A 230,686-nucleotide genomic window follows, 5' to 3' on the forward strand; every position below is an offset into this window, starting at 1 on the left:
ACCAGCAGATCATCAATTCAACATCCTGACTAGCACTTGGCTGATTGTTTGGCTTCACAATCATATCTCCACGGCTGATATCAATGTCATTTTCAAGTGTTATTGTTACTGACATCGGAGGGAATGCTTCTTCAAGCTTTCCGTCAATGGTTTCAATAGATTTAATTTTTGAAGTAAATCCTGAAGGGAGTGCAATCACTTCATCTCCCGGTTTGAAAACCCCACCTTCAACTCTTCCTGCGTAACCTCTGAAGTCATGGTATTCTTCGCTTAATGGACGGATAACCCACTGCACAGGGAATCTTGAATCAACATAGTTAAGATCTGTATTGATGTTTACATTTTCCAATGTATAAAGAAGAGTTCCTCCTTTATACCAAGGCATGTTTTCAGACTCATCCACTACATTATCTCCATGCAAAGCAGAAATTGGGATGTAGCGTATATCTGGAACAGATAATTTTGAAGAGAAGTCAGAGAACTGTTGTTTGATTTTTTCGAAAACTTCTTCTTTATAGTCAACAAGGTCCATCTTGTTAACGCAGATGATAATGTGCTTTATCTGAAGCAAAGATGCAATAAAAGCATGTCTGCAGGTTTGTTCCACAACACCATGTCTTGCATCTACAAGCACGATAGCAAGGTTTGCTGTAGAAGCTCCTGTTACCATGTTTCTTGTATACTGAATATGACCCGGAGTATCAGCAATAATGAATTTTCTTTTAGGAGTGGCAAAATATCTGTATGCCACATCTATGGTAATACCTTGTTCTCTTTCAGCTCTGAGTCCGTCTGTAAGTAGCGCAAGATTAACATATCCGTCACCTCTCTGCTCACTGGTTCTTTCAATGGCTTCCAGCTGATCTTCAAAGATAGATTTAGAATCGTAAAGTAATCTTCCAATCAGGGTACTTTTTCCATCGTCTACACTTCCCGCTGTGGTGAACCTTAGAAGGTCCATTTCAAGATAGCTATTTTTAGTTTGTGTTTCAGTCATTGCTTTAAGGCTGTTATAATTTCAGTCGGCTAACTGTTTGAATTGTACGTCTTGAAATTGATTTATTAAAAATATCCTTGTTTCTTTCTGTCTTCCATTGCAGCTTCAGATCTTTTGTCATCAGCTCTGGTGCCACGCTCTGTCTGACGCGCGGCTGCAACTTCCTGGATGATTTCATCAAGGGTAGACGCATCTGATTCAACAGCTCCTGTACAAGTCATATCACCAACAGTTCTGAATCTGATAGTTCTCTCTTCATAGTGCTCATCCTTTAAAAGAGTGATATAGTCAGATTTTGCTAAAAGCATTCCGTTTCTGTCAACAATGGTTCTTTTATGAGAGAAATAAATAGTTGGAATTTCAAGCTTTTCCATGGCAATATATTGCCATACATCCATTTCAGTCCAGTTACTCAAAGGGAATATTCTGAAGTGCTCTCCTGGGCTCTTTTTGCCATTGAATAAATTCCAAAGTTCCGGTCTTTGATTTTTTGGATCCCACTGACCAAATTCGTCTCTGTGAGAGAAAAAACGCTCTTTAGCTCTTGCTTTTTCTTCATCTCTTCTTGCTCCACCGAAGCAGGCATCAAACTTAAATTCTTCAATAGCATCAAGAAGTGTAATAGTCTGAAGACCGTTTCTGCTTGGATTTGGTCCTTTTTCCTCAACGGCCCTGCCCTGATTTATTGAATCCTGTACATTTCTGACAATTAGTCTTGCTCCAACTTTTTTCACAAGATCATCTCTGAAGTCCAGAGCTTCCTGAAAGTTGTGCCCTGTATCAATGTGCATCAACGGGAATGGTAGTTTTGCAGGCCAGAATGCTTTCTGTGCAAGCCTTACCATCACAATTGAGTCTTTTCCTCCCGAAAAAAGTAATGCTGGTCTCTCGAACTGTGCGGCCACTTCTCTCATGATGAATATCGCTTCCGCCTCAAGCTGTTTCAGGTGACTTAAATTGTAGGAAATCATAGGTTATAAGGTTTGAAAAGCCAAATATGGCTTAACTATTACAATTTTAAGGTTAATTTATTTTTATCTTTTTGTAAACTGCAGTTAAGATCTCTTCTTTGCACATATCCAAAGGTTTAAGATCTGTCCTTACTTCCAGACTAGGATTCTGTGGCTCTTCAAAAGGTGAATCTAATCCAGTGAAATTCTTTAATTCTCCATTTCTGGCTTTGCGATACAAGCCCTTTACATCTCTTTGCTCGCATATCTCGAATGGACAATTCACATAAAGTTCGAAATAATCCTCAGCGCCGATAATATTTTTGGCCATATTACGGATTTCTTCTGTTGGACTTATTAATGAACAGATAGTTATAACCCCGCAATTAAGAAATAATTTTGATACCTCTGCTGCTCTTCGGATATTTTCTATCCTCTCAGCTTCAGAAAAACCAAGATTGTTATTTATACCTGTCCTTAAATTATCGCCATCCAGCAGCTGTGTCAGGAATCCGTTTTTATGTAGTTCTTGCTCAATGGCTTTCGCCAAAGTGCTTTTTCCGGAACCAGAAAGACCCACCATCCAGATCACAACAGATTTTTGGTGTAAAATCGTTTCCTTATCTTCTCTTTTAAGAATTCGATCGAATATAGGATGAATATTTTCCAAAGGATGTTAAGAAATTTTAATCTGTAAAAATACTACATTTTCAGTAAAAAAAAGAGAGAATGACCAAAATTATCTAAATTTGAAACTCAATAAATAGAGGAATCATGCAACTGCCTGAAATTAATTTTGATAAAGTTCAAGAAATAGCCCTGGGGGCAGGCAAACTCATCATGGAAGTCTATAGTCTGCCCGACTTTACCGACCTCATTGATACAAAAGCCGATAACTCTCCATTAACGCTTGCAGACAAAAAGTCTAATGATTTCATAGTTGCTGGCTTAAAGAGCCTTACGCCGCAAATTCCCATCATTTCTGAAGAAGAAAAAGAGGTTCCGTTTGATGTAAGAAAAAATTGGTCAGTATTCTGGCTGGTAGATCCTCTGGATGGAACCAAAGAATTTATTAAAAGGAACGGTGAATTCACTGTGAACATAGGCCTGATTGCTAATGGTTACCCTGTTGCTGGTGTTATTTATGCTCCTGTTCTGGATGAATTGTATTTTGGGCAAATTGGAAAAGGAAGTTTTAAACGCAGTAAGGGGAAAACTTTTCCCATTAAAGTAAGCGACAGGAAAACGGATCTTATCGGTGTTGGAAGCCGCTCACATGCTGCAAAAGAGGAAGAAGATTTTTTCTCAAGATTTAATGTCGCAGATAGAATTTCAAAAGGAAGTTCTTTAAAATTCTGTCTTCTTGCTGAAGGTAGCGCTGATCTTTATTATCGCCATGGCCCGACTATGGAGTGGGATACTGGCGCAGGCCAGGCTATTGTGGAAGCAAGTGGTGGGGTTGTAGTAAATCTGGGCAAAAAAAGATTTGAATACAACAAAGAGTCCTTGCTTAATAGTAGTTTTATATGTGCTTCTGACGAAGTGTTTCTTAGCTGAAAGTTGCATAAAGTTTAAGTATGATTTCCTCTGAAATTAGTTATTCTGTTGTTGTTCCTGTATTTAACAGTTCTCACTCTCTTGTGGAGCTGAGAGACAGAATTGATGCTGTTTTTAAAAATGAATTGATGGAAACATATGAACTTATTTTTATTGATGATGGCTCTGAAAATGAACTGACATGGCCGTTTCTTAATGGCCTATCAAAAAAATATAAAGAAGTTACAAGCATCAGGCTGATGAGGAACTTCGGCAAACAGGGAGCTTTGCTTTGTGGTTTCACTAATGCTAAGGGGCGTTATATTATCACGATAGATGACGATTTACAACATTTTCCGGAAGATATTCCTTCTCTTGCTGCACTAAATACTCATGATGTGGTTATTGGTAGGTTTGATAAAAAGGAACACAGCATAAGTAAAAAGATTTTTAGCAGAATTAATAACTGGTTTGAGGCTAAGCTGTTGGGCAAACCTGAACATATCAGAAATAGTCCGTTCAAGCTTATAAAAGCTGAAGTTGTTAAAGCTTTTTTACAAATTAAAACTCCAAATCCATCTGTAAGTGCATTGCTATTTTATGTTACCAAAGATGTAAAGAATGTAAATGTCCGACATGCAAAAAGGCCTTATGACAAATCAGGTTTTACTCTGAAGAAAATGTTTGCAACTTTTGCCAATATGCTTTTTAATAACAGCAGCTTTTTGTTAAAACTTATTGCTTACGTCGGGGTCTCCATTTCATTTTTCAGTTTCCTACTTGCTCTGATTTATTTCGTGAAAAAACTTACAGTAGGCATACCTGTTCCGGGATATGCATCTTTAGTAACTGTAACTTTATTTATCGGGGGGCTTATGCTTTTTTCCATAGGCATAGTTGGCGAATATCTGATCAGGATCATTAATGGAGTGGAATTAAAGCCTGCTTATGTTGTAAGGGAAAAATCGGGAGAATGAAATGAAAAAGACTGTGGTCATACTTCAGTCAAATTATATTCCCTGGAAAGGATATTTTGATTTAATCAATAGTGCTGACGAATTTATTTTTTATGATGACGTTCAATATACTACTGGAGACTGGAGAAACAGAAATAAAATAAAAACAGATGAAGGTGCAAAATGGCTAACCATTCCTGTTGGTGATAATATTAAGCGAACTATAAAGGAAGTAAGGTTTATAAATAAAGATTGGAAAAGAAAGCACTTTCAGACACTTGAAAAGTATTATTCCAAAGCCCCTTTCTATGAAAGTTCCTTACCTTTAATTAATAAATTGTATTTCAACGAAATTGAGACATTATCAGAATTTAATCAGTCTGCGATAAAAGAAATTTCTAATTGGTTAGGATTAACAACCAAATTTAATGATTCTTCCATCTATGCCCCGAAGGGGGATAAAATAGGTCGTTTAATAGATATTCTTGTAAAGACAGAGGCTACAGAGTTTTTGTGTGGGCCAGCAGTAAAGAATTATTTAAAGCAAGAATCAATTCAGGAAAAAGGGATAGCATTGAGATATTTTGATTATTCTGGTTATAAAGTATACCATCAGCTCTTTCCTCCTTTCATCCACGAAGTAAGCATTCTGGACCTCATATTTAATGAAGGGGAGCACTCGATCGAATTCCTAAAAAGTTATAGCAGTTGAAATTTATTTTCGTCACCGGTTTATATAGATCAGGAACAACCCTTCTGGAAAAGCTTCTATTCCAGCATCCTTCGGTCAGCATCGCATTTCAGCCCTATCCTTCTTTTTATCATTTGGTGAAAAAGAGATTTAATGAAATTCAAAATATTTCATCCGTTTATCCTATCAATACCCGGTTGGATAATGAGTATTTTGAAATGAAGGATTTTATCGAATTTCTTAATCGCTATAAATTTACCGAGGCAGATAAGGTTCATTCAGGACTTGAATCATTGCTTCATTCCAACAATGGTTTTATTGATTTATTCAAACAGTTACAGCTGGAAGCAGGGAAGGAGTACATTACCAATGAGATATCATTTGCTGGTAGTAAGGAAATATTATGTGAAGATTTTGTCGGTGCACTTCTTGAAAATGGTGTACGTGTAATTCACATTGTAAGAGATCCAAGAGATGTACTTTGCTCTGCTGCTTTAGGAAAAGAATATACAGGGAGAATCAGGCCATTGTTGTACACACTAAGAATGTGGCGGAAGTCTGTTGCGTTTCGTATTCAGTACTCTGAACATCCACTGTTTTATTCTGTCAGGTATGAAGATCTGGTTAAGTCTCCTATGTCTGTAATGAAAGAATTAGCTGGCTTTATGAATGTCCAGGAAATAGAATTAAAGTCAAAGCTCATGGATCAGCAGGGAAATATTTGGAAAAGCAATTCATCATTTGGAAAAAGTGAATTGATATCCTCTTCATCTATTGGCAAGTATAAAGAGATTCTCGATGATAATGCCATTGCGTATGTTAATACGCTTTGCGCTCCCGAATTAAAATATTTGAATTACGAATGTGAAGATGTTAAAGATTCAAAAGAAGTTTTCGAAGCATTTAAAGAACCATTCCCCGTAGACCATGATTTGTTTCAGCATGATTATTCAGTTAGTGAAATAAATCAAAATATGGAAATTAAAAGGGTGAGCCTTTTAAAGGAAGATGGACTTTCGTGTAAAGAAACAGAAAAGTATTACCAGTTTGAATCGGTATATAAAATTTTAAAAAAGCATGCAATCTAAAATTGAAATAATAAAAACAGAAGATGGGTCTCATTCTCTTTATATACCTGATATGAAAGAAACATATCACTCGACTCACGGAGCATTGCGTGAATCAGAATATGTATTTATACAGAACGGACTGGACTTGATACCAACAGATAATGAAATCAATATTCTTGAAGTAGGGTTTGGAACGGGCCTCAATACATTTTTGACTTTTCTTGAAAGCGAAAAAAGAGCACTAAAAATTTACTATCAAACCATTGAGCCATATCCACTGGAAGAAAATATTTTTTTAGAATTGAATTATCCGGAAATGATTTCTCCGGATAAAAGCAGTATTTTTTATGATTTTCATAAGGCTTCTTTCGGTGAAATAAAAGAGATCAATCAAGACTTCATTTTTAAAAAGCATTTGCAAAAGCTTGAAAATCTAGAAATGAAACCTGCGATCCTTGATCTCGTATACTTCGACGCATTTGCACCTTCAAAACAACCTGAACTTTGGGAGTTAGGAAATTTTGAAAAAATTTATGGATGGATGAAAAACGAAGGTGTAATCGTAAGTTATTGTGCCAGTGGACAATTTAAAAGAAATTTAAAGGCTGCAGGCTTTTTTGTTGAGACGCTTCCTGGCCCTCCGGGAAAAAAGGAGATGACAAGAGGAAGAAAATAGTTGTCGTAACATTAAAAAACGTTATTTTTGAAACATTAATTATTTTTAAGTACATATTTTAATACTAACCATGAGGAAAATTTCAGTTATCTTTTTACTGGTATTAGTTGCCAGTACTTCATTCGCCCAATTATCAGAGAGGGTAAACGATACTAGTGTTTACAACATCGGAGCAAGACCTTTGAAAGGATCTAAAGTCCTTACATTTGGATTTAACATGAACCAAAGTGTATTTGACAATTATAATGATCTTAGACAAGGTGGACTTATCAGTGGTAAGTATTTTATTAAAGACGATGTTGCTGTAAGAGGCGGTATCAGAATTACAAAAGAAGCTACAACTTCTAAAGGAGATTTAGATCAAACAAGCTTCCCTACTATTAAAAGTGCATCATCTAAATCAAGCGTTAGAGAGTATGTGCTTGTTCCAGGTCTTGAAAAACACTTTAGCAGCAAAAACATCTTCGATGTATATGCAGGTGGTGATCTTTACTTAGGTTTCAAAAGAGAAGTAAACAAAGAGGAAACCGATTTTACAGATGGCGACTTTGATCACTATTCAGCGAAGACACCTTCGACTTTAGTTGGTCTTGGTGGAGTTGTAGGTTTCAATGTATTCGTTCTTAATCTTCCATTGTCTGTTGGTATGGAATATGGTTTACAAGGTCTTTGGGCTCTAGGTGGAAAAACACACGTTGAGTCTGAACAGAGAGTTGGTGGGGTAACAACATCTCAGGATTATTATACTCAGACTACAAATGGTGCAGGTAATGCTGACCCATATCAATACAGCAAACTGAAGAAAAGATCTACAACCTGGGATACAAACAGCAACTTTAGATTAATCTTAAATATTTATTTTAACTAATCAGGATGAAGAGCATTTTTAATAAATTATTCATAGGCGCCCTATTATTGAGCCTGGCTACTTCATGCAGAATGTATTATAAAGCAGTGCCAGTTGCTCCTTTGGATGCCAGAGTTAATTTCACAACTGCAGATCTTGAATATCTGGGTGAAATAAAAGGGTCAGCTACTCAAAGTTATCTTTTAGGATTTATTCCTGTAGGTGGAAGAAGATTTTACTACAGTTCTCCTGGACTAAATCCGACGGGGATATTCAACTTCAGACTTCGCGGAAGAGGATTCAACAATGCATATTATGATGCATTGCAATCTAAGCCAGAGGCTGACTTTGTTCTTCCTTTAGGCTTTACTCAAGTGGTAGATAGAATGTTCCTTGGAAGAAAAGTAACTATTCAGGTAAAAGCAAAAGCTTTTAAATTAAAAGAAAAATAGTAACAACTTATTGTTGCCTGAAATTAAACCATAAAAAAAACCTAAGATCTTCTTAGGTTTTTTTTAATTTTAAATCAAATGATAAAAATCAGAATAATTTTTGTAATTCTTCTTTCTGCAATACTTTTTCAAAATTGTAAAAAGGAAGATGCGGATCCATTGATTACATCCGTTGATCCTTCACAAGTGGTATTGAATGGATATGGCGGCGAAGTTAAAAATTTTTATTTTAATGCATCATCCAAAGATGGGCTTAATAGATTAATAATATCACAACAGGAAGTTGGTAGTGCATCAAAGGTAATATTAGATTCCATGATGAATGGGATCAGAAACTCAACCTATAAACTTGAGTATGTTATTCCTGAAAAACAAAAAGATTATACGCTTCTAATAACGTTCAGGATTATTGATAATGAAGGCCGTGATAAAACTGAAGCAAGAAAGATTCTTGTGAAAGGCAAAGAAATATTGCTGACAGAATTTTCAGGTGCTTCTTTATATTCTAAAGCTTCCGGGAATGCAGATGCATTTGACCTGGTCGCCCTGACTGCAAAATTCTCAGGTCTTTCTCCGGATAGTTTAAGAGATATTCAGATGTATTCAGAAAATGATACCTCTTCGGTTTTATCCAAATCTATTATTAGTCCTGCAGGCGGGCAGTTTGTGCTGTTCAATGGATTTGATTATTTAAATGCAACAGCTTTGACTTTGCAGGAAGCATATAACTCTGGACAAAAAGTAGATAAAATTTCGAATATAGAGCAAGGTCAGATTATCTTAACCAGACTGGGTAGAAAATCAAATTCTTCTTACGCAGCTATTAAAATTACAGATGTGGTCGATCTTCCAGGAGCGAAGGATGATAAGATCCTGTTTAATTTGAAGAGATAAATTTTTTAATTCAATGATAAAATAAAAAAGGAGCTGCATACAGCTCCTTTTTTATTTGTGCTTTTCACCTGTTTGTTATGTAGGCTTATGTATAATTGAATCGCTTTATTAAATTTGTACAAAAAACAGTTTCATAATGCTTTCAATAGACAGATCTCTTGACAAATTAATAGTAGTGGGAGACAGAGTATTAATAAAGCCCAAAACATTAAATGACAAAACATCATCGGGTTTATATCTACCTCCGGGAGTAATTGAAAAAGACAGGATTCAGAGCGGATATGTTATTAAGGTTGGTCCTGGATATCCAATTCCTGTTCCAGATGAAAGTAATCAGGAGCCATGGAAAGAAAAACAGGATTCAACCAAGTATATACCGTTGCAGGCACAAGAAGGTGATCTTGCAATTTATTTACAAAATGGAGCTTATGAAATTACTTTTAATAATGAGAAGTATTTTATAGTGCCGCAGCCAAGTATATTAATGCTTGTGAGAGAGGATTTGTAAAAGCTGAAAGCGTAAAGCAAAAAGCTTATAGTGAAAAGAAATTCAACACCACTCTATAATTTGAGGTTTATAAAAAAAGAGGTAAATGTGTTTTCATTTACCTCTTTTTACTTTCAGTTTTTAGCATTCTGCTTTCCGCTTAATAATTTGAAAGAACTGCAAATTCCTTTGCAAAATAAGTAAGGATAACCTTTGCCCCAGCTCTTTTCATGCTTAATAAAGCTTCTGCCATTGCTTTTTCTCCGTCAATCCAACCTTTTTCAGAAGCAGCTTTTATCATAGCATACTCTCCACTTACATTGTAAGCTGCAATCGGAAGCTCATAATTGTCATATAAAAGTTTAATGACATCGAGGTAAGCCAATGCAGGTTTTACCATCAGGAAATCTGCACCTTCAGCAAAGTCTAGTTCAGCTTCTATCAATGCTTCCGCCTGATTCGCAGGATCCATCTGATAAGTTTTTTTATCTCCAGCTTTTGGGGCAGAATCCAGAGCATTTCTGAATGGTCCGTAAAATGCACTTGCATATTTAGCTGTATAAGACATTATAGATACATCATCAAAGCCTTCGGTGTCTAGCATTTCTCTAAGGTAACCTACCCTAAAATCCATCATATCTGAAGGGCCGATAATGTCTGCTCCGGCTTCAGCTTGCGCTAATGCCATTTTTCCTAATACTTCAAGTGTGGCATCATTCAGAATTTTGCCATTTTTTAATATGCCATCGTGACCGTCAGAACTGTATGGATCCATTGCTACGTCTGTCATAATGCATGCTTCAGGAAGTGCAGATTTGATAGCCTTGATTGTCTTTAAATACAGACCTTTCTCATTATAGCTTTCTTTAGCAAGAGGATCTTTTAAAGAATCTTCTATTTTAGGAAAAAGCGCAAACGTCTTTAATCCAAGCTTCATGCACAGCTCAATTTCTTTGATTAAAAGATCAGGTGTATATCTGAAAATTCCAGGCATACTGGTTATTTCAGATCTTCCATTTTTACCTTCCTGCATAAACATTGGATAAATCAGATCATTAGTGCTTACCTGATGTTCTCTTACCATAGATCTGATCGCTTCAGATTTTCTGTTTCTTCTCGGACGACGCATGTTTATTCAGGTTTTGAAATTAAAATTCAAGTATTGTTTTTTCAATGATATCGCAACACTCGTTTAATTGAGCTTCATTGATTACCAAAGGAGGTGCGAATCTGATAATGTCACCGTGGGTAGGTTTTGCTAAAAGGCCATTGTCTTTGAGCGCAACACATACGTCCCATGCGGTTCTTCCGTCATTTGTTGGTTTAATAACGATTGCGTTTAATAATCCCCTTCCTCTTACCGCTATCACGTGGTCAGATTTTTCCTGGAGCTCGGTCATTCTCTTTCGGAATAACTCACCCATTTTGAATGCATTTTCAGTAAGTTTTTCATCACGAATTACTTCCAGGGAAGCTTGGGCCACAGCGCATGCCATCGGATTTCCTCCAAATGTGGATCCATGCTGACCAGGTTTAATAGTGAGCATGATATGGTCATCTGCAAGCACAGCAGAGACTGGATATGTTCCGCCAGATATTGCTTTACCAAGTATCAGAATATCCGCTTTTACATCTTCATATTGAGAAGCAAGTAGCTTTCCGGTTCTCCCGATCCCAGTCTGGATCTCATCAATGATGAACAGTACATTATATTTTTTGCACAGCTCTGCAGCCTTTTTCAGATAGCCTTCGGTAGGTACATATACACCTGCCTCACCTTGAATAGGTTCTACAAGAAATGCGCATACATTCGGGTTCTTCAGTGCATTTTCAAGTGCTGCAGTATCACTGTATGGAATAATCTGGAATCCAGGATTGAAAGGTCCGAAATCTTTTGTCGAATCAGGATCCGTAGATGCAGCAATAACTCCAGTTGTTCTTCCGTGGAAGTTTTTTTCTACAGCAACAATTAAAGCCTGATTAGATGGGATGTTTTTAACAGTATAACCCCATTTCCTTGCTAGCTTAATTGCAGTTTCAACAGCTTCAGCACCAGAATTCATCATGAGTACCTTATCATATCCAAAGTATTCAGTGATAAATTTCTCACACTCTCCAAGTCGCTCGTTATAAAATGCCCGGCTTGTTAAAGTAAGCTTTTGGGCCTGTGCTACCAGAGCATTAATAATTTTAGGATGACAATGTCCTTGGTTTACAGCGCTATATGCGGATAAAAAGTCGTAATAACGTTTTCCCTCAACATCCCATACAAATACTCCTTCTCCTTTCGAAAGGACAACCGGCAGAGGGTGATAGTTATGTGCTCCATATTTTTCTTCCAGCTCAATAGCCTGTGCAGTGGCGGAAATAGTCCCCATCATAAGTTTATTATTTTAAATTTAAAAAGGATAATATCCTGAAAATTATCAATTCTCCATTCTAATCTTTCACAGATATATATCAGGATTATAAGCAAATTTTTCAGGAAAGAATTTCAAATTTAAAAATAAAAGTATTCTTTTCTTAATGATTTGAATGGTTTCCTGAAAAATAGAAATGAGTTTTTAGTGATATTATAATATTCAGAAAATTAACGTGATGACAATGGATTTTTAAAGAATTGGCAGGGTTCCTGAGCCGGCTTCCTGAAAAAATATTTCTCAAAAAGAGTTTTTTGACTTAATTTTGTTTGAAATAATTGTGGTAAAAGTACATTTACACCTTTGGGTAAAGGATAAATTACTTTTCTTCGAAAGAAAAAATAAATCTAAATTTTGTATTTAGATTTTATTTTAGCATCTTTGCAACCCTATAATATAAAAAATTAGAAAAATGGCTAGAGTTTGTCAAATTACAGGAAAGAGAACTAGAGTAGGAAACAATGTTTCTCACGCCAACAACAAGACAAAGAGAAAATTCTATCCTAATCTTCAGACTAAGAAATTTTTTATTCCTGAAGAAAACAAATGGATAACTCTTAAAGTGTCTGCATCTGCTTTAAGAACAATTACAAAAAAAGGAATTAGCGCAGTATTAAAAGAGGCTAAGGCAAACGGAATGGCCGTTTAATTATTTGGTTTTTACAAGAGAAATTGCAATAAATCATGGCAAAAAGAGGTAACAGGATTCAGGTGATTCTGGAGTGTACCGAGCACAAAAACAGTGGTCTACCTGGTACAAGCAGATATATCACTACTAAAAACAGGAAAAATACTCCTGAAAGGATTGAATTAAAAAAATACAATCCTGTGTTAAAAAAAGTGACCACTCATAAAGAAATTAAATAACCCATGGCAAAGAAAGTAGTTGCTACCCTGAAGAAAGCTGATGCTGGAAAAGGGTTTGCCAAAATTATTAAGGCAGTAAAGAACGATAAAACTGGAGCTTACGCTTTCAAAGAAGAAATCGTACCGGTAGATCAAGTTCAAGAAGCATTGAAGAAATAATTGCTTCTTCGTAAATTATTAATGATAAAGTCCCTTAATGGGACTTTTTTATTATTTTGGTGTTTTAAGAAAAAGATATTTCATGGCGCTGTTTAATTTCTTTTCAAAAGATAAAAAGGAGTCTCTGGATAAGGGTCTGGAGAAAACCAAGGATAACTTCTTCTCTAAGTTAACCAAGGCCATGGTGGGGAAGTCCAAGGTCGATGACGAGGTGTTGGACAGCCTGGAAGAGATGCTGGTTACATCTGATGTGGGCGTGCAGACTACCTTAAAGATTATCAAAAGAATTGAACAGAGGGTCGAAAGAGATAACTATGTAACTACTTCTGATCTGGATAAAATACTAAAGGAAGAAATTGCAGGTCTGCTTGCTGAAAATAACTCAGAGGATTTGTCTGACTATGAAGTTCCAAAAGTATCCGGGCCATACGTAATTCTTGTTGTTGGCGTGAATGGGGTAGGTAAAACGACTACCATTGGTAAGCTGTCCGCCCAGTTTAAAAAGAAAGGCAAAAAAGTAATTCTGGGAGCTGCAGATACTTTTAGAGCTGCCGCTGTGGACCAATTGAAAATGTGGGGAGAAAGGGTTGGAGTACCTGTAGTCTCTCACGGCATGAACACTGACCCTGCTTCTGTAGCATTTGATGCAGCAAAGCAAGGTGTCGATCAGCAGGCTGACATAGTTATTATTGATACTGCAGGAAGATTACATACTAAAGTAAATCTTATGAATGAGCTCTCTAAAATAAAGAGGGTTATTCAAAAATTTATTCCCGAAGCTCCGCATGAAGTTCTTTTAGTTCTGGATGGAAGTACTGGCCAAAATGCATTTGTCCAGGCTACTGAATTTACCAAAGCTACAGAAGTGTCAGCTCTGGCAATTACAAAGCTGGATGGTACCGCAAAAGGTGGGGTGGTTTTGGGAATATCAGATCAGTTTAAAATACCAGTAAAATATATCGGAGTAGGAGAAAAGGTAGATGACCTTCAGGTATTTAATAAACATGAGTTCGTTGATTCTCTCTTCAACAGGCAATAAATTAATCCTGCTTCTGGGGTTAATATTTCTGTTTTCTTTTTCAGAGTTTTCCTGCGTTTCCACTAAAACCGTATCTGTCACAGCAGATACAAGCCAAGGTATTACAGGTAAATTAATTTTCAAAGAAGGTAATTTCTCCACTACAGAAGAGCTTCCTGAAGAAGGTAAAATTTTTGGTATTGAAAGAGAAATCTACATATATCCACTTACTTCCTTAAAAGAATCGGAACTTGCCGAGGGAGATTTTTTTAAAACAATCTCAACAACTCCCTTAGACACAATTTTAACCCAACAAGACGGAACTTTCAAGTTACCTTTGGAAGTTGGAAAATATTCATTGGTCATTAATGAGGGGGGAAGATTGTATTCTAAAATATCTCCTGATTATTACTTGTTTCCGGTGAAAGTTGAAAAAAATAAACTCACTAATGTAGTTTTTGAGGTAGACTACATGGCACACTACTCTGAATAGTTTAAAAATAATAAGTAATTTCGGGGATTGGAGAGCTAAAGGAATAAGTATTTATTCCATTTCCGATAAATATATTCCAGTATTAAAGATGAAAACTAAAGGCACTAGAAAGACAAAGGTAAATATCATCACATTAGGTTGTTCTAAAAATCTGGTGGACTCGGAGAATATTCTTACCCAATTGAGAGGTAATAATATTGACGCTGCTCACGAATCAGGAAAAGATGATGCTAATGTAGTGGTCATTAATACCTGTGGCTTTATTGACAATGCTAAACAAGAGTCTATAGATACCATCCTGAGATACGTTGATGCCAAAGAAAGCGGACTTGTAGAAAAGATTTATGTTACAGGATGTCTTTCTCAACGCTATAAAGATGACCTTGAAAAGGAAATCCCTCAGGTAGATGCTTTTTTTGGTACAAGCGACCTCCCAATACTTCTTAAGAAGTTTAAAGCTGACTATAAACATGAATTGCTGGGCGAGCGTCTGATTACAACTCCAAGGCATTATGCTTTTATGAAAATAGCTGAAGGTTGTGATCGTCCGTGTTCATTCTGTGCGATTCCCGTTATGCGAGGCAAACATGTATCAAGAGGAATTGATGAACTAGTCACAGAAGCAAAGAACCTGGCCAAAAATGGAACGAAAGAACTAATTCTTATCGCTCAGGACCTTACTTATTATGGTCTAGATATTTATGGCAAACGTGATCTTGCAGAGCTGTTAAGGAAATTATCAGACGTAAACGGAATCGACTGGATACGTTTGCAATATGCTTATCCGTCTCAGTTTCCGATGGACATTCTGGATGTAATGGCGGAAAGAGATAACATCTGCAAATACCTGGATATGCCACTTCAGCATGCCTCTTCAAATATGTTGAAGATTATGAGAAGGGGTATCACGCGTAACAGAACTGAAGATCTGATAAAAGAAATCAGAGATAAAGTTCCAAATATAGCTTTAAGAACTACAATGATTGCCGGGCATCCTGGCGAGACAGAGCAGGATTTTGAAGAGCTTTGTCAGTTTGTGGAGAATATGAAATTTGACAGACTGGGCATTTTTACATACTCCCATGAAGAACATACTCATGCATATACTTTAAATGACGATATACCTAGCGATATAAAAAGAGAGCGTGCCGATACCATTATGGGTATTCAGGAAGGTATTTCTTTAGAATTAAATCAGGCAAAGGTTGGAAATACTTACAAAGTACTCTTTGATAGGAAAGAAGGTGGATATTTCATTGGAAGAACAGAATCAGACTCTCCGGAAGTAGACAATGAAGTATTGGTTTCTGCAGAGAATACTTATGTGAGAGTTGGGGATTTTGCAAACGTAAAGATCGATTCTGCTTCTGAGTTTGATCTTTACGGTAAAATTGTCAGCTAGACAGAATAAAACTTAGGTTTAACCAAAGTGCGAAATTGGTTCTGTCATCTAATCAGACTCAATTTCGCACTTTAATGGAGCGATCTATCGGTTCTCAGTCCTTTCCTATTTCATTAGAATTTCATTTTTTTTCGTTGTATTTGTCTATTGAAAAATCAGGCTTAACTTCGGCCCATTAAATTTCCATCTTTCCATCACCACCAATGAAAATACTTTCTGTTGAAGCTGAAAAAACCGGTGCTTTTTCAAAATTATATCTTGATTACATTTCAAAGAAAGAAGATCTCTCACCTTTTTATAATTTATTTCCTTCAATAGAGAATATAGAGCAGCAAATTGGTCAGAAGAAGTTTAACGCAGATCAAAGAGTACTTCTGACTGATGCTTTGAAACGTCAATATTCAAATATTGTAATAAAGGAAGCTGCAAGTAAGAGTATTGGAGAATTATTAAACGACAATACATTTACGATTACCACTGGCCACCAATTAAATCTGTTTACTGGTCCTTTATATTTGATTTACAAGACTATTGCCATAATAAAAGCTTGTGAAATTTTAAAACGTAAATATCCGAAATATTCATTTGTCCCCGTATTCTGGATTGCTTCTGAAGATCATGATTTTGCAGAAATCAATCATTTTCATCTTTTCGGAAAAACATATACTTGGGAAACCCAACAGAAAGGGGCTGTGGGAAGACTGAGTTGTGAAGGGATAGAGAAGATATTAAATGAACTTCCGGAAAAGGTTGAGCTATTCCAAAAAGCATATCTTGAGAAGGGAAGAACATTAGCTGAAGCTACCCGCTACATTCTTAATGAGCTCTTCGGAGATTATGGACTGATAGTACTAGATGGAGATGATATTTCATTAAAGCAGGTGCTGAAACCGGTAATCAAGGAAGAAATTGAAGGGGATCACGTTTGTAAAATTGTAGAAAATGCAACTAAATCTCTGGAAACTCTTGGCTATACAGGACAAATATTTCCAAGGGAGATAAATCTCTTTTATTTAAAGGAGGGGCTAAGAGAAAGACTAATTATTGAAGGCGATAACTATAGAGTTAATAATACCAATATCGTTTATAGCAAATCAGAAATACTTAGGCTAGCTGAGGAGCAACCTGAAGCCTTCAGTCCCAATGTAGTGCTAAGACCCTTATATCAGGAAATGTTGTTACCTAACCTGGCTTATGTTGGAGGCCCTGCAGAGGTTACTTACTGGCTTCAGCTTAAAAAGGTATTTAATCATTTCGGAGTAACGTTTCCTATGCTGATGCCAAGGTTGTTTTTCTTAATTATCAATTCAGCGAATAGCAAAAAGATAAGCAAACTAAATATTAATGAAGAGGACTTATTTAAATCAGCTCTTGAATTAAAAGAATTATATCTGGAAAAGCATTCTTCCGAGCATATTGAAACAGTAGAGGAGCATGCACTGTTGGATTACATATTTAAAATGCTTCAGACTAAAGCTGCGGATATCGATCCGACTTTGGTTGCCTTTACCGAGGCGGAAGCAAAGAGAGCAGGTGATATTATTAATAACGTAGAAAAACGATTTAGAAAGGCTTTGGAGAAAAAGCATGAGCAGGGAATTCAACAATTACTTGGTTTGAAAGAGAAGTTGTTTCCGGCAAATACACTTCAAGAGCGATATGATAATTTTCTCAATTTTTACATCAATGATCCGGATTTAATAAACAAACTGATGATCGCAGATCCATTTGATTTCAGATTTAAAGTTTTGTTGCCGGAATGAAAAAGAAAGAAATCAGATCTTACTTTTTAAATGAAAGGAAAAATATCTCTTCTCAAAAGCTTGATGAGTTGAGCCGTGAATCTTCAGATTGCTTTTTTAATAATTTTGATCTTAAATCTATAAAATGCGCTCACATATTTCTTCCAATTCCTTTAAAAGCTGAAATAAATACTAAATATCTTATCGACAGGTTCTGGAATGATTATCCGTCCATCGATATTTCAATCCCCAAATCAGATTTGAATAACCTTACCATTGATAGTTATTATTTTACCCCCACCACTGTTTTAGAAGAAAATCCATGGAAAATTCCTGAACCTATGCATGCTCGTCCTACACCACATGAGTTGATAGACCTTGTATTTTTACCTATGCTTGCTTTTGATAAGAAAGGGTTCAGAGTGGGGTATGGTAAAGGGTTTTATGACAGATTTTTAGGCACCTGTCGTGCAAATGTATTAAAAGTAGGTCTGGCTTATTTCCCTTCGATAGATATTATTGAAGATGTGGATCAATATGATATTCCAATGAATTACTGTATTGTGGGGAAGGAATTGTACAGGTTTTAGAATTGAAATCTAAAACAGAGTTTAAGTTTTGCTCCTCCTGCTGAAAAGTCCCTTTTTTTGAAGTATTGGAGCTTTTAATGAAAGATAAGATATCCCTTTAATCTATAAATAAAAGAAAAGCGCAGTCTTACTGACTGCGCTTTTAATATCATTTCAATTCTTTGCTTTTCTTGTAATGAGAGTGGATTTTTTTTGCTCCCAATGCTGCCCCTGCAACCAGAAAAATTCCAATTCCTCCGTCCATCGGTATGCCACCCGTTCCACCCGGACCGCCAGGTCCTCCGGGGCCACCACCTCCACCGCCAGGTTGTGCATATGCTGTTTCTGCTGCTAACGCAAGCAATACTATAAATATAACTTTTGATACTATTTTAATTATTGATATCATCTTCATATGTAAAAAAATTAATAAAGGATAATTTTTTGAGTCACAAACTTTTGTCCGTCAAAAACGGAAACAAGGTACATCCCTGGTTTTAAATCAGCAACGTTATAAACGATTGTTGAGTCGCCAATAGGCAGCTCTTTGTTGTCTAACACCTGATTTCCTGATACATCTGAAATACTTAAGTTTAGAGAAGTATTTGCAGATTCAGGTAGGTTGATGAATATTTTTTTGTCAAAACAATAAAGACTTAGATTTTTACTTGGGCCACCATTTACTCCAGTAACAACATCTGTTCTTGCTTTTTCCAATGTCAGATAAAATCTTTCTGGGTTTTCATTCTGATTAATATAAACAGAGTAATTCGGACTTGTTCTTAGATTTTGTGTTTTGTCAAATTGTTTGTCTGTAAGAAATATGTTGTATTCATCTCCAATTGAACCAAGATCTGAGACTGAAATTAGATAATTCCCTGCTGATGCTGCAGAAACGACCAATGGAATTTCAACGGAGTTAAATTCTTCAGCAATTGAGTTAACCGCATAATCAACCCCATTCAATTGAGTGAAAATCGATGGGCAGTTGCCAGAGTTTAACAATTTATAAGCATCAAATTCTTCATTAAATGAAGTGTCCGCATCTGCGCTCAAACGCACCAGAGTTTCGTCTGAACCATTGTTGTTTGCTACACTAATTCTCAATCCGGTTGAAGTTATTGCAGTTCTAGTTACAGCCGGATTGGACTGAGTGTTAAATGCTTTCTTATTAACAGACAATGACGGCTTTAAACCGGTTGATGCCTTTATAAAAAAGGATTGCATTGAAGGGATAATGGGGCTACCTCCATTTAGACTTACTCCATTGATATATGTTCTATATTTCCCCGCTTTGGTATCCCATATGTAAATAGCATTGTTCACATTGGTTTTGGCCCATCCACTGTCAAGTGTCCAGTTGATAGGAGAAGGGAAGGGGTTTCCAATCAGATTCCATCCATCGCTTTGAGGATCGCCCGAATTGGTATTGGTTACATTGAGTTTCAATGGAGAAGATGTATTGGTATAGTTACCTGATAAATCAAGTGAAGTTGGTTTGTTAAAGTAAAAAGTATAACCAGAGGTATTCACTAAAGGAGTGCTTAGGCCTGAAACCGGTACCCAGCCGCTATCAGCACTTTTATGTTTATCCAACTCATTGTAAGTATAAATCCATGAGTACCCACCTTTTTCTATAGTAGCATTGTCTGCCAATTCTGAAAGTGTAACGTTGGTGAGTGGAAAGGATACATGATGATATCCGAACTCATTTCCTGAGATATTTTTCTTTATTTTTATTTTACCGGCAAGGACACCTGAGCCAAACCTTGAGACATAACCTGTATTTAAATCAAGTAGTACATTGTTTGAAGTATTGAATGTCCCGGAATAAAGGACCAATGCTCCTTTAATAGTAATAGAAGTCTGGTTGGTTACACCAGCAGTATTTATCACATAAATGTCTTTAACTGTCAAAGGACTTCCAGAGATTATCTGAGCTTCCGAAGATCTAAAAGTTACAGTGTTATTGTTGAAGTTTATAGGTTTTTGGCTTGATACACTTCCCTGAATATATACTGGTAGCCCAATGGATAGATCATTTGCGTTTTGCAAACCATAAATGTGAAATATTCCTGAGCCTGTGACATTTGAATTATTTAAAGTTTTTAAAGTCAGCTTATCAGAAGCGGAAATTCCGTTCCCGAAAGTACCATTCACTATAAGATTTCCATAAAGAGACACAGAATATTCGGTTGATGACCCTGCATATAATTTACCCGAACTGTTGATGGTAAGGTCTTTTGCGATGATATTATTCAGCGTTTTAACAGAGTGCCCAGACTGAATAACAAAAGAGTTTTCGGAGCTATAAATGGCTGGTATTTTTGGTCCAGTCGGAGTGGTCGCCCATATGTTGGCGTTCGAATTACCTGTAGCCTGACTGTAGAAAGTGATAGGTCCTGACAGAATTGATCCTATTACTTCTATTTCATCCAAATATAATTGGCCTGCAGCATCTCCAGCTGACCATCCGAATAAACGGAAGGTAACGGTAGCGCCTTTTTCAGTGATGATCTGTTTGGTAAGTGATTTGCGTGCTTCTGTTGTTTTAACAGAATCTACAGAAGGACTGTAATCAAAGAAATTTGACCCGTCAATACTGTATTTAAGAATCATTGCCCCTGGACCGGTAGCTGTTCTTTTCCTGGAATACTTTATTCCCGAAATGATAAGATTGGTTCCAGAACCAGCAGTTATAGAAAACTGAACATAAGTATTGCCTGGGCCTGATTTTTCGAGGCTCCAATTAGAGGATAGATACTTGTTGGCAAACTCATGACAGGTTTGACTGGTAGTCAAATTTCCAAACGTCGCATTAGCAGGCTGAGCGGAAACTCCTAATTTTGGAGATGCACAAGTATTACCGGTGAATTGGTATAGGCCTAAAGTAGTTTGGGAAAAGACTAATGATGATTGAAAAATTATCAGGATAATAAATATTATACTGATGCGGTAATTTTTGATCATAATTAAAAGATTTTTTTATGTAGTCTTTAAAAAGTTTAATTTACAAAAAAGGTTGTAAGACAGAAAGTAACTTTCGTTGGAGGGGGGATATTGGGGTATAAAATAATAGAAAAATGCCACTAGAGTCTGCAGACCGGGGAAAAGCATGCAACAAAATGAAAGAATAATCGTAGTTCAGTTTTTTTGTTTTGTATTGTTTAGTTGTTTCTAAAGAAAAAATAAAAAATCACTAACTACAACTGGACACCGATTTTTACAATTTTAGCAAGAGACTTAAGGCCATTAAAGGATTGCAGTTTCATTTTTTTTTGCCGAATACAGCAAATCTGAAGAATAATTTTTAACCCACCAGTAAAAAAGTACAATAATAAAAGTATAGGCAATAGAATTGAATACATCATGGCCAGGAAACTCCATATTTGAATCTAGATGTCTTAATAGAGCTAAACCTGTAATCCGTAAGATGTTAATAATATGAATTCCAATCACACCAGCAATAAGGTATATTTTCTTGTTTCTTCCTGGATAGGCAAGCATTAATGCGATTAGGGAAAATATGATTTCAAATCCCATGCATGGAAAGGCAATTCTGACAGCGCCAGCTCCTGCAATTTTTACAGAGTTATAGGTCAAAATCGTATCAAAGCCCATAAGATTTAACAAAAATGCTGAAGGATAAACCAAAAGATTAAGGATGCCTTGGATAAGATTGAATTTTTCAAGAATTGGCAAAGAATAATCACCTTTAGGGTCTAGCAGACCTATATAGGCATAAAAAATATATTTTAAAGAATAGAAAATAAGGAGGGTAAAAAGAATAAATAAAGGAATTCTACCCCATTGAGGAACTTTCTCATATGGGGTAGAATTTATTTTACTTTCTATTTTTATAACTGTCATAGATTTTCTTTCCACCAATTCCAATACCTGCAGCCAGCAAAATACTTGCACCACCGTCAAGTGGTATATCGATAGGGTCTTCATCGTCACAACCTCCAGGAGGGCAAGGAGGTTCGTCCTGAGCACTCGCTGACAATACTATACTAGTTGTTAACAATGTGAATAGTGTCAGAAATTTTATTGTTCTTTTCATTATATCAAAGATAAAAATTATCAATTGATTCTTAATTGTTTATGTAAACTTTTTCTGTGTATACTTTGTCTCCGGCTTTCACCTTTACAATGTAGACACCTGTCGATACATTTAGCTCTTTTGTATAAATACCTTGGGCAATATTCACATTTTCTGAGCGTCCTACTTCTTGACCAATAATGTTAAGGAATACAATTGAAGCCTCTTTTTCATCGATATTTGAAAAATATACATTGACTGTTTTGCCAATCGCATTTACAGCTACTTTGCCTTCTTGTAAGTCACTTATTCCTGTAACAACATCTGACTTTCTGAATTTTATATAAAATCTGGAAGTTGTATCTCCTTTGGTAATTGCAGCAGAGTAACCGTTTGAAGACTTTAAATCATAAGAAATGTTTAATAATTTATCTTCAAGAATGATGTCTGTTGTATCAAAACCTGAAAATTGGTTGGCAGAGATAATATAATTGCCTGTAACAGGAGCTTCAAGTTTTAATGGAATAGTTGAATCGATATAATTCAATGGCAAGCTATTGACTGAGTAGTTTTTTCCATTGATCAACGAGAATAAATTAGGGTTATTACCTGCATTCTTTAATTTTAATGCATCAAGGTTCCCATCAAATGAATCAGATGCATCTTCTGTAAAGTTTAAAATTGTCTCATCAGAATATATTCCATTTTGAGCAGTTAACTTTAAAACAGGCTGATTATCTACAGAAGTTCTCCATAATGAAGGATTCTGAGTGGTAGTTCTTACATTATTAGTCATAGATAAAGTTGCAGTTCCTCCACTTCCACTTGTTGTAACAAAAAATCCCTGCATTGCCGGTACGTATTGAGTTCCTCCGTTAACACTTGAACCATTAACAAAAGATGCATATTTGCTGGTAGTTGCATCCCAGTAATAAATGGCATTATTGATGTTGCTTTTTGTCCATCCGGCTTTTGTCCAGTCAATTGTTGAAGGGAAAGGGTTTCCAACCATTCTGAAGGCAGAAGTAGAATTAGGGAATGTTACTTCGGAAGGAACATTTCCATGGTCATAATTACCAGTGAAATCGAGTGTTGTCGGAGCTGTAAAGTATAAGGAGTATGCCTTAAACGGAGCTAGTCCGGTGTTCATATCTAATATTTGAGACCAAGCACCATCTACATATTCGAATAATCTTGTTCCATTAGGTTTATTAGGATCAGTTACAGGCGTATTGTCTGCAAAATCATTAGCTGTAGTACCGGTAAGGGGGCAGGCAAGATAATGTGTTTTTGTAGAATTCACAGATTTTGAAATCTTAATATTACCGGTAACAGTTCCTGCATCACCAGTATTATAAGCTACACTACCCGAGTTCAGGTTCACAGAAAGATTTCCGCCAGATGCCAGAGTACCTTTGGTAAGGGCAAGTATTCCGTTTACTGTTGCTACAGAATTTAAAGAAACAGTTGAAGAAATGGTCATATTTATAGTAAGATCATTAAATATTTCCCCTCCTGCAGTTGTAATTGATTGTGGTGCAGATCCATTGAATATAACTTTGCTGCCAGTTTCTGAGAATGCTGTTGCGCCATAGCTTGTCCAGTTACCGGCTACATTAATGGTTTTAGCATTGCCAACCAATACAGCAGAACCTGCAAGTGTTAAATCATTAGTAGTTAAACTAATTCCGGCAGGAGTTTTGGTGCCGCTGTTAGATAGCCTAAGATTGTTATAATAATTGAATGTGCTGATCGTCTGGTTTGTTCCATTATAATCTATGGTACTTCCCGTTGAAATATATTCATTGGTTCCCGGAGTAAAAGTATTAGCTATTCCAATTGTTCCGTTCAACTCTCTGGCGCCGGTATTCGAGCTGCTTAGGTTGTAGTAGTTAATACCTGCAATTTTTTGTGTAGCAGTACCGGTAAAAGCAATTGTACCATTGTTATGATTGAAGGTAGCAGTGGGTGATACTGTAAAATCTCCGGTAAGAGAAGTTGTAGAACCAGCTGGTACTGTTAAAGATGCTCCGGATGCTAATGAAAGGTTGTTAAAGGTTGTATTTACTACAGAGCCTGACAAAACTGTTGAACCAGCGAATTCCACTGTACTTAGAGACGGTGTGAATGTACCATTATTAGTCCAGTTACCTTTTACTGTCAATATCTGAGATCCTCCGTTTAATTTTGAAGAAGGTGAGATTGTCAGGCTGCCGTTAACAGTAACATCTGAATTAAGTGTCAGTCCTGAAGCTCCGGTTTTTGAAACGACTAAATTATTTAAGGTTACCTGATCTGTTGGAAGTTCATAACCTGTAGGCACGGCAATAATACCTGTATAAGTAAGATTAACAAGTGTACCAAATATTGGAGGAGCGGCAAGCGTACCTTCGTTTCTTGAAATTGTTGCATTATTAGCAAGAGTGATATTGCTAACTGTATTATCAATTTGTCCAAGGGTCAGGAATAATGTACCGCTAAGGCTAAGCGGCCCGGAAAGATTAACACCGCTTGATCTGTTAATTGTAAAATTATTTAGAGTTAAAGAAGGCAGAGAAAGGCTTGTTCCACTGGATCCGTTTGCGATAAGATTAGAAGAAGAACCGCCGTTTAATGTACCACCTCCTGAAGTAATTGCTCCACTAATTGTAAGTGTGTTTGCCCCTATTTCAAGCGTTCCTGCTGATAGGCCTAAAGAATTGGCTACAGTAACATTTCCAGTCAAAGAGATTGTCTGTCCGGACCTGTTAATATTTAAAGTTCCAAGCGTAACAGTAGGAAGATTTGCACCAACTGACGAAGTTCCAAAGGTAATTCCTGCACTATTATCTCCGATAAGTGTACCTCCGGTTATATTAAGAGCATTGTTTAAAGTCAAAATATGACCATTAAGACTAAAATTTCCTGATGAAAGTGTTAAGGCATTTCCGACAATAAAATTTGTCTGAAGTCCATAACTACCTGAAATGTTAACTTTCTGATTGCTATTGGACATCGATATGCTTGAAACATCACCAGTTCCCAATAGATTTAAGGTTGCAAGCCCTGCTCCTGAACCGCTTTTTCCAATATAGGTTCCTCCGGAATAAAGAAAGTTTCCTTGAACATTGATTGAAGCATTTGCAGGACTATTGTTTGTCACCCCCGAGAATGTTCCACCATTGATATTTAAGCTACCAGTAATGTTAATAGCAGAAGCAGGTGCTACAGGAGAGGTGGATGTTGATGCTGTTCCAACAAAACTTCCTCCAGATATATTAAAATTTCCTCCGACTTTTATTGTTGCTTGTCCCGTTCCTCCTGAATTTAAAGCAGTCAAAGATCCTCCGGAAATATTAAGATCTCCATCTATATCCAGTGTTCCTGAGCCAGAACCAGCATTAACTACTCTAAATATTGTAGATTGAAGAAAGACATTCTGATAAACTTTTATTGTTTTGGTTGTTGTGTTTGTAATTAGGTTCAGTGTTCTGCTGCCAGCTAAATATAGGTCTCCATTTACTGTAAATCCGGCAGGAATAGTAGATGCTGTTCCTGAACCCTCTATATAAAGTGTAGGGTAACTCAGATTTCTGATTTGAAAATTAGCTCCGGCAATATGAACTTCACTGAATGGATCTAAAGTGCCGAATTTAAGAGATGGATATGTAGTTGATAACGTATATACAGCTCCACTCTGCATATCAAGAGTTATGTCATGATCAAATCCATTGGCATCAAAGGAGGAGCCGGATTCAATAACAACCTTACCCAATACAGTCCATTTCGCGGATGCAAACATTGCATCTCCATTAGTTATGATAAATTCATCAGAGGTACTTGTAAAATCTGCAGGGTTGTTGCCATTGCCATCATCCCAGTTAGATAAATTTAAAACATCGGGATCTTCAGTAATGGCAGCTTGCGAATAATACACCGTTGCCCATCCGGGACTGGCATATAGGAGGACTGATATTACTATTAGAGTAAAAATTTTTTTCATAATTATGATTTGTTAGCTATACAAATTAACAAGTTAAATTTTAATTATTTGTAAACAGAAATAGGTGATTATTAAGATTTGTTTACACCTTACTTGGTTTTCAGATGATTAAAGCACTAGGAAATATACGAATAGTTTTATAAATCTGCTAACTTGATTAGATCAAAGTGAATATCAAATCGATGATTTGGTGTAATTGTTTTTAATTTAAATTTATATTAGAATTTGAATTTAAGACCTCATTTTAGGGATGAGTTGAAATAATTTACACTCTTGTTTTCGTTTTATTATTTATTTAAGTGAAAAAGCTAAAATGGATTGAATTCTAGTAACGCTATTTTTGTTTGAAGAACGATAATATTATATTAAATAATATAAAAAAAATCCAATATTTTTAATTTTAATAACTTAATAATTAAGAATAAAATGAAGTAGATTTGATTTCGTTATATTTCTAGGACAATAAGTATATGTCAATAAATGTTTTTATATATATTTGTTCCCATCCAAAATAGTTTTCAAAGAGAAACCCAATTAACTTTAAAATCGTATTAAAACATTTTTAAAATTAAATCTGGGATTAGCCCAAAGAAGAATTGTACAAAATGAATAAAAAAAATTATTTAAGACTACTGTTTCTATTTTTATCAGGTTGTTCAATTTTTTCCTGTATTCCACAAAAAAAGATTGTTTACTTACAAGGAAAGCAAAATGACTCGGTTTTCATAGCACAGGAACAATTTGTTTATAAAATCCAACCACGCGACCTTTTGAATATAAGTATTGTAAGTCCGGATCCACGGGTTACTTCTTTTTATAATATTCAGCAAACCCCTAGTCAGGCTATAAATCCGGGGAGTATGTACCTAAATGGATACGTTGTGAACGATTCAGGCTCGGTGACTATTCCGGTTATAGGGAAAGTGATGGTAAAAAATCAGACCATATCAGAAGTTCAAACCATTATTGAAAGAATTGTAAGAGAGCAAGTTTCGGATGCAACTGTCGTTGTAAAACTGTTAAGCTATAGAGTAACTGTATTGGGAGAAGTTAGAACTCCTGGAATACATTACATGTATAATGAGCGATTTACTTTACTAGAGGCATTAGGGATGGCTGGTGATCTGTCAGAATATGGAAACAGAAAGAATATCAAGCTGATGCGACCTAAAGAAGGCGGAATGGAAATCATACACTTAGACCTTACGGATAAAAACCTCCTTAAATCACCATTCTTTTATCTGAAGCCTAATGATGTGATTTACGTAGCTCCGATGAAGGCAAAAATTGACAGGAATAACCTGACACTGGTGACTGTATTGTTTGCTGGAATTTCTGCATTGGTTCTGGTTATTAATTTTATAAAGACAAACTAAAGTGAAAAAGAGAGAAGATGAATCTATTGACATTAAAGCGCTTTTAAGTAAGGCTTACCAATATTGGCCTTTATTTGCTTTAAGTCTTTTCCTTTCACTTGGGTATGCCTATTTATATATTAGATATTATACTGAACCTCACTACAATGTAGTTTCTACTATATTAATTAAACCCAATGAGAAAATTTCAGGATTTCAGGAAATAGACTTGTTCCGCCAGGATAAAAAGAAAGCCAACGAAATGGCTATACTCAAGTCTTATGAAATAGCTTATAAAACTCTACTGCAGCTGGAATTTAGCGTTTCATATTTTCATAAGGGACAGGTCAGAGATGTAGAGTTGTATCAATCCACTCCATTTAAAGTGATTATTGATACAAGTTTTAAAAAACAGGCCTATAATGTTCCTGTTTTTATAAATATTATTTCTTCTAATGACTTTAAACTTGCTATAGGAAATGCGGGAGAGCTAAATCAAACGTTCTCCTTTGGAGAGCCTGTGAAGCTTGAGAATTTATCCTTTACTGTGGTGAAGCTTGATGAAAATCTTCAGATTGCTGATCATTATTATTTTAAGCTTCATGATCCTGCCAATCTTGCAATACTTTACAGGAATAAATTACAAGTAACAAATTCAGGAGGAAAGGAATCCAGTATTCTAGAATTATCGACAGTTGGTAATAATATCCAGCGTGAATGCGATTATTTGAATAAGCTGACGGAAGTGTATATCCAAAATGGTCTGGAAGAAAAAAATCAGATTGCAAGTAATACTATTAATTTTATAGATAGTCAGCTTGCTTCCATAGCTGCTTCTTTGAATAATGCAGAAACGGAGTTGGAAAGTTTCAGAAGAAACAACAAGGTGATGGATATTTCTTCAGCTGCAACTTCTGTTTTTGCTAAACTGGATGAGCTTGAATCGGAAAAGGCCGTATTGTTGGTCAAGGATAAATACTATCATTATGTTCTTGATTATGTAAGCAATAATAAGGATTTGAGTGGAGTGGTAGCTCCTTCCACGATGGGGATAGATGATCCATTGTTAAATAGCCTAACATTAAATCTTGTTGAATTGAACAGAGAGAAGTCATCTTTAGGAAGGAATACAACAGGAAATAACCCTTTTTTAAACTCTCTTGAAATCAAGATTAAAAACTCTAAAGAAGCGTTATTAGAAAATGTTAAAAATATAATCAATGGATCTAGGATATCGATAGAAGATATTGAAAAGAGAATAGTAAAACTCGAGAAAGAAGTGAGCAACCTTCCAAGGAATGAGCGGGATTTAGTAGATATTCAAAGAAGATTTAACCTCAATGATCATTTATACAATTACCTTCTAGAAAAGAAGGCGGAATCAGGAATAGCAAAAGCCTCAAATATCCCTGACAACAGAATTGTTGAACGAGCAAGAAGTTTTAACGCTTTTCAGGTTGGTCCTAAAACAAATATGATTTATTCCAATGCCATACTCGTTGGTTTATCTATCCCTCTGGGATTTTTGTTTCTTAGAAGTTATTTTAACAATAAAATTCAATCGAAGAAAAGTATTGAAGAACGTACAGATATTCCGGTGATTGGAATCGTAGGACATAATGATAATTTCTCAAACCTGGCTGTATTAAAAAATCCTAAATCAGGGATTGCAGAGTCCTTTAGGTCAATAAGGATTAATCTTCAATACCTTGCACCGGATAAAGAAAAGAAGATAATATGTATTACTTCAAGTATAAGTGGTGAGGGGAAAACATTTACATCTATTAATCTAGCATCCATAGTCGCAATGTCAGGAAAGAAAACGATTTTGATCGGAGCTGATTTAAGGAAACCTAAAATTTTTGAAGACTTTGGGTTGGATAATTCAAGCGGACTTAGCACCTATCTTGCGGGTAAGCATAAATTGGAACAGATCGTATTTAAGACGCAGGTGGAACATCTTGATATTATTTCTGCAGGACCAGTGCCTCCTAACCCGGGGGAGTTAATTCTATCAAGTAGATTAAATGTATTGATGGATGAACTGAAGTTGCGATATGATTATATAATTATTGATACTCCTCCAATAGGACTGGTTTCTGATTGTTTTATCCTGATGAAGTATTCTGATATCAATTTATATATCGTAAGACATAAGTATACAGAAATAAAATTACTGGATAAGGTTAATGGCTTCGTTAATGATGGTAAAATTAGTAACATGAGTATTATCATTAATGATCTTTATAATAACGATAGTAAGTATGGCTATGGGTACGGTTATTATGATAGTTTTGGATATTATGAAGAAAAAACTAAAAGTGAAGGTTTCCTGAATAGAATATATAAAAAAATAATTAAGGAAAATAATGCCAGTTGAAATCTTTGTAGGAAAGTAAAATATTTGAATTTAAAAATTAGATAGTTTAGTTATATAGTCATTCAAAAAATAGCGATGAGTTATCCTAAAATATTAGATTGTACATTAAGAGATGGAGGTTATTATACAAATTGGGACTTTGATAGAAGTCTTGTGGAAAAATATATCAAGGCTCTGTCGAAATTGCCAGTAGATTATGTCGAAGTTGGATATAGGTCGAAGGAATTGAATGGCTATTTTGGAGAGTATAGATATCTTCCAGTTTCCACAATGCAATGGATAAAGAATCTTGCCGGGAATAATTTGAAAATTGCTGTAATGCTTGATGAGAAGGAAACAGAAATAACAGATATAGAAAGTCTTATCAAACCAATTAAGGAGTACTGCGACATGGTTAGAATTGCTGTTGCTCCTGATCGTATTGAGTTAGCAATTAAGCTTGCCAAGGAGATAAAAGCGCTTGATTTAGAAGTTGGTTTTAATATAATGTACATGTCCAAAATAAGCCTGGACGAGAAGATGTTGGAAATGATTAATTCTAACAAGGAGTTTATAGATTATTTTTATTTAGTCGATTCGTTTGGAAGCGTAATACCTGAAGAAGTAAATGAAAAGTTTACCAAGGCATTTAATAGCATTGAAACTAAATTAGGATTTCATGGGCATAATAATCTTGAGTTAGCATTAGCAAATAGCCTAATGGCAGTATCAAGCGGTGCATCTATAGTTGATGCTACAATTACAGGAATGGGAAGAGGGGCAGGAAATCTTAAAACAGAATTATTCTTGACATATATTCAATCGAAGTTTGGTGTTAAGTTTAGTTTCGGCGAGCTTGTTGAAATTTTGAATGCATTTGAAGCTCTTCAAAAAAAATATAACTGGGGCACAAATCTACCTTACATGATTTCTGGCGCAAACTCCTTGCCGCAGAAAGATGTAATGAGTTGGATGAGTAAAAAAAGATACTCAATTAGTGCGATAGTTCAAGCTTTAAGCAATCAAAGTAATAAAGAGCTTGATAATTATAGGTTGCCTGATTTTACTTTTAATGAGTTATTCAAAGACGGAGAACACTATCGAAGAACCGCAATAATTGGAGGGGGAAAAAGTGTACAGGAAAATATAGTTCAAATCAAAAAATTTTTGACAGAGAATCAGGATATAATTGTAATACATTCCAGCGCAAGAAATATTGGTTCTTTGCTTAATATTCCTAATAAACAAATTATGTGCCTTACAGGAAATGAAGGTACTAAGCTTGATGATGAGTCGCTTTCACATGATATTAAATTAATTAGCGGTTATGTTTTTCCTCCGTATCCAAGACAAATGGGAACTTATGTGCCGGAAAAGATAAAAGATAAGTCTTATCAATTGAAATCGATAGACTTCAAGAACCCATTTAATGATGCTCCTCTTGCTATTGCGTTACAAATTGCTTTGCAAAAGACTGGAATTTCTGAAGTTATATTGCTGGGATTTGATGGATATCATGAAACTTTGAGTCAAAATGTGGAATTAAGGGACGAAACCCAGTCCATTATAAATAGCTTTAAAACTTATACAGATATTGAGCTAGTATCATTTACTCCTACACACTATAATAACATCAAGACAAAATCAATCTACGCTTTTTTATGATTGACACAAATCAAATAAAGAATATAATACTTGATTGTGATGGGGTTATATTTGATTCTAATAAATTGAAAACTCAAGCATTTGAGGATACATTAACTTTTCATAAAGTTGATCAGGAAAATGTTAGGAGTTTTATTGATTATCATAAAGCACAAGGTGGAGTCTCTAGATATATCAAGTTTGAGTATTTGATCAAAGAAATAATGAAGGTACCTTTTGACCCATCATTTTATCAATCACTTCTAGAAAAATATTCTGAAATAAGTCAGGAAGCTTATTTAAAGTCTTCATTTACAGATGGCTGTAATGAATTTTTATCCAAAGTTTCAAGTTTGAATATTAGGCTATTTGTAGCTTCTGGAAGCGATGAAGCAGAGCTCAATACGATATTTAAACTTCGAAATATTGATCATTATTTTAATCAGATATTTGGCTCTCCTAAAACCAAATATGAAATACTTACAAAATTTATACTCCCTGGCCAAAACAAGGATTCTTTTTTAATGATTGGAGATGCGATTGCGGATATGGATTCATCATATAAGGCCGGGATTAAAGGTATTGCAATGAAACAATATTCTGAAAATCTTCTTGGTCTATGCGATTCTGCGGAAAAATTTGGCTTTGCAACTATAAATAACCTGTCTGAGATAATATGAGTACAACGAATAAAGTGACTGTATTTCTACCATGCAGAGCTGGTAGTCAAAGGGTTGTTAAAAAGAATATTAAAGATTTTGCCAATATCAAAGGAGGCCTCACAAGAATTAAAATTGAGCAACTGCTTAATATGAAAAGTTTGGAGACCCTAATTGTTTCTACAGATGACGAGGAAGTGAAAGAAATAGCAAGGTCCTTTAAAGATTCCAAAGTTCTTATTGATGACCGCCCTGCACACCTAGCTAGCTCTTCTACTAGCACTGATGAACTCATTAATTATGTTCCGCAAATTATTAATGAAGGAATCGTACTGTGGACACATGTAACTTCGCCTTTTATCGATGCTGAAGACTATGATCTGTTTCTTTCCAAGTATTTCGAAGGCCTTGAAAATGGCTATGACTCACTGATGACAGTGAATAAAATTCATAAGTTTCTTTGGAATGAATCTGGCTCTGTCAATTATGACAGAACACTTGAAAAGTGGCCAAGGACCCAGACATTACCTCCATTGTTTGAAATAAATAGTGGTGCATTTATAGCAGATATTGATATTTATCTTAACATGAAAGATCGGATAGGAAAGAACCCATTAATGTTAGAGATAGATGAGTTAAAAGCGTTTGACATAGATTGGGAGTTAAACTTCAAAACTGCGGAATTTTACTGGCTAAATAAATTTTAACACATAATGTTTTCATTAGTCAGATTTAAGCAAATCGGGTCAGTACTTTTTTTTCAATCCTTTTCTTTTGGGATAAGTCTTATTTGCAGCCTTTTGTTGATACGGAATTTATCCAAAAATGAATATGCTCTCTTTACTATAACATTGATGCTCTTGGGAATGATGGATGCTTTATCCGATTCCGGGTTAACAGTGGGATTCAGACGATTAGCTGGGAAGTATTCTAATAATGCAGATTTGTTTTCTTCTTTGTGCTTATCCTTATTTAAAATTCGGAAACAAATCTTATTTGGAATTATGGTCTTAATAGGATCTGTTGGATTTATATTTTACTACAAGGAAAGTTCTTCTACTCCTCATTCAATAATACTAGTGTTCCTTACCTTGGTACTAGCATTTTTTGAGGTTGAAAGGTCTATGAAGATTGAAGTTTTAAGAATTCAAATGGAAGTTCAGACGGTTCAAAATTCTGAAATGCTAATGAATCTGATTAGATTAGGCATAATAGCCTGTGTAATGCTTGTTATATCTATTGAATTTGTAATTCTTGGATACATTATATCAAGTATAATTACGGGATATTTTTTAAAGCAAAGAAGCAATGTCTATATTAAAGATAATACAATTGCAGGATCTAGATATGTTAACGTTTATTTAAAAAAATTTAAAGAGTTGCTTCCCAATACAGTTTTTTATCTTTTTCAGTCACAGATATCTTTGGCAATAATTACTTTGATGTTCTCATCAAGTCAGATAGCCGATTATGGTGCATTGTCCCGTTTTGGGATGGTTTTTATAGCCCTAAATGCTGTAACTACTAATGTTTTTGCGCCAAGATTTTCTAAGTATACTGATCTGACAATTTTGAGAAAAAGGTTTCTGCAGCTTGTTATTCTATTTATTGCAACAGGTTTTTTTATCCTATTGTGTGTAGGTACTTTAAGTACACAAATTCTAAGTATTTTGGGGGATAAATATTCAGGGCTTGAAAAGCTATTTCTTTATTTAGTATTGGGAAACATTGTGGGGTATTTGTTTGGAAATATTAATTCACTAAATAATTCAAGGGCTTGGGTATATTTTAATGCCCGCTTGGCTATACCTGTTTCAATTGTCGCATTGGTTTTGGGGGCATTGATACTTGATTTGACAAAAGTGGAAAATGTTGTAATCTATTCTATGTTGCCAATTTTATTTACAGGCTTCTTAAAATTAGCAGATTCATTACGAGGTCTAAAAATTATATTTTATTAATAGATGATAATAAAAGAAAATTTTAATCCATATAAAAAATCATTTGGAGATATTTATAGGGCTTTAACAACAGGTATCGGAAGGCGACTTATTTGGGATTTAAATCCTGAATCAATTAGCAGTTCCAAAAAGTTTAAAAAATTAAAGAACAAGTATGCAGGGGAGAAAGCAGTCATATTATTTAATGGTCCTTCTTTATTAAAGGCTGACTTCGAATCTCTGAAAAACACCTATACATTTGGTTTAAATAAAGTTAATTTAATTTTTGAAGAGAAAAATTTTATACCTAATATTTTGGTTGCATTTGATAGTCTCTTGAATGAGCAAAATACCTCCTTCCTTTCGAATAGTCCTCACTTGCTTAAAATACTAGCTTATGATTCGTATAAAGACCTAAAAAAGAGGGGAGAGGATTATATATATCTATATCATCAGGAGGATCCGAGTTTTTGCTATGATCCATCCTCTTGTGTCGTCAATAGAGGTTCGACACCATATATTACGTTTCAAATCGCTTACTATATGGGATTTGAACAAATTGCTATAGTAGGAGCTGATCATAATTTCCCTAATCTACCTCCTATGGCGAAAATTAAAAATTTGGATGAGGATAAATATCATTTTCATAAGGATTATCATAAAAAAGGAGATGTAAATCAATATCCTGATCGTCTAAAATTAGATATTCTATTTCGCGATATAAAACTTGCTTATGAAATGAAAGGAAGAAAAATTTATAATGCAACAGAGGGAGGAAACCTTGAAATCTTTGAAAGAAAAAACCTTCATGATTTTATCAATGGAATCTAAGTTTTAAAATTGTTTTAAAAAGCCTATATAGTACTATGTCTGGAAAAAGATTGCAAGAATTTGATGCGCTTAGAGGAATCGCATGCATGCTTGTTGTTTTGTTTCACTATGCCAAATATCAATATTTAGATTACGGCTTAGGTTGGAAGTTTAGATATGGAGTAACAGGAGTTGATTTATTTTTTATGATAAGTGGCTTTGTTATTTATATGACATTGTTAAAAACACAAACTATAAGAGATTTTATTTATTTAAGAGTTACACGGTTATTTCCTACATATTGGTTGGCAGTAACAATTACTTTTTTATTTTGCATTATTACAGTCAGTTATCCGGAACGAACTTCTATCTTAAATTATCTTCTAAATATGACGATGGTGCCCTCTTGGCTTTCTGCACCATTTCTTGATAACTCTTATTGGACACTCTTAGTAGAGCTTATATTCTATGCTATAATTGCATTTTTTTATTTCTATTTTAAAACGATAAAAGTTCTGCACAAATCAATAACACTTCTGATAATTCTATTTGTTTTTAATTTAGTTAGTATTTATACTGAACATGGGCAAAAGATTATTTTTTATTTTCCCATAATCATGTATTGGAATCTGTTTTTATCCGGAATAGTTTTTTATAAAATGAAATTTGAAGGTAAATCAAGTTTCATTTATCATTTAATAATTATATTAAATCTGGCATTTCTATTTTTGACGCATGAGCAGGGCGGCACAGCAATGCATCATGTGTCTAGAATAGAGCATTTAGTTTGTAATATAATATTTGTGATACTTTTTTACCTTCTTATTTATGGGAAACTAGCTATTATTACGAATAAAGTGATGGTTTTTATTGGCACAATTTCATATAGTATTTACCTATTGCATCAAACAATAGGATACATATTGATTGAGAAATTTTATGACATATTTAAAAATAGCTACATTTCACTAATATTAACACTCTCAATCGTGTTCATAATTTCTTACTTGATAACTAATTATTTCGAAAAACCATTCATGCAATGGTCTCGTAACCGATCCGGAGAAATTTTAAAGATGGAATTCTTGAAAAGGTTACGTCTTTATAAATAGTTGCCAATTAAATAACGGTGCTTGTGTTGTCTTAATGGTGACAAATTATATATATTAAAAAAGCGAAATTCTGGGATAAAGAATTTCTAAAAATATAATTATTAAAAATATTAGCTATGCTTTGCAAGGCAATGTGTTACCACAGGAAGAATTTGTGATTATTAGTTGAAGATACCACTCGATGTGCCGAAATTTAAAATAATCTTAAAGTCAAGTTTTTGTTGAAACCAACAAAGGATTGGATTTAAATTAGAATGAGGTGGTATGTAAGATGCAGTCGATGTATAATAACTGTTAAACTCTCAAAATTTATATATGCTATGGATATCTTAGGGTACCGTAATAATTTAACGATTAAGCTAGATCTGAATAACCCACTCGTTTTTAATCTCATCATTGTAGGTGGTATTATATTTTTCATGTTCTTTCCTCGTAGAAAGAATATGAAAAGCGATTTAATTTCAATGGAACATTCAGAAGTTATTCGTGGCTTTTCAATTCTCATTATCATCATACATCACCTATGCAGGCACGCCATATCGGATCCTTCAGACCTGATAATATTTTATAACTTAGGACATATCGGTGTCGGACTATTTTTGATTCTTTCAGGGTATGGATTGTCAGAGTCTTATAAGAAGAAAGGCTTGAATGATTTTTTTTATTCTAAATTACTCAAAATTTATACTCCTTTTCTACTAGTAAATATTTTATATGTAACATTAAACCAGCAACTGTTGGGACAACATTTGAGTTTTAATGATAAAATTCTTTATGCTGTAGGAATAATAAATTTCGATGCAAATTTCTGGTATATGAAGTATCTTTTCTTATTGTATCTAAGTTTTTATGTCGTATTCAGGCTTTCAATTAAGGATAATTACAAACTCATCTTTTTAACTATTATCTCACTTGCATTCATGGCTTCTCCTTTTATTCCAGACAGTGGAAGGGTAAACAGCTTGACTTTTTTGTTTGGGGTCTTAATTTCTATGAAAAAAGAATTTATAGAAGTATATATTTCTAAAATGAATATGGGAAAATTAAGTCTGACACTATTATCTTTAATATTAATATCAATTCCATTAATATTTTTATCTGAATATACTGCAACAATGCCTCATATTGCAGGAAAACTAAATTTTGGATTGGCGCTAATTTCGGCAGCTGGTTTATTCTATATCATTAGACTTCCCATGCAAGAAAGAATATCATTGCTGCTATTTTATGTTTTAGCGGTAAGTTATTTTACTACCACAGATCTTATAGTAACCTATTCATGGGCTTTTGCTTTAGTATTAATTTGTCCAGTAGTAATCTTTCTTCTGAAAAACATGAATTTGAATAGTCACTCTATTGTGTTTGCATTTATAGGTAGTATTTCATTTGAGCTGTATCTTTTTCATGGTGCATTTATGTACAGTTATGACTTTATCCTACATAAGTTTCCACTGGAGTATTCCTTCTTTATTTATTTAATATTTATTATGATTCTTTCAGTAGTATTTAAAAAATCTACAGACGGAATTCAGCGTTTTTCATATAAATTAAGTACTCGTGTTAGTTAGTATCCTCATTCCAACCTATAAAAGACTTAACTACTTAAAGGAAGCTGTAGACTCATGCCTAAAACAGTCATATCCAGACATAGAAGTTATAGTTATTCAGGACCCCACGCCGGATGGTTTGGTTGAAGAAATTACAAACTGGGGAAAGGAGATTTCCTCTGCAACTCATAAAGTCAAGTTTTATTCTAATAAAACTAACAAAGGATTGGCAGGAAACTGGAACGAGTGCTTGTCAAAGGCAAATGGTGAATATATTGTCATAATTGGAGATGATGACAGATTAATGCCAAACTGTATAGATGAATTAATGATAGGGATTAAGGGAGACGCTGATGTTTCTTTTTCCAATCATTATTTAATAGATGAAAAAGGTGAGCAGTTGGCTATAAGCAAAGAAAACACCAAAAGATTTAATCGACATTATCTTTCAAAAGGCATTCTCCCAAATGCAGAGAAAAGTATCTGGGAAAATGCAATTCCCATTTCTGCTGCTCTAATTAAATCTAATCTTGCTAAAGAAATAAAATTTAAAGAACAGTTGAATACACCAGAAATTGAAATGTTTCTTCAAATAAATCAATTAAAAGGAAAATTTTATTTTAATCCGGATTACCTGGCTGAATATAGAGTACACCCTGAATCTGCAACCAGCTCTGGGTTAAGGGTTCATTTATTATTTGATCTGCTTAAAGACTTTCCTGTCACAAAGGAGAATTATAAATCTAAATGGAGTTTTCTAAATGGTTTGTGCTCTGTTTCTATAAATTTATTATTAAAAAATATAGAAAGGAAAAAGGCTTTTCAGTTATATACGAGTATTTATTATAGTTGGAGAAATAGAATGAGTTTAAAAGGAATTGCTCAATTAGGGTTATTGCTAATGCCTGCAATGGTTATAAAAAAGATTTTGAAATAATGAGTAAACTATTTGATAAAGTTATTTTTAGATTTAGAGAAAGATCAACATACATTGCTAATATATTCAGGAAACTTAAGTGGAGATTTTATGGGATGGAATTTGGCGCAAATGTTTCATGCAGTACAATATTTGTAACATGGCCTCACCAAGTGAAAATTGGGAACAATTGCAATCTTGAACATGGAATCTTTTTCAAGTATGATGGAATATGGGAGCAAGGGCCTTCTATTATACTAGGTGATAATATCTTTGTTGGCAAAGATGTGGAATTTAATATTAAAGAAAGAATTGAGATCTCGAATAGCACATTAATTGGTTCAAACTCCAAATTTATTGACCATGACCACGGGATAAACCTAGGATTATTGATTGGAGATCAGCAATGTCCTGCAGCTTCAATTTCAATTGGCCAAGGAGTTTGGATAGGAGCAAACGTTGTAATATTAAAAGGCGTAAGTATAGGGGATGGAGCTGTTATTGCAGCAGGAGCCATAGTTAATAAGTCAGTACCTTCCAATGAAATTTGGGGAGGTGTACCTGCCCACAAAATAGGTATAAGGAAATGAGGATGAAAATTCTTTTTATTTGTGGCTCTTTGGAACCAGGCTGTGACGGAGTTGGTGACTATACCAGGAGATTGGCTGGTGAGCTCATACGTAAGGGGAATGAAGTTCGGATAATTGCTTTGAATGATAAAAATGCAAGATCCATTAGCTGCCAAGTACAAGAGGATGACAATACTTCCATAGTGTGTTTGCGTTTACCGCACAATATTAGTTGGAACAAAAGAATGAAAGAAGCTACTTTATTTATGGATAATTTTAATCCAGCTTGGCTTTCTTTACAATATGTTCCCTTTGCTTTTCAGGATAAGGGCCTCCCCCTAGGTTTGGTTAGTAAATTAAAGAGCCTGTCTAAAGGTAGGAAATGGCATATAATGTTTCATGAGTTATGGGTAGGCATGGATAAGGAATCTTCCTTGAAAATGAAGTTATGGGGTAGTGTGCAAAGATTGTTGATACTTCATTTGCTAAATGAATTAAACCCTAGTCAAATTCATACTCAATTGCAGGTTTACAAAGCTGTATTGAATAACTTAGGATATAATGCCTCCTTATTACCTCTCTTCTCTAATATACCTCATCGCGATAATTTAAAAAGAACAATAGATTCAACTTACTATACTTGTATATTGTTTGGAGGTATTCATAGTGGCGCCCCTGTCAAAGTTTTTATTAATGAATTGAAAGAATATTGTAGTGAAAAAAAACGTTTGTTAAAATTTGTTTTTATAGGAAGGTCTGGAGAAACTAGTAAAGAGTGGACTTCGGTATTGGAAGACTTTGATATTCCTTATCGTGTAACAGGCGAATGTGATCCAAAAGAAATTTCTGAATATTTGCATGAAGCGGATTTAGGTATTAGTACTACCCCATATTTTCTGGTGGAGAAAAGTGGTACGGTTGCCGCTATGCTCAGTCATTCATTACCTGTATTATGTGTGGCGCGTTCATGGAGCCCTAAGTTAAGTATGGATGAAATAAGGGTTGATTCTGTAGTTTGTTATAAAGTTGACAGTTTAAAGAAATCATTCCCTATTAATACTACCCTGAATAGAAGTTTTTTTGAACTGAGGGATATAAGCGAATTGTTTATAAAGGAGCTAAAATAATGGCTGAATTTTCATATTTATATAAGAACAGAGCCCGGTTTCCTTTTGGGTCAGTCGCATACTTAAGAGCTTATGCCAAACGTTTGTTAAGCATTGGAGAACTATTGAGACGCAACCGTGTGCGAAATAGATTACAAAAAAAAGGAGCCTTTATACATCCTTGTGCAGAAATAGGAGATGTAAAAGCCGATGGAGTAAAGAAAAATTTAAAAATTGGTGCTTTTTCTTTTTTGGGGAGAGTAGAACTGGCCCTACACGATAAAATTCAAATTGGAGAAAAAGTATGTATAAATGATGGTTCGATATTGCTTACAGCTTCTCATGATATCTCTGATCCGGAATGGAAACATAAAAAAGCGCCAATAATAATTGATGATTATGCTTGGATTTGTACCAACGTAACAATTTTGCCAGGTGTACATGTTGGTCGTGGGGCTGTATTGGGAGCTGGAGCAGTGGTGAGTAAAAATGTCGCACCCTATGATGTGGTAGCGGGAAATCCTGCAAAATCTACAGGAAAAAAGCGTGTTGAAGAACTAAATTATAACCCATGTGAGTTTTTGGCTTCCAATGCTTCATGGTTAAAGGGATAGATATTTAATATGAATAAAATTATACTTTCTCATCCAACTGGAAATGCCAATGTTCGTGCAGCTGCGGTTGGTATGAAGGAGGCAGGCATATTAGAAGAGTTTCATACATCAATTGCAATTTTTCCTAAAGGCATTTTATCTAAACTGTCAGGATTACCGGGACCATTTTCTGAAATAAACAGAAGAACCTTTGAAACTTGTTTAAAGGATTTGACTTATTCTTCACCTTTTTGGGAAGTGGGCAGGTTGATTTCTGCTAAAGCAGGTATTTCATCCTTTATTGAACATGAAAAGGGTGTCTTTTGTGTGGATGCTGTTTATCACCAAATGGATAAGAATGTAGGAAAACGACTACAAAGAAGAAACACCCATTTTAATGCAATATATGCCTATGAAGATGGAGCACTTTATTCCTTTGAAATAGCCAAACAAATTGGAGTATGTTGCATTTATGATTTGCCAATTGGGTATTGGAGAGCAGCCAAAAGATTGATGGAATCAGAGTTGGAAAAGTGGCCGGAATGGTCAGGGACACTAACTGGCTTTAAAGACTCCTTGGCTAAATTGTCAAAAAAAGACGAGGAACTAAGACTTGCAGATAGAATTTTTGTAGCGAGTACTTTTACTGCAAAAACACTTCAGGAGTATCCTGGCAATTTGAGCAAAATAGATGTTATACCTTATGGCTTTCCTCCGGTAGGAGAAATTAAAAAATACAGCAGCCATAAATCGCTAAAGATTTTATTTGTTGGTGGATTGTCCCAACGAAAGGGCATTGCATATTTGTTTGATGCTGTGGAGTATTTAGGAGATGCTGTTGACTTAACAGTTGTTGGGCATAAATTGGTTGAGGATTGCCAACCATTGAATGAGGCACTGAATAAGCATAAATGGATACCTAGTTTATCACATGGTGACATTTTAAAACTTATGCACCAACAGGATGTATTAGTTTTTCCATCTCTTTTTGAAGGTTTTGGGTTGGTGATTACAGAAGCTATGTCGCAAGGAACTCCTGTTATTACTACAGACCGCACAGCAGGACCGGATCTGATTGAACATGGAAAAAACGGATGGATTATTGAAGCAGGTTCCAAAGAAGCAATAATAAATTCTTTGGAGGAAATATTATACAATCCAGGGAGAATTTCGGATGTTGGGAAAGCCGCAAGGCAAACCGCCATGAATCGTCCTTGGAGCGCATATGGAGAGGAATTAGCAAAAAAAATTAAGGACATAGCGGACTAAACTTTTTAAAATAGCAAGCTTGGATATAATTAATTAGATTTAATGGTTGTTTAATTTATGAGAGAGAATAAGGCTATTTCAGGTTTTACTTCTTTGGAATCAAAAAAAGAATTCACAGAGCTCCATGAGGAAGGAAAATTTGACTCTTTGTTCATGCTAAAAAGAGGTGTCTGGCTATATTTTTTTCTGCTCATATTTGAAGGAGCTCTGAGAAAATGGGTATTACCTGGGCTTGCCACTCCTTTGCTTGTTGTTCGGGATCCTTTAGCAATTTGGCTTTTGATCAGTGCCTCACAAAAAGGATTATTTAAACTAAATAACTATATTGTTCTAGCCTGGATTCTTACCATTATTTCATTGTATACCACTTTATTTTTCGGACATGGAAACGGAATGATTGCATTGTACGGTTTTCGTATTTTTTTCTTACAATTTCCCATAATTTTCTTAATAGGTCAACTGTTTAATAAGGATGATGTAGTTCAGATCGGTAAGGTATTATTGTGGCTGCATATTGGCATGACAATTTTGGTGGCTGTCCAATTCTTCAGCCCACAGACAGCTTGGGTAAACAGAGGAATTGGCGGAGAAATGGAAGGATCTGGTTTTACAGGTGGAGGAGGATATTTCAGAGTTCCCGGGACCTTTTCTTTTACAAATGGTTTATCCTCTTTTTATGGGTTTGTTAGTGTTTTTGTCTTTTATTTTTGGTTGGATAATAGCAATAAAATATCTAATTGGTTTCTTATTCTTGCAACATTTGCTCTGCTTGCTGCCATTCCGCTGACGATAAGCCGGACCGTTTTCTTTCAATTTTTAGTAACAGCCATCTTTTCTATCTTTACCACAGCTAAAAGGCCTAAGGCCTTTTTTAGAATTTTAGGTTCATTTATAACTGGTACAGTTTTATTATATATACTAAGCACGTTGGTTTTTTTCCAAACAGCTATTACAGCATTTACAGAACGTTTTACAAATGCATCGGAAGTTGAGGGTGGGGTTGAAGGGACATTAATTGATCGTTTTCTTGGGGGGGCAGTATTTGCTTTAACCAATGATAAGAATATTGATTTTTGGGGAGCAGGGCTGGGAATGGGAACAAACGTAGCTGCAAATTTATTGACCGGAAACAGTGTTTTTCTAATCTCTGAAGAAGAGTGGGGAAGACTCATTGGTGAAATGGGGATATTGTTAGGCTTTGCTGCAATTGCTATACGTTTCACACTAGTTTTAAGTATGTTTTTAAAGGCATGGAAAGTTTTAAATCGGGGGAATTATTTACCTTGGCTTTTATTTAGTCTTTGTGGTACTTTAGTGTTGATGGGAACATGGGCACAGCCAACCGCACTAGGTTTTGCAGTTTTTACAGGTGGCTTACTTCTTGCAAGTTTAAAAGAAGGTGAAATATGAATTGATTATGAGTAGATTATTAAGGTTTGTCCTGATTGGAAATTACAAGCTTGACAAGCAAGAAAGTATGGCCCGATATGCTAATAGTCTGCAAATTGGTTTATCTGAAGCTGGAATACATGCAGAGATTTGGTATCCAGTAGTTTTTTTTGCTCGTTGGTCTAAGTCGACTATTACCGGACTGGGGAAATGGTTAGGTTATTTAGATAAATGGATTCTCTTTCCTCTAGTTTTAAAATTTCGAATTCTGATCTTTCGCATAAAGCATTCTGATGAGAATATATTCTTTCATGTTTGTGATCATTCAAATGCTCCATATCTTGCCCATTTGCCATTAAATAGAAGCGGAATCACTTGTCATGATGTGCTGGCGATTCGCGGAGCTTTAGGATTTAAAGATGCTTACTGCCCAGCTTCACCAGCAGGTAAAGTTCTCCAAAAATGGATCCTTGCAAATTTAATAAAAGCAAAAAGACTGACTGCAGTATCTCAATTTACTTTAAATCAATTGTATGAATTGGCCTCGGGAGAAAGGAATAATCAGAATGGTAAAAAATGGAGAGTCATTCATAACTTTTACAATGCATCCTTTGAGCCAATGGATGTTGAAAAAAGGCGCAAAATGCTTTTGAATATTTTACCTGATACAGAGTTTATCCTTCATGTAGGATCCTCGCTGCCCAGAAAGAATAGGCCTCTTCTGATTGGCATGCTAAAAAATATTGGAGATAAATGGGATGGGAAAGTTTGTTTTGCAGGTGAGAAATTAGATGAAGAATTGAAAAATATTATTGATGGATCTGGTTTGAAAGATAGGTTTTTTTCAGTAGAGAAACCTGAACACGATACATTGGTGGCATTGTATTCCAGCTGTCTAGCCTTTATTTTCCCATCATTTTCTGAAGGATTTGGCTGGCCATTAATAGAGGCGCAGGCATGTGGCGCTCCTGTTATAGCAAGTAAAATAGAGTCATTGAATGAAGTGAGCGGAGGAAGTGCATTGCATGCCGATCCTGAAAAACCAGCTGAATTTGCAAATGCATTTCTACAAGTCCTTGAGAAGTCTTTCAGAGATCAGTTAATTAGAAAGGGATTTGATAACTGTGCTAGATTTGAAAAGTCACGATTAATTGGGGAGTTCATTCAACTTTATACAGACAGATAGTAATGTTTAAGAAACTTATACCATTGATGCTCCCGTGGAAGCTTAAAAGATGGTTTTTAAATAAATATTTTGGTTTTGAAATTCATCCTTCAGCGAAAATTGGCTTAGCATGGGTTTATCCTCATAAGCTTGTTATGGGGCCTGGTACCCGCATTGATCATTTTACTATAGCCATTCATCTGGACCTTATTGAAATGCGAGCTAATTCAATAATTGGAAGAAATAATTGGATCACTGGACTTAGCACCCAAACTGAATCAATACATTTCTCTCATCAAACAAATAGAAAGGCAGAGTTATACATGGGAGAAGAGGCTGCAATTACCAAGAATCACCACATTGATTGTACTAATCGAATTGCAATAGGCAGGTTTGCCACAATTGCAGGATACCAAACTCAATTACTGACACATTCAATTGATGTATTTGAAAATCGACAGGATAGTTTACCAATTATAATTGGAGATTATACATTTGTGGGTACAAATTGTGTAGTGCTGGGTGGGGCAAAACTACCTTCTCAAAGTGTGCTTGGGGCAAAGTCATTACTTAATAAAAGTTTTGAAGAACCATGGACATTGTATGCCGGTGTTCCAGCAAAAGCAATCAGTCAGATTTCTCAAGATGCAAAGTACTTTACCCGAGCAACTGGATTTGTTCAATAATAATAAAGTGTAATAATGAAGCTTTCTTTTATAATCCCCTCTTTTTATCCTGCAACTGCATTCGGAGGAACGATTTTTTATTCATTAGACTTATGTAAAGCTCTTGCCGCAAAAGGAGTAGAAGTTAATGTGACCACTACAAATACCAATATGCATAGCCATCTGGAGGTAGATTCCAAGCAGGCAGTAATATTTGAGAAAGGAATGCGAGTCAGGTATTATCATGATACTTTGTTAAACAGGTTTTCGCTTCCATTATTTTTGAATATTAAAAAGGATATTGAAAAATCTGATGTTGTCCATATCAATGCAATTTTTAATTCTCCTACTCCTATTGCTTTATATTGGGCAAACCGTTTAAAGAAAAGAATAATCTTATCTCCACATGGAGTTATGGGAGATTGGATACTGAATCAAGGGTTGCCATTTAAAAGAGTTTGGCTAGATGCTTTTATAAAACCTTATGCAGACAAAGTAATCTGGCATGCTACAGCAGAACAGGAAAAGAAAGAGATATTAAAACACTATCCTAATGCTAAAGTTGAAGTAGTCCCAGCAGGGATACACGTCAAGCAGTATTCAAAGGCCTTTCCTATTTCTAAAGAAAGTTTTCTTGAAAAAATCTTGGGCCAAAGGGTCGTTGCAGATCAGATTATTATTGGAATGAGCAGGCTGCATAAGAAAAAAGGGTTTGATATCTTAATCAAGGCATTTAAGAAACTGTCAGAAAAAAGTAATCAAAAATTGTTGTTGTTAATTGCTGGGGAAGATGAAGGTGAAAAAGATAATTTAAATGTACTGATTAAATCTTTAGATCTTCAGGCGAGTGTTTTTCTGCTCCCGGCAATGTATGAAGATGACAAGGTGAATTTTCTGCAATTGGGAGATTTGTTTGTATTACCATCCCATAACGAAAATTTTGGAATTGTTATCGCAGAAGCATTAGCCTCTGGAACTGCTGTGATTACTAGTATTCATACTCCGTGGCAAGAGCTTGTTTCTCATAAATGTGGCGATTGGATCCCTAATACTGAATCTGATTTAATCGCTTCAATCACCAAATTCTTAGATATGAATAAAGAAATGTTGCAACAAAACGCAAGACAGTATGCGGCAACATATGATTGGGAAAAAATTGGAGAAAAGATGATGGAGGTATATAAATGATCTTTTAAAAATGAATAAGGATTTAACAGCATTAATAATTACATATAATGAGGAGTCTAACCTCTTTAGAGTTCTTGAAAAATTAACCTGGGTTCCCAAAGTTATTATTCTTGATAGTGGCAGTACTGATAAAACTCTAGGTATCGCAAATCAGTTTTCTAACGTTTCGGTTGTTTACAGAAAGTTTGATTCTTTTGCAGAGCAATGCAATTATGGCTTAAGCCTGATCAATACAGAATGGACGCTGTCTTTGGATGCAGATTACGTATTCACGGATGCTCTTATAGGGGAAGTTCAAAATGCCCTAACTAAGCCATTATTTGATTCTTATGAAGTCGCATTTCGCTTTTGTGTTTATGGATATCCATTGAGATCAGATAATACAACTCCCCGAATTATTTTATTCAAAACTAAGAAGGGACAATATTTTAACGATGGGCATGCGCACAGGCTTTTATTGGATGGCACACTAAACCGGTTTACAAATGAAATTTTGCATGATGACAGAAAAGATCTTAGTCGTTGGTTTAGGAATCAAGATAAATATTCACTCCAGGAATGTCACAAGATCTTAAATGAAAAGGAACTACGAAAAATTGATAAAATAAGAAAATTGAAATGGCTAGCTCCTTTTCTAGTATTTTTTTACTGCTTGTTCGTAAAAAGATTAATATTTGATGGGTGGCATGGCTGGTATTATACCCTCCAAAGGACAATGGTAGAAATCATGTTTACTTTAAGGTTGATTGAAGCTGAGAAGATTAATCAAGAGGGGGAAGAGTATAAGTCATGAATCAACTCTCCTAGGTCAGAGGACAGAGAATCAAATAATAGAAATAATAGAAAGATTCTCTCTATAGAATTTTATAATATGTCAAACTCAAAATTAAGAAAATTAGAAAGCGTAAGAGGGGTTGCGGCAGTATATGTCGTTTTTCATCACATAAACCAGCTTTATCCATTTAAATACAATTATTTGAATTACATATTCAGATTTGGGCAAGAAGCTGTAATATTATTCTTTTTGATGTCTGGTTTCGTTATTTATTATTCAATATTTTCTAAAGAAAATCAGCCTAAAGATTTTAAAAGTTATTTTGTGAAGCGCTTCAAAAGGATTTATCCTTTATTTACTCTGGCTTTACTATTGTCATACGTCACAAGTTGTTTCTATTCAGGAGAAATTTTGCCTGTCCAAAGTGGAGTTCTAATTGGAAATTTACTTAACCTTCAGGATTTCTCTTCTGGTAAGCCTGGGGTTTGGGTAAATCCGTACTATGGAAATTTACCTCTTTGGTCGCTGAGTTATGAATGGTGGTTTTACATGATTTTCTGGGTTATTATAAAGATTCCTTTCAATAGGCAATTTATCTGTGTTTGTGCAATTTCAGCATTAGGAGTTATTTCATATTCCTTATTTCCAAATTCGGCTTCTTTGGTTTTGACATATCTGGTAATTTGGTGGGTGGGAGCTGAACTTGCTAAATTATATCTAACTAAAACCACTATAAGATATAAAGATATTGTTCAATTGCTCATAGGCTTAGGAACCGTTTCATTAGTACTGTTAATTCCAGTGATTAAAAATGTTGGTTCCCTTCAAATGGGTTTACATCCTGTTCTTGAGTTAAGACACTTTCTCGTTTCAATATTTTTCATACTATGTGCCATTACTTGGAAACAATTTCAGTTTATCGGTTTTGAACCAATTTTCGGGATGTTTTCTCATATTGCCCCAATATCGTATGGAATATATATATCATTACCCTTTTATCATGGGAATTTCATATTTGCCGACGCACTTTTCCATTTATATTAGGGTGTTATTAGTATTATTTTTGATTGGGGCATTTTCTTATCTGATGGAAATGAAATTCCAAAAGTTTATTAACGGACTTGGAAGAAGTAGGGAAAAACTTAACTTGAGAAGTTCGTAGTAACTTTACAGGATTGCTTAACCTAAAATAACTTCAATGTTCTACAATATTTGTATGACAAAACCGGTATCACTAGATGAAAAGATCTAAAGTTGTTAAATAAATTTTTACATTAAAAGAGATGGACATTGTAAATGAGTATAAAGTAAATTGGGCCGTTTTAGCATTAACTAGATTCTTTTTGGCATCTATCGTAATGATGGAGCATTTAAAAAAATTTTGTGATGTTGGCAATTGGGGCTTATATACCTATTTTGGAGCATTTGAAGCTATTCTAGGCTTTTTACTCATAAGCGGCTTTTCAATTGGAACATCTTTAGAAAAGGATAATGGCAAAGATTTCTTAATACGAAGGGGAAAACGTATATATCCTGTATTTCTTGCCAGCATAATTTTCCAGGCATTAATTGTACCCAATTTTTGGGAAACAAGTGAACTATTTAAATTTGCAATTAATTTATTTTTTTTAAATCAAATATTTTCTGGTGAATCATTTTTAGGAGTTTCTTGGACATTATCTACAGAAGTGTGGCTTTATTGTCTTGCACCACTATTAAGGAAAGTGAGGTTGAATATATTATTTTTCTTAATAGGCTTTTCATTTATGTCCTATTGCCTGTACACTTGTGGCCGTACATTATTTCACTGGAATTATTATTCCGGAACTTCGTTTGGTATAAACTTAATCCTCTTATCGTTTATTTGGATTTCGGGTTTTGCATTAGCACTTTTTCCGGAAAGAAGGAAGATAATACTTCTTATTATTGGGGGAATATTAATAGGTCATATATCGATTACAATTTTAATTCAATCTCTTTATAGGTTCAAGCACCATGAAATTGAATTGTTATGGCAAATAGACACTCTTGACTTTGTCGGAAAGGCTCTTTGTGTTATTTTGATTTACGGAGTCATTGCCTATAATCATAAGTTTCCAGAAATTTCTAATACAGCTAAAAAACTATTTAAGTTATTGGGCGATATTTCTTATCCATTGTATTTAACACATTGTACATTCTTTTTCATAATGGCTCAAAATAAAGTAAGTAATTTATATGTGATGATTCTAGGTCAATTGCTTTTATCCCTTCTAATTTATTACTTATTCGATTTCTATAGTAAAAGAAGAGATTCTCAACGTCAAGAAGCTCTTGTTGTTGAAAAAAAATAGAGTATAGAGCTGTGTGATTACTAAAATTTGGTTAAAAAGGTGGCAAAAGTAAATACTAACAAATATCAATCTCTTAATTCATTCGTAATCCCCCCAAATTTCCGAGGCAAATCAGGTATAGTGGTACAGCTATGGTGGATTGTAGAAGCATTATTGTTTAATCCTTCTCCACAAATTTTATATGGCTGGAGACGCTTTCTTCTCAGACTATTTGGAGCAAAAATAGGCAAAGGTGTTATTATAAGGCCGTCTGTAAAAACTACCTACCCATGGAAATTAAGCATTGGAGATTATTCTTGGATTGGAGATAATGTGGTACTGTATAGTCTGGGAGAAATCAATATTGGAAGCAATGCTGTAATCTCTCAGAAATCCTATTTATGTACAGGTTCTCACGATTTTGAAAAAACTACATTTGATATTTTTGCAAAAGAGATAACGGTTGAGGATGAGACTTGGATTGCATCTGACGTATTTATTGGGCCTGGCGTGACTATTGGGTGCGGAGCTGTAGTTGGGGCAAGGAGTTCCGTATTTAAGAGTGTTGAAGGAGGATTTGTATATGCTGGAAATCCTTTGAGTAGAATCAAATTGCGAAATAATGTTTCTGTTGAAATTGGTGATGTCAGTATAAAAAATGAGTAAAGTTCCAGAAGGAGAAAAGGAAGAACTATTCTCTATTCATTTTTTGAAATTCTTATCGCTAATTGGTGTTGTTTTTATTCATTATTCATTCTTTTTTAAGGAACAAAGATTCCACTCCGAAATATTTAGATTCTGTGTACCTATTTTTATTTTATCAAGTGTATTCTTATTCGAAAGAGCGAATATTCATAAGGAACTCGGCCTCTCATTTCTATCAAAAAGATTATTAAGATTATCAATACCTTTCATCTGTTGGAGCGTTGTTTATTTCTTAATCTTTCCTCATAGACAAACTGCCCCCTTAAAAATTCTTACGACACATTTTCTTGGATACGGTTGGTCTGGGCAATACTATTTTTTTATTCTCTTTCAGGTTACCATTATTTATTTTTTTATTCGTAGAGTTAAGTTAATTAATGGATATTATTTGCTAGCTATAGGAGTTTCAACATTAATCATTTATTGGATTCTATTTTATGGGATCTACAGAAATGCCCTGGTTTTAAAAATCAGTAACAGGCTTTTTATTTATTGGACATTCTATATAATTGTCGCAATTTGGTTAGCAAGAAACTATAGTAACATCCGAAATCATAAATATCGGAGATCTGTATGGTTAGTAGCATTACTAATGTCGTTTCCATTGCTCATCTCCCTGGAAGAACATTTTTATCCCATTACAGGACGATTAGAAGAATATTGCAAAGTTTCAATACTGATAGCTTCAACGTGTCTTTTCGGATTGGTTTTAATGGAGGAGAGTTTGGTGAAAATAATTATATCAGATCATTTAAAGAATTTAATAAGAATGGTATCAAAATATTCTTTAGGAATTTTTTGTCTAAATCCATTAGTGATAACCATGTTTCAAAAAGTGGCAATCTATTATAGGATACAAAATGGAAATATTTTGATTTCAATTCCACTTATAATTATCATATGCGTTTCAATATCCTTAGTTTTGGAAAAACTTAAACTCGGGGTTCTGATAAAGTAAATTTTGGGTTTTAATGAATGAATACATAGATTCTTCGTTAAAATATCTGAAATAAATAATATCTTGATTCCCCATTTCGTAGTCAGGAAAGAAATAAAGCCGGATTTTGCAGATTAATGAGAATTTTAGTATTTGGAATAAATTATGCGCCTGAGTTAACAGGTATAGGTAAGTATACAGGAGAAATGTGTGAATGGCTTGCCGGACAAGGTCACGATGTAGAGGTAATAACTTCCATGCCCTATTATCCTGAATGGAAGATTAAAAAAGCCTATCAGGGTAGATGGTGGTTTACCGAAACAATCAATAAAGTAAAAGTCAGAAGAACTTTTTTTTACGTTCCTGAAAAAGTGACGGGGACAACCAGAATTGCGCATGAGTTTTCCTTTTTATTATCCTCCTCAGTCTGGTGGCTCAAAGCGCTTTTTAAGAAATATGATCTTGTTATATCTCCCTATCCTCCATTGATCATAGGTATCTGGCCGTATTTATATTCTAGATTTCATAAAACTAAATGGGTATTCCACATTCAGGACCTTCAGGTAGATGCAGCCAGAGATTTAGGTTTAATAAAAAATAAACGTTTACTATATATTCTTGAACACGTAGAACGTTTTTTTCTCAGAAAGGCAAATTCTGTATCTTCGATTAGTGAAGGCATGAAAAAGAAAATTCTTGAGAAAGGAATTTCTGAGGAAAAATATATCATGCTACCTAATTGGGTTGATATTGATTTTATTAGACCTATGTCAAAAGAGGAATCTATGCGCAGAGAATTAGGGTTTGAGGAGAAAGATATTATCATCTTGTATTCCGGGAATATGGGCGAAAAGCAAGGGCTTGAGGCTGTAATACCTATGGCTCAAAAATTTGCAAACAAGTCTGAGGTGAAAATAGTACTCGCTGGGGAAGGTGCTGCAAAAGAACGATTGATGAAAGAAACAGAAGCAAATCGTTTAAAGAATATAACATTTCTCCCTATTCAGCCTTATGAAAAGCTTTCGGCATTTCTTGCTATTGCAGATTTTCATCTTGTTTTACAGAAAAAAGCAGCATCTGATTTATTGCTACCATCAAAACTCTTATCCATCCTTTCTGCAGGCGGATGCGCCATTGTCACCGCAGTGGAGAATTCTTCATTGCATAAAATGATTGGAGAAACAAATGCAGGATGGCTCGCTGAACCAGAAAATATAGAAGATTTGATCAGAATATTAGAGAATGCGATTGATTCCCCTTCAAAAAATATACAGAAGAAGGAAAATGCGCGAAAATACGCATTGAAATATCTGAATAAAGATGAGATATTGAGCAATTTTCAAAACGTTATTTCAGGTCAATCGTAAAGAATTTTGTTTTATCTTCGCCCCGAATAATATAGTCCAAAAAGAGCAAGCAGCTCAAAATGAGAAAAGGTTACAGCAGGTTTTTAAAGTTAATAAGTTTATTGGGCGATCTGGCAATTTTGAATGCTGGATTTCTCGGGTCCTATCTTTATTTAAAACTGCGATATTATCTAGGATATAACGATCATTTTGTCTTTTTGACAATCTTACTGAACCTTCTCTGGATGGTAATAGTCCTGTTGCTTAGGATTTATGATATTGAACGTTTTACCAGAATAGAAAGAATTTTGTGGAATATGTTCAAGGCTCTTGTCCTTCATGCTCTTACAATCTTCTCATTCATTGCCATTATTCACGGATATTATTATTCCCGAAGTCATCTACTGCTTTCATACGCAATTTGTATTGTTGGAATGGTATTCTGGAGGCTTGGCTTTTATTATTTGCTAAAAAGATATAGGAGAAAAGGGGCGAACTTTAGGCATGTAATTATCATTGGCGCTGGTTCAGCAGGTAATTCCATGCTAAATTATTTTAGATCAGAAAATTCTGCAGGATATAGATTTCTGGGGTTTCTCGATGATAATCCGGAAAAATGTCTACATAAAAATTTGATTATAGGTAAAGTCAGTGATTTGCCCACTGTCGCCAAACGATTTAAAATAGATGAAATATTTTGTGCTCTTCCTCTAAATTCTTCAAAGCTGATAAGAGAATTAGCCGAGTTTTCTGATAATAATTTAATACGATTCAAAATAGTACCGGACTTCAGAGGTTTTTTAAGCAAGAAAGTTAATCTGGAATTTTACAGTTCTGTACCTATTCTGACTATTAGAAAAGAACCATTGGAAAATGTTCTGAACAGATTTGCTAAAAGGACTTTTGATATACTCTTTTCCCTATTTGTAATTGTGTTCCTCTTTTCATGGTTATTCCCTCTATTTGTTATACTTATAAAGCTTAGCTCAAAAGGACCTATTTTCTTTATTCAGAAAAGATCTGGAAAGAATAATCTGGTTTTTCCTTGCTATAAATTCCGCTCTATGAAGGTAAATCAGGAAGCTGACTCAAAACAGGCAACAGCAGAAGATCCTCGCGTTACTAAAATTGGTAAGTTTATGCGGAAAACCAATCTGGATGAATTGCCCCAATTCTTTAATGTGCTCATCGGTAATATGTCTGTTGTGGGGCCAAGACCTCATATGCTTAAACATACTCAGGAATATTCCAAAATAGTAGACCGTTTTATGGTAAGGCATCTTGTGAAGCCCGGAATAACTGGCTGGGCTCAAGTAAGCGGACTACGAGGTCAAACTGAGGATCCAAGAAAAATGATCAGGAGAGTAAAATATGATGTCTGGTATATAGAAAACTGGAGCTTGTTGCTTGATATTCAAATAATCTTTCTCACCGTATTTAATATGATAAGAGGCGAAGAAAATGCCAAATAATTTAATATGAGCTATTTGAGATTTCTGTTTATTGTATTTATTTTTTTTGCGGGACAGTTGCAAGCTCAAGATTTTTTGCCTCTTAACAGGGAATTCCTCCTTCCTTATGACAGAGCATTCGCCCAAAAGAAAATTGAATTTCATACTGCAATAAAACCCTATTATTCTGCAGAGCTTGATACCCTAATCAATACAGATTCTTTGTATGATTTCAGGCCGTTTAATATTTCAAGGAAAAGACTGGTTGGGCGGATAGCAGATAACCTGCTGAATAGACACTTGGTAAATATTGATACAGCAGGATTGGTCCTTCATGCAGATCCATTGTTAAACGTAGATTTAGGAAGAGAAACAGTTTCTGGGAAAAAGGTTTATACCAATACACGTGGCATTCAGGTATTCGGATCAATAGGAAAAAGGGTATCATTTTATACATCGTATTATGAAAATCAGGCAACTTTTTCACCTTACATAGATACCTTCATCACTGAATACAAAGTTGTACCAGGACAAGGAGAGTCAAAACCATTTAAACCTGGTGAACTGTCAAGAGCATATGACTATAATATGGCATATGGATGGGTAACCTATACGCCAAGTAGGTATTTTAATTTTCAATTTGGTCAGGGAAAGAATTTTATTGGAGACGGTTATAGGTCTCTATTGCTTTCGGACAATTCTTTTGCTTATCCATTTTTAAAAATTACCACATCGGTTTGGAAGATTAAATATGTAAACCTTTTTACACAATTCCAGGATATAAGGGGAAGTCAGCTAGTTGTGAACGGTAAAGGTACTGGCTATCCCAAAAAATTCGGAACATTTCATTACCTCAGCATTGATGTAGGAAAGTCTCTGACAGTTGGTTTTTTTGAAAGTACTATCTGGCCTGGAGGAGACTCGACCTCTAAAAGAGGCTATGATGTTGCTTATCTTAATCCGATAATATTTTACAGATCTGTTGAATTTTCACAAGGAAGTTCAGACAATGCTCTAATGGGTTTAAATTTGAAATATAAGATAAACAGCAAATGGTATTTGTACGGGCAATTTATTCTTGATGATTTTAAGCTGGATGAATTCAAAAATAAAAATTACAACTATCAACAGAAATATGGTTATCAGATAGGTACAAGGATATTTGATCCTTTGAAAATAAAGAATCTTGCCTTACAGGGGGAATATAATGTAGTAATGCCATATACTTACTCTCATCGGACGATAGAGCAGAATTACAGCCATTATAATCAAGCTCTTGCACATCCTCTTGGTGCTAATTTTAGAGAGTTAGTGGCAATTGTAGATTATCGATATAAAAGATTTTTTACAGAAGTAAAATATATCCATGCTCAGTATGGGGTAGATACTGGAAATGTGAGTTATGGAAAGAATATTTTTATCCCCGATTATGGTGGAGTGTATAACGGGGTGAATTACAGGTTTCCTTATGCCAAACATCCGGCCCAAGGACCAAAAAGTAACCTGCATTATTTGGAGTTTAAAGCAGGTTATTTGATAAATCCTAAAACTAATATGCGGTTGACTTTAAGTTATGTCAACAGGACAATAACTGGTTACGGAGAGCCGAATAACAAGACTCACTATTATTCTATTGGTATTTCTACTAATTTGCAGAATTTTTATTATGACTTTTAAGAATCTGAGATGTAATCTAGGATTTCTTGCTCAACTCACCAACAACAATCATTGATTTCCAAAAATGAGGAAATCGTCCAGCTCCTTTAAAGTTTTTTACTTCATAACCATTATCTGTAAGTAATTTCGAAACTGTATCTTTTGACCAGAATTTAATATGACCACCAACCCATAAAGGATTATAATGAAAATCCATTTTTCCTGCTATTGCCAGTGCTAGATTTTTTAAGTAGCCATGATAAGGAGTGGAAAGAATTAATTGGCCTACATTTAGATTGTTCTCAAATATTTTAGAACAAAAGGATATGTATTGATAGGGATTATATATATGTTCAATCACTTCTGTAGAGATGATTGTGTCAAATTTCTTATTTTGGATTTCAACTGGAAGATTATTGTCTGAAATATCCTGAAGGAAAAACCTGTTTGGGTGACTTTTGGAGGCAATGGTTATTCCAGTTTCAGAGGCATCAATTCCATAAATGTCATATCCCATTTCTAAAATAGCTTTTGTCATTTGACCATTTCCACAACCAAGATCTAAAATGCATTTATTCCTATTTTTATCAAGAAGATCAATAATCTTCGGTAAGATATAATTTGTGGAGTATGCTTCTGTTGCACTCCAATTGTAATCTTGATAATCGCTCATAAAATTTTGTTGAAAATTGACTTAATTAATAATTTCATTTAAAAAGAGATGATCCTCTCAATAAGAGATATTGTTTAAAAAAAGTTGCAAAGATTTGATAATTTTAAAATTAAATGGGATAGAATTAAAATTTATAAAAAAGCCCCGAAAATTATTTCGTGGCTTTTAGGAATTAGTTGATTGTAATCACAAATCACTAGTATGTCTTTCTCAAGAATCTTGGACTTCTGCCTCTGAAATTGTTAATATTCGTAACAAAGGTATATCTGGCTTTTACCTGGAATACAAAATATCCATCGTTTCTTTTAGGATTGCCCCTCTGAAAATTTTGAGTTTCTCCTGATGTTATTTTATTCGAAATATCTCGGGCTACAGGATCAGTAAACTGGCTGTCATCCAGAAATTTATAAGAACTTGCATCGTCCAGATAATCTGTGAAAGTGAATCTGTATCCACCTTCAACCATAAACTCTAATTGTCTTGTATATTTGATTCTGAAACCCAAACCAACTGGTATAATTGCTGTAACAGGGCTATATGATTTACCTTCTGTATGCAGGGGTCTGAGTTTATACCACTGCCCGTTCAGAGAACCGTAAGGATTGAAATAGGTAATTCCAAATCCTAAGAATGCATAGGGGTTAATAAGTTTTCTACGTCTGAAATGCTTAGTATAAGGATAATAATCATAAACCCCTGCAACATAAGCTTCGAGATTTCCGGATCTGAAATCAAGGTTTCTATTTTCATGAACATCTTTAGATGCTAGCCTTACATAATTTATTTCAGCTCTTCCATAAATGTTTGGATTAAATCTGTAAGCCATGCCAATTCCGAAGTTTGGACGGAACTGCATACAGTCAAATTTATCACACAAATCACCATAGTAAGATGAAAGCCCCAGTTGAGCTGTAACGCTAAGCTTCTCCTGCATTAAATATCCTGATCTGTTTACCAGCCTGTTATGCTTTGCTTGAGAGAAACCCAAATGGGAAAACAATAAACAAAATATTGTAAAAATGTAAAGTTTTTTCTTTGATTTCATTTTGTCTTAAAGATCAAAAAACTGAAAATTCTTTTCCAGTTTGAAATTAATAATAATCAATTTTTAATAACATATTTGAATTAAAAACCAAATTAAACCGTTTTGGTTAAATATTTCTTAGAATAGACCCGATAAAAGCAAAATCATATACGGATTTTCGCAGGTTTTGTTAACGTTTCAAATGTATTTATGAGAAAACTCATTCATTTACTGTTGGTTGCATTGTTTTTGGGTGGGTGTGACTCAAAGGGACCACAGGGGCAATTGTCCTTTTTAAATAATAAAAGTGATATTTCTAATAATGTACAAGTTGCAGAGAATTATTATACCCTGAGTGTAAACCTAACACAATCCCAAAAAACAAAATCCGCGAAAATAGAAGACCTAGTGCAAAAACTTGGACGGTCAAAACAGTTTAATGGATGTGTTTTGGTTGCTGAAGATGGGAAAATCATCTATGATAATTTTTATGGATTTTCTGATTGGCGAAAAAAAACGCCTCTTTCTGATAGTGCTTCCTTTCACCTAGCATCTGTATCCAAGCAGTTTACTGCTATGGGAATAATGATGCTAAGTGAAGAAAAGAAAATTTCTTTAGATGACGATATTCAAAAATACCTGCCGGAAATTCCATATAAGGATATCAAAATCAGAAACTTGTTGAATCACAGTTCAGGAGTGCCCAACATTCTCAATTATCTTCCTAATTTTTTCTGTTATTGGGACAGCTGTGAGATTGCCAAAAACAAGGATTTGATATACATCTATAAAAATTTTCATCCACCCGTGCAATTCAGACCTGGAAGTAGATTCTCTTATAACAACAGTAATTATGTACTTCTTGCTGAAATCATAGAAAGGGTATCAAAACAATCTTATGAATCATTTATCGAAAGAAGAATTTTCAAGACTTTAGGGATGAACAACTCCTTTGTTTATAATATAAATGATGAAGGAAAAATAAGGAATAGAGTTAGAATATATGGTCCTTATAGGGGAGGGCATAGCTCTGATGAAAATGATCTTCGAAATGGAATGGTTGGAGAAAAGGGGATTTATTCTTCTGCAATTGATTTGTTTAAATGGGATCGTGCTTTGGCAAAAAATATTTTAGTGGCAGATTCCACCATAAAAAAAGCTTTCGAATATTCGGTTTTAAATAATGGTAAGCGCATAAATTATGGATTTGGTTGGAGAAAAGTAAAAAATGAACCTGATATTGTCTATCATTTTGGTCATTGGAGAGGAGCTAATACTTGCATCATAAGGTTTACAAAGGATAATAACTGTATTATTATTTTAAATAATACCAGCAGTCGAAGAGTGAAATATCTTGCACAACAGATCATTTCTGTCCTTTATCAGGATAGAGGTTTTGAGCCAGAGTTTTAGATATCAAAGAGATAGATAGCGAGAGCAGGAAAGTGATTAATCGAAAACTGTAAAAGAAATGGTTGCTTAAATATTGGCAACCTTTTTTCTTTTGTTTACATAAGGTCTCCTTGGTTTGAGAACCCGATTTATAGTGGAGATATCCGACATTCTGTTACGCAACCGTTTTGTGGTAGATAAATTATAAATGCAAAAGGCCGATTGCTCGGCCCCTTTACTTTAAACTTTCAATTTTTTATTTCTTCTTTTTTCCAGATTCAATTTCTTTTGCCTTATCCCATTGCTTCAGTGCCGAAAGATATATTTCATCAGTTTCATTAATGATTGGGTAAAATCCGCTATTACCCCAAACGCTTCTTCCAATGTATGCTTTGATATTATTTTTAAGCATATTCCTGGATTTATTAAAGTCGCTTTCTTTATATTTCACTCCTGACCTTGTAGCCAGATCAACTACTTCTTTCAGCATTTTATCTGTAACAGTGAAAGATTTTTTAAATTCTTCAAAAGTCATTTTCTGAAGTTCCTCTTTATTATTTGAAAAGTAGTCAAGAGTATATTCTCTGATTATATTCTTATTAAACAGTTCAACAAGATAGGTGGTAAATGCAGTAGTATCTCTTGGTACAAAGATATCCGGCATGATACCTCCACCTCCATAAACGTATCTACCTTTCGTGGTTTTATACTTTAATGAGTCGTTGAATTTAATACTGTCCGCATGGAAAAATTCCCCATGTTGGTATCTTTTCAGAAGATCGGAGCTATAATCATCAGTATTATTTTTATCATATGGCTTTTGAATACTTCTTCCGCTTGGTGTATAATACCTGGAAATTGTCAGCCTTAGTTCTGATCCATCACTCAGCGGAATGGGCATTTGAACCAACCCTTTTCCAAATGATCTTCTGCCTACAATAAGAGCTCTGTCGTTGTCCTGCAATGCACCTGAAACGATTTCTGAAGCAGAGGCACTACCTTCATTTATCAATACAATAACAGGACCTTTTTCAAAATCACCATTCATATAAGCTTCTATCCTTGAGTCATACCGAGGATCCTTTCCATCTGTATAAACAATCAGTTTTCTATCGTCCAAAAGCTCATCCACAATTCTTGTAGCTCTGTCCATGTAACCTCCTGGGTTATCTTTCAGGTCTATAATCAGCTGTTTCATACCTTTCGCTTTAAGACCTGTAAGTGCTTGTTTGAATTCTGTATAAGTATTTGCAGAAAATCTACTCACTTTTATGTAACCGGTTGTCTGATCCACCATATAAGATACATCCACGGAATAAGTTGGTATTTTATCACGCGTAATCACAAAATCCAGAGGTTTTTTGGCATTTTTTCTTACAATTGTGACTTTAACTTTAGTTCCTTTAGGGCCTCTGAGTTTGCTGAATACATCACCATTAGTGATGCCCGCTCCGGCAACTGATTTATCATCGACCTTTACTATTTTATCTCCAGCCATTAATCCAACAGCTTCAGATGGTCCTCCACTAATAGGAGCGACAACGTAGATAGTGTCTTTGATAATATTAAATTCAATCCCGATTCCTTCGAAGTCTCCTTCCAGCTGAGATCTGGCGATGTCAATATCTTTTTTGGGAATATATGCTGTGTGCGGATCCAGTTTTTCCAGCATTTTTACTATGGAAAAATCCACCAGCTCATCCATGTTGACTGTATCAACATAATCATTTTCTACATAATTGAGAATTTCATAATACCTTTTAAAGCTCTGGGTAATATTATTCTTGCTTCCGTCGCTGTTCATAACAGCACCGATAAAGATTCCACAAATCACAGCTAGTGCCAGAAAAATTGGGAATTTGTAGTATTTTCTTGGATTCGTTTTTTGAGTCACGTGTAAAAAATTTAACTATTTGTTGTACATTCTATAACCAATTATCGCTTGTAAAGTTATTAATTTAAGATATTCAAATCATATATTCTTGCAGTTTGTTAATACTTTCTCCCTACGTTTATTCAAACTGATGAATGTAAAGGTTAATATATGGAATAGAAAGCTGTATTAAAAAAAAGGATTGTAGTAAATTTATTAAAATGAGTTTCATACAACCTTTGTTGAATATCTTTCGATTTTGCTCTCTCTTTGAGTATAAATGTTCTTTTATATTAATCATTCAGAATTAAGCAAATTAAGGTCGTTTATTTCGGTTTATCCGTAAATAATTTATACTTATCGTTACAAATGATGTATTTAATTTGCTTAGTTTTGGAAAAAATTGTAATATAATAATATATAATATTTTTATTTTTGAGAATTTATATTCCAAATATTATCCTTCTTTTGCTGTGCTTGATTAGCAGGATTCTCACATCACTTTACTATGTGGAGGATGTAGAAAATCTTCGTTACGCTTTAAGTGTGATGGATTTTGATTGGGCGCTTTCTCAAGCACAATATGCCGGAGCCCCTTTGTTTGTCGCAGTCACAAAGGCTGTATATATTATTACGGGTAATTTGCCGGTTGCATTTTCCATAATTGGAGCACTTGGGCTTTTTTTACTTATTTATTTTACTTTAAATGTTCTTCAGGTTCCTTTAGTATCTTTAGAAGGAGGCCTTACAGCATTGCTGATATTCTTTAGTCAGGCGATCTGGCTTGCAAGTAACAGGTATCTGCCAGATGTCCTGGCTGTTGCTGGATTGATGGCATGTTTTTACTACCTTGTTCCTGATCACTATCAAATAAAGCAGGTTTATAAAGGATGTTTTGCTGCTGGATTGGTGCTAGGTATTAAATTGGTTTACTTCCCATTTTTGATAGTCCCTATTGTTTATGCTTTTATTAGTAATAATAAATTCCTTCCTTGTCTGGGGTACTTTTTAATAGGAATTTTGATATGGCTTATGCCTGTTATTATTGCTACGGGATGGACAGATTTTCTTAATCTTTCCGCTGATTACACAAAAAACTATTTCATATTCGGGTTAATGAATTTTAAAGTAACTCAGATATTTAGTTTTATCGAATATCTTTGGAGAGATGGGTTGGGAGGTTTTTGGATTGACAGAAGTCCGTTTACACTCATCATTTCTGTAGGAATTCTTTTCTGTACTTTTTTTGGAATCATCATTTTATTAAGCTTTGACTATCCAAGAGCGAAAAACTATGTCATTTCAGGAACCTTGGGGCTATATGCTATCTGGGCTATTATCTTTCCAAATCAATATTATGGATCTATAGATGTTTTACCTCTTGTCCCTTTTTTTCTGATTACGATTTCTTATGGTATTATTTATTTTATAGTAAACTATAATTATCTCTCAGCCAAATTAATGGTTCTGGTATTTCTGTTTACAAATATCAGTATTACCGTTTATCTTGTTGTTCAACATATGAATCCCACAGCTCTAGCTCAGGCAAAAATGTATGTGGATGAGATAGAAGATGGTAAAAAAGGTTCCCTAAATCTTATTTCTGTTCAATCGATAAATTACTACCTTGAGGCACAAAAGGTGAAAGGGAAGTTTTATAGTGTGGAGTTAGATAAAGATAAGATTGGTGGACTAAAAATGGGAAAAGTCATAACAATAGGTGAAGGGCCTTTTCTTTTAAAACGGAATCCTAAAAAGGTGACTGCATTTCATCACAATCCAGAAGTGAATCGTAATTGGGCAGATATTTGGGTATATGAATATTAATTGATTTAAAATATGGGTAGAATTTTAGCTATTGATTATGGAAGAAAGCGTGTGGGATTAGCTGTAACGGATCCATTACAAATTATAGCAACAGCACTTGATACAATTGACGAATCGAAGATTCTGGATTTTTTAAAAGCATATTGCAACAAAGAGGATGTTGAAACCTTCGTAGTTGGTATGCCCAAAACTTTAAATAATAATGACTCTGAAAATGCAAAATATGTTAAGGCCTTTTCGGAGAAACTGATCAAGGCGCTGCCTTCAATTCCTATTCACTTTGTGGATGAAAGATTTACGAGCTCCATGGCCTTAGATGCTATGATTGCCGGAGGAATGAAAAAGAAGGACAGAAGAGAGAAAGGCAATATAGATAAGATCAGCGCTACGATTATTCTGCAATCTTTCCTTGAGCAGCAAAGGAGATAACAAAATTATTAAGCTGGGAGATTTATTGGTGAAGAGAGTACTCTGGTAGTAATGCCATGTAATCCAGAATTCTTTTAGGGCTCATGTAATACTGGTCAATCCAGTCACTATCACCTTCCATTTCGGGAAGGCTTCTCACATAAGCTGCATACTCATAAAGTTGCCAACCTAAACCATGTCTAATAGTCCGGCGGTCGGTATCTTTTTCAAATTGGGATCTTGTATTAGGAAATATATAATCCAGCGCAACAGATGCTAATTCTTCCCCACTTTTATTGATGTAAAAAGCTGTGTGAGCGAGTTCGTGACCAATGACTCCTATCTGAGCATTAAATGACAAACTTTTGAGGATAATATTCTCCATGATCGGACTGCTCTGACTACTGATAATTACCAAATATTCTCTTTGATCGGTTTTCCTCAAAATTGTCCAGAGATTTGGCTGTGAGGTGAGAGGAATATATGCTGGCTTCATGACAAATTTGATTTTCACTCCTTTCAGTTCTGGGAAATGTGATAGAGCTATTAATGCCTGCAATTCATAACCTTGAGGCAATATTTTGTTTTGCCCGAATTCTTTCTTGAGGCTATCATATTTAGAAATATAGTCTGCTTTTTTATATTCCTTTCTGACCTCATTTTTTGTCTGCAGTCCTGTTCCTGAATACAGGTTGTTAAATAATGAGGCAAGGAGTGCTAAAATCAAAACCAAAATGCTATTTCTCACCATCATATTAACGTACTTTTAAATAGTTAGATGCATTACAATTTGCTTTAAAAATGTCTGTAAACCAATTTATTCAATAAATCTCTATAATTAGAAGAGGAATTCATTTGTATAAAAACTACCTATAAGATAAAATAATGTTTTAAAACTATTCTGGATGTTGAATCGAATCAAATACCAGAATAGTTTAACCATTTATTTTTTGTCATTACTATCACTCTTGCTTTCGCTAGCCTGAGCGTCGGCTTTCTTTGTGTCAGACTCAGCTGCTCCACGAGCAGCTGGTTTTGTGTCTACAAGATTTGCGGGATCTTTCTCCTGAAGCTCTTTGTTGGGCACATCATTTACTGTTATCGTGTCTTTAAATGCGGCATCGACAGTTTCATATTCTCTGCCACAAGAAAACATTATACCCAAAGCCATCATTAACAATCCCGATTTGAAAATCCTTTTCATCGCATTGCTATTTTGATTTTATTCTTTAGTTCTCCCATTGAAAAACCATGCATTGGTACCGTGTGCCCCCTGTTGTCCTTCTACAGGACCGTTTTCGGCTTCGGGACTCGCGCTGTTATAATTATATTCAGTGTTTTGGGATGCGCCTTCAGGCAATTCCCGCTCAGTATTGATGCTATAACTTTCGCTATTAGTCTGACTTTTACAACCAACCCCGAAAATTACTATTGTCAATGAAAGAGCTATTAAAATCTTTTTCATAATTTTTACCAGTTATATTGCTGCCACTCCTGCTTATAAGAACTGGTATCCGCGTCTTTATTGCTGCTGCTATATGCAGAGTCTGTCTCGGGATAACTTTGTTGTATATATGCAGTAGTGTCATTATAAGATTTTTTGACTGTTGGCAATGGCTTTGAAGGATGTTTCTTCTCTGCAGCAATTTTCTTGTCTTCACCAGCGAAAAAGGTAGAGGCATAACTTCCTCCCATACCCATTCCGGAAGCTCCCTGAAAATTTATTCTAGTCCTGGAAAAGCTGTATGCATATCCATCTGAGTCAACATTGCTTTCTTCTGCATCTTGTTGCTTTTTCGTTGACGAACTAGCTGTGATATTTCCCTTATTTACACCTTTAGTATTCATATAGGATCTGCCTCTTGACCTGCCTTTGGTGCTGCATGATCCTAATACCAGGGAAAAAATTACCATGCTATAAAATATCCTTCTCATCACATACCTCCTTTTTATAAAATTAAGTTGTGATTCCTAGGAAATGTTTTTTGCTAAAATCTTGTGCTTTGGTTATTAGGTAGTTAATAGATGTCTCTAGGGAAGTGAAAAAGAAAAAATGTCAACCGATTCCTGATCGAAAAGGAAAGCCTTTTGTTCGCTTAACAGAGCAAAACTGTAAATCTTTTGAGCCGGAAGTTCTATTTCTCTTGCATTTTTAGTGTAAAGGTCAAGAATAACAAGTTTGTTGTCTTTAATATAGTAAAGATTGTTTTTTAGGAAGCTGAAATAATCTAATCCTTGAACTTGGATCCTTTCTTTGAGATTACCCATATTGTCAAATATTAGAATGCCTGAGTTTTTGTCATTTATAAACAGCAAATTTTGGTACTCCCTTAAAAAGGTCAGATCATAATTCTGGGGGTTCAGAATAAGTTCAAGGGGATTTCTTATATCAAGTTTATGAAAAGTCAGATTATATTTTTTTAGTGAAAAGTCCGTTTCATCCACCAGCCACAAATTATTGTCAGAGGAAGGTGCCGCAATTCTGGCAAAGCCTACAAGCTCTTTATTCAGATCTGTGTTGGGAGATGGCGTGAGGAATCTGTTTAAAAAAAGAAATTGCTGAAAATTTCTGTAAAAGACGAAAATGTTCACATTTCTCCATGCTTCCAGCAGAGTAACATTGCTTTTTTTCTGGGGAGAAAAAGTTAATAGAAAATTACCCTCTGAATCAAATTTGCTGACATTGCCATTGGCGTCAGTTGTATAAAAATTGAAATAAGTATCGATCGAGACTTTTTTTACAGGACTGTTGATTTTTACAGATTTTAAAAACTTAAAATCGTTTTCCTGCGAGAATGAATTTTGAAAAGAAACAAATACCAAGATTGATGAAATAAGGAATTTAATTCCGGAATTCTTTAAGCTCAAGTTTATTTCCATCAAATTCTGCATAGGTATAATAATTAATCCAATCTCCAATATTCATATAAACGGAATTTGCCCCCACTTTCATCTCTAGTTTGAGATGTCTATGACCAAAAATATAATAGTCCCTGTGTTTCAGATTTTCCTGTTCAATACAATATTGGTAAAGAAATTCTTTATCACCGAGAAATTCCTCTCCATGTTTACGGGTTTTGTTTCTGCTGCTTTTGGAGAAATAGTTTGCAAGTCCTATACCAATATCAGGATGAATCCAGCTAAAAAGAAATTGACATATTGGGTTATGAAAGAATTTTCTGAGTAATTTAAAGGTTCTCTCACCTGGTCCTAATGCATCTCCATGTCCTATAAGAAATTCTTTGCCTGCAATAGTTAGCTCTATAGGATTTCTGTAAACTGGAATATTTAATTCTTCAGTGAAGTAATTAAATATCCACATATCATGGTTTCCTGTAAAAATATAAATAGGAATACCAGCATCTGATAATTCTGCGAGTTTGCCCTGTAGACGGATAAATCCTTTTGGAATTGCATGTTTGTATTCAAACCAGAAATCAAATAGGTCACCAAGCAAATAAATTGCCTGAGCTTCATTTCTGATAGATTCCAACCAAGCTACAATTTTCTTTTCTCGAAGAAGACTTCCCTCTGCTGTCGGGACACCGAGATGGAAGTCAGAAGCGAAAAATATTTTTTTTCCTGGGGAAAGCGAATTAATTATCTGTTTCATCAATTAAAAACAAAACAACTTCTTTTGGTCGTTGCTCTGCATTTGAAGAAGATTTTGATCCTGTTAATATAGAGACCAAAGATGGTGAATTTTTCTGATACTTTTCTTCCAGATGTCTGATTCCAGCATTGCGTGAAAGTAAGATCTGATCAACAAATGCGATGATGATATGTATGTTGGCGTGAAAGTAAAGCGGAGATTGAATTTGTTGTTGATTGGAAGAAACTATTATACTCCCTGAATCTGCTAATAGAGATTCGCAGCTGGAAATAAAGAGGTTGTTATCTGAAAGTTTATCGATTTGACTTTGGCATTTTATTCCAAAATCTCCTGCCATTTCACTTATAAGCGTCTCCGCACTATAAGAAGTACAGTTTTTTTTCTGCTTTACAAATTTGACAAATGCATTCTGAAAATGAACAATTGATTCACAGTATATGAAAGTTCCACCAGTCTGCGTGAATTTTTCTGCAAATGATACGCCCAGATCATCGGATTTATCTATGCCATAAATAGGGGAGGAAAAGTCAGGAGTGCGAGCTGCTCCCTGAACGGTAGAACTCGCACTCCTGATTTTATTAAAAATTTTGTCTTTTAATAAATTGAATCCCATTAATTATTCGGTTGATCTCCTTCTTGTTTTACCTTCTCAGGAGACTGAGATTCTGATTCCTTCTTTTTTTCCTGCTCTGAAATCTTTGCTTTGTGTTCATCTTCAAGATTTTTCAAGGCATTTGTATTCAAATCAACATTACCATCGCCAGATACTTTTCTATTTGTATACGCCTGATAAGTTGTTTCTCTTTCAAATGGTCTTTTTCCGATTAACACCTCCAGATCAGTCTGGAAAATAATTTCTCTTTTAAGAAGTTCCTGAGCAATTAACTCAAGCTCATTTCTCTTATCCGAAAGAAGTTGTTTTGTTCTATCGTATGCTTCCTGAATAATTGTCCTTACTTCCTGGTCAATCGTTTCAGCAGTAGCTTCTGAATATGGTTTGTTAAAAGAGTATTCGCTTTGTTTTGAATCGTAGAATGAAATATTTCCGATTTTATTATTCATACCGTACATGGTTACCATGCTGTATGCCATTTTAGTGATTCTTTCAAGGTCACTTAATGCACCGGTAGATATTTTATTGAAAACAATTTCTTCTGCAGCTCTTCCTCCAAGTGTCATGCACATTTCGTCAAACAACTGCTCTGTTGTATAAAGGAACTGCTCTTTTGGCAGGTATTGAGCATAACCAAGGGCAGCTATACCTCTTGGAACGATACTTACTTTTACCAAAGGATCTGCATGTTCCAGGAACCAGCCAGCAACTGCGTGTCCTGCCTCATGGTATGCAACGATCTTTTTTTCTTCAGGGGAAATGATTTTGTTTTTCTTTTCAAGACCACCTATGACACGGTCGATTGCATCCTGAAAATCATTCATGTCAATTTCCTGCTTATCTTTTCTTGCGGCAATTAAAGCGGCTTCGTTACACACGTTTGCTATTTCTGCTCCTGCAAATCCGGGAGTCTGAGCTGCCAGCTTTTTAGCATCAAGTTCTTTAGACAGTTTCAATGGTTTTAAATGAACATTGAAAATTTGTTCCCTTCCTACAATGTCTGGTTTGTCAATGCTTATTTGTCTGTCAAAACGTCCTGGTCTTAAGAGAGCAGAGTCAAGAACATCAGGTCTGTTTGTTGCTGCTAGTATGATTACTCCGGAATCTGTAGAAAATCCATCCATTTCCACAAGAAGAGAGTTAAGAGTATTTTCTCTTTCATCATTAGCTCCTGGAATCTGTCCTCTACCTCTTGAACGTCCTATAGCATCTATCTCATCTATAAAAATGATACAAGGAGCTTTTTCTTTAGCCTGTTTGAACAAGTCACGAACCCTTGCAGCACCAACTCCGACAAACATTTCTACGAAGTCAGAACCTGAAAGAGAGAAGAATGGTACACCCGCTTCTCCTGCCACTGCTTTAGCAAGCAAAGTTTTACCTGTACCTGGAGGGCCTATAAGGAGTGCTCCTTTAGGAATTTTTCCTCCAAGTTTAGTGAATTTGGTAGGATTCTTAAGGAAGTCTACAATTTCTTTTACTTCTTCTTTACCTTCTTCCAGACCAGCTACATCAGCGAATGTGATTTTAACTTTATTTTCTGCATCAAATAATGCCGCTTTTGATTTTCCAATATTGAAAATCTGACCCCCAGGACCACCTGAGGTCATTCTTCTCATAAGGAACCAGAAGCCTAGTAGAATAAGGAATAGTAAGCCCCAGTTTACAAGGAAAGTCGAAAAATCAGATCTTTCATTGTCAACCTCAAAAGCAGCTCTTTGGTCTTTAGGAACCTTGCTTGAAAGTTTATCCAGATCTTCCTCAAACTTTTCAGCAGAACTTATCTGAAATTGAAAATGTGGGCCCTGTGTAAGGGCGAATGGTCCCCTCTGAGCGAATTTATCTTTATACTTTTCATTCTCAAGAGCGGTATCTTTAAGATATACCTCTACATATTTTCCGTTTACAACCACTACCTTTTTTACGTCATGGCTCAGGTACATGTCTTCAAACTTCTTCTTGTCAATTTCAATGACAGAATTGTTTTTGTTAAAGTAGGTAATGCCGAATACCAGCAACAGGAGGATAATTATAACCCATATCTGATAATTTGGCTTTTGTGGTGATTTTGGAATGATCTTCTTCTTGGATTTATTATCAGTCATCTTGCTTATTATAAAAAAATTTAATTAATCTTCAATATTAATGATTTTAGCGTCTCCCCAAAGTTCTTCAAGTCCATAAAACTGCCTTCTGTCGCGCTTAAAAACGTGTGCTACCACCTGAACATAATCCAGAAGTATCCACTCTTTGTTGGTTTTACCCTCCTTGCGCCATGGATTTTGAGCTATTCCTTTATAAACTTCTTCTTCTATTGAGTCTGCAATTGCATCAATTTGTGTATCCGAACCACCTGTACAGATAATAAAATAATCTGCCACCGCATTCTTAATACTTTTTAAATCTATTATTGTTATATTAGTAGCCTTTTTTTCCTTCATTCCTGATACTATCAGGTCTTTCAGATCTTCTTTTTCTTTAACTATTTTTTCTTTCACTCTTAAAATAAAATTAATTTTGATTCTTAGTTCATCTACAAATATAGAAATACCTTGTACAATATTACAGCCAACACGCTTTTTATCGGAAAACCTTTGATTTATCTGCCATCTTGTCATTCAACCAATGACATCGCTGCAGAAATGGTTCAAAGTCCGAATATTACGGAAGGAACTACGATCATTGCAAATTTCCAAACAGCAGGAAAGGGGCAAAGGGGTAATTCTTGGGAATCTCAAGAAGGAAAAAATCTGATGTTCTCAATCATTTTAAAACCTTCTTTTCTTTCTCCCACAGAGCAGTTTCAGCTGAATATTACAATTTCACTTTCTGTATCTGAGTTTTTAACAACTTATCTTGGAAAAAAGATCAAGGTGAAATGGCCCAACGATATTTTTTTTGAGGATAAGAAAATTTGCGGAATTTTAATACAAAATTTTATTAAATCTTCTAAGATTGAAACTTCAGTAGTAGGAATCGGCATCAATATCAATCAGATTGAATTTTCAGAAGGCAAGGCTACTTCATTAGCTAGGGCTCTAGAAAAGGAATTTGATAGAAATATCTTATTAAACGAATTTTTAGTGATTCTGGAAAGAAATTACCTTCAATTGAGAACTGGAAGAATCGAGAATTTAAAAAGCAGATATATTGAGAATTTATACAAGCGTGGTGAAACCGGTTTTTATAAGACAAAAGAAAATGTATTAAAGGGAATGATAATTGGGGTAGATGGAATTGGTCAGCTTTTAATCAAAGAGAATGAAAATATACACTCATTTCAGTTTAAAGAGGTTGAATTTCTGAATTTTATAGACAAATGATGCCCTTTCATTGAATTTAAGAAGCTAACTGGGTATATTTGCTAAAGAGAAAAAAATAAATCTAAACTTAATTTAAATTATTGCTATCAAATGGTTGAGACGTATATCAAATACAAAGTTAAAGACTTTTCCCTGGCCGAATGGGGGAGAAAAGAAATAGAACTAGCGGAAGCTGAGATGCCGGGTTTAATGTCTGTAAGAAAAGAGTTTGGTCCTTCTAAACCTTTGAAAGGCGCCAGAATTGCAGGCTGTCTTCACATGACAATTCAAACTGCTGTCCTCATTGAAACACTTATCGAATTAGGTGCAGAAGTTACCTGGTCATCTTGCAACATTTTTTCTACTCAGGATCATGCTGCTGCTGCAATTGCTGCTGCAGGAATATCTGTATATGCTTGGAAGGGCATGAACGAGGAGGAGTTTGACTGGTGTATTGAGCAAACACTGTTCTTTGGTGAAGAAAGAAAACCTCTTAATATGATCCTTGATGATGGAGGTGATTTGACTAATATGGTTTTAGACAGATACCCTGAATTAGTTAAAGATATCAGAGGTATTTCTGAAGAAACTACAACTGGAGTATTGAGATTGCACGAGCGTGTGAAAAAAGGAACACTTCCTCTTCCAGCTATAAACATCAATGATTCTGTAACAAAATCCAAATTCGACAATAAGTATGGCTGTAAAGAGTCTCTGGTAGACTCTATCAGAAGAGCAACAGATATCATGATGGCTGGTAAAGTTGCAGTTGTCGCTGGTTATGGTGATGTTGGAAAAGGATCCGCGCTGTCTTTAAGAGGCGCAGGAGCAAGAGTTATTGTTACTGAAATAGATCCAATCTGCGCTCTTCAGGCAGCTATGGATGGTTTCGAAGTAAAGAAAATGGATGATGCAGTAAAAAGAGCTGATATTGTAGTTACTGCAACAGGAAATAAAGATATCATTGTTGGAAGACATTTCGAGTCAATGAAGGACAAGGCTATTGTTTGTAACATCGGCCATTTTGACAATGAAATCGACATGGCATGGTTAAACAAAAACTATGGTTCTACAAAAGATACCATTAAACCTCAGGTTGATAAATATACTATAAAAGGTAAAGACGTTATTGTGCTGGCAGAAGGAAGACTTGTAAATCTTGGTTGTGCAACAGGGCACCCATCTTTTGTAATGTCTAACTCTTTCACCAACCAAACTCTGGCTCAGCTTGAGCTGTGGCAGAATGCATCAAAGTATGAAAACAAAGTTTATACTTTGCCTAAGCACCTGGATGAAAAAGTTGCTAGTCTTCACCTTGCAAAAATCGGTGTTGAACTGGATGTCCTTTCTTCCGATCAGGCTAAATATATTGGCGTTGCGGTTGAAGGTCCGTTTAAATCTGATTCTTACAGATACTAAAATGAAAAAGCCCCGAATCGGGGCTTTTTTTATTTCCATCCTGTAGCAGGCACATAGACTACTTTTTTTGTATCGAAAAATTCTTCTTCAAAGTATTTCCTTATATCAGTAATCTGAAAGGATTTTATATTTTTCAACTCTTCAGTAAGATCTCCGCCTTTCAGGTAAAGAAGACCATTATCAAGATCATTAAATCCACCTTTTAAGTATTTTCCTTTTGACCATTTCCCGATTTCATCCAGGGTCGTGACAGCCCGACTAACTACAAAGTCAAATTTTTCATGAACTTGTTCTGCCCTCGCTTGTCTTGCTTTAACATTAGACAAACCTGCTCCAGAGCTTACTTCTTCCACCACTTTTATCTTTTTTCCAATAGAGTCTACTAGTAAAAAGTCGGTTTCAGGAAAGTATATAGCTAACGGTATTCCTGGAAATCCTCCACCAGTACCAATATCAAGAATAGTTGTCTGAGGTTTAAATTGAATGACTTTGGCTATTGCCAAAGAATGAAGGATATGACGTTCATACAAAAGATCAATGTCTTTACGTGAAATAACATTGATCTTTTGATTCCATTCTTTATATAAATCTCCTAACTTTTCAAATTTGGCAATTTGATCCGGAGATAATTCAGGAAAGTATTTTTTGATTAAATCCAAAGTCTAAATAGCGTCTTTTCTGTTTTTAACCAGGTCATAGAGCAGTTCTCTTGCTCTGTGAAGTTGAGCTTTCACAGTTCCTAGAGGGGCATCTATTTCGGCTGCAATTTCTTCATAAGAAAGCTCATTGAAATATCTCAGCTTTACTAGTACCTGATACTTTGGAGGTAGTTTTGTTACTATTGTCTGAATGATTTCAACTTTCTCAGATTTGATCGCCTCTTCCTGAGGATTTAGACTGGCATCTTTTATGTCAATGTCGACATTGTCCCCATTGTCATCTTTGAAAGTATTGCTGATACTAAATGTATCAAGCTTTTTCTTTCGGATAAAATCGATACAGTTATTAGTAGCAATCCGGAAAAGCCACGTACTGAATGTAAACTCAGGATTGAATTTTTTCAGATTTTTAAAAGCTTTGGCAAATGCTTCAATGGTAAGATCTTCGGCGTCGTCAACATTTCTTACCATTTTGAGAATCATATGGTAAACAGGCTTTTTATACCTTTGCATTAATTCTGCGTAGGCTTTTTCATCTCCGTGCTCTTTGGCCAGCTCTATAAGTTGAAAATCTTTTTTAGCCTTTTCTGAAAATTGCTTATTACTTAAATCCATTTAATTTTTCTTGAAAATAAGGCAGATATGCCAACCAAAAGATAATTTAGATAATAAAAGAAATCTAAAATGGGGAACCAATACCATGCTAAGGAATCTTTTAGCTTTCGAGTTATCAACACAAAATTAGAAATTATCAACAAAGTTCTCAAAATAAATACAATTATAATAATTTGATGAATACTTTCAAGATAAACCAACAACAAAAAGCTAGCATAAAATCCCAGATTGGCCATTACGAATATCCCTAAAATTAGTTTACTTTTTGGGGTATAAAGTTTTCCCACGGACAGATGCCGAAGTTTCTGTTTAAACCATTGTTTGTAAGTGTTTTTTGGTATGGAAATAGTCTGACTACATTTTTTAGTTACGATTGCTGTTTGTGAATACTTTGAAATTTCTTGAACGGTAAGGTCATCATCGCCTCCTTGCACACTCCGATATTTGTCCAGGGACTTTGATTCTAGAAGTGTATGTTTGCGGTAAGCAAGGTTTCTGCCAACTCCCATGTATGTCATCCCGGCTAATGACAGGGAGAAGTATTGCATTGCAGTATAAACGGTTTCATAGCGTATTATTTTATTCAAAAAAGTATTTTCTTTTGAATAAGGAGAATAACCAAGAACCAATGAAGTCTCTGAAGTAAAATTTTCCGTTATTGATTTAATCCAGAATTCTGAAGCAGGGAGGCAATCAGCATCTGTAAGAAGTATGATTTCACCCTTGGCAACATTAATTCCTTGTTTTAAAGCATATTTTTTCCCATTCCAATCAGCAGGTAATGAATCTACATTTATAAATCTGAACTTTGAATCTTGCAAAAAATGTTTTTCGATATATTCCTGAGTATCATCTTCTGACCGATCATTAACCAGAATTATTTCAAAATCGGGATGTTTTTGCTTTAAAAGACTAGGGATAAGTTGGGCTAAGTTCTCTTTGGCATTTCTGGCACAGACAATTACACTGACTTTAACCGTCTCTCCTGACTTTGTATTTTCTGAATAAAACCAAAGCCGGGCATATACAAAAAGTACATAAACAGCCTGAATGATTGCGGATATTATAAATAAAACAGTAAGAATCCCCATCAGCAGAAAATTAAAAATTAAAATTAATAAGAATTACGATATTTTTGTGGAATTGAATTAGCAAGAATGGTATTTAAAATACAATCAACAGACAAAAAAAGTAAGGCAAGGACGGGGACAATTCAAACAGACCACGGTGAAATCAAAACTCCTATTTTTATGCCTGTGGGAACTGCCGGAACAGTTAAAAGTATCCACCAAAGAGAACTGGAAAGCGATATTAACGCACAGATCATATTAGGAAATACATATCATTTGTATTTGCGTCCAGGATTAGATGTGTTGTCTCAGGCTGGAGGTATTCATAAATTCAACGGTTGGAATAGACCTATTTTAACGGATAGTGGCGGATACCAGGTATATTCATTATCGGGAACCAGAAAAATTAAAGAAGAAGGGGTAACATTTGCTTCTCACATAGACGGTAGTAAACATACCTTTACACCGGAAAATGTAATGGATATTCAAAGAACCATTGGTGCAGATATTATCATGGCATTTGATGAATGTACACCTTATCCATGTGAGTACAAGTATGCAAGGAAGTCTATGGAAATGACTCATCGTTGGCTTAAAAGATGTTGCGATAGATTTGACTCTACAGAACCTAATTATGGCTATAATCAGACTTTATTTCCTATCGTTCAAGGTAGTTGTTTCAAGGATCTGAGATTGGCTTCCGCTGAGAAAATCGCTTCATTTAATCGGGAAGGAAATGCAATAGGTGGATTGTCTGTGGGCGAGCCTGCTGAAATTATGTATGAAATGACAGAGATTGTTTGCTCTGTTCTTCCATGGGAAAAACCGAGGTACCTTATGGGAGTTGGAACTCCTGCAAATTTGCTGGAGTCTATAGCTTTGGGAATTGATATGTTCGACTGTGTGATGCCAACCAGAAATGCCAGAAATGGGATGATTTTTACAACGGAAGGAATTATAAATATCAAAAATGAGAAATGGAAAAGGGACTTTTCCGAAATTGATCCTGGACTGCCTTCATTCTTGAAAAATTATTATACAAAAGCTTATCTCAGACACCTGGTTGCTTCAAAAGAAATTTTAGGTGCCCAGATCGCAACTTTACAGAACCTTACTTTTTACCTTTGGTTGATGAATGAGGCCAGGACCAAAATTGAGGAGGGAACATTTTCAGATTGGAAAGACATTACCGTAAAAAAAATAATGACTAGACTATAAACTGATTTAAAGTGAAAATTATAGACAGATATATCTTAAAGAAATTTTTGAGTGCTTTCTTTTTTACAGTAATACTTTTAGTGGCGATTATTTGTGTGATTGATTTTACTGAGAAAAACGATGACTTTATTAATAGTCATGCACCGTTTCGCTTGGTAATGAAGTATTATTTAAATTTTGCTCCATACATAGCAAATATGCTAAGCCCGATTACTGTATTTATTGCCACGGTATTCGTAACAGCAAAGATGGCCTCTCATACCGAAATTATTGCAATTCTGAACGGAGGAATCAGCTTTAGAAGGATGTTGTTGCCATACATTATGGGGGCTAGCATGATTGCGGTTTTCATATTTATCCTAATAGGATGGCTTTTGCCCAAAGCCAATAAGGAACGAGTCGCTTTTGAAAATGTATATGTAAAAGATCAGTTTTTTTATGAAGGCAGAAATGTACATCTCAAGATAGCTCCGGAGACCTATGTCTACATGGAAAGTTATAACAACCAAATCAGTACCGGATATCAGTTTACTCTAGAATCAATTGACGGAAAAAATTTGAAAAGCAAACTGAAAGCGATGAGGATTACATGGTTGCCTGATAAGAAAAAATGGGAACTGGAAAATTACATGATCAGAAAGTTTGTAGACGGCAAGGAATCCATCAGTTTTGGGACACGTACAGATACTACTATAAACCTTTATCCTAAAGATTTTGAAAGTACCTATTTGCTTCATGAGACCTTTACACTGCCAGAACTGAAAGCATATATAAAGGAGCTGAGGGAAAAGGGTGTTGAAAGCGTAGCAGTTTATGAAATCGAGATGTATGAACGGTATACATATCCTTTCGCGATCATTATTCTTACCGTTATTGGAGTGGTTGTTTCAGCCAGAAAAACGAGAGAAGGAGCAGGCTTTCAGATTGCGTTCGGGTTCTTACTTGCTTTTATCTACATCATATTTGTGATTATGAGCCGAAGTATAGCAAATGCTGGAACTCTTAGTCCATTACTGGCAGCGTGGCTTCCGAATTTAGTGTTTGCTTCGATAGGTTTAATAATGTATAAAACGCTACCCAGGTAATTCAAAAAGAAAAGGAAAAGCTAGTGCATCCTGATAATGATATATTGTGAAGGTGTTCTTTATCGGTAAATATTCCGAACATTGTAGATCCGCTTCCGCTCATACAAGCATATATAGCTCCTGAGGAATACAGCTTTTCCTTTATATCATTAAGCATAGGATAAATCTCAAAAACCGAATCTTCAAAATCGTTATGCAACTTCTCTTTCCATTGTAAAATGTCACCTTGTATAACTTCATTTACCGGATAAAGAGGGGCTTTAGGTTTAACTTTACTGTATGCTTCTTTTGTGGAAACTCCAAAGGGGGGGAATATCAATAATCCAAAATAACCATCTAAAGACAGATTCACAGGAGAAAATACATTTCCTTTTTCTTTTCCTATTACTGCTCTATTATTCACAAAGAACGGACAGTCACTGCCAATTGGTGCCACTATATCTTCCATTTCAGCGGTAGAAAGGTCAAGTTTAAATAATTCGTTGAAAAGCTTGACAGCAAAAGCAGCATCTGAAGAACCTCCACCTAAACCGGCGCCCATTGGAATAGCCTTATGAAGGTGAATCTTTACCTGACCAATACCATATTTCTTTTGCATTACCCTGTACGCCTTGATTACCAGATTGTCTTCCCCGGAAGAACTTTCTATGCCAGAATGAGTAAACTCAAACTGATCTGAATGAAGTATTTCAAGGGAATCAAAAATTTTTACAGGATAAAAACATGTTTCAAGGTTGTGAAAACCATCAGGTCTTCTGGAAACTATATTTAAGCCAAGATTAATTTTGGCATTAGGAAAAGCAATCATTAATTAAATAGAAGCTATTTTTGAAACAAAAATAGAAAAAACGCTTAAAATTCTTTAGACCCAAAAACAACAATGTATCAAAGGATTCTAAAACCTGTATTTGATGTGACCTTTTCTTTTTTGGCGCTAGTGTTTTTTTTGCCCTTGTTTTTGTTAATTTCAGCTTTGATTTCGGTTTTTAATACCGGTCCAATATTTTATCTTCAAAATCGTGCTGGCTATAAAGGCCGGTCATTTAAAATCATTAAATTCAGAACAAGACATAATATTGCCAATGAAGAAATTCCGGATCTGACATTTATTGGTAAAATCTTAAGACGGACCAGTCTTGATGAGTTGCCGCAATTGATAAATGTACTAAAAGGCGATATGAGCCTTATTGGTCCGCGTCCCCTGTTGATGGAATACCTACCGCTGTATAATGAAGATCAAGCGAGACGCCACAATGTAAAACCTGGAATTACAGGGTGGGCTCAGGTAAATGGAAGAAATGCCATTGACTGGAAAAGAAAATTTGAATTGGATATTTTTTATGTTAATAATTGCTCCTTCTTACTGGATGTAAAAATTACCTATTTAACCATTGGAAGAATTATTTCCGGACATGGGGTAAACACTGCTTCAGGAGAGTTGGTTGAAAAGTTTAAAGGGAATTAAGAATATGTTATTATACGGTGCCGATAGTTTTGCAAAAGTTGTTAAAGAATGTGCTAAAGCCTCAGGAAAGGAGGTTTATTTTATTTTTGACGACTTCCAACGAGATATTAAATTGGATAGTACCCCTATTATCGGTCCATACAATAAAGAGTTTAGTACAAACGAGTCTATTCTTATTGCTGTTGAGGATAATTTGCTTCGTAAAACTCTTGTTCCAAAAATTGTGCATGAATTTGCTTCTGTTATTCATCCTCAAGCTATTATTTCTAAATATGCAAGTTATGAGGCAGGGACAATTATTTTTCAAGGGGCTATTATCCAAGCAGGAACAACTGTAGGTAAGCATTGCATCATTAATATGGGCGCAAAAATTGATTTTGAATGCCAGATCAGTGATTATGTAAACATTGGTCCAGGAGCAATAATTGGAGGTTATGCCAGACTTGAAGAAGGAGTTACAGTTGGAGCTGGAGCTATTGTGTCTCCAAATGTTGAAATAGGTAAATGGGCAGTAATTTCACCAGGTTCAGTAGTTACCGAAAATGTGCCGGAATATTCCGTGGTAGAAGGTATTCCAGCAAAGGTGGTTAAATCGCTTACCAAAACCGTATAAATTGAGTTTCTAAGACTGATTTTTATTCGAAATTAATAACAGTTCGTTATTCTAAATCTTCGATAAGACTTTTCCCGTAGATCAAAATACAGTAAATTTAACTAGTCATAATTCAGTATTTTGATCATAACTTTTCTATGAGAAAGTCCCTTCTTCTTTTGGTGTTCATATCTTTTGTTTCATATCAGTTTTCATTTTCCTCAGGTATAAAAGAAGAAGACTTTGCAAAGGTTGATAAAGATTACAACAAAGGTGATTACAAGCTTGCCCTGCAAAAAGCAAAAAATATTCTCGCCAAATCATTAGAAAAACCGAATGACTTCCTGACAGCTGCTCGCATAAATTTTAAGCTCGCCAAAGTTTATGATGCGCTTGGCAGATTTGAAGAATATAAACAGTGTGCAGAGGCTGGATCTGCTAATCTGACAAAAGCAGACCATAAAGATACAGTTCTGTTCGTATACACTTGCCTTGAAGGAATCACTGCATTGAGCGAATATGGAGAATACTTAAAAGCTGCAAACCTTATTGAAAGCGCAAAACTTCTGTTGGACAATAAAATCAATCATCCGAATCTCAGGGCAGATATTCTGGAAAAGGAAAGTCTGGTATTGTTTAAAATGGGATACTACAAGAAAGCAGAGGAGTCTACTGTTGAATTGATAAAACTTCGTAAGAGTATTCTGGCAAATCCTTTTGGTGTTAAAGTAAAATTGAGTTCGAAAGAGATAAAAGATAAAAAGTCTGATATAGCCAGAGCTGTAAATCTTTTAAGTGAAATAAAAATTAAGAATTCAGATTTCAAAAATGCAGATTCTCTTATTAACATAAATTTGAAATGGATTTCATCCAACCTAGGTAAGAAAAGGATTGAATACTCGAAAGCTCTGTATTTAAAAGGTTTAATCTATGAAAATAAAGGAGACGCTTCCAGGGCAGGAGCTAAATTTGCCAAAGCTTTAAAAAGTTCGACCAAGAGTAAAGACGTAAAATATAAAGTACATAGTAAGCAGGCTATTACTTATTATGAAAATCTAATTCCCACACTTAGGAAAGCCGGTCACTCCCGAAAGGCCAGTAAGAGAGAAAAACAATTAGAAGCTAGAATCAAAAGATTTTATGGCAAAGAAAACTATGCTTTTGTTAGAACTCAGCTTATCGTGGCTGATAGAATTTTTCAGGAAAAAGATTATCATAAAGCTCAGTCCAAATTTCAATCTATTCTTAAAGACAAGAATTTTTTTCCAGAAAATCATATAAAAAGAGTTGGAGTTCTTGATCTGTTATATAAATCTCAAATTGAAAATGAAGATTTTCTTGCTGCAGAGTCAACTTTAAAGAAGATCTCGGAACTAAATCTGAACGCATATGGAAAAGATGCCCCTAATTACCACCTGGGATTAGTGGAAGAGGCTAAATATATTGTTAACTATGGAGATCAATTCTCAAGAGCAGAAACAATTTATGCCTCCAGTCTGAATGATGTTTTGGAAAAAGAGGTACCTCACAACAATCTTCAATACATAGAAGGATTATATAGTCATGCTAAACTTTATCAAATCAGGGATAAATATGAGAAGTCATTAATTACACTTCAGAATGCAAAATCAATAGTAGAAAAATACTATGGAAATTCTTCCGAGCACTATGCTGTTTTCTTAGAAAAATATGCATCACTGCAACTCGTATTAGGCAAGTATAATGAAGCGGAAGAGAATATTAATAAATCTCTGGCATTTTTTAATTCGCAAAATTACAGTGACCAAAATATAGCTTATGCACATAGTCTTGAAACACTTTCAAAATTTTTCATTGTGCAGGGAAAACTCCGTGAAGCAGAGAAAACAGTGAAAAAGGCAATAAAGATAACTAAGAATGCGAATGAAAATGAGAAAGTATCCACCATCTCAGATGAACTTGCTAACTTAAATATTCTTACAGGGAATTATGCTGCTACTGAAAAATCTCTTTTAGAAATTATAAGAATACGTGAAGGAAAATTTGGGGTAAAACATCGAAGCCTTATCAATCCTCTGAACCAGCTAGGTAACCTTTACCTAATTATTGGAGATTATAACAAAGCTGAAAAATTAGTAAGGAGAGCATATAAAATCAGTGAGGAAATTTTCGGAGCAAACTCTGTCATTCACGCTGAAAATATCAAACTTTTATTGAAAATTTATACTGCCATTGGAGATTATGATAAAGCTGAGGAAGCAGGAAGCAAAGCACTTGCAATTCAGATAGCCTGTTATGGTAAAAATCATTTGCAGGTCGCCTCAACTTTGAACGAGCTTGCTTTGGTGAAATTTTATAACAACCCACATGGTCCAGAGTCCGAAAAATTATTCACTGAAGCAATTTCCATAATCTATACGTGCCTTGGAAACAATAATTTGAATTATGCAGAAGTGTTGAAAAACTTGTCAATGTTTTACATTGAAAATGGAAAAAAAGAATCAGCTGAAGAGTATCTTAATAATGCTAATAAAATCTGGATTACAAAGCTAGGAAGTGTAAATGTCCATTCTGCAGAGGCCGCGTTTACAAGAGGTATATACTTTTCAAAAGAAGAGAAATTTTCAGAGGCCAAAGAATCTTTTGCAAACAGTAAGAGTCTCTATGAGAAAATTTTTGACAATGAGCACCCAGACTATATCAAAGCTCTTAGCAAAGAAGGCCAAATGGCTTTCATCTTAAATGATTACAAAGCAGCAGTTAAATACCTCAACGAAACCACTGCTGCTGATTTGAAATTTATTAAAAAGTATTTCCCTTCACTTAGTGACAGAGAGAAAAATAAATTTTGGAATCTGATCAAAGATGACTTTGAATTTTATAACACTCTTGCAATAAAATTATCAAAGGAAAATCCAGAGCTACTTCAAAACGTCTACAACTTTAGCCTTAAGACAAAAGCTATTTTATTAAATTCATCAATTAAAGTAAAAGAAAGAATCCTGAGCAGCAACAATCAGGAACTGATAAAAAAATATGAGACCTGGATTGAAAAGAAAGAATTTCTAACGTCCGCTTTATCCATGAATTTTGAGCAACAGAAAGAGAACGGTATTGATGTAAAGCTTTTAGAAAAAGAAATAGAAGCTCTTGAAAAAGACCTGAGTGAAAAGTCTGAATCCTTTCAGGTGAATTACGAAAAGTCGGATGTAGATTGGAAACAAGTTAAAGACATTCTAAAACCTAATGAATATGCCATAGAAGTTATAAGATTCAGGTATTTCGAAACGGATTTTTCTGATTCAGTGCTTTATGCGGGCCTTATTGTTAATGAAAATTCAAAGTTACCAGAGTTGGTTCTAATACCTAATGGCAATGATCTGGAGAATAGATATCTTAACTATTATAGAAATTGTATTAAGCTTAATGTAGAGGACCAATTATCTTTTGAAAAGTTCTGGATGCCCTTTAATAACTCCATAAAACAAAATTCCACAGTTTATCTTTCAGGTGATGGAGTTTATAATCAGATAAATTTGGAAACAATTTGTTCTCCTGATAAGACATATTTGCTGAATCAGTATGACATAGTCCTGGTCAGCAATACAAAGGATTTGATAAGAGGAAATAATATTAAGTCAGAGAAAAGAGGTAATGCCACAACGGAGTTAGTCAACAAGATAAAGTTATTTGGGAATCCCACATATTATGATGAATCTGATAATTCTCAATCTAATGATCCTTTATATATAAAGACATCTTTAAGTTTTGAGGATGGTAAAAAGATACCACAACTTCCAGGAGCAGAAGGAGAGATTAAGCACCTAAACGCATTGATGATCAAAAATGGATGGGAAACTGAAACGTATTTGAATAATGAGGCCACAGAAGGAAATCTAAAAGCAATTAAAGATCCCAAAGTATTCCATATTGCAACGCATGGATTTTTCATGGAAGATTTGGAGAAAGGATATCAGGACGGATTTACAGATAAGAACCTACAAAATCCCTTATTGAGGTCAGGTTTGTTGCTGAAAAATGGAGGGGTACTACTTGCAAAAGATAATATATATGAATTAAATTCAGAGGATGGTATTTTAACTGCCTATGAAGCAATGAATTTATACCTGGATCATACAGATTTAGTAGTATTGAGTGCTTGCGAAACAGGTGTTGGTAAGGTACAGTTAGGCGAAGGGGTATGTGGTTTGCAAAGAGCCTTTTTGATTGCAGGTGCCAATTCAGTGATAATGAGTCTATTTAAAGTCTCAGATGACGTAACCAAAGACCTTATGACTATATTTTACGATAAATGGCTCACGTCAGGATCTAAAAGAAAATCATTTTTGGAAGCTAAGAGATTAATTAAGGAAAAATATAAAGATCCGATTTATTGGGGAGCTTTTATTATGGTTGGAGCAGAGTAAAAAATAAATTTTCTATTAAAATTGGTATGTTTGTTTTGTGTAACTTGCTCTAATTCAATAAGTTGAGGCATTTTTATTTTTTAATAACGATTTTTTCAAAAAAATATAAAATATAGTTTTTGCAAAAGATCCTAATTTCCGTATCTTTGCCCTTCCAAAAAAAATAAGGGATTTAATTCTTTTTAAGTAAATGCCTACTATACAACAATTAGTAAGAAAAGGTAGAGAGAAACTGACCTCTAAATCTAAATCTCCCGCGCTGGATTCGTGTCCACAAAGAAGAGGAGTATGTACAAGGGTATACACCACCACTCCAAAGAAGCCGAACTCAGCAATGAGAAAGGTTGCCAGGGTAAGGTTGACTAACGGAAAGGAAGTTAACGCTTATATTCCGGGAGAAGGTCATAACCTACAAGAGCACTCAATAGTGCTAATCAGAGGTGGAAGGGTAAAAGACTTACCAGGTGTAAGATACCATATTGTAAGAGGTGCCCTTGACACCGCAGGTGTAAATGGAAGATTACAATCAAGATCAAAATACGGTGCTAAAAGACCTAAGCCAGGTGCTGCTGCTAAAACGCCTGCTGCAAAAGGTAAAAAGAAATAATACGTTATGAGAAAGGCTAAACCTAAAAAGAGATACCTTCTGCCTGATCCTAAGTTCAGGGATACATTGGTTACTAAGTTTGTAAACTCTTTGATGTATGATGGAAAGAAAAGTATTGCATATGATATTTTTTATTCTGCATGTGACTTAGTAGAGAACAGAACCAAAGAAAACGGGCTAGAAGTCTGGAGAAAAGCATTAAATAATGTAAGTCCTCATGTTGAAGTAAAGAGCCGTCGTGTTGGTGGTGCTACTTTCCAGGTTCCTACAGAAGTAAGACCAGAGAGAAAAGCAGCATTGGGTATGAAGTGGCTTATTCAGTATGCAAGAGGCAGAGGTGAAAAAACTATGACTGAGCGCTTGGCAGGCGAAATTATCGCTGCGTCTAAAGGTGAGGGAGCTGCTGTGAAGAAGAAAGACGATACTCATAGAATGGCTGAGGCGAACAGAGCATTTTCACATTTCAGAATATAATTTTCTATAGAAATTAAATGGCACGCGATTTAAAATATACAAGAAATATAGGTATTGCTGCGCACATTGATGCTGGGAAAACCACAACAACTGAGCGTATTCTTTACTATTCGGGAGTGAGCCACAAAATAGGGGAGGTTCACGATGGTGCGGCTACTATGGACTGGATGGCGCAGGAGCAAGAAAGAGGTATTACAATTACTTCTGCTGCTACAACTGTTAACTGGAACTATAGAAATGAGAAATATCATGTGAATATCATTGATACGCCGGGTCACGTGGATTTTACTGTTGAAGTAAACCGTTCCCTACGTGTATTGGATGGTCTTGTTTTCTTATTTAGCGCTGTAGACGGTGTTGAACCGCAATCAGAAACGAACTGGAGACTTGCAAACAACTATAATGTTGCTCGTTTAGGTTTCGTAAATAAAATGGATAGAGCAGGTGCTGATTTCTTAAATGTATGCAAACAAGTTAAGGAAATTCTTGGCAGCCATGCTGTAGCTCTTCAGTTACCAATTGGATCTGAAGATAATTTTAGAGGTGTTGTGGATCTTGTAAACTTCCGCGGAATTGAGTGGAACGAGCATGATAAAGGTATGACATTTAAAGAAGTACCTATCCCTGCAGACATGATGGATGAAGCGGTTGAGTATAGAGAAAAATTACTTGAAGCTGTTGCTGAATTTGATGAAAAGATCATGGAGAAATATTTCGATGATCCTAATTCTATCACCGAAGCAGAAATCCTAACCGCTCTTAGAAAGGCAGTTATTGCAATGAAAGTAGTTCCAATGCTTTGTGGTTCTTCCTTTAAGAATAAAGGTGTTCAGACAATGTTGGATTATGTGATGGCATTGCTTCCTTCTCCTTTAGATAAAGAGAGTATCAAAGGAACAGATCCAGAGACAGAAAAAGAGATTTCGCGTAAGCCGGATGAAAAAGAGCCATTTGCAGCTTTAGCTTTTAAAATCGCTACTGACCCATATGTAGGCCGTCTTTGTTTTATCAGAGCATATTCAGGAGTGTTAGAGTCTGGATCTTATGTTTATAACTCTAGATCTGAAAGTAAGGAGCGTATTTCTCGTGTATTCCAGATGCACGCAAATAAACAAAATCAAATAGAACGTTTAGGAGCAGGTGATATCGGGGCTGTAGTTGGTTTCAAAGATATTAAGACAGGAGATACACTTTGCGATGAGAAAGCGAAAATAGTGCTTGAGTCAATGACATTCCCAGAGCCAGTTATCGGTTATGCAATTGAGCCAAAAACTCAGGCAGATGTTGATAAGATGGGCATGGCTATAGCTAAACTTGTAGAAGAAGATCCTACTTTACATGTCTCTACAGACCAAGAAACTGGTCAGACGATTCTTAGAGGAATGGGTGAGCTTCACCTGGAGATTATCATCGACAGGATGAGAAGAGAGTTTAAAGTTGAAATCAATCAGGGTGCGCCTCAGGTTGCTTACAAAGAGGCTCTTACTAAGAACTTTGAACACAGAGAGGTTTACAAGAAGCAAACTGGAGGTAAAGGTAAATTTGCCGACATTAATTTTGAACTTGGGCCTAGATTGGACGATAAAACAGGTCTTGACTTTGCAAACGAAATCGTTGGTGGTGTTATTCCAAGAGAATTTATAGCTCCAATACAAAAAGGCTTTAACGATGCCATGAAAAATGGTCCTTTAGCTGGTTATCCCATAGAAGCGATGAGGGTTAGATTATTCCATGGTTCTTTCCACGATGTCGATTCTGATGCACTATCATTTGAACTTGCTGCTAGAGGTGGTTTCAGGGAGGCTGCAAGACAGGCGGGACCTAAATTGATGGAACCTATCATGAGTGTTGAGGTAATTTGCCCAGATGAATATATGGGATCTATTACTGGAGACTTGAATAGAAGAAGAGGACTTATGAAAGGTATGGATACTAAAGCTGGAGGTCAAGTTATTAAAGCTGATGTACCATTAAGTGAGCTATTCGGATACATAACTGACTTGAGAACTCTTTCTTCAGGTCGTGCAACAGCAACATTGACATTCTCTCATTATGAATTTGTTCCTAGTAACTTAGCAGATTCAATTATAGCAAAAGTAAAAGGAGCAGCAGTAACGAAATAATTTTATGAATCAGAAGATAAGAATTAAATTAAAATCTTACGATCACAATTTGGTAGATAAATCATCTGAAAAAATTGTGAAAGCAGTAAAAGCAACTGGAGCAGTTGTAAGTGGACCAATTCCTCTTCCAACAGAAAAAGAAATTTTTACTGTTTTGAGATCTCCTCACGTGAGTAAGAAGTCTCGTGAGCAATTTCAACTTTGCACCTACAAAAGACTTGTTGATATTTATTCAACTAGCACAAAAACTGTAGATGCTTTGATGAAATTAGAGTTGCCAAGTGGAGTTGATGTTGAAATCAAAGTCTGATTTGATATAGAAGGTACTACAAAAAGGACCAATAATAATAATATTGGTCTTTTTTTTCCCCTCCAATACCCATTTTTAAAAATATTGTTCAAAACAAATTTGCTGGGAATTTAAATTTTGTTAACTTTGCAGTCCGTTTTTAGAAATACTAACAAGTTAACGGAAAGAGTCCTTAGATTAAGAAATAAAGCGACAAGAAAATGTCAGGGATTATAGGTAAAAAAATAGGCATGACAAGCATCTTCCAAGATGGTAAATCAATCGGAGTTACCTTGGTGGAAGCAGGACCTTGTGTGGTAACTCAGGTTAAAACTATCGAAAAAGATGGTTATACTGCAGTTCAATTAGCATATGGAGATAAAAAGGAAAAAAATACTCCAGCTGCTTTGTTAGGACATTTTAAAAAAGCAGGAGCTACGCCTAAAAGTAAATTAGTCGAGTTTAAAGAATTTGAAAAGGCTTTAAATCTAGGAGATTCAATAGCAGTTGCAGATGTTTTCGTTGAGGGAGACTTTGTTGATGCTATTGGAACATCAAAAGGTAAAGGTTTTCAAGGTGTTGTTAAACGTCACGGCTTTTCAGGAGTTGGAGGACAAACTCACGGTCAACATAACAGACAGAGACACCCAGGTTCTGTTGGTGCATGTTCTTTCCCTTCTAGAGTATTCAAAGGTATGAGAATGGCAGGTAGAACAGGAGGAGATAGAGTAAAAATTCAAAACCTTAGAATAGAAAAAATTTATCCGGAGAAAAACCTACTATTAGTTAGTGGTTCAATTCCCGGCGCTAAAAATTCATTCGTAATTCTGGAGAAATAACAATGGAACTTTCTGTAGTAAATAATAAAGGAAAAGATACTGGTAGAAAAGTTGTTTTATCAGATGATATATTCGCAACAGAGATCAATGATCACGCAATATATTTAGATGTTAAGCAATTTCTAGCAAATCAACGTCAAGGAACGCATAAGGCAAAAGAAAGAGCCGAAGTAGCATTCTCAACAAAAAAGCTGAAAAAGCAAAAAGGTACTGGTGGAGCAAGAGCAGGAAGTAGAAAATCTCCTGTATTTGTTGGAGGAGGTACTATATTCGGACCAAGACCAAGAGATTACAGATTTAAGCTGAATAAAAAGCTAAAAACGCTTGCTAGAAGATCTGCATTGACTTATAAAGCTAAATCAAATAATATTTCAGTATTAGAAAACTTATCTTTTGATAAGCCTAAAACTAAAGTATACATTGACCTACTTAAAAATCTTAGCTTAAGCGACAAGAAAACGCTTTTAGTTCTTGGTGATACAAACAAGAATGTATTTTTGTCAAGCAGAAATTTGAAAAATGCTAAAGTTATAACTTTTGATCAACTGAAAACATTTGATGTTCTTAAGGCTGATAAGGTTGTACTTGCAGAGGGTTCAGTTGCAAAATTAGAAGAATTACTGGGTTAATATGAAAAATATTTTAATTAAACCCCTTGTAACTGAAAAGGTTACAGTCCTTAATGAAAAAGGAAAATACGGGTTTGTTGTAGATAAATCTGCTAATAAGATCCAGATTAAGCAGGCTGTTGAGAAACAGTACGGTGTGAATGTTGAAGAAGTTAAAACATTAATCGCACCTGGAAAGAAGAAAACTAGATATACCAAAGCTGGAATAATGGCAGGTAAAACTTCTTCTTATAAAAAGGCAATTATTAAAGTTGCCGAAGGTGAAATTATTGATTTTTACGGAGGACTATAGAATTTAATCAAGATGGCTGTTAAAAAATTCAGACCCATAACTCCAGGAACTAGATTCAAAGTCGGTTCTACTTTCGATGAGATTACATCAGATGTTCCTGAAAAGTCACTTTTAACTTCGGTTAAAAGAAGTGGAGGTAGAAATAACTCCGGAAAGATGACCATGAGATACATTGGAGGTGGTCATAAAAAGCAATATCGTATTATTGATTTTAAAAGGGATAAAAATAATATTCCAGCAACTGTAAAGTCTATTGAATACGATCCAAACAGAAGTGCAAGAATTGCTCTACTTTATTATGCTGACGGAGAGAAAAGATACATTCTTGCTCCAGATGGATTAAAAGTTGGAACAAAGGTAGTTTCTGGAAAAGGAATCGCACCAGAGATAGGAAATAGTTTAGCTCTTTCAGATATTCCGTTAGGTACTATAATACATAATGTAGAGCTAAAAAAAGGTAAAGGTGGAGCTTTAGCGAGAAGTGCAGGTACTTATGCTCAATTAGTTGCTAGAGATGGAAAATATGCAACTGTAAAACTTCCATCTGGCGAAATGAGACTAGTTCTTGCTGATTGCGTAGCAACTGTAGGCTCAGTTTCTAATCAGGATCACATGAATCTTACAGCTGGTAAAGCAGGTAGATCAAGATGGTTGGGGGTTAGACCTAGAACTAGAGGTGTTGCAATGAACCCTGTTGATCACCCTATGGGAGGTGGTGAAGGTAGAGCTTCAGGAGGTCATCCAAGATCAAGAAAAGGACTTTTAGCTAAAGGCAAAAAGACTAGAAATAATAATAAATATTCCAAGGATCTAATTGTTTCAAGGAGAAAATAAAGGCTAAACGATGGGACGTTCTCTAAAAAAAGGGCCATATATTGATTTTCGTCTGGATAAGAAAGTTCAGACTATGAATGAATCAGGTAAAAAATCAGTAATCAAAACTTGGTCTCGTAGATCAATGATTTCTCCTGATTTTGTAGGCCATACATTTGCAGTTCATAACGGTAATAAATTTATTCCTGTGTATGTAACAGAAAATATGGTAGGACACAAGCTGGGTGAATTTGCACCTACTCGTAACTTTAGAGGTCACACAGCGAAAAAAGACAAAGGTAAAAAATAATTATGGAAGCAGCTGTTAAACAAAGAAGATCTGTAGTTAAAAAGAAAAAGAAAGAAGCAGCTTTAAAAGCTTCTTTTGATGGATCTGTAGTTGCGAAACTACGCAATGTTCCAACATCTCCAAGAAAGATGAGATTAGTTGCTGACTTAGTTAGGGGTATTAAAGCAAACGCAGCTTTAGCAATGCTAAAATATCAGCCTCAGTCTGGTGCTAAGAAAATAGAGAAATTATTATTATCAGCTATTTCTGACTGGCAAATCAAATATCCTAATGAAAGACTTGAAGACGCTGATCTTGTAATAAAGGATATATTTGTTGATGGTGGAAGAATACTTAAAAGATTACGTCCCGCACCACAAGGAAGAGCTCACAGAGTTAGAAAAAGATCTAACCACATAACACTAGTATTAGCTAGCCTTAATGGAGTTTCTGCTCCATTATCAGAAGTTAAAAAAGAAGAGACTAAGTCTAAATCTGTTGAAGGAGGGAAGAAAGAGGCGAAGGCAAAATCTCCGAAAGCTAAAAGTACGGCAAAAACAGAAGTTAAAAAAGCTACCAAAAAATCCGAAAAGTAATAAACAATGGGACAAAAAGTTAACCCTACTGGCTTTAGATTAGGAATCGTAAAAGGATGGGATTCTAATTGGTATGGAGGAAAAACCTTCTCTGATAAATTGGTTGAAGACGAAAAAATCAGAAAATATGTTTTTGCCAGAATTCCAAAAGGTGGTATTGCTAAAATTATCATCGAAAGAACTCTTAAAAGAATTACTCTAACAATAAATACAGCTCGTCCAGGTGTTGTCATAGGTAAAGGTGGTGCTGAAGTTGACAAAATTAAAGAAGAGTTGAAAAAAGTTACTGGTAAAGATGTTCAGATCAATATTTTTGAAATCAAAAGACCAGAACTTGATGCTAAACTTGTGGGAGAATCAATAGCTCAGCAATTGCAAGCTAGAATTTCTTATAGAAGAGCTATGAAACAAGCGATAGCTTCAACTATGAGAGTTGGTGCACAAGGTATTAAGATAAAATTAGGTGGACGTTTAGGCGGTGCCGAAATGGCCCGTAATGAACAATATAAAGAAGGTAGAATCCCTCTTCATACATTAAGAGCTGATATTGATTATGCTGTCTCTGAAGCGTTGACAGTATATGGTAAGATTGGTATTAAAGTATGGATCTTCAAAGGTGAAGTTTTTGGAAAAAGGGATTTGTCTCCTAATGTAGGTCTTGCAAGTACATCTGCAAATGCCCCTGCTGAAGGTGGAGCTCCACAAAATAGAGGTGGAAAGAAAAAGTCCGAAGGTGGACCAAAAAGAAAAAGAAAATAACAAGAGGTTTTTACTGCAATAGTAAAGAGTTGGTTAGGCAACTGTAAAAGTTTAAAAGAATGTTACAGCCAAAAAGAACAAAATTTAGGAAGCAACAAAAGGGTAGAAACAGAGGGATTGCGACAAGAGGTTTTAGTATAGAATTTGGATCTTTCGCTATCAAGGCTCTGGAGCCTGGTATGATAACCAGCCGTCAGTTAGAGGCTGCTCGTATTGCTATGACTAGAGCAATGAAAAGAGAAGGACAAGTTTGGATTAGAATTTTTCCAGATAAGCCAATAACTAAGAAGCCTGCTGAGGTTCGTATGGGTAAAGGTAAAGGAGCTCCTGAATATTGGGTGGCTGTGATTAAGCCGGGAACGATTCTTTTTGAATCAACAGGTATTTCGAAAGAAACTGCTATGGAGTCTCTAAGACTTGCTGCACAAAAATTACCAGTAAAAACTAAATTTGTTGTTCGTCCAGATTACGAAGGTTAATTCAATGAAAACTTCTGATATAAAATCTCTAAACGCTGCTGATTTAAAGAGTAGAATCTCTGCAGAGCAAGAGGCTCTTGCAAAATTAAAATTTGCACACGCTATTTCTCCAATTGAAAATCCTATGAAGATTAGGGAAGCAAAAAAAGTAATAGCTCGTCTTCAGACAGCTTTGAGTGAAAAGGTTAAATCCAAATCCTAATCTTTAGATTATTATGGAGCAAAGAAATTTTAGAAAAGAGAGAGTTGGTAAAGTCGTTAGTAATAAAATGACAAAATCAATTACAGTAGCTGTAGAAAGAAAAGTTAAGCATGCTAAATATGGTAAGTTTCTTAATAAGACTACCAAATTTATGGCTCATGACGAAAAAAATGAGTGCGGTATCGGTGATACCGTAAAGATCATGGAAACTCGTCCGCTGAGCAAATTGAAAAGATGGAGATTAGTTGAAATTATTGAAAAGGCGAAATAACCATGATACAGCAGGAATCAAGATTAAATGTAGCTGATAATAGCGGAGCTAAAGAGGTTTTAGTTATTAGAGTTTTAGGTGGAACAAAGAAAAAATATGCTTCCATTGGCGATAAAGTAGTAGTAACTGTGAAGCATGCACTTTCGTCTAGCAACTTAAAAAAAGGAACAGTTTCTAAAGCTGTTATAGTTAGAACAAAGAAAGAAGTGAGAAGAGTGGATGGTTCTTACATAAGATTCTCAGATAATGCAGTTGTTTTATTAAACAACAATGACGAGCCTAGAGGAACTCGTATCTTCGGGCCTGTCGCAAGAGAACTTAGAGAGAAACAGTTTATGAAGATTGTATCACTTGCTCCTGAAGTATTATAATATTATGGCAACTACAAATAAAAAATTACATATAAAAGCAGGTGATACTGTAAAAGTTATTGCTGGCGATTTTCGAGGTAAAACAGGAACAGTTAAAGGAGTTGATGTTGCTGGAAATAAGGCTATCGTTGAAGGCCTTAATATGGTGACAAAGCACACAAAGCCAACTGCTACGAATCCCAATGGAGGAATTGTAAAAAAAGAGGCTCCTATTCATGTAAGTAACCTAATGGTTGTAGATTCTAAAGGAACAGCTTCAAGAATAGGCAGAAAGTTAGATTCAAAAGGTAAGCTTCAGAGATATTCAAAGAAAACTGGAGACATAATAAAGTAAGGATATGGCTATTCCAAGACTAAAGGATAAATACAACAAAGAGATTGTTGCTCAATTAAGAAGCAAATTTCAGTATAAATCTCAGATGCAGGTTCCAAAATTGACAAAGATTGTTGTTAATAAAGGAATGGGAGCTGCTGTTTCAGATAAGAAAATTGTTGATGTTGGAGTTGAAGAGTTAACAACAATTACTGGTCAGAAAGCTCTAGCTACAAAATCTAAAAAAGCTATCTCTAATTTTAAACTAAGAGAAAATATGCCAATTGGAGCAAAAGTTACTCTACGTGGAGATAGAATGTATGAATTCATGGATAGACTTATGTCGATTGCTTTACCAAGGGTTCGTGACTTTAGAGGAATTAGTGATAAAGGATTTGATGGCAAAGGGAACTATACATTAGGAGTTAAAGAACAAATTATATTCCCTGAGATTAGTATTGACAAAGTAAGTAAAATTTCTGGTATGGATATTACTTTTGTTACTACAGCAAATACAGACGAAGAAAGTCTGGAGTTATTAAAATCATTCGGTCTACCTTTCGCAGGACAGAAAAAATAATTGAAATGGCAAAAGAATCAGTAAAAGCTAGAGAAAGAAAGAGAATCAAACTCGTAGCTAAATACGCTAAAAAAAGAGAAGAACTTAAAGCTAACGGTGATTTTTTAGGTCTAGATAAGTTACCTAGAAATTCTTCAAAGGTAAGATTACACAATAGATGTAAATTAACTGGAAGACCAAGAGGCTATATGAGAAAGTTTGGTATCTCAAGGGTTACATTTAGGGAAATGGCTTCTGCCGGTAAAATTCCAGGAGTAACTAAAGCAAGCTGGTAATTTTTTAATAAAGATTTTCTTTTTCAAAAAATCTTCTTAAATTTGCAGCCCTGATTCGGGGCTTTTAATTTTAATATATAAAGAAAAGTTTAAAATGGATCCTATCGCAGATTATTTAACAAGATTGAGAAACGCTATTAAGGCGAATCATAGGATAGTTGAGGTTCCTGCTTCAAATATAAAGAAAGAGATAACCAAAGTACTCTTTGACAAAGGTTATATCCAGAATTATAAATTTGAGGACGATGATAAGCAAGGAAAAATAAAAATTGCTTTAAAATATAACCCTCTAACTAAACAATCTGCAATTGTTAAAATAGAGAGAATAAGTTCTCCAGGATTAAGAAAGTATTCTAAATCAGCAACTTTGCCAAGAGTTTTAAATGGCTTAGGTATTGCAATTTTATCTACCTCTAGAGGTGTAATTACCGATAAGGAAGCTAGAGAATTAAATATTGGTGGTGAAGTACTTTGTTATATTTATTAATATTATAAAAAAATAATATGTCAAGGATTGGAAAAAAACCAATTGCAATACCTGCTAAGGTTGAAGTAAAAGTTGGTTCTGGAAATTTGGTAGAAATTAAAGGTCCGAAAGGGACTTTAGTTCAAGCTGTTGACTTAGATATTAAAGTATCTGTAGAAGGATCCAATTTAAATGTTGAAAGACCTACAGATCAAAAGAGACATAAAGCTTTACATGGCTTGTATAGATCATTGCTTAGTAACATGGTACTTGGAGTAAGTGAAGGTTACAAAATTGATCTAGAATTGGTTGGGGTAGGTTATAAAGCTACGTCTACAGGTTCAGTTTTAGAATTAAGCTTAGGATATTCCCACAATATATTTGTCGCGTTACCTAAAGAAGTTGCTGTAAAAACATTAACTGAAAAAGGTAAAAATCCAATAGTAACCTTGGAATCAATTGATAAACAATTGATAGGACAAGTGGCTGCAAAAATTCGTTCACTGAGAAAAGTTGAACCATACAAAGGTAAAGGTATCAGATTTGTTAACGAAGTTGTTAGACGTAAAGCTGGTAAAACTGCTGCTAAATAATAAATTGTTTTAAGATGGCTACTAAAAAAGATTTAAGAAGACTGAGGATAAAGAGAAGTATCAGAAAGAAAATTTCTGGTACAGGGGTTAAGCCAAGACTCTCAGTTTTTAGAAGCAATACAGGTATATACGCTCAAATTATAGATGATATAGCAGGAAAAACAATTATCAGTGCATCCTCTGTAGAGCTAAAATCCCAAAAAGGAACTAAATCAGAACTTTCAAAAAGTGTTGGTTTAAAGATTGCTGAGAAAGCAAAAAGTAATGGTATTTCAGAAGTAGTATTTGATAGAGGTGGATATCTTTATCATGGTAGAGTCAAAGCTTTAGCTGAAGGTGCTAGAGAGGGAGGCCTTAAATTTTAATCGATATGTCTCAGGTAAATATTAGATCAGTAAAAGCTAGCGAAATTGACCTTAAAGAAAAGGTAGTAGCTATTCAAAGAGTTGCAAAAGTTGTAAAAGGAGGACGTAGATTTAGTTTCTCTGCAATTGTTGTAGTTGGAGATGGTCATGGTGTTGTTGGTTATGGCTTAGGTAAAGCTAACGAAGTTACAGACGCTATCACTAAAGGTATTGATGATGCCAAGAAGAACCTTATTAAGGTTCCAGTATTAAAAGGTACTGTTCCTCATCCGATACATGGAAAATATAGTGGAGGTTTTGTATTTTTAAAACCTGCTGCTCCTGGTACTGGAGTAATTGCTGGTGGTGCAATGAGAGCTGTTCTTGAAAGTGCTGGCGTTAAGGACGTATTAGCTAAATCAAAAGGATCTTCAAATCCTCACAATGTGGTAAAGGCAACTTTTGATGCTTTACTAAGAATGAGAGCTCCGCATGTCGTAGCTCAACAAAGAGGTGTTACATTGGCGAAAGTATTTACCGGTAAGTAAAATGGCTAAGATTAAAATAACTCAAGTTAGAAGTACTATAGATCGTCCAATCGATCAAAAGCTTACTATTAAAGCTTTAGGACTTGGTAAAATAAATAAGAGTGTTGAGGTGGAATCTACTCCTCAAATTCAAGGAATGGTTAAAAAAGTAAATCACTTGGTAACTGTTAGCAAAATCTAATTATGAACTTAAGTAATTTGACTCCTGCAAAAGGGTCTGTTAAAAATAGAAAAAGAATAGGTAGAGGTACTGGATCTGGACGTGGTGGAACCTCTACTAGAGGTCACAAAGGAGCTAAATCAAGATCAGGATATTCTAAGAAATCAGGTTTTGAAGGAGGTCAAATGCCACTTCAAAGAAGAATACCTAAGTTTGGATTTAACAATCCAGACAAGATAGTATTCAAACCTATAAATCTTGATATAATCAATAATCTTGCAACTGAAAAGAAATTGTCGTTAGTTGACGACAAAGTTCTTTTAGAAAATGGATTAGTATCTAAATCTGATAAAATCAAAGTTTTAGGAAGAGGGGAGCTAAAAGCTAAATTGGAAGTTAAAGCTCATTCTTTTTCTGAATCAGCTGTAAAAGCAATTGAAAATGCAGGTGGTAAAGCAATAAAAATTGCATAATGAAAAAGTTTATCCAAACCATTAAGAATATATTTTCAATAGAAGACCTAAGAATCAGAATACTGAATACTATAGGTTTTCTTTTGATTTTTCGTCTAGGATCTTATGTTGTCCTTCCTGGTGTCGATCCTGCTTCTATTGAAAGGGGATCTAATAAAGACAATATATTAGGATTGTTGGATACCCTAGTTGGAGGTGCATTCAGCAATGTTTCTATTTTTGGTTTGGGTATCATGCCATACATTTCAGCTAGTATAGTTTTGCAACTATTAACTTTTGCTGTTCCTTATTTTCAAAAGCTTCAAAAAGAAGGAGAATCTGGTAGAAAGAAAATTAATCAGATAACTAGGGTTCTTACTATATTTATAACTTTAGCTCAATCCGTTGGATATCTTGCAGCTACAGTAAATCAGGAGATGTTATTCCCTGGAGTTGATAGAGCATTCTTTACAATTAGTGCAATGTTAATCCTTACTGCTGGTACAATGTTTTGTATGTGGCTAGGTGAGAAAATCACAGATAAAGGAATTGGAAATGGAATATCTATGCTAATTATGGTTGGAATAATTTCAAGATTTCCACAAGCCATTGTCATTGAAGGTGCAGCAAAAGGAATGAAAGGAGCTTTACCATTCATAATTGAGTTAGGAGTATTGTTCTTTATTATTATGGGAGTTGTAATGTTGACTCAAGCAACTAGAAAAATTCCAGTACAATATGCAAAGCAAGTAATTGGGAATAAAGTTTATGGGGGACAGAGACAATATATTCCGTTAAAAGTAATAGCTGCTGGTGTAATGCCAATTATCTTCGCTCAGTCAATAATGTTTTTGCCGGCAATGATAGCCTCAATGTTTTCGGATAGCAGTGATTTTGCTGGATCAATTGGAGCAACATTCTCAGATTTTACAAGTTGGCAATATAATTTAACCTTTGCTATATTAATTATACTATTTACATTTTTCTATACAGCATTATCTGTTAATCCTAATCAGATAGCAGATGATATGAAAAGAAATGGTGGTTTTATACCTGGGGTTAAACCAGGAAAACAAACTTCAGATTATATTGATGATGTTTTATCAAGAATAACTTTGCCTGGTGCCATATTTTTAGCTACTCTAGCTATATTGCCAGCAATTGCACATGTTGCTGGAGTTACAAGAGAGTTTTCCTACTTCTTTGGAGGTACTTCACTCTTGATTATGGTAGGAGTAGTTTTAGATACTCTACAACAAATAGAGAGTTATCTCCTAATGAGGCATTACGAAGGAATGATGCAATCGGGAAGAATTAAAGGAAGGTCAGAAAATGTTGCGATTTCTTCTTCTAACTAATGATATTTTATAAAACGGAAGAAGAGATTGATCTAATCAGAAAGAGTGGTGAACTTTTAGGGCAGGTGCATGGAGAAATTGCCAAGGCTGTAAAGGTTGGAATATCTACTCAGGAATTGGATGAAATTGCATACAATTTTATTATAAAAAATGGTGGAATTCCTTCATTTAAAGGATACAATGGATTTCCCTATACTTTATGTATCTCTATCAATGAACAAGTTGTTCATGGATTTCCAAGTAAATATATTTTAAAGGATGGGGATGTAATTTCTGTTGATTGCGGAGTAAATTTGAATGGATACCATAGTGATAGTGCATATACGTATGGTGTTGGAAATGTTGCTGAAGAAGTAAAACAATTATTAGAATTTACTAAGCAATCTTTGTATTTAGGTATTGAAGAAGCTATTGTTGGCAAGAGGACTGGTGATATTGGTTTTTCAATACAGAATTTTGTTGAGTCTAAGGGATATTCGGTTGTAAGAGAATTAGTGGGTCATGGTGTAGGTAAAAAATTGCATGAAAGTCCTGAAGTGCCGAATTATGGGAAAAGAGGTAAGGGGGTAAAATTAGAGGAAGGAATGGTGATCGCCATTGAACCAATGATTAATTTAGGGAAAAAGGAAATTATTCAGGAGGAGGATGGTTGGACAATAAGAACTAAAGATAGAAAACCCTCTGCACATTTTGAACATACCGTTGCCATTAGAAAAGGAAAAGCTGAAGTACTAACAACATTTAAATACATAGAAGAAGTAATATAATGGCAAAACAGTCCTCTATAGAGCAAGATGGAACAATAGTAGAAGCATTGTCTAATGCTATGTTTAAAGTAGAGTTGGAAAACGGACATCAAGTTATCGCGCATATTTCTGGTAAAATGAGAATGAATTACATAAAAATTTTACCTGGCGATAAAATACGTTTGGAGATGTCTCCTTACGACCTTTCAAAAGGAAGAATTGTATACAGATATAAATAGGTTTTAGCGAATAGCTACTTAAATTTATCAAAAAATGAAAGTTAAAGCATCTATTAAGAAAAGAAGTGCTGATTGTAAAGTAATCAGAAGAAAAGGTAAACTTTACGTGATCAATAAAAAGAACCCAAGATTTAAACAAAGACAAGGTTAATAATTATTACTATGGCTAGAATTTCAGGTGTAGATATTCCGGATAACAAACGCGGGGAAGTTTCATTAACTTATATTTACGGTATAGGTAGAAAATCTGCTCAATTTATTTTATCAAAAGCAGGCGTTAATTGGGATAAAAAAGCTAGTGAGTGGACCGAAGAGGAATCAACTGCAATTAGGAATATTATTGGTGCTGAGTTTAAAGTTGAAGGAGTTCTTAAATCAGAAGTTCAACTAAGCATTAAGCGTTTATTGGATATTGGATGTTACAGAGGTCTTAGACATCGTAAAGGACTTCCAGTAAGAGGGCAAAGAACTAAAAATAACTGCCGTACTCGTAAAGGTAAACGTAAAACAGTAGCTAACAAGAAGAAAGCTACTAAATAATAAATAAATATCTAGATAGATAAATATATGGCTCAACAACAACAAGCAGGCAAAAGAAAGGATAAAGCCAAAAAGAGAGTAGTAGTTGTAGAATCTACAGGTCAGGCTCATATTAAGGCTAGCTTTAATAATATCATTATTTCCATTACTAATAATGCAGGCCAAGTAATTTCTTGGGCATCTGCAGGAAAAATGGGTTTTAAAGGTTCTAAGAAGAATACTCCTTATGCTGCTCAGGTAGCTGCTCAGAATTGTGCCCAGGTTGCATTTGATTTAGGATTAAGAAAGGTTGAGGTTTTTGTTAAAGGACCTGGCTCTGGAAGAGAATCTGCAATCAGAACTATTCAAAATGCTGGTATCGAAGTATCGATTATAAAAGATGTAACTCCTCTGCCTCATAATGGATGCAGACCTCCAAAGAAAAGAAGAGTTTAATTACAGTTTAAAGGTTAAGTCCTTTTACTTTTAAGAATTTAAATAAAATAATTGTTCAGAAATGGCAAGATATACAGGCCCGAAAACAAAAATTTCAAGAAAGTTCGGTGAACCAATCTTAGGAGCAAGTAAGGCTCTACAAAAGAAGAGCTATCCTCCTGGAATGCACGGTAGAGGAAGAAGAAAAAAGCAGTCTGAGTATGCGGTTCAGCTTGCAGCAAAACAAAAAGCAAAGTATACTTATGGTGTTTTAGAGAGACAATTCTCTAATACATTTGATAAAGCTGCTAGAATGGGTGGTGTTACTGGTGAAAACTTGCTTAAACTTCTTGAATCAAGACTTGACAATGTTATCTATAGATTAGGGATAGCACCGTCAAGAAGGGCAGCTAGACAGCTTGTATTACATCATCATATAGTTGTTAATGGGGAGGTTGTTAATATTCCTAGTTACTCTATGAAACCTGGTGATATAGTAGCTGTTAGAGAAAAGTCAAAATCATTGGAAGTCATAACTGCAAGTTTATCTGCAAAAGGCGGAAAGAAGTTTGCATGGTTTGAGTGGGATAGCAATACAATGACTGGTAAGTATATTAACTATCCTCAGAGAGAGGAAATACCTGAAAATATTCAGGAACAGCTTATCGTCGAGCTTTATTCCAAATAATATATTGTTTTATATTTTCTTTTTATCGGATCCAAAAGAAATAACGGAATATGTCAATATTAGCATTTCAAATGCCTGAGAAGGTTGTAATGGAAAAAGCAGACGATTTTCATGGTCTGTTTGAATTTAAACCTCTCGAAAAGGGCTATGGAGTAACGATAGGTAACGCACTTAGAAGAATCTTGCTTTCTTCTTTGGAGGGTTACGCTGTAACAGGAATTAAAATTCCAGGAGTTCTTCATGAGTTTTCTACAATAGAAGGTGTAATGGAAGATGTATCAGAAATTATATTAAATCTTAAAATGGTAAGGTTTAAAAAAGTAGCTGATACAAATGAAAGTAAAATTGTAGTTTCCCTAAAAAAGCAAGAAGTTTTTAAAGCTGGAGATATAGGTAAATTTACTTCATCATTTCAGATTTTAAATCCTGAGCATGTAATATGCCATCTTGATAATTCTGTTAGTATGGATGTTGAGCTCACTCTTGAAAAGGGTAGGGGATACGTTCCGGCAGAAGAAAATAAGCCAGCGGAACAAGTATTTGGTTTTATTCCAATTGATGCAATTTTTACGCCTATAAAAAATGTTAAATATAGCGTAGAAAATACAAGGGTTGAGCAAAAGACTGACTATGAGAAGTTGATTCTTGATATTGAGACAGATGGTTCAATTCACCCTGAAGATGCCTTAAAAGGAGCTGCTAACATACTTATTAAGCACTTCATGTTGTTCTCTGATCAAACTATGACTTTTGAGACTGCGAAGCCAGACGAAGAAGAAACAGTTGATGAGGAACTATTACACATGAGGAAATTGTTAAAGACTCCAATTTCTGAGTTAGATCTGTCAGTAAGGGCTTATAATTGTCTTAAAGCCGCGGATATTAAATCTCTTGGAGATTTAGCCGCTTTGGATATTTCAGACATGATGAAATTTAGAAATTTCGGAAAAAAATCATTAGCTGAATTAGAAGCTTTAATTGCCGATAAAAACCTAACATTTGGGATGGATTTGGCTAAGTATAAACTTGATGAAGATTAATTACAATGCGACACGGTAAAAAAGATAACCATTTGGGGAGAACCCATAGTCATAGAAAGGCTTTACTTTCAAATATGGCCTCTTCTCTGATCATTAATAAAAGAATTTCAACTACTGTTGCAAAAGCTAAAGCTTTGAGAAAGTATGTTGAACCACTTATTACAAAAGCTAAAGATGACACTACACATTCAAGAAGAATTGTGTTTTCTTATCTTCAGAATAAAGACTCTGTAAGCACTTTATTCTCTGATGTAATAGAGAAAATTTCTAATCGTCCTGGAGGATATACAAGAATTCTTCGTACAGGAAACAGATTGGGAGATAATGCAGAAATGTGTATTATCGAGTTAGTTGACTTCAATGAACTTTATACTAAATCTTCTGCAAAAGAGGCTGGTAAAGCTAAGACTAGAAGAAGTAGAAAAACTTCTAAACCTGGTGAAGTTGCTGTTGAAGCAAAATCAAAGGGTAAAACTGAAAAATCTTCTGAAGTAAAATCAGGTGAAAATACAGAAGCTAAAGACAGCGAATAAAATAGCTATTTTAAAATAGTATAAATAAAAAAAGGATTTGACTTTTGTCAAATCCTTTTTTTATTTTGCGCAAATATATTCCTCAATGAAATACAACACTCGCAGGGAGGCTCTCCTTGTTCTAGAAGATGGCACTCTCTACAAAGGCCTGGCCGTGGGCAAAATAGGTACTACCCGTGGCGAAATCTGTTTTAACACAGGAATGACTGGGTACCAGGAGATTTATACTGATCCATCTTATTATGGTCAGATTATAGTTAACACTACTGCTCACATAGGGAATTATGGTGTTGTTGATGATGAGCAGGAGTCGGATTCCGTTAAATTTAGCGGTCTTGTTTGCAAAACTTTTTCAGACATATATTCTCGAAAAAATGGGGAAGGTACTCTTCAGGAGTATTTTGAAAAACAGAATATTGTGGGTATCAGTGAGATTGATACCAGAGAATTGGTAAGACACATTAGAAGTAAAGGTGGAATGAATGCAATTATATCCTCCGAAATACTTGATGCAAATAAATTATTAGAGGAAGTGAAAAATATTCCTTCTATGAATGGCTTGGAATTATCAAGTATTGTAAGTACTCAAAATCCATATTTTGCAGGTAATGAAAACGCTTCTTTAAAAGTGGCAGTGCTTGACTTAGGGATTAAGAGAAGTATTTTGAATAATTTCACAAGTAGAGATGTATTTTGTAAAGTATTCCCTGCAACTACTCCTTTTGAAGAAATGCAGGAATGGGGACCTGATGGTTATTTTATTTCTAATGGCCCTGGCGATCCAGCTGCCACTAAGTACGCAATTGAAACCGTTAAGAAGATTTTGAATTTAGACTTACCATTATTTGGTATTTGTCTTGGGCATCAGATTTTGGCAGAGGCCAATGGAATTCCAACCTATAAAATGCATCATGGTCACAGAGGATTAAATCATCCGGTTAAGAATCTGTTGACAGGGAAAAGTGAAATTACTTCACAAAATCACGGATTTAGTGTAGATGCAGATGCTGTTAAAAGCAGTGCAACAGTTGAGGTTACTCATATTAACCTTAATGATAACACTGTCGAAGGGATTAGGATTAAAGATAAGAAAGCGTTTTCAGTTCAGTATCATCCTGAGTCATCTCCGGGACCACATGATTCCCATTATTTATTTGACGAATTTATTTCATTACTTAGAAAATAAATTTTTAATTAAATTTTTAACAAAAAATGAGCTTAATAGAACAAATCGTTGCCCGTCAGATATTTGACTCAAGAGGTAACCCTACTGTAGAAGTAGATGTAATTACAGAAAATGGGTTTCTTGGACGTGCTGCCGTTCCTTCAGGAGCTTCAACAGGAAGTCATGAAGCTGTAGAATTGAGAGATGGTGATAAATCAAAATACATGGGCAAAGGAGTCTTGAAGGCTGTTGCAAATGTAAATGATAAGATTGCTGCAGAATTAGTTGGTGCTTCAGTTTTTGAGCAAAAACTAATTGATCAGATAATGATCGAAATGGATGGAACTCCGAACAAAGCAAAGTTAGGTGCTAATGCAATACTTGGTGTTTCTCTTGCTGTAGCTAAAGCTGCTGCTCAGGAAGCAAGCATGCCACTTTATAGGTACGTTGGTGGTGTAAACGCAGTAACTTTACCAGTTCCAATGATGAACATCTTGAATGGTGGTAGTCATGCTGACAATTCAATTGATTTTCAGGAGTTCATGATTGTTCCTTCTGGAGCGGCTTCATTCTCTGAGGCAATGAGAATGGGATCTGAAATTTTTCACAACCTTGCAAAGGTGTTGAAATCTAAAAAAATGTCAACAAACGTAGGGGACGAAGGCGGTTTTGCTCCAAATATTCCTTCAAATGAAGAGGCTCTAAAGATCATTCTTCAGGCTATTGAGACTGCTGGTTATAGACCAGGAGAAGATGTGTTTATTGCTTTAGATGCTGCAGCTTCTGAATTTTATGATGCAGAAACCAAAATGTATCATTTCAAAAAGTCTACAGGAGATAAATTATCATCTTCTGATATGGCTAATTTCTGGAATGACTGGGTTAATAAATATCCAATCGTTTCTATTGAAGATGGTATGGCTGAAGATGACTGGGCTGGCTGGAAGCAATTAACTGACCTTGCTGGTAAGAAAACACAGTTAGTAGGTGATGACCTTTTTGTAACAAATGTGAAACGTTTACAAGAAGGTATAGATAAAGGTGTAGCTAATTCAATTCTTATTAAAGTAAACCAAATTGGGTCACTTTCTGAAACTATTGATGCTGTAACTTTAGCTAAGAGAAACGCTTATTCTAGCATCATGTCACACAGATCTGGAGAAACTGAAGATAATACTATTGCGGATTTAGCTGTAGCATTGAATACTGGTCAAATTAAAACCGGTTCATCTTCTCGTTCTGATCGTATGGCAAAATACAATCAACTTCTTAGAATTGAAGAAGAGCTTGGAGAGATTGCCTATTATCCAGGAAAAAACTTCAGAAAAATTTAATATTAGAAAGTCCCTTTTAAAAGGGACTTTTTTTTTACCCTCTCATTTTCTATTTTTAGCAAAATATCTCCTGCAAAGATCATGTTATCAAAACTTCCGCCATTCACAAAAAACTTCTTTTTTATTTCAAGTATCATTTTTTTAATATGGATGATATTTTTTGATTCAAATGATTTTATTAATCAATTCAGAGCTAGTAGAAAGATTAAAGATTTGGAAAGTCAGAAAACCTTTTATGAAGAGAAGATAGAGGAAGTGAAGAAAGAACGGGAAGCATTTTTAAATAATCCTAAAGAATTGGAAAGGTTTGCTCGTGAAAATTATTTAATGAAAAAGAAGAACGAGGACGTTTTTATCATCGTAGATGAAGAGTAAATTTCAACCAATAACAGTCATTAAGATTAGAAGTTAGCTGCGGGGTCATGGAGAATAACAGGAAGTTCAATTTTCAACAGATAGCCAAATACGTTTGGATTATAGCTGGTGGAATGCTTTATTATATTATTGGATTTGTAATACTGTTACAAATTAATTTTTTGTGGTTATTTGGGCAAATGCCTGGTGTTGAGGATCTTGAAAATCCGTCTTCAGATCAAGCTTCTGAAATTTATTCAGCAGATAATATTTTACTAGGAAAATACTTCAGAGAGAACAGGAGTCCGGTTGATTTAACTCAAATTTCGCCTAATGTTATCAATGCGCTGATATCAACGGAAGATGTCAGATTCTATGAACATTCTGGAATAGATGCGAAAGGATTTTTTGCAATATTCTGGTATATGGTTAAGGGGGATCAGCGAGGGTCAAGTACATTGAGTCAACAGTTGGCCAAAAATCTTTTTAAAACAAGGAATGATGAATTTCAGGGGATACTGGGATATGTACCGATAGTTAATGTACTGTTGTATAAAGCTAAAGAGTGGATGTTAGCAATAAAATTAGAGCGGAATTATACGAAGGAAGAAATTATTAACATGTATCTGAATACTGTTGATTTCGGAAGCAATGCCTTTGGAATTAAAGTCGCTGCAAGGACATTTTTCAATACCTCACCAGATAGCCTTACAATAGAACAATCTGCCACTTTGGTAGGAGCATTAAAAGCAACCACTCTTTATAATCCTGTGTACAGACCTGAAAATTCCTTGGAGAGGAGGAATGTTGTGCTTGATTTGATGGTTCAGAATACTGTTCTTAATCCAAAGGATTATGACTCCATTAGGAAAATTCCACTTAAGGTGGATTTCAAAGTAGAAAATTCCACAGATGGTATAGCTACTTATTTTAGAGGAGTTTTAAATAAATATTTATTAAAGTGGTGTAAAGAGAATGGAAAAGACTTGTATGGAGATGGATTAAAAATATATACTACTCTTGATTCAAGAATGCAGAAACATGCCGAAGATGCAGTTGCTGAGCATATGACAGTTGTTCAAAAGAAATTTTTTGACCATTGGAAAGGGCAAAATCCATGGAGGTACGAAAACAAGAAAGAAATAACCAATTTTATTGAGGATGCTTCCAAAAAGACATTGACTTATAAAATGTTAGTAAAGAAATTTGGTGAAGGTCATGATTCAATAAATATTGTGATGAATACGCCTGTAAAGATGACCGTATTCAGTTGGGAAGGGGAGAAGGATACATTAATGAGCCCTATAGATTCCTTAAAGTACTACAAGCATTTTCTTCATTCCGGCTTTATGTCAATGGATCCATCAAGTGGAGAGATTAAAGCGTGGGTTGGAGGAATTAATTATAAGTATTTTAAATATGACCATGTAAAACAGGGAAAAAGGCAAGCCGGTAGTTCATTTAAACCTTTTGTATATGCTGCTGCTATTGAAAAGGGATACACTCCTTGTTATCTCTTACCTGATGCCCCAATTACCTTTAGATATGAAGAAAATGGTGAAATGAAAACCTGGTCACCCAAAAACGCTGATTGGGTGTTTACCGGTGACAGCATGACTTTGAGACAGGCTATAGGTCGGTCTATTAATTCTGTAGCGGCACAGGTACTTAAATTAATTGGTATTGATGCAGTTATTAATGAAGCTAAAAAATTGGGAATAACAAGTAAGCTTGAACCTGTACCATCTATATGTCTAGGTTCCAGTGACGTTAGCGTCTATGAAATGGTGGGTGCATACAGTGCCTTTGTAAATAGTGGAGTCTGGGTAGAGCCATATTTTATTTCAAGAATAGAAGACCGTAATGGAAATATTCTTCATGAAGTAATTCCCAAAACGCGTGATGCACTGTCTGAAGATGTTGCTTATGTTATGGTACACATGCTGAAAGGTGGAGTTGAAGAAAGAGGAGGAACCTCCCAGGCTTTATTTAAATACAATATTTTCAGAGGAAATGAGGTTGGGGGAAAAACAGGAACAACCTCCAATCACTCTGATGGATGGTATATGGGTATTACTAAAAATCTGGTTTCAGGTGTATGGGTAGGAGGAGAAGATAGAAGCATTCACTTTAGAACTTCTCAATTGGGAGAAGGATCAAAAATTGCATTGCCAATTTTCGGTCTTTATATGGAAAAAGTTTATGCGGATGATAGTTTGAATATCCCTAAAGGCTATTTCAAGCGACCTAAAAAATTGTCAATAAACATCAATTGCCCTCCTAGACCGGAACCGGCATTAGCAGATAGTATAGTATCCGATTCTTTAATGGAAGTTGAAGATCCTGAGGAATTCTATTAAATTTTGTAATAATATTTAATTTTTTATTTTAATAGTACAATTCTTTGAGCTGGATTTCCTTTTTTAATTCTTCAAAGTGAGTTAATTTCGCTATTGATTGGAAGATTTTGTCCATTTTTGATGGCCTTTAAATTTATATCTACCAATTAAAAATTTTTAACGATTAATCTTACTATGAAAAGGAACATCTACAGTCTGATCTGTATTATTGTGTTTTTCGCATCTTTTACAAAAGCGAATGCTCAAAGTCGTGCAGTGAAAAAACTAGAGCAAGAGGCAATTAGTTACTACCAGACGGAGCAATTCCAAAAAGCTTTGGTATTGTACGAAAGATTGGACAGTTTAAAATCCGGAGATGCCGAAATTCCATTCCGAATAGGAGTTTGCATGTTTAATCTTCAGCATAGAAGGGAGTCGTTACCTTATTTCAAGAAAGCTCAAAGCCAAGGTTATTCATTTTTAGATTTAAATTATTATTTGGGAAGAATTTCTCATTTAAATCATCAGTTTGACGAAGCTATAAATTTTTACAAAACTTATCAGACAGCTTTAAGTGATACACTTACTGCGAAAACTAAGATTAAAGATAGACTTCCGGTAGAAGAATATATTGAAATGTGTCAAATCGGTAAGGAGCTTGTAAAAGACACTTTGTCTCTGATAGTTAAAAATATGGGACCAGGAATTAATAGTTCTTATCCGGATATAGTTCCATTGACATCAGCTGATGGTTCTACTCTTGTATTCACTTCGAGAAGAGCTAGCACTACAGGTGGGAAAATTGATCTTCAGGATAATCATTATTATGAAGATATTTATATAAGCAATAAAGATTCGTTAGGTAGGTGGAAGACCCCAAAAGATCTTGTATCACTAAATACAGAATTGCATGATGCCTGTATTGGAATATCACCAGACGGACATAAATTATTTCTTTACAGATCCCATATAGGTAAAGTCAGAAGTGGTAGTATAATGGTGAGTATTCTTGAAGGAAATCATTGGTCTGAGCCAATACTTTTAGACGAGAGTTTTAACAATATTACCTGGGAGCCAGGTGCAACTATTGCAATTGCTGCTGATGAAAAAACAATTTTCTTCAGCAGTAACCAACTTGGAGGGTTTGGCGGTAGCGACATTTATGGTGTAAGAGTAGATCCTACAGGTAAATGGGGACAACCGTATAATCTTGGAAGGAAAATTAACTCTGAGTATGATGAAAAACCAACATTTTTAAGCATTGATAATAAAACACTCTTTTTCTCATCAAATGGACATAAATCAATGGGTGGGTTTGATATTCTTACCTCTGTTTATGATGATGTAAATAAAGAGTGGTCAACACCTGAAAATGCTGGCTACCCAATAAATACAGCGGACGATGAAGAAAATTTTATCTGGTCTGCAGACGGAACCAAAGGATATTTCTCTTCATCGAGACCTGATAGTTATGGTGAATCTGATATTTATGTCATCAATAGACCTCATCCTACCTCTAATCTTACTTTGGTAAAAGGAACAGTGTTAGATAAAGAAACAGGGAAACCAGTTTCTGCAACTATATCTGTTGTTAATAATATTACTCAGGAGAAAATAGGATTTTATAATTCGAACTCACTTACTGGACAATATACTCTTGCTCTTCCTCACGGAACTAACTATGGAATAGCGGTAGAGGCAAATGGATATATGTTCCATTCTGAAAATATTAATATTGATACTAAAAATCCGTTTTTTGAGGCTACCAAAAACGTAAGGTTGGAATCACTCAAAGCTGGAAATTCTATAGTACTAAACAACATGTTCTTTGACTTTAATAAATCAGAGCTGAAAAAAGAGTCGAAGTCAGAATTAGAAAGATTAGTCACTTTCTTAAAAGAACACCCTGAGTTGAAAATAGAATTATCAGGACATACCGATAATGTCGGAAAGGCAAAGTATAATAAAAAGCTGTCTGATAAAAGGGCAACTGCAGTGTTAAAGTATCTTGCTGCAAAAGGAATCGGTAAAAAAAGAATGGTTGCTAAAGGCTATGGTTCTAATATGCCTGTAAGCACCAATGAAAATGAAAGGGGACGTCAGTTGAATAGAAGAACTGAAATGAAGATTCTTGATAATAATATGGTTGTTTTAAATCGATATCAAGATATCCAAATAAGTTATGCAGTTCAGAACCAGGCGCCAGAAAACAAGCCATCTGCAACAGAGGTGAAGCCTGCTGAAGTTCAATCTAAAAATTCTCCAGCAGTAGGTAGTGTTTTGAAACCCAAAGTTCATTTTACGTACAACTCCTACCAGGCGCTCACTGAATATTCTACCCAAAAAGTAATGGAAGTAGTGAAGCTGATGAAAGAATATCCTAAAATGAAAATTAAGATTCGTGCTTATGCTGATCCTATTGGGAGTGCTACCTACAATCAGCAACTATCTGAAAAAAGAGCTCAGACAATCCTCAATTTTATGGTTAAAGAGGGTATTGAAAAGGATAGGCTTACAATTGAAAGTTTAGGAGAGAAAAAGGGCGTCGTGCAAAGTAATGATAAAAAAGAAAACCTGGTAAACAGGAGGGTTGAGTTCATTGTAATCGGAGAGTAGATTTAGTTCTCTAAAAAAAGAGGCTGATTTGAAATATCATCAGCCTCTTTTTTTTTACCAATTTTTATCTTTCGTAACGTACGAAGGATTAAAGCTAAAGCAAACACCTGCGTAATAATCTTCCCGCAGAGAATTAAACAGATGTACGAAGATTGTCTCACCTAATTCAAGGATTTCGCACAATTGTCCTTTATAATTAACAACGATATCAGACAATTCTCTCTTCTTATCTTTCTCCATAGTCACCCTTTTCTCTATAAACAATGCCATAGAAAAGAAGGTGTCATTTTTTCCTTTTCGTCTCAAACTTAGGATTAAAGGCAAAGCAAATTCCGTAAATCAGATGTTCACGAAGACAATTAAATTTTATTTCTACTGTTTCCCCTTCAAAGGCGATCATTTCACATAATTCTCCTTTATTATTTATGCATAGTTTTGAGAACAATCTTTCAGACAAATAATCTCTATCATAATAGTGGTGCATAATGCCCTCCTCCGTTTCCTTTTTTAAAAAATAACTCAATATTCTACAAGAAAGTTATAAAGGCCTGTATAGTTGTCCTTTAGCTGATTGTGCTTAAGAGGATTATTTCCTTTTTATTTTTATCCGAAATAATTTCCTTGTAAGCCATTTTATTTTCTATTAGAGGGAAAATTTGGGGAAATAATAATTGATGGCAAATTGTTCTAAAAAAACTTTCGTGATTTTCTGAAGTTCTTTTTGGAAGGAGAAATGAAGGGATGAGAATTATGAAAAATAATATAGTTATTGGATTACTGATTGCTCTTTCATTAGGCTTGGGAGGAGCAACTCAATCTTTTGCATTTTTAAAAGAAGATGTGAGTGAGGTTTACCCATTAAAAGGTCCCAAAAAAATGAAGAAGAAGAATCTTTTTAAAAGAAAGAAAAGATATAAAAATAACACTGTTGTAAAAATTAAAAGGAGTGGGAAAGGTCCTAATAAAGGCAGAAGAAACTACTCAAATAATTTTAGATAAGAGCAAATGGGGTAATTCCCCATTTACTCTTAATGATTATTACCAATCTTCTGATTTCTTTTCTACAGCTGCAGGAGCTCCTGCAAGTTCTTGTTTAAGGCTATTGACTGTTGCCTGAGCGGATTCTGCCGATTTAGTTTTTATAGTACTCCAACCTGCAGGAACTAAAGTATATTTTCCACACTGTGGTGTTTCATTTTCAAGTTTACCGCCATTCCCTTTCGGAGATTCGTGTACAAAGTCTACCAGCTCATATTTATACTTACCGTCTTTCACAGATATAGAAAAGAGATAGTTGACTGTACCTGAATGGTTCATGCCTCTCATTGGACTAGGATATTGAACTCCAAAATGTCCTTTAGCAACAAATTTGCCTTCTGCCTTAGAATCAGTTACTTGCTTAAAGCCGTTTGCAAGTGCCCAATTTTTAGCCTTAAGATATAGATCATCTTTTTTTGCTCCATCTACCTGGACTACCTCTGTATAAGTTATTTTTTTAGTTTCAGCATCTATTGGAAGCTGATTCTGAGCTATCAAATTGCTGATCATCAGCAATGAAAGAACAAATGAGAATACGACTTTTTTCATCTTAGAACCTGTTTGTGGATTTAACAAAGATAAATTTTAATAATTTAAATAAAAAGAGATAGATGGTTTGGTGAGCTAATAATTTAGTTCCTGTTGTTTTTGTTTTGTTTTTTATTGAAATAATTATATATTTTAAACAAAAACGAATTAAACTTGTAAATACTTGTAAACTAACCAAGGATAAAAATGAAAGAAACTAAAATTACCTACTCATTTTTCCTCTCGCTAATTTCGTTTGTTGCTCTATTTGTCTTTATTGTTGGCCTTTCGATTTTACTTCGAGTGCTTTCTTTTGGAAGGTATAAATTCAATTATCCATTAAAGTATTTGAAAAAATATATTGAAGCCCAGCAGAACGTTAATGTGTTTGAGGGTTTTTAATTTATATGAGAAATCTATCGTTTCTTTCTTGTACTTTTGTCAAATGACTTGGGAGGAATATTGTATTAGTAAAAAAATTGATTCAAAGGCATTTAAGGAAAATGATCCTTTAAAATGGCAAGAATTAAAAAATATCTTTGAGCAAGTTCATCCGAATAGCTTTACAGAACAAAAGAAGTTTTTAATTAATGATATTCGGAGGCGTTTTTTACTTCAGGAAGTGCCGGAAAAAAAAACTGAAGAAACTACTATTAAAAAGGTAGCACTGCCCTTTATGAAAAAGAAGGAATAGTTATTAATTTTCTATTTCCTCTTTTTCTCCTTCTTTTATTTTTTCTTCATCCTCAAATAGATAGTAGTGAAGCTTTTGTTTCAATTCTGATTTGGAAAGATTGGTATGTATTTTACCATTTATCGCCAAAGATATTTGACCGGTTTCTTCAGAAACAATTAAAACAATACTATCTGTAACTTCTGTAAGACCAATTGCAGCTCTATGTCTAAGGCCTAAATGAGCGGGTAAATCAGTGTTCTCGCTTACCGGAAGAATACATCTGGCAGCCTTTATTCGATTATTGGCAATAATGACTGCTCCATCATGAAGAGGACTATTTTTTTGGAATATAGCTATTAATAACCTTTTGGAAATCAGGGCATCCATTAGATCTCCAGATTCTGCATAAAATTTCAGTTCTGAACTTTTGGCGAATACGATTAAAGCACCAGTATTAGTTCCTCCGAGTATTTTAGCGCTTTCAATTACCGGATTCAAGTTGAGACCATCGGAATTGGGTTGAGAACTCTTTTTCCACAGAAGTCCCTTCAAGAATGATTTATTAAATGCAGTGGTTTTGCCTATAATGATTAAAAACTTTCTGATTTCTTGCTGAAATAAGATTAATGCTGCAATGACACCCACTCCAATAAACTGACCTAATATGGCAGTTAACAATTCCATTTTGGCAGCTTTTACTACAAGATAAATAAGATATATAGAGAGAAAACCAAGAAAGATTTTTACTGCTATACTTCCCTTTAATAATTTGTATAACTGATAAAGCAAAAAACTAACGAGCAGGATATCAAGTATATCAATCCAGCTTATTTCTAAAAATCCTATTTTATATAATAATGTCAATTCTATATTTTTTGTAATAGAGATATAATTTGTTGAGCCTCTCGGACATCATGAACTCTGATTATACTAATATTTTTTGAGAGGCCAATAGCATTAACAATAGTAGTGCCGTTTAAAGCTTCTTCCTGAGAAACATTTAAAGTTTTGTATATGAAGGATTTCCTGGAAACTCCTAAAAGGACAGGTAGATTTAAGGCACTGAAGATATCTAACTGTCTAATCAAATGAAAGTTTTGTAAACTATTTTTAGAAAAGCCTATTCCCGGATCTATAATTATATCCCAGACACCCAATTCATTCAAACGATTTAATTTCTCCTGGAAATATTGCAGCATATCTCCAATCAAGTTGTCGTATTGGTTAAGTTTTGACATTGTTGCAGGAGAACCTTTCATGTGCATTAAAATATATGGGAGTTTTAGCTCTGCTATGGTTTCAAACATTTTCTCATCTAATTCGCCTCCAGAGATGTCATTGATTATTTCCGCTCCGTCAGCTGCTGCGATTCTCGCAACTTCTGATCTGAATGTATCCACAGAAACAATGCTTTCAGGGAACTCCTTTTTTATGATTTTTAATGCCCTTGATACGCGGGCAGTTTCTTCTTCAACGGGTATATTTTCTGCTCCAGGCCTGGATGAGTAACCACCAATATCAATAATATCAGCTCCATTTTCCAGCATTGATGCGGCTCTTCTGACTATATCATCAGGCGTAAGGTATTTTCCTCCGTCATAAAATGAATCAGGGGTTACATTTAAGATCCCCATTATCAGTGGACGGATAGATAAATCAATTAATTTCCCTCTGACCAGCAGTGTTTTTTTTGTCTCAAAAATTCTATGTTTCAAATTCTAGTATTGTAAATTTGACCTAAACAAAACTACTAAATAGAAATTAAAATTGGCAAACAGGACAGAAAATGAGTACAGACAGGTAATAAAGAAGTGTAAAGACTTGTTTATCAAAAAAACGCAGGATTATGGAACAGCATGGAGAATTTTGCGTTTGCCTTCAATAACTGATCAAATATTTATCAAAGCTCAAAGAATTAGATCAATTCAGGATAAAGGAACTCAGAAAGTAGCTGAAGACATCAATTCGGAATTTATTGGAATTATAAATTATTGCCTTATCGCAATGATGCAACTAGGACTTAAGGATACTGATCCAATGGAACTACCTGCAGAAAAAGTAGCTGAATTGTACGATAAATATTCTGAAGAAACCCTTGAGCTTCTTACTAATAAAAATCATGATTATGGGGAAGCATGGAGAGATATGCGAGTAAGTTCAATTACAGATATTATTCTTATGAAGTTGTTGAGGGTCAAGCAGATAGAGGATAATAGCGGTAGGACCCTGGTTTCAGAAGGGGTAAATGCCAATTATCAGGATATGCTTAATTATAGTGTGTTTTCTTTAATTAAATCCAACTTTATAGATGGGTAAAATCATTAATACAATGAGCAGAATTCTTGTTGGCTGCTTGTTTATTTTTTCAGGTTTGGTAAAACTGAACGATCCGTATGGAACTGCTTTTAAGCTTGAGGAGTACTTTCACGTATTTAGCGCAGATTTTGGATCTTTTTTTGAAATTTTTATTCCGTATTCTCTTTTCTTGTCTATCGCAATAGTCGGATTGGAAGTAATTCTGGGCATAGCTGTTTTGCTTAATTACAGAATGAAGCAGACAACCTGGATTCTTTTGCTTCTAATACTGTTTTTTACATTTTTAACATTTTATTCCTTTTATTTTGATAAGGTTAAAGAGTGTGGCTGCTTCGGAACCTTGATCGTTTTAACTCCTAAGCAGTCGTTTTTCAAAGATCTTATTCTTTTATTTTTTATACTGATAATATTTTTCCTGGGAAGAAATCAAGTTTCAGTTTTAAATTCTTTCAAAGGAGATTTATTAATGCTTATAGTTTCGTTTGTGACTTTTTATATTGGATATCATGCAGCCAATCATTTACCATATTTTGATCTTCTGAATTTTAAGATAGGAAACAATATACCTCAATTAATGAAAGCGGAAGAGGCTCCGAAGTACAAATTTATTCTATCAAAAGGAGGTAAGGAATTTGAGTTTTTGCAGGAAAACTATCCTAGTGATACCTCGTATAAGTTTGTCAGGTATGAACTTTTGAATAAAGACACAACCAAACTTGTTCCCAAAATTATCGGATTTAATGTGGACAGTGACGAAGGGGATAAAACAAATGAAATCCTGAAAGGCAAAAGATTGCTTATTACAATACCTGATGTGGAGAGGGCTTTTAAGAATTGTGAAGGTAGTTGTGTGGAGAAATTAAAGACATTGATTGCTCAATCTGAAAAAATGGGATTTTCACCGGTCATTTTAACTGAAACAGGTTCAGCAGATGCTATGGAGGCATTCAGACATGAATTACAGCTTCCGGTACCATATTATTTCATGGACGATGTCATTTTGAAAATGATGGTGAGGTCAAACCCTGGAATAATGGTATTAAAAGATGGAACTGTGATAGGGAAGTGGCACTATAATGACATTCCTAATAGTGATGATTTAAAAATGCTGCAGAAGTAGATAAATGATAAAATTTATATCAACTAGGTTTTTATATGGCTTACTGGTACTGTTCGGTGCTTTGATAGTTGTATTTTTTCTTTTTAACGTATTGCCAGGTGATCCTGTAGCTATGATGGCAGGTCAGAGAACGGATGTTTCTACCAGAGAAGCAATTACAAGAGAGCTTGGCCTTGACCAGCCACTTCCTGTTCAGTTGGGCTATTATTTGAATGACCTTTCTCCTGTTTCTATTCACAAGAATACTGAGGCGAATGAGAAAAATTATGAGTATAAAAAACTTTTTACAGTTAATGATAAAGTAGTTGTGGTTAAATACCCATATCTGCGCAGATCATTTCAAACCAATAAAAAAGTTAGTGAAATTATTTTCGAAAACCTCGAAGGGACCTTCTGGCTTGCGTTTGCTGCAATGTTATTCGCTACAGTTTTCGGAATACTATTTGGAATGATGGCTTCTGTAAAACCCAACAGCCTTCTTGATCATTCGACAATATCTCTTTCCGTTTTGGGAATTTCAGCACCACCGTTTGTAATGGGGGCTTTAATTGCAATGGTTTTTGGATATTATCTTTCTGATTACACAGGTTTAAATACATCTGGCCAGTTATGGGAGGATGATCTGACTGGAAGAAAACTGGTATTGAAAAATCTTATTTTACCTGCATTTACTTTAGGACTTAGACCATTAGCTATTATTATTCAGCTTACAAGAAGCAGTATGCTGGATGTATTATCTCAAGATTATATAAGAACCGCCAGGGCAAAAGGACTAAGATATTATAAAATAATACTTAAGCATGCATTGAAAAATGCTTTGAATCCGGTTATTACTGCGGTTTCCGGATGGTTGGCTTCTTTAATGGCTGGTGCATTCTTTATAGAATACATATTTAACTGGAAGGGAATAGGATCCGTTACCATTGATGCAGTTTATAAGCTAGATTTTCCAGTTGTAATGGGTACAACATTGTTTGTAGCACTTGTTTTCATAGTTATCAATATTTGTGTAGATATTTTATATGCAGCCATTGACCCAAGAGTGAGATTGCATTAATTTTACTGCATGAAGCTTTTTTTAATTGGACTTCCCGGTTCGGGGAAATCTACCCTTGGCGTTAAGCTTGCGGAACTACTTAATTTTGAATTTTTAGATACGGATGAATTAATCGTCAAAACAGAAGGAATGACGATCAATAAAATATTTCATCAGTTCGGAGAAGACCATTTTAGAAAACTAGAAGAAGCAACCCTTAAGCAGCTTATTAATCTCGATAATATTGTCATTTCAACTGGAGGAGGCTTGCCATGTTTTTATGATAATATGAATTTAATATTATCCATAGGCTTCAGTATATATCTAAACGTCTCTCCGGAAATAATTACTGAAAGATTGTATGCAGTAAACGATCAGAGCAGACCAATGGTAAAGGGCAAAAATAGAGAAGATATGTTGACATTTTTGATTCAAAAGTGTGCAGAGAGAACAGGTTTTTATCAAAAAGCGAACTTAGAAATAAGCGAAGTAACTTCACCTGAAGAAGTAGTAAAATTATTAAAAGAAAAGAAAGTTATTTTTTGAAGAAAGTATTAACAGTACCTTCCAGGCTGAGATAATAATTGCCTGGAGTCAGATCCTGGACCATAATATATACACCAGAACCTTTTTTAATCAGTTTACCTCTTTGATTGTATATCTCGAAATTAGCGTTTTTGGATAAAGTGATTTTGTCGTCTACCCTTTGCGGATAAAAAGTAACAAGTGACTGATCGCTTACTTTTTTGAGGAAGCGAGATGATTTATCTTCATATCTGACAACATACTCAGAGGCTGCCAAACCGGTAATATCAACTTCTTCACTTTTGCCTTTCAGTAAGATATTTCCTTTTAAATCTTCAATTTGATATTTAGCCTTTGTAGTGAAAAAAAGTTTGCCAGCTGCAGTCTGAGGATAAAACTGAACTTGTTCGTTGAATAAAAAATTAAGTTTTTTGTCGAGATCGTATTCGTCAAGATCAGTTCCAATGACAATGCCCTTTTCATCTATTAAAAATGTAGCGGGAATTCCTGAAACTTCGTAAAGTTCAGCTACTTCATTTTCCCAACCTTTTAAATCACTTCCATGGTTGGGCCATGTGAGTTGATCTTTTTTTATAGCATTAAGCCATGCTTCTCTTTTTGTATCAAGAGAAACGCTGAAAATTTCAAATCCTTTATCCTGGTATTTCTGATAAATAGCAACTACTTCTGGATTGGCTTCGCGGCAGGGCATACACCAAGATGCCCAAAAGTCAAGCAATACGACTTTGCCAGAAAGATCTGACAGACGAATTGTTTTTCCGTTAGGATCTTCAATTTCAAAATCGGGTGCTTTTTGTCCTACTTTGGGTTGGGCGGAAGAAAAACAGAAAGATGAAGAGAAAATTGCCAATAAAACGATTGCTTTAAGCCATTTGCTCTTCATCTTGATATTTATTTTATATTATAAAATTAAAAGCTAGTGCCTATTGTAATTACAAGACTAGTATTTCTGTTGTTGACGATTGCCATCGGCTCTTTGCCACTGTTTAAGTGATAAGAGTAATAATTACTTTTGTAAAATGTATTGACAAAAGCAATATCAGCATAAAAGCCCTCAGATTTCAAACCAGCACCGAAGGTAAAGGTATTAATGGTTCTATCAAGATCATCGACAACACCATGTCTATATGGATCACCTAATCTTGCATATCCGGCTCTTAACCTGTAGTCACCGAGTCTGGCTTCTGCGCCAAGGTTAAAATTAAATGTAGTTTTGTAAAGGTTCTTTATTACATCATTATCCGCATCCAGTTCTGCAGGGTCTGTTCCTTTTAATCTTGCTCCGCTATAGCCTACAACTTCAACATCTCCGGAAATAAATCCAGCTTTCCCTGCAAATAAGGCAATTCCTGCTTTTGCTCTTGCAGGGGTTGTCAGATTATAATTATATGTCCCTGGTAGCGTAGAGAAGGATTGAAATGAGTCATCAATACCAAATTCGTTAACAAAATCTGCATTTAGATTCATCTTGATTTTGTATTCGTAAGTAGTCCTGATTGAATAATATGTCGGAGTCTGACCGGTAAGTCCTATCCTTATCCAATCAGCAGGTTTAATAATTGCTCCTACTTTGAAATTAATACCGGTACCCCTTAATGTTAAATTATCATGTAGAGAATAGCTGTCAATAGTATCACTAGTCTGGGTATTGGTTTCTGTAAATACTTTACTAGACTCATATTTTATAGTAGCAATCCCAAGAGAGGCACCGAGGTAAATTTTATCATCAATATTTCCACCATAAGCGATGTCCCATTGACTTTGATTTCCTTTGGTAGCAACTATTTCTTTTTGCTTTACTATGTTATCACTCATATTCGAATGCCATGGATTTCCTGGGCATTGAATTGGATTTTTATCTGCATCTTCTCCACAATTTATAGGATCAATCAGGTAAGCATTGTAGGCTAGACCAACGATATCTGTGAGAGCATTGAGATCTTGATCGGCAACTTCCCCAACTGAATATCCTCTGGCTGATTCAGCTACATATTGGCCGAATGAATTAGCTTTATTAAAACCACTATAGCTGAATTGATTTTGAAAGTTGTTGGTTCTGGTCATGCTGATACCAAATGAACCTCCTCTGTATTTTCCTGGTACTATATCATCTTTCGCGCCAGAAAAGACAATTCCGATATTGGCGATATTAAAGCTAACTTTATTATCTCTTGTTTCGGTATTGAGCATGTTGGTTCGAGTTCCTGCAAAGTTTAGTCCAGGGGAAATGCTAACATCAGACTTTCTATAAAATCCCAGACCTGCAGGGTTGCTATTAAGCGTTCCCATATCGGCACCAAGAGCTGTTGTAGCTCCTGCAATACCTTGGAAACGTGCAGTACCCCCAAATGTGGTTTGAGAGAATCTCACGGCATCGTTATAGTAACCAAATGGACCTTGAGAAAAAGCAGAAATAGAAAACAGGCTTAAAAAGCCTGTTGTAAAAATGTATTTTGATATTTTCATAGTATTATACTAAAACCTTCTTCTGCCAGCAGGAGAGCTGTTATGGGATGGAGCTGAACCTCCTCCGCCACCACCGCCACCTCTTGGAGAGGGCGAACTGTAGTTGTTATGATTATTACTATTATTGCTATTATTATAATTGTGATTATTATTGCTATTGCTATTATCGTAGGAAGAGCTCCTCTGATTATTGTAAATCTGTCTTCTATTACTATTATTTCCTCCTCCTGAGTTTCCGGAATTATTTGAAGGTGAAGAATATTGATCGTTAGATTGATAGTTCGCACGATTGTCAGGAGTGGTAGTAGGCGAAGACGATGTAGATTGCTGGCTATTACTGCCGGAATTATTTCCGGGATAATAGATTTGTTTTCTCCCATTAGCATCTTCTTTGATTACTCTACCTTGACTGTTGTTATAAGAATCCTGAGTATTTCCGTTGGAATACCTTTGATTTCTTGGGTCATTATTGTTTTGAGGAGTATTAACTCTTCCTGCCGTTCTGTCCTGTCTTGGGCCATTATTAACAGGTCTTGATTTTACATTTGCATTATTATATCCCTGCGTGTATCCATAGTTATATCCTCTGTCAAAACTGCTATATGGATAGCCATAGTATCCACCATATCCTCCCCAGTAAGGATAGCCTCCCCACGTAGTAGCCCAGTATGGAGAGTACCAACTATTGTAAGAATACCAAGGCGAATAATAGTCATAGTAATAAGGGGAGCCCCAGCCTCCATATGAATAATATGGACTCGCACACCCATAACCATATCCAGGATAAAATGAATTATAGCCATAATAACTGTTCCAGCCCCAACCTGTGTTATATCCGAAACTTACTGTAACTCTTGAAGTAGGCCCAAAGGAAGCATATGGGTTCCATCCAGTTGTATAACCCATTCCCCAATTATATCTCCTGGAAGAATTACTGTTATAGATGTAATCATCGTTGTCATAATAATTATTGTTCGTGATATAAGTATCACCTCCAGAACTTGTAGAAGACGAGGTGCTGCTTTTGTAAGTATACCTCGAATAGTCTACAGGTTTATCACTTGAAGAATAACTGTATTCGTTGGTCGAAGACTGGTTATTATTATTTGAATAGTTTTGATTATTCTCAGAATTGTAATTCTGAGGCATATCATTTCCTGAATACGTCTGGTTATTGGTGGCAACAGGTTGTACCTTCTTTTTATCCTTGGAAGAAAAATAAAGGTCATCATTTTCAGGAGAAGATGATGTGAACTGATTACTGGTACAAGCTCCCATCATTCCTAACACCGTCAATACCAGTAAATTTTTGAGTCCAAATGATTTCATAGTAATACTATTTATCTGTATTAATAACTAACGAAACGAACCTTTAGTCCATTATCTTTAAGCAAATTAATTTATTTTTAGCTAAAGGACTATGAAAAACCGTTTTATTCAACTTTTAAAAACAATTTTCTAGTCTTATAGTATATTTGCCACTTCAAAAATTAAAGATCAAAAGGTATACCAAAATCTATAAAAATAATGAGCAAAGGATTGCCAAAAAGAAGTGAAGATTATTCAGCATGGTATAATGAACTGGTCAAAAGAGCAGATCTGGCTGAAAATTCGGCGGTTAGAGGTTGTATGGTTATTAAACCCTATGGTTTTTCCATTTGGGAAAAAATGCAGTCGGTTTTAGATAAAATGTTTAAAGATACAGGACACTCCAACGCCTATTTCCCTCTTTTTATCCCAAAATCATATTTAAGCAAAGAAGCAAGTCATGTTGAAGGGTTTGCAAAAGAATGTGCTGTAGTAACGCATTACAGATTAAAAAATTCTCCAGATGGAAAAGGTGTAATTGTAGATCCGGAAGCAAAGCTTGAAGAAGAACTTATTGTAAGGCCTACTTCTGAAACAGTAATCTGGAGTACATATAAGAATTGGATTCAGTCATATAGAGATCTGCCACTGCTTGTAAATCAGTGGGCTAATGTGGTTCGTTGGGAAATGAGAACTCGTTTGTTCCTTCGTACAGCAGAGTTTTTATGGCAGGAAGGTCACACTGCCCATTCTACATCTCAGGAAGCCATCAGAGAGACTGAGCAAATGCTTGAAGTATATGCACATTTTGCAGAGCAATTTATGGCAATGCCTGTTATAAAAGGTAAAAAGACTGCAAACGAACGCTTTGCTGGCGCTGAGGATACTTATTGCATTGAAGCTTTAATGCAGGACGGAAAAGCTTTACAGGCGGGAACTTCCCATTTTCTGGGACAAAATTTTGCCAAAGCATTTGATGTAAAATTTGCAAATCAGGCAGGCCAATTGGAGTTTGTCTGGGGAACCTCATGGGGAGTGAGTACCCGATTGATGGGAGCGCTTATTATGGCTCACTCGGATGATGAAGGCCTTGTTTTACCTCCAGCTCTGGCGCCTATTCAAGTGGTAATTGTACCAATTTTCAAAGGAAAAGAACAACTTGAACTGATAAGAGAAAAAGCTGAGGTCATAAGAAAACAACTTCTTGCAAAAGGAATTTCTGTGAAGTTTGATGACAGAGATACTCAGACTCCGGGCTTCAAATTTGCAGAATATGAGCTTAAAGGGGTACCTGTTCGTTTGGCACTAGGTGCAAGAGACCTAGAAAATGGAACGATTGAAATTGCACGTCGAGACACAAAAGAGAAAAAATCGTTTAAAATAGAGGAAGCCGTGTCTCAGGTAGAGTCTTTATTGGCAGATATTCAGCAAAATATTTTTAATAAAGCATTAAAATTCAGGGAAGAGAATACTACTAAGGTTGATTCTTTTGATGAATTTGTAAAAGTGTTGGATACAAAAGGCGGTTTCATTTTGGCTCACTGGGATGGTACTTCCGAGACTGAGGAAAAAATCAAAGAAGAAACAAAAGCAACTATCAGGTGCATTCCTCTTGATGCTAAAGATGAAGTTGGTAAATGTATTTATACAGGTAAGCCCAGTTCGAAGAGGGTAGTATTTGCCAGAGCATATTAATCATATAACTTTAAGACTGTCCCAAAATATTACTTGGGGCAGTCTTTCCTTACTGTAAGGCATTGTTCTACTCTAATGCCTTGAAACAGAAACCATTTTTCTTTTATTTTAATAGCATCATAGGATAGTTTCATTGTTTTCCCATTCATGTCCTGCACTGCCATAAATACAGTATAGTTATTCTCATTTTTTTTCATCTCCTGTTGGTCTACAAGTTCTGTCTCTGACCAGTTTAGCTGATGACTTATGCCAGCTTCCTCAACAGTTGCAAAGTTTTCTTTTGTTTGATTTTTAAAGGTTTCTACATCTATTTGGTCATAGATGTATTTATCTTTTTGGGAAGCATGATTTTTTAAGTATAAAATTTCATTTTCTTCCGGAATATAAGAAGTGAGCATATCAAAATTGTTCATCTTTAGGGCACTAGCTAATGCTCCTGTAATCTCCTTGCGTTTTGTAGCACCTCTTTTTTCAATGTCCACTTCATCATCCATTATGTTGATTGAAAAAAGAATTAATAATATTGATATAGTTTTTAGCATGTTTTTTACATATATCAATACAACCCGGGCTAAAAATGAATAGTTATTTAGGCTGTAATACTCCCTGTTACTCACAGATTTCAATAATAGGGGAGGGAATAAAATTGGCCTATTTGGATTAATTACATACCTTTAAGGAAATTATCATTTTAAATAACCGTTTTTTACAGAACATTATAAATTAAGATGTCTGTCCATAAATCAGAAATTAGAAAAGTAACTACCCACCAGTTACAGGAAATGAAGAATCGTAAAGAGAAGATTTCCATGCTTACTGCTTACGATTATTCAATGGCAAAAATTCTGGACACAGCAGGTGTTGATGTTCTGCTTGTAGGAGACTCTGCCTCGAATGTGATAGCAGGTCACGAAACTACCTTGCCAATCACCCTTGATCAGATGATTTATCATGCGAGTTCTGTAATAAGAGCGGTAAGCAGGGCATTAGTTGTTGTGGATCTTCCTTTTGGGTCTTATCAGGGAAACTCTTCCGAAGCTTTAAGATCGGCCATCAGGATCATGAAAGAATCCGGAGCTCATTCTGTGAAGATTGAAGGAGGGATAGAAATAAGAGAAAGTATTCTGAGAATATTAAGTGCTGGTGTACCGGTTATGGGACATCTAGGACTTACTCCTCAAAGTATTTATAAATTTGGAACATATACAGTAAGGGCAAGGGAAGAGGCAGAAGCAAAGAAACTTATTGAAGATGCCAGGCTTTTAGAAGACTGTGGGTGCTTTGCTATTGTATTAGAAAAGATTCCTGCCGAATTAGCAAAAACGGTTGCCGATGAGCTTACCATTCCAGTAATCGGTATAGGTGCCGGCCCATTTGTTGACGGACAAGTACTTGTTACTCATGATATGCTTGGTATTACGAAAGAGTTTAAACCAAGATTTTTGAGAAGATATGCAGAGCTTGATAATATCATTACCAATGCTGTTGAAGAGTATATTAAAGATGTTAAGTCTGTAGACTTTCCCGGACAAGAAGAATATTATTAAAATTTACCATCAGTCAGGCCATTCAAGTCGGCCTGATTTTAAGTGCTTACCAAAGTGGATTTCTCAGATAAATTTGAAGTTGTTTTCGAAGACAACCATCTCGTCATAGTAAATAAAAGAAGCGGCATACTCGTGCAGGGAGATGAGACAGGAGATAAAGCATTACCGGATTATATCAAAGATTATTTAAGGGTTAAATACAATAAGCCGGGAAATATTTTTGCCGGTGTTGTTCATAGGCTTGACAGACCTGTAAGCGGACTCGTTGTGATTGCCAAAACTTCCAAAGCTCTGGAAAGAATGAATGAGATCTTCAGAGAAAGAAAGGTTGAAAAAGTATACTGGGCAATTGTTGGGAATAAGCCACCAGAACTTTCTGGCAAGCTGGTTCACTGGATGAAAAAAGATGGAAAAGTTAACGTATCCAGAACTTATGACAATCAGATAAAGGATAGTCTGCGAGCTGAACTGGACTATCAAATGGTAGGAAAGTCCGGTGAGCTGTACTTGCTTGAAGTAAATCCTCATACTGGGAGACACCATCAGATAAGGTCACAGCTGTCATCTATGGGATGTCCGATTAAAGGAGATGTGAAGTATGGATTTTCTGAAAAGAATGGTGATCATAGTATTTGCCTTCATGCAAGGAGATTGAAATTTATTCACCCTGTAAAAAAGGAGCCGATTGAACTAATTGCAGATTTGCCGGGTTCGGGAGCTTGGGGAAAGTTCAAAATGTTTGAATAACTTCAGAATGTGTTCATAATTGGTAATTAATTTTCGGTTTAATAAAAATTTTATAAAGAATGAGTTTTTGGTTAAGATTGAAAGATAAGTGGGGGATAAGAAGCAATTGGCAGATGACAATTATTTTTATTGTTTTTGCAATAACAGGAATGTCTGCAGTTGAAATCAGAAAGATTTTATTCCCATTGATGGGAGTAGTAGGTGATACTCCTTTTTATGTAAAATTCCTTCTTTGGTTATTTGTAATCTTCCCATTTTACTATGTATTTCTACTAACATATGGATTTATTTTTGGCCAGTTTCCATTCTTTTGGGCAATGACAAAAAAGACATTCGGAAGATTTGGAAAGCCATTTAGACGATAAAATCATTATAAAAAAAGGGGAATAGAATTCCCCTTTTTTATTTTAAACACCCCAATAAAGCTATTTTACTCCGGAGCTTCGGATCCTCTGAAGTCCGGAGTAGAAATAACCACACTTACAAGATTATAATACATAGAAAGATTCTACATGAGCTTTTGCTGTAGTAGAATCATCACTTAGTATTTGCATAAGATTTTTTTCAATAGTGTTAGCCAAAGCTGTTACCGGTATATCTGTTGGTCTGTTTTCAAAAGGATCCTGTAAGTGGATTGCCATTTTTTCCACAAGAAGTAATGCTGCGGTAATAGCGATCATTAGAGGAATCTCAAATAAGCCGAAGTAGCTGGTAAGTGCAAATGGAAACAGTATAATGAATATCCAAAGGGTAAAGTTGATATACATACTATAAGTAGTAGGAAAGATGGTATTCTTTATTCTTTCGCATTTACCCATAGAGTCACATAAATTGGTAATAATATGCTCTATTTTTACCTGTTGATAAGCATTGACCCAACCTTTTTCCAATGCACGATTTACATCCTGACTATGAAGATACAGCAGTGCATTTGGCTTGTTATCATGTTTGGAAACATATTCAAGTTCCTTTTCAGAAAGGAAAGGTTTTATCCGGTTAAGATTTGTCTGGTTGCGCAAAGAGTCTCCAAGGCAGTAACACCACGCAATCTGACGCTTGATAAACTTTTCTTTGAATGAATGTTTTTCAACTGAAAACTCAGGATCGTTTATAAAAGAAGATATCAGTCTGGAAAGCGTTCTTGAATCATTAACGATCGCCCCCCAGATAACTCTGGCTTCCCACCATCTGTCATATGCCTGGTTTGATCGGAAGGCGAGGAGTAAAGAAATAATGGTACCTAAAATTGTAGGTACACCGGTAGATACAGAAATGTTTTCCAGGTGCAATGATGAATCGAGGTAACCAATTATCGTTGCGTAGATAACAATAAAGACAAGTTCATATTTGATCTTGCCCAATACATATTTTATAGGAATATTTTTCTTTAGAAGCATAGGTTTATCTTAATCATGCATTTAATTATAATTAACTCTTAATAGAGGAATACCTATTTCGAATTTGGAATGTGCAGACGTTCTATTTTTGAGCATTGAATTTTTTCTTTTAGCATTCATCTCTATCAATAAATTAATCTGCATTTCTTTTAACACTGATACCGCTTTGGAAACAGAAATTGATTTATCATTAATGTTTACCAAACTATCTGACTCATTAATTATGCAAAGCCGCTGTGATGGTAATAAGTTCTGAAGGTCTGTTGGTATTGTTTTATAACCTTTTGGAATGATAATTCCGACAGAAGGATTAGTATTGATTTTACAGCCTTGTGGAATATGGAGTACCGGAGCATTACTTTTTTTTATTATATCAAACAATTCTTCCTGTTCCTTCTTGCATTGTCTGTCCGATATCACAGAAAATTGTATTCCATATTCACTGATGATATGCTCAAGTATAGCTTCAGATATTCCATATTGGCAGTGCATGTGAATATGTATATCTGTATCAGTTGCTTCTGCCTTGATTTTATCTAATTCCTCTTGAAAGTCACTGCCTGGATAGTTTTTGTATTTAGGCAGAAATAATGTTTCAATGATGGAATTCGGAAGTGGTACAGAATACAATAGAATAATCTTTAAAGAACTGGAGTTAACCAATGCTTTAAGGTTCTTAATTGTAATAAATGTTTCTTCCGAGAAATCCGTTGGAATCAGAAATGTTAGCATATCTGTTCTGTTTCCTTACAAAATTAGAATGCGGAAATTAAAATGAGCTGAGACGGTTATAAAAATATGATTATAATTTTTGGAAAAAAATTAACACATCATCTGTCAATTCCCCATATATACTGACATTTTTATTAATGACAGGAGTTAAGATTAGAATGAAATTAGAAAAATATTAGATGGGTTTAATGTTGAATTATTATTCACTTAGTTCTTCTCGATTAAAGTAAATACTAATAGTTGTTCCTTTATCCTTTTCTGAATTGATAGAAATTTTTCCATGATGCAGACGGATAATCTTGAGGGAAAGGGGAAGGCCAATGCCATGTCCTACGAAATTTGTTGTATTGCTTCCCCTATAAAATGGCTCAAATACATGGGTGATATCTTCAGCTGGTATTCCGATACCAGAGTCTGTAACGCTTATTTCAAGAAGCTTTTCGTTAGCAAAAAGTTTTACAATTACCTTTTGGTTTTCAGAGTATTTGATGGCATTGTGAATAATGTTGATGATTGCGAGTTTCATCCACATTCTATTTACTGAAAGGGATATCCATTCAATGTTTTCAGGCATTTCAGAAAATTCAAGGCTAACCTGATTGTCAGGTATTCTTCTTGTGAGATCTGCTTTTACTGCAAGTAAAAGCTCGTCCATCTGAACTTTTTCTGTGATCAGCTTTTTACCATCAAAGCCCAGTTGAGACATTTTTAACAAGCTCGTTATGAGTTGGTCCAGTTTACTTGCTTCCAATGCAATTGTATTCAAAGATTGGATATATTCTTCAGTACTTCTGGGCCTTTTCAGGATGATCTCAGACTCACCTAATATTGTTGTAAGTGGAGTTCTTAATTCATGAGAAGCGTTGCTTACAAAATGGCTCTGCATTTCAAAAGAAGCTTCCAGTCTGTCAAGCATGTTGTTAAAGATATTTGCAAGGTGAGACAATTCGTCCTTTCCATTTCCTGGCTCAAGGCGAAGGTGCAGATTAGATGCACGGATCTGATCAACCTCTTTTACAATTCGGGCTATAGGGTTTAATATTTGATTTGAAAATAGTATTGCTGCTATGAGTATAATTACACAACATGCTATGAAACCTATAATAAGTAAATTTCTCAGAGATGAAAGAAGTTCATTTCCTTCCTGGTCAATAGCAGTAAGTATTACAGCATAATGAGGATATTGGTCTTTATAATAAACTCCAACAAAAAAGTCATCTCCGTCTTTATATTCAGCATATCCTGTTTTAATAATATCATCCAGAAAGGTTGAAGGCAAAGCACTTAAAACGTTTCTTTTTGCCTTGGAATAAATGGTATCTGTCCGAATTAAATATTCTTTTTCACCTGTCAAAGGTACAAGGTGTTTTTTGCGGACTTCTTCATATACAGGTTTTGCATTTAAATCTTCCTCCATATGCTTGTGCGCTGCTATGGAGGCTCTAGCCTTAAGTCTTGTATAAAAATTTCTGGTCGCGAAATGAGATGTAAATAAAAATATAAAAATACTTAACAACAGCAAAGTTGCTGCTGTCAGAGAAATATAAAGAATAATAACTTTATTACGTATGGTCATTTTAGTCGTCTTTTCTCATAACATAGCCCATACCAACTACAGTGTGTATCAATTTTTCTTCGAACCCTTTGTCTATTTTTTTTCTTAAATAGTTAATGTAAACATCCACCACATTAGTATTCATGTCAAAATTAATATCCCAAACATTTTCAAGTATGCTTACCCTTGATAATACTCTTCCCTGGTTTATCATGAGATATTCCAGAAGTTTAAATTCTGTGGCTGTGAGTGTTATTTTTTCATCTCCTCTTTTGACAGTTTTATTGGAGGTGTTTATTTCCAAATTGGAAAACTTTAATATGAAGTTTTTGGGATTGTTTTTCTGGGTTCTCCTTTTAATCGCTTCTATTCGTGCCAACAGCTCGGAAAATTTAAATGGTTTTATCATATAGTCATCAGCGCCTGCATTAAGGCCGGATACTACGTTTTCAGTAGTTCCAAGTGCTGTTAGCATTATGATAGGTACATCGGTATTGTCCTCTCTTATTCGTCTGCAAACCTCCATCCCATTGATACCGGGAAGCATAAGATCAAGTATAACCAGGTCAAATGCGTGATCAGTCATCATCTGAAGACCGGTAGCTCCGTCCATAGCTATGCTTGCGGAATGTCCTTCTTCCTGAAAGCCTCTCATAATAAAAGAAGCGACATTTACTTCATCTTCAATGATCAGAATTTTCATTTTTTGTAAATCTAAATTCAAATATACTTACCGTTCTTTTTTAATTTTTAGTATGAAGAAAATTTCCTTTGACTTTTTATAGTTTTTGAGCAAAAACTTAAAATGTAAAGTCGGAAATGATTCCGTAGGATCTTGATTATAAATGATTTTTAAAAAACTTTGAGCTATGTTTTTTAAACAGAAACTTTTTTAAGATAGTTTGAAATAATTAAATAAGTTTTATTTTTACCTTAATCAATTCCATTAAAAGAGTCTCCCACTCTTTCCCTTGAACTTAATAATACCAGTAAAATGACAACGCAAACTGAGGTTATCCGGCGGAATTATGCAGCTTTAAATATGGATATCTCCTGGCTGGAATCTGTTCTTGATCTGAGAATTTCATTCCAGGTTTTTGAAGGGGATTTGCTCTCTCTAGTCCCGGCTCCCGAAGTGTTGGTAGGAGATATCTATAGTTCCATTATTGAAAAATGTAATCTTTCACCGGCAGAAAGGCTGATACTTGTATTGAGTCTTAGTCCATTTTTAAAGCCGGAATTAAGCAATAGATTTCTTTCCGTAAAAAATCAGCTGGAAATGATACCATCAGAAATAGGTGGTACTCTTGGCAAGGCTTACAGAGGCTTTATACCTACAATACAAACTGCACTTTATCTGCTTGCTGGTAGACAGGGAAATGCACTTGATTGGTTGTATTTGTTTAATCCGGAAGAGAAATTGAGCGCATTTCACCTTATTTCTCTTTATGCAGCCCAGACTGATGAGCCTTTCACAAGCCAGTTACTAAATCCTTCAAAGGAAATCATAGATTGTCTGATTAATGGGAAGGCACTGGAACCTCACTATTCACCTGATTTTCCTGCTGAAAAAATATCAACTTCACTGGAATGGAATGATCTGGTGTTAAATAAGGAAACACAGGATCAGGTTGAAGATATTCTTGATTGGGTTCGTTTTGAAAAACAGTTGTTAAGTAATAAAGACTATGCCCGAAAGACAATGCCTGGTTATAGGGCATTATTTGCAGGGCCTCCCGGAACAGGAAAAACTCTAACAGCTTCCTTAATCGGAAAAGTTACAGGAAGGGAAACTTATAAGATAGATCTATCTATGATCGTATCAAAGTATGTAGGAGAGACAGAAAAAAATCTTTCAAAAATTTTTAGCAGAGCACAAGGACAAAATTGGATCCTTTTTTTTGATGAAGCTGATGCATTATTTGGTAAAAGATCAGAAACGAAAGATGCTCATGACAGATATGCGAATCAAGAGGTAGCATACTTACTTCAACGTGTGGAGCAATATGATGGACTTGTTATACTAGCCAGCAATTACAAAAAAAATATTGATCAGGCATTTTATAGAAGACTTCAATCAATTGTGAGCTTTTCCTTGCCTGACTATTCAGAACGGTTGCTGTTGTGGGAAAAAACAAAACCAGAGGGGTTTGTTTATGATGAAGGTGTAGACCTGAATAATCTTGCAGAACGTTATAAAATTTGCGGAGGATCTGTAACAAATGTATTGCGCCATTGCTGTCTCAAGGCTGTCTCAAGAAGCTCAAATAAAATAATGTCTAAAGATTTACTGACTGGTATAAACAGAGAATTTGCAAAAGAGGGTAAAGCAGGTGTTTAATATTTATAAGAAATAAATTGTCTTTTAAACTTATCTTTAAATCGTCAAAGGAGTATTGAATAAATTGCTCTTGAACCATTTGTAAATTCCACAACCCTGAAGCCAAATAGGAGAAGGTGATTAAGATAAGAAAAGAGGTTATGACCTTATTACATTCAAATATTAGATTGGCAGATTTTAATGATGGTTTCTACAGGATATGAAAAAAGTATATCTTGCAATAAACAACAGAAAATCATAGAACTATATAGTTTTCGGCACCTTAAGCATATGATAAAAGATCAAGGAGTACAAATTTATTTCAATTCATTGCCAGAAGATCGAAAGGTAGCAATGACAGAACTTAGGGATGTTATAGTCAATAATCTACCCAAAGGTTTTGAAGAAGTAATAAGTTATGGGATGCCAGGTTACGTAGTTCCGCATTCTTTATTTCCACAGGGATACCATTGTGATCCTAAATTACCACTACCTTTTATCAGTATAGCTTCCCAGAAAAACTTTATAGCTCTCTATCATATGGGTATTTATGCAGATGATACTTTGTTGAAATGGTTTATTGATGAATATGCAAAAGTAAACAAAACAAAGCTGGATATGGGTAAAAGCTGTGTCAGGTTTAAAAAGATAGAGCAGATACCCTTTAAGCTAATAGGGGAGCTTGTTTCTAAAATGACTCCAGAGGCATGGATAAATCTTTATAAGCAAAAGTTAATTCGGTCATAAATGGATTTTGGATAATTATTCGGATATATAATAAGTTGAGTGCATCTTTACTTTAGAAAAAATATTTTAAAAATTTTATTAATTGGTAGTTAAATTAAATATATGGGATTTGAGTATTTTATTCATGTAGAACTCTCCGAAGACAACAAAGAAAAGCTAAGACAAATGGTGGACTTTGAATCTGACGATGAAAATTGGGGAGATGTAATCGAGGTTGAAGAATCCGGAATTTATGTGTGTAAAAGTGTTAAACGGGAAGTTTGGGAAGGTCTTGAAGAGCTTAAGTTGTTTCTTGATAAAAATTCGTTAAAGTATAATATTGAAGAATTATAGCTTAAGTTATGTACCCGATAATATTTTCATTTCATTCAATAATAAGATGGTTATTGGTTCTGGGACTTATAGGAACTACCATACTTTTTGCAAGTAATAGAAATAATGGTAAGGCTGCTTTTAAGCTCGGTGATATATTTAAATCAGCAACTGTCTCTTTTGCTCATCTTCAGCTTATTTTAGGTTACTATCTTTATTTTGAAAGCCCAATGGTGAAATATTTCAGGGCTAATATAAAAGAAGGTCTGGCCATTCCTGAAATGGCTTTTTTTGGTTTGTATCACGTATCAATGATGACCATCGCTGTATTTGTATTAACAATAGGATCTTCTATTATTAAAAGATCTCAGACATATGAGCTGAAAAGGAAATATGTATTGATCTATTTTGGAATTGTGATATTCATCATCTTTCTTGCTGTACCATGGCCCTTTTCTCCTTTTATATCCAGGCCATATTATAGAAGCTTCTAGAATGAAATCAAGAGTATTATCAATAATACTCTTGATTTTTTTAATGTTCAATTTCTTCTTCTGTTAATACTTTTTTATACTCTTTTTGGAAATATAATTTCTCCATTAATTTTCTATTAGGCATAATTTGTTTGTCAAGATAGGTGAGTTTCCAATTGGTTCCGTCTTCAGGATCTTCAGCAGCAAATTTGGCAATACCTGCATCAGCCCAAATTTCATATCTGGTTATAAGTATCGTGGATAATTTTAAAACGGGCTTCAGGAGTTTTAACCATTTGTTTTTAATGGCCATTTGCACAAAGACTTGAATTTTTGTCTCATTAGCATTAACAGGGACAAGAAAGCTGGTTATAATAAAGGAAACAGCCCGTTCAGTTGTTTTGTGTTTATCAGTCCAATAGTTTTTGTATGATCCATGCAACGGCCTGAACTTGAATATCCAATCATTGTGATAGTGATCGCCTTTTTTTATCCCGAAAAATGAACTTAGAAACATGGGCAAGTTTCTGTATTTACAGTCGAGAAAACCATAGGTCTGTTCTTCTTCAATTTTAACCTTGAAGTCTACTGTATTAAGATCATTAGAACTGGGACCAATAAAAGTATGTACTTTAAACGCATGCTCAATTTCACCAAAGTTATCAAGTGCAACTTTTACAGGAGCATTAAAGTGAGAAGAAAATTTATCTATAAATTCATATCCAGGTTGCATAAACTCAGGAAATGTGTCATCAGGTGTGTTCTGGTTAGCAATCCAGATAAAGCCATATTTATCCCAGGTCTTTAAGCTATGTACTTCGCAGGTTTTGTTTGGTACGGAAGGACTCTGAGCTTGTCCTGATGCATTGATCCTCCAGGCATGATAGGCACATACAAGTTCTCCTTCTTTATTTATTTTGCCTTTAGATAATAGAGCTCCCCGGTGTGGACATGCTATGGGAAATGCAACAGGTTTACCATTGTTGTCTCTATAGAGTACATATTTTTTTCCATTCACTGTTACCTCTTTTATCTTTTTCTTTAATGAAGAAGATTTTAGTACAGGATGAGGGAATCTAAGTATATCAGACTCTTCGCAATTATGTTTTTTCATACAAGGTCAATTTATTTATAAGAAATTCTAGCATGGACCATTCTTACATGTCCAAGTGTCTGGCCTATAATCTTTCCTTTCCTGTTTCTCAGATACATATTCTCTTGCTCCTCTGGTCCGCAATCAGTTATTACAGACAAGTTTATTTTGGATAAGAATGAACTTATTTCATCCGCATTCAGGCCAAATAAAAATGGTTCTTTAATTTTTTTCAGCCATTTAGCGATTTCTTTTCCTCCATGGGTACTGTGGTCACCATTTACGAAGTCTTTTGTAGCATAGTCGAACACGATAGAACTTCCGATCGCGCATTGAGATATAAAGCTGAGAACTTGTACAACGACCTTTTCAGGCAGATAATAAGAAACTCCTTCCCACAAAAAAAGAGTACGTTTATTTTTGGAGAATCCAGCTTCCATTAAAGCTTCATGAAAAGGCCTTTCATTAAAGTCTAATGGAATAAAATGAATATTAGAAGGAATTTCTTCAGGAAGGTGAACCAACTTCTTTCTTTTATTCCTCTGAGTTCCGGGAAAGTCAACTTCAAATACTTTTATTTTCTTGAGATGTATTTTAAATCTTATTCCTCTTGTATCATATCCTGCACCTAGTATCACTACTTGTTCTATATCTCCGGAAATTTCCTTGAGAAGGATTTCGTCAAAGAACTTAGTTCTGATGATAGCGAAACAATAACTCCCGGGAGACATCGCTTCAATTATCTTTTGGAGAAGCCATTGAGGTTTTATGCTTGTAATAAGACGGTACTTAAATCCAATGAAAAATTTTGCAAGGTAATCTTCGCACTGGATTAGAATATCCTCTTCTTTAGCCGTGGCTGCTCTGAGTGCAGCCACGGTTTCCGCAGAGCGGATTGCATTGTTTTTTTGTTTATTCATGAATCGGATTGAAGGCAAGTACGACAGAACCTTTGCATTTAACACCATCTTCATCTGAGAAGGAGACAGTCGTGTAAGCGAAGTGAGCATCATTAGAGGAAATGACCTTATCAATTGATATCTCTCCATAAAAGCCATCGCTGTCAAGCTGTTTTAGGAATTTTCCTTCGATCTTTACTATGAGCATTGAGGAAAGCTGCTGTTTAAGGAAGATGTCATAGTCAAGTTTTATTTTACTTTCCCAGATTGGTATGAGCCTTTGAAAGATCCCTTTCTGAAGGCATTTTCCAAACATTACATATGCTAGCTGATTAAAACAAATATTGAACTCGACTGCATTGAAATGTCCTGTATCATCAATGTAACAGCTTTCAGGGATTGAGAATTTTCCTCTGGCAGTGATTAAGCTGGAGGTAGAATTAGGCTCCAGCTTTTCCAGGAAATGAGTGATCTCAGCTTCATGCAGATATTTAGCATGATTTCTATAAGGCTTTAATATAAGATCAAGAAAATCGGGTGAAATTTCTATTGTCGGAGTTTCGCTTTTATAAGTGTTATTTAGGGCAGTTGTCATAGTAGTATCAGTTTTGTAATGTTGTTACATCTTCATGGAGTTGAGAGGCACACAAAGGAAATGCATCCTTTAAAGTAATTCTGTACATCATAGTTTCTTCTTCTTTCTTCACATCTTCGTGAATGTTTTCAGTGATGGCTTTTTTTCGTCCTGAACAGTGAGCAAGAAAGCGATTATCCCATATAATAAGATCACCGAGAGACCAGGTAACTTCTCTGATAAACTGATCTGTTTCAGCAAAATCAAATATTTCGTTTAGTATCCTTTGAGAATCATCCAAAGACTTGTTTTTAATTCCTACAGTAAAGCCTCTTGTAGCATATACAATTTTTTCTTTAGTATATGGATGTTCAAGTATGGCAGGATGATTAACTGGTGGGGCATAGAAGTCAATCATTTCCAGCATTTCAGAGATATCGATACCTGCATCTTCAGGGCGGATTTTATATTTCCATCTGCCGCTATGGATAAATTCTTCACCTTCTATTTCATTAAGAAGATTCTTTGGAAGTGATTTGTATACTGCGTTCATGTCAATGAACTTAGTTGTTCTTTTAACAGTTGATGGAAGTACCTTAGGAAGTAACATAGTAAGTACTTTCGGATCCTTTTCAAATGAAGTATCAGAGTGCCAATAGCCACCGGTACGAGGTACTCCTATCTGTTTTCCATCTTTCTTTACATTTGATGATACGAATATCAGTGGGAATTTTGGGTGATGATAGTTCTCCTGCAGATAGGGTATTGGAGTACCAAACCTAGTAGCAAAGTTGCAATAAGCTTCATCAGAAATATTCTGATTCTTCAGAATGATGATTCTGTTTTTGTAAAGCTCATTTTGCAATGTACTGATTTCAGCATCTGAAATGTTGTTTACGTCAACGCCGTGTATATTACAGCCGATAGCAATTTTTTCTGTTTTCATAAATGTCTTTTTTAATAAATTTTTTCCTGAATATTATAAATGATATAGTGCGCCTGGCCCAGATTTATATTACCTGGATGGTGATACTGATGAAGCCAAAACGGTACTGGTTTATTATGCCTTGAAAGACACAATAGGTTGGTGGTTTAAGAATGAAGCGCGCTTTTCTTCTTAGATACATAAGGGTTATAGAAGGACCTTGTCAGAAACGTAGCTAGTGTTTATGACCATAACCCGGATCAAAAGTATATAATAAAAAAATATCTAAAAATTTTTGAAATACTTTTTTTGCTTTTGTTATTAAAAATGCAGTAAAGGGGTAGAAGCCTTTAAATGTTTGTGTTTTAGGAAATTAAAATACATCGTAAATGCTCGCTGTTTCGGCGATAAAGAGTTTAATGTTATGGGTAATTGGTATTTTATAAAGTGAATGTTGAATTAATCATTGTTGTATCTATAGCAGCATCTTTAGTTGTTATACTTACAAAATATGGTTGAGTTTTTAAGATAAAGTCTGTTAATCTCAAAATATATCTATAAAGTAATGCTGATTGATTAAGTCGGCAATATAGTGGTATTAAGAATAGGTAATCTATCATCTTCATGATTTATTCCAATGGAATTGTTTTTGCATCTCAGGCTTTCAAGTTATATTAAAATTTATGGGTGATGTTAACTCTATAAAAGTTAGGGAACTCAACAAGGCATTGATGGAAATATCTTTAAAAGGATATATTACTGGCATGGTGGCAGAAGGTTTTCATTTTATGGATATTCATTTTTATTAGGTGTTATTTGGAAGATCCCTTAGAGCGGAATTTTAATAAATTAGTTTGTGTTTTATTTTATTGATTTTTAATTGCTTATTCTTTTGTTGGAAAACTTTTGTTTTGGGGGGGCGTACAGATTTCTGGTAAAAAGTGAAAATTTAATTACTATATAGAAAGCATTTATTTTATGAACATAGAAATCTTTTCATCTTACTTTTAATTTTTCAGTTTAATTTAAAAGTTTTTGCTCAGGTCCCAACGAATGGACTTGTTGGTTATTTCCCTTTTAATGGTAATGCCAATGATTTATCTGGTGGCGCAAATAATGGCGTTGTCAATGGTGCAGTTCTTGTTGAAGATAGATTCGGAAATCCGAATTCTGCATATTATTTTGATGGAGTTAATGATTACATAAAAATCAGCGGAGCAGAAGAGTTGAGGAATCCTACCTATACTTATAGCTTTTGGGTAAAGGTAGCATCTTATCCATCAAATGAGTCGGCTGGCGCGATGCTTGAATTCGGAAGTGTTCCGGCTCAGCCTAAATATGGAATTAATGTTTCGTTAAATAATAATTATCTTACTTCTCAAGGTAGGGTATATACAAGTGGAAGTACGAATTTTACGTGGATAAGTACTAAAAATACAGCCTTACCTTCACTCGCAAGATGGTATCATATCTTGGTCTCAAGAAATGATAAAATGAACGTATGGGTCGATGGAGAATTAGTAAGTACTTCTTCAGTGGATGGATTAACTCAATACTATACTACTCCTCTTGATGGATACATTGATAGTGTATTCCGGACAAGTGAATCAGGAAGAGGCGATTGTTGACTTATCTTCATGGGGGGGACCTGGAATATATCTTGTTCAGGTTTTGGATGGTGGAAATAACATAAAAGAAACCAGAAAAATAGTTCTTCAATAATAGATGAGATATAAAAAGAAAGCCCTTTGATTCATATGGATCAAAGGGCTTTCTTTTTATATTAAGTGAAATTTGCCTTAATCAGCAAAAACACCACCTATCTTCTTCTTCCTTTCCATTTCTATAGCCATCACATTGTTGACGGCTACGAATATTTCATTTTCTACTGGATTTGGGAAAATAACTTCTGCAAGCTTTTCATTTTTGTCTCCAAGATCTACTTTATGTTTGCTGAGCTTAATCTTACCATCTTTTACTTTCTTATCGGTTAAGAAAATATAGTAAAGGTCATCTTCCTGCAGTATGCTGGAACGTGGCACTGTAGGAGCAGGAGTATTATTACTCTTATTCTCTAATGTCGCCATGATGTTCATATCTGGAAGTATGATGCTTTTGTCAGGAGCAGAGAATTTAACAAAGACATTGATGGCTTTAGTGCTTTCATCAATTACTTTATCAATATTAAATACAGTCCCCTGCACTTCTCCGAATGAATGGTTGATAAAGTCAAGGGTTACAGGTTGACCGGACTTAATAAGGTCTATATCTTTCTCATAAACATAAATTTCAGCAAGAAGCTGGCTCACATCTATCAATTCAGCAAGGATAGTTTCTGATGAAGCAATCATACCAACACTCACCGGCAAAGAATGGATATATCCGGAGATAGGAGCTTTAATGGATAATTTCGTTCTTATTGCATCAGATCCATTACCTTCCATGTCAATGCCTAATAAAGCTAGTTTAGCTTTCAGAGATGCTTGTCTGTTTAAGGAAGCTCTATGTTTGGTTTGTACAGTTTGAAGATCCACAAGCGCTCCTACATTGTTTTTTCTGAGTTCTTCTTGTCTGGTCAGTTCAATAGTTAAAAAATCCGTTTCATTTTTTGCCGCAAAATATTCTTCTTGTAGTTCTACAAGTCTCATGCTGCTTAATTCAATAAGAGGTTTTCCTTTCTCCACATAATCACCTTCATGAACAAATACTTTTTCTATTTTTCCCTGTACATTGGAGCTTACCTCTGCACGATAATTGGGTAAGGCTACAATTTTTCCATTAAAATGTATGTATGACTCCAAAGCCTTTTTCTCAGGGGCAACAAGACTTATTTCAAGTCTTCTCAATTGGTCCTCGGTTAGTTCAATGGAGTTCTCATCAATGACTGGTGCTGAAGCACTTTTATTATCTTTGTGACATGCTTGCAATATAATAATGAGCATGCAACATAGATAGCTTGATATTAATTTATGCGAAATTGAATTTATCATGATAAAGTATGTTTAGGAGTGTTTTAATTATTTTCCGGCAGGTATTTTTTATACCAGCTTTCTGATTGATCCTTTTTAAATATTGTATAAAAAACAGGTAGTACAATTAGTGTGAGGAACGTGGCTGTAAACAAACCTCCGATCACCACTGTTGCAAGCGGTTTTTGTACTTCGGCTCCTGCGCTGGAAGACATAGCCATAGGAAGGAAACCTAAGGCAGCAACAAAGCTGGTCATTAATACAGGTCTTAATCTGTCTTTAAGTCCTATTAACACACGTTGTTTAGGGTCTATAATTCCTTCTTGAAGCAAATCGTTAAATTTACTAACAAGCAAAATTCCATTCAGCACAGCTACACCGAATAACGCAATGAATCCTACACCAGCAGAGATACTGAAGTTCATATCTCTAATCAATAATGAGAACACACCTCCCACTGCAGAAAGGGGAACAACTGAAAATATTAAGAAGCTGTCTCTGAAAGTACCGAATGAAATAAACAGTAGAATAAAGATAATTAGAAGTGCAATGGGCACAACTATTGATAACCTGTTTTTTGCTCGTTCAAAATTTTCGAATTCACCACCATATTGCACAGTATAACCTTGAGGTATAAATATTTCATTATTTATTCTGGTACGAACGTCAGTTACGACAGACGCAAGATCTCTGCCCCTTACATTAAAGCCTATGTTGGATTTCCTCTGTAAATTTTCATGACCTATTTCTGATGGCCCTACATCTTCGCTGATTTCAGCAAGGTGGTGCAATGGAAGCGGATTTCCATCTTTATCACTGATGAGAAGATTATTGATGTTTTCAGTTTTACTTCTTTCATCACTGGATAATCTGACACTAAGATCAAAACGTTTGTTGTTTTCGTAGATAATCCCTGCGATACCTCCTGCGAATGCCGTCTGAATAGCTCTGTTGATTTGGGAAACAGTTACACCGTAATAAGCCATATGGTCTCTGTTATACTTAATGTTGATCTGAGGTAATCCATAGATTTTGTTTTCCTGAACATCGGTAGCTCCTTCCACTTCCTTTATAATTCCGATGATCTGATTGCTTTTGCTCACCAGCGTATCAAGGTCAGGTCCGAATACCTTAACTACAACATCCGTTCTTGCTCCACTCATCAATTCATTTACTCTGTTTTCTATAGGCTGCTGAATTGAAACCACAATTCCAGGGAATTTTTGCATTACCTCAGATACAAGGTCTGCCAGATCCTCCTGAGTCTTTGCTTTTTTCCAGTGATCCTTATCTTTCAGCACCACTACAATTTCCTGAGCTTCCAGAGGCATTGGATCTACTGGTACTTCAGATGTTCCTATTTTCGAAACAATACGTTCAATCTCATTAGGAAACTCCCTGATGAGTTCAGTCTGGATCTTATCGCTAAGTTTTAAAGATTCAGAAAGTGAAGTTCCAACAGGAAGGTTTACTTCTATTACCAGATCTCCTTCCTGAAGTTTTGGAATAAATTCTCCTCCGATAATGGCAAACCCGAATATCCCTGCACCGAGGACAGCAAGCGCAAAACCTATGATAGCAGCTTTCTTTTCCATGCCCCACACAAGGATTTTTCTGAGGAAATTATATACAGCATCGATGAGCTTTTGAGAAATTCCATGATCTTCGTGTGAAGAGGGCTTTATAATCAAAGCAGACATCATGGGTACGTAAGTTATGGATAAAAGCAAAGCTCCTATGATCGCAAAGCTTACTGTTTTGGCCATCGGTGTAAACATCTTACCTTCTATACCAGTAAGAGTGAGTATAGGAAAATAAACGATCAGAATAATCAGTCCTCCGAATACTACAGATTTTTTTACATCAGATGCAGCATTGATAACAATTTCTTGTCTCTCTCCATATCGCATTTTCTGATTTGTTCTTCCTGCCATTTTCAGAGAAAGATGTAAAACTGCAGCTTCTACAACGATGATGGCTGGATCTACAAGTAATCCGAAGTCTATAGCACCTAGACTCATCAGGTTTCCAACCACACCAAATTCCTTCATCAGACCAAAAGCAAAGAGCATGGATAGTGGAATAACAGATGCTGCAAGCAAGCTGGCTCTCCAGTTGCCAAGGAAGAATAGAATTACCAGCACTACTATTATTGCGCCTTCAATTAAATTGGTATAAACAGTCTTTATAGCTTTGGAAACAAGTTTCTCTCTGTCAATGAAAGGTTCAATAATCAAGCCTTCGGGAAGAGAGGCTTCAATTTCTTTCATTCTCGATTTTATCCTTGCGATTACATCACTTCCATTTTCACCTTTCATCATCATGATAATCCCTCCGACTACCTCACCATTTCCGTTCATGGTCATGGCTCCGTATCGAATACTATTACCATAGTCAACTTCAGCTACATCTCTTATTAATACAGGTGCTCCCACGTTGTTTTTAACAACTGATTTTCCGATTTCTTCAAGCGTTGTTGCCAGACCAATTCCTCTGATGGTAAAAGCTTTGTTGTTTTTTTCTATATAAGCTCCTCCTGTATTGCTGTTTCCACGGCTAAGGGCATCAAACAGTTCATCAATAGAAACTCCCAGCGCTTTCATTCTGTCTGGTTTTATTTTAGCCTGATATTCTTTTTTATATCCTCCGAAGCCGCTTACCTCAGCGATTCCTGGTATGCCCAGCAATTGTTTTCTTATGTTCCAATCCTGCAGGGTTCTTATTTCCATTAAGGAAAAGCTTTTATCCTTTGGATTTTCAGGTCTTACTACATATTGAAATACTTCACCAAGTCCTGTGGAAACTGGTCCCATATAAGGCTTTCCAAGTTCTTCCGGGATCTCTGCCTGCACAGCCTGAATCCTTTCGAATACCTGTTGTCTGGCCCAGTACACATCTGTATTGTCTGTAAAGACCAGTTTCACAACGCTTAGTCCAAACTTTGATGTTGACCTCATTTCAATAAGGCCCGGAATATTAGACATTGACATTTCTATCGGAGCAGTAATGAATTTTTCAATCTCAAGAGATGCAAGGCTCGGACTGTTGGTAATCACATCTACCTGATTGCTTGTTACATCAGGTACTGCATCCACTGGGAGTTCAGACAATGAGTAACTTCCCCATAAAATCAATATCAATGTTAAAACCAGAACAACAATGTAATTGCGTACGCTGAAGCTTATAATCTTTTCAATCATGATTAAATGTCTCCTAAAAGATAATTAAGGTGAATAATGGACTGGTTGTAGTTTTTCAGTGCTTCAAGGTAATTGAGCTCTATTGAAAATGCCTGCTCTATATTTAATAAGTAGACATAATATGTAATGCTTCCGAGTCTGTAGCTTTCAGAAGCAGATTTCAATGTTTGCGCAGCTTCCAGCAGGCCGGCAGATTCATAATAGTTTAGCTCCTGAGTAAACTGCCTGTATCTGCTTACTGCATGTATATACTCTCCATTGAGTTTGTATTTGCCTAGTATTAACTGATTCTCTGCTATTTCAATACCTTTGTCAGCGGCCTTTATTCTTGAATGATAGGCCCAGTAAAAGATTGGTAAGGTAACACCCATTCTTAGCCTGTATTTAAAAGCAGTATGTTCATCGCCTTGATTTAAATAGCCAACAATTAATCCTGGCATTCTCCTTGCCCTCTCGAGTTTTAAAAGCCTTTTGCTGAGATCCTGTTGTCTTTGGTAGTAGTGGTATACAGGGTTGTTGGTTAAATGCTCTGTTGTGGAGCTGTTAATAATCAGTGGTGGAAATTTTTCTATACTTCTATCAGGTATATAAGATGTATCTTCAGGTGTGCCAATGGCAAGCAAAAATTGCTTTCTGGAATTTCTGAATTCAGCAGATGCCTGCAATAGCTGCAGTTCAATGCCTTTGTACTTTGCTTCTCCGCTTATTTTTTCAAGAATACTTATTTGGCCTACATTATATCTTACCTCATTGATCTTCAATAGGCCTCGCAATATGGAGTCTTGATTTTTCAGTATTTGAAATCTTTCTCTCCAGTATTGGTAACTGATATAAGTATTTCGGACATTGAACTTTATGAGGTTTGTATTAACAGCCCTATCAGCTTTCATCAGATTGATATTAGCCTGTTGTGTTTTGTACTGCTGCATGTAAACAGTAGGGAAATCAATAGATTGAAGTATGCCTGGTCTAAGTTCATTACCCTGTGGCGCTTCAAACAGCAATTCTGTATTATAAATCTGGAGACTACTTCCTTTTAAAAGTTGTTGTTGCTCTACCTGAAGGTTTGAGACTTTTATTTGTGGGTGATTAATCAATGCTATCTGAATAGCAGAATCCGGGGATATGCTTTTCTGGCTATAACCCAGCCTGTAAAGCAAGAATAATCCTCCATAAAGGAGTAGTTTTACTCGTAGTCTCATTGTTAAAAATTAAAATTAAATATTAGAATTGTTCAATATTGGCAAATTCTCCTCTATTAGAATAAGACAATTTTGTTTTTTGCCTCTTGAGGAAATATTAGAAGCTGAATAAATATATTTCAATGTTTTGTAAATGTCAAGTGGATTTTTCTTACATGATTAACTTGGAATTGTAATAATTTTAATAATCCTAGTGGTTCAATTGTCTTAAGGAAAAAGACAATTGTATTGATTTTAAAACTCTTACCTGACCTGCAAAGGAGTTAAAATGTGGTTAAAAGGACATTAAAATGTCATTAAAAAACACTAATCTTTTTGTCCATATTTATAGTCGACTGAATAAAAGGGAGATTTAAGGAGGATCAGAAAAGTGGTTCAATCTTTGAATGACAATGGTTTAAAACTATAAAAGGATGAATAGATTTTATGTAATTATTGACAGTCAGGATTTTCCACATCGGGGAATATTGTTGATCAAACTTTAAGCTTTTAATGAAATCACTTCAATTTTTATTTACCTAACTAAGGAATTAATATGAATCAAAAACCATCAAATGCATTTATTGCCGCTTCATGGATAGCTTTGGGCGCTGGAATATGCGGCTATTTAATTGGTCTGTGGAGGGCAGAAATGCTTCTTAATGAAAAAGGATATTATTTTACAGTACTGATGTTCGGTCTGTTTTCAGTAATATCGGTACAGAAGAGCGTGAGAGACAAGCTTGAAGGGGTACCTGTAACGGATCTGTATTATGGCTTAAGTTGGTTTGCAACTCTATTGTCCATAGTACTTCTTGCAATAGGACTTTGGAATGCGGTGTTATTGCCCAGTGAAAAAGGCTTTTACGCTTTTGCATTCCTGTTAGCTATTTTCGGAGCTATCACCGTTCAGAAAAATACCAGAGATGTTCAGGCGGCCAATAAGGCCGCATTATAGAAAACAGCAACAGCTCGAGCAACAGTAAGAACATTAATGCAGTATTATGTTGCTGTTGCTCAAACTGTTGCTCTATTCTTCTTTTACTACTTCTGTCTTATACAGCAAGAAAACTTATTTTTTAGTCTTTTTCTCTAAGTTGACTGCGCTGAAGGAGAAGGACTTTAACCAATCTAAAAAAGCTTTTTACTACTTTCATGCCTGTTGGTGAATTCTCTCTTGATTAAGGTTTAGTAATATGCCTTCCTGTTTTTTTATTGATCTTTATCAAGATTCTTTCTTAATCTGGATCAAGGAAGATTAGGAATGAGGCAGTGTATCTTTGTGTTATTAGTTCAGAGCAGAATAAGGTTCTGGTTCTGAGAAACAATTGAAGAAGGTTATACTTATACTATTAACACTAAAGTTATGAAAGACGTCATATCAGGTTTACACCATATAACTGCAATAGCAGGTTCTGCACAGCGCAATCTTGACTTTTATACAAAAGTATTAGGTCTGAAACTTATTAAAAAGACAGTGAACTTTGATGATCCTGGCACTTATCATTTCTATTTTGGTGATCAGGTTGGTACTCCGGGTTCTATCCTGACTTTCTTTCCCTGGGAAGGAATTACTCCGGGAAGAAGAGGTACAGGAATGGCTACAGAGATAGGGTATGCTGTTCCGAAAGGAAGTCTGGATTTCTGGGTTAAAAGATTTGATAAACTTAATGTTACTTATAATAAACCCTCAGATAGATTTGGAGAAAAGTATCTGACCTTTCTTGATCCTGATGGATTAAAGTTAGAGTTGTATGAAACAACTGATAGCCGTACTCCTTACGTATCCGGAGATGTAGCTGCAGATGCGGCAACAAGAGGGTTTCACAATGTTACTCTGACTTTAAGCTCTATTAAAGATACTGCTGCAGTATTAACTGATATTTTCGGATTTAAACTTGATGCTGAAAATGTAAATCGTTTCAGGTTTAAAACTGATGCAGTAGAAAATGCCAACATAGTAGATCTCGTAGAGGCTGCAGGAGAAGGTCGTGGACATGTTGCCGGTGGCACTGTTCACCATGTTGCATTCAGGGTAAAAGATGAGGAGGTATTGATGAAATACAGGGATGTCGTAGTCGGTAAAGGTTTTAATATTACTCCGAAGATTGACAGGAATTATTTCTATTCCTTATACTTCAGGGAGCCAGGTGGAGTACTCTTTGAAATAGCAACTGATAATCCTGGATTTGCAGTGGATGAGGATGTGAATGAATTAGGTAAAAACTTGAAGCTGCCGGCTCAATATGAGTCAAAGAGAAGTCAGATAGAAAAAGTTTTGCCTAAACTTGTAGAAGCTTAATATTAAAAATTATGCATCAGATTAATATTGTATATAGAGGTAAAAAACTTGAAGAGGCAGGGAAGGTGCTTATAATGTTACACGGGAGAGGGGCGTCGGCTGAAGACATCCTTTCCCTGTCTTCTTATTTCAAGATGAATGATGATTTTGCAATTATCGCTCCGCAGGCAACTAATCATACATGGTATCCTTATTCTTTTCTGGCTGAGCCTTCGCGGAATGAACCATTTCTGTCGTCAGCGATTGATTTATTGAATGGTATTGTAAATGATCTTGTCTCAAAGGGGATAGCAAAGGAGAATATATATATCCTAGGCTTTTCTCAGGGGGCTTGTCTTACTTTGGAGTTTGTTGCGAGAAACGCAACCAGATGGGGAGGAGCCATCGCATTTACCGGCGGATTGATCGGTGATAAATTATATGCCGAAAAATATAAGGGGGATTTTGCAGGTACTCCAATCTTTATAGGTACAAGTGATCCTGATTTTCACGTTCCTGTTCAAAGGGTAAAGGATAGCACCTCTTTACTGACAAAGATGAATGCGAATGTAAAAGAGATTGTCTATAAAGATATGGGACACACCATTATTCAGGAAGAGATAGATTGGGCGAATAAGTGGGTTTTAAATAGTAATCAAAATGTTTAGTATAACAAAAGTATACAGCGATGTTAATGGAGACAGTCATTTTGAAGATGTCTCCATTGATTTGAAAGAAGCGGGTACCATTGGAAGGCTCTCTGAAACCCAACCGACCAAAGGTGTGATATTCAGAGAAGTGGAGCCTTCTTATGATTTTGATTTTCATACTGCTCCTCAAAAGCAATATATTATATTACTTGATGGGGAAATTGAAATAGAAACTTCTTTGGGAGTAAAAAGAAGTTTTAAGGGAGGAGATATCCTTTTAATGGAAGACACAGAGGGAAAAGGGCATAGAACCAGAAATCTTACTCCAATCAGGAGAAAATCAATTTTTATAACCCTGCCATAATAGATTTTAGAGTATTTTTTATTTTATATATTTCTCCTCTCTTTTCTTGATACAGGTCAATCTGTTTCCGTATATAAATTTCTAATTTTATATCGTTTACAGATTAATTAACATTGATATGAAACATCTGATTTTATGCATGCTATCTGCACTGGTTTTAAGTGCCAATGCCCAGACAAAACCAGAAGGTCAGTTTAAGTATGTTCTTCATAAGGCCAATACAAGAGGAACTTCTGAAATAGCCTGGTTGCTTAGTTACCATACATTTTCATTCAGTGATTACTACGATCCTGACAGAATGAATTTTGGCACTCTCAGAGTCCTGAACGATGACAGGATAGACGGTGGAAAAGGCTTTGGTACACATCCTCATAATAATATGGAAATCATCACAATTCCTTTAGAGGGGACGGTTGAACATAAAGACAATATGAAAAACAGAGGTCTGATTAATGCAGGTGATGTACAGATAATGTCAGCCGGGACAGGTATTACACATTCAGAATATAACTACTCTAAATCAGACACATTAAGACTCCTTCAGATCTGGGTGTTTCCTAATCAGCAAAATGTTCAACCAAGGTATCAGCAGAAAAATGGTGTATTAAAAAATCAGCCCATAAATACTTTGGTAAAAGTAGTTTCTCCTAATGATACCACTGCTCTTTTTCTTTATCAGAATGCAGTGTTCTCGGTTGGGAAATTTAAAAAGAACCATAAGGTTGCTTATCCATTAGCTTTTAAAGGGAATGGTGTATATGCCTTCATAATTAAAGGCAAAGCAAAGATAAATGGAATAGACCTGGCTGCAAGAGACGGGCTTGGTATCTGGAATGCAGACAAGATCTCTATAGAAGCTTCAGAAGATCTTCAGATTTTATTGATGGACGTTCCAATGATTGACTGATGTACCTGCATATTCTTCATCCTATATTTGATGCGGAGTTTTATGACTACGTAAAACTTGGCTGGGATCATATCATAGATATTAAAGCCTATGATCATCTCTTATTCGTTATGACTTTATGTGCCTTGTTTACCTTCAATGAGTGGAGGAAGATATTAGTGATCATTACAGCTTTTACTATCGGCCATTCCCTGACATTGGCACTCTCGACGCTTGATTATATATTGCTACCTCCGGACTGGGTGGAAGTTTTAATTCCCATGACAATCTTTTTTACAGCAATGACAAATATTGTCAGAAAGAAAAAAGAGTCTGAAGGAAAAACGTTTGACAAACTTGTTGTGGTAAATTACTTTATCGCATTATCCTTCGGGTTGATACATGGTTTGGGTTTTGCTAATAATTTTAAATTCATGATGGGAGAGGATTCAAGTATTATTAAGCAACTCTTTGCATTTAATTCAGGTCTTGAACTTGGCCAGGTAACAATTGTAATAATGTTTCTTGCTCTTTTATATATTTCTACAAGGGTGTTTAATGTATTGCACAGAGAGTGGACGGTGTTCTTCTCAGGCGCCGGGGCCGGACTTTCTTTGATGATGATAATAGACAATCTTTTTAAATGAAAAAAATCCTTTCATATCTGATTGTTTTATGTCTCATGCCATGCATGTCCTCTGCACATCCCCTGAAAATGGCTTATACTTCTGTAAAGTATGATGAAGTGAAGAAGGTCTTTGAAATCACTCATAGAGTCTTTCAGGATGATTTTGAAAAAACACTTCATGATACTTATCGCTATACAGGAGGTGATGTTTATATTAATCAGAAAAATCAGGTTACTCAGAAATTTGTTAATGAATTCTTTCAAAAGAACTTTTCAATAATGATTAATAAGTCGTTTACAAAACTTAAATATTTGAAAACGGAACAAAAGAATCAGATGGGCATTGTTATTTATTATGAAACAGAAAAAGTAGACATATCTAAAATTACTTCAATTCAAGTTTATAATTTCATTATGATGGAGAGTTTTAAAGAGCAGGTAAATATGTTTCATTTGAATATTAATGATGAAATTAAGAGGACGGTAAAATTCGAGATTGATAAAACGAAAGAGAATATTCTGCTTTAGCAGAAGGTTAAAAGCACAAATTGTAAGGCTTAAATATTTTAGGTTATGAATATTCAAAATGCAGAAACAGAGGGTGAAGGCACATTTTTCATAGAAGAAGAAAATGAAAGATTGGCAACGATGTATTATAGATGGAGAGGGGAGGATAGAATTATTATAGAACATACAGAGGTATCAGATAAACTTAAAGGAAAAGGTATAGGGAAACAACTGGTTGATCATGCAGTGGCATTTGCAAGAGAAAAGCATATTAAAATTATTCCTTTATGTCCTTTCACAAAGTCAGTATTTGAAAAATTTAAGGGATATGAGGATGTTTTGTGAATGATTTTTTTTAGAAGTTTCGTTATACGATTCTTTTTGATAAATAGTTTTTAAAGTTTTTTGTAATTATTTTTTGAAATAATCAATGGATATTGATTTCCTCTGTTGATAAGGGCTACAGAGGTTTTAGTAACTATATCGATAATTTTCCCGTTTGCTTTTATAGAACGTATTCACTGACGTTTTTACAAAAAAAAGTACAACTTCTACATGAGTTATTTACGGTTAAATCGGTTAGAGTCTTTTATTGTGAACTTCGGGAAGAAGCGGTGCAAGCCTGCTTTTTTAACTTTGATACTGGTAGTTCTGCTTAGTGCCTTCAATATTTCAGGATATGCAAATGGCACTGAAATGAATAAAAATGCGATAGAAATTATCAATGGGGATAAAACATTTTTAGTAAGAGGGCCTTACCTCCAAAAGGCTACTCCAACGTCCATTATACTTCGCTGGAGGACTAATAATAAAGTGAACAGTATAGTTAAGTACGGATTATCTCCCACTGATCTATCCCAAAGCTCTGTTAATTTTAGTGAAAATACAGAACATACAGTGTTGCTCTCTGATCTTAACCCATATACAAAATACTATTATTCCATTGGGTTTGGGGACAGTGTCTTACAAGGGGATGAGCAAAATTATTTTCTGACACCTCCTGTTAAAGATTCTCAAGGGAAGTACTCCTTTTGGGTGGTAGGAGATTGTGGAAATAATTCAACAAATCAAATAAAGGTAAGGGATCAGTTTTATAGACATAGAGGAAATAATCTTACGAATGGAATGCTTTTGCTTGGGGATAATGCCTATTGGAGTGGTAATGATGATGAATACAAAACCAGTTTTTTTTCGATATATGAAAGGAATGCGTTGAAAAACATTCCTTTATATCCAGCTCCTGGAAACCATGATTATGCTATGAACATTGATCGTCAAGGGGATCATAAAATTGCTTATTATGATATATTTGATACCCCAGCAAATGGTGAATCTGGCGGAGTACCTTCTGGGACAGAAGCTTTTTATTCTTTTGATTATGGGAATATTCATTTTATTTCCCTTGATTCCTATGGTAAGGAGGATAATGCCACCAGGTTGTATGATACTTTAGGTGCCCAGGTAGAATGGGTGAAAAGAGATCTTGAAGCTAACAAAAGCAAGTGGATTATTGCATACTGGCATCATGCTCCATACACTATGGGACATCACAATTCTGATACAGAAACAGAGCTCGCTTTAATCAGAAGTAACTTTATAAGGATACTTGAGCGATATGGTGTAGACCTTATTATGTGCGGTCATAGCCATTCTTATGAACGCAGCAAGCTTATCAAAGGCCATTATGGTATGGAATCGACTTTTGATGCGAATGTCCATAATGTAAGCCATTCAAGCGGAAGATATGATGGCTCACCCAATTCATGTACCTATCTGAAAGACTCTCTCCATAAAGCAGGTGGAACTGTATATGTGGTTTCGGGTGCATCAGGATGTGTTGGGGGAAATCCACATGTAGCCTATCCACATAATGCAATGGAGGGGTTTAATGATATAACCAACGGAGGATCTTTAATACTGGAAATAGAAGGATCTCGATTAGATGCCAGATGGCTCAATGCAGACGGCATGGTAAGGGATAAGTTTACAATTATAAAAGATGCCGGAAAAATAAAGAATATAAAAGTCAGTCTTGGAGATTCTATTTCACTTAGTGCATCCTGGAAAGGTGATTATGTTTGGTCTCATGATAATAGTAAAGAACGAAATGTCAGTTTCTATCCTGAAGAAGACCAGGTGGTTGTTGTGACAGATCAGTTTCAATGCATTGCTGATACATTTAATATAAAGGTGGAAGCAACTATAGAATTAATTACAGATGTTTCCGCTCCTTCTTTTGAAGAAGAGATTAAGGTCTTTCCTAATCCTTTTAATGAGGAAATAACGGTATCCTATAATGGTCCTGAGCCAACGAAAATAGAGTTATTCAATCTTAACGGAACATTAGTGAAAAATCCTGTTATCTCAAAATCGATGAATCCCGGTGATTATTCTTTTACTTTAAATGCAAAAGCATCAGCCATCCCAACAGGGATTTACATTCTTAGAATAGGAAACGAAAGCAAAAGTAAAATTGTCCGTATCAATTATATTTCAGAATAAGACATGAATGCAATTAAAAGGCGCTTAACAGATTTTTAACTTCTTTATAACCAACTGATAATATTTAAGGTGTTTTTTTATGTTATAATTTTAAGCATTCAAAATGCATAGTATGATGTCTTGTTCTACAAAAGAATAAGATTGTTTGCTAATTACTTAAAGAATTCAACCTATGCTAAAGGTCCAGCAAAGAGAAAACATTAAATTTGAAATCAGGTATATTCATTTTGAGGGTTTAATTTTGCGTATTGCTATTAAAAGATAATCCCTTTTTTCATTATACGATCGCCTGGCATGAGATTCTGGATATTTATTCTCTCAATAATATGTTTTATGGCTTCTACAGGAGTGAGCCTTTATAAAACATCCCCAAATGAAGCCTCCGAACAATACAGACCTTATTTACTGGAAGAGATGGCAAAATGCAATGAACAACTCATCGGTATTTTAAATGAAAAATCCTTTAACCAAAGCAAATTAAAGAAGCATTACGTAAGTGCTAGAAAGCATTATAAACATATTGAGTTTATCATCGAATATATTTCGCCGAAAGAAGCAAAATACTATATAAATGGTCCCTTAGTGCCAAAGTATGATGCAGACATGGGAAGTGAGGTTTTTTATCCTCAAGGATTTCAGAAGATCGAAGAGATTATTTATGATGGAGACGTTAGGCAGTTTCAATTGCTTAAAGGTCAGGTTAGCGATTTGAAAGATCAGTTAAGTAAACTTCGGGATTATTATAAAGATGTTGAATTGAGAGATGGTCAGCTCCTTGAAATGATGCAGTTGCAACTTTTTAGATTAGCTACAATGAGCTTCAATGGTTATGATGCTACCATTTCTCTTGATGGTATTAAAGAGTCAGAATGGAGTCTGGAAGGTGTGAACAAGGCATTTACTTTTTTTAATATTTACGCAGAAAGAGATCCTTTAGTGTTGCAGCCATATCAGCGAAGTGTAAGTTTGTTTAAATCTGCACATAAGCATCTGGTTGCGAATACAGATTTTAATTCATTTGACAGACTAAATTTTATAGTTAATTATATTAATCCTATTAATGAGAATATAGTTAAGTTACACAATACTGCTCATCTTTCCTGGTCAGGAAGAAAGCAGGCTTTAAACTTAAATAGCAGTACTTTGTTCAGCAGGAAAAATTTTAATCTGCAGCATTTTTCTATTTATTACGATGATACTTTGTTTAATGAAAAGCAGGCTGCATTAGGGAAGTTATTGTTTTTTGATCCAAGGCTTTCAGGAGGAAATAACATGTCATGTGCAACATGTCACAATCCGGATAAAGGATTTACAGACGGTAGAAATTTAACAGTGACGACAGGATTGATTAAAGATAATATCAGGAATACACCGTCTCTGCTTGATGTGGCTTTTCAAAAAGCTTTCTTCTTTGATGGAAGGGCTTATCAGTTAGAACAACAGGTGTTTGATGTTGTTCATAATAAAAATGAAATGCATAGTACTTTGGATGAAGCAATAAGCAAACTCAATAAAAGTGTGGAGTACAGAATGCTCTTTGACAAAGCATTCGAAGATAAGTCTGGTATCACCGCATATAATATTCAGAAAGCCATATCTGAATACGAAAAAACTCTAGTTACCTTCAATAGTGCATTTGATAAATACATACAAGGAGATCTTACCAGTCTTAGTAAAGAAGCTGTTGATGGGTATAATTTATTTGCAGGAAAAGCACTTTGTGGAAGTTGTCACTTTTTTCCCGTTTTCAATGGCGCTGTACCTCCATTTTATAATGATTCCGAATTTGAAGTGCTTGGAGTACCTGCCTCTGCCGGAGCTAAAGAGATTGATCCTGATAAAGGAAGATTTAATGTCACCGGTGTAAAGGAATTTATGTATGCCTTTAAAACACCTACAGTAAGGAATAGCGCTTTAACAGCTCCTTATATGCATAATGGAATTTACAATACTCTGGAGGAAGTGGTTGACTTTTATCACAAAGGAGGAGGAGCAGGTTTGGGAATTCCTATTGAAAATCAAACATTGCCCTTTGATTCACTTGACCTCAACGCTTATGAAAAGAAAGCTATTGTTTCTTTTCTTGAATCACTAACTGATACTTCTGGAATAGGATCAAGGCCGCAGAGGTTACCTGAGATAAATGAAGATATTATAAGAGAGGAAATAAGATATTAGGATTTTTCTTAAAACTTACCACTTAAAACTTATAACTAGATTCAACTTCCGAAAGCACTTTCAATAGCTGTTCAACTCTTATATCCTTCGCACATTTAAAATGTCCTTGCGGACAAGCTTTGTATCCATGCAGGTTACAAGGGCGACATTGCAGTTCGCTTTCCATCTGAACTATTCTCGAAAAATCACTTAGCGGTCCGAAACCAAATGATGGCACTGTCGAACAGAATATCGCACAGACATTGGCATTTACACTGCTGGCAAGGTGAAGAGGTCCTGAATCATTAACATAGTTAAGGACAGCATCTTTCATTAGTGTGCATGACTGGAGGAGAGAAAGCTTCCCCGCCAGGCTTTCAATGTTTTTATTTTCGGACTTGTTTATAATAGAATTACAAAGGCCTGAATCACCAGGGCCTCCGAGTAAATATATTTTGTATTTTGAATCTATTCCGTTCATGAGCTCCACCCACTGGTCTTCCGGAAACTGCTTGGTAAACCAGACAGATGCAGGTGCCATGCAGAGGTATGGATTGTCTTTAAGGGGTTGTACCTTTTGCTCATCTTCTTTGCTGAAATAAAGTCTTGGTTTTTCAGGCTTGCTATCAGTGAGGTCTTCAATAAGACTGAGGTTACGACTTACTTCATGCGTGTTGTCAACGATTTGATGCGTGATCCTTTTGTTATAGCAGAATGCAAATGGATTTTTATCAAAACCGATTTTATATTTTGCTCCTGATAAAAAACTTATAACGCCAGAGGAACCGAAACGATGAAGATTAATAAGCAGATCATATTTGTTAGAGCGAATCTTTGATATGATTTTAGTCAGGTTCTTGAGCTTGTCTTTTTTTTCAAAAACCAATACCTCATTCAGGATAGGATTGTTATTCAGTAGACTTTCATTGCCTTTTTTAACCAGAAAATCAATTTGGGCATTAGGGTAATGTCTATGCAATTTTTCTACAAGTGGAGTTGCCAGAATTACGTCGCCCAGAAAGGCAGTCTGAATAATGAGTATTCTTTTAAAATCTTTTTTCACGCACTTCAATATTAGGCAAAAATACTGTTTTCTTAAACCCAATTAATATAGCTATTGAAAAATCCTGTTATTCATTATAATCCATAGCTCGAATTTACCCGGTAGTGGAATTGTTTAACATTTACAATTTTTTTAATGCTTAATCCCGATTAGTTTATTTGGCCTGAGTATTAACGAAGAAACTTCCCTTTTCAACAAAATATTTTCATGTTAAGTTAATTTCTTAAGGGAAATGGAGGAAGAAAAATGAGATCAATGTGGTCAGGTGCAATCAGTTTTGGTTTGGTAAACATTCCAATCAAATTGTACAGCGCTTCAGGAGAGAGTAGCCTGGATCTGGATATGCTGGCAAAAAAAAATCTTGCACCTATACGATATGCAAAAATTAATACCATTACAGGTGAAGAAGTTGATTTTAAAGAGATTGTCAAAGGATATGAAATCGACAAGGGTAAATATGTTGTTCTGGAAGATAAAGATTTTGAACAGGCTAATGCCCGCAAAACAAAGGCAATTGAGATAAAGGAATTTGTTAGTGAAGAGGAAATAGATCCGCTTTATTATGAAAAACCCTATTTTCTGGAGCCTGATAGATTTGCTGAAAAGCCATATGCCCTCTTAAGGGAAGCGCTGAGAGAGTCAAAGAAAGTAGGCATAGGAAGTTTTGTTCTTCGTAACAGAGAACATATCTGTGCTTTAAAAGCTGTAGGAGATGTGATTATTCTGAATCAGCTGAGGTATTATGCGGATTTGAGAGATTACAATGAATTAAAGCTTCCTGCGGCTGATATTATAGGTAAAGGAGAGAAGTCCATGGCGCTTAAGTTGATAGACCAGTTGACAGAGAAGTTTCAACCAGAGCAGTTTAAAGATACTTATATCGATGAACTGAAAAGTATCATTGAGGCTAAAGCTAAAGGTTTAAAAATTGAAGTAACTGAAAAGGCCCCAGAGCCAACTGAGGTAAGAGATTTGATGGAAACCTTAAAAGCCAGTTTGTCTGCCTCGAAAGAAAGAGTCCCTGAAAACAGAGAGCCGGAAAAGAAAAAAGTAGCGGAAAAGAAACCTGCTGCAAAGAGGAAAGCTAAAAAGGAATAAGGGATTATGGGACTTCAGGAATACAGGAAAAAAAGAACTTTTGAGGAAACCCCCGAACCACAGGGCGAAGAAAAGGAGGGAGAAGGCAGGCTCACTTTTGTTGTGCAGAAACATGATGCCTCTCATCTGCATTACGACTTCAGACTTGAAATAGATGGTGTGTTAAAAAGTTGGGCTGTTCCAAAAGGTCCTTCGCTTAATAATAAGGACAAGCGTCTTGCAATGATGGTGGAAGATCATCCTATTGAATATGGTGGTTTTGAAGGTATCATTCCAAAAGGAAATTATGGTGGAGGAACGGTGATGCTCTGGGATCGTGGAGTATTTTATGCTCCGAACATTGATCCTGATAATAGAGAGGAAAATGAAAAGGCCTTGAGAGCCGGTCTTCATGCCGGAAACCTGAAGTTTATTCTTAATGGAGAAAAGCTTAATGGAGAGTTTGCTCTTGTAAAGACCTATAAGCCAGGAGGAAAAGGTAATGAATGGCTGCTCATCAAAAAGAATGATGCATACGCAACTGACGCAGATGTGAAAGAACAGGACAGGTCAATACTTTCGGGAAGGTCAATGGAGGAAATAGCCAGACAGTCCGAAAAAGAGGGAGATGTATGGATTTCGGGTTCAAAAGAAGTTCCTCTTGATCTGAGTGATGCTGTTGAACAGCCTATGCCGCATCAGATCCAGCCCATGATGGCAACACTACTGGAGGAACCTTTTAATAATAAAAACTGGATCTTTGAAATAAAGTGGGACGGTTATCGTGCAGTGGCTGAAGTCAATCATACAGATGTTCAGCTTTACTCCAGAAATAATAATTCATTTAACCAGCTATTTAAACCAGTCCTTGTTGAGTTGAAAAAAATGGGACTACAGGCTGTTTTTGACGGGGAAATCGTAGTGCTCAACAATAATAATATTGCTGACTTTGGATTAATTCAGAATTACAAGAGAACAGGGGAAGGTAATCTTGTTTACTATGTGTTTGATCTTCTTTACCTCAATGGATATGATCTTACTTCTTTACCATTAGTAAAAAGGAAAGAGTTATTAAAACAGATCCTTCCTAAGAATAATGTGATCAGATATAACGATCATATAAAAGAAGCTGGTGTTCCATTCTTTGAGAAGGCCGTGCAGCAAGGTGTTGAAGGTATTATCGGAAAGAAGGCAGACAGTGTTTATCTCCGGAATAAAAGAAGTCGTGATTGGGTAAAGATTAAAACAGCGCAAAGACAGGAAGCTGTTATTGCCGGTTTTACTGAACCGAGAGGGTCACGCAAACATCTGGGATCACTGATTCTTGGAGCATATGAAAACGGTAAGTTTGTTTACATAGGCCATTCAGGAGGAGGGTTCGATGATACCGCCCTTAACGATATTTATGAAAGACTTGTAAGCCTTGAAATTAAAAAAGCTCCTTTTAAAAATTTTCCCAAGCTTCCTGGCATCATCCACTGGGTAAAACCGGAGCTTGTATGTGAGATAAAATTTCAGGAATGGACCTCAGAGGGATTGATGCGGATACCCATCTTCATGGGGCTTAGAGAAGATAAGTCTCCTGAAGAAGTTGTGAAAGAGATAGAAGCTGATAAGAAAGAGGCTGAAGTAATTATTAATGCGCCAAAAGAAAAGCCTTCAAAGGAAAGACAACGTGAGGCAGTGCCGCGTAAAAAAGCTCTGGAAGGAAAAACGAAGAAGAAGTCAAAAACAGTTACTACACTTCCTGAAGAAGCATATGAAAGCGTGATCAGTGAAGAGACGATGGATAAAAAGAAACAGGATGCTTTAGTTGAAATCGGTGGACAGTCATTGAAGTTTACAAATCTTAAAAAGGTCTTCTGGCCTGAAGAAGGCTATGTGAAACAAGATCTGATTGAATATTATGATCATATTGCTTCGATTATTTTACCTTATCTGAAAGACAGGCCTGAAAGCCTGAGACGTAATCCTAATGGTTATGACAAACCAAGTTTTTTTCAAAAGGATATGCCTGATTCTATTCCTCAATGGGTTGAAACTGTAAAGATATATTCAGATTCTAACGAAAAGGAATTGAACTATATGTTGTGTCAGGATAAAGCGACTTTACTTTACATGGCCAATCTGGGATGCATTGAAATCAATCCATGGAGCAGCAGAATACAATCGCCGGAACAACCGGATTATATTGTGATAGATCTTGATCCGGTGGGTGTCACATTTGATGTAGTAATAGAAGTCGCTCAGGCGGTGAAACATGTTTTAGACAGAGGAAAGATAGAGGGATTTTGTAAAACATCAGGTTCGAAAGGAATTCATATATATATACCATTAGGGGCTCAGTATACTTATGACCAGGGAAAGGACTTTGCCTATTTGATTGCTATGCTTACACATAACCTGGTGCCTCAGCTTACAAGCCTTGAACGTATGCCTAAAAACAGGCCGAACAAGGTCTATCTTGATTACCTCCAGAACAGGATGGGACAAACCCTTGCAGCACCTTATTGTCTGAGGCCTAAGCCAGGAGCCACTGTCAGTACACCGCTTGAGTGGAGTGAGGTCAAAAAAGGTTTGAATCCAATGGAGTTTAATATTAAAACGATATTTAAGAGGATTAAAGAAAAAGGAGATATATTTAAGCATGTATTAACCCATGTCAATGATATGGATAAAAGTCTGACTTATCTCAGACAAAACGGTTAATAGTTTATATCTTATTTATTCTTTATGGCACAATTGATTATCGTTCGACACGGACAATCTGTTTGGAATCTTGAAAACAGGTTTACCGGAATTACCGATGTTGACCTTACACCTCTGGGAAGGGAAGAAGCAAAGCAGGCTGGTGTCTTGTTAAAGCCCTATAATTTTGAAATAGCCTATACTTCAGTGCTTAGAAGGGCTATAGAAACTTTAAATATTATTCTGAGGGAATGTGATAAGACAAGAATACCTGTCTTTGGTTCTCCTGCATTAAATGAACGTCATTATGGAGATCTTCAGGGCTTGAATAAAAAACAAACAGAGATAAAATACGGAGAGCAACAGTTTCAACTATGGAGAAGGAGTTATGAAGTTGCTCCGCCCCACGGAGAAAGTCTGAAAGATACAAGAAATCGTGTGGTGCCTTATTATCAGAAGGAAATAGAACCCAAACTAAAAGCTGGTAAAAATATTCTTATATCGGCTCATGGAAACAGCCTCAGAGCGTTAATGATGTTTCTTGAAGAGATTAGCCCTGAAGAGATCCCAAATGTTACTTTAGCTACGGGTGTGCCTAGGATTTATGAGTTTGATCAGGAGATGAAGATTGAAAAGGTTTTTGATTTGTAGAAGGCCATGCATGGCGCTTCAAAATGCCAATCAGGCAAGCCTTTCTTTTTTTGTATATATTTTATTGAATAAAAAACGTTTGTCAATTATAATGAAAATGGCCCCGAATTTCGAGGCTATTTTCATTATTGAAAGGATTTAACTTTTATTCTTAATAGGATTCAACAATTTGTTTATACATTACATCTGAACGTAGTGCATATTTAATGCCGTTCTTTACCGGACATCCTTCATGCTTCAATTCATGAATAAAGCATAATGCCATGCCCGTTCTAGGAATTACTGTAACCTCATCAAATGCTGTTTCTCCACCATCATACTCCTCATTTAAATAGATCATAAAAGTGATCCGGCTTTCTTCTGTATCATTTCTTCTGAACCTACCATCTATATGTCTTTTAAATCTCTGATCAAGTTCATACTTATAAAACCTGAATTGTTCATTTAATCCTATCGGATAGGTGTTATCAATTTCTTTGGGACAGAAGCCTATTAGTCTGTCCCAAAGGGTAGATGCAAGGCCAATGTCAGAATGAATTACTCTTTCATTGTTCCTTAAGCTCTTGATCATTTTGGCACCCGTAGGCAGACTGACCTCCGCTTCTTTGTATCCGATGTTTTCACTTAATGCTATCAGATCATTGCACTCGGACTTAGTTAGGAAATTCTCGATTGACCAGATTTGGTCGGTGTGAAAAATTGCATTCATAATCTTACTAGTTTAGGTGGTTAGTATATATGTACTGCTTGTGATCCAAGTTAGAAGTTTAGAGGATAACTAAAAGTGAATTAAAAAGAAATTGAAGCGGATCTTAAAATTTGGTAGAAGTATGATATTTTAACTTGAAAATATCCTGTATTGGATAAAATTTTTACTTTAGACTATCGATCAACCTAGTTATGGACAACTTGTCTGACTTCGTTTTTGCTAGCTCAAGAGCCTTTTGTAAGTAAGTCTTAGCTTTCTCCTTATTTTCTTTTTTATAAAGGTCACCAAGAAGAATATAATAAAAATGATTTTCGGTTAGTTGCAGCTCTTCAGCTTCTTTGATAGCCTCAGTATTGCTGTTTGCTTTGGAAAGTGCATATATTCTGTTAAGTGCAATGACTGGAGAGTATTCTATTAGTAATAATTTGTTATAAAGGTTTAAAATGTTTTCCCATTTTTCCTTTGTGTCATTTTTTTGAGTATGCCAATAGGCAATGCCAGCTTCAAGATGATAGCGTGAAATGTGAACTCCATGAGATGCTCTGTTGAGATAGTATGCTCCTTCTGCTATGAGCTCATAATTCCACAAGGCTTCATTCTGTTCATGATATAAAATAATTTCATCTGAATTATTTTTTCTTGCAGGAAATCTGGAAGCATAAAAACACATAAGTGCATAAAGCGCATTTACAGAAGGAAGATCTGTTGTTTTATTCTCAATGAGCAGTAACGTAAGGCGCATCGCTTCCTGACAAAGATCTTCACGAATCACACTGTCATTACTTTCGGAATAATATCCTTCGTTGAATAGCAGATATAATGTTGTCAGCACAGGATCGAGCCTTGAATTGATTTCTGATTCCGAAGGAAATTCGATTTTTACTTTTTCTGTTTTTAATTTTTCTTTTGCTCTGTATAGTCTTTTGTTGATAGTTTCTTTGTTGGTTAAAAATGCATTGGCAATTTCTTCTATTCCAAATCCACAGAGAATGCGCAGTGCAAGCGCTATCTGTGCTTCCTTAGGGATGGTGGGATGGCAGATAGCAAAAAGCATTTGCAATTGACTATCTGTAATATTTTTTTCAGAGAGGTCTAATTCAAATGTTGTTGCTGAATTACCTGATAGCAGAGGAATGATTTTGTCGGAAAAGACTTGTGTTCTTGTGAAATGATTTCTGGCTTTGTTTTTGGCTACCGTATAAAGCCAGGCTACAGGGTTTTCCGGAATTCCTTTGTATGTCCAGGTTTCCAGAGCTGATAAAAATGTTTCGCTCGCTATGTCTTCTGCGGTATCGCAATGTTCAATGCCCATAAGTCTTGTAAGAACGGAGCATATTTTACTAAACTCCGTCCTGAAAAGATGTGGTATCAATTCATTTTGCTTCATTCTTAAGAATGTATTTAAGTAATAATCAGAACCCTGTTTACTTAATGTGTTCCATCATCTTTGGCAATTTTGCGGACCTCAATGCTATTGCCTTCTCCCTGCAATACCGGACTGCCCTTTGCGAATTCAACAGCTTCTTCAATTGAAGCAGCTTTAATTACTATGATACCTCCGATTGTTTCTTTGATATCTCCAAACGGGCCATTGGTAACGACCTTTCCTTTATCGCTTGCAGTTATCACACGTGCATTGTCAAATGGCAGACCGGTACCGCTTACAAATTTGTTTTGAGCTGAAATGCTCCCGATCCAGTCCATTGTTTGCTGCATCCATATCTGAATTTGCTCTGGGGAAGCAACTTTTTTGCCATCCTCATGTCTCATAATCAATGCGTATTGTTCCATGTTTTTAATTTTTAAGATGAAGTTGAATGTTGGTTTCAACTATATGACAATTGACCTTACCCGGATTGGACAAGTTTGAGGAAAATATTAAAAAATTTTGAAAAATAATTTCCATAAGGGGATTATAGTCTTGTACATCAGCGGAATATTTTGATGGATAAAAACTACTTCCCAGATAGTTTTATTTGAGCGTCTTCTCTTGAATTGACGAAATTAATGTTGCCCAGTTTATTGCTTTCATACATGAAGTCTTTCAGACTTTTACTTGGGTACGCTGTAAAATCTCCTATGATAGCCAGTTTGATTCTATAGTTTGAAAACTTCTGCAATATCTCTCCGGCCAACCCTGAACTCAGATCAAAAAATGTTGAGGTAATATTTTTCTCATAAAGCATGATACCATCAAACCCTTAGTAATAAAGATCGGCAAGCTGATCCAACGCATCCTGTGGGTTGGTAATAAGGATTGACTCAGATAAAACTTCAGCCAATTGTATATCATTTATCGTCTGAGATTCAATCTTCATATGTATATTTTTTAAGATGATAAATTATCAGTATTTAATAAAGCACAATTTACATTATTCCGATTACATTATTGGAAACCTTCCTGATTTCTATAGCTCCCATTGGCCAGACTCTTTTGCGATATTGATCAATCGTTGCCCATATGCTGTCATACGACCTTCTTTAATAAGTTTTTCAGCTCTTTCTATGTTGGGTTTACTCCATTTGCTTCTTTTGGGATTGCGCGGCGTAAAAGTGAGGTAATAACTTTCATCATCTCTTTTTTTTGCCAGGCTGTCAATCCACCCAAAGCAGAGTGCTTCTTCGGTTGCTTCAATAATATTCACAGAAGGGACTTTGCTTTTTTTATGGTAAAGGATAAGCCAGACAGATTTTTCTGTCTGGCTGTTTTGCTCCAGCCAGTCTCGCCAGTCTTCTCTTGTTTTAGCATATATAGCCGGTTTGCCGTCTTTAAACTCCATAGTCTTACTTATTTGACTTTTCAAGTATTTCCAGATAGTGCATATTAGTCATAATGCCAAGGATGTTTCCAAATGGATCGGTAACAGAAGCTGTCACAAATCTTCCAGCACCCTGACTATGATCTGTAATTGGTTGATAAGGCGTTGATCCCAGGGAGATCAATCTGTCAAGAGTCTCCTGTAGATTATCGACATGCCAGTATGCAATTGCGCCAGCTGGTTTTTCTGTTGCACCAGCGGGAGCATATTTACTATCAATGATGCCCAATTCATGCTGGTAGTCTCCTAGACGAAACTCTGCATACCCGGGAACATTGAAATAAGGCTCTATTCCTAAAAAGTCACTATACCATTTCTTGGCAGCTTCATGGTCTGCTGCGTAAAAACTAATTGTTGCTAAACCTCTAAGTATGTGTGTGTTTTTCATTTTATTCCTGCTCTTAAATTGATGATGTATCAAAATTAATTGACGCGTGTGACAGCAGTATGTCAGTAGTTTGTTGTTATTTTTAAAATTACTGCAGAGAGGTGATTTTGTTGTAGAGACGCCATGCTGGCGTCTCCAAGCGTTCAATACCAATACCAATGTACCTTTCCAGTTTAACAAACATTAACGATTGTGTGAATGCATTTTTGCATTTCAATTAATGTGCCTATTGAAATGAATAGGGTTGTTGTAATTGCCAAGGAGACGCCAGACATGGCGTCTCTACGAGCCCCAAAATCCATTCTGGTTGGAAATTAAACCTTCCCCAGACTCCAAAAAAAGAAATCTCTTTCCCTAAAATCTGACTATCTATGACTTCCCTTAAAAATATTTTAAGTTTATTAAGATGTTGAATTTTAGTTGTTTGATGTGTTTTAGGCTAGTTTTTCTCCTTCCGGAGGCACTTCCTGATGCTCCGGGAGTGCTCCCCGTTCATCCGCGCTTACTCCCCGAAGCTCCGTGAGTAAGCACGGAGCTTCGGAGAGTAAGCACAATAGTTGGACGCTTACTCACGGAACATTGGGAAGCCCCACGGAAGTTGGGGAAGCATTTCCGGGAGTCCCGGGAGGGCTTCAGGAGGTCTCGGGAACACTTCCGGAACTCCCGGGCTTAAGCACAGAAGTTTGAGGAGTAAGCACGGAAACTCCATGCTTAAGTTTCTATGTCTCGCGCTTAAGCTCCGAAGTCCCATGCTTAAGCCCCTAAGACGATTGAGTATGCTGGAATGATCTGGATGTATTTTCGGATGAACCGAACTTAAGGGTTAGGAGGAACGGAGTAAGGATAAATGAAATCAGTTTTAAGAGGATAAGTTTACAATATAAAGAAGTGGCAAAAAAAAGAGAGGCACTCGCCTCTCTTTAATATTTTTTCTTATATCCTTTAAGAATTTATAGCAGGACTTTTAGTCTTTTATACACCTGCAGCTTTTGCCATCAAATTTTCTCCTTACTCCATCATCCAAATCAGATGAAGAACCCCAGAGTATAAAATAGTAAGCAGCATCGCTGTCATATTCTGATGAGCTCCAGAAAAAGGCTGCTGTTCCAAAGGCTCGGTAAAACAATTCTGTAGAACTGGCATCATTTACTTCACCTGCAGGAAGGGCAGAAAAACCACTCAGGTTTGTGGCTCCCTCATTAGGCTCCTTCCAGTATAATAATGATTTCATTGCACCGCCTGAAGTGCCTAAATTATTTTCAACAATAGATCTTAATGAAAACCATTCTTCTGACTTTGGAACGTGCCATCCGCTGGGGCAAAGGCCATTTGAATTATTTACAGCATACCAATTGTAGAATAGTCCATAAATATTTTTGTTGGCAGCATCTTTATCCGGGTAGGTATAGGCTCCGGTTTTGTCTGCAAGCCAATCAGTACCTGAAAGGCCTGATCGGATTGGGCTCCCATTATTATATTTAGTTGATGCCAGATTTTCAGCAAACCATGTTTTGCTACCTATCTTAACGGTTTTGTAATAGCGCTCCTGATAGAGGATTGAATCGATCTGACCGAATAATGCATCCTCACCTTTTCCTTTCGTGAAAAAGTATGTATGCCCTTCATTATCGCTTACTCTTATTTTATTTTGCTCCGCAATATGAAGGTCTCCGTAACCAGGCATGCCTCTATAACCTATTAGTCCAATATGTGAGTAGGTAGAACTATGAACCATTGTTGAAGCCCATGAAAGTTTGCTCATTACAGAAGGTCCGATTTCAACCTTCAGGGTATATTTGTTTGCTTTTGTAGTAGCATCTATGAAATTAGCGCTTCCCAGCTTGTCCTGATAAATATATCCGGCAGACCTTCCTGAAGAATAGTTTCTAGCAATGTCGGAATAATGAGTTTTCGAATAGATCACATCGCTTGGTGTTTCCGGAATCGTCATGTTTATTTTTTCACCTCTGCCATTGCTTTCACATTTCCAGTCTCCTGAGAAATTATAAAAAACATAGCAGCCATACCATGATCCGACATAGTTATTGTCAATAGGTCTGAATCGGCCTCTTCCCGGACTTACTGCAGTGATATTTGAAGAGCCGCTTATTACACCTCCTGGTTCTGTTTCTACCTGTACTGCATCTTCAAAAGAAGTAAGCAGGTTTACTACATACTTCCCGTCTGACTGAAGTGTTCTTACTCCGATAAACTTTAAACCTGTTAGTGGCCTGGATACTGCTCCAGGTAAAGTAAAATATTCCGGGTAGCTTCCCCAATCCAGAGAGATATGCATAACTCTTGGTTCTTCTACTGAAGTTCTCTGTTTGGGAGATACATCAGAGAATGGTAATGCGGATATGTTTTTATAGAATAGAATGGTTGCAGATCCAAATAACAGCTGATCATTTGATATAGCTGTAGCCCTGTAAAATCCTTCATCCAGTTTTATCGAAGTGCCGGGTTCCCATTCATAATCCTTGTTCTGATTAGAGAATATCACTTTAAAGTTACCAGTCACTGCTTTTCCAAGGCGATTTAATAAGGATGGAGTAAAGATGATATTTTCATCTAGATTAAAAATTAATATTGGCTTGGAGAAGCTAACCAGATAAGGTTGATTTAAATCAGGAAGGTTTTCACTTTGGATATTTACTTCGATTGTAACATCAGGTCCTTTATTGTTGCTACCGGTAATAATGCAGCTTCCATTTGCGACAGCAGAAATTTTCCCATCTGAAACAATTGCAACAGAAGGATCGGAGCTTGAATAAACAATATCTGTAGTTTCAGTGCCTGAAATGCTTTTGGTATTTATATCTGCAGATTCACCAGGTGCCATCAGAAGTTTTTCAGCATTAGAATATATAAGGGCAACAGTGGAATCCAGTTTGATTTCTTTAACCTTTGTTTCGGTAGTATTGATATTTGTTCCAGGTTCAACTTTCCCGTCTTTTTTGTTGCATTGCGCAAAAACTAAAACGATGAGAATAAAGTGTAAGTAAAATTTTTTCATTTAAAAATGTTGTAAAGTTTTGACTTTAAGTAAAATGGATAGGTTTGATGGAGTATTTAAATGCCTCTATAGTTAATTATTACTATGAAATTAGGGATAAAAGAAAAAACTGGAAATACCCGCCAATGAGTATTTTTAAGAGGCTTCGCTCAATTTTACTATAAGATAGATGAGCAATAATAACTAATCGATTTGTGTTTTTGGTTTTATTGATGATTATATGCGAAAAAGGTAGATTTTTTTGAATCATATATTCTAGGATTTATGAGTTTTACTTTCTAACAGCTGAATTAGTTCGAAGGTTGAGGGGAAATAGATACCGTTTAAACAACAAAATTTAATATTATTGCCTCAGTATATAAATTGGTATTCATGATTTATTATAAAGACATCAGGTGAGAAGGATCAGAATCACTTTATTCGTTATTCTTGGAGTGTTTATTTTAGTTTTATTGACACTGTTGCATCCTTATTTTAACGGGAAAAACAGACTTTTATCTTATTACCATCATCTTGTATGGGGAGATGTTTTAAAAGTGACAGTGAGCCCGTCTTTAAATATTAAAGAGGTAATGATTGTTTTCAAAGATGAGTATCAACTATTGAAGGAGAGACGGCCAAATGAATATTATCGCTCAAGGTTTCGATTAAGTTACAAGCCAATTAATAAGGTAATTTATGTAAATGGAATGCAAGTGAGCGAAATTCCATATGAATATGGTAAGCAGATTCTCCAAGTGATTTATGATGGAAATATAGTGGGCGAATTATGGCATTGGCAAACAAATGGATATCATTCCCATCGCTACTTTATTGATTTAAGATTAGAAAATGGAGTTGTAAAATATGAAGGATATATTGAAGGTCCAGATGCCGAATTCTAATGGTAGTGACTTAAATTAAGTTTGATTTCTCCTGGTGAATTTGCGAACATATGTTAAAGTCTAAAACCTTAGGAAGGACATTTATTATCGTAGGTGTCGTTTATTTATTCAGAAGAGTAACTGGTCATTACAGTTGTTTTGGTGGTTATGTAGATAATTCAAAAGAGATTATTGCAATTAGCTTTGTTCTTCTATTGTCAGGAATTGTGATGTTAGTATTGAAGAGTAAAGCTATTGAGAAGTAATATTGATTGCAATTGGATATATGCTAGTATGGTGTAGGAAAAGGAAGATAACAAAAAAAACAATTTCTTTTATTTAACTTTTATTACCCCATTCCTATACAAGTCCAGCGCTTGTTTCAGAATAAGTTGAATTTTTTTTATGGGTAAATTTTTCTTTGGGTTGACTCTAAAGATCTTCATTCTCGATCTATTGCCAGCTTCTAATTCAGGGTGGTCAAGATGTTTTCCTTCAACCATCAGAATATATGGCTCGTTCGTCTTTTTATCTGTCCAAAGGTAACAGAACATCTTCTTCTTATAGGTAAAGCAGGGCATTCCATACTTCCTGGTTTCAGCGACCTCTTTATCCTGTTCGAGAATAATACTTCGCAAGGCAAGCAGACAACTTTTGTTTGGCTCATCCTGCTTTAAATAGAAGGTGTCGAGATCTTGGAGCATAGAATAATGGTTTGTTTAAACTAAGGGGTTTATGCGCATAGCGTAAAGCTGTTTATCTGATTTCCTTGATTATTTCATCATAGTATTAATAGATAGTTTTATTCTTTTATCTTATCTGTTTATTTAAAAGTTGGGTTATTTTGTTACCCAGTAAAAGCGCTTCATTAGAGTCGGAATTATTCATTTGAAAATTTAAGATGGGCATTTCTTTATCTGTCATTATTAAATAATGGGTTATACTTATATAAGTTGAAGATGTCGGAGCGGTTGCTCTGCTGATTCTTATTCTATCATTGCGCATCGTGATTTTCATGTTAGGGTCAACAGTTACAGTGGAGTTTCTGAGATTATAGCGAAAGATAATTTTACCATCTATTATTTTAACACGGTCATTAGCCTGCCTGATTATTGTCAGAATTGATAAAATCAGGAAAGCTGTTCCAATTATCGAGCACAGAACTCTGGATGTAGTATCTGAGATCGTGGTGAAAGAAATCAGGAGAAGAAATAATCCGCCGAGTAGAAAAATTACCACTCCCCAAAGTGATTTGTCTTTTAGACTCAATTTCTGCCCTATAAAAACCATATCCGAAGCAACGATTATTTTGAGATTTGCCCGATTCGCAATTTTCAGGATGTTGTTATCTAGTGTCATTTAAACCTTATGTTTTGTTCTCCAGAAATTATAGAAATGCTTAGCTCCTAAAGCTCACTAATACTGCCTCCCATTTCTCTCAGGTGCCTTTAAGTCAATCCAGAAAATATGGACAGCCTCTTTATCATCACTAGTACCGTTTTTATTTGCATCTAGTTTGGCAAAGACATACATATAGTCATTTGCGGGATCATATTCCGACTTCACAACAGAGTAATTAACAGGAATCAATGGCTTTTTATTCTGTGCATCGATGTCGAAGTAATAGAGACGTCTCAGATCCTTCATGTTAATCGATCCGTCTTTATTGGTATCTTCGTTGTAAACAGAAACCAAATAATAGTTTCTGTTTACCGGTTTATGATTTAATGTGTCTTTAGAAAAAGAAGGGTAATAAAAAGTTTTTATCAATACAGGCTTCTCAAAGAAGTTTTTTTGAGTTTGGGTTTCTGTGTTGTAATGAGATATGTTAACCAGATTATATCCATGCACAGCTTGTAATCCGGGCATAAAATTGTAATTCCATTGGTTACCGTTTGTTCTGCCGATTTCCTTGTCATTGCCATATAATTCATTTTCTCCAATGAAACTTGTCTGATCTTCTCTATAGTTTACCTTGTAAATTGTTGAGATCCGGTATTTAGGAATTCCCGTTAAAAGCACGTTGCTTGGTCTGGTTTCAAAGAGAAGAGAGTCTTTCGAAAATCCATCAATATTATTAGTTTCTTCTGTTGTAGTGGACTCCTGTGAAGCTACTCTGAATCCTTTTTCCTCAAGCTTGTCTGAAGTGCAGGCAGCTAATACTATGAAAGCAGTTAAAAATGAAATAGACTTTAAAAAGTTCATGATGAATTACTGTTTAATTTTTGGGCTCAAAAAAATAGAATATATTTTTATTTATACATCTAAGATAATAGAATCAAATGACATTATATAAATCTGAAATATTATGCTCTTGAGTATAATTAGAGGCTTTTTCCTTCGAATAAAACAAAAAGAGTCTGCCCCAGATAGGAAGCAGACTCTTTTTGTTGTTTCTCGTTTTCCTTCAGATAAAGAATTGGAAACAAGGTATTTTTAGAACAAGCCCAGGATATTATCCCAAAGTTTTGTATAGTTAGTATTAACGAAAGTTCTTATGCTAAGTCCAATGATCAGCAATGAAACTGTAATCATGATCGGCTTACGTTTTACTCTCGATACAAGGAATGCTGCAAAAGGAGAAGCGATGATACCACCGATCACAAGTCCTATAATTGTTTGCCATCCTGATATACCTGCAAAGATCAGGAATGTACCGGCACCTGCAAGAGCAATAAAGAACTCAGCAAGGTTTACAGATCCGATTGTATAGTTAGCGGTTCTTCCTCTGCTTAAAAGTGTTGAAGTAACTATCGGTCCCCAGCCACCGCCACCAACGGCATCCATAAATCCTCCAAATCCAGCCAACCAGCCGAGGTTTTTAGTTTTCTTTTTAACCTGTGTTTTACGAAATGCCTTTCTCAAAATAATAACACCCAGTATTAGAAGATAAACAGAGATGAATGGTTTTATAATATCACCATTGATGACATCAGATAACAGGTAAGCTCCAAGAACAGCACCAAGCATTCCTGGTATTAGAAGGTATTTGAATAATTTTTTATTTACGTTTCCGAATTTTAAGTGTGAAACTCCTGAAGCACCAGTTGTAAAAATTTCGGCTACGTGCACACTAGCACTTGCTACAGAAGGAGGTACGCCAAGGCTTAGAAGAAAAGAGCTGCAGGTTGCCCCATAAGCCATACCTAAAGCACCGTCAACCATCTGAGCTGCCAAACCTACAAGTATGAAATCTATCAGATTGACGTTAAAAATGCTCTCAATGAACAGTGTTATTGGTTGAAGCAATTCTGGCTGAGAGACTATTATATTGTATGAAATAAGGAAGGCCACTACCACAAATGCAAGCGTACCACCTACAATCCAGCGTATTTTAGGACTCTTTGCGTTAAATTCATTGATTTTATCAATGAGTTGTTCATTCACCTCAAGGTCAGCTCCGGCGTTCTCGAGCTGCTCAATTTCGGTTTCGATTTTATTCAGCTCTTGATCTTGTGTTTTATCTTTATCAGCATCTTCTGCAGGCAAGAATGTCGAATTTGTTTCCATGGGTTTATTGTTTTTTTTGGTGGTTCTAATTTTGTCACTCTTGAAATTCCCTTTTGAGGAGTATTCCATATTACAAATATAGCAAAAGTTTTGATGAAATATGTAAACTCTATAGAATTAATATAGAATTAATTTATAAGTACTGCATATTGTTTTCATTTTTGAAAACTTTCAGGATTGGATGCCAATTGATGGTTGTTTAATGTTTGATAAACAGGTTTTTGTGTGTGTTAAGCCAAAAACCTGTTAAGGATATCTTTTTACAATTTCGTTTGATTGATCGTCCTCCTGATAAATTTTTCATTCATCATTGCACTTTTGGAGAAGGAAAAAATGTGTTTTGCAAAAAAGGCAAGCATTCTGTTTTCTTTTCCAGGAACAATAGAAAGCTGTTTGCCGAATTTTTCAATTGCCTCCATTGCTACTTCATCTGAACTCATGATTTTCACCTTTGATTTGGTCCAGTCAATTCCAGTTTTATCAGACATTGGAGTTTGGGTAACACCAGGAGAGAGGACTGAAACAGTTATACCTCTTGCTTTTAATTCCGCATGCAAGGATAAACCAAAATTTAAAATATACGATTTGGATGCTGCGTAATTGGCAAAATATGGACTTGGCATATGTCCTATTACGCTGGATATCAGTAAAATACCTCCTCGTCCTATGTTAACCATTCTTTGGCTGAAAATATGAGAAAGTGTCATGGTTGAAATTACATTCAGCTGCAATAGGCTGAGCTCCTTCTGAAAATCATTTTTAGGAAAAAATCCATTGTTTTCAAGCCCGGCTGAATGCACCAAAAGACCAATTTCAAACGCTTTGGTTTGATTTTCAATGGCTATAATATCTTCATGTTTCCTTAGGTCCGCAACTATTGTTTTAATATGAACTCCTGTGGATTTTTTAATCTCATTTGCAGTTTGGGTTAATGCTTCTGCGCCTCTGGCTACCAAAATGAGATTCAATCCTTTTCTTGCAACTTCGAATGCAATTGACTTTCCGATACCGGAACTGCCTCCGGTAATTAAAGCCCAGTCACCATAAAGATCTTTGAATGTTAGTGATTTCTTCATTTCTTTAATATAGAATTTGGTTTTACTTTCGTTTTGCAAGTAAAATTAAATTACTTTTAAAATGCAAGTGAAATACTGGAAATATGGATTATAAATTCAGATCCAACTGTCCGATCAGTTCAGTTTTGGACATAATTGGTGATAAATGGTCGTTGTTGATTCTCAGAGATTTGATGTTTGCGGGGAAGAAAACATTTGGAGAATTTTCCTCTTCAACAGAAAAAATTGCCACTAACATACTTACCGACCGACTGCAAACATTGGAACAAACGGGACTGATAACCAAGGGGAAACTGCCCGATAATAAAAAGACCAATATCTATAAGCTTACTGAAAAAGGAATAGATTTCCTGCCCATTCTGGTAGAAGTAATGTTATGGAGCAATAAGCACCTGAATGACCATGTTTCAGAAGAAAATCAAAAGGTGGCTGCAATGATTCAAAAAGATAAAGAGGCTTTTATTAAAGGTATGCGGTCACGCCTTGCCAGTAGCTGATATATTCCCAATCCAATTTGGTCTTTAATGATCTTCTTGTATTAAGTCCTCATCTTCCTGGTAATTGTATCCAATGCCAGCTTAAATAGTCGTATATTTAAAGTTCGAAAATTATCTATAATGTCTTTCAATTCTCTTGGTTTATCTCTGTCTTTAGTAAAAGCCATTGAACAACAGTACAAAACGGCCTATCCTATTCAACAACAAGCTATCCCCATAATTTTACAAGGAAAGGATGTTTTGGGAATAGCACAGACAGGCTCAGGTAAAACAGCAAGTTTTGTATTGCCTGTTTTAGATCTTTTGCAAAAGAAAATTCCTTCAAGAAATAGGTATATTAAAGTGCTGACTCTGGTGCCAACAAGAGAACTTGCAGTGCAGGTTGCAGAAGTATTTCAGCAGTTCAGTTCAGGTCTTCCTGAGAAAATAAAGACCTTGGCTGTTTACGGCGGAGTTTCTATAAATCCTCAGATGATGGCTATGAGTGGCACAGATATTCTTGTTGCAACTCCTGGTCGTTTGCTTGAGCTCATTGATAACAATGCTGTATTTCTATCCGATGTCAGAATATTGATTCTTGATGAAGCTGATAAAATGCTGAACCTGGGCTTTGAACAAGAAATGGATAAAGTATTTAAACTTCTTCCAAAGCAGCGTCAGACAATACTTTTTTCAGCAACATTAGGAGAGGCTGTTAATTCTATCAAGGAAAATCTGCTTAAGGACCCTGTTAGTATTGAAATTAAAAAAGATGAACAATCCGTAGAGCTTATAAAGCAATCGGCCTATCATGTTCATCCGGATAGGAAAGGAGTGTTGTTAAGATATCTTATAAAAAACCACAATATGCAACAGGTTCTGGTTTTCGTTTCTTCCAAAAAACGAGCAGATAATGTTGCTGTCAAGCTAAATAAAAATGGCATTGAAGCAGCAGCTTTTCATGGAGATAAAAGTCAGGGAGGACGTATGGATGCATTGAAGAAATTTAAGACAGGAAAGCTAAGAGTGCTGGTTGCTACAGACCTTGCTGCCAGAGGTATCGACATTCAGTTTCTTCCTTTTGTAATCAATTACGAGCTCCCGAGGTCACCAATAGATTACGTTCATCGAATAGGGAGGACGGGAAGAGCAGAATCTCCGGGGGAAGCCATTACTTTATTATGTGAAGAAGATAATCATCATTTTGGTGTCATTCAAAAAAAGATGAAGAAGCAGGTCCCCGTTATAGAAACCAATGATCTTGACCTTAAAGGTTATTGATGCCCCAATGGTTTTATCCATAAAGAATTTATTAAGAAATTAGAAATACCTTTACAGCATGTTTGAGATAGGAAAATTTAACAAATTAAGGGCTTTGAGGCTGACTCCCCCGGGAATGTTTTTGGGAAAAGACGGAGAAGAAGAGGTTGTTTTGCTGCCTCACAGATATATTCCTGCAGATCTGGTTGTGGATGGGGAAGTAGATGTTTTCATATACCTAGATTCTGAAGATAGGATTATCGCTACGACTCAGATACCTAAGGTTCAGCTTAATCAGTTTGCCTGCCTTGAGGTGAAAGATATAAACAGTGCCGGAGCATTTCTTGACTGGGGACTGGAAAAGGATCTTATGGTCCCCTTTGGCGAACAGAAAAAGAATATGAAGCGCGGCGAAAGCTATCTTGTTTATTTATTTCTTGATGAGGTGAGCAATCGTCTTGTTGCTACGAGCAAGATAGATCCATATTTGGAAAAAGAAAATATGGAACTGGAAGAAGAAGAAGAGGTCGATATACTCATTGGTGATTCTTCTGAAATCGGTGTAAACGTGATCATCAATAACCGTTATAAAGGATTGATTTATCACAATGAAATCTTTAAGAACATTTATCCGGGCGATAAGACTAAAGGTTATATCAAAGCAATTCGTGAAGATAACAAAATAGATGTAAGCCTTCAGCAACAAGGAGTTAAAAATATAGATCCTACCGCTGAATTCATCCTGCAAAAACTTAAAGCAAATGATGGATATCTTGATCTGAATGATGACAGCGATGCTGGTGAGATCATGGTCAGATTGCAGATGAGCAAGAAGTCTTTCAAAAAAGCTGTAGGGCTATTATATAAGAAAAGACTAATTGTACTGGAACAAGAAGGAATAAGATTGGCCAGATAAAAGGAGAGTATAAGTTTTTCACTTACAAAAGGATGCTTGTTTTCCCCTAGAGTTACTGTTATATTTGTAGGGAAAACCCCTAATTAACTTTACTATGAAACACACATTACTACTGTTAGTTTCAATGTTTGTCATTTGCATTGCAAATGCTCAGACAAAGGACTACCTCCAAGGCCACGGAAAAGAAGTTCAGGCAGTTATAAAAAATGAAAAAGGAGTCATAAGAGGATATGATTTCGGCGTTTCTGCTGAAACTGTAAGAAAGACAGAAGACGCTCAGTTCGTTGCAGATGGTAAGAACTTTATGATCTTTAAGAAAGAGATAGATAAGAATGAATATGCTGAAATTATCTATTATCTCGATGAACAGCAAAAAGTGAAGGGCTTTGGTATAGCATTCATCGAAAATATAAACTTAACATTTGAAGAGTCTTTGATTGATGATTTTCAAAAGTATTTTAATGAACGCTATGGTAAATTCGTTACCAATGACAAGAACGATGAGTTGTGGACTTCTAAAGATGGAGGATATGTAGTTGAAATGGGAGATTCTAGTGAAGGTGGTGATTTGATGGAGATTGAAATAGAAATTTATAAGAAATAGACCATTGATTTAGAATGCAGTTGCAGGAAAGAGCAGCTGCATTTTTTCAAGTGTTAAAGGCTTTTGAACCACTTTGAAATCGCCGAGCAGGCTTAGCTTTTCTTCTTCTCTGTTAAAATTAGTAAAAACAAGAACAGGTATTTTTTTATCCAGTCCGGATTTTTTCAGTTGATTTATAAATTCATATCCATCCATCACCGGCATATCAATATCAAGAAAAATTAATGAAGGAAGTTTCTCTGATACAAGTAAATGTCTGTACGCTTCAAGGCCATTGGTAAAGATTTTTACTTCTTTACAGAACTTCAATTTTAAAAGCAGCTTTTCTACAAGAAAGTTACTTATGGAATCATCATCAATTACAAATATCTGATCCATTATTCTGTATGACTAATTAATGTAGCAATATTACAAAATTGTTTTGTCAAAATGATACTTTAGTCGTTATTATTGCTTGCTTAGTCCTTTATTTGCTGATGATTGTAGAAACTTTCTACATGTTTTTAAATTTATTTTATTAAAGGAAAAAATGTAAAACGATAGAATTATTTCATTATCAGGTTGAAAAGTCTTACATCATATGAGTTAATGTCAAATAAGCCAATAGAGATTCAACAATGAATTTGATAATCAGATTTCTTAGTAAGATATTAGCTGAATAATAATAGCCCTCTTCATGAAAACCCTGGAAAGTAGAATATCTCAGGAAAGAATAAATAACGCATCAACAGTCATTGATCCTGTATTCCTAAATTCTCCTCAATACTTATGTGAATCATTGTCAGAAGTTCTTGAAACTAATATTTATTTAAAGGTTGAGATCCAGAACCCTGTTGGTTCATTTAAAGGCAGAGGTGCCGAATTGCTGGTAGCAAACCTGAAAGATGAAACAGAACTTATCTGTGCAAGTGCAGGAAACTTTGGCCAGGCAATGGCTTATTCCTGTCAGAAGAAAGGAATAGACCTTACTGTATTTGCAAGTTTTAATGCCAGCACAGCTAAAGTTAACCTTATGAGAAAGCTTGGGGCTAACGTTATTTTATTTGGTGATGATTTTGAAGGTGCTAAAGAAGGATCAAGATATTTTGCTAAAAGATCGGGTGTCAGAGTTATAGAAGACAGCCTTGATATAGACACTGTTGAAGGTGCCGGTACTATAGGAGTTGAACTTGCTGCTTTGCCGGAGAAATTAGATTATCTGTTGATTGCATTAGGCAATGGGTCTTTATTTAATGGTGTAGCAAGTGTATTTAAAAGCATTAGTCCTCAAACAAAAATGGTTGCCATTCAGGCTGAAGAAGCTTCTGCAATGATTGACTCATGGAAGAAAGGAGAGATAGTTATTCATCACAGAAAATTAAATACTGTTGCTGATGGTATTGCTGTGCGTGTACCAATTCCTCAGGCTCTTCAAGACATGAATGGATTAATTGATGAAGGATTTTTAGTGAAAGAGAAGAGTATCATAGAAGCTGTTAAACTGATCTACAAGCATACAGGTCTGAAGGTGGAGCCATCTTCTGCTGTAGGTATTGCTGCAGTTATGGAATATAAAAATAAGTTTAAGAACAAGAATGTCGGTGTGATCCTTTGCGGAGGCAATCTGACTGAAGAGCAGGAAAAGGAGTGGTTTTAAAGAATCATTCCTTCTCGAAATTTTTTTATCTATAATATTTGACTCGCTTTATTGAGAATCACTTGCTTACTGTACTTCGTTTTTTCTTTCAGAAAAGATACTCTATCTTTGCATTATCATAAAAGACAATTTTTTAAATAATTGAAGTCATGTAATTTCTTTTATTCCTCCTCTTTAAACACTCGCTGCTAAAAAATAGCAGTGCAGAATTCTATTATCCAAACAATTGATTTTACGGGATTTGCAGCAAACTGAAAAGCGCAATCGCCCTTTACTTTAATTTTACTTTTATGAGTCTTTCTAATAAATACGGAAGGACATATCATTATCCCTTTTCTCCTGGTACATCCAGCGACGACAGGATAAGCCATCATTATTGGAATGATATGTCCGTTATAAAACAGGTGGTCCATACAGAAAAACTGGATGGTGAAAACTCCTGCCTGAATAAATATGGTGTGTTTGCACGCTCACATGCTGCCCCTACGGTGCATCCATGGGCAAGGCATCTGCAACAGAAATGGGAATTGATCAAGAACGATCTGGGAGATCTGGAGATTTTTGGTGAAAATCTTTATGCCATTCATTCTATAAAATATGTAAACCTTCCTGAACACTTCTTTGTGTTTGGAGTAAGAGAACATGATCAATGGCTATCCTGGGAAGAGACTAAGTTCTATGCAGCAATGCTTGATTTTAGTACCGTACCTGAAATTAAAACAGTGAACCCTTCAAACGAAGAGGAGTTTAGAAAAGAAGTCCTTTCAATCGTATGTCAGCAAAGTGTATTCGGATCAGAAGATGTTCATACAAAATCGGCATGTACGATGGAGGGTCTGGTAACGCGCAATGCAGAAGGCTATACTGTTGACGCCTTTAAGAATAATGTATTCAAATATGTAAGAAAAGGACACGTAAAGACAGACGAACATTGGACGAGAAACTGGAAACGTGCGCCCTTATTAAGAGAGAAAGGAGACCGGTATGTGGAAGATCTTTAGTACATACGATTGGGATAAATTAAAATCAGAATTTGAATGGATCAGGGACATGCAGGGTGTCCCTCAGGATCCCATTTTTCATGGTGAAGGGGATGTTGAAGTCCATACAAGAATGGTTGCCGAAGCATTGACCAGTCTTGATGAATTCAAATCCCTTGATGAACAGAATCAGCATATTCTTTTTGCTTCAGCATTGTTACATGATGTCGAAAAAAGATCTACTACAGTCATTGAAGATGATGGAAGGATCACTTCGAAAGGGCATGCTAAAAAAGGTGAGATTACAGCCAGGAACATTTTGTATACGGAGATAGAGACTCCGTTTTTCATCAGAGAAGCAATAGCCAAACTTGTACGACATCATGGTTTGCCACTTTGGATATTTGAAAAGGAAGATCCAGTGAAAGCTGCGATCAGTGCGAGCCTTGAAGTGAATACAGAACACCTGGCTCTCCTGGCTCAGGCAGACGTGCTAGGAAGAGAATGCCCTGACAAAGATGAATTGCTTTATAAGATCGACTTGTTCAGAGAATTATGCAGAGAGCATGACTGCTTTGGTAAAGCAAAGCAGTTTCATGATAATCTCTCTAAGTTTTATTATTTAAGCAGAAAAGAAAGCGGAGCAGACTTTGTACCTTTTGATGATACGAAATTTGAAGTAATCATAATGGCTGGTATTCCCGGTGCAGGAAAGGATACTTATGTGAAAAAGCATTTCTCTGATCTGCCTGTGGTTTCGCTGGATGACATAAGACGCAGACTAAAGATTGCTCCAACAGATTCTAAAGGAAACGGAACGGTCATTCAGGCAGCAAAAGAAGCGGCGAAAGTTTATATGAGAGCAAGGAAATCTTTTGTGTGGAATGCCACTAATATCACTAGTTCCATGAGGGAACAGTTAATTGATCTGTTTACTTCTTATGGAGGCAGAGTGAAGATCATTTATATTGAAGTTCCTTATAAAGTTCTTGTGAAGCAAAATGAAAACAGGGAATATTCTGTGCCTTTAAATGTAGTACAGAGGATGATAATGAAGCTGGAAGTGCCTTCGGCAGTGGAGGCGCATGAGGTACTTTATATAGTTGGAAATTGAAATCTTAAATGGCGATATTTAAATGTCTGCATTGACTCTTTTATCTTCATCATTGACTCTTTTTGCTCCTTTGAATCTTTTCACCCAAACATTGACTCTTTCTACCGGAAAATTGATTCTTTTAGCACGAAAATTCACTCTAAAAGAGCGAAAATTCAGGGGGCACCCCTGAATTTTCGGGCAAATAGACTCAATTTTCGGGCAATAAGACTCAATTTTTGGGGTAAATGCTTTGATCTTGTCTTTAAAAGAATCAAACTCCAATCGCAGAGCCCCTGAAAATAAAAGAAGGAAAGCTTTTGCTTCCCCTCAGATTTAAAGGACTATTTAATTTATCCTTAATAAACATTCACCTTCATTCTTACTTGGTTTTCATCTTTATCAAAAATTAGCAAATATAATCCGGCAGGTATATTCTGAAATGAAAACTCCTGCTTTGCCTCTGAATCAAGCACTCCTTGTGCAATCTGATTTCCATTTGTATTCATTAGTTTCCACTGACCATTTTTAAATATTTCAGGAACTGCAACTTCAAAAGTGCCGTCATTTGGATTGGGATACAAGTCTATTTTTTCTTCTGAAGCCTTTTTTTTTACAGGACTAAGAATCTTTTCATCATAAATACTTTTTAAAGCATTCAATGAATACACAAGCGCAGAGTTGATATTAATAGCCACCTCGTTAGTCGGAGCGCTGCATTCATCATCGAGGTAGGTGAAGGCTGGTATAGTAGTAAGATAGGTGCAAAAGCTGAGATCATCATTATGGGGACCATTAACAATTAAACCAGGTACGGGCTCACTCACTCCATCTGCAAAGGAAATGCGATGATGAGGATGTTGAGGTGATTGAGTTCCAAAGCCTGTTACAAAGCAATAGTTCAATGGGTTCCTTCCGAGCAGGTAATCTATATTTGATAATGCTGTGTTGAAATACTCCTTATTCTCTGTAAGCTCATAAGCATGAAGCAAAATCATAGAATGGTTTGCTGCATTGGCATTGCTGTTCCAGCCAAAGTCCCAGGCCATAGCTCCAATAGAGGTACCATATGAAGATTTTTTGGCATATTCATTTAGAACAATAGCAAATGATATCAAACGGCTTTCTGCATGTTCGGCATCATAGGAAGAAAATTTGTCTTTATTTTTTAACAATGAAATAATTCCCATAAACTCCGTGTTCGACCATTTAGGCACTTCAACAGGCTTGTCAGGAAAATTTATTTTATTTAAATACTTCTGTTTTCCTGTTGCAATGTATAATTCTACCGAAGCCCAGAACCACTCATCCGCCCAGTCAATATTATAACTTTGCAAACCATAGTCACCTGTATGTACATCAGGATCATAGTTCTGGTTGATCAAATCCTGATCATATTGTTCGTCAGGATGAGCAAGAGCCCATTCCCATGCCTTTTCAGCCTGGGCAAGCCAGGAATTCGCAATGTCTGTTTTATATTCGGGAAATTGCCCGTATACCCTGCTGGCTTTTGTCAGCATAGAAGCAAAGTTCAGGGCAGCGGCAGTGGTTTTTTTTACAACATATCTCGGAGTAGTTGCATCTGTTGGCATTACCATGGGATCAAATTCGGCATTCGTAAGCTTATGATACACACCACCATCAACAGGGTCCTGCATAGACTGTATCCATTCTATTTCCCAGAGCGCTTCATCAAGTATATCGGGAAGATTATTAATGCTTTCGGGAATCGCTAAATTCAAAGTATTAGTCTCAGACCTGAAGTATTCCCATGATGAAAGCAGCTGCCATACTGATATTCCCGCGGGAACAACATACTTATTATAGTCTCCGGCATCATACCAGCCTTTAGGAGAAGAGATAATCGTGCCTTCCGGTCTTTCATCAGAAGCAGCTGAGGAATGAATGAGTACCTTATCATCAGGATGCCCTTTCGCACGGCTCCATTTTCCTCCATATGGCTCTGTTATGTCAATAGAAGCTCTGTTAAAATAAAAAGCCTTTATGGCAGCAGTTTGCAGATTATTTAAAACAGTGTCACTTATTGCAAAGTCAAAGGAAGCTTTTAATCCTTCGGCTAAAAGATAATAATGCCCTTCCTGTTCAAGTTCGGAAAAGTCAGCTTTTACAACTGATTCCTCAGAATATTGCCATTTTGAAGGTGCAGATGTAGTGTTCTTGAAAACAGGAACTCCTGTTGCCTTTTCTATAATTTGAAAATTAAGTCTTTTATTGGAAGGAATGATAGCAACTTTCGGTGATTTGATAAGATAGCCTAACTGATTTACTTTAGGCTGATAAACAACAGGATCATAAGGAAGCTTCACTGAATTAGAATCTCCGAAAATGATTTCGTCAATGTAAACCCATCCTGTATAATCGGGGCCGCCTCCATTGAGTATGATGGCTAATTTTACAATCTCTCTACTGTTGACAGTATCATTTGTCGGCCAGCTTTGTTTGAATTTATTAGTATAATCAAATGTGATCCATTGATATTCTTCACTTGGAGAAACGGAAATTTTTGGGCTATTGTCGTTCGTTTCTTTATTCGCCTTATCAAGTAACCTAAGTTCAAACTTTACAGGATATTGAGTTTTGACTTTTACATATACAAAAGGATTAAAGCTTAAATCTGTTTTAGGAAAATAGCCTACAAAATTTTCATAATTTGATCCCACAGCTTGAGCATCGATGTTCAGAATACCATCCGTATTTTTTACGGCGAAGTCCGGATGGCTATAGGAAGGTTTCCAGTCATTGCTGTTAAAATCGAGTTTGTAACCCTTAGATTGTGCGGTTGATTTATTATAAAGGAAACAAATGGACAGGATTAAAATCAATACGTTCTTTTGTATCATTTTAGTGTTTCTTTTTTTACACCAAATACTGAAAAGGGCCTTAAAATGACTTTGCATTTTGCCACAGAATCCTTCACAAAAGGGATTTATGAACGAATCAGGAGGTTTTTAACAGGTTTTTCCGGTATTCATTTGGCGAACACCCGAGATTTTCTTTAAACACTCTGTTAAAATGAGGAATATTAGCATAACCCACTTTGTAGGCAATATCGCTTACCTGTCTGTCTGTTTCAGTCAATAATCTGCAAGCCTCCTGAAGTCGGATTGTATTAAGGTATTTTTTTGCGGTGGTATTCAAAGTTGTTTTAAAAAGGGAGGTGATTTTATTTTCTGTCATCCCTAATTCTTTTTGTATTACTTCAGAATTAAGCTCTTCCCGATGATAGTTCTCAGCCATATACTGAATTAGTTTTTGTGCCTCCTCATCAGCGATGTTAGCTACATCAAGTTTTTGATAAGGAAATTGATTGACGGAAGGGGTCTTCTGCTTCAATTTTTTATAAAGGAAAACCATGCCATAAAATAGAAAAGTAAAGGAAGCTATAATAGTAATAGGCAACCGGTTGTCCTTTCCTGCTTTTACATAAGACACTTTAATTCTTTCCCTTACTCCCGTTTTCAATAATTGGCAATTTTGTATGGAAAAAGAAGGAACCTGGGAATAATCCGGCTGACCAACTTTGTCTTCATTCACCTGCCACTTGGTAAACCACCAGCTTGGCGTCTTAAACTTGCTAATGTATAGTTTGTAAATTTTTTGATCAGAAGAATAATCAATTTCCTGTTCCATTTGACGATAGCTCACTGCGTCTTTAGAAGTGGAAAATCCGGGTACATTTACAAGAATGTGAATAGGAATCCTTTTAGAGTTATCAGCTTCTATTTCGATTTCCAGGTAATCAAAACCTGAAAGGTCCACAAATCCTGATTCCGGGAAAATAGAAACACCAAGGTATGGATAAGGAGCTCCATTATTTAAGGTGTATTCAAATAGAAGTTTATGATCTGTGGTATCAAGGAAATGAAGCTCCGAATTACCGTGATCATTAGGCTTGTCACTATAAGAAGAGACCTTCATTGTGGGATAAATCATCCAGTCTGACTGATATGAAAAATACATTGAAACAACTGCTGCAATCAAGGGAAGTAGCAGCAGCTGTTTGGCAAACTTTCCTTTAGAAGGAATTATCTTTTTCATTGTCAGGATTAAAGTAGCAATTTATATATTTTTGACTTAAGAAGATTAACGGGAATTTAAATGCGGAGATTATATTTCTCTGATTGAATTACTCTATGAATATTAATATGATGGAAGTTTACGAGGATATGCTTGGACAGAAGATTGTTCTTAACAAACCTGTAAAAAGGATTGTGAGTCTTGTTCCTTCAGTTACAGAATTTTTATTCGATATAGGTTTGGGAAATGAAGTGGTCGGAGTGACCAGATTCTGCAAATATCCTGATGCGGTTTCTGATAAACTGAAAGTTGGAGGGACAAAAAATGTTGACATTGATAAGATAGATTCCCTTGCTCCGGATCTGATCATTGCGAATAAAGAAGAAAATGAAAAGCCAGCAATAGATGAATTACAGAAAAGATATCCGGTATGGGTTGGTGAAGTAAAGACTATTGATGACGCATTTGTAATGATGAATAATTTAGGGGTATTAACAGGAAAAGTTAATAACGCGACAAATTTGATAACAGGAATTAAAGATTCCATCTCTGCATTCAAATCCTCAACAAATCTTCGGGCATGTTACCTTATCTGGAAAAAACCATTTATGACAGTAGGAGGAGATACTTTTATCAATTCTATGATGGAAAAGGCCGGTTTTGAAAATGTATTTAAAGACAGGACTAGATATCCCATAACAGATTTAGATGAAATTATGGCTCTTTCGCCGGATGTAATTCTGTTATCTTCAGAACCTTATTTTTTTAAGGAAAAAGACAAGGTGGAGATAGAACAACTCTGCTCCGGACAGACCGTTAAACTCATTAACGGGGAGATTTTTTCCTGGTATGGAAGCAGAATGAGATTAGCATCAGATTATTTCAAATCTTTGTTTAAGTCCTGACAATGAAAAGAATTACATTTGTTTTTTTACTGTTAATGCTCTCCAGACTCAGTTTTAGTCAGGTTATAGATCCAAAGGCTAAGACTTTGTATGAAAGTGGAAACCAGAAGCTAAAAGAAGGGAAATTTCAGGAATCGGTTGATGATTTTACTGCAGCAATAGCAATTCAACCGGATTATCAGGAAGCTTTGCTTGGAAGAACAGAGGCAAATGATAAACTGGGTAACAACTTCCAATCCATGGAAGATCTTGACAAGCTAACCAAGCTAAACCCCAAAAACGCAGATTATTTTTTCCGAAAAGCAAAACTGAAATCTAAGATCGGTCTGGATGATGAAGCTTTGTTGGATTACTCCCAGCTCATCATGATTGATCCAAAGCATTTTTCTGCATTATATGAAAGAGGAATTTTGTATAATCTTATGGGGATGTATGAAGAGGCTTTTATTGATTTTAAAAAATGCAGCGAAATAAAGCCTACAGCAGAGATATTATATACACTAGGAGTACTTAGCTATAGGTTGGGAAGAGATTCGGATGCCGTTAATTATTTTACCAAATCGATCACCTTCGATAGTCAAAATAAGAACTATTTCATCTATCGTGCAAAGGCTAATAACAGGCTTGGGAATTATAATCAGGCTATGGCAGATGTGAAGATTGCAATGAAACTTTCCCCTGAAGATGCAGAGGTATATTTCATTCTCGGAATGACATATCAGTATCTGAGAGATTTTACAAATGCACTCGCAGCATTGGATAAAGCAATTATGATCAAGAAAGATGAATTTGATTTTTACTTTTTCAGAGCTTCAATCAGAACAAATCTTGGAAATTTGCAGGCAGCAATAGAAGATTATGACCAAAGTTCTAAACTAATGCCTGATAAAATGGATGTTTATTTAAACAGAGGTAATCTATATATGAAGTTGAATAATTTTGATAAAGCAGAATCCGATTACACTAAATATCTTGAACTCAATCCGGGAAATTTTTCACTATATCAAAAACGTGCTGAAGCAAATATTGGGAGAGGCAAATTCAGAGAAGCAGTAAACGATCTTAACACTCTGATAGAAATAAGATCTTCAAGTGCTCAAGCGCATTATTTAAGAGGAGTAGCAAAGCTTAATCTGAATGAAAAAGAAGAAGCCTGTAAAGATCTAACCAAGTCAATTGAGTTAGGATCTTCACAGGCTTCAGAGTTGATCAAAGCAAATTGCAATTGATCAGATATTTATTGAGGATTAGAAACTAAATCCTGCTTTTTCCAGATCATCCCAGAAGTGAGGATAAGATTTTTCTACTACTCCAGGGTTTTCAATCTTAATTGGTCCCAATACAGCCAGAGGAGCAAAAGCTAGAGCCATACGGTGATCTTCATAAGTTTCAACTTCCTGACCGTTTACTTCGAAGTCTCCTTTTACAATTTTGTATACAGAGTTTTCTTCTACTTCAACCAGGTCGCTTCCGAATTTTTTAAGTTCGTTCTGAAGAGCGGTGATTCTGTCAGTTTCTTTTATTCTAAGGCTTTCAAGACCTGTCAATGTAAGCTCAATACCTTTAGCTGCAGCAATTACAGCGATAGTTTGAGCAAGATCAGGATTGTCAGAGAAGTCTAGTGATTCAACGCCTTTTACTTCCTGGCTTTCAAGAGAGATACCTTCTTCAAGGTATGTTGTTTTTACTCCTAAAAGATCCATAAAATCAGCAATTTTGCTGTCGCCCTGGATTGAACCATATTTGTAGCCGCTTAGCTCAATTTTAGCATCAGGTGCTAAAGCAGCTATAGCATACCAGTAGCTCGCAGCAGACCAGTCAGATTCCACTGTATAATCAGCAGGGATAAATTCCTGATTTTTGATTGTAATGTAATTGCCTTCCCATTCGCTTTCTATTCCAAAATGGAAAAGAAGATCTAGAGTCATTTCGATGTATGGTTTAGAGCTTACTTTTCCTGTAAGTTCAAGAACCAGACCGTTTGGAAGCAGAGGAGCGATCATCAGAAGAGCAGAAATATACTGGCTGCTAACATCGCCTCTGATCTGAATTCTGTTATTTTCAGCCTTTTCTTTATCGAAACCTGCAATTTTAATAGGAGGGAAACCTTCTTTTCCTTCATACTCAATTTCAGCACCAAGTTGTCTTAGTGCGTCTACCAGAATTCCAATAGGTCTTTCCTTCATTCTTTTTGTACCTGTAAGTACTACTTCTTTTCCGGTTACTGCGCTATATGCAGTAAGGAATCTCATAGTAGTGCCGGCATCAAGCACGTCAAACACATCATCTTCTGATTTAAGAAGGTTAATTAACGTTTGCGTATCTCTGGCATTTGAAAGGTTTTCGAGTTTTGCAGAACCACCTGCAAGTGCATTAATAACCAATACACGGTTACTTTCGCTCTTCGAAGCAGGAGGGTTGATTGCAACTTCAATAGTTTGAGATAGTTTGTTGATGCTTAGAACATTTTCCTGAGCAGAAGGAGAGATTTGTTCTGTCTGCGTAATTTCAGGCTGAACTTGAGAAATTACTTCAGTAGTTACTTTTTTAGTTGCAGGCTTTTTAGCGACTGTCTTTTTAGCAACAGCTTTTTTAGCAACAGTCTTTTTAGCGACTGTCTTCTTAGCAACAGCCTTTTTAGCGACTACTGCTTTTTTAGCTACAGTTTTCTTAGCTACCGCCTTTTTAGCAACAACAGCTTTTTTAGCTGTAGTTTTTTTAGCAACAGCTTTTTTGCTAACGGCCTTTTTGGAAACTGCTTTCTTAGCAACAGCTTTTTTGCCAGCCACCTTTTTGCCAACTGCTTTTTTTGCTGTAGCTTTTTTAGCTACTGCTTTTTTTACAGCTGCTTTTTTACCGGTCACTTTTTTAGCTACTGCTTTTTTACCTGCTGCTTTCTTAGCAACTGATTTTTTAGCAGTAGTTTTTTTAGATGCAACCTTTTTGGTGGCAGCTTTTTTGCCGGTAGCTTTTTTAGCAGCAGCTTTCTTAGCCACTGTTTTTTTAGCGGTGGTCTTTTTGCTTACAGCTTTCTTAGCTGTAGCCTTTTTCGCAGCTGCTTTCTTCGCGGTAGCTTTCTTGCCCGCTGCTTTTTTTACGGCTGCTTTCTTGGCCATTGTTTTAGCTTTCAGTTTCTTTTTTGCCATTTTTATAAAGAATAAAAACGAATTGAATCCATTATGTCTTTAAATGTGAGAGGATGATTATAGGTTGAATGCCCTATCGGGTTTAATAAGGAACCTAGTATTTCATCTTGCTCATTTTTTTTGTCCTGCAAAGTTAAAGGTAGAATTTTTTCCGAATCGTATTCAAAAATTTCTGTTTTTCCAAAAATTGCAATGATATAATTTTTTATTTCATTCAGTTCCTGTTGCGAAATAAAGCCTTTTTTCATTGATATATAAGCCTCGCAAATCATTCCTATTGCAATTGCCTCGCCATGCAGCAATTTTTTGTGAGGTATATTCAGAAAGTAGCTTTCTATCGCATGGCCGATTGTGTGGCCAAAGTTCAGAATTTTTCTCAGTCCTTTTTCCTCCGGATCTTCTTCTGTAACTTTTTTCTTTATCAGCACTGAATGTTCTACAAGGTTTTGCCACTCTTGCTGAGCAAGACTCTTTTGTCTTATCTCTTCCCACTTGCTCTTGTCAGCTATGAGTGTATGTTTTATTATTTCTGCAAACCCGGAACGTAGTTCATTGTTTGGTAAAGTCTTTAGAAAAATAGTATCGATAAGCACTGCATCAGGAATACGAAAGACTCCTATATGATTTTTGAACAGATGAAAATCAATACCTAATTTGCCTCCTACACTTGCATCCACTTGTGCCAGAAGGGTGGTAGGCACTTGCACAAATGATATTCCTCTTTTGTATGTAGCAGCACAAAATCCGCCCATATCCCCAATGACGCCCCCGCCAAGGTTGATAAGCAATGCTTTTCTGTCGAGTCTAAGGTCTGTGAGCTTATCCCAAATGTACTCACAAGTGCGCAAATTCTTTTGCTCTTCACCGCTTTTTATTACAATTATTTGTTCTTCCGGCAGGTTCAGGCCTAAGAGAGGAAAACAATATTTGTATGTATTTTCATCTGCAAGCAATACAATTCTAGAAAATTTTCTTTCTCTTAAAAACTTGTTCAGTTCTTCTCTGATGCTTGTTGTGATGACTACTAATTGGTTGCTCATGAATTTTAAACTTATGAGTTAAGGTTTCTCTGACTAAAAGATTCGATCCAAAATCTTTTGAAAAGCTCTGCTTAGCTTGATTTTATAGGGGAGGCAGAGGTATGTTCTAAAGAAAAATTCGGATTCTTACTCAGGTGCACCTTAACACAAGTACAAAAATAAACCCGCAAAGTTAATAACCTTGCGGGTTTAAAGATTTTTTTTCACAAAGGCATTGAAGTTGAAAACAATGCCTCAAGTAAAAAACTAGAATTAAGCTTTTGAAGCGACAGCTTTCATGATCTCTGTCTGCTTTCTGATGCTTTCTTCGTGAATGATTTTATAGATTTCTATAATGTATTCAGGATTCAGACTCATCTTGGTAGCAAGATCAGCTCTGTTCTTCATGATGTCATCCCATCTCTTAACCTGATAGGTAGTCACATTATTTTCTCTCTTGTATTCGCCGATTTTCTCAACTATAGCCATTCTCGCAGCAAGTACTTCTATAAGTTCTCTGTCAAGATTGTCTATTTTCTTTCTTAAATCATCAAGATGATCGTTGAAATCCTTGTCAGAAGAAGAGTCTTTTCTAACTTTCAATTCAGAAAGAATTTCCTCAAGTCTGGCAGGAGTTACTTGCTGATCTGCATCACTCCATGCTTTCTCAGGTGTGATGTGAGTTTCGATCATCAAACCATCAAAGTTAAGGTCAAGAGCCTTCTGAGAAATTTCAAATATAAGATCTCTTTTTCCTCCGATGTGGCTAGGATCACAGATAATAGGAATCTGTGGAGCTATTCTTCTTAGTTCGATAGGAATCTGCCACATTGGAATATTTCTGAATTTTGATTTATCAGATGTTGCAAATCCTCTATGGATAGCTGCAAGGTCTCTTATACCCGCTCTATATAGTCTTTCGAATGCTCCGATCCACAATGGAAGTTCAGGGTGAGTTGGGTTTTTAACCAAAACCGCAACATTCTTCACACCTTGAAGTGCATCAGCCATCTCCTGTACAGAGAATGGACTTACAGTTGTTCTGGCACCGATCCAAAGCACGTCAATTCCGTATTTCAGAGCTTCTTCAACATGTTGGGTATTTGCTACTTCAGTTCCTACTGGTATGCCAAGTTCTTTTTTTACGTCGGCAAGCCATTTCAAACCTTCTGCACCTGCACCTTCGAAGCTGTTAGGTCTTGTTCTGGGTTTCCAGATACCTGCCCTAAGTACATCTACTTTTCCAAGGTCTTTTAACAGTTTCGCAGTTGCCATTAACTGTTCAGGTGTTTCAGCACTGCAAGGCCCTGCAATGACAAGTGGTTTGCCCTTTACTTTTGCCCACTTCTCTAAGGGATTTACTTGTAAGTTAACTTCCATAATTTTTTTCTAAGAATAAATTAGACCAACAATTCATTGTCCATTGTCGTTCTTATCTAACGTATGGACAATCACAACCTTGTATCTTTTGACGACACTTCGGCAGCTTTTTCTTCCCGTCCTGATCGTGAGCTAAAAAAAATGAATTTCTTATTCACAATTATGGGGATGGGTAAGTTAACAAAGATAGGCAGTTATTTTGTAAAAAGTGCATTAAAATGGAAACTTCCTGTTAAAAAAGTAATAAAAACTACTCTTTTTAATCATTTCTGTGGAGGGGAAAATCTGGACGAATGCAAAAATGCAATCGATAAGCTGAGTTTTTCCGGAATTAAAACAATTCTGGACTATGCAGTGGAAGGTGAAAGCTCAATGGCTGCTTATGATCATACAATGGACGTGCTTCGAAGGTCTATAGATTTAGCGGCTTCAGATAAGAATATCCCGTTTGTTGTATTTAAAATGACAGCACTATGCCGTCTCTCCATATTAGAAAAAACTCAAAGTGGGATTGAATTAAATTTTACTGAAAAGGAGGAATTCTCACATTTCAATCAAATGGTAGAAAAAATTGCAGCTTATGCCTCTGATGCAGGAGTCAGAATTATGGTTGACGCAGAGGAAAGCTGGATTCAGGATACTATTGATGCCGTTACATTGAAATTAATGAACCATTACAACAAAAATAATGCTTTAATTTATAGGACCTTTCAGATGTACAGGGTTGATATGCCTTATCTTTTAAGAGATGCTTTAAAATCGTCAAAGGAAAGTGGTTATAAACTAGGGATAAAACTTGTGCGAGGGGCTTATATGGAAAAGGAGCGCAAAAGGGCTTCGGATTTAGGGTATCCTTCTCCAATTTTTCCCACTAAGGAGGAAACAGATCAGGCATTTAATGAAGCGCTTGAGTTTTGCCTTAATAATCTCAATTATATATCAATTGTTTCAGGAAGTCACAATGAGCATAGTAATTTACTTCAAACGAAAATTATGTCTTCGATGAAATTAAATAATAATGATGACAGAGTCTATTTTGCCCAGCTTTATGGCATGGGTGATCATATTTCCTTTAATTTGTCAAGGAAAAGTTTCAATGTTGGAAAGTACTTGCCATTTGGGCCATTAGAGGCTGTGATGCCTTATTTACTCAGACGGGCGGAAGAAAATAAATCCATTAAAGGCCAGTCTGGACGCGAGCTTTCACTTATTCGGAAAGAAATCGAAAGAAGAAAAATCCAGCCTTGATTAAATTTGCTGTAATTGATCTACTTTTTCACCTTTCCCTAATAGAGTTTTAAGGATTTTTTTAGCATTAAAAAACTGAGATTTGGAAGTCCCTTCTGAAATTTGCATCAATTCACTGATTTCTTTGTGAGAATATCCTTCTATCACAAAAAGATTAAATACCATTCTGGACCCCTCTGGCAGCTGGTGGATTACAGTCATCAATTCTTCTCCTGACATTTTCTCAATAACATCATCATCAGTGAACACAGGCAAATTAAATGATTCAGGTTCTGATAGAGAAGATAAGTATTTTCTTTTGCGAAATTCTTTGATGGCATTATTGGTAATAATGCGACGCATCCAACCTTCTATGGAGCCTTTTTCTTCAAATGAGTGAAGGCTTTGAAATATTTTAATCATCGACTCCTGAAACAGGTCTTCTGCATCTTCTCTGCAGGAAGAGTACCTGAGGCAAACAGTCATAAGTTTTTTTGAATATAGCTTAAAAAGTGCTTCCTGTGCAATAGAGTCGTTTTTCTTACATCCTCTTATAATTTCCTCTATAGACAGGTGCATACTTGAAATTAGGTATTGCTTAGGTTTTTGAATTTAAACATTAAACTAATACTTGTTTCTTTTTGAAACAAGTATTAGTGGGAATTTATTAAAGATTGTACGAGTTATTCATGAAAAGGATTTATTGGCATTATATTTTTTTAATATGTTGCTTTAAGAAACAATTTGGTTGTTTTTGTGGTACAAATTGTTTAAATAGTAACTATGGATGGCGTAAATTTTTATAAAGTGTTAAAAGAGTTGAGGTTGGAAGAAAACCTTACTCAGGAAGATATTTCCAATCTTCTACATATAGATAGGAGTAACATCGCCAATTACGAAAGAGGAAAGCGCCTTCCTTCGATAGAATCCTTAATAAAAATTGCAGAATTTTTTAATGTTTCATTGGATCATCTTATTCTCGGGAAGCGATTCGGGGCTGAAAAAGGAGAAGATGGAGAAATTTATTCTCAGGAAACAATCCGTGAACTGATGGCTGATAATACTGCGCTTATGGAGGAACAGCTTCGTCTTTCTGAAATAGTAACTCAAAAAGAGGAAGAAATCAAGATTTTGAAAAATTATCTGAATTCAGTAAAGGAATATAATAGTTTTTTGGAGGGTAAAATTAATTCCATTGAAAATCAAATAATAAAGGGTGTAGCTGAGTGAAATTTAAACCTTCCCTTCCGTAATCAGGTTAAACTTTTAGATAATTTGGAAAGGGAAGATATTATGAAATGGTTGTTTGGATTAATTGCTTTCTTGGGTATTTCAGTATTTTCATATGGTCAGGGAGAAGCGGCGAAGGAGCAGGAAGAAGATGTCTCTATAAGTTGCGCCTGGGTAGATAATGAAAATATTGTTTGCTTTGCAGTACCTGAGGGAGAAGGGGGGGCGACAGATTCCTTAAATCAAGACGGGGTTGAAGTGGAAGAGGAAGTTATTCCTAAAGAAACTCCAATTCCTAACTCAAATTCTAAAAGGGATGATGGAGGAAGCAATAGTAATGTTGTTGTGGAGAAAAGAAAAATTCGCCTTTAGAAGCTAAGCTTGTATTTATTACAAATTATAAAAAAAGGCGGCTCTTAATAAGAGCCGCCTTTTTATTATTTTAATGTATAATATTAAACATTCTTAGAGCTTGCTTTAGCAGCATAGTACTCTCTGTTCATTGTTGCAATTGTATCTTGAGAAATTTCTTTCGGGCATTCTACAGAACAAGCTCCGGTATTAGTGCAAGCACCAAATCCTTCCGCTTCCATTTGAGCTACCATTTTTTCAACTCTTGCTGCTCTTTCTACTTGTCCTTGAGGCAATAGGGCTAACTGAGTGATTTTCGCAGCAACGAAAAGTGAAGCTGATGCATTTTTACAGGATGCTACGCATGCTCCGCAACCTATACAAGTAGCAGCATCAAAAGCGGCATCTGCATCTACTTTAGAAATTGGAATCGCATTGGCGTCAGGAACACCTCCAGTGTTTACAGAAACGAATCCACCCGCATTGATAATTCTGTCAAATGCACCTCTGTCTACTACAAGGTCCTTTACAACCGGGAATGCAGAAGCTCTCCATGGTTCTACGACGATCGTATCCCCATCTTTGAAGCTACGCATATGGAGCTGACAGGTAGTGATACCCGTTTTTGGTCCGTGCGCCCTTCCATTAATATACATACTGCACATACCACAGATACCTTCGCGGCAGTCATGGTCAAAAGCGATAGGCTCATCTCCTTTGCTTATAAGGTCCTCGTTCAGAACGTCGAACATTTCAAGGAAAGACATGTCTGGAGATACGTCTTTTACATTGTAAGAGACCATCTTGCCTTCAGATTTAGAATTTTTCTGACGCCAGACTTTTACAGTTAAGTTCATTGTTCCGCTCATTATTTGTAACTTCTCTGGGTTAATTTAACAGTTTCAAACTTTAGGTTTTCTTTGTGAAGCTCTTCTGCCTTATCCTCTCCTTTAAACTCCCAGGCTGCAACATAGGCATAGTTTTCATCATCTCTTCTCGCTTCGTTTTCTTCAGTCTGATATTCTTCTCTGAAGTGTCCTCCGCATGATTCATTTCTATTCAGGGCATCTTCCACCATCAATGCTCCAAGTTCTATAAAGTCAGCAACTCTTCCTGCTTTCTCAAGGCTTTGATTTAGTTCTTCACCTTCCCCAAGAACTTTAACGTTTTTCCAGAAATCTTCTTTTAATTCCTTTATTAATCCTTTAGCTTTTGTAAGACCTTCAGCATTTCTAGCCATTCCGCAGTAATCCCACATGATTTTACCAAGTTCTCTGTGGTAATGCGTTACGCTTTTAGTTCCTTTTATGGAAAGGAATTTTTTCGTTAATGCTTTAACTTTATCTTCAGCTTCTTTAAAAGCCGGGTGATTTTTATCAACTGGTTTAGTACCTAAACCAGCAAGGTAATCTCCCACAGTATAAGGAATTACGAAGTAACCATCTGCAAGTCCCTGCATCAGTGCACTGGCTCCCAGTCTGTTCGCACCGTGATCTGAGAAGTTAGCTTCTCCAAGGGCATAAAGTCCAGGAATGGTTGTCATAAGATTGTAATCAACCCAAAGTCCACCCATGGTATAGTGAACAGCAGGATAAATACGCATTGGAGATTTGTACGGATTTTCTCCGGTAATCTGAGCATACATGTCAAACAGGTTACCATATTTAGCACGTACTGAATTTTCTCCAAGTCTCTTTATAGCGTCGGCAAAATCAAGATAAACAGCAAGGCCACTTGAACCTACGCCTTTGTCAGCGTCACACTGCTCTTTTGCATTTCTTGAAGCCACATCCCTTGGAACCAGGTTTCCGAAAGATGGGTATTTTCTTTCAAGGAAGTAATCTCTTTCATCTTCAGGTATTTCCGAAGGATTTCTTTTGTCTCCTACTTTTTTAGGAACCCAAACTCTTCCGTCATTTCTTAAGCTTTCACTCATCAAAGTCAGTTTTGACTGATGATCTCCAGAAACTGGAATACATGTAGGGTGAATCTGTGTAAAGCAAGGGTTAGCAAAGAATGCTCCTTGTTTATGAGCTCTCCATGCTGCCGTTACATTAGAACCTTGTGCATTTGTCGAAAGGTAGAATACGTTTCCATATCCACCAGTACACAGAAGTACCGCATGGCCTGCATGTGATGTGATTTCTCCGGTAACAAGATCTCTTGTAACTATACCTTTTGCAGCTCCATCAATCATTACTAAATCCAGCATTTCTGTTCTGGAGTACATTTTAACTTTACCCAGACCGATTTGTCTTGATAATGCGCTGTATGCTCCAAGAAGTAATTGCTGACCAGTTTGCCCTCTAGCATAAAATGTTCTTGAAACCTGAGCTCCTCCGAACGATCTGTTATCTAACAACCCTCCATATTCTCTTGCAAAAGGCACTCCCTGAGCAACGCATTGGTCAATTATATTTACACTGACTTCTGCAAGTCTGTAAACGTTTCCTTCTCTTGCTCTATAATCTCCTCCTTTTACAGTATCATAGAATAATCTGAATATGCTATCACCATCATTTTGATAGTTTTTTGCAGCATTGATACCACCTTGTGCTGCAATACTGTGTGCTCTTCTTGGACTATCCTGAAAACAGAATGCTTTTACATTATAACCAAGTTCCGCAAGAGTAGCTGCGGCAGAAGCTCCGGCCAAACCGGTTCCGACCACTATAATATCATATTTTCTTTTATTAGCAGGGTTTACAAGCTTCAGATTGAATTTATGCTTGGTCCATTTCTCTGCTACAGGTCCTTCAGGAATTTTAGAATCTAATTTCGTCATATCAATTATGTGGACTATCTGATGAAACAAATATAAAGTGGTATAGCTGCAAATCCTGCAGGAACAAGTATTGCGAAAGCTGTTCCCAATTTTTTGATGAACGGAGTATATTTAGGATGTCTCAGTCCCAAAGTCTGGAATGCACTTTGGAAACCGTGGTTAAGGTGAAAAGCAAGAAGAACCATTGCTGCAACATAAAATAGCGTATAAGGAACATTGCCAAATGTAATGATTGCATCATCATAAATGGTTGTAGTTGCAGAATGGGTTATTTTGTGAGGCACAAAAAATGACTTCAGGTGTACGATAAGAAAGATCAAAACCATTGATCCTGACAATCCCATGTTTCTTGAAAACCAGCTGCTGTTTGCAGAAGCATTGTTGTAAGCATATCCCTGAGGACGGGCCTTTTTGTTCTTTGCAGTAATAATTGCCGCATAGATAATGTGTACAATGAAGCCTCCGAAAAGGATATACTCTGCTGCCTGTATCACGGGATTGGTTTTCATGAATTCCGCGTAGGCGTTAAAATCAGCTCCATCACTTTTCAGGAGTAGCAGATTACTGAGAAGATGTTCTAACAGGAACGAGATCAGAAAAAGACCTGTTAAAGACATTATCAGTTTTTGACCAAGGTTTCCGGACAAAGCCTTACTTAACCAGCCCATAATTTAATAGTGTTTTTTTAGTTTTAAATTAATATTAACTTGCCCAAAGTTACATTCGGGAATTTTAGTATGCAATGCAATTTTTTGCATTTTTTGTCATATTTCAAACATTATTCGATTTCCGTTGTAATAATTATTCGCGTGTATAACATAATCCCAGCGAGATTGCAATGAAGGTTTTGAAAACATGTTATATAAATTTTTTAATAATCGTTATGCTCTGTCTGGCACAACGAACTCATGCTACCCACATCAGGGCGGGTAATATCCTTACTCAAAGATTGTCTGATCTTAGATACAGATTTATACTTATTGTTTATACCAACCGAACAGCTGTTGATGGCGGTGTAGATGATCCTACTGCAACATTAAACTTTGGAGATGGAACTTCATTAGAACAACCAAGAGATTCTAAAAGACTTATTCGGAACGACACATACGAAAACATATATTATTTTGAACATACTTATCCTGGTACGGGATCTTATAGGGTTGGATACACAGAATCGAATAGAAATGGAAGTATTAAGAATATTGGAAATTCTATAAATACTCCTTTTTATATAGAGTCTTTAGTATCAGTTGTTTCCGGGGTATCGGTAGTAAACTATTCTCCTACAATGGCAATCCCCCCTTTGGATAAGGCACAAAAGGGAAAACTTTATGTATATAATCCAGGAGCTTACGATATAGAGGGTGACAGCATTTCATACAGACTTGTAACCCCTAAACAGGCTGCCGGTGTAGATGTCTCAGGATATTTTACACCAGACAATATGACTTTAAACAGTGTTACGGGAGATTTGGTTTGGAATGTTCCTCAGGAAGAAGGATTGTTTAATGTGGCTTTTTATGTTGAAGAATGGAGAAACGGCGTCAGAATTGGCTATGTAACCAGAGATATGCAGATAGAAGTCTTGCCAGCCAAAAATGATCCTCCTGAATTAAGCAAAGGTCTTGATACATGTATTGTAGCTGGAGATACTTTAATTTTTGAGATAGAAGCCACAGATCCTAATAATCATGATGTAAGGATTACTTCTACTGCTCCTACAGGGGTGTACCAGTTGGGCGCGACGTTTACAAATCCTCCACCCTTTGGTAAAAATCCGAAAGGCATCTTTAGATGGGAAACTAAATGCGAGCATGCAAGAAATCAGCCTCATCAGGTGGAGTTTAGGGCTGTTGATTATCCCGCTGATACAACTTTACAACTTGCAGATTATCAAACTTTGAGAATTAAAGTAGTTGCAAAACCACCCACATTACAATCTGTGGAGCCTGAAGGAAAAGGATTACGATTAACATGGGAGAAATATGATTGCTCTACAGCTTCCAAAATCCAAATTTATAGAAAAAGCTGTGATCTTACTGATTATAAGCAGGATCCTTGTCAGGTTGGAGCAGAAGGTTTTCCTGGATATACTTTTTTAGCTGAGGTTCCTGCAACTCAGACCACTTATTTAGATAATGATAAAATAGTCAGGGGGAATTTTTATTGCTATGTTATTGTAGCAACCTTTCAACTACCTCAGGGCGGTTTAAGTAAAGGTTCGGATGAAGTCTGTGGAAGCCTGGACGACAATGCTGCAGTCATAGCATCTGTTGATGTAGATGTTACTGATACATTGCTTGGGGTAAATACCATTAAGTGGTTTAAGCCTTTAAATGCTCCCGTGGGTCCATATTCATTTAAAATCTTCAGAGCAACTGGTATTAATGGGACAAATTTTATAGAAATAGGCCAAACATTTGATTCTGATACTGTATTTGTTGATCAACCCCTTAATACTGCAGATACTTCTTATAATTATAGGGTAGATTTGCTGTTTTCGGATACGATTCCTAGTGATCCTGCCAGCACCTTGTTCTTGCAGACTATTCCTGGTGACAGAAAAGTTACCGTAACATGGACAATGAATGTTCCTTGGAATGTAGATTCACTGAAGCTGTATAGAAAAGCAAATGGAGAAACTCTGTTTTCGTTTTATAAGACAATGCCAGGAAGTGTTTCCGGAACTTTTACAGATGAGAATCTTGTCAACTGTGATACCTTCTGTTATTATATGGAGTCGTATGGAAGTTATTGCAATGCGTTATATCCAAAGCCACTCATTAGCACATCGGAAACTAAATGCGAAATTCCAATGGACGACCAGGTGCCGCCGCCACCATTCTTAACTATAACAACTCAGGATTGTAAAAATAAGGAATTACTAAACAGAAATATTTTAAACTGGACAAGAGTAGGGGATCCATTCTGTAATAATATTGATCATTACAATATCTATTATGCGCAGTATGAAGATGATGAATTAGGGTTCTTCAAATCAGTACCGGATACAACCTATATTGATTTTGATACTATTTCATTATCGGGTTGCTATACTGTATCTGCTGTCAATATATTTGGTGTTGAGGGCCTGCAAAGTAACAGAGTCTGTGTGGATAATTGTGTTTACTATGAATTACCCAACCTTATTACTCCGAATAATGATGATTATAACGAAGAGGTTGTGCCATTTAAAACTCCTAGGTATGTAGAAAAAGTAAAATTCAGTGTTTACAACCGATGGGGCGCACTTGTTCATACTCAGGACGATGATATTTTTATCCATTGGAATGGAGGAACGAATAAAGATGGAATATACTATTATGTGGCTGAAGTAAAGTATGTTAGACGATTGAGGAAGAAGGACGAATTGCAGAATTTTAAAAGCTGGCTACAGATATTAAGATAAGCAAGAATTTTTTTTGATCAATGTTGAAATACAGGAAATTACCTTTGGCAAAGGAAGAGAGTTGATTTAAACTTTTGTTAAGTTTCTGTTAAGCTTTAAATTGCAAGCCGAAAAAACTAAAAAAAGATGAAAGCTTACGTATTTCCTGGTCAGGGTTCTCAATTCTCAGGAATGGGAAAAGATTTGTACGATCGTTCAGAAAAGGCAAAGTCATTATTTGAAAAAGCAAACGAAATTCTTGGTTTCGACATCACGACTGTTATGTTCACAGGAACTGATGAAGAGCTTAAGCAAACAAAGGTTACTCAGCCTGCTATTTTTATACATTCGGTAGTATTAGCAAAAATCAGTGAAAACTTCAATCCTGATATGGTTGCAGGGCATTCGCTTGGTGAGTTTTCTGCACTTGTTGCTAACGGTACACTTTCTTTTGAAGATGGATTGAAGCTCGTATCTAAAAGAGCTTTGGCGATGCAAAGAGCTTGTGAGATAAACCCAAGTACCATGGCTGCAATTCTTGGTCTTGATGACACCAAAGTAGAAGAAATCTGTAAGAGTATTTCAGACGAGATTGTGGTAGCTGCTAATTACAATTGTCCTGGACAACTTGTCATTTCCGGCAGTATGAAAGGTATTGAAATTGCTTGCCAGAAAATGAAAGAAGCCGGAGCAAAAAGAGCGCTGCCTCTTCCTGTTGGGGGAGCTTTCCATTCTCCACTGATGGAGCCTGCCAGAGAAGAACTTGCAGAAGCAATAAAAAGCACAAACTTCAGCAAACCACTTTGCCCAGTATATCAGAATGTAAATGCTTTGCCCGCAACTGATATCAATATTATAAAAGAAAATCTTATAGCTCAGCTAACAGCACCAGTAAGATGGACCCAGTCTGTTCAGAACATGGTTACTGATGGAGCAACAGAATTTGTTGAGTGTGGTCCTGGTAAAGTACTACAGGGACTTGTTAAGAAGATTAACAGTGCTTCTGAAGTGATGAGCATTTAAAAAGCTGAAAGCGAAATGCGAAAAGCTGAAAGTTAAAATTGAAATAACTTTTAGCTTTTCCCCTTAAGCTTTCAGCTTTTTTCAAGCTTTACAACTCCAAGCTCATCCTGGCATCGCTTAAGCATTTCCTCATTTGTAATATTCAATACAGGATGTTTAAAATCTGGAGCTATCTCAATAAGTGGAATAAGAGTAAATCTTCTGTTTCCGATTTCTGGGTGAGGTATGTAAAGAGTTTTACTTCTTTTGATCAGATTTCCGAAGTATAGGATATCTATATCAATTGTCCTGCTACCCCATTTTTCTTTTCTAACCCTACCTAATTGCATTTCTATCTTCTGAGTTTCAGTTAATGCGATATCAACTGATAAATTCGTGTTGAAGCTTACGACCTGATTAATAAAGATATCCTGATCTGTCTTACCCCAGGGTTCAGTTGAGTAAAGAGACGAAGCTTTGTTTATGGGGCCTATATGTTCTGAACATAACTCTACAGCTCTGGTTAAATTGGCTGTTTTGTCTCCGATATTGCTTCCGAATAATAAAATGATGGATTCCAAGCTATTCAAAATATTGGCAAAATTATCATTAAGCTGTTACATTTTAAGTTAAATTTGTATAATTGTTTAAAAATCATAAGCAGGTATGAAGCAGTTTTTTAAGATTGTTTTTGGCACAGTAATAGGAATTTTTTTATTTCTTATTATTTGCTTTGGACTTATTTTGTTGGCTTCCGGAAAGAAGGAAGAACTTAAAGAAAATTCAGTTTTAAAACTTGAGTTAAACAAGAGAATTGTTGAACGAGAGACAGATAATTTTTTTTCTCAGCTTAATCTGCCTTTTGGTAATGCAGAAGGTTCTATAGGACTTCTGGAACTTAAAAAGGCAATCAAAAATGCAAAATCCGATTCAAACATAAAGGGTATTGTTATAAAAACAAGTAGTGTTGAAGCCGGATATGCCAGTCTTGAAGAAATTCGTAAAGCCCTTTTGGATTTTAAATCAACCGGTAAGTTTGTCATTGCTTATGGTGATTCATATAGTGAAGGAGCCTATTTTCTTGCTTCAGTTGCAGACAAAATTTATCTTCCGGAAGAAGGTGGTTTAGAACTAAACGGCCTTGATGTTGAAATCATGTTCTTTAAGAAACTCCTTGACAAGCTTGAAATTCAGCCTGAGTTATTTAAAGTGGGAGAGTATAAAAGCGCAAGTGAGCCTTTTATAAGAGAGAATATGAGCGATGAGAATAGAAAACAGCTTACTGAACTTCTTGATTCATTTTATAAAGTATATATCAGCAATGTAGCTAAATCGAGAAAAATAGAAGAAGCTAAGCTTAAAGAGATTTCAGATTCCATGAAGGTTAGAAAAGCTCAGGATGCATTGCAGTATAAGCTTATCACAGACGTAGGTTATTTTTCTGATGCTGAAGATTTTATCAGAAAGAAACTACTGATTCAATCTAAGGAAAAAATTAACTATGTAGGTTACAACCACTATCTGTCTGTTTTTAGTGAGGAAGAGGAGGAGAATACTAGTTCTAATAAGGTAGCAGTGATTTATGCAAATGGTTCTATAGAAGATGGACAGGGAACGGACAATACAATAGGGGGTGAAAGTCTAGCGAAAGAGATCCGCAAAGCCAGAGAAGATGACGATGTGAAAGCTATAGTATTAAGAGTAAATTCTCCGGGCGGAAGTGCACTTGCTTCTGATATTATCTGGAATGAAGTTCAATTATGCAAAAAGCCAATCATAGCTTCTATGGGAGATATGGCAGCTTCGGGAGGTTATTATATTTCAATGGCTTGTGATACAATTCTTGCAGAGCCAAGCACAATAACTGGTTCAATAGGTGTATTCGGATTATTTTTTCAAGGACAGAAATTCTTGAATGAGAAAATCGGTATTACTTCAGACAGAGTAAAAACAGGAGAATATTCAGATATCGGTTCTTTTACCAGACCGGTAAGCGGTTCCGAAAGGCAAATTATTCAATCTGAAGTAGATAGGATTTATGAATCATTTACTCAGAAGGCTGCAAAAGGAAGAAAAATCTCTGTAGATCAGTTAAAAGAAGTAGCGAAAGGTAGGGTATGGTCTGGTACTCAGGCTAAAGAAATAAAACTGGTTGATATGTTCGGGGGCTTGGATGATGCCGTTGATATTGCATCTAAAAAAGCGAAGCTAGGAAAAGATTATAAAGTAGTTTATTTACCTGAAATTAAGACAGCATTATTAAAAGAAGTACTTTTGCAGATGGGAGATGAAGATGAATCAGCTTTATTGAAAAGCGAATTTGGTTCCCTTTATCCTTATTTGAAAAAGTTAAAAGAAGTAAAATCTTATGAAGGCATTCAGGCGAGATTGCCTTATGAGATTCAGATAAAATAATTTACTATCCAATTCATTAAAATGACCGAGATCAGAAACAACTGGACGAGAGAAGAAATCACTGAAATTTATAACAGTCCGATTCTTGACCTAATTTATCGTGCAGCTACAGTCCACAGAGCGAACCACGATGCACAGGAAGTTCAGGTTTGTACCCTCCTTTCAGTTAAAACCGGCGGATGCCCGGAAGATTGTGCTTACTGTCCTCAGGCTGCAAGGTACCACACAGATGTTAAGGTACAGAAATTAATGGAAACTCAGGAAGTTATCCTTGCTGCAAAAAATGCAAAAGAGTCCGGAAGTACAAGATTTTGCATGGGTGCGGCTTGGAGAGAAGTGAGAGATAATAAAGATTTTGATCGTGTTCTTGACATGGTAAAAGGCGTAAGCCAAATGGGCCTTGAAGTTTGCTGCACGCTTGGAATGCTTACAGAAGAACAGGCTATGAAACTTAAAGATGCAGGCCTGTATGCATACAACCATAATCTTGACACCAGTGAAGAGCATTATGATAAAATCATTTCAACCAGAACATATGATGACAGATTGGATACTCTGGAAAATGTGAGAAAGTCCAAAATATCTGTTTGTTCAGGAGGTATTATAGGTATGGGAGAATCCCATAATGACAGAATAGGAATGCTATTGACTTTATCGACTTTGCCTGAGCACCCTGAGTCAGTTCCGGTTAATGCTCTGGTACCGGTTGAAGGTACACCCCTTGAGGATCAGCCTAGAGTTTCTGTTTGGGAAATGATCAGAATGATTGCAACAGCAAGAATCATCATGCCAAAGGCAATGGTAAGATTATCTGCGGGAAGAGTAAGAATGAATCAGGAAGAACAGGCTCTATGTTTTATGGCAGGAGCAAATTCAATATTTGCTGGTGACAAGTTACTGACAACTCCAAATCCGGAGGTAGATGCTGATAAAGAATTGTTCCAGGTCTTGAATCTAAAACCAAGAAAAGCATATAAAGACGGACAAGAACCTCACGTGCATTTTGAACAAATACCAATGAGAGGATAATTGATCTTCAAAAAGAATTGTAAATCCGGGAGGTAACTTCCGGATTTTTTGTTTTAAAGAGAGACAAATAATTTCTGGACGTTTGTGTAGTTGGGAAATAATTCAAAATAGCAGGTAGATTATTAGGAGAGGAGGAAGTTATGCAGGTGCTTGAACGTTATGAGGTTGCAAAGAATAAATTAAGTTCTATCGATTATAAAAGTATAAAGGATTGGGATGTCACTGATGCTAATGGAAAAACGATAGGCAAGATAGATGATTTAATAGTGGATTTAAAAACAGGCAAAATCCGCTATATACTCGGCAAAACGAGCACTGATCTCAAAGTCTCAAAACGTCAGCCTCATTTTATTCTTCCTGTAGGACTGGTTACACTCAGAAAGGAAGAGGAGATCGTGGAGGTTAAACGAATTGATTCTGATTGGATTTCTAAATGCCCACTGTATAAGGATGGCCCTACTCAGCCTGGATTTGAAATGGAACTCGCTAGAGTATTTGGAATCGACAAGGAAATTGCAGAATTATATGACCACGACAATTTCCGCATACCGGCAGGGCTTTGTCTATAGGCTAATTAATAATTATCCATAGAGCCTAAATTTTTCAATTGCTATGGCGATTGAAAAATACAGGTTAAATTTGTTCCGATGAAAAAACTAGCGGACAAATTAGCGCATAGGCAGGACGAGGGGAGTTTGAGAAAACTTACTCTTAGACCAGACCTGATTGATTTTTTCTCCAACGATTATTTAGGATTAGCAAGGAACAGAGAACTTTATTGTTTAATAGAAAATGAATTAAGCACACAGGCTGGGAATGTTAACGGTGCAACAGGATCAAGACTGTTATCTGGAAATTCGGCCTATGTAGAAGAACTGGAACTTTTTTTTGCTAAGCTTTTTAAAAGCCCTAAAGCCTTACTCTTTAATTCTGGTTATAATGCCAATCTCTCCATCTTATCAGCAATACCCCAAAAGGAGGACACTATCATATATGATGAACTGATTCACGCGAGTCTGAAAGATGGAGCACGTCTGAGTTTTGCTCAAAGATTTTCCTTTAAACATAATGATCTTAAAGATCTTGAAGCAAAAATTCAAAGAGCCAAAGGTGAAGTTTACATTGCTGTGGAATCTGTCTATTCTATGGATGGAGACTTTGCTCCGTTATTAGAAATCCTCGAACTGACAACCAAGTATCATGCTCATTTGATAGTGGATGAGGCACATAGCACAGGAGTTTGGGGAGAGAAAGGAAATGGAATGTGCTGCTACCTTGGAATAGAAGATAAAATTTTTGCAAGAGTATATACTTTTGGGAAAGGCATGGGAGCTCATGGTGCATGTATAGCTGGTTCTGAGATTCTTATTGATTTTCTTATAAACTTTGCGAGACCTTTTATATATACGACTTCATTGCCATTGCATAGCCTGGTTACATTAAAAGCAGGTTTTGAATATTTAGAAAATGAAATATCTCTCCAGGAAAAAATAAGATCCAAAATACATTTATTCAGAACATTGATTGAGGGGACTGAAAGCCTATCTGTGATGATACAAGAGAGCTACAGCCCTATACAGGTTTTGAGAATTTCCGGTAATGAAAAAGCAAAAGCAATTGCTCTTGCAGTTCAGAGTAAAGGTTTTGATGTAAGAGCGATATTGTCTCCGACTGTAAAAGAAGGGGAAGAACGATTGAGAATATGCTTGCATGTTTTCAATTCTGATGTAGAGATAGAAAGACTGGTAAAAACATTAGTTGAAAGTTTATGAATTACTTTGTAACAGCTATCAGCACAGATAGCGGAAAAACTCTGGTAAGTGCAATACTCACCCAGGCCTTACAGGCAGATTACTGGAAACCCATACAAAGTGGGCTGGAGCGGGATGCAGACAAAGTCAAAGATCTAATTAACAATAATCACTCTTTAATATTTAACGAAAGTTATTGGTTTCAAACACCTGCGTCTCCACATTTTGCAGCGGAAGTAGAAAATGTAACAATTGATATTGATAAGATTCTGATTCCAGGTAATAAAGACAATAATCTTGTGATAGAAGGAGCAGGAGGAGTATTGGTTCCATTGAATGATACACATTTTGTAATTGATCTAGCTGCCAAATTCAATGCAGAAATCATTCTCGTTTCAAATAATTATTTGGGAAGTATTAATCACACCTTGCTTACCATTAACGAAATAAAAAGAAGAGGCCTAAGTATAAAGGGCATTATCTTCAATGGCCCTAGAAATGAATCCACAGAAGATTATATTTTAAAACATAGCGGATTGAAGTGCTTGCTGAAAATTGATCAGGAAAAAGAAGTTGATCAGTTTGTAGTAAATAAATATGCGATTGAGTTGTTTAACAACTGGGAAGTATAGTAATGAAAAATGTGAACAATACTAATCATGCCGGACCGATCTGGTATCCATACAGTGCGGTTACATCCGGAAGTAATTATATCAAAGTGGATTCTGCAAAGGGTGTATATTTATATACTCCTGATGGCAGGAAAATTCTTGATGCAGTATCTTCCTGGTGGGTCAATTTGCATGGGCATAGTAATGAATATATTGCTCATAAGATTTATGAACAAGCCTTGAAGCTTGAACATGTGATCTTTTCCGGATTCACTCATGATCCTGCTATCAGCCTTGCTGAAAGGCTTCTGGATCTTCTTCCTTCCAATCAGAAGAAAATGTTTTATTCAGACAATGGCAGTACAGCTGTAGAAGTTGCTATTAAAATGTCACTTCAGTACTGGCACTGTAAAGGTGAAGCAAAAAAAAAGGCAGTAGCAATAAAAGGCGCATTTCATGGTGATACTTTTGGAGCTATGTCTGTCAGTGGTCGAGGGATTTTTAATCAGGAGTTTTCTGAATGGATGTTTGAAACGGTGTACATAGATTTTCCTTCTGAAGAAAAGGAAATGGATTGTCTTGAACAATTTGAGTCTATTGTGAAACAGGGAGATGTGGCTTGTTTTATCTATGAGCCGCTTTTGCAGGGGGCAGCAGGAATGCGGACTTATTCACCATATGTTCTGGAACAGCTTCTTAAGATTGCCGGTGATTATGATGTCATTTGTATTGCAGATGAAGTGATGACAGGCTTCGGAAGGACAGGACGATATTTTGCATCTCTGAATCTTAAAACTTACCCGGATATCATGTGTCTCTCCAAAGGAATAACAGGAGGAACTATGGCACTGGGGGCAACTACTTGTAGTCTTAAAATCGCGGATACTATCAAAGATAATGTATTCTATCATGGACATAGTTTTACAGCCAATCCTTTAGCTTGTGCCGCGGCCAATGCAAGCCTTGATATATTCCTGTCACATCAATGCCAGAGCAACATTGCTCGGATAACATTGGCGCATGAAAAGTTTATTCCTGTCTTGAGAGCTTTTCCTTTCATCTCAAGGATATCACATGTCGGTACAGTATTATCTTTTGCCATTGATTTTGGGGAAGAAGAAGGATATTTGCATCCCAAAAGAAATCAGCTATATGACTTCTTTCTGGAAAGAAATATCTTACTAAGACCTCTCGGGAATGTATTGTATGTTATTCCTCCTTATGTTATTACAAATGAGCAGCTTGACGAGGTGTACAAAGCTATTATAGACTTGTTAGAGTATTTATCAACAGAAAGGAACATTTGAAAAAAAATAGCGTACCATATGATTACAATCATTTCCTAAAAACGTATTTTGAATCCCGTTTTAAAGAAAATTTTAAACCAGTTATCAGAGTGAAATATCTTAATCTCTTTTTTCTAATTTTCCTGATTCACAGTAGTTTGTTTGCTCAGGTGGTTGTGAAAACTTTACCGTTTTCCTTTTCTTCCTCCTATCCCGAGCCTGATGGACGCAGGGAAGCTTTGAAATTGTCAGAAAGTGAATTTGTTACCTTGTCAAAAAGTAAAGGTGGGGAGGCTGGCGCTGCAGAATTTACACTTGAAAAATATGACAAGGACCTGAATTCTCTTTTTAAAGTAGTTTTAACAGCTGGTGAAGAGGAAGATTACAAAGAGTTATTTTTCAACGGAACAGATATAATTCTATTCTCTATTCTCCATGAAAATATGAAGCAAACCAGTAAGCTCCTTGCTTATGGGTTTGATGCAAAGACTGGAGCTAAGAAGTGGGACAAAACATTACAGGAATTTAAAATAAATAACTGGGTACCATTAAAGTTCAAAGGAGCCGTTCGAGAGTCTTTTGAAAATTGCATTGGTTCGAGTATTACTAAAAATTTTGTTACTCCTCTTCAATATCAGTATGATATAAGATTTTCAAAAGACAGAAAAAAAATCCTCACCTATATTTTTGATTACAGCCAACAAACTCTTGTCGCCTCTGCAAAGCTTTGGGATAATAATCTCAATCAGTTGCAGGAATCAAAAATTCCGGTAGATAATAATTTTATTAACTATGGAATTTATCCGAACAATAAAGGGGATGTCTTTATTCTGAATGTTGATAGGTTAGGCAGAATGGTTGTCGTGAAATACAACCTGGAAAGCAAAAGCAGTGACCTGCTCGATATTCAATATACATCTACAAGAAGGGAAGGGCTAAGACTTGAATTTTTAAATGACGATGTTATTTATGTTGCTAATACCTGCACTAAAGACGGGGGGAGGGTAACAGGGGTCATGTATTCAAAGTTAGATTTTGGCACCAGGCTTGTAGAAAAAATTAACTATCATGAGATCTCTGATAATATGAAGCAGACTATGAAACTGCTTCGTCAGAGTAATAAAAGCCTTGTGGGAGAAGAAACCTGGAGAGGTTACCACATCACTGATTTTTTCCTGAATGAATATGAAAAAGTAGTGCTGGTTCTTGAAAAAAGAGAGATCACTTCTATGTCATATGATTTTAATCAATCCGAAATTAACGATATTGAAAAGTGGAAAGCTACTAAACCTGCCAAAGTTAATGCGGAAGGATTTATGATTTTCAGCTTTAATAAAGACGATGAACTCTTATGGGAAAATGTGCACATCAAATCGCAGGTAGGAGACGTGGCTGCAGGGTTATTGTCTTCATCTTATTCAATGCATATTTCAGATGAAGGAAAAATAAGAATGGCTTATGCATTTTCTTCCAATTCAAGTGGAATTCTGAACAGCATCAATTACATAGAATGGGATGAACTGACAGGAAGTAAGATAAAGGAACTTGCATTGCCAAATGATGAAGGCCTCACCATGTTAAGAAATTTTACAATGTGGTTTGAAGATAAGGTCGCAATAGCTGGAAGAAAGGGATTGCTTGGTAAGAAAAGCAGTATTGTGATGTATAAAATTTAAGCTGAAAGTTAAAAGATAAAAGTTTAAAGTAATAAGTTGAAAGCCGGATGGTATTGCTACCAGATGGGCTTTTCTTTTTTTAGGAAGGCAGCAATACCTTTTTTACAGTCTTCAGTATTTCTGGCTTTGGCGTTGGATTCAGCAGCATAGTTCAATGCCTCTTTTACATCCATTGCAAAAATATCAGCCAGCATTTTCTTAGTTAGTTCCATTGAGCTTGCAGAATTGTTTGTGATAAGCTTCTCACAGAATTCTTTTACTACTGTAGAAAGATCTTCATCTTCCACAACGTGATTGATAAGCCCAAAATGGTGTGCTGTTTTGCTTGAGTAAATTTCTCCTGAAAGGAGCATCTCTCTGGATCTTGCTTCTCCTATTTTTTTTACCAGAAAGACACTTACTATAGCAGGTATAAATCCTATTCTTACCTCTGTATATCCATAGTTTGCTTCTCTAACAGAATAGGCGAAATCACAGACAGAGACAAGTCCACAGCCTCCTGCTACAGCATGTCCGTTTACCTGAGCGACTACCACTTTTTTAAGTGTATAAATCTGGTAATATAACTCCATCAGGTTTTTACTGTCTGTAAGATTTTCCTCATAGGTATTCTTCTGCAATGTTTGCAGGTATTCCAGATCAGCGCCGGCACAGAACACATCACCTTCTCCTGTAAGTACAATTACTTTTACCTGATCATCTGCTTCCGCTTTTTTGAAGGCTGATTTTAGCTCAGTTACAACCTGACTATTCAATGCATTTCTTTTTTCAGCACGACTAATAGTGATGCAACAGATTTTGTTTTCAGTAGTGTATTTTACAAATTCCATTTAATGATCTCCTTCAATTGTTAAAGCAAAATATTCATTAGATTCAGTGATATGTAAATTTATATTTTTTGACAAATTCTTATCTACAGTCACCTTTTTATATTTTTTGTTTATTACGACACTTTCTGCTTTAAGATCGAATTCTCTGAAATTTCCTTTAGAAGAAGGTTCGTAAACCAATAAGTCTATACCGGGTAAATAAGAGAATGAGTCTAAGATTGTTTTATCCTTAACCGTTAAAATATTTTTATTCCCGCATCGAATGATATTAAAGGATTTTAACTGGCGAAAATTTCTTGGTTTAATAAAATTAATGGTTTTGACTCCTCTGTTTAAAAGGGCGGGGTATATTTCAAATTTCAACTTTTCTTCATTGAAAGTGCTGTCTGCATATATTTCTGCTACCCTTCCATTTATGCTTGCGAATACCTTTTTCCCTTTTACAAAAAATGCAATAACTTCTCTTTGTTTGCAAATGGTTATTTTTTCATAAACAGCTATACCTGAAAAAACAATGCTGAGCATAAGTAAGGGCATAACAAGTTTTATTTTCTTTCCTGAAAAAATTAGGATAAGTAGTATCATCAGAATGTAGATAAACATCATATGATGCTTATCAATATAGATATCTCTGATAACAGATTTTGGTATTTTAAGAATATATCTTAAACCTTCGTTCATCAGCCATATAGTCTTTTCAAGGCAGTAGCATAGTGGTTTTAAAACCACATCTGTTCTGGAAAAAATAAGTCCGAAAATGCCAAGCCACAATATGGCATATGATAGAGGCGCTACGATGAGATTGCTTAATGAGAAATAAAGAGGAAACGAATGAAAATAATACAGTGAAATAGGGAAGGTGATGAGCGTTGCAGCTATTCCTCCGGTAGTGATGGTCCATACTTCTTTGTCTAACCAGCGTTTGGGTTCATAAAAACCGGACAGTTTAGGTTGAAGAAAAATCAGACCACCCATCGCTAGATATGTCAGTTGAAAGCCTATGTCTGCAATCGTGAAGGGATCATTTATTAATATGATCAATGCTGATATCGATAGTGTATTGTAAGGGTTATGCTTTTTGGATATGGTTTTAGCAACCAGAAAAATAAGAAACATGATTGTTGAACGCAGAACAGGTGGGACAAGGCCGGTAAGCAGGGCGTATCCGATCAGCAGTAATGAGATGGAAATAAAACGTATGAACTTTCCTTTTGGGAGGTGCACAAGTGGATTGAGTAAAAACAATAGTAGTTGATAGAGTAAGCCGATATGAAGCCCTGATACAGACAATAGGTGCATGGCCCCTGTGCCAGAATAAATGTCTCGCACGTCATTGCTGATTCCATCTCTTTTACCAAGAATGATACCTTCAGTAATGCCAAGGGCTTCTTTCTCTTTTATGAATTGGGCAAATCGTCTGGAGAAATAATCCTTTAATACAAGAGCATGATAAATGGTATAGGAATCAGGATTTGTATCAATTGATATTAACTTAAATGGTGTTGATTGATAAAAAATGTTTTTATATCTGTAATACTTTTGCGGATCGAAAGACTTATAATAATTGGCTCCTGAGATGCGTGCCAGTCTGCCGTTAAACATATAAGTTTGTCCATAAAACGGATCGTTGACAAGCTCCTTTTTAATCCACAAAATAATGTCAATGTCTACGGTCCTCCAGGATTTAGCTGTTTTAATCTTATTTACCCTGGCTATAACTTTATAGAAGTTCCCTTTTCGTTCGGTTTCTCCAATAATCTTAGCCTTAAAGTAACGACATGAACCGAGTTCTGTTTCCAGCTTAAGTGCTTCGGGTTCTTTATCCTGTTGTCTGGTAATGATAGCTCCTGCAAAGAAAAGCGTCAAAGAGCAAAGTGTAGAATAGAGAATGTTTTTTGAATAGAATAATTGTGGATTGTAAAAAATCAGAAGCAGCAAATATATTGCTGCACATGAAATTAATCCAATGTAAAGTCCGGTTAGATTTTCTCCTGGAATAAAAATGGCAAAGAATATTCCACTCAGGAAAAATAACAGAAACCGGACAAAGGGATAGCTGACCCAATGTTCCATATGCTTTTGGTTGAAAGACCAAAAATGTATAGAAAGAAATTAAAGATCAACTATTATTGTAAAAACTATCTTGTGATAATAATTTTTTTCGATGCCGTCTGATTGGCAGTGCTCACGACTAAGATATATATACCACTTTGCAATGAGCTGGTAGTAAGCTGGTGAGTAAAGCTTGTCTTCTCAAATTTTGTTCCTGAGAAGATCTTTTGTCCAAGTGTATTGTATAGTTCGAATTGCACGTTGCTTTCACCCTCCATAATCACTTCGATAGAAAGGGCATCTGTAGCAGGATTGGGGTATGGGTTAATTATAAGTGCAGGGGATGCTTTGTATATTTTGATGTTATCAAGATAAATTGTTGTTCCTGCTTTTCCATAGCTTGTAATGTATACCCTGACTCTCTTTTGGCCGGCAGCAGCCTCTAATGGAACATCAAACGAAGTCCAGTCGTCTGGCTCAGGTATAAATATGGAAGTATTTTTTCTGGCCGTATTCAGCTCTGCCCCATAGATTTTTTTTACCAGATATTTTTTATTCAGACAACCGAAAGAAATTTCAACAACAATGCTGTCTGTTTTGTCTAAAGTATTTGCTGATCCTGCAAGGTCGAAGAAAATATATGGGTGATCATTTCCAGAAAAGTCGAGACTGGGAGAGACGATGGCATCATAAGTTTGTAGCTCGGATGCCCCATATTTATTCTGGATTGATATACACCCACTGCTTTGTTCATAAGCACCAGGTGAGTTCAATGTCCATGTATTAGAGTGATCAGGATTGGAGATAGACCATCCTTCGGGAAGGATTGCTCCTGATTCAAAATCTAAAGTCTGGGCAAAAGGATAACTAGGCAGATTGCAGCAACCTCCACTTAGAAGAAGGCTCTTTCTGCGAGCATTATCAGACGCGTTGATGAACGAACGCATCCTTTCTTTTTGTCCTTGAGTAAAAATGTTCATACACTTGTCTCCTGTATAGTCAAGGTAGTTCTGAAACATTCTTGGAGTCTTCTGATTGTTGCAATAGGAGAACCTTTCATTACAAAGAGTGTCTTCGTCTTTGTCTTCCTGAGTAGGAGTGTCACTCACATAATCATCTCCGCAGTATTGATCTCCCCAAATGTGTATCAGTCCGAGCCAGTGTCCAATTTCATGTGTAGCTGTCCTGCCAAGATGATATGGCTTTCTAGCAGTTCCAAGTGTACCGAAAGTTTTATAGTCAATAACTACGCCATCTGTTGCAGCTGGCCCGTCACTTGAAGATGCCCCCGGAAGACCATAACCACCTGGAAACTGGGCATAACCAATTATAGGATCCGTAATATTGGTTACCCAGATATTCAGGTACTGATCACTGGGCCAGTAGGATAATTTTTTCAGCTGAGCATCATCCATGTTGTAATCGAAAGACGCTTTTTCGCTAAATACTCTTATAATTCCTGTAGTTGATCTGCCTTCAGGGTCAAATTGGGCAAGGCAAAAATGAATGCGGGTATCAGCTCCAACCGGGTCCGTATTGTATCCACGTGTCCCCGGAAGCTTTCCATAGTCTTCATTTAAAACTGCAATCTGAGAGTGAATCTGCTCGTCGGTAATATTTCTGTTATTCACTCCGCCAATAAGATTACCCTTTGTATTGTGGATGACATGGACAACAACCGGAATCACATATTCCATAGTATCGTTGTCCAGTGCAGCCCTCCGTTTTCTAATTGTTCTTAATTGCTGATCTATTTGCTCCTGAGTAGGCAGAGGCCTGTTATTTTCCTGATATGAGGTAGATGCACATTGCCTTTGTGCAAAAGTTTCAGAAATACTAAATGCCAAAAAAAGCAATGCGTAAAAAAATCTCATATTAGTCTATTCTTATGATTTATCCTTTTTAGCATAGGCATCAATTATTTTGCCTACGAGTTTATGTCTCATTACATCTTTGCCGTCCAGTTCCACAAAGCCAATTCCCTGTACGTCTTTGAGTATTGTCAATGCCTCTACAAGACCTGATTTCTGATTGCCCGGCAAGTCTATTTGTGATTTGTCTCCTGTGATAATCATTTTGGAACTAGGTCCCATACGAGTCAGAAACATCTTAGTCTGCATAGGGGTGGTGTTCTGTGCTTCATCCAGAAGTATGAATGCATTATTCAGTGTACGTCCTCTCATATACGCAAGAGGAGCCACTTCAATAATATGATTCTCGTAATAATATTTTAGCTTTTCAGCAGGAATCATGTCATCCAGTGCATCATAAATAGGTCTTAAATATGGATCGATTTTTTCTTTCAGATCTCCCGGAAGAAAACCTAGATTTTCTCCTGCTTCTACTGCAGGTCTTGTGATTACGATCTTTTTAACCTCTTTATTTTTTAAGGCTCTGACAGCCAGGGCTACGGAAATATAGGTTTTCCCTGTTCCGGCAGGTCCGACTGCAAAAACGAGATCATTCTTTCTTGCAGTGGCTACGAGCTTCTTTTGATTTACAGTCTTGGGTTTTATAACCATCCCTTTATCACCAAAAAGAATTACATCGTCTTCGTCACAGCCGTCCATCTCTTCTTTGCGAAGCAATGACTGTACTTCGTTTTCACCTACTTTTCCATATTTATTATAATGAACAAGCAGACTTTTGATAACCTGTTCTATCTGGATTATTTCCAGATTGTTACCAATGATCTTTATTTCATTTCCTCTGGAAACAATACGACTTTTAGGAAACGCAGAACCCAATTCTTTTATTATTCTGTTTTCCACTCCTAGGAAATCTATAAGAGATACATTTTCAAGGTGTATTGACTTTTCTACCAACAGCTTTATTATTTTTAATTATTTACTTTAAACTTTCAGTTATTTGGCTGAAAAAATATTTAATTTTGCGCCACTTGTTCTAAAAAATCTCCAATAGAAAACCGGATGTTTTCGGAACGAGTAGAGACAAACAAAATTAATCATTTTCTGCGCAATTTATGGCTATTATCACATTTATGTCAGATTTCGGACATAGAGACCATTACGTGGCTGCCGTAAAAGCGAAGATTTTTTCTATCAACCCTAGTATAAATGTAGTGGATATTACCCACTCCATTGAAAATTTCAATATTGCTCACGGGGCCTATATTTTAAAATCAGTCTTTAGAGATTTTCCGCAAGGTACTGTGCACCTCGTGTCTGTAAACGCACCATCCGGCCCCGATGAAAGGGCTGTAGCCGTGAAACTGGAAGAGCATTACTTCGTCGGAATTGATAATGGTTTGTTCTCATTACTAAGTGACAAAGCCCCTACTGCAATTGTCGAGTTAATCAAAGATTCCTCCTATAACAGGATTTTCCCTGAGAAAACTACTTTGGCGGCAGCTGCAGTTTCTCTTGCCAGTGGTACTAATATCTACAATATTGGAACCCAGATTAGTTCCCTTAGAAGCATGCTAAATCGACAGGTCAGAATTTCTAAAACTCAGATCGGTGGCCATGTTGTTCATGTAGATCAGTATGGAAATTTAGTTACCAATATTTCTGAGGAATTATTTTACCGACAAAAGAATAATCGCTCTTTTACTGTGCATTTTGCCCGTGAAACTGTTGATTTTATTGCAGATTCCTATGATTCCATGGATCATGGTGATTGTCTGGTACTTTTTAACAGTAATGGATATATGGAAATCGCAATCAGTCAGGGTAATGCAAGTGAATTGTTAGGGATGGGATTTGACAGTCCTGTAATGATCAATTTTTCAGAGGCTTAGGACGCGACTGTCAGGAGAACGAATCCACGTATGCTCTGGCATAATTATTTTAAATCTTAAATCTTGATAAGCGATAAGTAACCTAAATTTTAGATATAGAATTTTTTGTAGTTTTTTGAAGTAAAAAAAAGTAATAGTTTGCTCAAGGTACCTCCACGTTTTCTTTATAAATATTAGGACAGAAATGATTAAACCAAGAATGTTTTATTATTATAATGTGTTGATTGTTAAAAAGGTATTATTTTAAAAAGAGGAGAAAGCCTTGATGTCAAGAAAAGGTGAAAAATTTATCATCATAATAACTTCTTAAATCTCCTGAACCTACATCAGATCTTTTCAGATTTTGAAATTATTACCGTACCTTTGAAGCTTGTTCAAATAATCATGATTCGTTTCTTTTCCAGTCAATCTGACAAAGTTTTCGCCTTACAGACCGAGCGCGAACTGAGTATAACAGATATTTCCAAACTTGAATGGCTTTTTGGAGCTGCCAAATTAAACCAGGAAAGTACTTTAAGTGGATACTTTGTTGGCCCACGTGCTGCCATGATTACTCCATGGAGTACCAATGCCGTAGAAATCACTCTGAATATGGGCATTCAGGGAATTATCCGGATTGAAGAGTTTAAAGAGGTCAAAGAAGATTTTATGGATTTTGACCCAATGCTTTCTCATAAGTATAATGGTCTGAATCAGGATATATATACTATTAAAATTAAACCAGAACCTGTTAAGCCAATCACAGATATTGCTGCATACAATAAACAGGAAGGTCTTTCTCTGAGCGATGAGGAAGTTGATTATTTAAATAAACTGGCTGAAAGAATAGGCAGGTCGCTAACAGATTCTGAAGTATTTGGATTTTCACAGGTTAATTCGGAGCACTGCCGTCATAAAATTTTTAACGGGAAGTTTGTGATAGATGGGGAAGAGAAATCAACCTCATTATTCAAATTGATCCGCAAGACATCTGAAGCTAATCCGAACGACATAGTTTCTGCATATAAAGATAATGTTGCTTTCATTAAAGGTCCGGTGGTTCAACAGTTTGCGCCCAAGCGTGCAGATGAGCCAGACTATTATAAGTTAAGTGAATTTGAATCTGTTATCTCTCTCAAAGCCGAAACACATAACTTTCCTACAACAGTAGAGCCTTTTAACGGAGCTGCTACAGGATCTGGGGGTGAGATCAGAGACAGGTTGGCAGGCGGACAAGGTGCGCTTCCGCTTGCAGGAACAGCTGTTTATATGACTGCTTTTTCTCGTCTTGAAAAGGATCGTCCTTGGGAAAAAGCAACACAGGAAAGAAAGTGGTTGTATCAGACTCCAATGGATATTCTGATCAAAGCTTCAAATGGGGCAACTGATTTTGGAAATAAATTTGGTCAGCCACTGATTACAGGTTCTGTTCTGACATTTGAACACGACGAAAAATCAGATAGCTTAAAGGCTCCAAGAAAACTTGGCTTTGATAAAGTAATTATGCTTGCCGGTGGTATTGGTTATGGCAAAGCAAATCAAGCACAAAAAAAGCATCCAAAACCAGGAGATAAAATTGTAATTCTTGGTGGTGAAAATTACCGTATCGGAATGGGTGGTGCAGCAGTATCTTCAGCAGATACCGGGCAGCATGGTTCAGGTATTGAATTAAATGCCATACAGCGTTCTAATCCTGAGATGCAAAAAAGAGCAGCCAATGCGATCCGCGCAATGGTAGAGAGTGACAATAACCTTATCGTTTCTATACATGACCATGGAGCTGGTGGTCACCTAAACTGCCTTTCAGAACTGGTAGAAGAAACAGGAGGTAAAATAAATCTGGATAAACTTCCGGTGGGAGATCCTACGCTTTCTGCAAAAGAAATTATTGGAAATGAATCACAGGAGCGTATGGGTCTGGTAATAGGAGAGCAAGACATAGCTACTCTTCAGAAGATAGCCGACCGTGAACGTGCTCCTATGTATACCGTAGGAGATGTTACCGGTGATAATCGATTTACATTTGAGTCTGCATCTACCAAAGAGAAACCGATGGATCTGGAGCTGAAGGACATGTTCGGAAGTTCACCGAAAATGGTTATGACAGATAAAGCGGTTGACAGGGTTTATCAGCCTGTAACATATGATAAAAACCAGCTTCATTCCTACCTTGAGCAGTTGTTGCAGCTGGAAGCTGTTGCCTGCAAGGATTGGCTTACAAATAAAGTTGACCGTTGCGTTGGAGGCCGCGTAGCTAAACAGCAATGTGCAGGTCCTCTGCAATTGCCTCTGAACAATGTTGGTGTAATGGCTCTGGATTTTCAGGGTAAAGAAGGTATTGCAACTTCTATTGGTCATGCACCCGTTTCTGCTTTGATTGATCCCGCAGCCGGCAGCCGTAATGCTATTGCTGAGGCTTTGTCAAATATTGTTTGGGCTCCTTTAAAAGATAATTTAAAAAGCGTTTCTCTTTCTGCTAACTGGATGTGGGCTTGTAAGAACGAAGGAGAGGATGCTCGTTTATATAAAGCTGTTGAAGCTTGTTCTGACTTCGCTATTGCCCTTGGTATTAACATACCTACAGGAAAAGACTCCCTGTCAATGAAGCAGAAGTATAAAGATGAAGAGGTTATAGCCCCGGGGACTGTGATCATCTCTGCTGCAGGTAACTGCAGTGATGTGAGAAAAGTTGTGGAACCTGTGCTGCAAAGCGATGGAGGAAATATTTACTACATCAATCTTTCAAACGATCAATTTAAATTAGGTGGATCTTCCTTTGCTCAGGTGGTAAATAAAATAGGAAATGAAACGCCTGATATTACCGATGCTGCGCTGTTTAAAAATGCATTCAATACATTGCAGCAATTAATCAAAGAAGGTAAAATAGAAGCTGGTCACGATATCGGTAGTGGTGGTTTGATCACCACTCTTCTTGAGATGTGCTTTGCAGACAACAGACTTGGTGCAAACATTGATTTAACATCTCTTGGTGAAGCTGACAGCATTAAAGTATTATTTGCAGAAAACATAGGAGTGGTATTCCAGGCATCTGCTGAGGTGGAGGCTACATTAAAAGCGAACAATGTTCCTTTCTATAAAATAGGAACCAGTACTTCTTCTGCAAAAATTCAGTTAAAGAATGGCTCGGATTCATTTGACTTTGACATAGCAAAACTAAGAGATACCTGGTACAAAACATCATACCTGCTGGACATAAAGCAAAGTGGCCCTGTAAGTGCTAAAGAGCGTTATAATAACTACAAATATCACGAACTGAAATACAAATTCCCTGAAGGATTTGACGGTAAGAAGCCAGTTATAGACAATTCTAAACCAAGAATAAAAGCTGCGATCATCCGTGAGAAAGGAAGCAATTCTGAGCGTGAGATGGCCAATGCTATGTACCTTGCAGGTTTCGATGTGAAAGATGTTCACATGACTGATTTAATCTCAGGAAGAGAAACTCTGGAAGATATACGTTTCATTGGTGCTGTAGGAGGCTTCTCTAATTCAGATGTACTAGGTTCTGCAAAAGGATGGGCAGGAGCATTTATGTACAATGAGAAAGCAAAAACAGCTCTTGAGAATTTCTTTAAACGTGAAGACACTTTATCTGTAGGCATCTGCAATGGTTGCCAGCTTTTCGTTGAGTTAGGGCTTATCAATCTGGATCACGACAAGAAGCCAAAAATGCTTCATAACGTGAGTGGAAAACACGAGAGTATCTTTACCTCTTTAACCATCAACAAAAACAAATCCGTAATGCTTTCTTCTCTTGCTGGTAGCACTCTTGGTGTGTGGGTATCACATGGAGAAGGTCGTTTCAGCTGTCCGAATACCGAAGATAAATATCAGATTGTTGCGAAATATGCTTACGAAACATATCCACATTGTCCTAACGGTTCTGACTTCAATACAGCAATGCTTTGTGATGACACAGGTCGTCACCTTGTAATGATGCCTCATATTGAACGTTCGTTGTTGCAATGGCAATGGGCTAATTATCCAAAAGGCCGTCACGATGAAGTATCTCCATGGATGGAAGCTTTTGTGAATGCGAGAAGGTGGTTAGAGAAGAATGGAAAGTAAAAAAAGTATTAAACAATATTAAAAAAACACTCTCTTGTTTGAAGGGAGTGTTTTTTTATGTTCGACTGCCTTAAAGTCTCGGGGAAACTAATTCTTTTAAATAACATGATATCTGACCTGACACCTGTTCAGCAGCAACTTTTGAGTATTATGGGTAAAATTTCAGAACGATGCTATACAGCTGGCTGGATGAATAATCTGGAATATGTCCTATGGAATGCGGTGATGTCAGGCCCCAGAAAATATGGTCAAGATTATATCACACAAAAGGATATTGATGAGTTGAGATTTTTATCTGCCTTGTGCAATAGTTGGATAGTATTTGATGAAGTTAAGGAAGAAACATCAATGCAATTAAGTGCATGGGAAAAGAAGTATGATTCTGATACACTTAATAACAAGAGTTTCTTAATAGGATAATTAAAATTCAAATTAATAACATAAGCTGGCTAATTATTTCCACAATGAACTTTTGATATGCTTGCAAATCTTTGTCCTCATCTGGATTGCAAAACGGGGAAGTGCATAGTGAATAGGATATTACAGTAATCCATAAGCTATCGACTTGGAAAGCAGTTCTCCTGTATTTTTTGCATCCAGCTTCTTCAGCATATTCTTCCGGTGGTTATAAACAGTATGCTCACTTATAAAGAGCATGTCGCTAATTTCATTGCTCGATTTGCCATGTCTCATTAAGTTCAGAATCTCACGCTCTCTTATGGAAAGAATATGCTGTTCATTATCTGAAAGGTAGTTTTTCGTAAAGATTGGATGATAAACTCCTTCTGCATTTTTCTTTGAAATGCCAAGAGTTATATTTCCGTCTGTCTTAAAATCACTGATATCTGTAACCAGCATTAATGCTATGCGAGCTTTTTTATAATCATCGCAATGAATAACTGACGTTTGCTGCAGAAAACTAGCAAGAGATCCGTCTTTACGAAATGCATTATAATTAAAAGTAACGCGCAGGTCTTTGATTTCCTCAATACTTGTGCAGCGATCAAAATGATCGAACATGATAGGGAAAATTTGATTATGAATAATTTTAAGCTGCTCCTCCGGGATGAGGGATATCGTTTTCTGAATACCATGCTCATAAAATTCATCTTGTGAATATCCTGTTATACTTTTAACACTTTCACTCATGTAAATGTAGCTCTGAGTGGAAAAATCCAAAATACTTACAACCCCATGGAACTCCTTTAACAGCTGAGATAATTGAAAATTATCAATCAGGCTGTTTTCCCTTTCACCGGTTAGCCTGGCCTCTGATATATAACCGGTAAATATCTTTACTGCTTCCTTGTGGTGCTGAATATAAGACTTGGGGCTTTGTCTGGAATAAGACATAAATATTAAAAAGTTTTCGTAATCTACTCTAATATAGTTCATTTTACTCAACTCTCCATATTTTTTACCAGTTTAGAAAGCTTTGGAACAGAAAAACAAGTGCCGGTCCATAAAACTGAACTGTTTTTTTGCACCTGGAAAAACCTGGAATTTATGCCGGAAGCATAAAAAAGACCACTTCTCCAGAAGCAGACTAATAATACAATCTAAGGTATTTAGGATTTAGCAGAGCGCCTAAACAAAAGAGCCACAGCTCGTTAACCTAAAACGCTCTGTGACTTTCATGTTTTTGCCCCGACACACAAGTTGTGTCTAGTAAATCTCTTAATATTTTACAGGTTCATAATAGCCAGATAGTCAAATGTTTTTTTAATGTTTCAAAAGTGATTTGACAATGCTGCCATTCTCGGTTTCCATCCTGATGAAGTAAATCCCGTTTTCTATGCGTTCTAAATTCAGTTGTGTTTCAAAGTCTCCCATCAGAAGCTGTTCAAAAATGAGCTGACCATGCACATTGGAGAAACTTACCCTGATTAATGGCGATTGAGAGCGAAGAGTAACATGCGATGTACAAGGGTTTGGATACATCAGAATTTGCCCTGATATGTTGTGGATTTCTTCCAGTGATGTCACGACCTGCATTGGCGGTACAAATTCCCTAGCTCCTATATCGTATTTGATTCCCTTTGGTCTTACAATTCCTTCAAAATCGTCCGTGATCGTGTTCAACGTCATTCCCTTATCGACAGCGATGGAGTTCGGTTTTAGATATACATTTAAAGTATCTACAAGGCCAAGTTGTACAAAAGATCTTCTATAAAGATTGTTGGATGTATCGGGTACATCTGTTGCGATGGGGGATTGCCTGTTATAGATATAATTCTTAGTGGGTACATGGGCCTTATCCTTTTCAATATTAAATCCCAGATTGTTGCGGATCTCACATTTTCCGTCGAGTAAACTATAAACGTCTACCATTGCTGCTGAATAATCCCGGGCACTCTGGTTGCCCATTGTGTTATTGAATATTTTATAATGACAAGATTTAGTGGAGGGACTTCCACTCGTGGTCACATCACTGGGATGGGTTTGCACTTCTATAGCAGAGTATTTGCGAGAGCCAAGGAAGATATTGTTTGAAATAGTTAATTCACCCATTTCGTTCAGACCAATGCCTTCGCTTCGCACTCCATTTCCCCAGATGTTCTGGAAAAAGTTATGATGAATCGTCCCATCTCCGCGCAAGTAGAAAGTGCCCGGGTGTGTAGATGTGAGCAAACCTGTATTAGTAAACCTGTTGTGGTGAATGTTTACGTCAAACACTTTATTCAGTCTTACTCCATCCCCGCCATTCAGACTGTCGATGGTGCAATAGGCCACTTCCACGTTTCTGCCACAACCGATTAAGTCTGAGCCGTAGGCAAAATTACCCCAATCTATAGGTGTTCCGGTTTTTTTAAATGATAAATGTAGAAAGCGGATGTTTTCAATCAGAGTAACTTCTGTACCATCATATTTCTTATCTGCATTTATGCGAATGGTATAATCACTCACCCTTTCAAATCTGGCATAACTTATTGTGATGCTATCGGCTTTATTATCCAGCTGCATGGCCCTTCCGTTGATATCGTGAAAATAAAAACCGTACTTGATTCCATTTGCACCGTTCCCACTGAACACAACATTGCTGCACGTATTTAGATTCGAAGCATTTGAGCCTGTAATCTCTACCAAGCCTTTGTTGTTTATAATTGCGATCTTCTTTGACGCTGTTCCCCGGATATTGCCAAAAGTAAAACCAGAATACTTTCCTGGTTGAATTGCAATGGTATCGCCAGGCAGCAGGCTAAGCGTTGATGTCGCATTTGAATAATTTAAATATCCACCACTGCCTCCGATTAATACTTTCTTGGCGTGGGTTAAAAGTGAAATGAACAAAAAGAGTGCAAATAAAAGATACCGTGTATACATAGTTTTGAGATAAAGGTTAAAAGAACAACAAAGGTTTAATGATACAGGAGCCTAAGCCATCAATGCGGGACCTTGGCTGCAATCATTCATAAAAAGGACGCATAAGTTTAAAATTGTTACAGGAAACCCTGTTTCCATAGGTGTCTTTAAAAGGATATCCTAATGCATGCAAATGACATGAAGGAAAAACAAGATGAATGGTTTTAAAAGGATAGGGGATAATCGTAAAATATAAAATTGTACATGATCTTAAAAGGATTTTAATTTTATAAATAATTTCGTGAACCCTAATTCTTCAAAGAAGAAATAGGGTTTTTAATACTTATTATATTTGTAGATGGTAGCAGTTAAAGTAAGTACCTAGAATTAACTAGTAGAGACCAAAAAGATTAAATTATTGAGATGCCTATCTTTCTGAAAAGCAAAAGAATGAGTATCTTTATATGGTCTTCAGTAAAAGGATTACAAATTTTTGCGAATAACAAGTTTATTAATAATTTTTGTGATATGAACTCAAAAATTAGATTTCAAAAAGATAGTAAAGGATTTCATAAGACACTTGTCGGGAGAGTAGAAAATTATTTTAAGGCTGAGGGAATTAGTGAAAAAGCAAATGCTTTTATGTACTTCAAGACTTTATTTTTTTTAAGCTTAATTCTTTCCTCTTATTTTAGTCTACTATTTGGCGGCTTTAGTTTATGGATTAATAATTTGCTATGGGTTGTATTAGGTTTGTCATCAGTTTTTCTAGCTGTAAATTGCGGACATGATGCCATTCACGGCGCTTATTCATCCAAAAGATGGATAAATGCACTTATGAGCAATTCCTTTAATTTATTAGGTGCAAATTCATATCTATGGGGTATTACACACAACATTGTACATCATAACTATACTAATATTGATGGTATAGATGAAGATATTGAATCGGTGCCTTTTGCCAGAATAGCTCCAACACAAAAATGGAGACCGATTCAAAGATACCAGCATATCTGGATTTTCTTCTTATATCCATTCGGCACTCTTTCTTGGGTTTTTAGAAAAGATTATAAAAAATTCTTTCAAAAGAACATTGGTAATTATGAAAATAAAAACCATCCATTAATTGAGTATTTTAATTTATTCTTTTTTAAGGCTCTTTATTATTTTCTTTTCATTGCCTTGCCAATCATGATTATAGACATGCCATGGTATGCTGTTTTCGGAGGATTCATTTTAGGGCATTTGTTTGAAGGGTTTGCTATAGCTATTATCTTTATGTTAGCACATGTAGTTGAAAAGGCAGAATTTTCAATGCCAGATGATAAAGGGTTCATGGAAAATAATTGGGCTATGCATCAGTTGTGTACCACTGTCGATTTTGGAAGAAAAAGTTTTATTACCAGCTTTTTTACAGGCGGCTTAAACTTTCAGGTTGAACATCATTTGTTTCCTAAAATTTGCCACGTCCATTACCCTGCTATTTCCGAAATTGTGAAAGAAACAGCCTTAGAGTACAGAGTGCCTTATAATGATTATCCTTCTTTCTTTGATGCGCTTAAATCTCATGTATCATTACTTAAAAAGCTTGGTAACAATTTAATTCCTGAGCCAGAACCAGCTTCGGAAAGTTTAAAAGAAGTTGAGGAAAGCGAATTGGTTGATGAAATCGCTTAGAGCTTTTTAATTGTCTTTTCCTGATATAGCTTTACATATAGCGCGTTAATGACAGAGTCTATAAGAAGTTCTGAAAAGACGCCAAAAGAGGCTTGTTGTTAATTAATTTAACAAGGCAATGATAAAATATCAAATTCATTCAGAAATACTCCTGAGAGCTGGGTTTAAGAGTTTAGTGATTGAGATTATCCACAGAGAACCCATGTCCCCACAAAGAAATACTTAAATCATCCTAATGATTCAATATGGAACTGGATCAACAACAAGTTTTCTTTGAACGAAACGAAAATTCCTGAAGCATGGAGCTTCTGAATTTATAATCACTATAAAATCTTAATCGGTAATAATCAAGAAATAAAACTCGACTTATCACACGACTAAAAATACAAAAGCTCTGCAATTATTTCAATTACAGAGCTTTGCTTTTTTAACAGTACCCAGGGCCGGAGTCGAACCGGCATGTCAGTGAAGACACAGGTGTTTGAGACCAGCGCGTCTACCAATTCCGCCACCTGGGCAAACGGGTCCCAAAAGTAGGGAAACTTAATTTAAATCCAAAAGATTTTGTATTTTTTTACTTACTGATAACCTAAAACTTTCAAAAGGAGGTACCTTGAGGTTTGCAGACATCTAATCAATGCTCTATTTTTTGATGCCTGAATTTAGCTTCTGCTTCTTTGATATTTTGTATCCCCTTAATCATAGCATCAGGATTGAAAGATATACTGTCAATTTTATTCTCAACTAGGAATTGAGCAAATTCGGGGAAGTCGCTTGGCGCTTGGCCACAAAGACCTATTTTTTTCCCCGCTTGTTTGGCAGAATTAATCATCAACCGAATCATTTTTTTGGGTGCTTCATTATTTTCATCGAACAGATCACTCACAGTGGAAGAGTCCCTGTCTATTCCCAAAGTCAATTGCGTAAGGTCGTTAGAGCCGATAGAGAAACCATCAAATATACCGGCAAATTCATCGGCCAGGATTACATTACTGGGTATTTCCGCCATCACGTATATTTCCAGTTCATTTTCTCCTTGTCTCAGTCCATATGAATTCATAATTGCTATGACCTTTTTTCCTTCTTCAACAGTTCTGCAAAACGGAATCATTAATTTTACATTGGTCAAACCCATTTCGTCCCTGACTACTTTCATCGCTTTACATTCAAGTCCGAACCCCTCTTTATATGCATCATTATAATATCTTGAGGCTCCACGGAATCCCAGCATTGGATTTGCTTCTAGGGGCTCAAATTCTTTTCCACCAACGAGATTGGCATATTCATTGGTTTTGAAATCTGTCATTCTGACAATTACGTCATTCGGATAAAATGCTGCAGCGATTGTTGCGACTGATCTAGAAAGGTTTTCAATAAAGTATGCTTCTTTACTGGAATAGTTGGATGTAAGGTTTTTTATTTCAGATTTGGCATCTTGATCTTTAAGAGAATCAAATTTTATTAAAGCCATTGGATGAACTTTGATAGAATTATTAATGATAAATTCCAACCTCATTAAACCGACACCATCATTGGGGATGCGTGACAGATGAAAGGCCCTGTCGGGGTTTCCAAGGATGAACATAACTTTTGTTTTGGGTTTCTCTATTGCTTCCAGATTAGTTTCTATAACATCCCATAAAAGCTTTCCTTCATATATCGTTCCCGTTTCTCCTTCTGCACAGGAGACCGTCACTGTATCACCGTCTTTAATAACGGAGGTTGCATTCCCTGTTCCTACAATTGCCACAGCTCCTAATTCTCTGGCTATAATAGCTGCATGGCTGGTTCTTCCGCCTTTATTAGTAATAATGGCGGATGCTTTTTTCAGAATGGGATCCCAATCCGGATTTGTAATATCTGTTACTAATATTTCTCCTTCCTTCAATAAATATGAATCTTCCGGAGAGTTAATGATGCGGACAGTTCCTGTTGCAATTTGATTCCCAATAGCTTTGCCGCTTGTAATAATATTACCTTTTTCCTTAAGACGATACTCCGTTATTTTAACCTGATTTCTTTTTCTACTATATACAGTTTCCGGTCTTGCCTGTACTATATACATTATATTCTCTTCGCCATCCTTTGCCCATTCAATATCCATCGGTTTTTGGTAATGCTCTTCAATGATTAATGACCACTTGGCGAGCACATCTATTTCCTCATCATTTAGAATGAATTGATTCCTTTTTTCCTTAGGTGTTTCAATATTGATGGTAGTATTTTCTGATGAAGAATCGTTGTTATATATCAGTGTTTTCTCCTTACTTCCGATTTTCTTATTCAATATGGCTTTTTTATTCTTTTGCAAAGATTTTTTAAAGACATAAAATTCGTCCGGGTTAACAGCGCCCTGAACAACATTTTCACCCAAGCCCCAGCTTCCGGTAATCAGTATAACATCTTCAAATCCGGAATCCGGATCCAATGTGAAACATACTCCTGAAGATGCCAGGTCGGATCTGACCATTTTTTGTATTCCTATAGACAGTGCGACTTTCATATGATCGAAACCATGATCATGTCTGTATTTGATAGCTCTATCCGTAAACAATGATGCTAAACAATTCAAGCAGGCTTTTAGCAGGTTTTCTTCTCCACAACAGATATTCAGATAGGATTCATGTTGCCCTGCAAAGCTTGCATCAGGCAGATCTTCTGCTGTTGCGCTGCTTCTAACTGCAACGTGTATCTGAGAACCGTATTTTTTACATAATTCACTATAGCCTTTCTTAATAACGGCCTCTATCTCTGAAGGTATAGTGGCTTTTAAAATCAGATTTCTGCAGGCTGATCCTACTTCTGTAAGATTCGAAAAGGTTTTAGTGTCTAATTTGTTGAGGATACTTTTAAGGTCATTACCGAGCTTATTGATTTTTATGAATTCCTGATAAGCAAAAGATGTGGTCGCAAAACCGTCAGGTATGTTGATCCCTTTGGAGGATAGTATATTGAACATTTCTCCCAGAGAAGAATTTTTTCCACCTACTTGTGCAATATCTTTTAAATGAATTTCATTAAAGGCTAGGATATATTTTTGCATGATTTTTATAGGTTGAATTTTAGAATTTTATCTTACTGGTTTTATGTATTGAAAATAAATACTTTCTCCCTGATGAAATTTATAAACTGATGAAAGGCATTTGTGTTGAAAAACTTGAGGGTAATAAATAAGGTTTCTAAATCTTTTATATTTTCAGAATGGGTGTCTTTATCGGAGATTTTTGCCTGTATTTTGAGCTGAATTAACCTTTTGTACGATTTACTTACATACATTGAGTTCATGGGAAATATTGACACAAAGATAATATCCCTAAGGAACATAAAGGTTTTATAATGTGGGCATCAATTTGTTTTTTTGTCATACATGATGGAAAGTTTTATTTTACATATGTGAGATAAATAATAGTTAATTTTAATAATTAAGTGTTATTTATTGATTTTATGTTTAAAAAGTTATCAATTGTTTTAGTTGTAACCTTTAGTCTGTCTAGCTGCGTTGCAATCTTTTCTTCCAGATATTCTAAGGTAAATCTTAGCTGTCCCACACCTGATGTATCTATCTATAGTAAGGGTAATTTAATAGGTAAAGGAAATATCACATCTAAGTTTAAAAAGAAAGAAGTTTCCCAGAATTTAATTCTTAAAAAAGAAGGCTATCTGGATAAAAATTATTCCTTTAATGTTCAGAAAAAAAATCCTTTGAGATTTGTAAATCTGATCTCGATTCCGACTATATATGGACCATATATTTGCAGCGGTATTGATTATAGTACGGGTAAAAAATTCCAATACAATAAAAATATTGTCATTCCTGTGATGACTCCTGAACCATCCAAAAGAACAGCTAACCAAAAATATTTACAAGTAAATCGAGCTTCCATCAGTATTAAAAAAATGGATACTTTATTTGTGAGATATAAAAATGAAAAAAGCTTTAAAGCTAAAAAAATCGATAATGTAGAGTTTTTTAATGAGGATATAAGGTATGAAGAAACATCCTATAATAATACGCTAACCAAATTTCTTAAAAAGTATAACTTCATTGATACAACAGAAAGTATTTTTCCTAATTATGGCAATACAAGTTATATTGAGTCTGCAATAGAAAAGGTAAAATTTCATTCGATTGCACCCAAAAACGCATATGCGGCTCATTTTATAAATAGCTCCGGGGAAGTCTTGTTTGCTGAAACACAAATAAAATGGATCATATTAGATTACTATAGAGTGAAGCTTGATTCTATAACAATTACGGTTACATCTGACATTTTTAAATTATATGAAGAAAATGAAAATAATGAAAAAGATAAAAAGGATAATGGTAATTCCGGAATTGTTAAAGCATTGAATAATTCCGTTGAACTAAGCATGGTTGAGCTGCTTTCAAAGGAAAAATTCAAAAAACTTATAGAGAAGCCTGTTGAAAAAATTGCATTCTCAAAAATTAAACTGAAACATGAAAAGTATAATTCAAAATCTCTTAATGAATTGATTCAGGCTTCTGTAACAATAAAGACAGGAAAAGATTCTCATGGTAGTGGTTTTATAATAAGTTCAGACGGATACATTGTTACTAATTATCATGTGGTCGCAGGAGTAGGTGCAAAGAAGGTGGTAGTTATCTTAAACGATGGAGCGAAGTATGACGCAACAATTGAAAGAACAGCGCCATCATGCGATCTTGCTCTGTTAAAAGTCGATGCAAAGTCACTGCCTCACATGCAAATTAAAAGTTATAAACTAAAAGATCTTGAGTTAGGTTCAGATGTATCAACTATTGGTACTCCAAAGTCTGTGGAGTTAGGACAAAGTGTTGCAAAGGGAATTGTTTCCGGAACAAGAAGTCCTAATGAGAATATAAATTACATTCAGACAAACATTGCAGTTAATCCAGGAAACAGCGGTGGCGCATTTTTGGATAGTAAAGGAAACGTCATTGGGGTAGTTACTTCCAAACTCGTAGGCTATGGTGTTGAAGGTATTGCTTTTGCAATTCCATCTAACTATATATTTGATTCACTGAAATTAGAATATTAATTTATTACTAAGATATAAAGTCTTTCTAAAAAGAAGCAAAAAGGCCGCTCTAATAAGCGGCCTTTTTGCTTTTAATCCAGAATAACCTTTGTGACTTTCGTTCTTCCTCCGGTACTTATTTTTACAATATATATGCCTGCAGGTTCAGCGCTCAAATCTATAATTTGATTTGCTCCGTCAGGATTGATACTTTGAATCTCTCCACCAAGAAGATCATAAATGCCAATAAACTCTATATTGTTAGCAGCATTTATAACAAAAGAACCTTGTGTCGGATTTGGATATAGCTTTATTTGGTCTGCACCTGTAGTTGGGTCATTTATTCCCAGAGGTGTGCCTTCAAAGCGGACATTGTCCAGATAAAGCATGTTCTCATTGTCGCTGGAATTTCTGAATATGATCTGGATGGTTTTTCCCTCATAATTACTTAAGCTGATCGGTTGGGTGGCCCATTCATTTTCAGTTGGAACAAATGCATCAGTTGTAAAATATGGATCACCAGTGGTCAGATCCCTTCCTGATTTTTTATCAAGAATATCATAAGTAACTCCGCAATCCGAACTGGCCAGTACAGTTAAGGTATCTGAGAAATTTGGATCTTCAGTTACTTCTGTATAAAGCTTGTATGCATAATCAAATTTTAACATAGCGTTTGCTCCAACAGCAATAAGCGGAGAGAATAGATCATCAATCTGGCCGTTTCCACCTGTATAGTCAAAGTTATTAACTCTTATAGAGTAACTGCCGTTTGATGAGGCTTCATTAGTTGTTTCCCAGGTTGAACTCTTGTCCGGATTGTTAATGGTCCAGCCATCAGGAAGCAGACCAGAATTCTCAAAACTTTCAGAGAATGGAAGATCTTGAACTTGTAAAATAATAAAGCTCTTTGTTAAAAGGTTATCTTCAGGATTTCCATCTGACTGCCCATTTACCTTAGTAATATTTACTTCATAAGTATGGTTCCCTTTCGATAAGCCTGATACAGCAGGAAGATTAATCGTTGTAGCAGCACCTGTTGCGAGGCTACCTGTCCATGAAAATGTTTGTGCTGTTCCATTATCAACTTTATAAGTATAACTGATGCTGGTAATTGTATTGGTAGTACCTTCATTACGGATAGTTAGGGAAGGATAAACGGCATTTGTACAGAAGTTGCCGGTAACACCAGATATGTTTTCTATGGAAGCATTCAAAGCTGCGACTATCGGAGGTGTTAATCCTTTTGATGTAAGCAGAGATGCCCTTGGACCGTGTAATGCAGCCTGCATTCTTGTTGCCTGGCCAGCAGAAAACATAACAATACAAGCATCATCAGCATAATTCATGTAATTCATGACCATATCATTATGTTCATCAGAACTTTCGGTACAAGTATTTTTGATAGAACAATCATAGTTGTCCTGTTTTGATGGAGGAGTGTCACATACCAGGTCACCTCTGGTCTCGCAAGTTGAGCTGTTTGTCCCTGCGCAACCATCCTGGAAAGTATGGTATAAGTTCAACCAATGAGCTACTTCATGCGTTGCCGTCCGACCAAGGTTGTTTTCAGCAGAAATTGTATTAAGGCCGAATCGATCGTAGGCAATTACAACACCATCTTCTGCTGCAGATACGGTACCTGGAAAAGTTGCATAACCTAGAATTGTACCGCCAGATCCTCCAATTTGTGGTACTACCCAAATATTTAAGTAACTTTCTGATGGCCAGGCGTCATCGCCACCCTTGCTGCTATATTTTGCCTCTTCCTGGCTATAAGAAAAACTGGTTTTATTTGTTTGTTTTCTTACGATTCCGTTTGTAGCCTTGCCTTTTGGGTCCCTTATGGCGAGAGCAAATTGTATATTTGGATTTCCAATCACAGGTTGAAACTCTGCAGAAACATTGGATATATCAGTATTAGTGGCTGAATAGTCACGATTGAGAACGTCAATTTGAGACTGAATCATTGCATCTGTGATATTCTGAGCGCCCGTGTTGTAGAGCACGTGAACTACAACTGGTATTACAGGTGCAACAGCTGTTGTCCTTAACCCTTGATTTTGGCGAGTAAATTTTCGTGTTTGTAGCTCTTGCTTTTCAATCTTTTCAAGCAATGCCGGATTTCTGGATATATTATTTTGACGGACCTGCATAGTGCCGCAACGCTCCTGGGCATATGTAAGTGAAGATGCTAATAAACTTATTAAAAGTAGAAGGTATTTCATGTTCTTAGGATGTATTCTATAGATAGGATTAAATTTCAGACTCTCGCGGAAGTTAGCTCTTTTAGTTCAATATTTTCTGTTGATCAGATAGAAAGATTCGATAGTACAATAAATTACAGCATTATCGCAATGCCAGACAGGGAAGAGTAGGGAGCAATAGCAATAGAATTGACCATTTGATTTCAATTTCAAAGCTTTGAATAAACTTTAAAATGAAAAACAGGTTGTTCTAATTCTCTGATCATTAAATGTCCATTTATTTCCTAATGTGCTTAAATCCTGGGATAAATATGTCACCAAAAGCAGTCAGAGTTTGGAATGATTATTGACCTGTTTCTTATTTAAACTATATGCCTAATGTTTTTTACTGGATATTTTTCAACGTTTTTGTATTAATCATCCTTGCATTTGATTTAGGAGTATTTCATAAAAATGCTCATGTTATTTCGTTTAAAGAGTCAATCCTCTGGACAGCATTCTGGATCACTCTTTCTTTAATTTTTAATTTTATTATTTATTTATGGCAGGGTCCTGATCAGGCCCTTTCCTTTCTTACGGGATACCTTATTGAAAAATCACTCAGCATTGATAATATTTTTGTGATAGTGTTAATTTTTAAATATCTGCAAGTTCCCGATCAATATCAGCACAGAGTACTTTTTTGGGGAATTCTTGGTGCTCTGGTGATGAGAGCTGTTTTTATATTTCTGGGAATAGCATTACTGGAGCGTTTTCATTGGCTCGTTTATTTATTTGGGGCTTTTCTGATTGTCATCGGAATCAGAATGGCAGTTCATAAAAAAAAGGAAGTAGATCCTGAAAAAAATTTCGTGATTAATCTGATTAAAAGATTTATGCCTGCAACTTCAAAATATGATGGAGATAAATTTTTTACAAAAGTAGATCATAAACGACACATGACTCCTTTATTTTTTGGTCTGGTCATGATTGAAACTACCGATTTGATTTTCGCCGTTGATTCTATTCCTGCTATTCTGGCCATTACTACAGATAAATTTATAGTTTATACATCCAATGTGTTTGCCATATTGGGAATGAGGTCACTTTATTTTGCATTTGCAGGGCTTATGCAAAAGTTCCGTTATCTGCATTATGGTTTAGCAGCTATATTAATTTTTGTAGGTGTAAAAATGATATTGACAGATATTTTTAAAATACCAACAGAGATCGCATTGGTTGTGGTAATCGGG

228 protein-coding genes and 1 tRNA gene (2 of these 229 cut by a window edge) are annotated in these 230,686 nt (G+C 35.8%); 150 read left to right on the forward strand and 79 right to left on the reverse strand.

The window, feature by feature from the left end:
- The 3 genes from cysN to cysC all read right to left on the reverse strand — a co-directional run.
- Positions 1 to 997, reverse strand: partial view of a sulfate adenylyltransferase subunit CysN gene (gene cysN / locus K350_RS0120340; protein ID WP_028981465.1) — the 5' portion only. Its footprint begins 281 nt before the window's first position; the window shows 997 of its 1,278 coding nt (coding positions 1-997); its start codon is at positions 995 to 997; the stop codon falls past the left edge of the window.
- 65 nt (positions 998 to 1,062) lie between these two features.
- On the reverse strand, positions 1,063 to 1,968 hold the full coding sequence (gene cysD / locus K350_RS0120345; protein ID WP_028981466.1) for a sulfate adenylyltransferase subunit CysD: 906 nt from the start codon (positions 1,966 to 1,968) through the stop codon (positions 1,063 to 1,065).
- Positions 1,969 to 2,020: 52 nt separating this feature from the next.
- Positions 2,021 to 2,617 carry an adenylyl-sulfate kinase gene (gene cysC / locus K350_RS0120350; RefSeq protein WP_028981467.1) on the reverse strand — a complete coding sequence of 199 codons (597 nt, stop codon included), beginning with the start codon at positions 2,615 to 2,617 and terminating at the stop codon, positions 2,021 to 2,023.
- A 104-nt stretch (positions 2,618 to 2,721) separates the two neighbouring features.
- Between cysC and cysQ the strand changes: the two genes are divergently transcribed.
- The 9 genes from cysQ (at position 2,722) to K350_RS0120395 (ending at position 9,577) form a co-directional block, all read left to right on the forward strand.
- Positions 2,722 to 3,504 carry a 3'(2'),5'-bisphosphate nucleotidase CysQ gene (gene cysQ / locus K350_RS0120355; protein WP_028981468.1) on the forward strand — a complete coding sequence of 261 codons (783 nt, stop codon included), beginning with the start codon at positions 2,722 to 2,724 and terminating at the stop codon, positions 3,502 to 3,504.
- A 20-nt stretch (positions 3,505 to 3,524) separates the two neighbouring features.
- Positions 3,525 to 4,460 (forward strand): glycosyltransferase family 2 protein, encoded by a 936-nt coding sequence (locus K350_RS0120360; RefSeq protein ID WP_028981469.1) that lies wholly within the window; start codon positions 3,525 to 3,527, stop codon positions 4,458 to 4,460.
- A 1-nt stretch (position 4,461) separates the two neighbouring features.
- On the forward strand, positions 4,462 to 5,151 hold the full coding sequence (locus K350_RS0120365) for a WbqC family protein (RefSeq protein WP_028981470.1): 690 nt from the start codon (positions 4,462 to 4,464) through the stop codon (positions 5,149 to 5,151).
- Complete coding sequence (locus K350_RS0120370; protein WP_028981471.1) at positions 5,148 to 6,218, forward strand: sulfotransferase family protein; 1,071 nt, start codon at positions 5,148 to 5,150, stop codon at positions 6,216 to 6,218. Before K350_RS0120365 ends, K350_RS0120370 begins: the two co-directional genes overlap by 4 nt.
- Complete coding sequence (mnmC2, locus tag K350_RS0120375) at positions 6,208 to 6,876, forward strand: tRNA (5-methylaminomethyl-2-thiouridine)(34)-methyltransferase MnmC2 (protein ID WP_028981472.1); 669 nt, start codon at positions 6,208 to 6,210, stop codon at positions 6,874 to 6,876. The genes K350_RS0120370 and mnmC2 overlap by 11 nt, the downstream gene beginning before the upstream one ends.
- Positions 6,877 to 6,946: 70 nt before the next feature.
- Positions 6,947 to 7,744 (forward strand): hypothetical protein, encoded by a 798-nt coding sequence (locus tag K350_RS32585; protein ID WP_028981473.1) that lies wholly within the window; start codon positions 6,947 to 6,949, stop codon positions 7,742 to 7,744.
- 5 nt (positions 7,745 to 7,749) lie between these two features.
- Entirely contained in the window at positions 7,750 to 8,175 is a 426-nt protein-coding gene (locus K350_RS0120385; protein WP_028981474.1) for a hypothetical protein, read from the forward strand.
- Between the two features lie 78 nt (positions 8,176 to 8,253).
- The gene (locus K350_RS0120390) at positions 8,254 to 9,069 is read left to right on the forward strand and encodes a hypothetical protein (protein ID WP_028981475.1); all 816 of its coding nucleotides are present in this window, start codon (positions 8,254 to 8,256) and stop codon (positions 9,067 to 9,069) included.
- Between the two features lie 136 nt (positions 9,070 to 9,205).
- Positions 9,206 to 9,577 (forward strand): co-chaperone GroES, encoded by a 372-nt coding sequence (locus K350_RS0120395; RefSeq protein ID WP_211236767.1) that lies wholly within the window; start codon positions 9,206 to 9,208, stop codon positions 9,575 to 9,577.
- Between the two features lie 139 nt (positions 9,578 to 9,716).
- On the opposite strand, the gene hemB is transcribed toward K350_RS0120395, so the two are convergent.
- Positions 9,717 to 10,685: a porphobilinogen synthase gene (gene hemB, locus K350_RS0120400; RefSeq protein ID WP_037576494.1), complete on the reverse strand. Its 969-nt coding sequence runs from the start codon at positions 10,683 to 10,685 to the stop codon at positions 9,717 to 9,719.
- 19 nt (positions 10,686 to 10,704) lie between these two features.
- A complete protein-coding gene (gene rocD, locus K350_RS0120405) occupies positions 10,705 to 11,934 on the reverse strand; it encodes an ornithine--oxo-acid transaminase (protein WP_156027174.1) in 1,230 nt (409 codons plus the stop codon).
- A 454-nt stretch (positions 11,935 to 12,388) separates the two neighbouring features.
- Here rocD and rpmB point away from each other — a divergent pair, with 454 nt between their 5' ends.
- The 8 genes from rpmB to K350_RS0120445 all read left to right on the forward strand — a co-directional run bounded on the left by rpmB (position 12,389) and on the right by K350_RS0120445 (position 18,247).
- Positions 12,389 to 12,625, forward strand: coding sequence for a 50S ribosomal protein L28 (gene rpmB / locus K350_RS0120410; RefSeq protein ID WP_028981479.1), 237 nt, complete (start codon positions 12,389 to 12,391; stop codon positions 12,623 to 12,625).
- 35 nt (positions 12,626 to 12,660) lie between these two features.
- Positions 12,661 to 12,843 carry a 50S ribosomal protein L33 gene (gene rpmG, locus K350_RS0120415; protein ID WP_028981480.1) on the forward strand — a complete coding sequence of 61 codons (183 nt, stop codon included), beginning with the start codon at positions 12,661 to 12,663 and terminating at the stop codon, positions 12,841 to 12,843.
- 3 nt (positions 12,844 to 12,846) lie between these two features.
- A complete protein-coding gene (locus K350_RS32115) occupies positions 12,847 to 13,002 on the forward strand; it encodes a DUF4295 domain-containing protein (RefSeq protein WP_081671085.1) in 156 nt (51 codons plus the stop codon).
- An 82-nt stretch (positions 13,003 to 13,084) separates the two neighbouring features.
- Complete coding sequence (gene ftsY, locus K350_RS0120425) at positions 13,085 to 14,041, forward strand: signal recognition particle-docking protein FtsY (RefSeq protein WP_028981481.1); 957 nt, start codon at positions 13,085 to 13,087, stop codon at positions 14,039 to 14,041.
- Positions 14,007 to 14,513: a hypothetical protein gene (locus K350_RS0120430; RefSeq protein WP_156027115.1), complete on the forward strand. Its 507-nt coding sequence runs from the start codon at positions 14,007 to 14,009 to the stop codon at positions 14,511 to 14,513. Before ftsY ends, K350_RS0120430 begins: the two co-directional genes overlap by 35 nt.
- Before the next feature lie 88 nt (positions 14,514 to 14,601).
- Positions 14,602 to 15,915: a 30S ribosomal protein S12 methylthiotransferase RimO gene (rimO, locus tag K350_RS0120435; protein ID WP_028981483.1), complete on the forward strand. Its 1,314-nt coding sequence runs from the start codon at positions 14,602 to 14,604 to the stop codon at positions 15,913 to 15,915.
- A 203-nt stretch (positions 15,916 to 16,118) separates the two neighbouring features.
- Positions 16,119 to 17,678 carry a bacillithiol biosynthesis cysteine-adding enzyme BshC gene (gene bshC / locus K350_RS0120440; RefSeq protein ID WP_028981484.1) on the forward strand — a complete coding sequence of 520 codons (1,560 nt, stop codon included), beginning with the start codon at positions 16,119 to 16,121 and terminating at the stop codon, positions 17,676 to 17,678.
- Positions 17,675 to 18,247 (forward strand): 5-formyltetrahydrofolate cyclo-ligase, encoded by a 573-nt coding sequence (locus K350_RS0120445; RefSeq protein ID WP_028981485.1) that lies wholly within the window; start codon positions 17,675 to 17,677, stop codon positions 18,245 to 18,247. The genes bshC and K350_RS0120445 overlap by 4 nt, the downstream gene beginning before the upstream one ends.
- 148 nt (positions 18,248 to 18,395) lie before the next feature.
- Here K350_RS0120445 and K350_RS32460 read toward each other — a convergent pair whose 3' ends face one another.
- The 5 genes from K350_RS32460 to K350_RS0120470 form a co-directional block, all read right to left on the reverse strand.
- Positions 18,396 to 18,641, reverse strand: coding sequence for a PID-CTERM protein-sorting domain-containing protein (locus K350_RS32460; RefSeq protein WP_037576497.1), 246 nt, complete (start codon positions 18,639 to 18,641; stop codon positions 18,396 to 18,398).
- Between the two features lie 11 nt (positions 18,642 to 18,652).
- On the reverse strand, positions 18,653 to 21,196 hold the full coding sequence (locus tag K350_RS0120455; protein ID WP_028981486.1) for a T9SS type A sorting domain-containing protein: 2,544 nt from the start codon (positions 21,194 to 21,196) through the stop codon (positions 18,653 to 18,655).
- Between the two features lie 282 nt (positions 21,197 to 21,478).
- Positions 21,479 to 22,096: an exosortase/archaeosortase family protein gene (locus tag K350_RS0120460; protein WP_028981487.1), complete on the reverse strand. Its 618-nt coding sequence runs from the start codon at positions 22,094 to 22,096 to the stop codon at positions 21,479 to 21,481.
- Positions 22,071 to 22,289, reverse strand: coding sequence for a PID-CTERM protein-sorting domain-containing protein (locus K350_RS32590; protein WP_028981488.1), 219 nt, complete (start codon positions 22,287 to 22,289; stop codon positions 22,071 to 22,073). The genes K350_RS0120460 and K350_RS32590 overlap by 26 nt, the downstream gene beginning before the upstream one ends.
- Before the next feature lie 31 nt (positions 22,290 to 22,320).
- Positions 22,321 to 26,250: a T9SS type A sorting domain-containing protein gene (locus tag K350_RS0120470; protein WP_028981489.1), complete on the reverse strand. Its 3,930-nt coding sequence runs from the start codon at positions 26,248 to 26,250 to the stop codon at positions 22,321 to 22,323.
- A 605-nt stretch (positions 26,251 to 26,855) separates the two neighbouring features.
- Here K350_RS0120470 and K350_RS0120475 point away from each other — a divergent pair.
- The 26 genes from K350_RS0120475 (at position 26,856) to K350_RS29730 (ending at position 55,739) form a co-directional block, all read left to right on the forward strand.
- Complete coding sequence (locus K350_RS0120475) at positions 26,856 to 27,626, forward strand: polysaccharide biosynthesis/export family protein (protein ID WP_051313411.1); 771 nt, start codon at positions 26,856 to 26,858, stop codon at positions 27,624 to 27,626.
- Between the two features lies 1 nt (position 27,627).
- Positions 27,628 to 29,985 (forward strand): GumC family protein, encoded by a 2,358-nt coding sequence (locus tag K350_RS0120480; protein ID WP_028981491.1) that lies wholly within the window; start codon positions 27,628 to 27,630, stop codon positions 29,983 to 29,985.
- 75 nt (positions 29,986 to 30,060) lie between these two features.
- A complete protein-coding gene (locus K350_RS0120485) occupies positions 30,061 to 31,629 on the forward strand; it encodes an aldolase catalytic domain-containing protein (RefSeq protein WP_028981492.1) in 1,569 nt (522 codons plus the stop codon).
- On the forward strand, positions 31,626 to 32,288 hold the full coding sequence (locus tag K350_RS0120490) for an HAD family hydrolase (protein WP_028981493.1): 663 nt from the start codon (positions 31,626 to 31,628) through the stop codon (positions 32,286 to 32,288). Before K350_RS0120485 ends, K350_RS0120490 begins: the two co-directional genes overlap by 4 nt.
- A complete protein-coding gene (locus K350_RS0120495) occupies positions 32,285 to 32,974 on the forward strand; it encodes an acylneuraminate cytidylyltransferase family protein (protein ID WP_028981494.1) in 690 nt (229 codons plus the stop codon). Before K350_RS0120490 ends, K350_RS0120495 begins: the two co-directional genes overlap by 4 nt.
- 297 nt (positions 32,975 to 33,271) lie before the next feature.
- A complete protein-coding gene (locus K350_RS0120500; protein WP_156027116.1) occupies positions 33,272 to 34,228 on the forward strand; it encodes a polysaccharide biosynthesis protein in 957 nt (318 codons plus the stop codon).
- 3 nt (positions 34,229 to 34,231) lie between these two features.
- Positions 34,232 to 35,038 carry a 6-hydroxymethylpterin diphosphokinase MptE-like protein gene (locus tag K350_RS29715; RefSeq protein WP_051313413.1) on the forward strand — a complete coding sequence of 269 codons (807 nt, stop codon included), beginning with the start codon at positions 34,232 to 34,234 and terminating at the stop codon, positions 35,036 to 35,038.
- A gap of 35 nt (positions 35,039 to 35,073) precedes the next feature.
- Positions 35,074 to 36,129 carry an acyltransferase family protein gene (locus K350_RS31535; protein ID WP_051313415.1) on the forward strand — a complete coding sequence of 352 codons (1,056 nt, stop codon included), beginning with the start codon at positions 35,074 to 35,076 and terminating at the stop codon, positions 36,127 to 36,129.
- A gap of 443 nt (positions 36,130 to 36,572) precedes the next feature.
- Positions 36,573 to 37,697, forward strand: coding sequence for an acyltransferase family protein (locus K350_RS0120515; protein ID WP_028981496.1), 1,125 nt, complete (start codon positions 36,573 to 36,575; stop codon positions 37,695 to 37,697).
- Positions 37,687 to 38,613, forward strand: coding sequence for a glycosyltransferase family 2 protein (locus tag K350_RS0120520; RefSeq protein ID WP_028981497.1), 927 nt, complete (start codon positions 37,687 to 37,689; stop codon positions 38,611 to 38,613). Before K350_RS0120515 ends, K350_RS0120520 begins: the two co-directional genes overlap by 11 nt.
- A complete protein-coding gene (locus K350_RS0120525; RefSeq protein ID WP_028981498.1) occupies positions 38,613 to 39,182 on the forward strand; it encodes an acyltransferase in 570 nt (189 codons plus the stop codon). Before K350_RS0120520 ends, K350_RS0120525 begins: the two co-directional genes overlap by 1 nt.
- 2 nt (positions 39,183 to 39,184) lie before the next feature.
- Complete coding sequence (locus K350_RS0120530; RefSeq protein WP_156027117.1) at positions 39,185 to 40,288, forward strand: glycosyltransferase family protein; 1,104 nt, start codon at positions 39,185 to 39,187, stop codon at positions 40,286 to 40,288.
- Positions 40,288 to 40,881, forward strand: a complete 594-nt coding sequence (locus K350_RS33005; RefSeq protein ID WP_037576500.1) for an acyltransferase — start codon at positions 40,288 to 40,290, stop codon at positions 40,879 to 40,881. Before K350_RS0120530 ends, K350_RS33005 begins: the two co-directional genes overlap by 1 nt.
- A gap of 9 nt (positions 40,882 to 40,890) precedes the next feature.
- On the forward strand, positions 40,891 to 42,129 hold the full coding sequence (locus tag K350_RS0120540; RefSeq protein ID WP_037576503.1) for a glycosyltransferase family 4 protein: 1,239 nt from the start codon (positions 40,891 to 40,893) through the stop codon (positions 42,127 to 42,129).
- 57 nt (positions 42,130 to 42,186) lie between these two features.
- On the forward strand, positions 42,187 to 43,539 hold the full coding sequence (locus tag K350_RS0120545) for a hypothetical protein (protein WP_037576506.1): 1,353 nt from the start codon (positions 42,187 to 42,189) through the stop codon (positions 43,537 to 43,539).
- A gap of 7 nt (positions 43,540 to 43,546) precedes the next feature.
- A complete protein-coding gene (locus K350_RS0120550) occupies positions 43,547 to 44,704 on the forward strand; it encodes a glycosyltransferase family 4 protein (RefSeq protein ID WP_028981503.1) in 1,158 nt (385 codons plus the stop codon).
- Positions 44,705 to 44,706: 2 nt separating this feature from the next.
- On the forward strand, positions 44,707 to 45,369 hold the full coding sequence (locus K350_RS0120555; protein WP_028981504.1) for an acyltransferase: 663 nt from the start codon (positions 44,707 to 44,709) through the stop codon (positions 45,367 to 45,369).
- Between the two features lie 15 nt (positions 45,370 to 45,384).
- Complete coding sequence (locus K350_RS0120560) at positions 45,385 to 46,536, forward strand: glycosyltransferase (protein ID WP_028981505.1); 1,152 nt, start codon at positions 45,385 to 45,387, stop codon at positions 46,534 to 46,536.
- Between the two features lie 10 nt (positions 46,537 to 46,546).
- Entirely contained in the window at positions 46,547 to 47,329 is a 783-nt protein-coding gene (locus tag K350_RS0120565) for a glycosyltransferase family 2 protein (RefSeq protein ID WP_028981506.1), read from the forward strand.
- Positions 47,330 to 47,407: 78 nt separating this feature from the next.
- A complete protein-coding gene (locus K350_RS0120570) occupies positions 47,408 to 48,355 on the forward strand; it encodes an acyltransferase family protein (RefSeq protein WP_028981507.1) in 948 nt (315 codons plus the stop codon).
- A gap of 239 nt (positions 48,356 to 48,594) precedes the next feature.
- Positions 48,595 to 49,644, forward strand: coding sequence for an acyltransferase family protein (locus K350_RS0120575; RefSeq protein WP_028981508.1), 1,050 nt, complete (start codon positions 48,595 to 48,597; stop codon positions 49,642 to 49,644).
- A gap of 39 nt (positions 49,645 to 49,683) precedes the next feature.
- Positions 49,684 to 50,289, forward strand: a complete 606-nt coding sequence (locus tag K350_RS29725; protein WP_051313593.1) for a putative colanic acid biosynthesis acetyltransferase — start codon at positions 49,684 to 49,686, stop codon at positions 50,287 to 50,289.
- Positions 50,282 to 51,286, forward strand: coding sequence for an acyltransferase family protein (locus K350_RS33125; RefSeq protein ID WP_028981509.1), 1,005 nt, complete (start codon positions 50,282 to 50,284; stop codon positions 51,284 to 51,286). Before K350_RS29725 ends, K350_RS33125 begins: the two co-directional genes overlap by 8 nt.
- Before the next feature lie 116 nt (positions 51,287 to 51,402).
- Entirely contained in the window at positions 51,403 to 52,632 is a 1,230-nt protein-coding gene (locus tag K350_RS0120590) for a WcaI family glycosyltransferase (RefSeq protein ID WP_028981510.1), read from the forward strand.
- A 59-nt stretch (positions 52,633 to 52,691) separates the two neighbouring features.
- Positions 52,692 to 54,083 (forward strand): undecaprenyl-phosphate glucose phosphotransferase, encoded by a 1,392-nt coding sequence (locus K350_RS0120595; protein ID WP_028981511.1) that lies wholly within the window; start codon positions 52,692 to 52,694, stop codon positions 54,081 to 54,083.
- A 6-nt stretch (positions 54,084 to 54,089) separates the two neighbouring features.
- Complete coding sequence (locus tag K350_RS29730; protein WP_051313419.1) at positions 54,090 to 55,739, forward strand: hypothetical protein; 1,650 nt, start codon at positions 54,090 to 54,092, stop codon at positions 55,737 to 55,739.
- 16 nt (positions 55,740 to 55,755) lie between these two features.
- Here K350_RS29730 and K350_RS0120605 read toward each other — a convergent pair whose 3' ends face one another.
- Positions 55,756 to 56,391 carry a class I SAM-dependent methyltransferase gene (locus K350_RS0120605; protein WP_028981512.1) on the reverse strand — a complete coding sequence of 212 codons (636 nt, stop codon included), beginning with the start codon at positions 56,389 to 56,391 and terminating at the stop codon, positions 55,756 to 55,758.
- Between the two features lie 196 nt (positions 56,392 to 56,587).
- On the reverse strand, positions 56,588 to 57,436 hold the full coding sequence (locus K350_RS29735; protein WP_051313422.1) for an outer membrane beta-barrel protein: 849 nt from the start codon (positions 57,434 to 57,436) through the stop codon (positions 56,588 to 56,590).
- A gap of 189 nt (positions 57,437 to 57,625) precedes the next feature.
- Here K350_RS29735 and K350_RS29740 point away from each other — a divergent pair, with 189 nt between their 5' ends.
- Positions 57,626 to 58,828 carry a serine hydrolase domain-containing protein gene (locus tag K350_RS29740; protein ID WP_028981513.1) on the forward strand — a complete coding sequence of 401 codons (1,203 nt, stop codon included), beginning with the start codon at positions 57,626 to 57,628 and terminating at the stop codon, positions 58,826 to 58,828.
- Between the two features lie 235 nt (positions 58,829 to 59,063).
- Here the strand turns inward: K350_RS29740 and K350_RS0120620 are convergent, their stop codons facing one another.
- On the reverse strand, positions 59,064 to 60,701 hold the full coding sequence (locus K350_RS0120620) for a S41 family peptidase (protein WP_028981514.1): 1,638 nt from the start codon (positions 60,699 to 60,701) through the stop codon (positions 59,064 to 59,066).
- Between the two features lie 456 nt (positions 60,702 to 61,157).
- Here K350_RS0120620 and K350_RS0120625 point away from each other — a divergent pair, with 456 nt between their 5' ends.
- Entirely contained in the window at positions 61,158 to 62,507 is a 1,350-nt protein-coding gene (locus tag K350_RS0120625) for a hypothetical protein (RefSeq protein WP_156027118.1), read from the forward strand.
- 12 nt (positions 62,508 to 62,519) lie between these two features.
- Positions 62,520 to 62,936 (forward strand): Holliday junction resolvase RuvX, encoded by a 417-nt coding sequence (gene ruvX / locus K350_RS0120630; protein WP_028981516.1) that lies wholly within the window; start codon positions 62,520 to 62,522, stop codon positions 62,934 to 62,936.
- Positions 62,937 to 62,958: 22 nt separating this feature from the next.
- On the opposite strand, the gene K350_RS0120635 is transcribed toward ruvX, so the two are convergent.
- The 9 genes from K350_RS0120635 to rsfS all read right to left on the reverse strand — a co-directional run bounded on the left by K350_RS0120635 (position 62,959) and on the right by rsfS (position 69,639).
- Positions 62,959 to 63,669, reverse strand: coding sequence for a hypothetical protein (locus K350_RS0120635; protein ID WP_028981517.1), 711 nt, complete (start codon positions 63,667 to 63,669; stop codon positions 62,959 to 62,961).
- Positions 63,670 to 63,858: 189 nt separating this feature from the next.
- Entirely contained in the window at positions 63,859 to 64,119 is a 261-nt protein-coding gene (locus tag K350_RS0120640) for a hypothetical protein (protein WP_156027119.1), read from the reverse strand.
- 18 nt (positions 64,120 to 64,137) lie between these two features.
- The gene (locus tag K350_RS0120645) at positions 64,138 to 64,380 is read right to left on the reverse strand and encodes a hypothetical protein (RefSeq protein WP_028981519.1); all 243 of its coding nucleotides are present in this window, start codon (positions 64,378 to 64,380) and stop codon (positions 64,138 to 64,140) included.
- 5 nt (positions 64,381 to 64,385) lie between these two features.
- Positions 64,386 to 64,850 carry a hypothetical protein gene (locus tag K350_RS0120650; protein WP_156027120.1) on the reverse strand — a complete coding sequence of 155 codons (465 nt, stop codon included), beginning with the start codon at positions 64,848 to 64,850 and terminating at the stop codon, positions 64,386 to 64,388.
- Positions 64,851 to 64,946: 96 nt separating this feature from the next.
- Complete coding sequence (locus K350_RS0120655) at positions 64,947 to 65,795, reverse strand: hypothetical protein (RefSeq protein ID WP_051313424.1); 849 nt, start codon at positions 65,793 to 65,795, stop codon at positions 64,947 to 64,949.
- The gene (locus K350_RS0120660) at positions 65,758 to 66,528 is read right to left on the reverse strand and encodes a UDP-2,3-diacylglucosamine diphosphatase (protein ID WP_028981522.1); all 771 of its coding nucleotides are present in this window, start codon (positions 66,526 to 66,528) and stop codon (positions 65,758 to 65,760) included. The genes K350_RS0120655 and K350_RS0120660 overlap by 38 nt, the downstream gene beginning before the upstream one ends.
- Positions 66,512 to 67,141 carry an LUD domain-containing protein gene (locus K350_RS0120665; protein ID WP_028981523.1) on the reverse strand — a complete coding sequence of 210 codons (630 nt, stop codon included), beginning with the start codon at positions 67,139 to 67,141 and terminating at the stop codon, positions 66,512 to 66,514. The genes K350_RS0120660 and K350_RS0120665 overlap by 17 nt, the downstream gene beginning before the upstream one ends.
- Entirely contained in the window at positions 67,141 to 69,246 is a 2,106-nt protein-coding gene (gene ftsH, locus K350_RS0120670) for an ATP-dependent zinc metalloprotease FtsH (protein WP_028981524.1), read from the reverse strand. Before ftsH ends, K350_RS0120665 begins: the two co-directional genes overlap by 1 nt.
- 24 nt (positions 69,247 to 69,270) lie before the next feature.
- The gene (gene rsfS, locus K350_RS32915) at positions 69,271 to 69,639 is read right to left on the reverse strand and encodes a ribosome silencing factor (RefSeq protein ID WP_028981525.1); all 369 of its coding nucleotides are present in this window, start codon (positions 69,637 to 69,639) and stop codon (positions 69,271 to 69,273) included.
- A gap of 54 nt (positions 69,640 to 69,693) precedes the next feature.
- On the opposite strand from rsfS, the gene K350_RS0120680 reads away from it, so the two are divergent.
- Both K350_RS0120680 and ahcY read left to right on the forward strand, forming a co-directional pair.
- Entirely contained in the window at positions 69,694 to 70,464 is a 771-nt protein-coding gene (locus tag K350_RS0120680) for a biotin--[acetyl-CoA-carboxylase] ligase (RefSeq protein WP_028981526.1), read from the forward strand.
- A gap of 90 nt (positions 70,465 to 70,554) precedes the next feature.
- On the forward strand, positions 70,555 to 71,862 hold the full coding sequence (ahcY, locus tag K350_RS0120685; RefSeq protein WP_028981527.1) for an adenosylhomocysteinase: 1,308 nt from the start codon (positions 70,555 to 70,557) through the stop codon (positions 71,860 to 71,862).
- Positions 71,863 to 71,891: 29 nt separating this feature from the next.
- On the opposite strand, the gene rsmG is transcribed toward ahcY, so the two are convergent.
- The 3 genes from rsmG to K350_RS29745 are packed head-to-tail and all read right to left on the reverse strand — an operon-like array spanning position 71,892 to position 74,227.
- Positions 71,892 to 72,521: a 16S rRNA (guanine(527)-N(7))-methyltransferase RsmG gene (rsmG, locus tag K350_RS0120690; protein WP_028981528.1), complete on the reverse strand. Its 630-nt coding sequence runs from the start codon at positions 72,519 to 72,521 to the stop codon at positions 71,892 to 71,894.
- A gap of 3 nt (positions 72,522 to 72,524) precedes the next feature.
- Entirely contained in the window at positions 72,525 to 73,136 is a 612-nt protein-coding gene (locus K350_RS0120695) for an RNA polymerase sigma factor (protein WP_028981529.1), read from the reverse strand.
- A complete protein-coding gene (locus K350_RS29745) occupies positions 73,127 to 74,227 on the reverse strand; it encodes a glycosyltransferase (RefSeq protein ID WP_037576512.1) in 1,101 nt (366 codons plus the stop codon). Before K350_RS29745 ends, K350_RS0120695 begins: the two co-directional genes overlap by 10 nt.
- Before the next feature lie 66 nt (positions 74,228 to 74,293).
- On the opposite strand from K350_RS29745, the gene tgt reads away from it, so the two are divergent.
- Entirely contained in the window at positions 74,294 to 75,424 is a 1,131-nt protein-coding gene (gene tgt, locus K350_RS0120705) for a tRNA guanosine(34) transglycosylase Tgt (protein WP_028981530.1), read from the forward strand.
- A gap of 11 nt (positions 75,425 to 75,435) precedes the next feature.
- Positions 75,436 to 76,509, forward strand: coding sequence for an LptF/LptG family permease (locus K350_RS0120710; RefSeq protein WP_028981531.1), 1,074 nt, complete (start codon positions 75,436 to 75,438; stop codon positions 76,507 to 76,509).
- Position 76,510: 1 nt separating this feature from the next.
- Here the strand turns inward: K350_RS0120710 and ispE are convergent, their stop codons facing one another.
- A complete protein-coding gene (gene ispE / locus K350_RS0120715) occupies positions 76,511 to 77,317 on the reverse strand; it encodes a 4-(cytidine 5'-diphospho)-2-C-methyl-D-erythritol kinase (protein ID WP_028981532.1) in 807 nt (268 codons plus the stop codon).
- 72 nt (positions 77,318 to 77,389) lie between these two features.
- On the opposite strand from ispE, the gene K350_RS0120720 reads away from it, so the two are divergent.
- The 38 genes from K350_RS0120720 to eno all read left to right on the forward strand — a co-directional run bounded on the left by K350_RS0120720 (position 77,390) and on the right by eno (position 103,793).
- Positions 77,390 to 77,974, forward strand: coding sequence for a sugar transferase (locus K350_RS0120720; RefSeq protein WP_028981533.1), 585 nt, complete (start codon positions 77,390 to 77,392; stop codon positions 77,972 to 77,974).
- Positions 77,975 to 77,978: 4 nt separating this feature from the next.
- Complete coding sequence (locus K350_RS0120725) at positions 77,979 to 78,587, forward strand: NeuD/PglB/VioB family sugar acetyltransferase (protein ID WP_028981534.1); 609 nt, start codon at positions 77,979 to 77,981, stop codon at positions 78,585 to 78,587.
- Between the two features lie 137 nt (positions 78,588 to 78,724).
- Positions 78,725 to 82,972, forward strand: a complete 4,248-nt coding sequence (locus tag K350_RS0120730; RefSeq protein WP_028981535.1) for a CHAT domain-containing protein — start codon at positions 78,725 to 78,727, stop codon at positions 82,970 to 82,972.
- A gap of 190 nt (positions 82,973 to 83,162) precedes the next feature.
- Complete coding sequence (rpsL, locus tag K350_RS0120735) at positions 83,163 to 83,579, forward strand: 30S ribosomal protein S12 (RefSeq protein ID WP_028981536.1); 417 nt, start codon at positions 83,163 to 83,165, stop codon at positions 83,577 to 83,579.
- 6 nt (positions 83,580 to 83,585) lie between these two features.
- Positions 83,586 to 84,053: a 30S ribosomal protein S7 gene (rpsG, locus tag K350_RS0120740; RefSeq protein ID WP_028981537.1), complete on the forward strand. Its 468-nt coding sequence runs from the start codon at positions 83,586 to 83,588 to the stop codon at positions 84,051 to 84,053.
- A 17-nt stretch (positions 84,054 to 84,070) separates the two neighbouring features.
- Positions 84,071 to 86,176 carry an elongation factor G gene (gene fusA, locus K350_RS0120745; RefSeq protein ID WP_028981538.1) on the forward strand — a complete coding sequence of 702 codons (2,106 nt, stop codon included), beginning with the start codon at positions 84,071 to 84,073 and terminating at the stop codon, positions 86,174 to 86,176.
- 4 nt (positions 86,177 to 86,180) lie between these two features.
- Positions 86,181 to 86,486 carry a 30S ribosomal protein S10 gene (rpsJ, locus tag K350_RS0120750; protein ID WP_028981539.1) on the forward strand — a complete coding sequence of 102 codons (306 nt, stop codon included), beginning with the start codon at positions 86,181 to 86,183 and terminating at the stop codon, positions 86,484 to 86,486.
- Between the two features lie 200 nt (positions 86,487 to 86,686).
- The gene (gene rplC / locus K350_RS0120755; protein ID WP_028981540.1) at positions 86,687 to 87,304 is read left to right on the forward strand and encodes a 50S ribosomal protein L3; all 618 of its coding nucleotides are present in this window, start codon (positions 86,687 to 86,689) and stop codon (positions 87,302 to 87,304) included.
- Between the two features lie 2 nt (positions 87,305 to 87,306).
- A complete protein-coding gene (rplD, locus tag K350_RS0120760; protein ID WP_028981541.1) occupies positions 87,307 to 87,933 on the forward strand; it encodes a 50S ribosomal protein L4 in 627 nt (208 codons plus the stop codon).
- Between the two features lies 1 nt (position 87,934).
- The gene (rplW, locus tag K350_RS0120765) at positions 87,935 to 88,225 is read left to right on the forward strand and encodes a 50S ribosomal protein L23 (protein WP_028981542.1); all 291 of its coding nucleotides are present in this window, start codon (positions 87,935 to 87,937) and stop codon (positions 88,223 to 88,225) included.
- A 12-nt stretch (positions 88,226 to 88,237) separates the two neighbouring features.
- A complete protein-coding gene (gene rplB / locus K350_RS0120770; protein WP_028981543.1) occupies positions 88,238 to 89,059 on the forward strand; it encodes a 50S ribosomal protein L2 in 822 nt (273 codons plus the stop codon).
- 10 nt (positions 89,060 to 89,069) lie between these two features.
- Positions 89,070 to 89,348 carry a 30S ribosomal protein S19 gene (gene rpsS, locus K350_RS0120775; RefSeq protein WP_028981544.1) on the forward strand — a complete coding sequence of 93 codons (279 nt, stop codon included), beginning with the start codon at positions 89,070 to 89,072 and terminating at the stop codon, positions 89,346 to 89,348.
- 2 nt (positions 89,349 to 89,350) lie between these two features.
- Positions 89,351 to 89,923: a 50S ribosomal protein L22 gene (gene rplV / locus K350_RS0120780; protein ID WP_028981545.1), complete on the forward strand. Its 573-nt coding sequence runs from the start codon at positions 89,351 to 89,353 to the stop codon at positions 89,921 to 89,923.
- Positions 89,924 to 89,929: 6 nt separating this feature from the next.
- Positions 89,930 to 90,682 (forward strand): 30S ribosomal protein S3, encoded by a 753-nt coding sequence (rpsC, locus tag K350_RS0120785; RefSeq protein ID WP_028981546.1) that lies wholly within the window; start codon positions 89,930 to 89,932, stop codon positions 90,680 to 90,682.
- Positions 90,683 to 90,741: 59 nt separating this feature from the next.
- Positions 90,742 to 91,161 (forward strand): 50S ribosomal protein L16, encoded by a 420-nt coding sequence (gene rplP / locus K350_RS0120790; RefSeq protein ID WP_028981547.1) that lies wholly within the window; start codon positions 90,742 to 90,744, stop codon positions 91,159 to 91,161.
- A gap of 4 nt (positions 91,162 to 91,165) precedes the next feature.
- Positions 91,166 to 91,363 (forward strand): 50S ribosomal protein L29, encoded by a 198-nt coding sequence (rpmC, locus tag K350_RS0120795; RefSeq protein ID WP_028981548.1) that lies wholly within the window; start codon positions 91,166 to 91,168, stop codon positions 91,361 to 91,363.
- A gap of 13 nt (positions 91,364 to 91,376) precedes the next feature.
- On the forward strand, positions 91,377 to 91,634 hold the full coding sequence (gene rpsQ / locus K350_RS0120800; RefSeq protein ID WP_028981549.1) for a 30S ribosomal protein S17: 258 nt from the start codon (positions 91,377 to 91,379) through the stop codon (positions 91,632 to 91,634).
- A gap of 2 nt (positions 91,635 to 91,636) precedes the next feature.
- Complete coding sequence (gene rplN / locus K350_RS0120805; protein WP_028981550.1) at positions 91,637 to 92,005, forward strand: 50S ribosomal protein L14; 369 nt, start codon at positions 91,637 to 91,639, stop codon at positions 92,003 to 92,005.
- A 4-nt stretch (positions 92,006 to 92,009) separates the two neighbouring features.
- Positions 92,010 to 92,339 carry a 50S ribosomal protein L24 gene (gene rplX, locus K350_RS0120810; protein WP_028981551.1) on the forward strand — a complete coding sequence of 110 codons (330 nt, stop codon included), beginning with the start codon at positions 92,010 to 92,012 and terminating at the stop codon, positions 92,337 to 92,339.
- Positions 92,340 to 92,343: 4 nt separating this feature from the next.
- Positions 92,344 to 92,898 (forward strand): 50S ribosomal protein L5, encoded by a 555-nt coding sequence (gene rplE, locus K350_RS0120815; protein WP_028981552.1) that lies wholly within the window; start codon positions 92,344 to 92,346, stop codon positions 92,896 to 92,898.
- Between the two features lie 5 nt (positions 92,899 to 92,903).
- The gene (gene rpsN / locus K350_RS0120820; protein WP_028981553.1) at positions 92,904 to 93,173 is read left to right on the forward strand and encodes a 30S ribosomal protein S14; all 270 of its coding nucleotides are present in this window, start codon (positions 92,904 to 92,906) and stop codon (positions 93,171 to 93,173) included.
- A gap of 94 nt (positions 93,174 to 93,267) precedes the next feature.
- Positions 93,268 to 93,660 (forward strand): 30S ribosomal protein S8, encoded by a 393-nt coding sequence (gene rpsH, locus K350_RS0120825; RefSeq protein ID WP_028981554.1) that lies wholly within the window; start codon positions 93,268 to 93,270, stop codon positions 93,658 to 93,660.
- Between the two features lie 17 nt (positions 93,661 to 93,677).
- A complete protein-coding gene (gene rplF / locus K350_RS0120830; protein WP_028981555.1) occupies positions 93,678 to 94,232 on the forward strand; it encodes a 50S ribosomal protein L6 in 555 nt (184 codons plus the stop codon).
- Between the two features lie 14 nt (positions 94,233 to 94,246).
- A complete protein-coding gene (gene rplR, locus K350_RS0120835; RefSeq protein ID WP_028981556.1) occupies positions 94,247 to 94,597 on the forward strand; it encodes a 50S ribosomal protein L18 in 351 nt (116 codons plus the stop codon).
- Positions 94,598 to 94,602: 5 nt separating this feature from the next.
- Positions 94,603 to 95,124: a 30S ribosomal protein S5 gene (rpsE, locus tag K350_RS0120840; RefSeq protein WP_028981557.1), complete on the forward strand. Its 522-nt coding sequence runs from the start codon at positions 94,603 to 94,605 to the stop codon at positions 95,122 to 95,124.
- 1 nt (position 95,125) lies between these two features.
- The gene (gene rpmD / locus K350_RS0120845; protein ID WP_028981558.1) at positions 95,126 to 95,305 is read left to right on the forward strand and encodes a 50S ribosomal protein L30; all 180 of its coding nucleotides are present in this window, start codon (positions 95,126 to 95,128) and stop codon (positions 95,303 to 95,305) included.
- A 2-nt stretch (positions 95,306 to 95,307) separates the two neighbouring features.
- A complete protein-coding gene (rplO, locus tag K350_RS0120850; protein ID WP_028981559.1) occupies positions 95,308 to 95,757 on the forward strand; it encodes a 50S ribosomal protein L15 in 450 nt (149 codons plus the stop codon).
- Complete coding sequence (gene secY / locus K350_RS0120855) at positions 95,757 to 97,094, forward strand: preprotein translocase subunit SecY (RefSeq protein ID WP_028981560.1); 1,338 nt, start codon at positions 95,757 to 95,759, stop codon at positions 97,092 to 97,094. The genes rplO and secY overlap by 1 nt, the downstream gene beginning before the upstream one ends.
- A complete protein-coding gene (gene map / locus K350_RS0120860; protein WP_028981561.1) occupies positions 97,094 to 97,861 on the forward strand; it encodes a type I methionyl aminopeptidase in 768 nt (255 codons plus the stop codon). The genes secY and map overlap by 1 nt, the downstream gene beginning before the upstream one ends.
- A complete protein-coding gene (gene infA / locus K350_RS0120865) occupies positions 97,861 to 98,079 on the forward strand; it encodes a translation initiation factor IF-1 (protein WP_028981562.1) in 219 nt (72 codons plus the stop codon). Before map ends, infA begins: the two co-directional genes overlap by 1 nt.
- Positions 98,080 to 98,113: 34 nt before the next feature.
- Positions 98,114 to 98,230 (forward strand): type B 50S ribosomal protein L36, encoded by a 117-nt coding sequence (gene ykgO / locus K350_RS0120870; RefSeq protein ID WP_028981563.1) that lies wholly within the window; start codon positions 98,114 to 98,116, stop codon positions 98,228 to 98,230.
- Positions 98,231 to 98,241: 11 nt separating this feature from the next.
- Complete coding sequence (gene rpsM / locus K350_RS0120875) at positions 98,242 to 98,619, forward strand: 30S ribosomal protein S13 (protein ID WP_028981564.1); 378 nt, start codon at positions 98,242 to 98,244, stop codon at positions 98,617 to 98,619.
- Between the two features lie 27 nt (positions 98,620 to 98,646).
- Entirely contained in the window at positions 98,647 to 99,054 is a 408-nt protein-coding gene (gene rpsK / locus K350_RS0120880) for a 30S ribosomal protein S11 (protein ID WP_028981565.1), read from the forward strand.
- Between the two features lie 61 nt (positions 99,055 to 99,115).
- On the forward strand, positions 99,116 to 99,721 hold the full coding sequence (gene rpsD, locus K350_RS0120885) for a 30S ribosomal protein S4 (RefSeq protein WP_028981566.1): 606 nt from the start codon (positions 99,116 to 99,118) through the stop codon (positions 99,719 to 99,721).
- A 50-nt stretch (positions 99,722 to 99,771) separates the two neighbouring features.
- Positions 99,772 to 100,761, forward strand: a complete 990-nt coding sequence (locus tag K350_RS0120890; RefSeq protein WP_028981567.1) for a DNA-directed RNA polymerase subunit alpha — start codon at positions 99,772 to 99,774, stop codon at positions 100,759 to 100,761.
- A gap of 5 nt (positions 100,762 to 100,766) precedes the next feature.
- The gene (rplQ, locus tag K350_RS0120895; RefSeq protein WP_028981568.1) at positions 100,767 to 101,294 is read left to right on the forward strand and encodes a 50S ribosomal protein L17; all 528 of its coding nucleotides are present in this window, start codon (positions 100,767 to 100,769) and stop codon (positions 101,292 to 101,294) included.
- Positions 101,295 to 101,379: 85 nt separating this feature from the next.
- Complete coding sequence (gene carA / locus K350_RS0120900) at positions 101,380 to 102,480, forward strand: glutamine-hydrolyzing carbamoyl-phosphate synthase small subunit (protein WP_028981569.1); 1,101 nt, start codon at positions 101,380 to 101,382, stop codon at positions 102,478 to 102,480.
- A gap of 26 nt (positions 102,481 to 102,506) precedes the next feature.
- Positions 102,507 to 103,793, forward strand: coding sequence for a phosphopyruvate hydratase (gene eno / locus K350_RS0120905; RefSeq protein ID WP_028981570.1), 1,287 nt, complete (start codon positions 102,507 to 102,509; stop codon positions 103,791 to 103,793).
- Positions 103,794 to 103,795: 2 nt separating this feature from the next.
- Here eno and K350_RS33010 read toward each other — a convergent pair whose 3' ends face one another.
- Positions 103,796 to 103,930: a hypothetical protein gene (locus K350_RS33010; RefSeq protein WP_281169262.1), complete on the reverse strand. Its 135-nt coding sequence runs from the start codon at positions 103,928 to 103,930 to the stop codon at positions 103,796 to 103,798.
- Between the two features lie 13 nt (positions 103,931 to 103,943).
- Here K350_RS33010 and K350_RS0120915 point away from each other — a divergent pair, with 13 nt between their 5' ends.
- From K350_RS0120915 to K350_RS29755, 3 genes are all read left to right on the forward strand, one after another.
- The gene (locus K350_RS0120915) at positions 103,944 to 104,168 is read left to right on the forward strand and encodes a septum formation initiator family protein (RefSeq protein ID WP_342665062.1); all 225 of its coding nucleotides are present in this window, start codon (positions 103,944 to 103,946) and stop codon (positions 104,166 to 104,168) included.
- Positions 104,169 to 104,215: 47 nt separating this feature from the next.
- On the forward strand, positions 104,216 to 106,507 hold the full coding sequence (locus K350_RS29750) for a penicillin-binding protein 1A (RefSeq protein WP_245598684.1): 2,292 nt from the start codon (positions 104,216 to 104,218) through the stop codon (positions 106,505 to 106,507).
- Between the two features lie 174 nt (positions 106,508 to 106,681).
- Positions 106,682 to 109,102, forward strand: a complete 2,421-nt coding sequence (locus K350_RS29755) for an OmpA family protein (protein ID WP_051313429.1) — start codon at positions 106,682 to 106,684, stop codon at positions 109,100 to 109,102.
- 54 nt (positions 109,103 to 109,156) lie between these two features.
- Here K350_RS29755 and K350_RS0120930 read toward each other — a convergent pair whose 3' ends face one another.
- Positions 109,157 to 109,408 carry a hypothetical protein gene (locus K350_RS0120930; RefSeq protein WP_156027122.1) on the reverse strand — a complete coding sequence of 84 codons (252 nt, stop codon included), beginning with the start codon at positions 109,406 to 109,408 and terminating at the stop codon, positions 109,157 to 109,159.
- A gap of 444 nt (positions 109,409 to 109,852) precedes the next feature.
- Here K350_RS0120930 and K350_RS0120940 point away from each other — a divergent pair, with 444 nt between their 5' ends.
- Entirely contained in the window at positions 109,853 to 110,101 is a 249-nt protein-coding gene (locus K350_RS0120940; RefSeq protein ID WP_028981574.1) for a hypothetical protein, read from the forward strand.
- 39 nt (positions 110,102 to 110,140) lie between these two features.
- Here the strand turns inward: K350_RS0120940 and K350_RS29760 are convergent, their stop codons facing one another.
- The gene (locus tag K350_RS29760) at positions 110,141 to 110,689 is read right to left on the reverse strand and encodes a DUF4468 domain-containing protein (RefSeq protein WP_051313431.1); all 549 of its coding nucleotides are present in this window, start codon (positions 110,687 to 110,689) and stop codon (positions 110,141 to 110,143) included.
- A gap of 367 nt (positions 110,690 to 111,056) precedes the next feature.
- On the opposite strand from K350_RS29760, the gene K350_RS29765 reads away from it, so the two are divergent.
- Positions 111,057 to 111,362, forward strand: coding sequence for a hypothetical protein (locus K350_RS29765; RefSeq protein ID WP_156027123.1), 306 nt, complete (start codon positions 111,057 to 111,059; stop codon positions 111,360 to 111,362).
- Positions 111,363 to 111,365: 3 nt separating this feature from the next.
- Here K350_RS29765 and cdaA read toward each other — a convergent pair whose 3' ends face one another.
- Entirely contained in the window at positions 111,366 to 112,208 is an 843-nt protein-coding gene (cdaA, locus tag K350_RS29770; RefSeq protein WP_037576521.1) for a diadenylate cyclase CdaA, read from the reverse strand.
- Between the two features lie 2 nt (positions 112,209 to 112,210).
- A complete protein-coding gene (folP, locus tag K350_RS0120960) occupies positions 112,211 to 113,059 on the reverse strand; it encodes a dihydropteroate synthase (protein WP_245598685.1) in 849 nt (282 codons plus the stop codon).
- Between the two features lie 52 nt (positions 113,060 to 113,111).
- Between folP and K350_RS0120965 the strand changes: the two genes are divergently transcribed.
- Genes K350_RS0120965 through K350_RS0120980 form a run of 4 tightly spaced genes read left to right on the forward strand, consistent with a single transcriptional unit; the run spans position 113,112 to position 116,362 of the window.
- Positions 113,112 to 113,660 (forward strand): DUF1599 domain-containing protein, encoded by a 549-nt coding sequence (locus K350_RS0120965; RefSeq protein WP_028981576.1) that lies wholly within the window; start codon positions 113,112 to 113,114, stop codon positions 113,658 to 113,660.
- A gap of 13 nt (positions 113,661 to 113,673) precedes the next feature.
- Positions 113,674 to 114,780: a BT_3928 family protein gene (locus K350_RS0120970; protein ID WP_162144196.1), complete on the forward strand. Its 1,107-nt coding sequence runs from the start codon at positions 113,674 to 113,676 to the stop codon at positions 114,778 to 114,780.
- A gap of 4 nt (positions 114,781 to 114,784) precedes the next feature.
- Positions 114,785 to 115,837: an ABC transporter permease gene (locus K350_RS0120975; protein WP_028981578.1), complete on the forward strand. Its 1,053-nt coding sequence runs from the start codon at positions 114,785 to 114,787 to the stop codon at positions 115,835 to 115,837.
- Positions 115,838 to 115,846: 9 nt separating this feature from the next.
- Positions 115,847 to 116,362: a shikimate kinase gene (locus K350_RS0120980; protein WP_028981579.1), complete on the forward strand. Its 516-nt coding sequence runs from the start codon at positions 115,847 to 115,849 to the stop codon at positions 116,360 to 116,362.
- Here K350_RS0120980 and K350_RS0120985 read toward each other — a convergent pair.
- Genes K350_RS0120985 through K350_RS0120995 form a run of 3 tightly spaced genes read right to left on the reverse strand, consistent with a single transcriptional unit; the run spans position 116,352 to position 120,157 of the window.
- Positions 116,352 to 117,245 carry a redoxin domain-containing protein gene (locus K350_RS0120985; protein ID WP_037576525.1) on the reverse strand — a complete coding sequence of 298 codons (894 nt, stop codon included), beginning with the start codon at positions 117,243 to 117,245 and terminating at the stop codon, positions 116,352 to 116,354. The genes K350_RS0120980 and K350_RS0120985 overlap by 11 nt on opposite strands.
- A gap of 26 nt (positions 117,246 to 117,271) precedes the next feature.
- Entirely contained in the window at positions 117,272 to 118,828 is a 1,557-nt protein-coding gene (locus K350_RS0120990) for an OmpP1/FadL family transporter (RefSeq protein WP_028981581.1), read from the reverse strand.
- Positions 118,829 to 118,837: 9 nt separating this feature from the next.
- Complete coding sequence (locus K350_RS0120995) at positions 118,838 to 120,157, reverse strand: hypothetical protein (RefSeq protein ID WP_028981582.1); 1,320 nt, start codon at positions 120,155 to 120,157, stop codon at positions 118,838 to 118,840.
- 198 nt (positions 120,158 to 120,355) lie between these two features.
- Between K350_RS0120995 and proS the strand changes: the two genes are divergently transcribed.
- Positions 120,356 to 121,831, forward strand: a complete 1,476-nt coding sequence (gene proS / locus K350_RS0121000) for a proline--tRNA ligase (RefSeq protein WP_028981583.1) — start codon at positions 120,356 to 120,358, stop codon at positions 121,829 to 121,831.
- Positions 121,832 to 121,860: 29 nt separating this feature from the next.
- Here proS and K350_RS0121005 read toward each other — a convergent pair whose 3' ends face one another.
- Positions 121,861 to 122,373: a hypothetical protein gene (locus tag K350_RS0121005; RefSeq protein ID WP_028981584.1), complete on the reverse strand. Its 513-nt coding sequence runs from the start codon at positions 122,371 to 122,373 to the stop codon at positions 121,861 to 121,863.
- A gap of 186 nt (positions 122,374 to 122,559) precedes the next feature.
- On the opposite strand from K350_RS0121005, the gene panB reads away from it, so the two are divergent.
- Genes panB through K350_RS0121020 form a run of 3 tightly spaced genes read left to right on the forward strand, consistent with a single transcriptional unit; the run spans position 122,560 to position 124,490 of the window.
- Complete coding sequence (gene panB, locus K350_RS0121010) at positions 122,560 to 123,378, forward strand: 3-methyl-2-oxobutanoate hydroxymethyltransferase (protein ID WP_028981585.1); 819 nt, start codon at positions 122,560 to 122,562, stop codon at positions 123,376 to 123,378.
- Positions 123,379 to 123,432: 54 nt separating this feature from the next.
- Positions 123,433 to 124,125, forward strand: a complete 693-nt coding sequence (locus K350_RS29775; RefSeq protein WP_037576915.1) for an RluA family pseudouridine synthase — start codon at positions 123,433 to 123,435, stop codon at positions 124,123 to 124,125.
- 59 nt (positions 124,126 to 124,184) lie between these two features.
- Positions 124,185 to 124,490: a DUF6787 family protein gene (locus K350_RS0121020; RefSeq protein ID WP_028981586.1), complete on the forward strand. Its 306-nt coding sequence runs from the start codon at positions 124,185 to 124,187 to the stop codon at positions 124,488 to 124,490.
- Between the two features lie 123 nt (positions 124,491 to 124,613).
- On the opposite strand, the gene K350_RS0121025 is transcribed toward K350_RS0121020, so the two are convergent.
- From K350_RS0121025 to K350_RS0121040, 4 genes are all read right to left on the reverse strand, one after another.
- Entirely contained in the window at positions 124,614 to 125,522 is a 909-nt protein-coding gene (locus K350_RS0121025) for a bestrophin family protein (protein WP_028981587.1), read from the reverse strand.
- 21 nt (positions 125,523 to 125,543) lie between these two features.
- A complete protein-coding gene (locus K350_RS0121030) occupies positions 125,544 to 126,254 on the reverse strand; it encodes an adenine nucleotide alpha hydrolase family protein (RefSeq protein WP_028981588.1) in 711 nt (236 codons plus the stop codon).
- Positions 126,255 to 126,453: 199 nt separating this feature from the next.
- Positions 126,454 to 127,830: a sensor histidine kinase gene (locus K350_RS0121035; protein ID WP_028981589.1), complete on the reverse strand. Its 1,377-nt coding sequence runs from the start codon at positions 127,828 to 127,830 to the stop codon at positions 126,454 to 126,456.
- A gap of 1 nt (position 127,831) precedes the next feature.
- A complete protein-coding gene (locus tag K350_RS0121040; RefSeq protein ID WP_028981590.1) occupies positions 127,832 to 128,512 on the reverse strand; it encodes a response regulator transcription factor in 681 nt (226 codons plus the stop codon).
- Positions 128,513 to 128,803: 291 nt separating this feature from the next.
- Between K350_RS0121040 and K350_RS0121045 the strand changes: the two genes are divergently transcribed.
- The 4 genes from K350_RS0121045 (at position 128,804) to K350_RS0121060 (ending at position 131,682) form a co-directional block, all read left to right on the forward strand.
- Positions 128,804 to 130,150: an ATP-binding protein gene (locus K350_RS0121045; protein WP_028981591.1), complete on the forward strand. Its 1,347-nt coding sequence runs from the start codon at positions 128,804 to 128,806 to the stop codon at positions 130,148 to 130,150.
- Between the two features lie 270 nt (positions 130,151 to 130,420).
- A complete protein-coding gene (locus tag K350_RS0121050; protein ID WP_028981592.1) occupies positions 130,421 to 130,876 on the forward strand; it encodes a DUF1801 domain-containing protein in 456 nt (151 codons plus the stop codon).
- Between the two features lie 102 nt (positions 130,877 to 130,978).
- Complete coding sequence (locus tag K350_RS0121055) at positions 130,979 to 131,209, forward strand: hypothetical protein (RefSeq protein ID WP_028981593.1); 231 nt, start codon at positions 130,979 to 130,981, stop codon at positions 131,207 to 131,209.
- 8 nt (positions 131,210 to 131,217) lie between these two features.
- Positions 131,218 to 131,682: a hypothetical protein gene (locus K350_RS0121060; RefSeq protein ID WP_028981594.1), complete on the forward strand. Its 465-nt coding sequence runs from the start codon at positions 131,218 to 131,220 to the stop codon at positions 131,680 to 131,682.
- A 40-nt stretch (positions 131,683 to 131,722) separates the two neighbouring features.
- On the opposite strand, the gene K350_RS0121065 is transcribed toward K350_RS0121060, so the two are convergent.
- Genes K350_RS0121065 through K350_RS29785 form a run of 4 tightly spaced genes read right to left on the reverse strand, consistent with a single transcriptional unit; the run spans position 131,723 to position 135,173 of the window.
- Positions 131,723 to 132,775 (reverse strand): Rieske 2Fe-2S domain-containing protein, encoded by a 1,053-nt coding sequence (locus tag K350_RS0121065; protein WP_028981595.1) that lies wholly within the window; start codon positions 132,773 to 132,775, stop codon positions 131,723 to 131,725.
- 11 nt (positions 132,776 to 132,786) lie between these two features.
- Positions 132,787 to 133,674 carry a class I SAM-dependent methyltransferase gene (locus K350_RS0121070; protein ID WP_028981596.1) on the reverse strand — a complete coding sequence of 296 codons (888 nt, stop codon included), beginning with the start codon at positions 133,672 to 133,674 and terminating at the stop codon, positions 132,787 to 132,789.
- Entirely contained in the window at positions 133,667 to 134,248 is a 582-nt protein-coding gene (locus K350_RS29780) for an FcoT family thioesterase (protein WP_051313435.1), read from the reverse strand. Before K350_RS29780 ends, K350_RS0121070 begins: the two co-directional genes overlap by 8 nt.
- A gap of 7 nt (positions 134,249 to 134,255) precedes the next feature.
- Entirely contained in the window at positions 134,256 to 135,173 is a 918-nt protein-coding gene (locus K350_RS29785) for a TauD/TfdA dioxygenase family protein (RefSeq protein ID WP_051313437.1), read from the reverse strand.
- A 662-nt stretch (positions 135,174 to 135,835) separates the two neighbouring features.
- Between K350_RS29785 and K350_RS33015 the strand changes: the two genes are divergently transcribed.
- Both K350_RS33015 and K350_RS32920 read left to right on the forward strand, forming a co-directional pair.
- Positions 135,836 to 135,961, forward strand: a complete 126-nt coding sequence (locus tag K350_RS33015; protein WP_281169249.1) for a hypothetical protein — start codon at positions 135,836 to 135,838, stop codon at positions 135,959 to 135,961.
- Between the two features lie 201 nt (positions 135,962 to 136,162).
- On the forward strand, positions 136,163 to 136,780 hold the full coding sequence (locus K350_RS32920) for a LamG-like jellyroll fold domain-containing protein (protein WP_281169261.1): 618 nt from the start codon (positions 136,163 to 136,165) through the stop codon (positions 136,778 to 136,780).
- Positions 136,781 to 136,951: 171 nt separating this feature from the next.
- Here the strand turns inward: K350_RS32920 and K350_RS0121095 are convergent, their stop codons facing one another.
- The 3 genes from K350_RS0121095 to K350_RS0121105 form a co-directional block, all read right to left on the reverse strand.
- Complete coding sequence (locus tag K350_RS0121095) at positions 136,952 to 138,094, reverse strand: efflux RND transporter periplasmic adaptor subunit (protein WP_028981598.1); 1,143 nt, start codon at positions 138,092 to 138,094, stop codon at positions 136,952 to 136,954.
- 71 nt (positions 138,095 to 138,165) lie between these two features.
- Positions 138,166 to 141,321, reverse strand: a complete 3,156-nt coding sequence (locus K350_RS29790) for an efflux RND transporter permease subunit (RefSeq protein WP_051313439.1) — start codon at positions 141,319 to 141,321, stop codon at positions 138,166 to 138,168.
- A gap of 2 nt (positions 141,322 to 141,323) precedes the next feature.
- A complete protein-coding gene (locus K350_RS0121105) occupies positions 141,324 to 142,523 on the reverse strand; it encodes a TolC family protein (RefSeq protein WP_028981599.1) in 1,200 nt (399 codons plus the stop codon).
- A 535-nt stretch (positions 142,524 to 143,058) separates the two neighbouring features.
- Here K350_RS0121105 and yiaA point away from each other — a divergent pair.
- From yiaA to K350_RS29800, 10 genes are all read left to right on the forward strand, one after another.
- Positions 143,059 to 143,460, forward strand: coding sequence for an inner membrane protein YiaA (gene yiaA, locus K350_RS0121110; RefSeq protein WP_028981600.1), 402 nt, complete (start codon positions 143,059 to 143,061; stop codon positions 143,458 to 143,460).
- A gap of 408 nt (positions 143,461 to 143,868) precedes the next feature.
- The gene (locus K350_RS0121115; protein ID WP_028981601.1) at positions 143,869 to 144,804 is read left to right on the forward strand and encodes a ring-cleaving dioxygenase; all 936 of its coding nucleotides are present in this window, start codon (positions 143,869 to 143,871) and stop codon (positions 144,802 to 144,804) included.
- 11 nt (positions 144,805 to 144,815) lie between these two features.
- The gene (locus K350_RS0121120) at positions 144,816 to 145,451 is read left to right on the forward strand and encodes an alpha/beta hydrolase (RefSeq protein ID WP_037576536.1); all 636 of its coding nucleotides are present in this window, start codon (positions 144,816 to 144,818) and stop codon (positions 145,449 to 145,451) included.
- Entirely contained in the window at positions 145,444 to 145,797 is a 354-nt protein-coding gene (locus K350_RS0121125) for a cupin domain-containing protein (RefSeq protein WP_028981603.1), read from the forward strand. Before K350_RS0121120 ends, K350_RS0121125 begins: the two co-directional genes overlap by 8 nt.
- A 118-nt stretch (positions 145,798 to 145,915) precedes the next feature.
- Positions 145,916 to 146,704: a pirin family protein gene (locus K350_RS0121130; RefSeq protein WP_081671093.1), complete on the forward strand. Its 789-nt coding sequence runs from the start codon at positions 145,916 to 145,918 to the stop codon at positions 146,702 to 146,704.
- Positions 146,704 to 147,330, forward strand: coding sequence for a HupE/UreJ family protein (locus K350_RS0121135; RefSeq protein WP_051313442.1), 627 nt, complete (start codon positions 146,704 to 146,706; stop codon positions 147,328 to 147,330). The genes K350_RS0121130 and K350_RS0121135 overlap by 1 nt, the downstream gene beginning before the upstream one ends.
- The gene (locus K350_RS0121140) at positions 147,327 to 147,839 is read left to right on the forward strand and encodes a DUF6702 family protein (protein WP_028981606.1); all 513 of its coding nucleotides are present in this window, start codon (positions 147,327 to 147,329) and stop codon (positions 147,837 to 147,839) included. Before K350_RS0121135 ends, K350_RS0121140 begins: the two co-directional genes overlap by 4 nt.
- A gap of 45 nt (positions 147,840 to 147,884) precedes the next feature.
- The gene (locus K350_RS0121145) at positions 147,885 to 148,163 is read left to right on the forward strand and encodes a GNAT family N-acetyltransferase (protein WP_028981607.1); all 279 of its coding nucleotides are present in this window, start codon (positions 147,885 to 147,887) and stop codon (positions 148,161 to 148,163) included.
- Between the two features lie 291 nt (positions 148,164 to 148,454).
- The gene (locus K350_RS29795; protein ID WP_162144197.1) at positions 148,455 to 150,320 is read left to right on the forward strand and encodes a metallophosphoesterase; all 1,866 of its coding nucleotides are present in this window, start codon (positions 148,455 to 148,457) and stop codon (positions 150,318 to 150,320) included.
- Positions 150,321 to 150,653: 333 nt separating this feature from the next.
- Positions 150,654 to 152,498, forward strand: a complete 1,845-nt coding sequence (locus tag K350_RS29800) for a cytochrome-c peroxidase (protein WP_051313447.1) — start codon at positions 150,654 to 150,656, stop codon at positions 152,496 to 152,498.
- A gap of 22 nt (positions 152,499 to 152,520) precedes the next feature.
- On the opposite strand, the gene K350_RS0121160 is transcribed toward K350_RS29800, so the two are convergent.
- Positions 152,521 to 153,540: a glycosyltransferase family 9 protein gene (locus K350_RS0121160; protein WP_028981608.1), complete on the reverse strand. Its 1,020-nt coding sequence runs from the start codon at positions 153,538 to 153,540 to the stop codon at positions 152,521 to 152,523.
- A 246-nt stretch (positions 153,541 to 153,786) separates the two neighbouring features.
- Between K350_RS0121160 and ku the strand changes: the two genes are divergently transcribed.
- Genes ku through K350_RS0121175 form a run of 3 tightly spaced genes read left to right on the forward strand, consistent with a single transcriptional unit; the run spans position 153,787 to position 157,956 of the window.
- Positions 153,787 to 154,638 carry a non-homologous end joining protein Ku gene (gene ku / locus K350_RS29805; RefSeq protein WP_051313449.1) on the forward strand — a complete coding sequence of 284 codons (852 nt, stop codon included), beginning with the start codon at positions 153,787 to 153,789 and terminating at the stop codon, positions 154,636 to 154,638.
- 6 nt (positions 154,639 to 154,644) lie between these two features.
- Positions 154,645 to 157,326: a DNA ligase D gene (gene ligD / locus K350_RS0121170; RefSeq protein WP_028981609.1), complete on the forward strand. Its 2,682-nt coding sequence runs from the start codon at positions 154,645 to 154,647 to the stop codon at positions 157,324 to 157,326.
- A 24-nt stretch (positions 157,327 to 157,350) separates the two neighbouring features.
- A complete protein-coding gene (locus tag K350_RS0121175; protein ID WP_028981610.1) occupies positions 157,351 to 157,956 on the forward strand; it encodes a 2,3-bisphosphoglycerate-dependent phosphoglycerate mutase in 606 nt (201 codons plus the stop codon).
- Between the two features lie 151 nt (positions 157,957 to 158,107).
- On the opposite strand, the gene K350_RS0121185 is transcribed toward K350_RS0121175, so the two are convergent.
- From K350_RS0121185 to K350_RS0121210, 6 genes are all read right to left on the reverse strand, one after another.
- Complete coding sequence (locus K350_RS0121185; protein WP_028981611.1) at positions 158,108 to 158,665, reverse strand: 2OG-Fe(II) oxygenase; 558 nt, start codon at positions 158,663 to 158,665, stop codon at positions 158,108 to 158,110.
- A gap of 163 nt (positions 158,666 to 158,828) precedes the next feature.
- Positions 158,829 to 160,052 carry an RNA polymerase sigma factor gene (locus K350_RS0121190; RefSeq protein ID WP_028981612.1) on the reverse strand — a complete coding sequence of 408 codons (1,224 nt, stop codon included), beginning with the start codon at positions 160,050 to 160,052 and terminating at the stop codon, positions 158,829 to 158,831.
- Between the two features lie 41 nt (positions 160,053 to 160,093).
- Entirely contained in the window at positions 160,094 to 160,456 is a 363-nt protein-coding gene (locus K350_RS0121195) for a YciI family protein (RefSeq protein ID WP_028981613.1), read from the reverse strand.
- 164 nt (positions 160,457 to 160,620) lie between these two features.
- Positions 160,621 to 160,851, reverse strand: coding sequence for a DUF4180 domain-containing protein (locus K350_RS32925; RefSeq protein ID WP_245598686.1), 231 nt, complete (start codon positions 160,849 to 160,851; stop codon positions 160,621 to 160,623).
- Positions 160,852 to 161,073: 222 nt separating this feature from the next.
- The gene (locus tag K350_RS0121205; RefSeq protein ID WP_028981614.1) at positions 161,074 to 161,445 is read right to left on the reverse strand and encodes a YdeI/OmpD-associated family protein; all 372 of its coding nucleotides are present in this window, start codon (positions 161,443 to 161,445) and stop codon (positions 161,074 to 161,076) included.
- A gap of 4 nt (positions 161,446 to 161,449) precedes the next feature.
- Positions 161,450 to 161,872 carry a VOC family protein gene (locus K350_RS0121210; RefSeq protein WP_028981615.1) on the reverse strand — a complete coding sequence of 141 codons (423 nt, stop codon included), beginning with the start codon at positions 161,870 to 161,872 and terminating at the stop codon, positions 161,450 to 161,452.
- Positions 161,873 to 162,391: 519 nt separating this feature from the next.
- Between K350_RS0121210 and K350_RS32465 the strand changes: the two genes are divergently transcribed.
- On the forward strand, positions 162,392 to 162,559 hold the full coding sequence (locus K350_RS32465; RefSeq protein ID WP_156027126.1) for a hypothetical protein: 168 nt from the start codon (positions 162,392 to 162,394) through the stop codon (positions 162,557 to 162,559).
- 277 nt (positions 162,560 to 162,836) lie between these two features.
- Here K350_RS32465 and K350_RS31540 read toward each other — a convergent pair whose 3' ends face one another.
- Positions 162,837 to 164,888 (reverse strand): fibrobacter succinogenes major paralogous domain-containing protein, encoded by a 2,052-nt coding sequence (locus tag K350_RS31540; protein ID WP_051313452.1) that lies wholly within the window; start codon positions 164,886 to 164,888, stop codon positions 162,837 to 162,839.
- 395 nt (positions 164,889 to 165,283) lie between these two features.
- Between K350_RS31540 and K350_RS0121220 the strand changes: the two genes are divergently transcribed.
- On the forward strand, positions 165,284 to 165,772 hold the full coding sequence (locus K350_RS0121220; protein WP_156027128.1) for a hypothetical protein: 489 nt from the start codon (positions 165,284 to 165,286) through the stop codon (positions 165,770 to 165,772).
- Positions 165,773 to 165,822: 50 nt separating this feature from the next.
- Entirely contained in the window at positions 165,823 to 166,017 is a 195-nt protein-coding gene (locus K350_RS0121225) for a hypothetical protein (protein ID WP_028981617.1), read from the forward strand.
- A 69-nt stretch (positions 166,018 to 166,086) separates the two neighbouring features.
- On the opposite strand, the gene K350_RS0121230 is transcribed toward K350_RS0121225, so the two are convergent.
- From K350_RS0121230 to K350_RS29825, 5 genes are all read right to left on the reverse strand, one after another.
- The gene (locus K350_RS0121230) at positions 166,087 to 166,455 is read right to left on the reverse strand and encodes a DUF1801 domain-containing protein (RefSeq protein WP_028981618.1); all 369 of its coding nucleotides are present in this window, start codon (positions 166,453 to 166,455) and stop codon (positions 166,087 to 166,089) included.
- A gap of 106 nt (positions 166,456 to 166,561) precedes the next feature.
- Positions 166,562 to 167,110, reverse strand: a complete 549-nt coding sequence (locus K350_RS0121235; protein WP_028981619.1) for a hypothetical protein — start codon at positions 167,108 to 167,110, stop codon at positions 166,562 to 166,564.
- Positions 167,111 to 167,167: 57 nt separating this feature from the next.
- Complete coding sequence (locus tag K350_RS0121240) at positions 167,168 to 167,956, reverse strand: hypothetical protein (RefSeq protein ID WP_051313454.1); 789 nt, start codon at positions 167,954 to 167,956, stop codon at positions 167,168 to 167,170.
- Between the two features lie 231 nt (positions 167,957 to 168,187).
- Positions 168,188 to 169,261: a sulfite exporter TauE/SafE family protein gene (locus tag K350_RS29820; protein ID WP_081671127.1), complete on the reverse strand. Its 1,074-nt coding sequence runs from the start codon at positions 169,259 to 169,261 to the stop codon at positions 168,188 to 168,190.
- A 260-nt stretch (positions 169,262 to 169,521) separates the two neighbouring features.
- Positions 169,522 to 170,337: an SDR family NAD(P)-dependent oxidoreductase gene (locus K350_RS29825; RefSeq protein WP_156027130.1), complete on the reverse strand. Its 816-nt coding sequence runs from the start codon at positions 170,335 to 170,337 to the stop codon at positions 169,522 to 169,524.
- Between the two features lie 83 nt (positions 170,338 to 170,420).
- Here K350_RS29825 and K350_RS0121255 point away from each other — a divergent pair, with 83 nt between their 5' ends.
- From K350_RS0121255 to K350_RS0121270, 4 genes are all read left to right on the forward strand, one after another.
- The gene (locus K350_RS0121255; RefSeq protein ID WP_028981621.1) at positions 170,421 to 170,834 is read left to right on the forward strand and encodes a winged helix-turn-helix transcriptional regulator; all 414 of its coding nucleotides are present in this window, start codon (positions 170,421 to 170,423) and stop codon (positions 170,832 to 170,834) included.
- 120 nt (positions 170,835 to 170,954) lie between these two features.
- Positions 170,955 to 172,094 (forward strand): DEAD/DEAH box helicase, encoded by a 1,140-nt coding sequence (locus K350_RS0121260; RefSeq protein WP_028981622.1) that lies wholly within the window; start codon positions 170,955 to 170,957, stop codon positions 172,092 to 172,094.
- A 58-nt stretch (positions 172,095 to 172,152) separates the two neighbouring features.
- Positions 172,153 to 172,989: a CvfB family protein gene (locus K350_RS0121265; RefSeq protein ID WP_028981623.1), complete on the forward strand. Its 837-nt coding sequence runs from the start codon at positions 172,153 to 172,155 to the stop codon at positions 172,987 to 172,989.
- Positions 172,990 to 173,083: 94 nt separating this feature from the next.
- Positions 173,084 to 173,593: a hypothetical protein gene (locus K350_RS0121270; protein ID WP_156027132.1), complete on the forward strand. Its 510-nt coding sequence runs from the start codon at positions 173,084 to 173,086 to the stop codon at positions 173,591 to 173,593.
- A 9-nt stretch (positions 173,594 to 173,602) separates the two neighbouring features.
- Here K350_RS0121270 and K350_RS0121275 read toward each other — a convergent pair whose 3' ends face one another.
- Entirely contained in the window at positions 173,603 to 173,971 is a 369-nt protein-coding gene (locus K350_RS0121275; protein WP_028981625.1) for a response regulator, read from the reverse strand.
- Between the two features lie 298 nt (positions 173,972 to 174,269).
- Between K350_RS0121275 and K350_RS0121280 the strand changes: the two genes are divergently transcribed.
- The 3 genes from K350_RS0121280 (at position 174,270) to K350_RS0121290 (ending at position 177,323) form a co-directional block, all read left to right on the forward strand.
- Positions 174,270 to 175,229 (forward strand): threonine ammonia-lyase, encoded by a 960-nt coding sequence (locus K350_RS0121280; RefSeq protein ID WP_028981626.1) that lies wholly within the window; start codon positions 174,270 to 174,272, stop codon positions 175,227 to 175,229.
- Positions 175,230 to 175,519: 290 nt separating this feature from the next.
- On the forward strand, positions 175,520 to 176,230 hold the full coding sequence (locus tag K350_RS0121285) for an RNA ligase family protein (protein ID WP_028981627.1): 711 nt from the start codon (positions 175,520 to 175,522) through the stop codon (positions 176,228 to 176,230).
- Positions 176,214 to 177,323 carry an AAA family ATPase gene (locus K350_RS0121290; protein WP_028981628.1) on the forward strand — a complete coding sequence of 370 codons (1,110 nt, stop codon included), beginning with the start codon at positions 176,214 to 176,216 and terminating at the stop codon, positions 177,321 to 177,323. Before K350_RS0121285 ends, K350_RS0121290 begins: the two co-directional genes overlap by 17 nt.
- Positions 177,324 to 177,661: 338 nt before the next feature.
- On the opposite strand, the gene K350_RS31545 is transcribed toward K350_RS0121290, so the two are convergent.
- A complete protein-coding gene (locus K350_RS31545; protein WP_162144198.1) occupies positions 177,662 to 180,163 on the reverse strand; it encodes a glycoside hydrolase family 9 protein in 2,502 nt (833 codons plus the stop codon).
- A 97-nt stretch (positions 180,164 to 180,260) separates the two neighbouring features.
- Positions 180,261 to 181,361, reverse strand: a complete 1,101-nt coding sequence (locus K350_RS0121310) for a helix-turn-helix domain-containing protein (RefSeq protein ID WP_028981630.1) — start codon at positions 181,359 to 181,361, stop codon at positions 180,261 to 180,263.
- Between the two features lie 107 nt (positions 181,362 to 181,468).
- On the opposite strand from K350_RS0121310, the gene K350_RS0121315 reads away from it, so the two are divergent.
- Both K350_RS0121315 and K350_RS0121320 read left to right on the forward strand, forming a co-directional pair.
- Positions 181,469 to 182,245, forward strand: a complete 777-nt coding sequence (locus K350_RS0121315) for a helical backbone metal receptor (protein WP_162144199.1) — start codon at positions 181,469 to 181,471, stop codon at positions 182,243 to 182,245.
- Positions 182,246 to 182,247: 2 nt separating this feature from the next.
- Positions 182,248 to 183,474: a tetratricopeptide repeat protein gene (locus tag K350_RS0121320; protein WP_028981632.1), complete on the forward strand. Its 1,227-nt coding sequence runs from the start codon at positions 182,248 to 182,250 to the stop codon at positions 183,472 to 183,474.
- Between the two features lie 18 nt (positions 183,475 to 183,492).
- On the opposite strand, the gene aroA is transcribed toward K350_RS0121320, so the two are convergent.
- The 3 genes from aroA to K350_RS0121335 all read right to left on the reverse strand — a co-directional run bounded on the left by aroA (position 183,493) and on the right by K350_RS0121335 (position 187,790).
- Positions 183,493 to 185,391, reverse strand: a complete 1,899-nt coding sequence (aroA, locus tag K350_RS32125; RefSeq protein ID WP_081671096.1) for a 3-phosphoshikimate 1-carboxyvinyltransferase — start codon at positions 185,389 to 185,391, stop codon at positions 183,493 to 183,495.
- Positions 185,392 to 185,393: 2 nt separating this feature from the next.
- Positions 185,394 to 186,431 (reverse strand): 3-dehydroquinate synthase, encoded by a 1,038-nt coding sequence (gene aroB, locus K350_RS0121330; protein WP_028981633.1) that lies wholly within the window; start codon positions 186,429 to 186,431, stop codon positions 185,394 to 185,396.
- A gap of 252 nt (positions 186,432 to 186,683) precedes the next feature.
- Complete coding sequence (locus tag K350_RS0121335) at positions 186,684 to 187,790, reverse strand: chorismate mutase (protein ID WP_028981634.1); 1,107 nt, start codon at positions 187,788 to 187,790, stop codon at positions 186,684 to 186,686.
- Between the two features lie 63 nt (positions 187,791 to 187,853).
- Between K350_RS0121335 and K350_RS0121340 the strand changes: the two genes are divergently transcribed.
- Positions 187,854 to 189,038 (forward strand): proline dehydrogenase family protein, encoded by a 1,185-nt coding sequence (locus K350_RS0121340; RefSeq protein ID WP_028981635.1) that lies wholly within the window; start codon positions 187,854 to 187,856, stop codon positions 189,036 to 189,038.
- Here K350_RS0121340 and K350_RS0121345 read toward each other — a convergent pair whose 3' ends face one another.
- Positions 189,039 to 189,596 (reverse strand): RNA polymerase sigma factor, encoded by a 558-nt coding sequence (locus tag K350_RS0121345; RefSeq protein WP_051313460.1) that lies wholly within the window; start codon positions 189,594 to 189,596, stop codon positions 189,039 to 189,041.
- Positions 189,597 to 189,800: 204 nt separating this feature from the next.
- Between K350_RS0121345 and K350_RS31550 the strand changes: the two genes are divergently transcribed.
- Together K350_RS31550 and K350_RS0121355 are read left to right on the forward strand one after the other, a co-directional pair.
- The gene (locus K350_RS31550; protein ID WP_051313463.1) at positions 189,801 to 190,247 is read left to right on the forward strand and encodes a helix-turn-helix domain-containing protein; all 447 of its coding nucleotides are present in this window, start codon (positions 189,801 to 189,803) and stop codon (positions 190,245 to 190,247) included.
- Positions 190,248 to 190,310: 63 nt separating this feature from the next.
- Positions 190,311 to 190,619 (forward strand): hypothetical protein, encoded by a 309-nt coding sequence (locus K350_RS0121355; protein WP_028981637.1) that lies wholly within the window; start codon positions 190,311 to 190,313, stop codon positions 190,617 to 190,619.
- Between the two features lie 83 nt (positions 190,620 to 190,702).
- Here K350_RS0121355 and K350_RS0121360 read toward each other — a convergent pair whose 3' ends face one another.
- From K350_RS0121360 to K350_RS0121370, 3 genes are read right to left on the reverse strand one after another with little or no spacing between them, the layout of a single operon-like run.
- Positions 190,703 to 191,455, reverse strand: a complete 753-nt coding sequence (locus K350_RS0121360) for a succinate dehydrogenase/fumarate reductase iron-sulfur subunit (protein ID WP_028981638.1) — start codon at positions 191,453 to 191,455, stop codon at positions 190,703 to 190,705.
- 11 nt (positions 191,456 to 191,466) lie between these two features.
- Entirely contained in the window at positions 191,467 to 193,383 is a 1,917-nt protein-coding gene (locus K350_RS0121365; protein WP_037576551.1) for a fumarate reductase/succinate dehydrogenase flavoprotein subunit, read from the reverse strand.
- Positions 193,384 to 193,397: 14 nt separating this feature from the next.
- Positions 193,398 to 194,051: a succinate dehydrogenase cytochrome b subunit gene (locus K350_RS0121370; protein ID WP_028981640.1), complete on the reverse strand. Its 654-nt coding sequence runs from the start codon at positions 194,049 to 194,051 to the stop codon at positions 193,398 to 193,400.
- A 215-nt stretch (positions 194,052 to 194,266) separates the two neighbouring features.
- Between K350_RS0121370 and K350_RS0121375 the strand changes: the two genes are divergently transcribed.
- The gene (locus K350_RS0121375; RefSeq protein ID WP_028981641.1) at positions 194,267 to 196,792 is read left to right on the forward strand and encodes a T9SS type B sorting domain-containing protein; all 2,526 of its coding nucleotides are present in this window, start codon (positions 194,267 to 194,269) and stop codon (positions 196,790 to 196,792) included.
- Positions 196,793 to 196,918: 126 nt separating this feature from the next.
- The gene (gene fabD, locus K350_RS0121380) at positions 196,919 to 197,794 is read left to right on the forward strand and encodes an ACP S-malonyltransferase (RefSeq protein WP_028981642.1); all 876 of its coding nucleotides are present in this window, start codon (positions 196,919 to 196,921) and stop codon (positions 197,792 to 197,794) included.
- Positions 197,795 to 197,865: 71 nt separating this feature from the next.
- Here fabD and folK read toward each other — a convergent pair whose 3' ends face one another.
- Entirely contained in the window at positions 197,866 to 198,354 is a 489-nt protein-coding gene (gene folK, locus K350_RS0121385; RefSeq protein ID WP_037576555.1) for a 2-amino-4-hydroxy-6-hydroxymethyldihydropteridine diphosphokinase, read from the reverse strand.
- A gap of 85 nt (positions 198,355 to 198,439) precedes the next feature.
- On the opposite strand from folK, the gene sppA reads away from it, so the two are divergent.
- From sppA to K350_RS0121420, 7 genes are all read left to right on the forward strand, one after another.
- Complete coding sequence (sppA, locus tag K350_RS0121390) at positions 198,440 to 200,188, forward strand: signal peptide peptidase SppA (RefSeq protein ID WP_028981644.1); 1,749 nt, start codon at positions 198,440 to 198,442, stop codon at positions 200,186 to 200,188.
- Between the two features lie 21 nt (positions 200,189 to 200,209).
- Positions 200,210 to 201,217, forward strand: a complete 1,008-nt coding sequence (gene bioB, locus K350_RS0121395) for a biotin synthase BioB (RefSeq protein ID WP_028981645.1) — start codon at positions 200,210 to 200,212, stop codon at positions 201,215 to 201,217.
- A gap of 140 nt (positions 201,218 to 201,357) precedes the next feature.
- Positions 201,358 to 201,786 (forward strand): PRC-barrel domain-containing protein, encoded by a 429-nt coding sequence (locus tag K350_RS0121400; protein ID WP_028981646.1) that lies wholly within the window; start codon positions 201,358 to 201,360, stop codon positions 201,784 to 201,786.
- Positions 201,787 to 201,864: 78 nt separating this feature from the next.
- The gene (locus K350_RS0121405) at positions 201,865 to 202,989 is read left to right on the forward strand and encodes an aminotransferase class I/II-fold pyridoxal phosphate-dependent enzyme (protein ID WP_028981647.1); all 1,125 of its coding nucleotides are present in this window, start codon (positions 201,865 to 201,867) and stop codon (positions 202,987 to 202,989) included.
- Positions 202,986 to 203,600, forward strand: a complete 615-nt coding sequence (gene bioD, locus K350_RS0121410; RefSeq protein WP_028981648.1) for a dethiobiotin synthase — start codon at positions 202,986 to 202,988, stop codon at positions 203,598 to 203,600. The genes K350_RS0121405 and bioD overlap by 4 nt, the downstream gene beginning before the upstream one ends.
- 2 nt (positions 203,601 to 203,602) lie before the next feature.
- Positions 203,603 to 204,886, forward strand: coding sequence for an adenosylmethionine--8-amino-7-oxononanoate transaminase (bioA, locus tag K350_RS0121415; RefSeq protein WP_037576558.1), 1,284 nt, complete (start codon positions 203,603 to 203,605; stop codon positions 204,884 to 204,886).
- An 89-nt stretch (positions 204,887 to 204,975) separates the two neighbouring features.
- A complete protein-coding gene (locus tag K350_RS0121420) occupies positions 204,976 to 206,541 on the forward strand; it encodes a hypothetical protein (RefSeq protein ID WP_037576953.1) in 1,566 nt (521 codons plus the stop codon).
- A gap of 56 nt (positions 206,542 to 206,597) precedes the next feature.
- On the opposite strand, the gene K350_RS0121425 is transcribed toward K350_RS0121420, so the two are convergent.
- The 4 genes from K350_RS0121425 to K350_RS0121440 all read right to left on the reverse strand — a co-directional run bounded on the left by K350_RS0121425 (position 206,598) and on the right by K350_RS0121440 (position 212,248).
- Positions 206,598 to 207,371, reverse strand: coding sequence for an enoyl-CoA hydratase/isomerase family protein (locus K350_RS0121425; protein ID WP_028981651.1), 774 nt, complete (start codon positions 207,369 to 207,371; stop codon positions 206,598 to 206,600).
- Positions 207,372 to 209,444 carry a ComEC/Rec2 family competence protein gene (locus K350_RS0121430; RefSeq protein WP_028981652.1) on the reverse strand — a complete coding sequence of 691 codons (2,073 nt, stop codon included), beginning with the start codon at positions 209,442 to 209,444 and terminating at the stop codon, positions 207,372 to 207,374.
- Between the two features lie 65 nt (positions 209,445 to 209,509).
- A complete protein-coding gene (locus K350_RS31555) occupies positions 209,510 to 211,297 on the reverse strand; it encodes a M43 family zinc metalloprotease (RefSeq protein WP_081671098.1) in 1,788 nt (595 codons plus the stop codon).
- Positions 211,298 to 211,309: 12 nt separating this feature from the next.
- On the reverse strand, positions 211,310 to 212,248 hold the full coding sequence (locus tag K350_RS0121440) for a PhoH family protein (RefSeq protein ID WP_028981653.1): 939 nt from the start codon (positions 212,246 to 212,248) through the stop codon (positions 211,310 to 211,312).
- Positions 212,249 to 212,406: 158 nt separating this feature from the next.
- Here K350_RS0121440 and K350_RS0121445 point away from each other — a divergent pair, with 158 nt between their 5' ends.
- The 3 genes from K350_RS0121445 (at position 212,407) to K350_RS0121455 (ending at position 217,671) form a co-directional block, all read left to right on the forward strand.
- Positions 212,407 to 213,183, forward strand: coding sequence for an SAM hydrolase/SAM-dependent halogenase family protein (locus K350_RS0121445; protein WP_028981654.1), 777 nt, complete (start codon positions 212,407 to 212,409; stop codon positions 213,181 to 213,183).
- A 384-nt stretch (positions 213,184 to 213,567) separates the two neighbouring features.
- Complete coding sequence (gene purL / locus K350_RS0121450) at positions 213,568 to 217,251, forward strand: phosphoribosylformylglycinamidine synthase (RefSeq protein WP_028981655.1); 3,684 nt, start codon at positions 213,568 to 213,570, stop codon at positions 217,249 to 217,251.
- A 105-nt stretch (positions 217,252 to 217,356) separates the two neighbouring features.
- On the forward strand, positions 217,357 to 217,671 hold the full coding sequence (locus K350_RS0121455) for a hypothetical protein (protein ID WP_028981656.1): 315 nt from the start codon (positions 217,357 to 217,359) through the stop codon (positions 217,669 to 217,671).
- 120 nt (positions 217,672 to 217,791) lie between these two features.
- On the opposite strand, the gene K350_RS31560 is transcribed toward K350_RS0121455, so the two are convergent.
- Positions 217,792 to 218,646, reverse strand: a complete 855-nt coding sequence (locus K350_RS31560; RefSeq protein WP_081671100.1) for a response regulator transcription factor — start codon at positions 218,644 to 218,646, stop codon at positions 217,792 to 217,794.
- Positions 218,647 to 218,973: 327 nt separating this feature from the next.
- Entirely contained in the window at positions 218,974 to 220,575 is a 1,602-nt protein-coding gene (locus K350_RS0121465) for a T9SS type A sorting domain-containing protein (RefSeq protein ID WP_028981658.1), read from the reverse strand.
- 507 nt (positions 220,576 to 221,082) lie between these two features.
- Between K350_RS0121465 and K350_RS29855 the strand changes: the two genes are divergently transcribed.
- Positions 221,083 to 222,231, forward strand: a complete 1,149-nt coding sequence (locus K350_RS29855) for a fatty acid desaturase family protein (protein WP_081671128.1) — start codon at positions 221,083 to 221,085, stop codon at positions 222,229 to 222,231.
- Between the two features lie 434 nt (positions 222,232 to 222,665).
- Here the strand turns inward: K350_RS29855 and K350_RS0121475 are convergent.
- A tRNA-Leu gene (locus K350_RS0121475) sits at positions 222,666 to 222,749 on the reverse strand.
- Between the two features lie 116 nt (positions 222,750 to 222,865).
- On the reverse strand, positions 222,866 to 225,274 hold the full coding sequence (gene ppsA / locus K350_RS0121480; protein ID WP_037576563.1) for a phosphoenolpyruvate synthase: 2,409 nt from the start codon (positions 225,272 to 225,274) through the stop codon (positions 222,866 to 222,868).
- 401 nt (positions 225,275 to 225,675) lie between these two features.
- Between ppsA and K350_RS31565 the strand changes: the two genes are divergently transcribed.
- Entirely contained in the window at positions 225,676 to 227,271 is a 1,596-nt protein-coding gene (locus tag K350_RS31565; RefSeq protein WP_028981661.1) for a S1C family serine protease, read from the forward strand.
- A gap of 71 nt (positions 227,272 to 227,342) precedes the next feature.
- Here the strand turns inward: K350_RS31565 and K350_RS31570 are convergent, their stop codons facing one another.
- On the reverse strand, positions 227,343 to 229,475 hold the full coding sequence (locus K350_RS31570; protein ID WP_051313467.1) for a M43 family zinc metalloprotease: 2,133 nt from the start codon (positions 229,473 to 229,475) through the stop codon (positions 227,343 to 227,345).
- A 350-nt stretch (positions 229,476 to 229,825) separates the two neighbouring features.
- Here K350_RS31570 and K350_RS0121500 point away from each other — a divergent pair, with 350 nt between their 5' ends.
- Positions 229,826 to 230,686 carry the 5' portion of a TerC family protein gene (locus K350_RS0121500; protein ID WP_028981662.1) on the forward strand. It continues 66 nt past the right edge of the window, so only the first 861 of its 927 coding nucleotides appear in the window; the start codon lies at positions 229,826 to 229,828; its stop codon lies off the right edge, out of view.

The organism is Sporocytophaga myxococcoides DSM 11118 (assembly GCF_000426725.1).
GTDB lineage: Bacteria > Bacteroidota > Bacteroidia > Cytophagales > Cytophagaceae > Sporocytophaga > Sporocytophaga myxococcoides.

Bases quoted from the DNA above. Each gene is read 5' to 3' on its own strand.
- cysD (WP_028981466.1), bottom strand. From the start codon at position 1,968: ATGATTTCCTACAATTTAAGTCACCTGAAACAGCTTGAGGCGGAAGCG.
- cysQ (WP_028981468.1), top strand. From the start codon at position 2,722: ATGCAACTGCCTGAAATTAATTTTGATAAAGTTCAAGAAATAGCCCTG.
- K350_RS0120360 (WP_028981469.1), top strand. From the start codon at position 3,525: ATGATTTCCTCTGAAATTAGTTATTCTGTTGTTGTTCCTGTATTTAAC.
- K350_RS0120365 (WP_028981470.1), top strand. From the start codon at position 4,462: ATGAAAAAGACTGTGGTCATACTTCAGTCAAATTATATTCCCTGGAAA.
- mnmC2 (WP_028981472.1), top strand. From the start codon at position 6,208: ATGCAATCTAAAATTGAAATAATAAAAACAGAAGATGGGTCTCATTCT.
- K350_RS32585 (WP_028981473.1), top strand. From the start codon at position 6,947: ATGAGGAAAATTTCAGTTATCTTTTTACTGGTATTAGTTGCCAGTACT.
- K350_RS0120385 (WP_028981474.1), top strand. From the start codon at position 7,750: ATGAAGAGCATTTTTAATAAATTATTCATAGGCGCCCTATTATTGAGC.
- K350_RS0120390 (WP_028981475.1), top strand. From the start codon at position 8,254: ATGATAAAAATCAGAATAATTTTTGTAATTCTTCTTTCTGCAATACTT.
- K350_RS0120395 (WP_211236767.1), top strand. From the start codon at position 9,206: ATGCTTTCAATAGACAGATCTCTTGACAAATTAATAGTAGTGGGAGAC.
- hemB (WP_037576494.1), bottom strand. From the start codon at position 10,685: ATGCGTCGTCCGAGAAGAAACAGAAAATCTGAAGCGATCAGATCTATG.
- rocD (WP_156027174.1), bottom strand. From the start codon at position 11,934: ATGGGGACTATTTCCGCCACTGCACAGGCTATTGAGCTGGAAGAAAAA.
- rpmB (WP_028981479.1), top strand. From the start codon at position 12,389: ATGGCTAGAGTTTGTCAAATTACAGGAAAGAGAACTAGAGTAGGAAAC.
- rpmG (WP_028981480.1), top strand. From the start codon at position 12,661: ATGGCAAAAAGAGGTAACAGGATTCAGGTGATTCTGGAGTGTACCGAG.
- K350_RS32115 (WP_081671085.1), top strand. From the start codon at position 12,847: ATGGCAAAGAAAGTAGTTGCTACCCTGAAGAAAGCTGATGCTGGAAAA.
- ftsY (WP_028981481.1), top strand. From the start codon at position 13,085: ATGGCGCTGTTTAATTTCTTTTCAAAAGATAAAAAGGAGTCTCTGGAT.
- K350_RS0120430 (WP_156027115.1), top strand. From the start codon at position 14,007: ATGAGTTCGTTGATTCTCTCTTCAACAGGCAATAAATTAATCCTGCTT.
- rimO (WP_028981483.1), top strand. From the start codon at position 14,602: ATGAAAACTAAAGGCACTAGAAAGACAAAGGTAAATATCATCACATTA.
- bshC (WP_028981484.1), top strand. From the start codon at position 16,119: ATGAAAATACTTTCTGTTGAAGCTGAAAAAACCGGTGCTTTTTCAAAA.
- K350_RS0120445 (WP_028981485.1), top strand. From the start codon at position 17,675: ATGAAAAAGAAAGAAATCAGATCTTACTTTTTAAATGAAAGGAAAAAT.
- K350_RS32460 (WP_037576497.1), bottom strand. From the start codon at position 18,641: ATGAAGATGATATCAATAATTAAAATAGTATCAAAAGTTATATTTATA.
- K350_RS0120455 (WP_028981486.1), bottom strand. From the start codon at position 21,196: ATGATCAAAAATTACCGCATCAGTATAATATTTATTATCCTGATAATT.
- K350_RS0120460 (WP_028981487.1), bottom strand. From the start codon at position 22,096: ATGACAGTTATAAAAATAGAAAGTAAAATAAATTCTACCCCATATGAG.
- K350_RS32590 (WP_028981488.1), bottom strand. From the start codon at position 22,289: ATGAAAAGAACAATAAAATTTCTGACACTATTCACATTGTTAACAACT.
- K350_RS0120470 (WP_028981489.1), bottom strand. From the start codon at position 26,250: ATGAAAAAAATTTTTACTCTAATAGTAATATCAGTCCTCCTATATGCC.
- K350_RS0120475 (WP_051313411.1), top strand. From the start codon at position 26,856: ATGAATAAAAAAAATTATTTAAGACTACTGTTTCTATTTTTATCAGGT.
- K350_RS0120485 (WP_028981492.1), top strand. From the start codon at position 30,061: ATGAGTTATCCTAAAATATTAGATTGTACATTAAGAGATGGAGGTTAT.
- K350_RS0120490 (WP_028981493.1), top strand. From the start codon at position 31,626: ATGATTGACACAAATCAAATAAAGAATATAATACTTGATTGTGATGGG.
- K350_RS0120495 (WP_028981494.1), top strand. From the start codon at position 32,285: ATGAGTACAACGAATAAAGTGACTGTATTTCTACCATGCAGAGCTGGT.
- K350_RS0120500 (WP_156027116.1), top strand. From the start codon at position 33,272: ATGGTCTTAATAGGATCTGTTGGATTTATATTTTACTACAAGGAAAGT.
- K350_RS29715 (WP_051313413.1), top strand. From the start codon at position 34,232: ATGATAATAAAAGAAAATTTTAATCCATATAAAAAATCATTTGGAGAT.
- K350_RS31535 (WP_051313415.1), top strand. From the start codon at position 35,074: ATGTCTGGAAAAAGATTGCAAGAATTTGATGCGCTTAGAGGAATCGCA.
- K350_RS0120515 (WP_028981496.1), top strand. From the start codon at position 36,573: ATGAAAAGCGATTTAATTTCAATGGAACATTCAGAAGTTATTCGTGGC.
- K350_RS0120525 (WP_028981498.1), top strand. From the start codon at position 38,613: ATGAGTAAACTATTTGATAAAGTTATTTTTAGATTTAGAGAAAGATCA.
- K350_RS0120530 (WP_156027117.1), top strand. From the start codon at position 39,185: ATGAAAATTCTTTTTATTTGTGGCTCTTTGGAACCAGGCTGTGACGGA.
- K350_RS33005 (WP_037576500.1), top strand. From the start codon at position 40,288: ATGGCTGAATTTTCATATTTATATAAGAACAGAGCCCGGTTTCCTTTT.
- K350_RS0120540 (WP_037576503.1), top strand. From the start codon at position 40,891: ATGAATAAAATTATACTTTCTCATCCAACTGGAAATGCCAATGTTCGT.
- K350_RS0120545 (WP_037576506.1), top strand. From the start codon at position 42,187: ATGAGAGAGAATAAGGCTATTTCAGGTTTTACTTCTTTGGAATCAAAA.
- K350_RS0120550 (WP_028981503.1), top strand. From the start codon at position 43,547: ATGAGTAGATTATTAAGGTTTGTCCTGATTGGAAATTACAAGCTTGAC.
- K350_RS0120555 (WP_028981504.1), top strand. From the start codon at position 44,707: ATGTTTAAGAAACTTATACCATTGATGCTCCCGTGGAAGCTTAAAAGA.
- K350_RS0120560 (WP_028981505.1), top strand. From the start codon at position 45,385: ATGAAGCTTTCTTTTATAATCCCCTCTTTTTATCCTGCAACTGCATTC.
- K350_RS0120565 (WP_028981506.1), top strand. From the start codon at position 46,547: ATGAATAAGGATTTAACAGCATTAATAATTACATATAATGAGGAGTCT.
- K350_RS0120570 (WP_028981507.1), top strand. From the start codon at position 47,408: ATGTCAAACTCAAAATTAAGAAAATTAGAAAGCGTAAGAGGGGTTGCG.
- K350_RS0120575 (WP_028981508.1), top strand. From the start codon at position 48,595: ATGGACATTGTAAATGAGTATAAAGTAAATTGGGCCGTTTTAGCATTA.
- K350_RS33125 (WP_028981509.1), top strand. From the start codon at position 50,282: ATGAGTAAAGTTCCAGAAGGAGAAAAGGAAGAACTATTCTCTATTCAT.
- K350_RS0120590 (WP_028981510.1), top strand. From the start codon at position 51,403: ATGAGAATTTTAGTATTTGGAATAAATTATGCGCCTGAGTTAACAGGT.
- K350_RS0120595 (WP_028981511.1), top strand. From the start codon at position 52,692: ATGAGAAAAGGTTACAGCAGGTTTTTAAAGTTAATAAGTTTATTGGGC.
- K350_RS29730 (WP_051313419.1), top strand. From the start codon at position 54,090: ATGAGCTATTTGAGATTTCTGTTTATTGTATTTATTTTTTTTGCGGGA.
- K350_RS0120605 (WP_028981512.1), bottom strand. From the start codon at position 56,391: ATGAGCGATTATCAAGATTACAATTGGAGTGCAACAGAAGCATACTCC.
- K350_RS29735 (WP_051313422.1), bottom strand. From the start codon at position 57,436: ATGAAATCAAAGAAAAAACTTTACATTTTTACAATATTTTGTTTATTG.
- K350_RS29740 (WP_028981513.1), top strand. From the start codon at position 57,626: ATGAGAAAACTCATTCATTTACTGTTGGTTGCATTGTTTTTGGGTGGG.
- ruvX (WP_028981516.1), top strand. From the start codon at position 62,520: ATGGGTAGAATTTTAGCTATTGATTATGGAAGAAAGCGTGTGGGATTA.
- K350_RS0120635 (WP_028981517.1), bottom strand. From the start codon at position 63,669: ATGATGGTGAGAAATAGCATTTTGGTTTTGATTTTAGCACTCCTTGCC.
- K350_RS0120640 (WP_156027119.1), bottom strand. From the start codon at position 64,119: ATGAAAAGGATTTTCAAATCGGGATTGTTAATGATGGCTTTGGGTATA.
- K350_RS0120645 (WP_028981519.1), bottom strand. From the start codon at position 64,380: ATGAAAAAGATTTTAATAGCTCTTTCATTGACAATAGTAATTTTCGGG.
- K350_RS0120650 (WP_156027120.1), bottom strand. From the start codon at position 64,850: ATGAGAAGGATATTTTATAGCATGGTAATTTTTTCCCTGGTATTAGGA.
- K350_RS0120655 (WP_051313424.1), bottom strand. From the start codon at position 65,795: ATGGAAATAAACTTGAGCTTAAAGAATTCCGGAATTAAATTCCTTATT.
- K350_RS0120660 (WP_028981522.1), bottom strand. From the start codon at position 66,528: ATGAAACAGATAATTAATTCGCTTTCCCCAGGAAAAAAAATATTTTTC.
- K350_RS0120665 (WP_028981523.1), bottom strand. From the start codon at position 67,141: ATGGGATTCAATTTATTAAAAGACAAAATTTTTAATAAAATCAGGAGT.
- ftsH (WP_028981524.1), bottom strand. From the start codon at position 69,246: ATGACTGATAATAAATCCAAGAAGAAGATCATTCCAAAATCACCACAA.
- ahcY (WP_028981527.1), top strand. From the start codon at position 70,555: ATGGTTGAGACGTATATCAAATACAAAGTTAAAGACTTTTCCCTGGCC.
- K350_RS0120695 (WP_028981529.1), bottom strand. From the start codon at position 73,136: ATGGATTTAAGTAATAAGCAATTTTCAGAAAAGGCTAAAAAAGATTTT.
- K350_RS29745 (WP_037576512.1), bottom strand. From the start codon at position 74,227: ATGGGGATTCTTACTGTTTTATTTATAATATCCGCAATCATTCAGGCT.
- tgt (WP_028981530.1), top strand. From the start codon at position 74,294: ATGGTATTTAAAATACAATCAACAGACAAAAAAAGTAAGGCAAGGACG.
- ispE (WP_028981532.1), bottom strand. From the start codon at position 77,317: ATGATTGCTTTTCCTAATGCCAAAATTAATCTTGGCTTAAATATAGTT.
- K350_RS0120720 (WP_028981533.1), top strand. From the start codon at position 77,390: ATGTATCAAAGGATTCTAAAACCTGTATTTGATGTGACCTTTTCTTTT.
- K350_RS0120725 (WP_028981534.1), top strand. From the start codon at position 77,979: ATGTTATTATACGGTGCCGATAGTTTTGCAAAAGTTGTTAAAGAATGT.
- K350_RS0120730 (WP_028981535.1), top strand. From the start codon at position 78,725: ATGAGAAAGTCCCTTCTTCTTTTGGTGTTCATATCTTTTGTTTCATAT.
- rpsL (WP_028981536.1), top strand. From the start codon at position 83,163: ATGCCTACTATACAACAATTAGTAAGAAAAGGTAGAGAGAAACTGACC.
- rpsG (WP_028981537.1), top strand. From the start codon at position 83,586: ATGAGAAAGGCTAAACCTAAAAAGAGATACCTTCTGCCTGATCCTAAG.
- fusA (WP_028981538.1), top strand. From the start codon at position 84,071: ATGGCACGCGATTTAAAATATACAAGAAATATAGGTATTGCTGCGCAC.
- rpsJ (WP_028981539.1), top strand. From the start codon at position 86,181: ATGAATCAGAAGATAAGAATTAAATTAAAATCTTACGATCACAATTTG.
- rplC (WP_028981540.1), top strand. From the start codon at position 86,687: ATGTCAGGGATTATAGGTAAAAAAATAGGCATGACAAGCATCTTCCAA.
- rplD (WP_028981541.1), top strand. From the start codon at position 87,307: ATGGAACTTTCTGTAGTAAATAATAAAGGAAAAGATACTGGTAGAAAA.
- rplW (WP_028981542.1), top strand. From the start codon at position 87,935: ATGAAAAATATTTTAATTAAACCCCTTGTAACTGAAAAGGTTACAGTC.
- rplB (WP_028981543.1), top strand. From the start codon at position 88,238: ATGGCTGTTAAAAAATTCAGACCCATAACTCCAGGAACTAGATTCAAA.
- rpsS (WP_028981544.1), top strand. From the start codon at position 89,070: ATGGGACGTTCTCTAAAAAAAGGGCCATATATTGATTTTCGTCTGGAT.
- rplV (WP_028981545.1), top strand. From the start codon at position 89,351: ATGGAAGCAGCTGTTAAACAAAGAAGATCTGTAGTTAAAAAGAAAAAG.
- rpsC (WP_028981546.1), top strand. From the start codon at position 89,930: ATGGGACAAAAAGTTAACCCTACTGGCTTTAGATTAGGAATCGTAAAA.
- rplP (WP_028981547.1), top strand. From the start codon at position 90,742: ATGTTACAGCCAAAAAGAACAAAATTTAGGAAGCAACAAAAGGGTAGA.
- rpmC (WP_028981548.1), top strand. From the start codon at position 91,166: ATGAAAACTTCTGATATAAAATCTCTAAACGCTGCTGATTTAAAGAGT.
- rpsQ (WP_028981549.1), top strand. From the start codon at position 91,377: ATGGAGCAAAGAAATTTTAGAAAAGAGAGAGTTGGTAAAGTCGTTAGT.
- rplN (WP_028981550.1), top strand. From the start codon at position 91,637: ATGATACAGCAGGAATCAAGATTAAATGTAGCTGATAATAGCGGAGCT.
- rplX (WP_028981551.1), top strand. From the start codon at position 92,010: ATGGCAACTACAAATAAAAAATTACATATAAAAGCAGGTGATACTGTA.
- rplE (WP_028981552.1), top strand. From the start codon at position 92,344: ATGGCTATTCCAAGACTAAAGGATAAATACAACAAAGAGATTGTTGCT.
- rpsN (WP_028981553.1), top strand. From the start codon at position 92,904: ATGGCAAAAGAATCAGTAAAAGCTAGAGAAAGAAAGAGAATCAAACTC.
- rpsH (WP_028981554.1), top strand. From the start codon at position 93,268: ATGGATCCTATCGCAGATTATTTAACAAGATTGAGAAACGCTATTAAG.
- rplF (WP_028981555.1), top strand. From the start codon at position 93,678: ATGTCAAGGATTGGAAAAAAACCAATTGCAATACCTGCTAAGGTTGAA.
- rplR (WP_028981556.1), top strand. From the start codon at position 94,247: ATGGCTACTAAAAAAGATTTAAGAAGACTGAGGATAAAGAGAAGTATC.
- rpsE (WP_028981557.1), top strand. From the start codon at position 94,603: ATGTCTCAGGTAAATATTAGATCAGTAAAAGCTAGCGAAATTGACCTT.
- rpmD (WP_028981558.1), top strand. From the start codon at position 95,126: ATGGCTAAGATTAAAATAACTCAAGTTAGAAGTACTATAGATCGTCCA.
- rplO (WP_028981559.1), top strand. From the start codon at position 95,308: ATGAACTTAAGTAATTTGACTCCTGCAAAAGGGTCTGTTAAAAATAGA.
- secY (WP_028981560.1), top strand. From the start codon at position 95,757: ATGAAAAAGTTTATCCAAACCATTAAGAATATATTTTCAATAGAAGAC.
- map (WP_028981561.1), top strand. From the start codon at position 97,094: ATGATATTTTATAAAACGGAAGAAGAGATTGATCTAATCAGAAAGAGT.
- infA (WP_028981562.1), top strand. From the start codon at position 97,861: ATGGCAAAACAGTCCTCTATAGAGCAAGATGGAACAATAGTAGAAGCA.
- ykgO (WP_028981563.1), top strand. From the start codon at position 98,114: ATGAAAGTTAAAGCATCTATTAAGAAAAGAAGTGCTGATTGTAAAGTA.
- rpsM (WP_028981564.1), top strand. From the start codon at position 98,242: ATGGCTAGAATTTCAGGTGTAGATATTCCGGATAACAAACGCGGGGAA.
- rpsK (WP_028981565.1), top strand. From the start codon at position 98,647: ATGGCTCAACAACAACAAGCAGGCAAAAGAAAGGATAAAGCCAAAAAG.
- rpsD (WP_028981566.1), top strand. From the start codon at position 99,116: ATGGCAAGATATACAGGCCCGAAAACAAAAATTTCAAGAAAGTTCGGT.
- K350_RS0120890 (WP_028981567.1), top strand. From the start codon at position 99,772: ATGTCAATATTAGCATTTCAAATGCCTGAGAAGGTTGTAATGGAAAAA.
- rplQ (WP_028981568.1), top strand. From the start codon at position 100,767: ATGCGACACGGTAAAAAAGATAACCATTTGGGGAGAACCCATAGTCAT.
- carA (WP_028981569.1), top strand. From the start codon at position 101,380: ATGAAATACAACACTCGCAGGGAGGCTCTCCTTGTTCTAGAAGATGGC.
- eno (WP_028981570.1), top strand. From the start codon at position 102,507: ATGAGCTTAATAGAACAAATCGTTGCCCGTCAGATATTTGACTCAAGA.
- K350_RS33010 (WP_281169262.1), bottom strand. From the start codon at position 103,930: ATGATACTTGAAATAAAAAAGAAGTTTTTTGTGAATGGCGGAAGTTTT.
- K350_RS0120915 (WP_342665062.1), top strand. From the start codon at position 103,944: ATGATATTTTTTGATTCAAATGATTTTATTAATCAATTCAGAGCTAGT.
- K350_RS29750 (WP_245598684.1), top strand. From the start codon at position 104,216: ATGGAGAATAACAGGAAGTTCAATTTTCAACAGATAGCCAAATACGTT.
- K350_RS29755 (WP_051313429.1), top strand. From the start codon at position 106,682: ATGAAAAGGAACATCTACAGTCTGATCTGTATTATTGTGTTTTTCGCA.
- K350_RS0120940 (WP_028981574.1), top strand. From the start codon at position 109,853: ATGAAAAATAATATAGTTATTGGATTACTGATTGCTCTTTCATTAGGC.
- K350_RS29760 (WP_051313431.1), bottom strand. From the start codon at position 110,689: ATGAAAAAAGTCGTATTCTCATTTGTTCTTTCATTGCTGATGATCAGC.
- K350_RS0120970 (WP_162144196.1), top strand. From the start codon at position 113,674: ATGAGCAGAATTCTTGTTGGCTGCTTGTTTATTTTTTCAGGTTTGGTA.
- K350_RS0120975 (WP_028981578.1), top strand. From the start codon at position 114,785: ATGATAAAATTTATATCAACTAGGTTTTTATATGGCTTACTGGTACTG.
- K350_RS0120980 (WP_028981579.1), top strand. From the start codon at position 115,847: ATGAAGCTTTTTTTAATTGGACTTCCCGGTTCGGGGAAATCTACCCTT.
- K350_RS0120985 (WP_037576525.1), bottom strand. From the start codon at position 117,245: ATGAAGAGCAAATGGCTTAAAGCAATCGTTTTATTGGCAATTTTCTCT.
- K350_RS0120990 (WP_028981581.1), bottom strand. From the start codon at position 118,828: ATGAAAATATCAAAATACATTTTTACAACAGGCTTTTTAAGCCTGTTT.
- K350_RS0120995 (WP_028981582.1), bottom strand. From the start codon at position 120,157: ATGAAATCATTTGGACTCAAAAATTTACTGGTATTGACGGTGTTAGGA.
- proS (WP_028981583.1), top strand. From the start codon at position 120,356: ATGAGCAAAGGATTGCCAAAAAGAAGTGAAGATTATTCAGCATGGTAT.
- K350_RS0121005 (WP_028981584.1), bottom strand. From the start codon at position 122,373: ATGCTAAAAACTATATCAATATTATTAATTCTTTTTTCAATCAACATA.
- panB (WP_028981585.1), top strand. From the start codon at position 122,560: ATGTCTGTCCATAAATCAGAAATTAGAAAAGTAACTACCCACCAGTTA.
- K350_RS0121020 (WP_028981586.1), top strand. From the start codon at position 124,185: ATGAGTTTTTGGTTAAGATTGAAAGATAAGTGGGGGATAAGAAGCAAT.
- K350_RS0121025 (WP_028981587.1), bottom strand. From the start codon at position 125,522: ATGCTTCTAAAGAAAAATATTCCTATAAAATATGTATTGGGCAAGATC.
- K350_RS0121030 (WP_028981588.1), bottom strand. From the start codon at position 126,254: ATGCTAACATTTCTGATTCCAACGGATTTCTCGGAAGAAACATTTATT.
- K350_RS0121035 (WP_028981589.1), bottom strand. From the start codon at position 127,830: ATGACCATACGTAATAAAGTTATTATTCTTTATATTTCTCTGACAGCA.
- K350_RS0121040 (WP_028981590.1), bottom strand. From the start codon at position 128,512: ATGAAAATTCTGATCATTGAAGATGAAGTAAATGTCGCTTCTTTTATT.
- K350_RS0121045 (WP_028981591.1), top strand. From the start codon at position 128,804: ATGACAACGCAAACTGAGGTTATCCGGCGGAATTATGCAGCTTTAAAT.
- K350_RS0121050 (WP_028981592.1), top strand. From the start codon at position 130,421: ATGATAAAAGATCAAGGAGTACAAATTTATTTCAATTCATTGCCAGAA.
- K350_RS0121055 (WP_028981593.1), top strand. From the start codon at position 130,979: ATGGGATTTGAGTATTTTATTCATGTAGAACTCTCCGAAGACAACAAA.
- K350_RS0121060 (WP_028981594.1), top strand. From the start codon at position 131,218: ATGTACCCGATAATATTTTCATTTCATTCAATAATAAGATGGTTATTG.
- K350_RS0121065 (WP_028981595.1), bottom strand. From the start codon at position 132,775: ATGAAAAAACATAATTGCGAAGAGTCTGATATACTTAGATTCCCTCAT.
- K350_RS0121070 (WP_028981596.1), bottom strand. From the start codon at position 133,674: ATGAATAAACAAAAAAACAATGCAATCCGCTCTGCGGAAACCGTGGCT.
- K350_RS29780 (WP_051313435.1), bottom strand. From the start codon at position 134,248: ATGACAACTGCCCTAAATAACACTTATAAAAGCGAAACTCCGACAATA.
- K350_RS29785 (WP_051313437.1), bottom strand. From the start codon at position 135,173: ATGAAAACAGAAAAAATTGCTATCGGCTGTAATATACACGGCGTTGAC.
- K350_RS33015 (WP_281169249.1), top strand. From the start codon at position 135,836: ATGGGTGATGTTAACTCTATAAAAGTTAGGGAACTCAACAAGGCATTG.
- K350_RS0121095 (WP_028981598.1), bottom strand. From the start codon at position 138,094: ATGCTCATTATTATATTGCAAGCATGTCACAAAGATAATAAAAGTGCT.
- K350_RS29790 (WP_051313439.1), bottom strand. From the start codon at position 141,321: ATGATTGAAAAGATTATAAGCTTCAGCGTACGCAATTACATTGTTGTT.
- K350_RS0121105 (WP_028981599.1), bottom strand. From the start codon at position 142,523: ATGAGACTACGAGTAAAACTACTCCTTTATGGAGGATTATTCTTGCTT.
- yiaA (WP_028981600.1), top strand. From the start codon at position 143,059: ATGAATCAAAAACCATCAAATGCATTTATTGCCGCTTCATGGATAGCT.
- K350_RS0121115 (WP_028981601.1), top strand. From the start codon at position 143,869: ATGAAAGACGTCATATCAGGTTTACACCATATAACTGCAATAGCAGGT.
- K350_RS0121120 (WP_037576536.1), top strand. From the start codon at position 144,816: ATGCATCAGATTAATATTGTATATAGAGGTAAAAAACTTGAAGAGGCA.
- K350_RS0121125 (WP_028981603.1), top strand. From the start codon at position 145,444: ATGTTTAGTATAACAAAAGTATACAGCGATGTTAATGGAGACAGTCAT.
- K350_RS0121130 (WP_081671093.1), top strand. From the start codon at position 145,916: ATGAAACATCTGATTTTATGCATGCTATCTGCACTGGTTTTAAGTGCC.
- K350_RS0121135 (WP_051313442.1), top strand. From the start codon at position 146,704: ATGTACCTGCATATTCTTCATCCTATATTTGATGCGGAGTTTTATGAC.
- K350_RS0121140 (WP_028981606.1), top strand. From the start codon at position 147,327: ATGAAAAAAATCCTTTCATATCTGATTGTTTTATGTCTCATGCCATGC.
- K350_RS0121145 (WP_028981607.1), top strand. From the start codon at position 147,885: ATGAATATTCAAAATGCAGAAACAGAGGGTGAAGGCACATTTTTCATA.
- K350_RS29800 (WP_051313447.1), top strand. From the start codon at position 150,654: ATGGCTTCTACAGGAGTGAGCCTTTATAAAACATCCCCAAATGAAGCC.
- ku (WP_051313449.1), top strand. From the start codon at position 153,787: ATGAGATCAATGTGGTCAGGTGCAATCAGTTTTGGTTTGGTAAACATT.
- ligD (WP_028981609.1), top strand. From the start codon at position 154,645: ATGGGACTTCAGGAATACAGGAAAAAAAGAACTTTTGAGGAAACCCCC.
- K350_RS0121175 (WP_028981610.1), top strand. From the start codon at position 157,351: ATGGCACAATTGATTATCGTTCGACACGGACAATCTGTTTGGAATCTT.
- K350_RS0121185 (WP_028981611.1), bottom strand. From the start codon at position 158,665: ATGAATGCAATTTTTCACACCGACCAAATCTGGTCAATCGAGAATTTC.
- K350_RS0121190 (WP_028981612.1), bottom strand. From the start codon at position 160,052: ATGAAGCAAAATGAATTGATACCACATCTTTTCAGGACGGAGTTTAGT.
- K350_RS0121195 (WP_028981613.1), bottom strand. From the start codon at position 160,456: ATGGAACAATACGCATTGATTATGAGACATGAGGATGGCAAAAAAGTT.
- K350_RS32925 (WP_245598686.1), bottom strand. From the start codon at position 160,851: ATGCTTTATGAGAAAAATATTACCTCAACATTTTTTGATCTGAGTTCA.
- K350_RS0121205 (WP_028981614.1), bottom strand. From the start codon at position 161,445: ATGGAGTTTAAAGACGGCAAACCGGCTATATATGCTAAAACAAGAGAA.
- K350_RS0121210 (WP_028981615.1), bottom strand. From the start codon at position 161,872: ATGAAAAACACACACATACTTAGAGGTTTAGCAACAATTAGTTTTTAC.
- K350_RS31540 (WP_051313452.1), bottom strand. From the start codon at position 164,888: ATGAAAAAATTTTACTTACACTTTATTCTCATCGTTTTAGTTTTTGCG.
- K350_RS0121225 (WP_028981617.1), top strand. From the start codon at position 165,823: ATGTTAAAGTCTAAAACCTTAGGAAGGACATTTATTATCGTAGGTGTC.
- K350_RS0121230 (WP_028981618.1), bottom strand. From the start codon at position 166,455: ATGCTCCAAGATCTCGACACCTTCTATTTAAAGCAGGATGAGCCAAAC.
- K350_RS0121235 (WP_028981619.1), bottom strand. From the start codon at position 167,110: ATGACACTAGATAACAACATCCTGAAAATTGCGAATCGGGCAAATCTC.
- K350_RS0121240 (WP_051313454.1), bottom strand. From the start codon at position 167,956: ATGAACTTTTTAAAGTCTATTTCATTTTTAACTGCTTTCATAGTATTA.
- K350_RS29820 (WP_081671127.1), bottom strand. From the start codon at position 169,261: ATGGAAACAAATTCGACATTCTTGCCTGCAGAAGATGCTGATAAAGAT.
- K350_RS29825 (WP_156027130.1), bottom strand. From the start codon at position 170,337: ATGAAGAAATCACTAACATTCAAAGATCTTTATGGTGACTGGGCTTTA.
- K350_RS0121255 (WP_028981621.1), top strand. From the start codon at position 170,421: ATGGATTATAAATTCAGATCCAACTGTCCGATCAGTTCAGTTTTGGAC.
- K350_RS0121260 (WP_028981622.1), top strand. From the start codon at position 170,955: ATGTCTTTCAATTCTCTTGGTTTATCTCTGTCTTTAGTAAAAGCCATT.
- K350_RS0121265 (WP_028981623.1), top strand. From the start codon at position 172,153: ATGTTTGAGATAGGAAAATTTAACAAATTAAGGGCTTTGAGGCTGACT.
- K350_RS0121270 (WP_156027132.1), top strand. From the start codon at position 173,084: ATGAAACACACATTACTACTGTTAGTTTCAATGTTTGTCATTTGCATT.
- K350_RS0121275 (WP_028981625.1), bottom strand. From the start codon at position 173,971: ATGGATCAGATATTTGTAATTGATGATGATTCCATAAGTAACTTTCTT.
- K350_RS0121280 (WP_028981626.1), top strand. From the start codon at position 174,270: ATGAAAACCCTGGAAAGTAGAATATCTCAGGAAAGAATAAATAACGCA.
- K350_RS0121285 (WP_028981627.1), top strand. From the start codon at position 175,520: ATGAGTCTTTCTAATAAATACGGAAGGACATATCATTATCCCTTTTCT.
- K350_RS0121290 (WP_028981628.1), top strand. From the start codon at position 176,214: ATGTGGAAGATCTTTAGTACATACGATTGGGATAAATTAAAATCAGAA.
- K350_RS31545 (WP_162144198.1), bottom strand. From the start codon at position 180,163: ATGATACAAAAGAACGTATTGATTTTAATCCTGTCCATTTGTTTCCTT.
- K350_RS0121310 (WP_028981630.1), bottom strand. From the start codon at position 181,361: ATGAAAAAGATAATTCCTTCTAAAGGAAAGTTTGCCAAACAGCTGCTG.
- K350_RS0121315 (WP_162144199.1), top strand. From the start codon at position 181,469: ATGATGGAAGTTTACGAGGATATGCTTGGACAGAAGATTGTTCTTAAC.
- K350_RS0121320 (WP_028981632.1), top strand. From the start codon at position 182,248: ATGAAAAGAATTACATTTGTTTTTTTACTGTTAATGCTCTCCAGACTC.
- aroA (WP_081671096.1), bottom strand. From the start codon at position 185,391: ATGGCAAAAAAGAAACTGAAAGCTAAAACAATGGCCAAGAAAGCAGCC.
- aroB (WP_028981633.1), bottom strand. From the start codon at position 186,431: ATGAGCAACCAATTAGTAGTCATCACAACAAGCATCAGAGAAGAACTG.
- K350_RS0121335 (WP_028981634.1), bottom strand. From the start codon at position 187,790: ATGGAAGTTAACTTACAAGTAAATCCCTTAGAGAAGTGGGCAAAAGTA.
- K350_RS0121340 (WP_028981635.1), top strand. From the start codon at position 187,854: ATGGACAATCACAACCTTGTATCTTTTGACGACACTTCGGCAGCTTTT.
- K350_RS0121345 (WP_051313460.1), bottom strand. From the start codon at position 189,596: ATGCACCTGTCTATAGAGGAAATTATAAGAGGATGTAAGAAAAACGAC.
- K350_RS31550 (WP_051313463.1), top strand. From the start codon at position 189,801: ATGGATGGCGTAAATTTTTATAAAGTGTTAAAAGAGTTGAGGTTGGAA.
- K350_RS0121355 (WP_028981637.1), top strand. From the start codon at position 190,311: ATGAAATGGTTGTTTGGATTAATTGCTTTCTTGGGTATTTCAGTATTT.
- K350_RS0121360 (WP_028981638.1), bottom strand. From the start codon at position 191,455: ATGAACTTAACTGTAAAAGTCTGGCGTCAGAAAAATTCTAAATCTGAA.
- K350_RS0121365 (WP_037576551.1), bottom strand. From the start codon at position 193,383: ATGACGAAATTAGATTCTAAAATTCCTGAAGGACCTGTAGCAGAGAAA.
- K350_RS0121370 (WP_028981640.1), bottom strand. From the start codon at position 194,051: ATGGGCTGGTTAAGTAAGGCTTTGTCCGGAAACCTTGGTCAAAAACTG.
- K350_RS0121375 (WP_028981641.1), top strand. From the start codon at position 194,267: ATGCTCTGTCTGGCACAACGAACTCATGCTACCCACATCAGGGCGGGT.
- fabD (WP_028981642.1), top strand. From the start codon at position 196,919: ATGAAAGCTTACGTATTTCCTGGTCAGGGTTCTCAATTCTCAGGAATG.
- sppA (WP_028981644.1), top strand. From the start codon at position 198,440: ATGAAGCAGTTTTTTAAGATTGTTTTTGGCACAGTAATAGGAATTTTT.
- bioB (WP_028981645.1), top strand. From the start codon at position 200,210: ATGACCGAGATCAGAAACAACTGGACGAGAGAAGAAATCACTGAAATT.
- K350_RS0121400 (WP_028981646.1), top strand. From the start codon at position 201,358: ATGCAGGTGCTTGAACGTTATGAGGTTGCAAAGAATAAATTAAGTTCT.
- K350_RS0121405 (WP_028981647.1), top strand. From the start codon at position 201,865: ATGAAAAAACTAGCGGACAAATTAGCGCATAGGCAGGACGAGGGGAGT.
- bioD (WP_028981648.1), top strand. From the start codon at position 202,986: ATGAATTACTTTGTAACAGCTATCAGCACAGATAGCGGAAAAACTCTG.
- bioA (WP_037576558.1), top strand. From the start codon at position 203,603: ATGAAAAATGTGAACAATACTAATCATGCCGGACCGATCTGGTATCCA.
- K350_RS0121425 (WP_028981651.1), bottom strand. From the start codon at position 207,371: ATGGAATTTGTAAAATACACTACTGAAAACAAAATCTGTTGCATCACT.
- K350_RS0121430 (WP_028981652.1), bottom strand. From the start codon at position 209,444: ATGGAACATTGGGTCAGCTATCCCTTTGTCCGGTTTCTGTTATTTTTC.
- K350_RS31555 (WP_081671098.1), bottom strand. From the start codon at position 211,297: ATGAGATTTTTTTACGCATTGCTTTTTTTGGCATTTAGTATTTCTGAA.
- K350_RS0121445 (WP_028981654.1), top strand. From the start codon at position 212,407: ATGGCTATTATCACATTTATGTCAGATTTCGGACATAGAGACCATTAC.
- purL (WP_028981655.1), top strand. From the start codon at position 213,568: ATGATTCGTTTCTTTTCCAGTCAATCTGACAAAGTTTTCGCCTTACAG.
- K350_RS0121455 (WP_028981656.1), top strand. From the start codon at position 217,357: ATGATATCTGACCTGACACCTGTTCAGCAGCAACTTTTGAGTATTATG.
- K350_RS31560 (WP_081671100.1), bottom strand. From the start codon at position 218,646: ATGAACTATATTAGAGTAGATTACGAAAACTTTTTAATATTTATGTCT.
- K350_RS0121465 (WP_028981658.1), bottom strand. From the start codon at position 220,575: ATGTATACACGGTATCTTTTATTTGCACTCTTTTTGTTCATTTCACTT.
- K350_RS29855 (WP_081671128.1), top strand. From the start codon at position 221,083: ATGAACTCAAAAATTAGATTTCAAAAAGATAGTAAAGGATTTCATAAG.
- ppsA (WP_037576563.1), bottom strand. From the start codon at position 225,274: ATGCAAAAATATATCCTAGCCTTTAATGAAATTCATTTAAAAGATATT.
- K350_RS31565 (WP_028981661.1), top strand. From the start codon at position 225,676: ATGTTTAAAAAGTTATCAATTGTTTTAGTTGTAACCTTTAGTCTGTCT.
- K350_RS31570 (WP_051313467.1), bottom strand. From the start codon at position 229,475: ATGAAATACCTTCTACTTTTAATAAGTTTATTAGCATCTTCACTTACA.